Annotated in this window: 228 protein-coding genes, 4 tRNA genes and 16 pseudogenes (1 of these 248 cut by a window edge); 100 read left to right on the plus strand and 148 right to left on the minus strand. The window is 60.1% G+C overall.

Annotated features, from left to right (window positions below):
- Positions 1-118 carry the end of a glucose-1-phosphate thymidylyltransferase RfbA gene (gene rfbA / locus ACZ9DP_RS25755; protein WP_194729598.1) on the plus strand. The gene continues 752 nt to the left of window position 1, outside the view, so 118 of the gene's 870 nt are visible here — the last part of the coding sequence; the start codon falls outside the window, past its left edge; the stop codon is at positions 116-118.
- Between the two features lie 12 nt (positions 119-130).
- Here rfbA and recJ read toward each other — a convergent pair.
- From recJ to ACZ9DP_RS25775, 4 genes and pseudogenes are all read right to left on the minus strand, one after another.
- A pseudogene (recJ, locus tag ACZ9DP_RS25760) lies at positions 131-1,956 on the minus strand (single-stranded-DNA-specific exonuclease RecJ).
- Positions 1,957-2,109: 153 nt separating this feature from the next.
- Entirely contained in the window at positions 2,110-3,432 is a 1,323-nt protein-coding gene (locus tag ACZ9DP_RS25765; protein WP_476203968.1) for a homoserine dehydrogenase, read from the minus strand.
- A 67-nt stretch (positions 3,433-3,499) separates the two neighbouring features.
- Entirely contained in the window at positions 3,500-4,717 is a 1,218-nt protein-coding gene (locus tag ACZ9DP_RS25770) for an LL-diaminopimelate aminotransferase (protein WP_074067844.1), read from the minus strand.
- A gap of 221 nt (positions 4,718-4,938) precedes the next feature.
- Positions 4,939-5,355: a hypothetical protein gene (locus ACZ9DP_RS25775; RefSeq protein WP_074067843.1), complete on the minus strand. Its 417-nt coding sequence runs from the start codon at positions 5,353-5,355 to the stop codon at positions 4,939-4,941.
- 154 nt (positions 5,356-5,509) lie between these two features.
- Between ACZ9DP_RS25775 and phaC the strand changes: the two genes are divergently transcribed.
- The 3 genes from phaC to ACZ9DP_RS25790 all read left to right on the plus strand — a co-directional run bounded on the left by phaC (position 5,510) and on the right by ACZ9DP_RS25790 (position 9,960).
- Positions 5,510-7,345, plus strand: coding sequence for a class I poly(R)-hydroxyalkanoic acid synthase (gene phaC / locus ACZ9DP_RS25780; RefSeq protein ID WP_074067842.1), 1,836 nt, complete (start codon positions 5,510-5,512; stop codon positions 7,343-7,345).
- Positions 7,346-7,628: 283 nt separating this feature from the next.
- A complete protein-coding gene (locus ACZ9DP_RS25785) occupies positions 7,629-8,873 on the plus strand; it encodes a DUF2778 domain-containing protein (protein ID WP_476203969.1) in 1,245 nt (414 codons plus the stop codon).
- 295 nt (positions 8,874-9,168) lie between these two features.
- Positions 9,169-9,960 (plus strand): alpha/beta hydrolase family protein, encoded by a 792-nt coding sequence (locus tag ACZ9DP_RS25790; RefSeq protein WP_476203970.1) that lies wholly within the window; start codon positions 9,169-9,171, stop codon positions 9,958-9,960.
- Between the two features lie 27 nt (positions 9,961-9,987).
- On the opposite strand, the gene ACZ9DP_RS25795 is transcribed toward ACZ9DP_RS25790, so the two are convergent.
- Together ACZ9DP_RS25795 and ACZ9DP_RS25800 are read right to left on the minus strand one after the other, a co-directional pair.
- Positions 9,988-10,884: a phosphotransferase family protein gene (locus ACZ9DP_RS25795; RefSeq protein ID WP_476203971.1), complete on the minus strand. Its 897-nt coding sequence runs from the start codon at positions 10,882-10,884 to the stop codon at positions 9,988-9,990.
- Positions 10,885-10,979: 95 nt separating this feature from the next.
- A complete protein-coding gene (locus tag ACZ9DP_RS25800; protein WP_476203972.1) occupies positions 10,980-11,882 on the minus strand; it encodes an adenylate/guanylate cyclase domain-containing protein in 903 nt (300 codons plus the stop codon).
- A 779-nt stretch (positions 11,883-12,661) separates the two neighbouring features.
- Here ACZ9DP_RS25800 and map point away from each other — a divergent pair.
- Positions 12,662-13,495, plus strand: coding sequence for a type I methionyl aminopeptidase (map, locus tag ACZ9DP_RS25805; RefSeq protein ID WP_194729590.1), 834 nt, complete (start codon positions 12,662-12,664; stop codon positions 13,493-13,495).
- Positions 13,496-13,791: 296 nt separating this feature from the next.
- Positions 13,792-15,246: a PAS domain S-box protein gene (locus ACZ9DP_RS25810; RefSeq protein WP_476203973.1), complete on the plus strand. Its 1,455-nt coding sequence runs from the start codon at positions 13,792-13,794 to the stop codon at positions 15,244-15,246.
- A 153-nt stretch (positions 15,247-15,399) separates the two neighbouring features.
- On the opposite strand, the gene ACZ9DP_RS25815 is transcribed toward ACZ9DP_RS25810, so the two are convergent.
- Positions 15,400-16,290, minus strand: coding sequence for a LysR family transcriptional regulator (locus ACZ9DP_RS25815; protein ID WP_283071672.1), 891 nt, complete (start codon positions 16,288-16,290; stop codon positions 15,400-15,402).
- Between the two features lie 100 nt (positions 16,291-16,390).
- Between ACZ9DP_RS25815 and ACZ9DP_RS25820 the strand changes: the two genes are divergently transcribed.
- The 5 genes from ACZ9DP_RS25820 to sthA all read left to right on the plus strand — a co-directional run bounded on the left by ACZ9DP_RS25820 (position 16,391) and on the right by sthA (position 20,806).
- A complete protein-coding gene (locus tag ACZ9DP_RS25820) occupies positions 16,391-17,449 on the plus strand; it encodes an aldo/keto reductase (RefSeq protein ID WP_476203974.1) in 1,059 nt (352 codons plus the stop codon).
- Positions 17,450-17,527: 78 nt separating this feature from the next.
- Positions 17,528-18,079 (plus strand): nuclear transport factor 2 family protein, encoded by a 552-nt coding sequence (locus ACZ9DP_RS25825; RefSeq protein ID WP_476203975.1) that lies wholly within the window; start codon positions 17,528-17,530, stop codon positions 18,077-18,079.
- Between the two features lie 134 nt (positions 18,080-18,213).
- Entirely contained in the window at positions 18,214-18,564 is a 351-nt protein-coding gene (locus ACZ9DP_RS25830) for an Atu4866 domain-containing protein (RefSeq protein ID WP_283071666.1), read from the plus strand.
- Positions 18,565-18,721: 157 nt separating this feature from the next.
- The gene (locus tag ACZ9DP_RS25835; RefSeq protein ID WP_476203976.1) at positions 18,722-19,297 is read left to right on the plus strand and encodes a dual specificity protein phosphatase family protein; all 576 of its coding nucleotides are present in this window, start codon (positions 18,722-18,724) and stop codon (positions 19,295-19,297) included.
- 102 nt (positions 19,298-19,399) lie between these two features.
- A complete protein-coding gene (gene sthA / locus ACZ9DP_RS25840) occupies positions 19,400-20,806 on the plus strand; it encodes a Si-specific NAD(P)(+) transhydrogenase (RefSeq protein WP_074067827.1) in 1,407 nt (468 codons plus the stop codon).
- Between the two features lie 112 nt (positions 20,807-20,918).
- Here sthA and tig read toward each other — a convergent pair whose 3' ends face one another.
- The 4 genes from tig to ACZ9DP_RS25860 form a co-directional block, all read right to left on the minus strand.
- Positions 20,919-22,400 carry a trigger factor gene (gene tig / locus ACZ9DP_RS25845; RefSeq protein ID WP_476203977.1) on the minus strand — a complete coding sequence of 494 codons (1,482 nt, stop codon included), beginning with the start codon at positions 22,398-22,400 and terminating at the stop codon, positions 20,919-20,921.
- Between the two features lie 185 nt (positions 22,401-22,585).
- Positions 22,586-22,670 (minus strand) — tRNA-Leu (locus ACZ9DP_RS25850).
- A gap of 154 nt (positions 22,671-22,824) precedes the next feature.
- Positions 22,825-23,415, minus strand: coding sequence for a GDYXXLXY domain-containing protein (locus ACZ9DP_RS25855; RefSeq protein WP_194729585.1), 591 nt, complete (start codon positions 23,413-23,415; stop codon positions 22,825-22,827).
- On the minus strand, positions 23,412-24,515 hold the full coding sequence (locus tag ACZ9DP_RS25860; RefSeq protein ID WP_476203978.1) for a DUF2157 domain-containing protein: 1,104 nt from the start codon (positions 24,513-24,515) through the stop codon (positions 23,412-23,414). Before ACZ9DP_RS25860 ends, ACZ9DP_RS25855 begins: the two co-directional genes overlap by 4 nt.
- A gap of 859 nt (positions 24,516-25,374) precedes the next feature.
- Between ACZ9DP_RS25860 and ACZ9DP_RS25865 the strand changes: the two genes are divergently transcribed.
- Positions 25,375-25,521: a DUF1127 domain-containing protein gene (locus ACZ9DP_RS25865; protein ID WP_022715389.1), complete on the plus strand. Its 147-nt coding sequence runs from the start codon at positions 25,375-25,377 to the stop codon at positions 25,519-25,521.
- Here the strand turns inward: ACZ9DP_RS25865 and ACZ9DP_RS25870 are convergent.
- A complete protein-coding gene (locus ACZ9DP_RS25870; protein WP_476203979.1) occupies positions 25,518-25,658 on the minus strand; it encodes a hypothetical protein in 141 nt (46 codons plus the stop codon). The two genes, ACZ9DP_RS25865 and ACZ9DP_RS25870, sit on opposite strands and share 4 nt — an antisense overlap.
- A 160-nt stretch (positions 25,659-25,818) precedes the next feature.
- On the opposite strand from ACZ9DP_RS25870, the gene ACZ9DP_RS25875 reads away from it, so the two are divergent.
- Positions 25,819-25,962 (plus strand): DUF1127 domain-containing protein, encoded by a 144-nt coding sequence (locus ACZ9DP_RS25875; RefSeq protein WP_074061123.1) that lies wholly within the window; start codon positions 25,819-25,821, stop codon positions 25,960-25,962.
- Positions 25,963-26,116: 154 nt separating this feature from the next.
- Here ACZ9DP_RS25875 and ACZ9DP_RS25880 read toward each other — a convergent pair whose 3' ends face one another.
- The 6 genes from ACZ9DP_RS25880 to ACZ9DP_RS25905 form a co-directional block, all read right to left on the minus strand.
- Entirely contained in the window at positions 26,117-27,082 is a 966-nt protein-coding gene (locus ACZ9DP_RS25880) for a squalene cyclase (RefSeq protein WP_476203980.1), read from the minus strand.
- A gap of 120 nt (positions 27,083-27,202) precedes the next feature.
- The gene (locus ACZ9DP_RS25885; protein WP_476203981.1) at positions 27,203-28,168 is read right to left on the minus strand and encodes a glycoside hydrolase family 26 protein; all 966 of its coding nucleotides are present in this window, start codon (positions 28,166-28,168) and stop codon (positions 27,203-27,205) included.
- A 12-nt stretch (positions 28,169-28,180) separates the two neighbouring features.
- Entirely contained in the window at positions 28,181-28,690 is a 510-nt protein-coding gene (locus tag ACZ9DP_RS25890) for a DUF995 domain-containing protein (RefSeq protein ID WP_476203982.1), read from the minus strand.
- A gap of 46 nt (positions 28,691-28,736) precedes the next feature.
- Entirely contained in the window at positions 28,737-30,623 is a 1,887-nt protein-coding gene (locus tag ACZ9DP_RS25895; protein ID WP_476203983.1) for a glycosyltransferase family 2 protein, read from the minus strand.
- Entirely contained in the window at positions 30,620-31,603 is a 984-nt protein-coding gene (gene galE / locus ACZ9DP_RS25900; protein ID WP_476203984.1) for a UDP-glucose 4-epimerase GalE, read from the minus strand. The genes ACZ9DP_RS25895 and galE overlap by 4 nt, the downstream gene beginning before the upstream one ends.
- A 1-nt stretch (position 31,604) precedes the next feature.
- Positions 31,605-32,624 carry a UDP-glucuronic acid decarboxylase family protein gene (locus tag ACZ9DP_RS25905; RefSeq protein WP_476203985.1) on the minus strand — a complete coding sequence of 340 codons (1,020 nt, stop codon included), beginning with the start codon at positions 32,622-32,624 and terminating at the stop codon, positions 31,605-31,607.
- A gap of 370 nt (positions 32,625-32,994) precedes the next feature.
- Here ACZ9DP_RS25905 and ACZ9DP_RS25910 point away from each other — a divergent pair, with 370 nt between their 5' ends.
- A complete protein-coding gene (locus ACZ9DP_RS25910) occupies positions 32,995-33,321 on the plus strand; it encodes a hypothetical protein (protein ID WP_239598988.1) in 327 nt (108 codons plus the stop codon).
- Between the two features lie 13 nt (positions 33,322-33,334).
- Here ACZ9DP_RS25910 and ACZ9DP_RS25915 read toward each other — a convergent pair whose 3' ends face one another.
- Positions 33,335-34,102 (minus strand): helix-turn-helix transcriptional regulator, encoded by a 768-nt coding sequence (locus ACZ9DP_RS25915; RefSeq protein WP_476203986.1) that lies wholly within the window; start codon positions 34,100-34,102, stop codon positions 33,335-33,337.
- 867 nt (positions 34,103-34,969) lie between these two features.
- On the opposite strand from ACZ9DP_RS25915, the gene ACZ9DP_RS25920 reads away from it, so the two are divergent.
- The 7 genes from ACZ9DP_RS25920 (at position 34,970) to trmFO (ending at position 45,825) form a co-directional block, all read left to right on the plus strand.
- On the plus strand, positions 34,970-35,953 hold the full coding sequence (locus ACZ9DP_RS25920) for a fibrinogen-binding protein (RefSeq protein ID WP_074067809.1): 984 nt from the start codon (positions 34,970-34,972) through the stop codon (positions 35,951-35,953).
- A 143-nt stretch (positions 35,954-36,096) separates the two neighbouring features.
- Complete coding sequence (locus tag ACZ9DP_RS25925; RefSeq protein WP_476203987.1) at positions 36,097-38,115, plus strand: hypothetical protein; 2,019 nt, start codon at positions 36,097-36,099, stop codon at positions 38,113-38,115.
- Positions 38,116-38,231: 116 nt separating this feature from the next.
- Positions 38,232-40,403, plus strand: coding sequence for a type I secretion system permease/ATPase (locus ACZ9DP_RS25930; protein ID WP_476205479.1), 2,172 nt, complete (start codon positions 38,232-38,234; stop codon positions 40,401-40,403).
- Positions 40,393-41,739 carry an HlyD family type I secretion periplasmic adaptor subunit gene (locus ACZ9DP_RS25935; RefSeq protein WP_476203988.1) on the plus strand — a complete coding sequence of 449 codons (1,347 nt, stop codon included), beginning with the start codon at positions 40,393-40,395 and terminating at the stop codon, positions 41,737-41,739. The genes ACZ9DP_RS25930 and ACZ9DP_RS25935 overlap by 11 nt, the downstream gene beginning before the upstream one ends.
- A gap of 86 nt (positions 41,740-41,825) precedes the next feature.
- Complete coding sequence (locus ACZ9DP_RS25940) at positions 41,826-42,317, plus strand: hypothetical protein (RefSeq protein ID WP_039844726.1); 492 nt, start codon at positions 41,826-41,828, stop codon at positions 42,315-42,317.
- 130 nt (positions 42,318-42,447) lie between these two features.
- A complete protein-coding gene (locus tag ACZ9DP_RS25945) occupies positions 42,448-44,121 on the plus strand; it encodes a GNAT family N-acetyltransferase (RefSeq protein WP_476203989.1) in 1,674 nt (557 codons plus the stop codon).
- A 270-nt stretch (positions 44,122-44,391) separates the two neighbouring features.
- The gene (trmFO, locus tag ACZ9DP_RS25950; protein ID WP_476203990.1) at positions 44,392-45,825 is read left to right on the plus strand and encodes a methylenetetrahydrofolate--tRNA-(uracil(54)-C(5))-methyltransferase (FADH(2)-oxidizing) TrmFO; all 1,434 of its coding nucleotides are present in this window, start codon (positions 44,392-44,394) and stop codon (positions 45,823-45,825) included.
- A 3-nt stretch (positions 45,826-45,828) separates the two neighbouring features.
- On the opposite strand, the gene ACZ9DP_RS25955 is transcribed toward trmFO, so the two are convergent.
- The 5 genes from ACZ9DP_RS25955 to yajC form a co-directional block, all read right to left on the minus strand.
- Positions 45,829-46,299 (minus strand): hypothetical protein, encoded by a 471-nt coding sequence (locus tag ACZ9DP_RS25955; RefSeq protein WP_476203991.1) that lies wholly within the window; start codon positions 46,297-46,299, stop codon positions 45,829-45,831.
- Positions 46,300-46,372: 73 nt separating this feature from the next.
- On the minus strand, positions 46,373-47,209 hold the full coding sequence (locus ACZ9DP_RS25960) for a phytoene/squalene synthase family protein (RefSeq protein WP_372417350.1): 837 nt from the start codon (positions 47,207-47,209) through the stop codon (positions 46,373-46,375).
- Positions 47,210-47,226: 17 nt separating this feature from the next.
- Positions 47,227-47,613: an Mth938-like domain-containing protein gene (locus tag ACZ9DP_RS25965; RefSeq protein WP_074067794.1), complete on the minus strand. Its 387-nt coding sequence runs from the start codon at positions 47,611-47,613 to the stop codon at positions 47,227-47,229.
- Positions 47,614-47,616: 3 nt separating this feature from the next.
- Positions 47,617-50,148, minus strand: coding sequence for a protein translocase subunit SecDF (gene secDF, locus ACZ9DP_RS25970; protein ID WP_476203992.1), 2,532 nt, complete (start codon positions 50,146-50,148; stop codon positions 47,617-47,619).
- Positions 50,149-50,191: 43 nt separating this feature from the next.
- Positions 50,192-50,539, minus strand: a complete 348-nt coding sequence (gene yajC / locus ACZ9DP_RS25975; protein ID WP_022715367.1) for a preprotein translocase subunit YajC — start codon at positions 50,537-50,539, stop codon at positions 50,192-50,194.
- Positions 50,540-50,750: 211 nt separating this feature from the next.
- On the opposite strand from yajC, the gene ACZ9DP_RS25980 reads away from it, so the two are divergent.
- The gene (locus ACZ9DP_RS25980; protein WP_194729569.1) at positions 50,751-51,623 is read left to right on the plus strand and encodes an ATP-binding protein; all 873 of its coding nucleotides are present in this window, start codon (positions 50,751-50,753) and stop codon (positions 51,621-51,623) included.
- A 257-nt stretch (positions 51,624-51,880) separates the two neighbouring features.
- Here ACZ9DP_RS25980 and ACZ9DP_RS25985 read toward each other — a convergent pair.
- The 14 genes and pseudogenes from ACZ9DP_RS25985 to ACZ9DP_RS26050 form a co-directional block, all read right to left on the minus strand.
- Positions 51,881-52,057: pseudogene (locus ACZ9DP_RS25985) on the minus strand (transposase); the annotation flags it as partial.
- Positions 52,058-52,403: 346 nt separating this feature from the next.
- Entirely contained in the window at positions 52,404-53,987 is a 1,584-nt protein-coding gene (locus tag ACZ9DP_RS25990; protein WP_476203993.1) for a peptidoglycan DD-metalloendopeptidase family protein, read from the minus strand.
- Between the two features lie 172 nt (positions 53,988-54,159).
- A complete protein-coding gene (locus ACZ9DP_RS25995; protein WP_074067785.1) occupies positions 54,160-54,813 on the minus strand; it encodes a protein-L-isoaspartate(D-aspartate) O-methyltransferase in 654 nt (217 codons plus the stop codon).
- Positions 54,814-54,819: 6 nt separating this feature from the next.
- Complete coding sequence (gene surE / locus ACZ9DP_RS26000; protein ID WP_476203994.1) at positions 54,820-55,587, minus strand: 5'/3'-nucleotidase SurE; 768 nt, start codon at positions 55,585-55,587, stop codon at positions 54,820-54,822.
- 4 nt (positions 55,588-55,591) lie between these two features.
- A complete protein-coding gene (gene serS / locus ACZ9DP_RS26005; RefSeq protein WP_476203995.1) occupies positions 55,592-56,875 on the minus strand; it encodes a serine--tRNA ligase in 1,284 nt (427 codons plus the stop codon).
- A 101-nt stretch (positions 56,876-56,976) separates the two neighbouring features.
- Positions 56,977-57,804: a twin-arginine translocase subunit TatC gene (gene tatC / locus ACZ9DP_RS26010; RefSeq protein WP_194729565.1), complete on the minus strand. Its 828-nt coding sequence runs from the start codon at positions 57,802-57,804 to the stop codon at positions 56,977-56,979.
- Positions 57,801-58,454 (minus strand): Sec-independent protein translocase protein TatB, encoded by a 654-nt coding sequence (gene tatB / locus ACZ9DP_RS26015; RefSeq protein WP_476203996.1) that lies wholly within the window; start codon positions 58,452-58,454, stop codon positions 57,801-57,803. The genes tatC and tatB overlap by 4 nt, the downstream gene beginning before the upstream one ends.
- A 51-nt stretch (positions 58,455-58,505) precedes the next feature.
- Entirely contained in the window at positions 58,506-58,697 is a 192-nt protein-coding gene (locus ACZ9DP_RS26020; RefSeq protein ID WP_074067775.1) for a twin-arginine translocase TatA/TatE family subunit, read from the minus strand.
- 187 nt (positions 58,698-58,884) lie between these two features.
- Positions 58,885-59,598 (minus strand): SMC-Scp complex subunit ScpB, encoded by a 714-nt coding sequence (scpB, locus tag ACZ9DP_RS26025; RefSeq protein WP_476203997.1) that lies wholly within the window; start codon positions 59,596-59,598, stop codon positions 58,885-58,887.
- Positions 59,598-60,458, minus strand: a complete 861-nt coding sequence (locus tag ACZ9DP_RS26030; protein WP_476203998.1) for a segregation and condensation protein A — start codon at positions 60,456-60,458, stop codon at positions 59,598-59,600. Before ACZ9DP_RS26030 ends, scpB begins: the two co-directional genes overlap by 1 nt.
- Before the next feature lie 20 nt (positions 60,459-60,478).
- Positions 60,479-61,492, minus strand: a complete 1,014-nt coding sequence (gene nagZ, locus ACZ9DP_RS26035; protein WP_476203999.1) for a beta-N-acetylhexosaminidase — start codon at positions 61,490-61,492, stop codon at positions 60,479-60,481.
- A 120-nt stretch (positions 61,493-61,612) separates the two neighbouring features.
- On the minus strand, positions 61,613-64,627 hold the full coding sequence (locus ACZ9DP_RS26040; protein ID WP_476204000.1) for an SPOR domain-containing protein: 3,015 nt from the start codon (positions 64,625-64,627) through the stop codon (positions 61,613-61,615).
- Between the two features lie 61 nt (positions 64,628-64,688).
- Complete coding sequence (argS, locus tag ACZ9DP_RS26045) at positions 64,689-66,446, minus strand: arginine--tRNA ligase (RefSeq protein WP_476204001.1); 1,758 nt, start codon at positions 66,444-66,446, stop codon at positions 64,689-64,691.
- A gap of 53 nt (positions 66,447-66,499) precedes the next feature.
- A complete protein-coding gene (locus tag ACZ9DP_RS26050) occupies positions 66,500-67,717 on the minus strand; it encodes a deoxyguanosinetriphosphate triphosphohydrolase (protein WP_074067765.1) in 1,218 nt (405 codons plus the stop codon).
- Positions 67,718-67,939: 222 nt separating this feature from the next.
- Between ACZ9DP_RS26050 and erpA the strand changes: the two genes are divergently transcribed.
- Together erpA and xth are read left to right on the plus strand one after the other, a co-directional pair.
- Positions 67,940-68,272 (plus strand): iron-sulfur cluster insertion protein ErpA, encoded by a 333-nt coding sequence (erpA, locus tag ACZ9DP_RS26055; protein ID WP_022715352.1) that lies wholly within the window; start codon positions 67,940-67,942, stop codon positions 68,270-68,272.
- A 121-nt stretch (positions 68,273-68,393) separates the two neighbouring features.
- Positions 68,394-69,185 (plus strand): exodeoxyribonuclease III, encoded by a 792-nt coding sequence (gene xth / locus ACZ9DP_RS26060; RefSeq protein WP_194729560.1) that lies wholly within the window; start codon positions 68,394-68,396, stop codon positions 69,183-69,185.
- A gap of 9 nt (positions 69,186-69,194) precedes the next feature.
- Here the strand turns inward: xth and exoR are convergent, their stop codons facing one another.
- The 7 genes from exoR to ACZ9DP_RS26095 form a co-directional block, all read right to left on the minus strand.
- The gene (gene exoR, locus ACZ9DP_RS26065; protein ID WP_022715350.1) at positions 69,195-69,995 is read right to left on the minus strand and encodes an exopolysaccharide production regulator ExoR; all 801 of its coding nucleotides are present in this window, start codon (positions 69,993-69,995) and stop codon (positions 69,195-69,197) included.
- Position 69,996: 1 nt separating this feature from the next.
- Complete coding sequence (locus ACZ9DP_RS26070) at positions 69,997-70,452, minus strand: hypothetical protein (RefSeq protein ID WP_074067760.1); 456 nt, start codon at positions 70,450-70,452, stop codon at positions 69,997-69,999.
- Between the two features lie 268 nt (positions 70,453-70,720).
- The gene (locus tag ACZ9DP_RS26075; RefSeq protein ID WP_476204002.1) at positions 70,721-71,980 is read right to left on the minus strand and encodes an OmpP1/FadL family transporter; all 1,260 of its coding nucleotides are present in this window, start codon (positions 71,978-71,980) and stop codon (positions 70,721-70,723) included.
- Positions 71,981-72,377: 397 nt separating this feature from the next.
- Positions 72,378-75,218, minus strand: a complete 2,841-nt coding sequence (locus ACZ9DP_RS26080; RefSeq protein ID WP_074067756.1) for a valine--tRNA ligase — start codon at positions 75,216-75,218, stop codon at positions 72,378-72,380.
- Positions 75,219-75,335: 117 nt separating this feature from the next.
- Positions 75,336-76,160 carry a PopZ family protein gene (locus tag ACZ9DP_RS26085; RefSeq protein ID WP_476204003.1) on the minus strand — a complete coding sequence of 275 codons (825 nt, stop codon included), beginning with the start codon at positions 76,158-76,160 and terminating at the stop codon, positions 75,336-75,338.
- Positions 76,161-76,390: 230 nt separating this feature from the next.
- Positions 76,391-77,056, minus strand: a complete 666-nt coding sequence (locus ACZ9DP_RS26090) for a protein-L-isoaspartate O-methyltransferase family protein (protein WP_476204004.1) — start codon at positions 77,054-77,056, stop codon at positions 76,391-76,393.
- 359 nt (positions 77,057-77,415) lie between these two features.
- A complete protein-coding gene (locus ACZ9DP_RS26095) occupies positions 77,416-78,321 on the minus strand; it encodes a hypothetical protein (protein WP_476204005.1) in 906 nt (301 codons plus the stop codon).
- 255 nt (positions 78,322-78,576) lie between these two features.
- Here ACZ9DP_RS26095 and ACZ9DP_RS26100 point away from each other — a divergent pair, with 255 nt between their 5' ends.
- Positions 78,577-78,807 carry a DUF6719 family protein gene (locus tag ACZ9DP_RS26100; RefSeq protein WP_476204007.1) on the plus strand — a complete coding sequence of 77 codons (231 nt, stop codon included), beginning with the start codon at positions 78,577-78,579 and terminating at the stop codon, positions 78,805-78,807.
- Positions 78,808-78,848: 41 nt separating this feature from the next.
- Here ACZ9DP_RS26100 and ACZ9DP_RS26105 read toward each other — a convergent pair whose 3' ends face one another.
- The 5 genes and pseudogenes from ACZ9DP_RS26105 to ACZ9DP_RS26125 form a co-directional block, all read right to left on the minus strand.
- Positions 78,849-79,055, minus strand: a complete 207-nt coding sequence (locus ACZ9DP_RS26105) for a hypothetical protein (protein WP_074067750.1) — start codon at positions 79,053-79,055, stop codon at positions 78,849-78,851.
- Between the two features lie 95 nt (positions 79,056-79,150).
- The gene (locus ACZ9DP_RS26110; protein WP_476204008.1) at positions 79,151-79,333 is read right to left on the minus strand and encodes a hypothetical protein; all 183 of its coding nucleotides are present in this window, start codon (positions 79,331-79,333) and stop codon (positions 79,151-79,153) included.
- Positions 79,334-79,814: 481 nt separating this feature from the next.
- Entirely contained in the window at positions 79,815-80,270 is a 456-nt protein-coding gene (locus ACZ9DP_RS26115; RefSeq protein WP_476204009.1) for a hypothetical protein, read from the minus strand.
- Positions 80,271-80,390: 120 nt separating this feature from the next.
- Positions 80,391-80,647, minus strand: a pseudogene (locus ACZ9DP_RS26120) (DnaT-like ssDNA-binding protein); the annotation flags it as partial.
- Complete coding sequence (locus ACZ9DP_RS26125) at positions 80,648-80,752, minus strand: DUF2213 domain-containing protein (RefSeq protein WP_476205480.1); 105 nt, start codon at positions 80,750-80,752, stop codon at positions 80,648-80,650. It abuts the pseudogene before it with no gap.
- Positions 80,753-81,028: 276 nt separating this feature from the next.
- On the opposite strand from ACZ9DP_RS26125, the gene ACZ9DP_RS26130 reads away from it, so the two are divergent.
- Positions 81,029-81,214, plus strand: a complete 186-nt coding sequence (locus ACZ9DP_RS26130) for a hypothetical protein (protein ID WP_476204010.1) — start codon at positions 81,029-81,031, stop codon at positions 81,212-81,214.
- Between the two features lie 59 nt (positions 81,215-81,273).
- On the opposite strand, the gene ACZ9DP_RS26135 is transcribed toward ACZ9DP_RS26130, so the two are convergent.
- Complete coding sequence (locus tag ACZ9DP_RS26135) at positions 81,274-81,531, minus strand: hypothetical protein (RefSeq protein WP_476205481.1); 258 nt, start codon at positions 81,529-81,531, stop codon at positions 81,274-81,276.
- 65 nt (positions 81,532-81,596) lie between these two features.
- Positions 81,597-81,923 (minus strand): hypothetical protein, encoded by a 327-nt coding sequence (locus ACZ9DP_RS26140; RefSeq protein ID WP_476204011.1) that lies wholly within the window; start codon positions 81,921-81,923, stop codon positions 81,597-81,599.
- A 129-nt stretch (positions 81,924-82,052) separates the two neighbouring features.
- Here ACZ9DP_RS26140 and ACZ9DP_RS26145 point away from each other — a divergent pair, with 129 nt between their 5' ends.
- Complete coding sequence (locus tag ACZ9DP_RS26145) at positions 82,053-82,310, plus strand: hypothetical protein (RefSeq protein ID WP_476204012.1); 258 nt, start codon at positions 82,053-82,055, stop codon at positions 82,308-82,310.
- 147 nt (positions 82,311-82,457) lie between these two features.
- On the plus strand, positions 82,458-82,856 hold the full coding sequence (locus tag ACZ9DP_RS26150; RefSeq protein ID WP_476204013.1) for a DUF982 domain-containing protein: 399 nt from the start codon (positions 82,458-82,460) through the stop codon (positions 82,854-82,856).
- Between the two features lie 672 nt (positions 82,857-83,528).
- On the opposite strand, the gene ACZ9DP_RS26155 is transcribed toward ACZ9DP_RS26150, so the two are convergent.
- Together ACZ9DP_RS26155 and ACZ9DP_RS26160 are read right to left on the minus strand one after the other, a co-directional pair.
- Positions 83,529-83,672: a hypothetical protein gene (locus tag ACZ9DP_RS26155; RefSeq protein ID WP_476204014.1), complete on the minus strand. Its 144-nt coding sequence runs from the start codon at positions 83,670-83,672 to the stop codon at positions 83,529-83,531.
- Positions 83,659-83,892, minus strand: coding sequence for a hypothetical protein (locus ACZ9DP_RS26160; protein WP_476204016.1), 234 nt, complete (start codon positions 83,890-83,892; stop codon positions 83,659-83,661). Before ACZ9DP_RS26160 ends, ACZ9DP_RS26155 begins: the two co-directional genes overlap by 14 nt.
- Positions 83,893-84,403: 511 nt before the next feature.
- On the opposite strand from ACZ9DP_RS26160, the gene ACZ9DP_RS26165 reads away from it, so the two are divergent.
- Positions 84,404-84,568, plus strand: coding sequence for a hypothetical protein (locus ACZ9DP_RS26165; protein WP_476204017.1), 165 nt, complete (start codon positions 84,404-84,406; stop codon positions 84,566-84,568).
- A 412-nt stretch (positions 84,569-84,980) separates the two neighbouring features.
- Here ACZ9DP_RS26165 and ACZ9DP_RS26170 read toward each other — a convergent pair whose 3' ends face one another.
- The 4 genes from ACZ9DP_RS26170 to ACZ9DP_RS26185 all read right to left on the minus strand — a co-directional run bounded on the left by ACZ9DP_RS26170 (position 84,981) and on the right by ACZ9DP_RS26185 (position 88,095).
- On the minus strand, positions 84,981-85,340 hold the full coding sequence (locus ACZ9DP_RS26170) for a DUF3307 domain-containing protein (RefSeq protein WP_476204018.1): 360 nt from the start codon (positions 85,338-85,340) through the stop codon (positions 84,981-84,983).
- A 1,668-nt stretch (positions 85,341-87,008) separates the two neighbouring features.
- The gene (locus ACZ9DP_RS26175; protein ID WP_476204019.1) at positions 87,009-87,329 is read right to left on the minus strand and encodes a hypothetical protein; all 321 of its coding nucleotides are present in this window, start codon (positions 87,327-87,329) and stop codon (positions 87,009-87,011) included.
- Complete coding sequence (locus ACZ9DP_RS26180; RefSeq protein ID WP_476204020.1) at positions 87,326-87,625, minus strand: hypothetical protein; 300 nt, start codon at positions 87,623-87,625, stop codon at positions 87,326-87,328. Before ACZ9DP_RS26180 ends, ACZ9DP_RS26175 begins: the two co-directional genes overlap by 4 nt.
- Complete coding sequence (locus ACZ9DP_RS26185) at positions 87,622-88,095, minus strand: GcrA family cell cycle regulator (RefSeq protein WP_476204021.1); 474 nt, start codon at positions 88,093-88,095, stop codon at positions 87,622-87,624. The genes ACZ9DP_RS26180 and ACZ9DP_RS26185 overlap by 4 nt, the downstream gene beginning before the upstream one ends.
- A gap of 171 nt (positions 88,096-88,266) precedes the next feature.
- Between ACZ9DP_RS26185 and ACZ9DP_RS26190 the strand changes: the two genes are divergently transcribed.
- Entirely contained in the window at positions 88,267-88,524 is a 258-nt protein-coding gene (locus ACZ9DP_RS26190) for a DUF982 domain-containing protein (RefSeq protein ID WP_239598278.1), read from the plus strand.
- Positions 88,525-88,571: 47 nt separating this feature from the next.
- Here the strand turns inward: ACZ9DP_RS26190 and ACZ9DP_RS26195 are convergent, their stop codons facing one another.
- Positions 88,572-89,129 carry an HNH endonuclease signature motif containing protein gene (locus ACZ9DP_RS26195; RefSeq protein WP_476204022.1) on the minus strand — a complete coding sequence of 186 codons (558 nt, stop codon included), beginning with the start codon at positions 89,127-89,129 and terminating at the stop codon, positions 88,572-88,574.
- A gap of 84 nt (positions 89,130-89,213) precedes the next feature.
- Between ACZ9DP_RS26195 and ACZ9DP_RS26200 the strand changes: the two genes are divergently transcribed.
- From ACZ9DP_RS26200 to ACZ9DP_RS26245, 10 genes and pseudogenes are all read left to right on the plus strand, one after another.
- Positions 89,214-89,501 carry a hypothetical protein gene (locus tag ACZ9DP_RS26200; protein WP_476204023.1) on the plus strand — a complete coding sequence of 96 codons (288 nt, stop codon included), beginning with the start codon at positions 89,214-89,216 and terminating at the stop codon, positions 89,499-89,501.
- A gap of 1,840 nt (positions 89,502-91,341) precedes the next feature.
- Positions 91,342-91,647 carry an ATPase inhibitor subunit zeta gene (locus ACZ9DP_RS26205; RefSeq protein WP_194729536.1) on the plus strand — a complete coding sequence of 102 codons (306 nt, stop codon included), beginning with the start codon at positions 91,342-91,344 and terminating at the stop codon, positions 91,645-91,647.
- Between the two features lie 117 nt (positions 91,648-91,764).
- Positions 91,765-92,809 (plus strand): annotated as a pseudogene (gene ligD / locus ACZ9DP_RS26210) (non-homologous end-joining DNA ligase).
- A 51-nt stretch (positions 92,810-92,860) separates the two neighbouring features.
- The gene (locus ACZ9DP_RS26215) at positions 92,861-93,100 is read left to right on the plus strand and encodes a hypothetical protein (protein WP_476204024.1); all 240 of its coding nucleotides are present in this window, start codon (positions 92,861-92,863) and stop codon (positions 93,098-93,100) included.
- A gap of 25 nt (positions 93,101-93,125) precedes the next feature.
- Positions 93,126-93,380: a hypothetical protein gene (locus ACZ9DP_RS26220; protein ID WP_194729533.1), complete on the plus strand. Its 255-nt coding sequence runs from the start codon at positions 93,126-93,128 to the stop codon at positions 93,378-93,380.
- Positions 93,381-93,552: 172 nt separating this feature from the next.
- Positions 93,553-93,626, plus strand: a tRNA-Cys gene (locus ACZ9DP_RS26225).
- A 230-nt stretch (positions 93,627-93,856) separates the two neighbouring features.
- Entirely contained in the window at positions 93,857-94,156 is a 300-nt protein-coding gene (locus ACZ9DP_RS26230) for a hypothetical protein (protein WP_476204025.1), read from the plus strand.
- Positions 94,157-94,161: 5 nt separating this feature from the next.
- Positions 94,162-94,392, plus strand: coding sequence for a hypothetical protein (locus ACZ9DP_RS26235; RefSeq protein WP_476204026.1), 231 nt, complete (start codon positions 94,162-94,164; stop codon positions 94,390-94,392).
- A complete protein-coding gene (locus ACZ9DP_RS26240; RefSeq protein ID WP_476204027.1) occupies positions 94,338-94,673 on the plus strand; it encodes a hypothetical protein in 336 nt (111 codons plus the stop codon). Before ACZ9DP_RS26235 ends, ACZ9DP_RS26240 begins: the two co-directional genes overlap by 55 nt.
- Positions 94,674-94,728: 55 nt before the next feature.
- Entirely contained in the window at positions 94,729-95,454 is a 726-nt protein-coding gene (locus tag ACZ9DP_RS26245; RefSeq protein WP_476204028.1) for a hypothetical protein, read from the plus strand.
- 234 nt (positions 95,455-95,688) lie between these two features.
- On the opposite strand, the gene ACZ9DP_RS26250 is transcribed toward ACZ9DP_RS26245, so the two are convergent.
- A complete protein-coding gene (locus ACZ9DP_RS26250) occupies positions 95,689-95,985 on the minus strand; it encodes a hypothetical protein (RefSeq protein ID WP_074067707.1) in 297 nt (98 codons plus the stop codon).
- 117 nt (positions 95,986-96,102) lie between these two features.
- Here ACZ9DP_RS26250 and ACZ9DP_RS26255 point away from each other — a divergent pair.
- The 3 genes from ACZ9DP_RS26255 to ACZ9DP_RS26265 all read left to right on the plus strand — a co-directional run bounded on the left by ACZ9DP_RS26255 (position 96,103) and on the right by ACZ9DP_RS26265 (position 97,399).
- Positions 96,103-96,177: transfer RNA gene (locus tag ACZ9DP_RS26255), tRNA-Asn, on the plus strand.
- A gap of 473 nt (positions 96,178-96,650) precedes the next feature.
- Positions 96,651-97,031, plus strand: a complete 381-nt coding sequence (locus tag ACZ9DP_RS26260) for a hypothetical protein (RefSeq protein ID WP_239599040.1) — start codon at positions 96,651-96,653, stop codon at positions 97,029-97,031.
- A 134-nt stretch (positions 97,032-97,165) separates the two neighbouring features.
- Positions 97,166-97,399, plus strand: coding sequence for a DUF6429 family protein (locus tag ACZ9DP_RS26265; protein WP_194729530.1), 234 nt, complete (start codon positions 97,166-97,168; stop codon positions 97,397-97,399).
- Here ACZ9DP_RS26265 and ACZ9DP_RS26270 read toward each other — a convergent pair.
- From ACZ9DP_RS26270 to ACZ9DP_RS26310, 9 genes and pseudogenes are all read right to left on the minus strand, one after another.
- Positions 97,380-97,517 (minus strand): annotated as a pseudogene (locus ACZ9DP_RS26270) (transposase domain-containing protein); the annotation flags it as partial. The gene ACZ9DP_RS26265 and the pseudogene ACZ9DP_RS26270 sit on opposite strands and share 20 nt — an antisense overlap.
- A 114-nt stretch (positions 97,518-97,631) precedes the next feature.
- The gene (locus tag ACZ9DP_RS26275; protein WP_476203219.1) at positions 97,632-98,633 is read right to left on the minus strand and encodes a tyrosine-type recombinase/integrase; all 1,002 of its coding nucleotides are present in this window, start codon (positions 98,631-98,633) and stop codon (positions 97,632-97,634) included.
- On the minus strand, positions 98,630-99,553 hold the full coding sequence (locus ACZ9DP_RS26280; RefSeq protein ID WP_476203220.1) for a tyrosine-type recombinase/integrase: 924 nt from the start codon (positions 99,551-99,553) through the stop codon (positions 98,630-98,632). The genes ACZ9DP_RS26275 and ACZ9DP_RS26280 overlap by 4 nt, the downstream gene beginning before the upstream one ends.
- Positions 99,550-100,791, minus strand: coding sequence for a site-specific integrase (locus tag ACZ9DP_RS26285; protein WP_476203221.1), 1,242 nt, complete (start codon positions 100,789-100,791; stop codon positions 99,550-99,552). Before ACZ9DP_RS26285 ends, ACZ9DP_RS26280 begins: the two co-directional genes overlap by 4 nt.
- A 161-nt stretch (positions 100,792-100,952) precedes the next feature.
- Positions 100,953-101,183, minus strand: coding sequence for a hypothetical protein (locus ACZ9DP_RS26290; protein ID WP_476204029.1), 231 nt, complete (start codon positions 101,181-101,183; stop codon positions 100,953-100,955).
- Positions 101,184-101,232: 49 nt separating this feature from the next.
- The gene (locus ACZ9DP_RS26295) at positions 101,233-101,538 is read right to left on the minus strand and encodes a hypothetical protein (protein ID WP_476204030.1); all 306 of its coding nucleotides are present in this window, start codon (positions 101,536-101,538) and stop codon (positions 101,233-101,235) included.
- Entirely contained in the window at positions 101,513-102,097 is a 585-nt protein-coding gene (locus ACZ9DP_RS26300; RefSeq protein WP_476205482.1) for a Fic family protein, read from the minus strand. Before ACZ9DP_RS26300 ends, ACZ9DP_RS26295 begins: the two co-directional genes overlap by 26 nt.
- A 57-nt stretch (positions 102,098-102,154) precedes the next feature.
- Positions 102,155-102,348: pseudogene (locus ACZ9DP_RS26305) on the minus strand (DUF4172 domain-containing protein); the annotation flags it as partial.
- A gap of 428 nt (positions 102,349-102,776) precedes the next feature.
- Positions 102,777-103,613: an SDR family NAD(P)-dependent oxidoreductase gene (locus tag ACZ9DP_RS26310; RefSeq protein WP_476204031.1), complete on the minus strand. Its 837-nt coding sequence runs from the start codon at positions 103,611-103,613 to the stop codon at positions 102,777-102,779.
- Between ACZ9DP_RS26310 and ACZ9DP_RS26315 the strand changes: the two genes are divergently transcribed.
- The 6 genes from ACZ9DP_RS26315 (at position 103,612) to ACZ9DP_RS26340 (ending at position 107,749) form a co-directional block, all read left to right on the plus strand.
- Positions 103,612-103,821, plus strand: coding sequence for a hypothetical protein (locus ACZ9DP_RS26315; RefSeq protein ID WP_194729527.1), 210 nt, complete (start codon positions 103,612-103,614; stop codon positions 103,819-103,821). The two genes, ACZ9DP_RS26310 and ACZ9DP_RS26315, sit on opposite strands and share 2 nt — an antisense overlap.
- Before the next feature lie 104 nt (positions 103,822-103,925).
- Positions 103,926-104,966, plus strand: coding sequence for a cysteine synthase A (locus tag ACZ9DP_RS26320; RefSeq protein ID WP_194729526.1), 1,041 nt, complete (start codon positions 103,926-103,928; stop codon positions 104,964-104,966).
- Positions 104,967-104,971: 5 nt separating this feature from the next.
- A complete protein-coding gene (locus tag ACZ9DP_RS26325) occupies positions 104,972-105,709 on the plus strand; it encodes an alanyl-tRNA editing protein (protein WP_194729525.1) in 738 nt (245 codons plus the stop codon).
- Positions 105,710-105,730: 21 nt separating this feature from the next.
- A complete protein-coding gene (sseA, locus tag ACZ9DP_RS26330) occupies positions 105,731-106,600 on the plus strand; it encodes a 3-mercaptopyruvate sulfurtransferase (protein ID WP_476204033.1) in 870 nt (289 codons plus the stop codon).
- 8 nt (positions 106,601-106,608) lie between these two features.
- Positions 106,609-107,169, plus strand: a complete 561-nt coding sequence (locus ACZ9DP_RS26335) for a GNAT family N-acetyltransferase (RefSeq protein WP_074067688.1) — start codon at positions 106,609-106,611, stop codon at positions 107,167-107,169.
- Between the two features lie 70 nt (positions 107,170-107,239).
- A complete protein-coding gene (locus ACZ9DP_RS26340) occupies positions 107,240-107,749 on the plus strand; it encodes a DUF1203 domain-containing protein (RefSeq protein WP_476204034.1) in 510 nt (169 codons plus the stop codon).
- 16 nt (positions 107,750-107,765) lie between these two features.
- Here ACZ9DP_RS26340 and ald read toward each other — a convergent pair whose 3' ends face one another.
- Positions 107,766-108,884: an alanine dehydrogenase gene (gene ald, locus ACZ9DP_RS26345; protein WP_476204035.1), complete on the minus strand. Its 1,119-nt coding sequence runs from the start codon at positions 108,882-108,884 to the stop codon at positions 107,766-107,768.
- A 159-nt stretch (positions 108,885-109,043) separates the two neighbouring features.
- Here ald and ACZ9DP_RS26350 point away from each other — a divergent pair, with 159 nt between their 5' ends.
- The 4 genes from ACZ9DP_RS26350 (at position 109,044) to ACZ9DP_RS26365 (ending at position 112,970) form a co-directional block, all read left to right on the plus strand.
- A complete protein-coding gene (locus tag ACZ9DP_RS26350) occupies positions 109,044-109,505 on the plus strand; it encodes an Lrp/AsnC family transcriptional regulator (protein WP_022718321.1) in 462 nt (153 codons plus the stop codon).
- Between the two features lie 72 nt (positions 109,506-109,577).
- Positions 109,578-110,459: a DMT family transporter gene (locus ACZ9DP_RS26355; RefSeq protein WP_476204036.1), complete on the plus strand. Its 882-nt coding sequence runs from the start codon at positions 109,578-109,580 to the stop codon at positions 110,457-110,459.
- Positions 110,460-110,549: 90 nt separating this feature from the next.
- Complete coding sequence (locus ACZ9DP_RS26360) at positions 110,550-110,882, plus strand: PilZ domain-containing protein (protein ID WP_239599056.1); 333 nt, start codon at positions 110,550-110,552, stop codon at positions 110,880-110,882.
- Positions 110,883-110,981: 99 nt separating this feature from the next.
- Positions 110,982-112,970, plus strand: coding sequence for a bifunctional 2',3'-cyclic-nucleotide 2'-phosphodiesterase/3'-nucleotidase (locus ACZ9DP_RS26365; RefSeq protein ID WP_476204037.1), 1,989 nt, complete (start codon positions 110,982-110,984; stop codon positions 112,968-112,970).
- Positions 112,971-113,006: 36 nt separating this feature from the next.
- Here the strand turns inward: ACZ9DP_RS26365 and ACZ9DP_RS26370 are convergent, their stop codons facing one another.
- Positions 113,007-113,975, minus strand: a complete 969-nt coding sequence (locus ACZ9DP_RS26370) for a LysR family transcriptional regulator (RefSeq protein ID WP_476204038.1) — start codon at positions 113,973-113,975, stop codon at positions 113,007-113,009.
- Positions 113,976-114,114: 139 nt separating this feature from the next.
- Here ACZ9DP_RS26370 and ACZ9DP_RS26375 point away from each other — a divergent pair, with 139 nt between their 5' ends.
- A complete protein-coding gene (locus ACZ9DP_RS26375) occupies positions 114,115-114,729 on the plus strand; it encodes an FMN-dependent NADH-azoreductase (protein WP_194729517.1) in 615 nt (204 codons plus the stop codon).
- 597 nt (positions 114,730-115,326) lie between these two features.
- Here ACZ9DP_RS26375 and ACZ9DP_RS26380 read toward each other — a convergent pair.
- The 3 genes from ACZ9DP_RS26380 to ilvA all read right to left on the minus strand — a co-directional run bounded on the left by ACZ9DP_RS26380 (position 115,327) and on the right by ilvA (position 118,359).
- A complete protein-coding gene (locus ACZ9DP_RS26380; RefSeq protein ID WP_476204039.1) occupies positions 115,327-116,595 on the minus strand; it encodes a GGDEF domain-containing protein in 1,269 nt (422 codons plus the stop codon).
- 143 nt (positions 116,596-116,738) lie between these two features.
- The gene (locus ACZ9DP_RS26385; protein ID WP_476204040.1) at positions 116,739-117,065 is read right to left on the minus strand and encodes an HlyU family transcriptional regulator; all 327 of its coding nucleotides are present in this window, start codon (positions 117,063-117,065) and stop codon (positions 116,739-116,741) included.
- Between the two features lie 37 nt (positions 117,066-117,102).
- Positions 117,103-118,359, minus strand: a complete 1,257-nt coding sequence (gene ilvA / locus ACZ9DP_RS26390) for a threonine ammonia-lyase (RefSeq protein WP_476204041.1) — start codon at positions 118,357-118,359, stop codon at positions 117,103-117,105.
- A gap of 165 nt (positions 118,360-118,524) precedes the next feature.
- On the opposite strand from ilvA, the gene ACZ9DP_RS26395 reads away from it, so the two are divergent.
- Complete coding sequence (locus ACZ9DP_RS26395; RefSeq protein WP_194729514.1) at positions 118,525-118,932, plus strand: VanZ family protein; 408 nt, start codon at positions 118,525-118,527, stop codon at positions 118,930-118,932.
- A gap of 30 nt (positions 118,933-118,962) precedes the next feature.
- Positions 118,963-119,047 (plus strand) — tRNA-Leu (locus ACZ9DP_RS26400).
- A 45-nt stretch (positions 119,048-119,092) separates the two neighbouring features.
- Here ACZ9DP_RS26400 and ACZ9DP_RS26405 read toward each other — a convergent pair.
- Entirely contained in the window at positions 119,093-119,287 is a 195-nt protein-coding gene (locus ACZ9DP_RS26405) for a hypothetical protein (RefSeq protein WP_476205483.1), read from the minus strand.
- Positions 119,288-119,841: 554 nt separating this feature from the next.
- Positions 119,842-119,994, minus strand: a pseudogene (locus ACZ9DP_RS26410) (NAD(P)H:quinone oxidoreductase); the annotation flags it as partial.
- A 269-nt stretch (positions 119,995-120,263) separates the two neighbouring features.
- Between ACZ9DP_RS26410 and ACZ9DP_RS26415 the strand changes: the two are divergent.
- The 13 genes from ACZ9DP_RS26415 (at position 120,264) to ACZ9DP_RS26475 (ending at position 133,818) form a co-directional block, all read left to right on the plus strand.
- Complete coding sequence (locus ACZ9DP_RS26415) at positions 120,264-121,040, plus strand: competence/damage-inducible protein A (RefSeq protein WP_476204042.1); 777 nt, start codon at positions 120,264-120,266, stop codon at positions 121,038-121,040.
- Between the two features lie 96 nt (positions 121,041-121,136).
- The gene (locus ACZ9DP_RS26420; protein WP_476204043.1) at positions 121,137-121,979 is read left to right on the plus strand and encodes a universal stress protein; all 843 of its coding nucleotides are present in this window, start codon (positions 121,137-121,139) and stop codon (positions 121,977-121,979) included.
- A 166-nt stretch (positions 121,980-122,145) separates the two neighbouring features.
- The gene (gene gpt, locus ACZ9DP_RS26425) at positions 122,146-122,640 is read left to right on the plus strand and encodes a xanthine phosphoribosyltransferase (protein ID WP_074061031.1); all 495 of its coding nucleotides are present in this window, start codon (positions 122,146-122,148) and stop codon (positions 122,638-122,640) included.
- 158 nt (positions 122,641-122,798) lie between these two features.
- Complete coding sequence (locus ACZ9DP_RS26430; RefSeq protein ID WP_476204044.1) at positions 122,799-123,389, plus strand: hypothetical protein; 591 nt, start codon at positions 122,799-122,801, stop codon at positions 123,387-123,389.
- 582 nt (positions 123,390-123,971) lie between these two features.
- Positions 123,972-127,769, plus strand: a complete 3,798-nt coding sequence (locus ACZ9DP_RS26435) for a vitamin B12-dependent ribonucleotide reductase (protein WP_476204045.1) — start codon at positions 123,972-123,974, stop codon at positions 127,767-127,769.
- Between the two features lie 263 nt (positions 127,770-128,032).
- The gene (locus ACZ9DP_RS26440) at positions 128,033-128,890 is read left to right on the plus strand and encodes a ubiquitin-activating E1 family protein (protein WP_476204046.1); all 858 of its coding nucleotides are present in this window, start codon (positions 128,033-128,035) and stop codon (positions 128,888-128,890) included.
- Complete coding sequence (locus tag ACZ9DP_RS26445) at positions 128,883-129,437, plus strand: Mov34/MPN/PAD-1 family protein (protein ID WP_476204047.1); 555 nt, start codon at positions 128,883-128,885, stop codon at positions 129,435-129,437. The genes ACZ9DP_RS26440 and ACZ9DP_RS26445 overlap by 8 nt, the downstream gene beginning before the upstream one ends.
- Before the next feature lie 319 nt (positions 129,438-129,756).
- Positions 129,757-129,936: a hypothetical protein gene (locus ACZ9DP_RS26450; protein ID WP_476204048.1), complete on the plus strand. Its 180-nt coding sequence runs from the start codon at positions 129,757-129,759 to the stop codon at positions 129,934-129,936.
- Between the two features lie 257 nt (positions 129,937-130,193).
- The gene (locus ACZ9DP_RS26455; RefSeq protein ID WP_476204049.1) at positions 130,194-130,583 is read left to right on the plus strand and encodes a hypothetical protein; all 390 of its coding nucleotides are present in this window, start codon (positions 130,194-130,196) and stop codon (positions 130,581-130,583) included.
- A 284-nt stretch (positions 130,584-130,867) separates the two neighbouring features.
- Complete coding sequence (locus tag ACZ9DP_RS26460) at positions 130,868-131,155, plus strand: LysR substrate-binding domain-containing protein (RefSeq protein WP_476204050.1); 288 nt, start codon at positions 130,868-130,870, stop codon at positions 131,153-131,155.
- Between the two features lie 237 nt (positions 131,156-131,392).
- Positions 131,393-132,364, plus strand: a complete 972-nt coding sequence (gene lhpI / locus ACZ9DP_RS26465; protein WP_476204051.1) for a bifunctional Delta(1)-pyrroline-2-carboxylate/Delta(1)-piperideine-2-carboxylate reductase — start codon at positions 131,393-131,395, stop codon at positions 132,362-132,364.
- An 11-nt stretch (positions 132,365-132,375) separates the two neighbouring features.
- On the plus strand, positions 132,376-132,768 hold the full coding sequence (locus ACZ9DP_RS26470) for a RidA family protein (protein WP_476204052.1): 393 nt from the start codon (positions 132,376-132,378) through the stop codon (positions 132,766-132,768).
- A gap of 99 nt (positions 132,769-132,867) precedes the next feature.
- A complete protein-coding gene (locus ACZ9DP_RS26475; protein ID WP_476204053.1) occupies positions 132,868-133,818 on the plus strand; it encodes a LysR family transcriptional regulator in 951 nt (316 codons plus the stop codon).
- A 6-nt stretch (positions 133,819-133,824) separates the two neighbouring features.
- Here the strand turns inward: ACZ9DP_RS26475 and ACZ9DP_RS26480 are convergent, their stop codons facing one another.
- A complete protein-coding gene (locus ACZ9DP_RS26480; RefSeq protein WP_476204054.1) occupies positions 133,825-135,066 on the minus strand; it encodes a Zn-dependent hydrolase in 1,242 nt (413 codons plus the stop codon).
- A gap of 536 nt (positions 135,067-135,602) precedes the next feature.
- Here ACZ9DP_RS26480 and ACZ9DP_RS26485 point away from each other — a divergent pair.
- Together ACZ9DP_RS26485 and ACZ9DP_RS26490 are read left to right on the plus strand one after the other, a co-directional pair.
- The gene (locus ACZ9DP_RS26485) at positions 135,603-136,925 is read left to right on the plus strand and encodes an MFS transporter (protein ID WP_476204055.1); all 1,323 of its coding nucleotides are present in this window, start codon (positions 135,603-135,605) and stop codon (positions 136,923-136,925) included.
- Positions 136,926-136,991: 66 nt separating this feature from the next.
- Positions 136,992-137,597 (plus strand): RraA family protein, encoded by a 606-nt coding sequence (locus ACZ9DP_RS26490; protein ID WP_476204056.1) that lies wholly within the window; start codon positions 136,992-136,994, stop codon positions 137,595-137,597.
- Between the two features lie 42 nt (positions 137,598-137,639).
- Here ACZ9DP_RS26490 and ACZ9DP_RS26495 read toward each other — a convergent pair whose 3' ends face one another.
- The gene (locus ACZ9DP_RS26495) at positions 137,640-138,848 is read right to left on the minus strand and encodes a trypsin-like peptidase domain-containing protein (protein ID WP_476204057.1); all 1,209 of its coding nucleotides are present in this window, start codon (positions 138,846-138,848) and stop codon (positions 137,640-137,642) included.
- 270 nt (positions 138,849-139,118) lie between these two features.
- Here ACZ9DP_RS26495 and ACZ9DP_RS26500 point away from each other — a divergent pair, with 270 nt between their 5' ends.
- Entirely contained in the window at positions 139,119-139,310 is a 192-nt protein-coding gene (locus tag ACZ9DP_RS26500) for a hypothetical protein (RefSeq protein WP_476204058.1), read from the plus strand.
- 127 nt (positions 139,311-139,437) lie between these two features.
- Here the strand turns inward: ACZ9DP_RS26500 and ACZ9DP_RS26505 are convergent, their stop codons facing one another.
- Positions 139,438-140,481, minus strand: coding sequence for a hypothetical protein (locus tag ACZ9DP_RS26505; RefSeq protein ID WP_476204059.1), 1,044 nt, complete (start codon positions 140,479-140,481; stop codon positions 139,438-139,440).
- 297 nt (positions 140,482-140,778) lie between these two features.
- Here ACZ9DP_RS26505 and ku (ACZ9DP_RS26510) point away from each other — a divergent pair, with 297 nt between their 5' ends.
- The 3 genes from ku (ACZ9DP_RS26510) (at position 140,779) to ACZ9DP_RS26520 (ending at position 143,268) form a co-directional block, all read left to right on the plus strand.
- A complete protein-coding gene (gene ku, locus ACZ9DP_RS26510; protein ID WP_476204061.1) occupies positions 140,779-141,672 on the plus strand; it encodes a non-homologous end joining protein Ku in 894 nt (297 codons plus the stop codon).
- 12 nt (positions 141,673-141,684) lie between these two features.
- Positions 141,685-142,503 carry a non-homologous end joining protein Ku gene (gene ku / locus ACZ9DP_RS26515; protein ID WP_476204062.1) on the plus strand — a complete coding sequence of 273 codons (819 nt, stop codon included), beginning with the start codon at positions 141,685-141,687 and terminating at the stop codon, positions 142,501-142,503.
- Between the two features lie 144 nt (positions 142,504-142,647).
- Entirely contained in the window at positions 142,648-143,268 is a 621-nt protein-coding gene (locus ACZ9DP_RS26520; protein ID WP_476204063.1) for a L,D-transpeptidase, read from the plus strand.
- Positions 143,269-143,295: 27 nt separating this feature from the next.
- Here the strand turns inward: ACZ9DP_RS26520 and ACZ9DP_RS26525 are convergent, their stop codons facing one another.
- Complete coding sequence (locus tag ACZ9DP_RS26525; protein ID WP_476204064.1) at positions 143,296-144,213, minus strand: hypothetical protein; 918 nt, start codon at positions 144,211-144,213, stop codon at positions 143,296-143,298.
- 159 nt (positions 144,214-144,372) lie between these two features.
- Between ACZ9DP_RS26525 and ku (ACZ9DP_RS26530) the strand changes: the two are divergent.
- The 3 genes and pseudogenes from ku (ACZ9DP_RS26530) to ACZ9DP_RS26540 form a co-directional block, all read left to right on the plus strand.
- Positions 144,373-145,119, plus strand: a pseudogene (ku, locus tag ACZ9DP_RS26530) (non-homologous end joining protein Ku); the annotation flags it as partial.
- Between the two features lie 11 nt (positions 145,120-145,130).
- On the plus strand, positions 145,131-145,943 hold the full coding sequence (ku, locus tag ACZ9DP_RS26535) for a non-homologous end joining protein Ku (protein WP_476204065.1): 813 nt from the start codon (positions 145,131-145,133) through the stop codon (positions 145,941-145,943).
- Positions 145,944-145,947: 4 nt separating this feature from the next.
- Complete coding sequence (locus ACZ9DP_RS26540) at positions 145,948-146,211, plus strand: hypothetical protein (RefSeq protein ID WP_476204066.1); 264 nt, start codon at positions 145,948-145,950, stop codon at positions 146,209-146,211.
- A gap of 315 nt (positions 146,212-146,526) precedes the next feature.
- On the opposite strand, the gene ACZ9DP_RS26545 is transcribed toward ACZ9DP_RS26540, so the two are convergent.
- The 14 genes and pseudogenes from ACZ9DP_RS26545 to ACZ9DP_RS26610 form a co-directional block, all read right to left on the minus strand.
- Positions 146,527-146,895 carry a tautomerase family protein gene (locus ACZ9DP_RS26545; RefSeq protein ID WP_476204067.1) on the minus strand — a complete coding sequence of 123 codons (369 nt, stop codon included), beginning with the start codon at positions 146,893-146,895 and terminating at the stop codon, positions 146,527-146,529.
- 22 nt (positions 146,896-146,917) lie between these two features.
- Positions 146,918-147,319: a hypothetical protein gene (locus ACZ9DP_RS26550; protein WP_476204068.1), complete on the minus strand. Its 402-nt coding sequence runs from the start codon at positions 147,317-147,319 to the stop codon at positions 146,918-146,920.
- A gap of 409 nt (positions 147,320-147,728) precedes the next feature.
- A complete protein-coding gene (gene iolB / locus ACZ9DP_RS26555; RefSeq protein ID WP_476204069.1) occupies positions 147,729-148,538 on the minus strand; it encodes a 5-deoxy-glucuronate isomerase in 810 nt (269 codons plus the stop codon).
- Positions 148,539-148,549: 11 nt separating this feature from the next.
- Entirely contained in the window at positions 148,550-150,382 is a 1,833-nt protein-coding gene (iolD, locus tag ACZ9DP_RS26560; protein WP_476204070.1) for a 3D-(3,5/4)-trihydroxycyclohexane-1,2-dione acylhydrolase (decyclizing), read from the minus strand.
- Positions 150,379-152,293: pseudogene (locus ACZ9DP_RS26565) on the minus strand (bifunctional 5-dehydro-2-deoxygluconokinase/5-dehydro-2-deoxyphosphogluconate aldolase). The gene iolD and the pseudogene ACZ9DP_RS26565 overlap by 4 nt, the downstream one beginning before the upstream one ends.
- A gap of 128 nt (positions 152,294-152,421) precedes the next feature.
- Positions 152,422-153,351: a DMT family transporter gene (locus ACZ9DP_RS26570; RefSeq protein ID WP_476204072.1), complete on the minus strand. Its 930-nt coding sequence runs from the start codon at positions 153,349-153,351 to the stop codon at positions 152,422-152,424.
- Positions 153,344-154,369, minus strand: coding sequence for a Gfo/Idh/MocA family protein (locus ACZ9DP_RS26575; protein ID WP_476204074.1), 1,026 nt, complete (start codon positions 154,367-154,369; stop codon positions 153,344-153,346). The genes ACZ9DP_RS26570 and ACZ9DP_RS26575 overlap by 8 nt, the downstream gene beginning before the upstream one ends.
- A 119-nt stretch (positions 154,370-154,488) precedes the next feature.
- Positions 154,489-155,430 (minus strand): sugar phosphate isomerase/epimerase family protein, encoded by a 942-nt coding sequence (locus ACZ9DP_RS26580; protein WP_476204075.1) that lies wholly within the window; start codon positions 155,428-155,430, stop codon positions 154,489-154,491.
- 104 nt (positions 155,431-155,534) lie between these two features.
- Positions 155,535-156,584 (minus strand): Gfo/Idh/MocA family oxidoreductase, encoded by a 1,050-nt coding sequence (locus tag ACZ9DP_RS26585; RefSeq protein WP_476204076.1) that lies wholly within the window; start codon positions 156,582-156,584, stop codon positions 155,535-155,537.
- Complete coding sequence (locus tag ACZ9DP_RS26590) at positions 156,581-157,486, minus strand: sugar phosphate isomerase/epimerase family protein (protein WP_476204077.1); 906 nt, start codon at positions 157,484-157,486, stop codon at positions 156,581-156,583. The genes ACZ9DP_RS26585 and ACZ9DP_RS26590 overlap by 4 nt, the downstream gene beginning before the upstream one ends.
- 91 nt (positions 157,487-157,577) lie before the next feature.
- A complete protein-coding gene (locus ACZ9DP_RS26595; protein ID WP_476204079.1) occupies positions 157,578-158,384 on the minus strand; it encodes an ATP-binding cassette domain-containing protein in 807 nt (268 codons plus the stop codon).
- 10 nt (positions 158,385-158,394) lie between these two features.
- Entirely contained in the window at positions 158,395-159,390 is a 996-nt protein-coding gene (locus tag ACZ9DP_RS26600) for an ABC transporter permease (protein WP_476204080.1), read from the minus strand.
- 10 nt (positions 159,391-159,400) lie between these two features.
- Positions 159,401-160,339 carry an ABC transporter permease gene (locus tag ACZ9DP_RS26605; protein ID WP_476205484.1) on the minus strand — a complete coding sequence of 313 codons (939 nt, stop codon included), beginning with the start codon at positions 160,337-160,339 and terminating at the stop codon, positions 159,401-159,403.
- A gap of 196 nt (positions 160,340-160,535) precedes the next feature.
- Positions 160,536-161,510, minus strand: a complete 975-nt coding sequence (locus tag ACZ9DP_RS26610) for a sugar ABC transporter substrate-binding protein (RefSeq protein ID WP_476204081.1) — start codon at positions 161,508-161,510, stop codon at positions 160,536-160,538.
- Between the two features lie 147 nt (positions 161,511-161,657).
- On the opposite strand from ACZ9DP_RS26610, the gene ACZ9DP_RS26615 reads away from it, so the two are divergent.
- Entirely contained in the window at positions 161,658-162,692 is a 1,035-nt protein-coding gene (locus tag ACZ9DP_RS26615; protein ID WP_476204082.1) for a LacI family DNA-binding transcriptional regulator, read from the plus strand.
- A 364-nt stretch (positions 162,693-163,056) separates the two neighbouring features.
- Here the strand turns inward: ACZ9DP_RS26615 and folD are convergent, their stop codons facing one another.
- The 4 genes from folD to ACZ9DP_RS26635 all read right to left on the minus strand — a co-directional run bounded on the left by folD (position 163,057) and on the right by ACZ9DP_RS26635 (position 166,529).
- Positions 163,057-163,965 (minus strand): bifunctional methylenetetrahydrofolate dehydrogenase/methenyltetrahydrofolate cyclohydrolase FolD, encoded by a 909-nt coding sequence (gene folD, locus ACZ9DP_RS26620; protein ID WP_476204083.1) that lies wholly within the window; start codon positions 163,963-163,965, stop codon positions 163,057-163,059.
- 33 nt (positions 163,966-163,998) lie between these two features.
- Positions 163,999-164,883, minus strand: a complete 885-nt coding sequence (purU, locus tag ACZ9DP_RS26625) for a formyltetrahydrofolate deformylase (protein WP_476204085.1) — start codon at positions 164,881-164,883, stop codon at positions 163,999-164,001.
- A gap of 94 nt (positions 164,884-164,977) precedes the next feature.
- Positions 164,978-166,213: an NAD(P)/FAD-dependent oxidoreductase gene (locus ACZ9DP_RS26630; protein WP_476204086.1), complete on the minus strand. Its 1,236-nt coding sequence runs from the start codon at positions 166,211-166,213 to the stop codon at positions 164,978-164,980.
- A gap of 1 nt (position 166,214) precedes the next feature.
- Entirely contained in the window at positions 166,215-166,529 is a 315-nt protein-coding gene (locus tag ACZ9DP_RS26635) for a MocE family 2Fe-2S type ferredoxin (protein ID WP_476204087.1), read from the minus strand.
- A gap of 260 nt (positions 166,530-166,789) precedes the next feature.
- Here ACZ9DP_RS26635 and ACZ9DP_RS26640 point away from each other — a divergent pair, with 260 nt between their 5' ends.
- The 4 genes from ACZ9DP_RS26640 to ACZ9DP_RS26655 all read left to right on the plus strand — a co-directional run bounded on the left by ACZ9DP_RS26640 (position 166,790) and on the right by ACZ9DP_RS26655 (position 170,311).
- Positions 166,790-167,806, plus strand: coding sequence for a sterol desaturase family protein (locus ACZ9DP_RS26640; RefSeq protein WP_476204088.1), 1,017 nt, complete (start codon positions 166,790-166,792; stop codon positions 167,804-167,806).
- A 91-nt stretch (positions 167,807-167,897) separates the two neighbouring features.
- Positions 167,898-168,971, plus strand: coding sequence for a LacI family DNA-binding transcriptional regulator (locus tag ACZ9DP_RS26645; protein ID WP_476204090.1), 1,074 nt, complete (start codon positions 167,898-167,900; stop codon positions 168,969-168,971).
- Between the two features lie 279 nt (positions 168,972-169,250).
- Positions 169,251-170,039: a 3-methyl-2-oxobutanoate hydroxymethyltransferase gene (locus tag ACZ9DP_RS26650; RefSeq protein WP_476204091.1), complete on the plus strand. Its 789-nt coding sequence runs from the start codon at positions 169,251-169,253 to the stop codon at positions 170,037-170,039.
- A gap of 17 nt (positions 170,040-170,056) precedes the next feature.
- Positions 170,057-170,311, plus strand: coding sequence for a helix-turn-helix domain-containing protein (locus ACZ9DP_RS26655; RefSeq protein WP_476204092.1), 255 nt, complete (start codon positions 170,057-170,059; stop codon positions 170,309-170,311).
- Positions 170,312-170,587: 276 nt separating this feature from the next.
- On the opposite strand, the pseudogene ACZ9DP_RS26660 reads toward ACZ9DP_RS26655, so the two are convergent.
- From ACZ9DP_RS26660 to ACZ9DP_RS26705, 10 genes and pseudogenes are all read right to left on the minus strand, one after another.
- A pseudogene (locus ACZ9DP_RS26660) lies at positions 170,588-170,835 on the minus strand (Na+/H+ antiporter); the annotation flags it as partial.
- Between the two features lie 1,325 nt (positions 170,836-172,160).
- Positions 172,161-172,412, minus strand: coding sequence for a Shedu immune nuclease family protein (locus ACZ9DP_RS26665; protein WP_476204093.1), 252 nt, complete (start codon positions 172,410-172,412; stop codon positions 172,161-172,163).
- Positions 172,413-172,452: 40 nt separating this feature from the next.
- A complete protein-coding gene (locus ACZ9DP_RS26670) occupies positions 172,453-172,875 on the minus strand; it encodes a hypothetical protein (protein WP_476204094.1) in 423 nt (140 codons plus the stop codon).
- 82 nt (positions 172,876-172,957) lie between these two features.
- Positions 172,958-173,806, minus strand: a complete 849-nt coding sequence (locus ACZ9DP_RS26675; RefSeq protein WP_476204095.1) for a thermonuclease family protein — start codon at positions 173,804-173,806, stop codon at positions 172,958-172,960.
- Positions 173,807-174,055 carry a hypothetical protein gene (locus ACZ9DP_RS26680; RefSeq protein ID WP_476204096.1) on the minus strand — a complete coding sequence of 83 codons (249 nt, stop codon included), beginning with the start codon at positions 174,053-174,055 and terminating at the stop codon, positions 173,807-173,809.
- Positions 174,056-174,277: 222 nt separating this feature from the next.
- Positions 174,278-174,658, minus strand: a complete 381-nt coding sequence (locus ACZ9DP_RS26685) for a hypothetical protein (RefSeq protein WP_476204098.1) — start codon at positions 174,656-174,658, stop codon at positions 174,278-174,280.
- Positions 174,659-174,695: 37 nt separating this feature from the next.
- Positions 174,696-174,988 (minus strand): annotated as a pseudogene (locus ACZ9DP_RS26690) (P-loop NTPase family protein); the annotation flags it as partial.
- A gap of 33 nt (positions 174,989-175,021) precedes the next feature.
- Positions 175,022-175,966 carry a nucleotidyltransferase and HEPN domain-containing protein gene (locus ACZ9DP_RS26695; RefSeq protein WP_476204099.1) on the minus strand — a complete coding sequence of 315 codons (945 nt, stop codon included), beginning with the start codon at positions 175,964-175,966 and terminating at the stop codon, positions 175,022-175,024.
- Between the two features lie 690 nt (positions 175,967-176,656).
- The gene (locus ACZ9DP_RS26700; RefSeq protein WP_476205485.1) at positions 176,657-177,403 is read right to left on the minus strand and encodes an NAD(P)-binding domain-containing protein; all 747 of its coding nucleotides are present in this window, start codon (positions 177,401-177,403) and stop codon (positions 176,657-176,659) included.
- A 51-nt stretch (positions 177,404-177,454) separates the two neighbouring features.
- Positions 177,455-177,703, minus strand: a complete 249-nt coding sequence (locus ACZ9DP_RS26705) for a hypothetical protein (RefSeq protein WP_476204100.1) — start codon at positions 177,701-177,703, stop codon at positions 177,455-177,457.
- A 432-nt stretch (positions 177,704-178,135) separates the two neighbouring features.
- On the opposite strand from ACZ9DP_RS26705, the gene ACZ9DP_RS26710 reads away from it, so the two are divergent.
- Together ACZ9DP_RS26710 and ACZ9DP_RS26715 are read left to right on the plus strand one after the other, a co-directional pair.
- Positions 178,136-179,290, plus strand: a complete 1,155-nt coding sequence (locus tag ACZ9DP_RS26710; RefSeq protein WP_476205486.1) for an MFS transporter — start codon at positions 178,136-178,138, stop codon at positions 179,288-179,290.
- A 912-nt stretch (positions 179,291-180,202) separates the two neighbouring features.
- Positions 180,203-180,685, plus strand: a complete 483-nt coding sequence (locus ACZ9DP_RS26715) for an SRPBCC family protein (RefSeq protein ID WP_074067636.1) — start codon at positions 180,203-180,205, stop codon at positions 180,683-180,685.
- A 169-nt stretch (positions 180,686-180,854) separates the two neighbouring features.
- On the opposite strand, the pseudogene ACZ9DP_RS26720 reads toward ACZ9DP_RS26715, so the two are convergent.
- The 4 genes and pseudogenes from ACZ9DP_RS26720 to ACZ9DP_RS26735 all read right to left on the minus strand — a co-directional run bounded on the left by ACZ9DP_RS26720 (position 180,855) and on the right by ACZ9DP_RS26735 (position 183,719).
- A pseudogene (locus ACZ9DP_RS26720) lies at positions 180,855-181,667 on the minus strand (serine aminopeptidase domain-containing protein).
- A gap of 50 nt (positions 181,668-181,717) precedes the next feature.
- Positions 181,718-182,407, minus strand: a complete 690-nt coding sequence (locus ACZ9DP_RS26725; RefSeq protein ID WP_476204101.1) for a gamma-glutamylcyclotransferase — start codon at positions 182,405-182,407, stop codon at positions 181,718-181,720.
- A gap of 329 nt (positions 182,408-182,736) precedes the next feature.
- Positions 182,737-182,985: a hypothetical protein gene (locus tag ACZ9DP_RS26730; RefSeq protein ID WP_476204102.1), complete on the minus strand. Its 249-nt coding sequence runs from the start codon at positions 182,983-182,985 to the stop codon at positions 182,737-182,739.
- Positions 182,986-183,059: 74 nt separating this feature from the next.
- A complete protein-coding gene (locus ACZ9DP_RS26735) occupies positions 183,060-183,719 on the minus strand; it encodes a phytochelatin synthase family protein (protein ID WP_476204103.1) in 660 nt (219 codons plus the stop codon).
- Positions 183,720-184,063: 344 nt separating this feature from the next.
- On the opposite strand from ACZ9DP_RS26735, the gene ACZ9DP_RS26740 reads away from it, so the two are divergent.
- The 3 genes from ACZ9DP_RS26740 to ACZ9DP_RS26750 all read left to right on the plus strand — a co-directional run bounded on the left by ACZ9DP_RS26740 (position 184,064) and on the right by ACZ9DP_RS26750 (position 188,436).
- Entirely contained in the window at positions 184,064-185,248 is a 1,185-nt protein-coding gene (locus ACZ9DP_RS26740) for an acetate/propionate family kinase (RefSeq protein ID WP_476204104.1), read from the plus strand.
- Positions 185,249-185,318: 70 nt separating this feature from the next.
- Positions 185,319-187,706, plus strand: a complete 2,388-nt coding sequence (locus tag ACZ9DP_RS26745) for a phosphoketolase family protein (RefSeq protein WP_476204105.1) — start codon at positions 185,319-185,321, stop codon at positions 187,704-187,706.
- 136 nt (positions 187,707-187,842) lie between these two features.
- The gene (locus ACZ9DP_RS26750; RefSeq protein WP_074067625.1) at positions 187,843-188,436 is read left to right on the plus strand and encodes a carboxymuconolactone decarboxylase family protein; all 594 of its coding nucleotides are present in this window, start codon (positions 187,843-187,845) and stop codon (positions 188,434-188,436) included.
- Between the two features lie 281 nt (positions 188,437-188,717).
- Here ACZ9DP_RS26750 and ACZ9DP_RS26755 read toward each other — a convergent pair whose 3' ends face one another.
- Positions 188,718-189,605 carry a LysR family transcriptional regulator gene (locus ACZ9DP_RS26755; RefSeq protein ID WP_194729468.1) on the minus strand — a complete coding sequence of 296 codons (888 nt, stop codon included), beginning with the start codon at positions 189,603-189,605 and terminating at the stop codon, positions 188,718-188,720.
- Between the two features lie 162 nt (positions 189,606-189,767).
- Between ACZ9DP_RS26755 and ACZ9DP_RS26760 the strand changes: the two are divergent.
- Positions 189,768-190,208: pseudogene (locus tag ACZ9DP_RS26760) on the plus strand (SDR family NAD(P)-dependent oxidoreductase); the annotation flags it as partial.
- A 58-nt stretch (positions 190,209-190,266) separates the two neighbouring features.
- On the opposite strand, the gene ftsZ reads toward ACZ9DP_RS26760, so the two are convergent.
- A complete protein-coding gene (gene ftsZ / locus ACZ9DP_RS26765) occupies positions 190,267-191,286 on the minus strand; it encodes a cell division protein FtsZ (protein WP_476204106.1) in 1,020 nt (339 codons plus the stop codon).
- A gap of 198 nt (positions 191,287-191,484) precedes the next feature.
- On the opposite strand from ftsZ, the gene ACZ9DP_RS26770 reads away from it, so the two are divergent.
- The 4 genes from ACZ9DP_RS26770 (at position 191,485) to ACZ9DP_RS26785 (ending at position 193,535) form a co-directional block, all read left to right on the plus strand.
- The gene (locus tag ACZ9DP_RS26770; protein ID WP_039844655.1) at positions 191,485-191,703 is read left to right on the plus strand and encodes a hypothetical protein; all 219 of its coding nucleotides are present in this window, start codon (positions 191,485-191,487) and stop codon (positions 191,701-191,703) included.
- Between the two features lie 101 nt (positions 191,704-191,804).
- Positions 191,805-192,803: a ketopantoate reductase family protein gene (locus ACZ9DP_RS26775; protein ID WP_476204107.1), complete on the plus strand. Its 999-nt coding sequence runs from the start codon at positions 191,805-191,807 to the stop codon at positions 192,801-192,803.
- Between the two features lie 119 nt (positions 192,804-192,922).
- Positions 192,923-193,087 (plus strand): hypothetical protein, encoded by a 165-nt coding sequence (locus tag ACZ9DP_RS26780; RefSeq protein WP_194729466.1) that lies wholly within the window; start codon positions 192,923-192,925, stop codon positions 193,085-193,087.
- A gap of 142 nt (positions 193,088-193,229) precedes the next feature.
- On the plus strand, positions 193,230-193,535 hold the full coding sequence (locus ACZ9DP_RS26785; RefSeq protein ID WP_194729465.1) for a DUF1883 domain-containing protein: 306 nt from the start codon (positions 193,230-193,232) through the stop codon (positions 193,533-193,535).
- Between the two features lie 17 nt (positions 193,536-193,552).
- Here ACZ9DP_RS26785 and ACZ9DP_RS26790 read toward each other — a convergent pair.
- Positions 193,553-194,870 (minus strand): annotated as a pseudogene (locus ACZ9DP_RS26790) (replication-associated recombination protein A).
- The gene (locus ACZ9DP_RS26795; protein WP_476204108.1) at positions 194,867-196,270 is read right to left on the minus strand and encodes a DegQ family serine endoprotease; all 1,404 of its coding nucleotides are present in this window, start codon (positions 196,268-196,270) and stop codon (positions 194,867-194,869) included. The pseudogene ACZ9DP_RS26790 and the gene ACZ9DP_RS26795 overlap by 4 nt, the downstream one beginning before the upstream one ends.
- Before the next feature lie 117 nt (positions 196,271-196,387).
- On the opposite strand from ACZ9DP_RS26795, the gene ACZ9DP_RS26800 reads away from it, so the two are divergent.
- Both ACZ9DP_RS26800 and ACZ9DP_RS26805 read left to right on the plus strand, forming a co-directional pair.
- Positions 196,388-196,762, plus strand: coding sequence for a YkvA family protein (locus ACZ9DP_RS26800; RefSeq protein ID WP_476204109.1), 375 nt, complete (start codon positions 196,388-196,390; stop codon positions 196,760-196,762).
- Between the two features lie 30 nt (positions 196,763-196,792).
- Positions 196,793-197,143, plus strand: coding sequence for a lysozyme inhibitor LprI family protein (locus ACZ9DP_RS26805; RefSeq protein WP_194729463.1), 351 nt, complete (start codon positions 196,793-196,795; stop codon positions 197,141-197,143).
- A 225-nt stretch (positions 197,144-197,368) separates the two neighbouring features.
- Here ACZ9DP_RS26805 and ACZ9DP_RS26810 read toward each other — a convergent pair.
- The 4 genes and pseudogenes from ACZ9DP_RS26810 to ACZ9DP_RS26825 all read right to left on the minus strand — a co-directional run.
- Positions 197,369-197,458, minus strand: a pseudogene (locus tag ACZ9DP_RS26810) (alpha/beta hydrolase); the annotation flags it as partial.
- Positions 197,459-197,487: 29 nt separating this feature from the next.
- Positions 197,488-197,793: pseudogene (locus ACZ9DP_RS26815) on the minus strand (alpha/beta fold hydrolase); the annotation flags it as partial.
- A 227-nt stretch (positions 197,794-198,020) separates the two neighbouring features.
- Entirely contained in the window at positions 198,021-198,494 is a 474-nt protein-coding gene (locus ACZ9DP_RS26820; RefSeq protein WP_476204110.1) for a methyltransferase family protein, read from the minus strand.
- Between the two features lie 21 nt (positions 198,495-198,515).
- Positions 198,516-199,409 (minus strand): NAD(P)/FAD-dependent oxidoreductase, encoded by an 894-nt coding sequence (locus ACZ9DP_RS26825; RefSeq protein ID WP_476204111.1) that lies wholly within the window; start codon positions 199,407-199,409, stop codon positions 198,516-198,518.
- Between ACZ9DP_RS26825 and ACZ9DP_RS26830 the strand changes: the two genes are divergently transcribed.
- The 3 genes from ACZ9DP_RS26830 to ACZ9DP_RS26840 all read left to right on the plus strand — a co-directional run bounded on the left by ACZ9DP_RS26830 (position 199,408) and on the right by ACZ9DP_RS26840 (position 201,336).
- The gene (locus ACZ9DP_RS26830; protein ID WP_476204112.1) at positions 199,408-199,593 is read left to right on the plus strand and encodes a hypothetical protein; all 186 of its coding nucleotides are present in this window, start codon (positions 199,408-199,410) and stop codon (positions 199,591-199,593) included. The genes ACZ9DP_RS26825 and ACZ9DP_RS26830 overlap by 2 nt on opposite strands.
- A gap of 102 nt (positions 199,594-199,695) precedes the next feature.
- Positions 199,696-200,343 carry a TetR/AcrR family transcriptional regulator gene (locus ACZ9DP_RS26835; protein ID WP_476204113.1) on the plus strand — a complete coding sequence of 216 codons (648 nt, stop codon included), beginning with the start codon at positions 199,696-199,698 and terminating at the stop codon, positions 200,341-200,343.
- 366 nt (positions 200,344-200,709) lie between these two features.
- The gene (locus tag ACZ9DP_RS26840) at positions 200,710-201,336 is read left to right on the plus strand and encodes a class I SAM-dependent methyltransferase (RefSeq protein WP_476204114.1); all 627 of its coding nucleotides are present in this window, start codon (positions 200,710-200,712) and stop codon (positions 201,334-201,336) included.
- 593 nt (positions 201,337-201,929) lie between these two features.
- On the opposite strand, the gene ilvD is transcribed toward ACZ9DP_RS26840, so the two are convergent.
- On the minus strand, positions 201,930-203,768 hold the full coding sequence (gene ilvD, locus ACZ9DP_RS26845) for a dihydroxy-acid dehydratase (RefSeq protein ID WP_476204115.1): 1,839 nt from the start codon (positions 203,766-203,768) through the stop codon (positions 201,930-201,932).
- A gap of 329 nt (positions 203,769-204,097) precedes the next feature.
- Between ilvD and msrP the strand changes: the two genes are divergently transcribed.
- Together msrP and msrQ are read left to right on the plus strand one after the other, a co-directional pair.
- Positions 204,098-205,045 carry a protein-methionine-sulfoxide reductase catalytic subunit MsrP gene (msrP, locus tag ACZ9DP_RS26850; RefSeq protein ID WP_476205487.1) on the plus strand — a complete coding sequence of 316 codons (948 nt, stop codon included), beginning with the start codon at positions 204,098-204,100 and terminating at the stop codon, positions 205,043-205,045.
- Positions 205,045-205,701, plus strand: coding sequence for a protein-methionine-sulfoxide reductase heme-binding subunit MsrQ (msrQ, locus tag ACZ9DP_RS26855; protein WP_194729453.1), 657 nt, complete (start codon positions 205,045-205,047; stop codon positions 205,699-205,701). Before msrP ends, msrQ begins: the two co-directional genes overlap by 1 nt.
- Before the next feature lie 149 nt (positions 205,702-205,850).
- Here the strand turns inward: msrQ and rplQ are convergent, their stop codons facing one another.
- From rplQ to rpsJ, 27 genes are all read right to left on the minus strand, one after another.
- Positions 205,851-206,273 (minus strand): 50S ribosomal protein L17, encoded by a 423-nt coding sequence (gene rplQ / locus ACZ9DP_RS26860; protein WP_039844646.1) that lies wholly within the window; start codon positions 206,271-206,273, stop codon positions 205,851-205,853.
- A 45-nt stretch (positions 206,274-206,318) separates the two neighbouring features.
- Positions 206,319-207,329 carry a DNA-directed RNA polymerase subunit alpha gene (locus ACZ9DP_RS26865; protein WP_022718371.1) on the minus strand — a complete coding sequence of 337 codons (1,011 nt, stop codon included), beginning with the start codon at positions 207,327-207,329 and terminating at the stop codon, positions 206,319-206,321.
- Between the two features lie 103 nt (positions 207,330-207,432).
- On the minus strand, positions 207,433-207,822 hold the full coding sequence (rpsK, locus tag ACZ9DP_RS26870; RefSeq protein ID WP_022718372.1) for a 30S ribosomal protein S11: 390 nt from the start codon (positions 207,820-207,822) through the stop codon (positions 207,433-207,435).
- 132 nt (positions 207,823-207,954) lie between these two features.
- Positions 207,955-208,323: a 30S ribosomal protein S13 gene (gene rpsM, locus ACZ9DP_RS26875; protein ID WP_022718373.1), complete on the minus strand. Its 369-nt coding sequence runs from the start codon at positions 208,321-208,323 to the stop codon at positions 207,955-207,957.
- A 227-nt stretch (positions 208,324-208,550) separates the two neighbouring features.
- Positions 208,551-209,201, minus strand: a complete 651-nt coding sequence (locus ACZ9DP_RS26880; RefSeq protein WP_074067604.1) for an adenylate kinase — start codon at positions 209,199-209,201, stop codon at positions 208,551-208,553.
- Positions 209,198-210,538, minus strand: a complete 1,341-nt coding sequence (gene secY / locus ACZ9DP_RS26885; protein WP_074067602.1) for a preprotein translocase subunit SecY — start codon at positions 210,536-210,538, stop codon at positions 209,198-209,200. The genes ACZ9DP_RS26880 and secY overlap by 4 nt, the downstream gene beginning before the upstream one ends.
- 235 nt (positions 210,539-210,773) lie before the next feature.
- Positions 210,774-211,247 carry a 50S ribosomal protein L15 gene (gene rplO / locus ACZ9DP_RS26890; protein ID WP_022718376.1) on the minus strand — a complete coding sequence of 158 codons (474 nt, stop codon included), beginning with the start codon at positions 211,245-211,247 and terminating at the stop codon, positions 210,774-210,776.
- A gap of 16 nt (positions 211,248-211,263) precedes the next feature.
- Positions 211,264-211,473, minus strand: a complete 210-nt coding sequence (gene rpmD, locus ACZ9DP_RS26895; RefSeq protein WP_022718377.1) for a 50S ribosomal protein L30 — start codon at positions 211,471-211,473, stop codon at positions 211,264-211,266.
- 14 nt (positions 211,474-211,487) lie between these two features.
- Positions 211,488-212,057: a 30S ribosomal protein S5 gene (rpsE, locus tag ACZ9DP_RS26900; RefSeq protein ID WP_022718378.1), complete on the minus strand. Its 570-nt coding sequence runs from the start codon at positions 212,055-212,057 to the stop codon at positions 211,488-211,490.
- A gap of 132 nt (positions 212,058-212,189) precedes the next feature.
- Positions 212,190-212,552: a 50S ribosomal protein L18 gene (gene rplR, locus ACZ9DP_RS26905; RefSeq protein WP_022718379.1), complete on the minus strand. Its 363-nt coding sequence runs from the start codon at positions 212,550-212,552 to the stop codon at positions 212,190-212,192.
- A gap of 12 nt (positions 212,553-212,564) precedes the next feature.
- A complete protein-coding gene (rplF, locus tag ACZ9DP_RS26910) occupies positions 212,565-213,098 on the minus strand; it encodes a 50S ribosomal protein L6 (RefSeq protein WP_022718380.1) in 534 nt (177 codons plus the stop codon).
- A 42-nt stretch (positions 213,099-213,140) separates the two neighbouring features.
- Positions 213,141-213,539, minus strand: a complete 399-nt coding sequence (gene rpsH / locus ACZ9DP_RS26915; protein WP_022718381.1) for a 30S ribosomal protein S8 — start codon at positions 213,537-213,539, stop codon at positions 213,141-213,143.
- Positions 213,540-213,551: 12 nt separating this feature from the next.
- The gene (gene rpsN, locus ACZ9DP_RS26920) at positions 213,552-213,857 is read right to left on the minus strand and encodes a 30S ribosomal protein S14 (protein ID WP_074067600.1); all 306 of its coding nucleotides are present in this window, start codon (positions 213,855-213,857) and stop codon (positions 213,552-213,554) included.
- 32 nt (positions 213,858-213,889) lie between these two features.
- On the minus strand, positions 213,890-214,447 hold the full coding sequence (gene rplE, locus ACZ9DP_RS26925; RefSeq protein WP_022718383.1) for a 50S ribosomal protein L5: 558 nt from the start codon (positions 214,445-214,447) through the stop codon (positions 213,890-213,892).
- Positions 214,440-214,748: a 50S ribosomal protein L24 gene (gene rplX, locus ACZ9DP_RS26930; protein WP_022718384.1), complete on the minus strand. Its 309-nt coding sequence runs from the start codon at positions 214,746-214,748 to the stop codon at positions 214,440-214,442. Before rplX ends, rplE begins: the two co-directional genes overlap by 8 nt.
- Before the next feature lie 12 nt (positions 214,749-214,760).
- Positions 214,761-215,129: a 50S ribosomal protein L14 gene (gene rplN, locus ACZ9DP_RS26935; RefSeq protein WP_018900268.1), complete on the minus strand. Its 369-nt coding sequence runs from the start codon at positions 215,127-215,129 to the stop codon at positions 214,761-214,763.
- Positions 215,130-215,393: 264 nt separating this feature from the next.
- Positions 215,394-215,633 (minus strand): 30S ribosomal protein S17, encoded by a 240-nt coding sequence (rpsQ, locus tag ACZ9DP_RS26940; RefSeq protein WP_003547557.1) that lies wholly within the window; start codon positions 215,631-215,633, stop codon positions 215,394-215,396.
- Positions 215,634-215,645: 12 nt separating this feature from the next.
- Positions 215,646-215,846 (minus strand): 50S ribosomal protein L29, encoded by a 201-nt coding sequence (gene rpmC / locus ACZ9DP_RS26945; RefSeq protein WP_022718385.1) that lies wholly within the window; start codon positions 215,844-215,846, stop codon positions 215,646-215,648.
- A 10-nt stretch (positions 215,847-215,856) separates the two neighbouring features.
- Positions 215,857-216,270, minus strand: a complete 414-nt coding sequence (gene rplP, locus ACZ9DP_RS26950; RefSeq protein WP_022718386.1) for a 50S ribosomal protein L16 — start codon at positions 216,268-216,270, stop codon at positions 215,857-215,859.
- 36 nt (positions 216,271-216,306) lie between these two features.
- Entirely contained in the window at positions 216,307-217,026 is a 720-nt protein-coding gene (gene rpsC / locus ACZ9DP_RS26955; RefSeq protein WP_022718387.1) for a 30S ribosomal protein S3, read from the minus strand.
- The gene (gene rplV, locus ACZ9DP_RS26960) at positions 217,026-217,415 is read right to left on the minus strand and encodes a 50S ribosomal protein L22 (RefSeq protein WP_022718388.1); all 390 of its coding nucleotides are present in this window, start codon (positions 217,413-217,415) and stop codon (positions 217,026-217,028) included. The genes rpsC and rplV overlap by 1 nt, the downstream gene beginning before the upstream one ends.
- A gap of 2 nt (positions 217,416-217,417) precedes the next feature.
- Positions 217,418-217,696 carry a 30S ribosomal protein S19 gene (gene rpsS, locus ACZ9DP_RS26965; protein WP_007531666.1) on the minus strand — a complete coding sequence of 93 codons (279 nt, stop codon included), beginning with the start codon at positions 217,694-217,696 and terminating at the stop codon, positions 217,418-217,420.
- A 15-nt stretch (positions 217,697-217,711) separates the two neighbouring features.
- Positions 217,712-218,548, minus strand: coding sequence for a 50S ribosomal protein L2 (gene rplB, locus ACZ9DP_RS26970; RefSeq protein WP_074067598.1), 837 nt, complete (start codon positions 218,546-218,548; stop codon positions 217,712-217,714).
- An 11-nt stretch (positions 218,549-218,559) separates the two neighbouring features.
- Positions 218,560-218,853, minus strand: coding sequence for a 50S ribosomal protein L23 (locus ACZ9DP_RS26975; protein WP_022718390.1), 294 nt, complete (start codon positions 218,851-218,853; stop codon positions 218,560-218,562).
- Positions 218,850-219,470 carry a 50S ribosomal protein L4 gene (gene rplD, locus ACZ9DP_RS26980; RefSeq protein ID WP_022718391.1) on the minus strand — a complete coding sequence of 207 codons (621 nt, stop codon included), beginning with the start codon at positions 219,468-219,470 and terminating at the stop codon, positions 218,850-218,852. Before rplD ends, ACZ9DP_RS26975 begins: the two co-directional genes overlap by 4 nt.
- A 12-nt stretch (positions 219,471-219,482) precedes the next feature.
- Complete coding sequence (gene rplC, locus ACZ9DP_RS26985; RefSeq protein WP_022718392.1) at positions 219,483-220,124, minus strand: 50S ribosomal protein L3; 642 nt, start codon at positions 220,122-220,124, stop codon at positions 219,483-219,485.
- 35 nt (positions 220,125-220,159) lie between these two features.
- Positions 220,160-220,468, minus strand: a complete 309-nt coding sequence (rpsJ, locus tag ACZ9DP_RS26990) for a 30S ribosomal protein S10 (protein ID WP_003547547.1) — start codon at positions 220,466-220,468, stop codon at positions 220,160-220,162.
- Positions 220,469-220,577: the final 109 nt, after the last annotated feature.

The following is a 220,577-nucleotide window of genomic DNA, read 5'->3' on the forward strand; positions in this document are numbered from 1 at the left end:
CGAGGAAGTCGCCTGGCGCATGGGATACATCTCGCAGGATGACCTCGCCAAGCTCGCCGAAAGGCTCGGCAAGAGCGCCTACGGTCAATATCTGACGAAGCTCTCCTCCGACTGGTGAGCCGCTCGGTGACTACCGCGCTGGCGCCGCGTCGCAGACACGCAGCTGGATGCGTCGCGCGCCCTGATAATGCTCGGCGCCCAGCATTCCCGCGACATGCAGGTTCGCCCCGCGGGAATTGAGCAGGAGGTTGCCAAGCGAGGTGTCCGCGGCCCGGAAAGCGATGCCGTCGAGGCGGGAGCCGTCCATCGCCTCCAGCGTTACCTTCACATGTTTCTCGCCGACCATCCGCGCGTCGCGCAGGCGATGCGCGGGCACTGCGAAGATCGGCTGCGAATGCCCCGAGCCGTAGGGCCCGGCCGTTTCCAGCCGGTCGATCAATTCGATCGTGGCACCGCTGGCGCCGATCGCGCCGTCGATCTTCAGCGTTTCGTTGGCGACCAACGCCGCCACGGTTTTTTCGGCACGTTCTGTAAAGAAGTTGCGCAAGGCTCCGAGCTTATCGCGATCGACGGTCAAGCCCGCAGCCATCGCATGTCCGCCGCCCTTGAGGAGCAGGCCTTCGTCGACCGCCGCGCGCACCATCCTGCCCATGTCGAAACCGTTGATCGAGCGGCCGGAGCCCGTTCCGCGGCCCGACGGGTCGAAGGCGATGGCGAAGGACGGACGCTTGAATTTCTCCTTCAGCCGCGCAGCCAGCAGGCCGACGATGCCCGGATGCCACTTGTCCCGTGCGGTGACGATCACCGAAGCGCCCTCGCCGTCTCCATACTCGGCAAGCGCCTCCGCCTCGGCCTCCTGCAGCATCGCCGCTTCCATCGCCTGGCGCTCGCGGTTGAGTTCGTCCAGCCGCTGGGCGATGACCTCCGCCTCGCCGGTATCGTCCAGCGTCAGAAGCCTGCTGCCGAGTGCCGCGTCGCCGATGCGGCCGCCGGCATTGATGCGCGGACCGATGAGGAAGCCGAAATGATAGGGCGTCACCGCGGCCCGGAAAGGCCCGCCTTGCGAAAAAGTGCCGTGAGCCCGGCATTGCTCTGGTGGCGCGCGGCGACCAGGCCCTTGACGACATAGGCCCGGTTCAGCCCCTTGAGCGGCACGACATCGCAGACCGTCGCCAGCGCCACGATGTCCAGCCATTGCAGCAAGTCGATCGCCGGAATTCGCTTGTCGCCCGCCTCGCGCAGCAGCCTCAGCGCCGCGACTAGTACCAGGAAGACGACACCCGCAGCGCAGAGATGCCCCTGCCCCGAAAGATCGTCCTCGCGGTTCGGGTTCACCAGAGCATGGCAGTGCGGCAGATCATGTGTCACCTGGTGGTGATCGATGACGACGACGTCGATATTCCGCTTTTCGGCAGCCCCCAGAGCTTCGTGGCTGGTCGAGCCACAATCGACCGTCACGATCAGCTGCGCGCCGTTGTCGATCAGCTGATCGATCGCCGCCGGATTGGGTCCGTAGCCTTCGAAGATGCGATCGGGAATATAGATATTGGCCTTCACGCCGAAATGCGTGAGAAAACGGTACATCAGCGCCGAGGAAGCCGCGCCATCGACGTCATAGTCGCCGAAGATCGCAACGTTCTCGCCGCGCCGGATTGCCTCGACCAGGCGTCTGGCCGCCTTCTCGCAATCCGTCAGCGTATAGGGATCAGGCATTAGGCTGCGGATCGTCGGATCGAGAAATTCCAGGGCCTCGTCGACCCCGACGCCCCGCCCGGCAAGCACGCGCGCAATCAAATCCGGCAGGCCGTGCACCTGGGATATCGCAAGCGCGCGGTTCTGTCCCGCCTGATCCAGGCGCGACACCCAGCGGTTATCGAGGACGGATTTCTCCACCCCCAGGAATGCCCGCTGTACCGGATCGGCGGCTATATCCACAACGCCCCTCTGATCGCCCATCGCTTGTCACCGCCCCGGGACCGGGGCGCTGTCGGAAGATTTATGTGGCTTTGGTGGAGCACACAACGATTTTGGACGCCAAGGCGCATGTTAGCTGTGGACGAGAATGCCCCGGCCGCCTCGCTCATCAGTTCTTTTAAGGAAGATGGGTTCTCAATCTTCTTTGGGACGCTCGATGCGGATCACCTGCGGTTCGCCGACGAGGTAGCCTTCGCCCTTGATAGCAGCAACAGCCTTGCGCACGGAATCCTCCATCGTCGCGTGGGTGACGAGGATGATCGTCTGGTGGTGCGACGGCGCCAGGTGCTGCTGCGACCGCTGCACAATGGATTCCAGTGAAATGTGGTTTTCCGCCATGCGCGTCGCGACGCTTGCAAAAACGCCGGTGCGGTCAAGCACCGTCAGGCGGATGAAGTAGCCGCCTTCATGGCTCTTCATCCGGGCCTTGCGGTAGGACTCCAACGCCTTTGCCGGATGGCCGAGAACCGGTACACGCTGCGCGCCAGGCTGGCTCTTGGCGATGTCGGCAATATCGCCAAGCACCGAGGATGCAGTCGCATTGCCGCCGGCACCCGGGCCAACCATCAGCAGTTCGCCGAGAATATCGGACTCGATCGCCACAGCGTTGGTGACGCCGTCCACCTGGGCGATGACCGAATCGACAGGCACCATGGTCGGGTGCACGCGCTGTTCGATGCCGGTATCGGTGCGCTGTGCGACGCCGAGCAGCTTGATGCGATAGCCGAGCTCGGCCGCCGCATGGATATCCTCGATCGAAATATTCGTTATGCCTTCGAGGTAGATGTCGTCAGCCGCGATCTGGTTGCCGAAGGCAAGCGTCGTCAGGATCGAGAGCTTGTGCGCCGTATCATTGCCCTCGATGTCGAAGGCCGGATCGGCTTCAGCGTAGCCGAGACGCTGTGCTTCCTTCAGGCAATCTGCAAAGGAGAGGCCTTCCTTCTCCATCTTGGTCAGGATGTAGTTGCAGGTTCCGTTCATGATGCCGTAGATGCGCGAAATCGTGTTGCCTGTCAGCGATTCACGCAGCGCCTTGATGACGGGAATACCGCCGGCCACGGCCGCTTCGAAATTCAGCAGCGTGCCCTTTTCTTCCGCGATCATCGCCAGTTCGACGCCGTGATAGGCAAGCAGCGCCTTGTTGGCCGTCACCACATGGAGACCACGTTCGAGAGCGGCGCGCACCGAACTGTTGGCCGGGCCGTTGGCGCCGCCGATGAGCTCGACGAAAAGGTCGATGTCTCCTTTTTCAGCCAGGTCTTCCGGCCGGTCGAACCACTCGACGCCGGCAAGATGAAGGCCGCGGTCCTTGGTCTTGTCGCGAGCCGAAACGCCCGTAATCAGGATCGGCCGCCCGCACGTGGCAGCAAGCTCGTTGCTGCGGCTCTGAATGATGCGGACGAGCGAAGCACCAACGGTGCCAAGGCCCGCAATGCCGATTTTGAGGGCGTCTGTCATGGAACGATCCTGCGTGTTTTATGAGAGGCAGCCGCCGAAATGCGGCTGCCGTTGAAGTGTGAAGATATCAGCGGTGCGCGTTGAGCGAGATGACGTTGTGCATCGTCTCGTCGGCCGTCGACAGGAACTTCTTGATGTTGCGGGCGGCCTGGCGGATGCGATGCTCGTTCTCCACGAGCGCCAGACGCACGTAATCATCGCCCTGCTCGCCGAAGCCGACGCCCGGTGCGACCGCGACATCGGCCTTTTCGACGAGCAGCTTGGAGAATTCCAGCGAACCGAGATGACGGAACTTTTCCGGGATCTTGGCCCAGGCAAACATCGTGGCTGCCGGCGGCGGCACGTCGAAACCGGCCTTGCCGAAGCTCTCGACCATCACGTCGCGGCGGCGCTTGTAGACGTTGCGGACTTCCGCGATGTCGGAACCGTCGCCATTCAGCGCATGCGTCGCCGCTACCTGGATCGGCGTGAAGGCGCCATAGTCGAGGTAGGACTTGACGCGCGTCAGGGCCGCGATCAGCCGCTCGTTGCCAACCGCAAAACCCATGCGCCAGCCGGGCATCGAGAAGGTCTTCGACATCGAGGTGAACTCGACGGTGACATCCATGGCGCCAGGAACCTGCAGGACGGACGGCGGCGGCTCGCCATCGAAGTAGATTTCCGAATAGGCGAGGTCCGACAGCACGATGAGGTCGTGCTTCTTCGCGAAGGCAACGACATCCTTGTAGAAATCGAGCGTCGCGACAAGGGCCGTCGGGTTGGACGGATAGTTGAGGACCAGCGCTAAGGGCTTCGGGATCGAGTGGCGCACGGCCCGCTCCAACGGCTGGAAGAAGTTCTCGTCCGGCTCGACCGGGATCGAACGGATCACACCGCCCGCCATCAAGAAGCCGAAGGCATGGATCGGATAGGTCGGGTTCGGGCAGAGAATGACGTCGCCCGGCGCGGTGATCGCCTGCGCCATGTTGGCGAAGCCTTCCTTCGAGCCGAGGGTCGCGACGACCTGCGTATCCGGATTGAGCTTCACGCCGAAACGGCGGGCGTAATAGGCGGCCTGTGCCCGGCGAAGGCCGGGAATGCCCTTGGAGGAGGAATAGCGGTGCGTGCGCGGATCCTGGACGACCTCGCACAGTTTGTCGACGATCGCCTTTGGAGTGGGGAGATCCGGATTTCCCATGCCGAGATCGATGATATCGGCGCCGCCCGCTCGCGCGCTCGCTTTCAAACGGTTGACCTGTTCGAAAACGTAAGGCGGCAAACGCCGGACTTTGTGAAATTCTTCCATCTCTTTCCCCATGGAAATGCGGCCACCATGACCGCGCTCGAAGCTCGTTTGTTCCCGACTGCCTGCGACACGAACTTCACAATCGCAAACGCCGTATTCATCAGACTTTCGTCCCGCGGCGAATCTTTGACGAAAGGCCGCACAGACGCGTATTATCGGGAAAATTGCGTCTCCCGCCAGCTGCGGAAGGCTTTGCGTCCAAATCGCCTGAAAGGCAAGGCTTAATTGCCGATTGCAGAGAGCGCGTCTGTGCCGTGCTCGGCGGCAAGCTTGCGATATTCGGCCACCCGCCGCTGATATTCGGCTTCCGAAATCGTGCCTGCCTTGCGCTGGACGCGGAGTCCCGAAAGCTTCTGCCCCAAGCTTGCGGCTTCCTCGTTGCTCATCTGGGCGTTTGCTGCCGTCAGCGGCGCGCCGAAGCTCGGATAGCCGTCCGGATAATGGGCAAGGCCGCTTTGTGCCGGCTCCTCGCCCTTGGTCGGCGTCATGACGACGGCCGTCGGAGGCGCGCGGCGCGCCGCGGCGGCCGCCTTCTGCTCCGGCGTGTATGCGCATCCAGCAAGCGTCATCGCTGCGGCCGCGGCAGCGAGTGCCATGCGGGTTGCGAGTGCGATGCCTAAGATGCCGTTCGTCGTCATGCCAGATCTTCCAAATCCTGAAGCCTCAGCGACTGTTAAATTTGTCGCAGCAACAAAGCAATAGCACGAGCGCGCTTGCGTTGAACTTGTTTTCTCGATCCGGGACGATGTACAACTCGATTTGCAAGAGGATTGCTGCCTCCGGAGGAGACGCGTGACCGACAGCAAGCAGGAAAATGGCGGGAAGACGAAAACCCCGGGTTTCGAACCGAATCTCGATCCTTACGTGTTGAAGGATCCGGAGGCGATGGCGGTGAACATTGCCCGCGCCCTGGAAAACCTCGGCAAGGCGGCGTCCGTCTGGCTTGCGCCGCGCAAGAGCGGGGAAATCAACGACCGGCTCGCCGCGCCGATGACCGACATGGTCAAGACGCTCTCCAAGGTCACCGAATACTGGATGTCCGATCCGCGCCGGACTTTCGAGGCGCAAACACAGCTGATGAGCAGCTATTTCGGCGTCTGGATGCGCTCGATGCAACGGTTGCAGGGCGAGGCTGGCGAACCCGAGCCGGAGCGCAAGGACAAGCGCTTTTCCGACGCCGACTGGCAGAAGAACCCCTTCTTCGATTTCCTGCGTCAGGTCTATTTCATCACCGCCGACTGGGCAGAGAAAATCGTCGCCCAGACCGAGGGGCTCGACGAGCATACGAGGCATAAGGCGAGCTTCTACGTGAAGCAGATCACCGCTGCCCTTTCGCCGAGCAATTTTGTCGCCACCAACCCGCAGCTCTACCGCGAAACGATCGCGACCAGCGGCGAAAACCTGGTGCGCGGCATGAAGATGCTGGCAGAGGACATCGCGGCCGGCCGCGGCGACCTGAAACTGCGCCAAACCGACATGACCAAATTCGCCGTCGGCCGGGACATGGCGCTGACCCCCGGCAAGGTGATCGCGCAGAACGACATCTGTCAGATCATCCAGTACGAGTCGTCCACGGATACGGTGCTGAAACGCCCTCTCCTCATCTGCCCGCCGTGGATCAACAAATTCTATATTCTCGACCTCAACCCGCAGAAATCCTTCATCAAATGGTGCGTCGACCAGGGCCATACCGTCTTCGTCATCTCATGGGTGAACCCTGATGCCCGCCATGCCGGGAAGGATTGGACGGCCTATGCCCGCGAGGGCATCGATTTCGCGCTGGAAACGATCGAGAAGGCCACCGATGAAAAGGATGTGAATAGCGTCGGCTATTGCGTCGGCGGCACGCTGCTTGCGGCAACACTGGCGCTGCACGCCAAGGAGAAAAACAAGCGCATCAAGACGGCGACGCTGTTCACCACCCAGGTCGACTTCACCCATGCGGGCGACCTCAAGGTCTTCGTCGACGAGGAGCAGCTGGAAGCACTCGAGGCGCATATGCAGGCGACCGGCTATCTCGACGGCTCGAAGATGGCAACCGCCTTCAACATGCTGCGTGCCTCCGAGCTGATCTGGCCCTATTTCGTCAACAACTACCTGAAGGGCGAAATGCCGATGCCCTTCGACCTACTCTTCTGGAATGCCGATTCCACCCGCATGGCGGCCGCCAACCACGCCTTCTACCTGCGCAACTGCTATCTCAGGAACGCGCTCACCGCCGGCGAAATGATGCTTGGCGGCAAGACCGTATCGCTGAAGGACGTGAAGATCCCGGTCTACAATCTGGCGACACGCGAAGACCATATCGCTCCTGCGAATTCCGTCTTCCTCGGCAGCCGGTTCTTCGGCGGAAAAGTCGATTTCGTGCTGGCCGGCTCCGGCCATATCGCCGGCGTCGTCAACCCGCCCGACAAGAAGAAATACCAGTTCTGGACCGGCGGCCCGACCAGGGGCGATTACGATACCTGGCTTGCCAAAGCCGAGGAAAACCCCGGCTCCTGGTGGCCGCACTGGCACGCCTGGATCGAAGCCAAGGACGCTAAACGCGTGCCCGCGCGCAAACCCGGCGGCACGGCGCTCAACGCCATCGAGGAAGCACCGGGCAGCTACGTCATGGAGCGGGCATGACGGCACGCCTCGCAAGGCAAACGCGTTCATTAAGAAGGGCGATGAGGCTCGCCGGCGACGGCGCCAGCTCCTTTGTTCCCGCATCGCGAAAACCGGCAAACCGGGCCATTTCGGCCAGCCAGATAATCTCGTAAAGGAATTAGTTACCATAGTGCGTCATGCTTCTCGGTAGTCGGCAAGTCGCATCGGGGCCTCATTTTGGCCCTCTTGCTTCATTACCGGCTCCGGCGGGGGCGTTCCGCGTAAGCCGCCGGTAATGTGACGCGTTGGGAAACCGAGTAGTATGGCGTTTGCTGTTGAGGCGCATGAAAGCGTCAACCCTTTCGGCTGGGCTTTTTTTCGCTCAGCCAGACCCCTCCGGCTCATATCCGGAACTGCTGCAATTGGCATCGCGGTCACTCTGTCCGCCTGGACGATTGCCTCTATCGCGGCCATGCACACCTCCGCCATGCCGCAACCCGCAGCTGCGACGATCGCCGATGTCGCGATCGCCCGAAAGCCGGCTCCGCACGTTGCCACGCCTGCGCATCCGCTGATCCGCGTCAGCAAGTTCTCGCGCCTTCCGGGCAAGACGACGGTTTCGGACCGCATGGTTGCCGAACCCTCGCCGAAATCCTCCAAGGATATGGTCGCCCTCTTGCAGCGCCGCGGCCTGTCGCTGCTTGCCATGCGCAACAACAGCGCGGCGATGGCCGCAGCGCTGAAGCAGCAGGCGCAGGTGCTTGCAAGCGCCGCACCTGTTCCGGCGGTCACCGCGCCTGCGGCACTTCCGGCACCTGATTATTCGATCCGGACCGCCTCCGCCAAGCCGGTTGAACCGGCGTCAAGCCTCGCGCTTGCGGCGACGCTTCCTTCCGCCCAGCCGATACCCGCCGTCGCTCCTGTCGAAACCGCCTCCGCCGAAACGGCAACGTCCGACGAGCCTTTCGGCCTCGTTCTGGCGCCTGGCACCGATATTCCGCTGCCGATGGCACGCCCCGGCAAGCCGAAGATCGACGCGCCCGAAGCCGGACCGGCTCTTGCCTATGCGCGAACGGAAGATGACGACGAGGAGATGCCGGCATTCGCCAAGCCGGCCTTGATGCCGAGCGCCCGCAATGGGGTGGCGATCTACGATATCGAGGCCAGCATCGTCTATCTGCCGAACGGCGACAAGCTCGAAGCCCATTCCGGCCTCGGCGCCATGCGCGACAAGCCGCGCTACGCCGACAAGAAAATGCGCGGCCCCACCCCGCCGCACACCTATGACCTCGCCATGCGCGAAGCGCTGTTCCATGGCGTCGAGGCGATCCGCCTCCATCCCGTCGGCGGCCCGCAGAAGATCCACGGTCGCGTCGGCCTGCTCGCCCACACCTACATGCTCGGCAAGCGTGGCGATTCCAACGGATGCGTCTCGTTCAAGGACTACCGCCGCTTCCTTGCCGCCTTCAAGCGCGGCGAAGTCAAACGCCTCGTGGTCGTGCCGCGCCTGAAAAACCCGCCCTCTCCACGTCCAAGTCTCGCATCGCTGTTTTCGAAACGAAGCTAAGCAGCGCCTCGCCTGGCTGGATGGCCTTTGATCCATCTTCTTGCGAAAGTAGGACGCGACGGGATAGCTGGCGAATTGGAGCAATGAGATGCCGGTGGGCTTTGCAAAAGGCCTCTGCCTTGATGCGAACAGGACGAATTGGGAGGGTAGCGGCCCCCGGCCTCTTTCCTGGGCGGCCTGGTATCCTGCGGATGACGGCGCAGTCGAGACGCCCGTATCTGACGCATCTTGGTTTTGTTTGAAGCCTGTTGCGCGTGACGCGGCTCTTAAACCGGCAGCGAGGCCCCATCCCCTCGTGCTGCTCTCTCATGGCACCGGTGGAGTTGCCGCCGGTCTCGAATGGCTGGCCCATCGCCTGGCGCAGCGGGGCTTCGTCGCCCTTGCCGTCAATCATCACGGCCACACCGGTGCCGAACCCCATAGACCGGAAGGCTTCCTTTGCCTCTGGGAACGGGCAAGCGACATAAGTGCAATGCTCGACGATCGCAGCTGGCGAAGGCAACTGGGCGGAATGATCAGCGCTCACGCCTGCGTCGCTGGTTTTTCCGCCGGTGCCTACACGGCTATGTTGCTCATGGGCGCACGCGTGGCCTATTCCCAGTTTGAATCTGCAAACCCGATCAAGAGTCCGCACCGTGGACCGCGGGAGTTTCCCGATCTGGCGGACCACATATCTCCCCTGCTGGAGCGCAGCGCCGTTTTTCGCGCGTCGTGGAGCCGCAGATCAAAGGACTATAGCGACCCTCGATTTGATGCTGCCCTCGTCCTTGCGCCTGGCCGCTCGGTGTTGGGTTTTTCGGCCGAGAGCTTGAAGCGGATCGCAAAGCCGGTTCGAATTGTCGGCGGTGATGCGGATACCATCGCGCCTGCGCAGGAGTGCTGCAGCTGGCTGCACAGCCATCTGCCGGGCGCTGGGCTGGATATTCTCAAAGGCGGAGTTGACCATTACGTTTTTGTGCCGGAACCGACGCCTCAAGGCAGGAAACTGGCACCGGACATTTTCACGGATGCCGACGGCATCGATCGGCGGTCTATTCACGACGAAGTCGCCAGCATCGCGGCTCGGTTCTTTGGTTCCGTTGTCTGAAAATCGTCTCCGCCGCCTCTTTCGCCATTAGCTCGCAGCGAAACCGCGGTCCGACATCGTCTCGAGCCATATCACGGTATGGCGGGTCATTGCCGGAGTATGGCGGGAATCGTCCGGTAGCTCTGCCAGTTCCGACAGCCTATGAATACCGGTGAGGATCGCGATACGGCGCCGGTCGAGCGTCCGGCCCGACGCCTTTTCATAAGCCGCAGCGATCCGCTCGGTGAGATCCGGCGATATGAAGTTCGAATAGATGAACTCCTGGTGGACCGGACCAAAGCCGGAATCAGCAAAATCGTAGATGCCGTTGAGGCGGCCCCGCACACGGTCGAAAGCCATGTTCCATCCATGGCCGTCGAAAAAGCCATAGGTCTGTCCGTGGGGATCGGGCGGAAGCCGCTCGAATCCTGCGATGATATCCTCTGCCACGCCACGAAGTTCGACCGGAAGGGCCGGTACGGCTTTGACGCGAAGCGTTGCAGGGCTTTGCCATGCGCCGATTGGCGCGGCGCCGGCATCCGCCATTTGCTCCTTGTCGAGCCGGTGAAGCTCGGTGTAAAACTGCCCCAATGCCTCGCCAAGGCACTGGCGCGCATCCTCCGGAAGCCTGTCATATTCGGCCGTAAGCAGATGTTCGCCCCTCAGCTTCTCATGAAGAGAAAACAGGTGCCGGCCTCTCTCGAAAATGCGCAGCTCCGGGATGGCCATTGTGACCCTGGGCCGGACGACTGCAAGCAGTGCGGCCTCCCTCACAAGCGCCTTTTGTGCGACCTCATTGCGGGGAAACTTGAAGATCAGCCGGTCATCCACGTCAACGGCGATCGAATCCCAGCCTACCGGGGCGAGCTCGAACGTCGATGCCGCCAAGTCCGGATACTCGCTGAGAATGATGTCCCGGAACTGATCTAACTTTTCCGTTGTCATGGTGGCTTTCGTCGATCATCGAGCCGCGCGGCAAGGCATGCAATTCGAAAGCACTGGCAACGCCGCCTCGTACTCACGGCCAATGCACTCTTGGGTCAGTTTCGCATCACCCACCGAACGCCGGCAGCGGCGGCCAGCCCTAGAACTGGCCATATCGCCCAGAATATCCCGTGCCACGACAGAAGGTTGATCGCGATCATGCCAAGCCCGGCGACGCCGAGGGCGGCAATGCCCCGATCGACGCGGTTCTGGTTCCGCACCCATATCATTGCCGTCAGGACAGCAAAGGCCAGAAGCGGCCATGCCGCCCAGAAGATGCCCCGCCAGGAGAGAAGATTAATGACAACCAGCACAGCGCTCAACAAGGCGAGCAGACCAAACATCTTGCGAGCCTTTGCGCCAAGCGGCCAATTGGTCACTGCCGGAGCCTTCGGTCGGTTTGCTGCAGCCTCCGGCTGCGGGGCGCTCTTTATGCCTTCGCCGATGCGCACGGCGTAGCTCGGCACGGGCTCCGTGACATTCTTCACCACCAAAGGCCCGAGAAAATCGAAACCGACGGCCACCTTGTTGCGGACCTGGTCGTAGACGGTATTCGATATCACGATCCCGCCGGCGGTGGCAGACGCCTGCAGCCGCGCGGCAATATTGACTCCGTCGCCATAGAGATCGGCGCCTTCGACGATCACATCCCCGAGATTGATGCCGATCCGGAACAGCATGCGACCGTCAGCCGGCCGCGTAGCGTTCATGCCCGCGAGCTCGTTCTGAACGTCGACTGCCGCACGCACCGCCTCGACGACGCTCGGAAAATCGGCGATCAATCCGTCGCCCCAGGTATTGATCACCCGCCCTCCGTGCAACGCGATGAGCCGCGACATCGCATCGCGATACCGCTTCAGCATCGCCAGCGTGCCCTCCTCATCCGCACCCATCAGGCGCGTATAATCCTGCACGTCGGCGCAGAAGATGGTGGTCAGCTTGCGTCGCGTTTCGCTCATGATGTCCCGCCGCGTCTCCTAGTGTCCAATCAGCAAAGCTAGGGCAAGTCGTCAATAAATCCGGTTCTGTAAGCGCGATTTGCGCAATGTCCGTTTCGCTGCGAAAAGTATTTTGGCTGCCGTTAGAAGCATTCGAGCGGTCTCGGCTTAATCCGGCAGCGCCGCGACTGCAACGATCTCAACAACGATCGCCAGTTCCTCCAAGTCCGATTAGATGTTCGTGAGACTTGCGCGCCACTGCCACCATTTCATCGGCACACTTGGCACCCATGCGATACTGCCGCTGTCCCGTCACGAATGCACCGCGAGGCGTCGCGCCGAGACGGGACCGGCGCCGGGTGCGAAGGGAAATCCGCAAGACCTGGCATTCGGGAGGCGGTCGGGCAGCAGTGCTTGGCCGGTGTTTCCGCACGTGCTCGGCTGGTGCGGCTTTACACCCTTCCTCCCGCAAAGACCGGGACTGGGTAGCCGCTCATCCCAAAGCCCCGCGCCCCAATAAGGCGCGGCATCCGAGCAGAGAGGCCGAGTTGCGGAAAAAAACCGCCGAACGGGGCGCCGGCAATCGTCATATATTTCACTTCAACGCGGCAATTTCCAGCGCGCCGTTTGAGTGGAACGCAAGACGCAAGATACGGGTGAAGCCCACCGCGTGACTGGAAAGGCATACCGATGCACCGTATCGAAGTGGTACAAATCTCGTGGTTGCGGTTGATCGCGATGGACGAACGCGGCATAGCTGCATTATGTACGATGAGGACAATCTCCGCTAAGGCCCTGCAATGGTGAATTATATCGAAGCCTCCTCCGCGCCGCCGAAGAATACCGGCGCCATCCGGCTCTATGGTCCCGAGGCCTTCGAGAGCATGCGCAAGGCGTGCCAGTTGACCGCCCGCTGCCTCGACGAACTCGCGGCGATCGTCAGGCCGGGGCTTCCGACCGACGCGATCGATCGGTTTGTCTTCGAATTTGGTATGGACAACGGCGCCCATCCGGCGACGCTCAATTATCGCGGCTATACCAAATCCACCTGCACCTCGATCAACCATGTCGTCTGCCACGGCATTCCGGACGCAAAACCGCTTCGCGAAGGCGATATCGTCAATATCGACGTCACCTTCGTGCTCGACGGCTGGCACGGAGATTCCAGCCGCATGTATCCGGTCGGGCAGATCAAGCGTGCCGCCGAACGTCTCCTCGAAGTCACGCATGAAGCGCTGATGCGCGGCATTGCCGCCGTCCGCCCCGGCGCGCGCACCGGCGCGATCGGCGAGGCGATCCAGACCTACGCAGAAAGCGAACGCTGCTCGGTCGTCCGCGATTTCTGCGGCCATGGCGTCGGCCGCCTCTTCCACGATTCGCCGAACATCCTGCATTACGGCCGGGCCAACGAGGGTCCGGAGCTGCGCGAAGGCATGATCTTCACGATCGAGCCAATGATCAATCTCGGGCGTCCGCATGTGAAGGTGCTTGCCGACGGCTGGACGGCGGTCACCCGCGACCGGTCGCTTTCTGCGCAATACGAACACACCGTCGGTGTCACGGCCGGCGGCTGCGAGATCTTCACGCTTTCGCCCGGCGGCCTCGACCGGCCAGGCCTGCCGCTCAACGGGTGAACGCAGATCGCGAAAGGTCCTGTGTTCCACCCGAACGGTGAACTGAACCGGTTTGCCGCCCAAAGGACTGCGCACGCGCGACATCTACATTCCCGACCTTTATCTGGACACGATAAGGTGAAGACGCGGGATTTCCGCTAGTGTCGTCAAATCCAGACTGCTGTCGTGACGACAGGCCCTATCAAACCTCCGCTGCATCCGGTAGGTTTAGGCCTTCGCCTTACGGGCCTTTACCTTCAGCCGCACCAGCGGCCAGATCGTGCGGACATCCGGGGAAGAGCCACTAGGAGTATCGCATGAACAAGCCCCTGAGCCAGAGCGAGACGCCCTTCACTAAGTCCCGTCACGAGGCGGAACCGCACTCAGCAATCGTCGCGATCCCCACGAACATGGCGATCGAGCACATCCTTCAGGCTCTACCGGAAGCCGTCTATACGACCGATGCCTCAGGGCTGTTAACCTTCTACAACGACGCGGCCGCCGAGCTGTGGGGAGTGAGGCCGGAGCTCGGGAGGAGCGAATTCTGCGGCTCCTGGAAGCTATATTGGCCGGACGGCACGCCTCTGCCACATGACGAATGCCCCATGGCCATGGCGCTGCGCGAAAAACGCCCGGTGCGAGGGCTCGAAGCATTTGCCGAGCGACCGGATGGCCGCCGGGTCCTGTTCCGGGCCTTTCCTACACCGATCTTCGACGCCGAGGGCACGCTGGTCGGTGCGGTCAACATGCTCGTCGATCAATCGGACGCTGCTGTCGCCGACGAAGCCACACAGCGGGTCGCAGCTATAGTCGAATCATCCGACGACGCCATCCTGGCAAAGGATCTCAACGGCACAATCACCGACTGGAACCGCGGCGCCGAGCGGCTTTTCGGCTATACCGCCGAAGAAGCCATCGGCCGTTCGGTCACCATGCTCATCCCGCTGGATCGAGCCGATGAGGAGCCCAACATCCTCGCCCGGCTTCGACGGGGCGAAAAGATCGACCATTACGAGACCATCCGCCGGCGCAAGGACGGGAGCCTTGTCGAGATATCCTTGTCGGTATCGCCGATCCGAAATCGCGCAGGCCAAGTGATCGGCGCATCCAAGATCGCGCGTGACATCACCGAACGCAGGCGCGCGGAAGAGCAGCAGCACCTTCTCCTCCGAGAGATGGATCACCGCGTCAAGAACCTTTTCGCGCTGGCGAGCAGCGTCGTGTCGCTGAGCGCGAAAAGGGCGACGACACCGCGCGAGCTCGCCACAGCAGTGTCTCAGAGGCTGGGAGCGCTCGCCCAGGCTCACGCCTTGACGGTGACGCGGACGTCCCAGGCGTCGGACCGCATCGTGCAGGCGACCACGCTCCATACCCTGTTGCGGACGATCCTTGCGCCATATGATCGCGGCGCGGACGCAACCACACCCCATGCGGTCGTAAGTGGCCCCGACGCGACGATCTCCGGGGGGTCTCTCACGAGCTTCGCGCTCCTGCTGCACGAGTTTGCGACCAATGCCGCGAAATATGGGGCGCTGTCGACCGACAAGGGCTGCGTCGAAATCGCGTGCGAAGAGGAAGGCGACACCTTCATCCTCACCTGGACCGAGCGAGACGGCCCGCCCGTAATGCAGGCCGCTGACGGGGACGGCTTCGGCACGACTCTCGGCCGCGCCACGGTCCGTAGCCAGCTCGGCGGCGAAATCCAGCGAGACTGGAAGCCGGAAGGCCTCGTCATTCGGTTGTCAGTCCCGCGCGATCGCCTGCAAGCCTGACGGCAGGCCGCGCAACGGTTTCGGCCGGCTTGCGCGAGCCCGAGCCGGGGTCCTTCAGCCTTGTCCGAGTCACCACATCGCGGCTTCCGGTCGGTCCTGGCATCGACGCGACATCCGCTTGCTAAGGTTCACTCGAACCGCAGATCGTCGGCGCTATCGCCACCGCCTTACATGCTCAACCAGGGCGCGTAGCTTCGGGGCGAGATTCCGCCGGTTGGGAAAATAGAGGAAAAAGCCCGCGAACGGCGGGCAATACTCTTGGAGGAGAGGCACCAGTTTGCCGGATGAGACGAAGGGTCTGAAGGTCTCCTCCATGCCAAACGTTATGCCTCCCCCCGCGCAGGCCGTGCGGATCATCAGCCACATATCATTGGTGGTGATCTGAGGATTGACCGCCACGTCGAACTCACGTCCATTTTCGCCAAACTCCCAGCGGTAAGGCGCGGTGTGCGGTGCGGGACGCCAGCCAATACAGCGATGCTGGGCCAGTTCCGAGGGATGCGACGGCTTCCCGAAGCGCTCGATATAGGAAGGCGCGGCAACCGCGCTTTGACGTTGCTCGCCGGACACCGGGATAGCGATCATATCCTGGTCTATCACCTCGCCAAGCCGCACCCCCGCGTCATATCCCTCCGCCACAATGTCGAATTCTTCGTCCGTGACGGACAGATCGATCTGAACGGCGGGATAGGCGTCCGCAAAGCTCGACAGCAGCGGTCCTGAGATGAACCGTTCTGCGATCGAGGACACTGCCAGCCGCAAAAGGCCGCTCGGAGCGATGTCTCGATCCGCGGTGGCGTTCAGGGCCAGGCCGACCTCTGCGATGGCTGGCGCCACGCGCTGGTAAAGCTGCTCGCCAGCCTCTGTCAGGCTGACGCTTCGGGTTGTTCGCTGAACGAGCGCGACGCCAAGCCGATCCTCGAGGCGACGGATCGTCTGGCTCACCGCTGGCCGCGTGACACCTAAGTGCTCGGCGGCCGCGCGGAAGCTTCGTGCCTCCGCGACGGCCAGAAAAACAGAGATGCCATTCAGATCCACAGCCATTGGTTAGTCTAACTTACCAGCCTGGTCACGATTGGGCAAGTTGTCTGCTCCTCTAGCAGCCGCTACTTTTGGCTCGGTGAATTGGAGATGGCTAACCAAGATGATGCTCGAGAACTACAAGCTGCTAGGACGCTCAGGATTGCGTGTTTCGCCCATAAGCCTGGGCACCATGACCTTCGGGTCGGATTGGGGTTGGGGCGCCGACAGTGTCGAAGCCCGCCGCATCTTCGATCTCTATGTCGATCGAGGCGGCAATTTCATCGATACCTCGGTGAACTACACCGACGGCGCCGCCGAACGCTTCCTCGGGGAATTCGTCGGCGACAAGCGTGAGCGGCTCGTCCTCGCGACGAAGTTCACGATGGCCCGCGAGCCTGGCAACCCCAATTCGGGCGGCAATCATCGCCTCAACATGATGCGCTCTGTCGAGCAAAGCCTCAGGCAGCTTGGCACTGATCGCATCGATCTCTTCTATCTGCACGGATGGGACATGACGACCCAGCCAGACGAGGTGATGCGCGCCCTCGACGATCTCGTTCGGTCGGGAAAGATTCTCTATATCGGCATCTGCAATACGCCGGCATGGCGGATTGCCGAAATGCAGACGCTCGCCGACATGCGCGGCTGGTCCCCCTTCGTCGCGCTTCAAATCGAATACAGTCTCGTGGAACGCACCGTCGAGCATGAGCTCATGCCGATGGCCGCATCCTTAGGACTCGGCGTGCTCCCGTGGTCGCCGCTAGGCGGCGGCGTGCTGGCCGGCAAATACTCCCGAGCGGACGTTCAGGATTCCCGAGAAGCGGCCGTGTCTCCCAGCCGCAAGGGCGTCATCGCCTCGTCGGGGCATCTCAACGAGCGCTCGATCGAGATCGCGCACGAGGTTCGCACCGTTGCCCAGGAAATGGGCTCGACACCGTCTCGGGTAGCGCTTGCATGGACCCTGGCCAATCCCACGGTCGTGTCGCCCATCATGGGCGCCCGCACCGTCGCCCAGGCGGAGGAAAATCTGGGCGCTCTGGAAGTGGCGCTGTCGCCGGAGCAGCTCGATCGCCTGAACCGGGTAAGCGACCCAGGTCCGATATTCCCTGCCCGTTTCGTAAATCGCCCATTGGTTCAGCAACTCATCTTCGGCGGAGCTTCCGTGGCTCGCCGCATCTGAACTCAGACGAAGAAGACTAACATGCGTGAAGGCGGTTGCCCAGACAGCGGCCTTTCAGCAAACCAAAGGAATGATTCCATGACCCTTTCCTCACTGACCGATCGCCTCACCGCCGCGGGCCGCAAACTGCTGGTCGCCTCAGCATTCTTGGCCATCATCGGACCGGCGCATGCCGAGACCAGCGCGCCGGACGCCCGTGTCGAGATCCAGGAGACCAATATCGAGAGGCAGAACAAGGCCATCGTGCGCAAGGCGTTTGAGAAATGGCGTGCAGGCGGTTCCGTCTTTGCAGAGCTTCTCGCGCCCGACGTCGTCTGGACAATCCATGGCTCCGGCCCCGTAGCCGGCACCTACCGTAGTCTCCAGGATTTCGTCGAGCGAGCCTCTGCCCCCCTGCTCAGCCGTCTCACGACCCCTGTGTTGCCGGAGGTGCATGACATCATGGCCGATGGAGACATGGTCATCATCCGCTTCGACGGCACGGCCACGACAACCTCGGGAGCACCTTATCGCAACCAGTTCGTTTGGATATTCCGGATGAAGGACGGCTCTGTCGTCGAGGCCGAGGCCTTCCTGGATCTCGTCGCCTACCAGCAGGTTGTCGAGAACAATGAGCCGCGTGCGCAATAGCCGGTGGTCATGAGTTCGCCTGTGGGCCGGCCTCTCGCATCGTCAGCCGCCAAGACAGCCGGACCCCAGGCCCATGCAGAACCTAATTCGGCTCCGGCAGCCAAGATATAGAATAAATGTTTAGGAGCCCGATCATGCGGCATGCATTTGCGATCGTGTTGACCGCCACACTCTTGAGTGAATCCGTACAAGCCGAGGAATCCAAATTGCAGGCTAGCCATCCGTATACCGGCATGTGGGTGACCGACGACGGCCATGTCCGCCACGAACTCCTGCCGAGCGGGCGTTATGTCGAGGCACGCGGCAAACGCGAACGCGCCTATGAAGGGCGTTACGAAGTGACCGGCACACATATCGAATATTGGGACGACACCGGCTTCACCGCCGATGGCGACTTCGTCGACGCAAATACTTTGCACCACGGCGGTATGGTTTTGCGCCGCCTTACGGATCGTATCGCAGACCCCTCCGTCTCGAAACGATAGTGGCGCAGCACCGATCTGGTTTTGGTACGATCTTCCGCGCCGCGGTCGAAGGGCGTCTTCCTTCACATCGGCGATGCACCATTCAGGTGTCTGTCAGCTTCGGGTCGCAATGAGCGCATGCTGCCTCGCAGGTAGCGTTCCGAGGCAGAGGCATTCGATGACGATAAAATTCTTGCCACGCTACGGGAAGGCAGCGCTAAGGCTCTTCGGCCTATTCCTGCTTACCGCAGGCGGTTATTTCCTTTATCTGCAGGCAACGGACAATTTCGCAACGGTCGTTGCCGGCGAAGTCTACCGTTCGTCGCAGCCGTCCGCCCAATCAATCACAGAGCTTGAAAAACAGTATGGCATCAGGACGATCCTCAACCTCAGGGGTGAAGCCGACAGCTCCAAATGGTACGCCGACGAGGTTCAGCAGGCGAAAGCATTGAACATCGTCCATATCAACTTCAAAATGTCCGCCGGAAGGGAACTGAGGCCGGAACAGGCCAAGGACCTCATCGCCATCATGCGGGACGCGCCGAAACCGCTGCTGATCCATTGCCGCGCCGGTGCCGATCGCACCGGGCTTGCCTCCGCTCTCTATCTGGCCGCCGTCGCCGGCAAGGACGAAGAGGCTGCCGAGGGCCAGTTGTCGCTTCTCTACGGGCACCTGCCCTTCCCGTTCAGCCGCGCTTTCGCGATGGATCGCACGTTCGAGAAATTGGAGACCTTCGTTTTCGGCAATTCCTGACAGTAGCCGAAAGACAATCTGTAACATTGACCAGCTACCCGTGGATGAGCGACATTTTGCATCGCAATATATGATTCCAAATTCCAATTCCGGGGCCGAGCCATGTTTCAGTACGATCTTGTTGTTGTGGGCAGCGGTCCGGCGGGACGCCGAGGCGCCATCCAGGCTGCGAAGCTCGGCAAGAAGGTCCTGGTCATCGAACAGGGCAAGCGTGTCGGCGGTGTTTCGGTTCATACGGGCACCATCCCTTCCAAGACGCTGCGGGAGACGGCTCTCAATCTCTCCGGCTGGCGCGAGCGCGGCTTCTACGGCCGTGCCTATCGCGTCAAGGAAGAGATCAGCGCCGAGGATCTGCGCCGCCGCCTCTTGATCACGCTCGACCACGAGGTCGAAGTGCTCGAGCACCAGTTCGCCCGCAACCGCGTCCAGCATATCCGCGGCAGGGCAAGCTTCGTTGATCCCTCGACGCTGCAGGTGATCAAGGATGACGGGGAGACCATGCAGGTCAGCTGCGCCAGCATCCTGCTTGCCGTCGGCACCAAGCCATTCCGCCCGGACTACATCCCCTTCGACGGCAAGAGCGTGATCGACAGCGACGAACTGCTCGATATCAAGGAACTGCCGCGTTCGATGGTCGTCATCGGCGCAGGCGTTATCGGCATCGAATATGCGACAATCTTCAGCGCCCTCGATACGGCCGTGACCCTGCTCGATCCCAAGTCGACCATGCTCGATTTCATTGACAAGGAGATCGTTGAGGATTTCACCTACCAGCTCCGCGACCGCAACATGAAATTGCTGCTCGGCCAGAAGGCGGACAAGGTGGAGACGCTCGACAACGGCAAAGTCGCGCTGACGCTCGACAACGGTCGCCACCTGACGACAGACATGGTGCTTTTTGCCGCCGGACGCATGGGGGCGACGGACGCGCTCAACCTTGCCGCCGCAGGCCTCGAGGCAGACAGCCGCGGCCGACTGAAGGTCAATCCGGAAACCTTCCAGACCTCGGTGCCGAACATCTATGCCGCCGGCGACGTCATCGGCTTTCCGAGCCTCGCCTCGACCTCGATGGAGCAGGGCCGCATCGCCGCCCGCGTCGCCATCGGCGCGATCGCCAAGGAGCCTCCGAAATACTTTCCTTACGGCATCTATGCCGTGCCGGAGATTTCCACCTGCGGCCTTTCGGAAGAAGAGGTCAAGGAGCGCGGCATTCCCTACGAATGCGGCATCGCCCGGTTCCGCGAGACCTCGCGCGGTCACATCATGGGCCTCGAAACCGGTCTCCTGAAGATGATCTTTTCACTGAAGACCCGCCGTCTGCTCGGCGTTCACATTGTCGGCGAAGGGGCGACCGAACTCGTGCATATCGGCCAGGCGGTGCTCAACCTCAAGGGCACCGTCGAGTATTTCGTCGAGAATACCTTCAACTATCCGACGCTTGCGGAAGCCTACAAAATCGCCGGCCTCGACGCCTGGAACCGCATGGGCGACATCAAGTCGGAACTCTGAGCCGCCCGCCTCATTCGGCCAGCGCTGCCCAGCACAGCACTCGCATTGCCGCCCAAAGAAAAGGCCCCGCCGAACCCGGCAGGGCCTTAAATTTCAGTCCTTAAAGAACCGATTACTCGGCGTCGCCTTCGGAGGCCTTCTTCTTCGGAGCGGCCTTCTTTTTGGGAGCAGCGGCCTCTTCGCCTTCTGAAGCTTCAGCCTTTGCGGCTGCTTTTTTCTTCGGCGCGGCCTTCTTGGTTTCCTTGGCTGAACCTTCGCCTTCTTCGTCGGCGAGCAGCTCTTCCTTGGTGACCTTCTTGTCCGTGACGTCGATCTCGGTCAGCAGATGATCGATGACCTTTTCCTCAAAGATCGGCGCGCGGATCGAAGCGGCGGCGCCCGGCTGGCTGCGGAAGAACTCGAGGATCTGCTTCTCCTGGCCCGGATACTGGCGCAGCTGCTCGTAGATTGCGCGCTGCATTTCGTCTTCACTCACTTCGACACCGGCCTTTTCGCCGATTTCGGAGAGGACGAGGCCGAGGCGGACGCGGCGTTCGGCGAGTGTCTTGTATTCTTCCTTGGCCTTCTCTTCCGTCGTGTCTTCGTCTTCGAACGTCTTGCCGGACTGAGCGAGATCGTTGTTCACCTGGCTCCAGATGCCGTTATATTCGGCTTCGACGAGCGACTTCGGGGTCTCGAATTTGTACATCTCGTCGAGCTGGTCGAGGATCTGGCGCTTGACCTTCTGGCGGGTCAGCGAGCCATACTGCGACTCGATCTGGCCGCGGACGATTTCCTTCAAGCGATCGGCGGATTCGAGGCCGAGCTTCTTTGCCAGCTCGTCATTGATTTCCACGTCGGCCGGAGCAGCAACTTCCTTGACGGTGACGTCGAAGGTGGCTTCCTTGCCGGCGAGGTTCTTTGCCGGATAGTCGGCCGGGAAGGTCACAGTGATGGTCTTCTCGTCGCCAGCCTTGACGCCGACGAGCTGGTCTTCGAAACCCGGGATGAAGCGGCCTGAGCCGAGGACGAGTTCAGCACCCTGATCGGTGCCGCCTTCGAAGGCTTCACCGTCGACCTTGCCGACGTAATCCATCGTGACGCGGTCGTCATTGGCGGCCTTTCCCTTCTTGGTTTCGTAAGAACGGGCGCTTTCGGCAACCTTGAGAACCTGCTCGTTGACTTCTTCTTCAGAAATATCAACGACTTCGCGAGTGATCTTGATGCCCTCGACGGACTTCAGTTCGATCGGCGGCAGAACTTCGTAGGAGAGCGTAAATTCGAAGTCCTGCTCAGCGGCGAGGATCTTGTCCGCTTCGTCCTTGTCTTCCGTCATTGCGATTTCCGGCTGCGTGGCGGATTTCTCGCCACGGCTGGAAAGGATCTGGGTCGGCTGCTCGCGAACGATCTCATTGACGAGATCGGCCATGATCGACTTGCCGTAGACCTTCTTGAGGTGGGCGACCGGGACCTTGCCCGGACGGAAACCATTGATGCGCACCTTGTCCTTTACGTCGGCAAGGCGCTCGTTCATCTTGTTTTCCATGTCCTTGGCCGGGATAACGACCTTGATTTCGCGCTTCAGCCCTTCAGCGAGCGTTTCGATAACCTGCATGTCTTCCTACCTTCATTTCGTGGCGGCCGTGCCCAGACGCCGTTCGTTTCGATGAGCACGACGCCGGAAAATTGCCGCGCGTGGCTTTTGTCAGATTCCAATGCATCCCACCCAAGGGGGGACGGCGCCATCCTGCCGGGTAATTGGGGCGACCTATCCCGGTCCTCCCACCTGCAAGCCAGCTTTGGTGCGGGTAGAGAGACTTGAACTCCCACGCCTTGCGGCACCAGAACCTAAATCTGGCGTGTCTACCAATTTCACCATACCCGCGTTCGCAAAACCGCAATGCATTTGCCTGCACATGAGGCCTTCCGGAGCGCGGCGTCTCTATATCACCCGATTTGGTGGAGGCAAAGGAAAAATGAAGGCCAAATGACAGGGATTTTTTGGGCTGCAAGGCCCCTCTCCTGGCATTTCGCCAAAGTCAGTAAAGCGGCTCCTCATAGGCGGGCTTGCCGTCTACGAGCAAGCTGCGGATCTGAGCCGTGCCATCGCTTGAAATACGCGCAGCAATCGAAACGCTGCCGTCCTGCCGGGCCTCCTCCAGTGGCTTGCCTTGGCCTTCCGGCACATAATAGCGTTCGATCCCGTATTCGGCGCGGATCGTGTCGGCCGTGCGCACACCGTAGCTGTAAAATGGACGGCTTTTGAGCACGGCGCTTTCCGCTGCCTCGGGGAGCGGCTGGAACGACGATTCGGCGATTGCCCAAAAGCCGTCCGGCTGCTTTTTCAAGCGGACCCAGAGCGTCTGCTCGCCCGGTACGGTGGGCAGTTCGCCAACTACCGTCTGTGCCGGAACCGACGAAATCTCGTAATTCAGCACGACGTAGTCGCCACGCAGGAAATCACGTGGATCGACAGGTGTCGTCTTCAGCAGGACTTCGGTGCCGCTACGCAGGATCGCCGCGCGGCTTTCGATTATGTATCCCAGAATGATGGTCTGGAGGGCGGCAGCAATGACCGCCGCAATCAGGTAAGCCCTGCCCGATTGACGTTTTGAAGACAACGCATTCATTCCGTCACCTCCGTCGACCTTGCACCGAAACGTCTCTCGAGGCGGATCACCACCCAGGCGACGATCGCCACCAGCAGACCGGACAGAAGAAAGAGGCTCGACGTTCCGAGGATCGAACCGACTGTGACGGAAGCAAGATAGAAAACCTCGGCGGCAAAGGTGGCGTAGGCAAGATAGCGCACGGCGCCGTTGTCTCGGCCCTGCAGCGCGATCGCAAGCACGGCCATTGCGAGCGTTGCCATGCCGACCACAACAAGCGGCCAGCTTTCATCGTGCTCTATGTTGAGCAACAGCAATCCGACTGCCGCCACCAAGAATGCGTAAAAGGCCGGCGCAGCACCCGCAGTCCTTATGAATGCAAGGCCACGCAGCGGCGGCAGGCTGACGGCCACGAACGCGGCCATGCCGCAAAGCACGAAGGCGAACGCCATCCGGATATCTTCATGCAAGGTGTAGAGCCATGCAAGCCAGCCCACAGCAAGCAGATAGGCAAGATGCCGTGCACGATCGGCGCCGGTAACGCGCCCCAGTGCGACAATGACCACGGCCATGACGGGCGGCGCCCAGGGATCGAAGCCCACCCAACGCGCGCCGTAGTCCGTCAGATAGACAGCGAATGAGGCCCAGGACAGAAAGCCGGCTATGGCAGTCACGGCACCTGAGCGGAAGAGCGCGGCAGACACGGTCGCGACCGCGAACCAGAGATACATGACAGTCTGCTCGTCACCCGACAGATGATACATCTGGCCGATGAGGGAGATCGCGCCGCCGAAGCTCAGGGCACCGACGACGAGGAGGCCGCGCGCAACCGCCGAAGCCCCTCGGGCAAACAATAGTGCGGCGCCGAGATAAACAGCCCAGATCAGGGCGAGGATCGCGCCGACGCGGACCAGCCGCGGGATCGCCTCCCAGTTGGAGGCGATGAGCAGCAGGACTGCCGCCGCAAGCAAGACCGCGGCAAGCACCATCAGCACATTGCCGAGACTGAAACTTGCAGGCCGGCTGTCATATTCGACAAGCAGCAATTCCGCCATCGCCTCGGGCAGCAGACCCTTTTCCACCCAGAGCGACAGATCCCGCTCCAACCGTCCCCGATACATGCCTGCCTCCGTGCCGATTCCAGCGGCTTTCCCATCAAATCTTATAGACGGAGCAGCGTCTTTCGCAATCTCCCGAACCTATGCCGTTCAAGATACTTCACTGTGCGAACTTGGTACGGAATTAACCGGGCATTAACAGCAGCGAGCTAGTATAGTTGCAGATAAGGCATGCATGAAACGCATGGCCACCATGAAAATATTGCACTGCAAAATAATCATTAGTCATACTATATTGACGATCAAGAAGCGCGGGTATGGCAGCCCGGCCCGGTTTACCGGATGCCTGCGGATATGATGTCCGCAACGAAATTCGGAGCAGCGCACTCCTCCTCCCAGCGCCCTCCGATAGACTGACAACACTCCTCCTCCCAGTTGTCAGTCACCAACATGACGCCCACCGGATCCTCCCCCGGTGGGCGTTTTGGTTTGCGCGGCATAAAACGATTAGCCTGCCAGTTTGCAAGGATTTCGCCGAGATGCTCGCCAAGTCGTGGAACGCCCGGCTCCGACGGTTTGGGAAACGCGCCGGTCTCTTGCCAATACCAAAACTGTGTCGAAGGGCGAGATGGTGCTGATTCGAATTTGAGAGCGACCATAGCGGCAGCGATGCCGGCTGACGGCGATTTGAGCAATCGAGCTTAATGCCATGCCCGCCAAAAAAACATTCTGCCTATTCGTTGACCAGAAGGCGCCGGATTCACGTAATTTCCCGCCAGAGACTTGCGTCGAATGCATAGGTGGAATGAAATCTTGTCTCTGTTAGTTCTTCGCGGCGCAACATATATTCTGGTCATCAAACGCAAGCCAGCGCTGATGGGCAGCAGCTGGCAGATGGCAAGCCCTCGGAAAGGGGATTAAAATGAACTTCACACGCTCGTTCAACAACTGGCGCAAGTACCGTCAGACGGTTACCGAACTCGGCCGCATGACCAACCGCGAATTGCACGACCTCGGCATCGACCGTTCGGACATCCATCGCGTTGCTCGCGAGGCTTCTGGCCGCTAATTCAAGGCGATCGGCGCCCTCCCAAGCTGATCTCCTCCTTCAAAACGCCCGGTGCCTTCGGCAGCGGGCGTTTTCTTTTGTTCAAATTTAACTTTCGCAACAGTTGCAGCGAAAAACGCCTTCTCTTTACAGCTCAAAAAATGGCTCCTGCGTATTTATCGTGCACCACATTGCACAAATGCATAGCAGATGCCTTTTCTTTGCACTGCACAATATGACCGGGAACCACTATATGAATGTCAACCGCAGAGACGGCGATGGCGCCGCCCGCGAGGCAACGTTCTAAGGAAGATGACAATGAACCCGATCCGCATTGCTAAGAGCTGGATTAGCTACCGCCGCACGCTCAATGAGCTGGGCAACCTTTCGAACCAGACGCTCTCCGACATCGGCATCAGCCGCTACGAGATCCGCAACATCGCATCCCGCTCGTTCCGCTAATCGCGGCAGGCGTGATACACCAAAAACGGCGCCGCTTTGGCGCCGTTTTCGTTTTAGGCCCTGTCAGCCCCAGGCGCTGTGCGCCAGCGAAACGAGCAGCCTCGATCTCTCAGTTGGCGAAAACGTGGGCCTGGTGGGAATATTTCCCGATCGGTTAACTCTCCCACCACCTAAGCACCCGCATCGCCCGGAGGGTCACCCATCGCGAGGGCTCGCCCTGCCCGTCGTCGACCTCGAACCACACCCGCCCCGTCAGGCTCCAGTCGAGCGGCCAGGTGCCGTTCTCCAGGCGTCTGGAACGGACGTGGCCGATAGCCTCGCCATGTCGCGGGTCGGGATCGGCGCCGGTCAACATCGCAGAGAAGCGGAAATAGTCGAGCGCACGCAAGACGTCGTAGCGCCAACGGTTCGGATGCAGGAAGCGCAGATACCGCTCGTCTGCCGGCTCACCCGTGCCGAGGCGGCGGAAGAGGTTGCGCTCCAGGAGATACTCCTCGCCAGACCTGCGAGCCTCTTGAGATTGACGCGTACCCCCCGTGGCTCTCTCGTACTCCAGGAGCCCTTCCAGCACGTTGATCGTGCTGGCGAATGACGAGCGGACCGAGCCGTTGAGCCTCTCACAGTTCCAGCCGCCGTCAGCGAGACGCTCGCCTACCAGCCTGTCGACAATGGACGAGACGTCAACCCCAAAATAGGCGCCATCGGCAACGGTCCGGCCATTGATGCACTCCTCGACTTCGCCCTCCCAGTAGGGCTGGCCGCCCTCATCCCAACGTGCGTTAGCGCCGATCAATTCGACAGTTCGTTTGGCCCGATCCGACGATGGATTGAGACCAAACTCCCGCAGCTGCGACAACGAAAAGGTCGTGGCCGTCCACGGCTGACCGTGCTCCTTCCACTCGCGAGGATCAAAATCGGCTGGGACGAAGGAGCCGCCCGCCCATTGCCCGTCCTCGTCCTGGTAGGAAAGAAGCCTGGCGCCCCAGCCCTCGGTCTCCACCTTCGTCCGCTCCGCCGCCCACTCCGGCTCCGGGGCGTCAATGAGGTCGCGCATCACCTGCCATCGGATCGATGGGTCGGAGTGGAGAAGCCAGTCGATCACCGAGCCAGAGTGTGTCATGTCGGGCGTGCCTATCAGCAGATCGATAGCTCGCTTATAATCCACTTCTGCTGGCCTGCGCCAGCCCGGTGCATTCGTGAGAAACCGGGCTAGCCATCCACAGCTCTTGGTCGATGACGCCTAGTTCGTCTCGTCGCCCTTGATGACCCTCCAGTTGGGACGGCCGAGATTGAAGGGCCAGGCATGGACGTCGCGGTCGTTGAAATAGACGACTTCTTCCAGTTTCGGAAAATCGCTGTGCTTCAACGTCACGGTATCGATCCACGGCCGCATGTAGGCGTCTCTCCCTTCATAGCCCAGTTCGGCTACCCAGATGGGCTTGCCGTATCCCGAGACTCGGCGGTAGCCGTCCGTCAGCGCCTGGCGGAAGTCACGCGGACCGCCATAAGCGAGTGTGTCGTAGGGCTCCAGGCCGAAGACGGAGAGGCCAACGAGATCGACATAATCGTCACCCGGATAGTAGGCATCGAGTCCGTCCAGTCCCTTCGGCGACCACATCACTTCCACCCCAGGTGCCTCGGCACGCACGATATCCATCATCCGCCGGTATGCGGTGACATAGTCGCGCGGGTTCCAGCCAGCCCAGGAGAACCGGCTGTTCTGATCTTCCATTTCCTGCCCCCAGCGGACGATGACCGGGCTCTTGAGCTTTGTGATCATCTGGGCGATCGCACGCATGTTGCCATCGTAATCGCCGCGCAGGACCTTCTGGCGCAGCTCATCGGAGGTCAGCCGCCAGTCGACATCCCATGACCAGGGTTCGACGGAAATCAGCAGGTTGCGTCCCCTCGCCTGCGCATAGGCGTCTGCCGCCTTCAGCGTTTCGAGATCGACGTCTTCCCACGGCAGGAACAGGTGTTCGGTCGCGACACCTTGCTGCGACGTGAAATCGCCGTGCGGGTCATAGGCGCCGAACTTGATGCCGTCGGCATGCAGAACGGGACGCTTGTCGACGATTGTCTGGTTCAAGGATGCTGGAACTCCAGCTGCTTCCTGCGCCAGGCTCGGCGTTACGGCGTCAGCTGCGACCGACAGCAGCAGCGCGATCGCGGTGGCCGAGACTATTCTTTCCCTTAGCTTCTTCATGGCTTTCTCTCCTTACCTCCGAGCCATCAGCTTCTGCCTGTAGGCAGCCGCATTGGCGCTAACGGTGTCGGCCGGCACGAGCTTCAGATATTCATCGCCGGCGCGCGCTGAGGCGTGGCGGAAGATGTACCAATTGCCGTCGGGCTGGCGCTTCTGATAAATCACCCTGCCGATCTTGCGGTGACCGAAGCAGGTACTGACGCGGGCCGGGCCTTCTTCGTTCGTCCAGGTGGCGCGCATGCACATCTGTCCGAGATCGTCTACGGCCCATCGGCCATCGGCTACCCATTGGTTTCCGCCGTCGTTCGTCCAGGCGACGAAGCGGCGGCCTTCGTCCATGAAGCGGCCGCCGCCGGTGCCCCAGGTCCAGGTCTTGTCGCGATAGAGCTGGTAGAGTTCGTAGGCGCTGAGCGGCATCGGCGCTTTCTTCGATTCGGCTTGCGCTGCCGCGCCTGGCAAGCAAAGTGCCAGGCTGAGGACGGCGGCAGCCACCGCGCCATATGTTCTTGTTCCTATTCTCATTGCGCTCTCCTTCAACCGAAGCGCTCCCGCCGACATGGCTTTGACTCTACGCGCTCGGCTCCACTCTCTCTGATCCTGCGGCAGCCTGCTGCCGGAACCCATTCCACTTGAAGCGGAATTTGACGATCCGCGTCTTGCCGCCGCCGAGACCGGCACCTGCGACTGCGTATTTTGCTTCCGTGAAACTGACGATGACCTGGCCATGCGACAGCGCTTCGAGGCTGCTCAGGCCGTGCAGGCGGATTTCGCCGCTGCCGGCGACAAGAAGCGTCAGCGCGCTGGCCGCCACGAGCCTTAGACCGCGTGAGCGGGGCATAAGCGGCAAGCCGTTCTCGCGTGCGTGGTGCGCAACGATCAGCATGGTCAGCGCGGCATAGATCACGGCGTTGATGCCGGCGAAGATATAAAAGCCGCGGGCAGCGCCTTCGGCAGGTGCCAGCACCATCGCGGCAAGGGAAATACCCGCCAGCAGCACATAAGGAAGCAGAACGACCGGCGGCAGCGTCCTCTGCGCTTGCGTGCCCTTCGGCGTGATGCGGAAATCGACAAAGGAGCCGGTGACGTGATCGCGTAGCGCAGCCAGGCTTCCGGCAAGCGACCACGGCCAGCGTAGGAGAACGAAGGCAATGCCTTCCCAGCCGAAAAGCTTGGCGTCATATGGCCTAAAAGTTGCGCTGCGCCTCCAGAAGAGAGCAAGCGCAATCAGCACCAGAGACAGCGGCGAGAAATGCAGCAGGAAGTCCGGATAGGTGACGCCGACGAAGACGTGACCTGTCAGCAAGGCCAAGACCGGTAGGGCGAACATGAGCGCCATGAACGCCGAAAACAGCGGATACCAGACCTGCGAAAACAGGAACTGGAACTTCAGCTTCAGCGGCAGCTTCGGCACGTAAGTGCGCGAATATTGCAGCAGGATCGTCACCAGGCTCCGCGACCACTGGAATTCCTGGACGACGAGATCGGCAAACGTCGCCGGGCCGTCGCCATGGGCGATCGCATCGAGCGCATGCACGCCGCGCCATCCGCCGGCATTCATCATCAGCGTCGTCGAGTGATCTTCGGCAAGCTCCGGCCCGAGGCCGCCGATCTGACGCAACGCTGCGGTGCGCACGGCATAATGCGAGCCGATGCAGAGCGGCGCCCAGCCGCCATTGTAACCCGCCTGAAGCGAACCATGCAGGCTTGCCTCGGCATAGAGCCTGCCTCTTGCGGCCCAACTGTCGGCGGCATTCGCATCGCAGATGCTGGGAGCCGAGACATAGCCGACGCGCGGGTCGGCGAAGGGCTTCATGACTTCCTGCAGATAGGTAGGCTCCGGTACGTGGTCGGCATCGAACTGCGCCACGAAATCATAGCGGTCATAACCGTAGCGATCATAAAAATAAGCAAGGTTGCCTTCCTTGCAGCGCGTCCGGCGCGGCCACTCAGTGCGGTGATAGGCGGCAACGCCCTTGCGCGTCGAAATGAAGATGCCATGCCGGGCGCACCAGCGCTTCGTCTCTTCCGCCGGATCCTCGTCGGCGAGCCAGATGTCGAACTCGACGCCTTTCTGATCAAGCATGGCGAGCAATGTCTTTTGCACCACCTCGAAGGGCTCGGACGGCACCTTGGTGACCACCATGGCGATGCGGCCCGCGGGGACGGCTGCCCAAGGCTTCATCCGCTTCGCATTGACGAAGATGAAGATGAAATAGGCCGGGATCAGCGTGACCCAGGCAACGGTCGCCGTCGTCATGATGAATGCCGGCGTTGAGATCACATGGACGGGCTGCAGCCACCATGTCCAGAAATAGGCAAGCGCGGCGAGCCAGCAGGCGACGCCGAACCAGTAGGCGGCGCGGCTCCAGCCTGCAAAGATGGGCTCGAGCGCGTCCTGCCTAGCAGCACGAGCCGCCGACCTTCTCTGTCTGGTCACGAATGGCGCCACGTTCATGCGCGTACCTCCAAACCGAAGGTCGGGCTCGCCGTGCGGATGATCGTGTCGATGTCGGAGAACTGCGGCGTGAAGCCGAGAACCGCCCGCGCCCGTGCGGTGTCGGCAAAAAGCACCGGCGGGTCGCCGGCACGGCGGATATCGTAGTGAACGGGAACCTCGTGTCCGGTGATGCGATGAATGGCGCTCAGTATCTCGCCGACGGAGGTGCCATGGCCGGAGCCGAGATTGACTCGCAGCGTTTCGCCGCCGCTTGCAAGGTAGTCGACGGCGGCAAGGTGGGCCTGCGCGAGATCGCTGACATGGATGTAATCGCGAACACAGGTGCCATCCTCGGTCTCGTAGTCATTGCCGAAAACCTCCAGGCACGGCAGACGGTGTGCAGCCGCCAGCAACGCCCGCGGGATGAGATGCGTTTCAGGTTCATGACGCTCGGCAAGATCGCCCTGCGGATCGGCGCCGGCGGCATTGAAATAACGCAGCGACACGAAACGAAGGCCATAGGCGGCGGCATAATCCTCCAGCGCCATTTCGAAGATCAGTTTCGTTCGTCCGTATGGATTGACCGGCAGCTGAACCATCTCCTCGCGGATCGGCAATGCCGCCGGAATGCCATAGGTCGCGCAGCTGCTCGAAAAGACGATGCGATCGACTTGCTGGTCCAGGCATGCTTCCAAAAGCGCAAGGCTGCCGGAAACATTGTTGCGATAGTATTTGCGCGGATCTGCGACGGACTCGCCGACATAGGCATTCGCCGCGCAATGGATGACGCATACCGGCTCGAACCTGCCGAGCGCCTTTTTCAGGGAGCCGACATCGGCGATGTCGGCATCGATCAACGGACCCCAGCGAACGGCATCCTGATGGCCGGTCGAGAGATTGTCATATGCGACCGGCGTGAACCCCGCGCCGGCCAGCGCCTTGCAGATGTGGCTGCCGATGAAGCCGGCACCACCCGTGACGATGATGGTGGGAGACATCTCATACGGCCTCCGCTACCTTTGCCGCGGAAAGACGTGCCTCGAAATATTCGATCGTCTTTCCAAGGCCGGTTTCCAGCGCGACACGCGGCTGCCAGCCGAGTTTTGCCTGGGCCCGCGAGATATCCGGCCGCCGCTGTTTCGGGTCATCTGCGACCCGAGGCAGATGAACGATACGCGAGCGCGAGTTCGTCATCTCGCGGATCATCTCGGCGAGCTGGCGCACCGGGATTTCGGCCGGATTGCCGAGATTGATCGGCCCTGTGCATTTCTTCCCGGCGTTCGAGAAACGAAGGAACCCTTCGATCAGATCGTCGACATAGCAGAAGGAACGGGTCTGCGAGCCATCACCGTAAATGGTGATGTTCTTGTTCTGCAGCGCCTGGACGATGAAATTCGAGACCACGCGGCCGTCATCCGGACGCATGCGCGGCCCGTAGGTGTTGAATATCCGCCCGACCCGGATATCGACGCCGTAGGTTCGATGGTAGTCGAAGAACAGCGTCTCGGCACTGCGCTTGCCTTCGTCATAGCAGGCACGCGGACCGACCGGGTTGACGTTGCCGCAATAGCTCTCCCGCTGCGGGCTGTGCTCCGGATCGCCGTAGACCTCGGAGGTCGAGGACTGCACGATCGTCGCCCCGTTGCGCCGTGCGAGATCGAGGGCATTGACGGCCCCGAGCACATTGGTGAGCAAGGTTCCAACCGGATCGCGCTGATAATCCGGCGGAGATGCCGGAGACGCGAAATTGAAAATCAGCGCCGCATCGACGTCAAACGGACTGCGAACATCGTGCTCGATGATCCGAAAACGTGAAAATGGCCGGAGATGGTGGACGTTCGATCGGCGGCCGGTCGAGAAATTATCCAGGCAGATAACTTCGTGGCCGCCCTTGAGAAGCCGCTCGCACAGGTGGGAGCCGAGGAATCCCGCGCCTCCGTTGACGAGTACTTTTTTCGGTGTCCGGCCCGATAGATTATCATAACCGGAACATATTTCGTTGGGAACGAAACTACGCATTACAAACCCCTTCCCAATAGGATCAAGAACACTGATCCCTGTATTTCTAACAGATCTCCTTCAGCCTCCAGAATTACTCCGAAGTAGAATAGATAAATACTTGAGCTGCTCGAGTAGAACTACGCACTTCCTGTCAATTCAAGTCTATCTATGGTTGATGATATTACGCTTTTATATTCCGTCAATGTGAAAAGCGCGGGTTATATCGAATTGATTACTCTAGTAATACAGTTGAGACAGGCGTGTTTAATCCTGCTTAACCATGTTGGATTTGGAATAGAATCGACAATGCAAGCTTCGCTCAACCAATACGTTCTAGACATGGGAGCGGAAGGCAGGCAAAAGGCTGCCTTGTTGAGGGGAACGAGCGATGCGGAACTTCGATTTCACCGGAATGCGGACGTCGGATGCCGTTCGCAGGACTGCGCTAGTTTTTGGGCTGATGCTCATCGCTGCCGGACCGATTTCCTGTGCGGCCGTCGATGACGACCTGGCAGTTGCGTCCAATGTAAAGCCGGCAAAAACCGTGGTTGCCAAGGTGCCGCGCACCAGCAAGGTCTACAGCTATGCGGTGGCGAGCAACAAAGCAGCACCGGTGAGCGCGGGGTCCAAGGTTTATTATGGGTCCGCGCCCTGGATCTGCACGCCGAGCGGGTTCGGCCAGAAGTCGCGCTGCTTCGCGCGACCGGCCACCTGACGACCCTGAGGGTCTAGTTTCGCCACCTGCCCGCTGCGTTGGCGGCTTCATTGTTGAAGAAGCGTGAAGCGGCCTCAGTGCGGTTGCGGACATTCATCTTCTTATAGATGTTGCGCACGTGAACCTTCACTGTGTTTTCGGAAAGGTGCAGCTCATCGGCGATGATCTTGTTCTGCGTACCCTTGCAGATCAGGTCCAGGATCTGGACTTCGCGGGTGGTGAGCGCGGAAAGATCGCCTTGTCGTAGCCTCAGCGCGCCGGCACTGGCTCCAGCAACCGACTTCGTCTCGTAAAGCGATTTTTCCGGCTGCGCGGCTGTGAGCCGGTTAAGCAGCGCCGACGGGAAATGCTCGCCGCCCTTCATCAGAAGGTCGACCGCAGCCATAAACACGTCGAGGCGGAGATTGAGCGGCAGCACGCCATCGATGACCCGCGCTTCGACCAGCCGGTTTATATAGGGCTCCAGCATGTCGATCGCCTCGACGACGAGACCGATCGACGTCGACGGATGGTTTTCCCGCACGACCTGAAGTGCCTCGTTCAGTTCGGTGCCCGCTATATGATAGAAGAGTACGAGCTTGGCGTCATTTGCGTCGTTTTCCAGCATGGCCTTTGAATAGCCTTTGCTCACCACTTCGCAGCCTGCGAATTTCTTCGCCAAAGCCTCTGCCAGGCATTCGGAGAACAAATCCGCATTTGCAATGACCAGTATTGTATCTCCGGCCGGGCCGAACTTTCGGCTTTGGTCGGCATCCCCCGTCTTTGACGCCGTCATGAACATTTACGCCTCCCCATAGCGTTACACGTTACAGATGCTTTGGGCGATTATGTGAAAACACCCAAAGAGGTGTGCCCTAAAAATTTCCGTCTTAGTTAGTTAGCCATTTCTTAATTATGGTAATATGAACAGATACGAAAATAAATGGCCCAAATGGGTTAGTTTTTGCAGATTTAAAGTGATATTTCCTATTGTTCCGGTTGTATCGGCGTAAGTACAGCTAACTTGTGGGCTATATGTTCCAATATTTTTGCCTCGAAATGGTATTTTGTGTGCCAATATAAAAGACAGACTATTTTTGGTATTTTACCATCGCGGCAGCGAACTAAGAAGTTACTTATGAAAACGTACTGGCCGCAAAACCAGCAAGCTGAACCTTCGGAACGCCAGGCCAGCGGCCTTGCGGCATCAGTATGCCAGGGCGCGACTGGATGCCCGAGTGCTTCGCTGGTCTATTTTCCATGATTACTTCCGGCTGCTTGCAGTAATTCCTGATTCGCTAGCCCGAATTGGTATCTATCAACATAATATTTTCTCGGCCACAGTCGCATCGTTGCCAAATGGCGACATGGGAGACGTCGAATACCACCTAGTGTCTGCGGTATCGCGGCGCCTTAGCTGGGGTAACTCAAAGAAATAAGTGCATCAAGTCTGCAATCTTACATTGCGGATCAGGATACCTGCGCCTTTGTACTTAGTAACGCGCAGTTCAATGAGGGTTTGATCTACAAACCGGAACATCAAACGCAGGTGACAAGGTAGTGCTTACATCTGCCGATCTGTAACAGTATCGGAGCAAGCGCGAGCAAAATCCCGTTGAGATGAAAGGGATTTCGAAAGCTGCTCCGAATTTTTTTGGAGAAATGCGAAATGAGCTACAATTATCCGAATGGCGGCGATGAAACGAATGTCGGCGCACTTGCCGACGGCTTCGCCAATACTGCAATCAACGATACTGACGTAGAAGACGGCTCCACCGGCTATGTTGGCGGTGTGGCAAACGGCGACAACCGCAACAACAGCGACAGCAGCGTCGATGTGGACGTGGACTCCAAGATCGATGTCGATGCCAACAACGGCGACAACCGCGACAACTCATACGACTGGAGCTACGACAGCAAGTCGTACAGCGACAACGACAACATCACCAACACCAAGACGACCACTATCACCGATACGGACGTCAAGACAGACTATGACTGGAGCTACGACAGCAAGTCGTACAGCGACAACGACACGTTCACCAGCACCAAGACGGACACCGACATCAAGACCATTACCGATACCGATATCAAGACGATCACGGATACTGACACCGATATCAAGACGATCACCGATACCAACAGCCACAATACGACGACGACCGACAGCTTCAACAAGACGGACACAGACTTCGCCGTTCTTGAAGACGTCAAGGATTTCGACAATCTCGGGATCGCCGGCGGCAACCTCAATATCGGTGACAACTTCTCGTTCACGCTTGATGTCGACAACATCCTCAACGGCTCGCTCGGTGCTGGCGGCAACGGCTTCAGCGCTGTCCAGGCAAATCATCTTGCCGACCAGGACAGTGCCTGGAACATCAAGATGGATAACGAAGGGGCCCGCAACCATCTCGAAGCGGACGGCGGCAAGGCCTTCGGCTCGGAAGGCATCGACATCAGCGACGGCGGTTGGGATGGCGGCGCAGGCGACGACGTCACCGGCACGAGCACGGCAGACGCTTCGGCGATCATTGCCAATTCCGGCTTCCATCTGGAAGTCGTTCAGGGCGCCAACCTACTCTCCAACACCTTCGACAGCAGCGTCGTAGGCGGCAACCTGGCGGGAGACGACGCCGACTCTGGAGCCTGACCTCCAACCAGTGCGGAAACAAACTGCACCGGCATTCCGCCGGTGCAGTTTGGTGGCTTGAGAAGCGGCAGAGAAGAATAGCTCGTCATCGATGAGTTTGCTGCCTTTCGGGCCGGACACCGTGTTGAACGGGAGGGGCCGTCATGCATGCAGAGAAGATTTCGGAAATCGTTGCCCATTTTATCGGCTTATTCGGCGCGGCAACCGACGAAGCGCGGATGCGAAGCAATTACCTGGACGGCGCCCGTCCGCGCGAAGCAGATCCTTCGCTGTCAGAGGACGAGGCTTTCAGCCCGGCCTTTACTTCGAACCTTCAGCTGAAAGATTACGATCCAGGCGTCGATTACCGATCCGTCAGCTATGATATCAACTACGGAGATCCGCGCCACTTCGGCGGCGTATTCGAAGAGACCCTGAAGAAGCTGGCCGAGATTGCATCGCGCGATCTCAGCGCTCCACACTTCGGCGCCAATGTCTACCTTCCCGGCGAGGAGGAGGAAGAAGAACTCGAAGCCTTCCAGGGACCAGGCTCGGTCATCAGCCATGTCGCCCAGGCGAATATGCTGATCGACGACGACCACCTGAATATGACCGGCGATCAGCCGGAGCTGCGCGACACGAGCTTCGTCACACACCGCCTCATGGAATTCAGCGAGAAGGCGGACGCCTTTACGCCCTTCTCTTCCTATGATCGCGTCGATACGCAGGATGGCCTGCGGGCGATCGCGGACGATATCCACGAGTACATCCAGGCGGCGCGCGAGAGCAGCGCCACGACGATGGAAAGCGGCGAACCGCAGATCATCGTACTCCCAGACAACCAGATCGACGGCATTAGTACTTATGTGAACGGTCAGCTCGTCGAAGAAGCGCCTTCGATCGACGACTTCATGCCCGACCGCGGGATCGCAACGCCGCCCACGGAGCCTGAGAAAAGCGACGTACCCGTGGAACAGGACGGCGGCAGCGAAAACAGCCTCGATGTGGCCGCAGGCGCGAATGTGCTTGCAAACGTGGTGGAGATCACCGAGACGGCGATCATATCGCCAGTTATCGCCGTGATGGGCAACTACCATCAGATCGATGCGATTTCGCAGTTTTACGTCTACAGCGATCGCGACGAGATCGCTTCCGTCTTCAATCATGACGATAGCGCGACGACCGTTGCGAACAACATCGCGATTTTCGAGCGCAGCACTTACGACGACGGAAAGCCGGACACGGCAGAGCCGGCGGCTGAGACGATCTTTCCGACCGCATGGCGCGTCAGCGTGATCGAAGGCGATGTTTCCTTCGTGAACTGGATCGAGCAGTATCACTTCATCAGCGACAACGACACGATGACCGTAACGACGACCGGTTCGGAGGCAACCGTGCTGACAGGTGGCAATGCCGCCGTCAACCTTGCCTCCTTCCTCGGCATCGGCATGCAGTACGACCTGATCATCGTCGGCGGCGACATTCTGGACATGAATGTCATTTCGCAGATCGCCCTGCTCTACGACAACGACTGGGTGCGCGCCGAGGACGGGGCTCCAGGAGCCACCGTGCAATCCGGCAACAATCTGATCTGGAACCTCGCATCTATCCATAACGTCGGCGCAAACGACCGTTTCGAAGCGATGCCCGACTATGTGGTGCAGACGCAAAAGGCAATCGAGGACCGCGATGCGGCGATGCCGTCGGGGCTATCGCATGACGGCAATTTCGAAGGTTATATCGGCCTCAACGTCCTCTACATCACCGGCAATCTCTACGATGTGAACATCATCAAGCAGGTGAGCATCCTTGGCGATTCCGACGACGTGACACAGGCCGTATCGAACATTCTCGAGCACAACCAGGGCGTCGATATAAAGATCGACACGGGCAGCAATGCGGTCGTCAACATCGCGCAGATTACCGATTACGACAGCTTCGGCCAGACGACCTACCTTGCCGGTCAGCTCTATTCGGATGCCATCCTGATCCAGGGCGGCCTGGTGGAGCACGACACATCGCAGCCACAGCCGAACAGCGATCATCTCGCCAATGAAGTTATCGCATTCCTCGGGGAGGACGAGCCGCTTGGTGGATCCGAGGACGCGGTCATCAACGCAGGTCATGACCTTTCATGGACGCTGGCTCAACCGGCCGACGTAATGCAAACCGTCGTCGCCTAACCGGAGCCAGAGGGAGACGTTACGTGAATCATATTTCAAAACAGACGCTTTCCGCCGACCGCTCGCTCAGATTTGGCAGTACCGGCCGCGTCGACGAAACGCTGACGGTTGCCTGCATGTCGGCGATCGACGAAGCCGTTGCGAGCCTGCGGAAGCTCACGGAGAACCGCACGGCGCCGGCGCAGTCCGTTTCGCCCGCCGAGCCGAAGGCCGAAAAAGCCCCTGAGCCGATCGAAAATCCAGCCGAGGAGACGGTCCCGCTGATCCCGCTACGCTCGCGCGCCATCCCAGGTCCTGAGCGGTCGACAAAACAGGCGAAGGCCGGGGAAACCGTTGCCAAGGCAACGCCTGACACGCCCATCGTGCCGCTCAAGACGCCGGGTGATCAGAGCGAGGCAAAGGCCAATCCCGCAATTCCCTTCGGCAAGACGATCGACGGCAATCGCGGGCCAATCAGGGAGAACGAGCGCCGCCAGCGTAACGACGGCGGCAACAACGGCAAGACCCCCGATTTTGGCGGTGGTGGCGGTGGCGGCGGTGGCGGCGCCAGCTTCCACAAGCGCAGCGAACCGGTGAACTTTGCCGTTAGCCTTGCAAGGGGTATCGCAGCGGTCCGGCGCAACATGGTCATCGTCATGGCCTTCACGATCGCCATCAACGTGTTGCTGCTTGCGATCCCTCTCTATCTCTTCCAGATTTCCGACCGCGTGCTCACGAGCCGTTCGATCGATACGCTGGTCATGCTCACGGTTGCCGTTCTGGGCGCCGTCATCCTGCAGGCCTTCATGGATTCGATCCGGCGCTTCATTCTGATGCGCACGGCGGTCGAGCTCGAAGTGCAACTCGGGGCGCCGATCCTGAGTGCCGCCGCTCGCGCATCGCTGCACGGCAACGGCAGGGACTACCAGACGCTGCAGGATCTGCAGCAATTGCGGTCCTTCCTGACCTCTGGCACGCTCATCGCCTTTCTCGATGCACCGCTGATGCCGCTCTTCGTCGTCGTGGTCTATCTGGTGCATCCACATCTCGGTCTCATCATTATGACCTGCTGCGCAGTGCTCTTCGTCATCGCCTATTTGAACCAGAAGTTCACGGCGCGGCAGTTCGCGGAGGCGAACGGCTATCTCAGCCGCGCGAACTTCCACCTCGATTCCATGTCGCGCAACTCGCAGATCATCAATGCGCTCTCCATGATCCCCGAGGCGGTGAAGATGTGGGGTCGAGAGACGGCCGGCTCGCTGAAATCGCATGTCTCGGCGCAGGACCGGAATATCGTCTTTTCCGGCGTCTCGAAGGCCTGCCGCATGATCACGCAGGTCGCGCTGCTCGGCTGGGGCGCGCATCTGTCGCTTTCGGGCGAGATGACGGGCGGCATGGTGATTGCGGCCTCGATCGTTTCGGGCCGCGCGCTGGCGCCGATCGAAGGTGCAATCGAAGGCTGGCAGCAGTTCAACAAGTCGGCGTCTGCCTTCGGCAGGATCAAGCAGCTGCTGATCACCTCGCCGCTGAACTTTCCGCGGCTGCGGCTGCCCAATCCGGAAGGCCGGCTGGATGTCGAGCGTATTCTCTTCGTACCGCCGCCGCAGAAGAAGGTGATCCTGAACGGCATCTCCTTCTCCCTGAAGAAGGGCGAATCGCTGGCGATCATCGGCAATTCCGGCTCCGGCAAGACGACGCTCGGCAAGATGCTCGTCGGCTCGATCCTGCCGACTTCCGGCAACGTGCGCCTGGACCTCATGGACCTGCGCAACTGGGACCAACGGCAGTTCGGCGAAAGCATCGGCTATCTGCCGCAGGACGTTCAGCTCTTTCCCGGTACGATCAAGGCCAACATATCGCGCATGCGCGACGACGTCGAAGACCAGCAGATCTACGAGGCGGCCGTGCTTGCCGACGTGCATGAGCTGATCGCGAGCTTCCCACAGGGCTACGAGACGATCGTTGCTGCCGATGGTGCTCCGCTTTCCGGCGGCCAGAAACAGCGTATCGCGCTTGCCCGTGCGTTCTTCGGCGATCCGAAGTTCGTCGTTCTCGACGAGCCGAACTCCAACCTCGATTCGCAGGGCGAGGCAGCGCTTGCACGTGCCCTCATCCATGCGAAGAAAAAGGGCATCACGACGGTAACGATCACGCAGCGCCCCGCCCTGCTTCAGTGCGTCGACAAGATCCTGCTTCTGAAGGAGGGCTCCGTCGCCATGTTCGGCGAGCGTACCGAGGTCATGGAAGCGCTTTCCAAGAGTAACGGCCGGCAGCCGCCGCGTATCGAAGGTAACGACAATGGTGAGTAAAAAGCCGCAACCGGCCGGCAACCCGATCGAATGGTACAGCGAAGTGCCGCGCTCCATCCGCTATCACAGCATCATCGGGCTTAGCGTCCTTTTCGCCTCCTTCGGCGGCTTCGGCTTCTGGGCGGCAACCGCACCGCTTGCCTCCGCAATCATCGCGCAGGGCAGCTTCGTCGCAACCGGCAACAACAAGATCGTGCAGCATCTCGAAGGCGGTATCATCAAGGAAATGAGCGTCAGCGAAGGCGATGTCGTCAAGGAAGGCGATGTTCTGGTGACACTCGACCCGACGGCCGCGCTCTCCAACGAGCGGATGCTGAAGCTGCGGCGCCTGCGCCTTGAAGCGGTGGTGGCTCGGCTGCGCGCCGAGGCCCAAGGCGCCCGCCAGTTCAAAATACCCGACATCGTCATGGCCGAGGCGAGCGACCCAGACGTCAACGCGATCATCCAGAGCCAGAACGTTGTTTTCCACAGCAAGCAGATCAAGCTGGAAGAACAGCTCAACCTCATCGATAAGAACATCAAATCGCTGGAGTACCGCTTCAAGGGATACAACGGCCAGAAGGAGGCCTTCGAGCGCCAGCTGTCTCTTCTGACCGAAGAGCGCGATTCCAAGGCGCGTCTCGTCAAGGTCGGCTATATGCGCAAGACCGACCTTCTGGCGATCGAACGCGCCATGGCCGATGCACTGGGCGATATATCGCGGCTGACGGGCGAGCTCAATGAAAGCGAGGCGGAAGTCGCCAAGTTCCGTCAGGAAGCGGTCATCGCCGTCAACTCCAATAAGCAGGCCGCACTCGACGCGCTGGAAACTGCCGAATCCGAACTCGACAGCGTGCGCGAGCAGGTTCGCGAAGCAGCAGGCGTCCTCGAGCGCACGGTCATCCGCTCGCCGGTCAACGGCACCGTCGTGCGCAGCTATTATCACACCGCAGGCGGCGTCATCACCACCGGCAAGCCGATCATGGAAATCCTGCCCGCGCATGTGCCGCTCATCATCGAAGCGCAGGTACTGCGCACGTCGATCGACCAGTTGCATGAGGGCCAGACGGCGGCCATACGCCTTTCCGCCCTCAACCGGCGCACGACGCCGGTGCTCAACGGCAACGTCTTCTACGTTTCCGCAGACTCGATCGAGGAAAATGCCGGCCAGCAGGTGAAGGATGTCTATATCGTGCGTGTCCAAATACCCGACGACGAGATCAGCCGGGTTCACGGCTTCCATCCGGTGCCCGGCATGCCGGCCGACGTGCTGATCCAGACATCCGAACGCACTTTCTTCGAGTATCTGACGAAACCGATCACCGACAGCATGTCGCGCGCATTCAAGGAACGCTGATGGCAGCAGTCAGCAAAAGAAAACAAAAGCCTCTCACGGCGATCTGAAGTATCGTTTCACCAGAGGATCGACGGAGGGAGGCTTTCATGGCGGCTATGTCTGACGTGCTGCTGCGGGTCGGCCGCCTGAACTATGTCTGGACCAATACGGAAAGCCTGCTGATCTACATCATTGCCCACCTTCTCAAAATCCAGAAGGACGCGGCGATCGTCGTGTTCCTGACGCTCAACACGACACGGGCGAGGATTGACCTGGTCGAGCGCCTCGCAAAGCTGCATTCCACGCCAGCAGCAGACCGCAAGGCCGTTCTTCACGCCATGTCGCGCATGAAGAAGGAATCCAAGATGCGCAACAAGTATAACCACTGCATCTATTCCTTCGACGACAAGGGCCAGATCTCCGGCACGCAACTGATGCGCTTCGTCGAGGACGACAAGGAAATCAGCTACGGCAAGGTCGAGCAACTCGACGAAAAGGAGATTGCGGCGCTGGAGAAATCGATCGCCGAGATCGTCTCGATCAGCCAATCGCTCTGGAGCTTCATCAACGCAAGCTCGCATGTATCCGGCGAGCTTTAGCCCCTGCTCCTAACCCCCGGCGGCTAATCACATTTAATACAAACGTTTCATCCGAACGGCATATTTGAAGCCCTGCATTTGCCCTTAGAATGAAGCCTCCCGAATGTGTTATGGGTATTGGGAGGGGACCATGCGCATTGACGTGATCGACACCGAGGCCGGCTTCGAGGCTGTCCGCGAAGACTGGGATCGGGTCTATATGGACGATCCTCATGCGCAACACTTCCTGTCCTGGATATGGCTCAAGTCCTATCTTTTTCATCGCAAACGCTGGTTCATCCTAGCGCTGCGCGAACGGGAGGATCGCTCTCCCTACGTCGCCTTCTTTCCTCTGCGTGTCACCACCCAGCATGACAAGAAGACCGGCGTCTTTTTCGACGAGATCATCATGGCCGGCAATTTTTCGGCCGACTATACCGGCTTCATCGCGCAGCCGGACTATGAGCAGCACGCGATCGCCGGATTTGCCGCCTATCTGAAACGGCAGAATTGGACGCATCTGAAGCTGGAATATTTCAGCGGCCCTCCGCAACGGCGCGAAGCACTGGTTCGCGCGCTGCAGGGGCCGGAGGTGATGTTCCGCGACAGCTCCCCGCAAAATCCCGAGAACATAGACAACTGCATCTGCCCGGTCGTCACGCTGCCACCGAGCTTTGACGACTATCTGGAACAGAAGATGAGCAGCCAGACGCGCCAGAAACTGCGGCGCTTCCTGCGCAAGGTCGAGAGCGACGACGACTATCGCATCACGATGGCGACGCCGGAAACCATCGACCGCGACCTCGATATTCTCTTCGAGCTGTGGCGCACGAAGTGGATTGGGCGGAAGGGCAAGGAACGCACCGAACGGCTGATCGGCGCGACGCGCCAATTGCTGATGGACAGCTTCAAGGACGGCAATCTCGATGTGCCGGTGATGTGGTACGGCGACCGGCCGCTCGGCGCACTGGCCAACATCGTCGACCGGCAGAAGAAGTCGATCCTCTTTTACATCACCGGCCGCGACGAGACCTGGAAGACGCCCTCGCCCGGCCTCATCCTGCATGGCTACTGCATTCGCAGGGCGATAGCGGACGGATTCAAGACATACGACTTCCTGCGCGGTAACGAGCCCTATAAATACATGTTCGGCCCCGACGAGCGCCGGATCAGCTGCACATTGTTCCGCACGCGCAGCGGCCGCAATCTCGGTGACGTGATCCATCCCCGCAGCATCCCCTTCGTCTACGACCAGGCGCTGCAGATGTACCGCGACGGCGCCAAAGCTTTTGCCGAAGCGGCGTTCCGGCAGCTTCTCGAAACCGTCCCCAGCCATATGGGTGCGGAGTTCGGGCTGGCGAGCCTGATGTTCGAGAAGGGCAAGCTGCACGAAGCCGAGGCCGGCTTCACGGCGCTTATCGGCCGCATTGACGACCCGAATCCGGTCTATCTGCGTCTTGGAGACACGCAACTCGCGCTCGGCAGCTACGAGGAGGCTGCGAGGACTTTCGGCCGCATCATCGAACGCTCGCCCTACGACGCGCAGGCGCACTACAAGCAAGGCGTGGCACTGGCGGCGGCGGGCCGCCAGCCGGAGGCTGCACGCGTCTTCGCCATGGTCGAGCAATATAACTACGACAATCCAGTGCAGCGGAAATTCGCTGAAAAGTCGCGCGAGGCTTTGCGGCGGATCGTCAGCGAAACCGAACAAGCCGCAGCGGCGCCGGTTGCTGCAAGCAAACGGCAGAAGACGTCGCGACGGAACCAGACCGGCAGGGTTTCGGCAAAATTCGAGTGCGGAGCGACGGAACTGGTGCCGGCATGAGGCCATGCTTTTTCACAGAGACTGCCGCACCGATATAGACTGGCACGCGCGTCACGAGATCCGCGTGGCGCTCGCCAGAGAGCCTATGGATTCGACGGAATCCACACCAAGGAGGAAGTGCTGGGCAATTCCTCGACGACTGCGACACACGATCCCCTGGTGCAATCGCCAGCCACAATTTCGGGATCGGTATCTTGTGGCATTGCCGCCTGGTTCGGCTTTTTCACGCCGGGAGTTCCCTGTTCGCGCCGGGCGTGATATCAGCCGCGCATGAACAAGACCTCTTCCTATTCCCCTATCCACGTCGTCGGCGGCGGGCTCGCCGGCTCGGAGGCCGCATGGCAGATTGCCAATGCCGGCGTGCCGGTCATCCTGCACGAAATGCGTGGCGTGCGCGGCACGGATGCGCATAAGACCGACGGCCTTGCGGAGCTCGTCTGCTCCAATTCCTTCCGCTCCGACGACGCGACGAGCAATGCCGTCGGCGTGATCCACGCCGAAATGCGCATGGCAGGCTCGCTCATCATGGCCTGCGCCGACAAGCATCAGGTTCCAGCGGGCGGGGCGCTCGCCGTCGATCGCGAGGCCTTTTCCGACGCAGTGACGAAGGTGATCGACGACCATCCGCTCGTCAGCGTCGTTCGCGAGGAAGTGACCGGGCTGCCTCCGAAGGAGTGGGATCTGGCCATCGTCGCCACCGGACCGCTGACGGCGCCGTCACTGGCTGCGGCAATCCAGGAAGAAACGAGTGCGGACGCGCTTGCCTTCTTCGATGCGATTGCACCGATCGTCTATCGCGACAGCATCGACATGGACATCTGCTGGTATCAGTCGCGCTACGACAAGGTCGGTCCCGGCGGCACCGGCAAGGACTATATCAACTGCCCGATGGACGAGGAGCAGTATAATGCTTTCGTCGATGCGCTGATCGCTGGCGACACCGTCGGCTTCAAGGAGTGGGAAGGCACGCCCTATTTCGACGGCTGCTTGCCGATCGAAGTGATGGCGGAGCGCGGTCGCGAGACGCTTCGCCACGGGCCCATGAAGCCGATGGGGCTGACCAACGCGCACAATCCATCCGTCAAAGCCTATGCCGTCGTGCAGCTTCGTCAGGACAATGCGCTCGGTACGCTCTACAACATGGTCGGGTTCCAGACGAAACTGAAATACGGCGCGCAGGCGGAAATCTTCCGGATGATCCCGGGCCTGCAGAACGCCGAATTCGCCCGCCTCGGCGGCCTGCACCGCAACACCTATATCAATTCGCCGACGCTGCTCGATCCGTCGCTGACCTTGAAGTCGCGGCCGGGGCTGCGGTTTGCCGGCCAGATCACCGGCTGCGAGGGCTATGTCGAAAGCGCCAGCGTCGGGCTGATGGCGGGGCGTTTCGCCGCCGCCGAACGCAAGGGCGAAGCGGTATTGCTGCCGCCGGCGACCACGGCTCTGGGTTCGCTGCTTGGACATATCACCGGCGGGCATCTCGTCACCGACGAGGAACCGGGCAAGCGCTCCTTCCAGCCGATGAACATCAATTTCGGCCTGTTTCCGGACCTGCAGCCCGGCTCGATCGTCAAGCCGGAGGGCGTCAAACGCTTCCGCGGCAAGGACAAGACCATCCTGAAGCGGCAGCTGATCGCCAAGCGCGCGCTTGCCGATTGCGCCGCATGGCTCGGCCAGAGCGCGCCCTTTGCAGAGAGCGCCTGAGTTTTACTGATTGTTGGCTGCCGGCCTTTCGGTCGGCGGCAGCGCAAGGTCTGCGTCGGCGACGTAATTGCCGAGCAGCCAGAGCGAAACTTCGGCCGCCTCCTTGGCGGAAGCGAATTCGAAAACGCCGTTGTGATGCGGGTGATCGAGGAAATCGATGACCAGGCCCCTTCCCGTTTCCGAACTGACGACGCGCACCCTGCCCGGGTCCAGCACATGGCAGGAGAAGTGGCGGTGCATATTGCGCATGAAGCCCGCCTTGTTGTCGTGCAGTCGCACGAAAACCACCTGACCGTCGGCCGTCGCCTGAAGCTGGCGGATCGCCTCGTGCGGGAAGGCACGATTGAATTCCAGGATCGCGAGACCGGTATCGTGAAAGCCCTCCTCATCCTTGTTCTGCGCCGCCAAACGGGTCGCGACGAAGGCCAGGAAGACCACAAGGGCAAAAATGACGGACCAGACGATCATGCTCAACGCCGTTTTCTCCGATTCAGGCTTAGCGGTTGTCCGCTTATAGTGCCCGAGCCTTGCGCGAATTTGAACAGATTCAGATTTTCTTGCGCATCAGCGCCAGCGTCATGCCGAGCTGACGGCGCCATTGCGGCTGTTGCAGCGATTGATCAAACAGTGCAGCACCAGCCTTCTGCGCCTTCATCAGCATTGGCTCGGCAAGCGTCACAGGCAGGAAGGCTGGGAAAATGGCGGGCGGGAGCACGACCGCACGGGCCTTTGCGAGATGATCGCGGCCAAGACCGACGAAGGCTTCGATAGCAGCGGAAATGCGCGCCTTGTCCTTGCCCGCCAAAAAGCTATCGCGATCGAGTCCGGTGGCGCTCAGAATTTCGAGCGGAATATAGAGCTGGCCGCGATGGCGGTGCAGCGGCATCAGCAGCAGCATGCCGGCAATAGCCTGTGCGACACCGGCATGGCCCGCGGCCTCCGCGGATTTCGCCGCCTCGTCCGCCGACAAGACGAGGCTTGCCAGCTGGATCAGCGCGGAGGCCGTCTCTCCGGCATAGCCTTCGAGTGAGGTGCGCGTTTCCATCGGATCGTCGTAGAGATCGAAGATGCGCGCATCGATCATGTCGATGAGCGTCTGGCGCGGCAGGCGGTGGGCCTCGATCGCGCTCAGCAAGGATGCGGCAACAGGATTGGCCTCGGTCGAGCCGTGGGCGCTGCCTTCCAGCAGATCGCGCCAGTATTGCATGCGCACCTCACCGGGCAGCGGCTCGTGCACGAGATCGCGGATGCGGGCGAGTTCGGCATTGAAGGCGTAAAGGGCTGCGAGTGCGCCGCGCTTGTCCTGCGGAGACAAAAGGCAGGCGAGATAGCGATCGCGGTCGCTGTCGCGCAGCATCGCCAGGCAGATCTCCTGGTTGCTCATCGGTTTGTCCGTCATTGTCAGACCGCGATCAGGGCCGCCGCGACGGCGCGCGATTCTGCGAGCATGATGTTGAAGGTGCGGACGGCAGCACCCGTGCTCATCGGGTCGGAGGAAATACCGCGGGCCTTCAGGGCATCCTTCAGCTCCGGCGGCAAGCGGCGAAGCTCGGTGCCTGTCCCGACGAGCAGAACCTCGATGTCATCTGCCTCATCCAGCACTCTCCGGAAACTCTCGACGGAGAGCGCCTTCGACATGTCCATGTCCCAGCCGTAGATGCCGGATGGAAGGCAGAGGATGGAGCCGCGATGCGACATATCGGCAAAGCGGAAGCCGCCATTTCCGTACGTGTCGACGGGAGCGCGGCCGGGGAAATGGGCCTCGCGGATTTCGATGCCTTTAGCCATGGCTTACACTGTGGCCTTTCCGGATTTTTCATCGGTGGCCCCATCCTCTTTCTCGTCGAGGGTCTTCGGGCGAAGCCTGAAGAGGATCAGTACCGGTGCTGCAATATAAATGGAGGAGAAGGTTCCGACGGCAACGCCGAAAAGCATGACGAGGGCGAAGGAGCGGATGACCTCGCCGCCGAAGAGGTAGAGCGCAAGCAGCGCAAGCAGCGTCGTGGCAGACGTCAGGATCGTGCGCGACAGCGTCTGGTTGATCGAGGCGTCGATCAGGATCGGTAGCGGCATCCTCCTGAAGTGCTTCAGGTTTTCGCGCATGCGGTCGTAAACGACGACGGTGTCGTTCAGCGAATAGCCGACGATCACAAGCAATGCGGCGATGCTCGTCAGATTGAATTCGATCCCGGTGACGACGAAGGAACCGAGCGTCAGGATGACGTCGTGCAGCGTCGCGATGATGGCGCCGACGGCGAACTGCCACTCGAAGCGGAACCAGATGTAGACGAGGATCGCCGCAAGCGAAGCAAGAACGCCGAGCGTCGCCGTCTTCGTCAGCTCGCCGGAAACGGCGGGGCCGACGACTTCGACGCGGCGGAAATCATACTGGTCCGCAAGCTCGCTGCGCACGAGGGTGATTGCCGACTGCTCGGCATTTTCGCCGCCGCCCTGCGCTTCAATGCGGATGATGGCATTTGAGGCATCACGCAGGCGCCTGGCCTGGATATCGCCTATATTCAGTTGGCTCAGCCGCGAACGGATATCCTCAAGATCGGCCGGTCCCTGCTTGGATCTCACTTCGATGACGGAGCCGCCCGTGAAATCGATGCCGAGATTCATGCCAATCGTCGTTACGGCCAGCATGGAAACGAGCGAAAGGGCCGCAAGCGCGGTGAAGCTGTAGCGGCGGATGCCCATGAAGCGGATGTTCGTGCCGTCGAAGAGATCGGTGTGGACGCTCTTCGGCAGATGCTTGAGGCGGCGGTGGCGCACCCAGGCAACGACCAGCGGGCGTGTGAAGAGGAAGGCAGTGAACGCCGTCGTTAGAATGCCGATCGCAAGCGTGACCGCAAAGCCGCGTATCGCATCGCTTCCGAGGTAGAAGAGGATCGCGGCGGCAATCAAGGTCGTGATATTGGCATCGACGACGGTCATAAAGGCTCTGGAATAACCTACGCCGATCGCCTGATCGAGATGCGCGCCGCCTTTGACCTCTTCGCGGATGCGTTCGTAGATCAGAACGGTGGCATCGACTGCAATGCCGATCGTCAGCACGATGCCTGCAACACCCGGCAAGGTCAGCGGCGCTCCCGACAGACTGAGAATCGCAAGGATCATCATGATGTTGACCACAAGCGCAGCGCCGGCAATCACACCGAGGATACCGTAGAACGCTACCATCAGGCCGATCACGAAAACGGCGCCGACAAACCCTGCGACGAGGCCGGAGAGGATGGATCCGGCGCCGAGACCGGGATCGATCGTCCGCTCCTCGACAATCGTCAGCGTTACGGGAAGCGCCCCGGAGCGCAAGATTGCGGCGAGGTCTTCCGTTTCTTCCTGCGAATAGTTGAGCGGTATCTCGCCTCTATTGCCGATGACCGGTTCGCGGATATCGGGCGCGGCAATGACCTGATCGTCCAGGAGGATCGCGAGGGACCGCCCCACATTGTTCTGCGTCAGCTCGGCAAATCGCCTGGCACTCTCGGGATTAAAGCGAAAGGTCAGGATGGAACTGTCTTCGTCGTTGCCAGGCTCGACCTGGAAATCGCTCAGATCGGCCGACGACAGCACTTCCGTGCGCTCTACAAGAAAGGCGTTCGGCGGGTCGTCCTGCGAATAGACGATCCGCGAGCGCGCCGGCACGGTGCCGCTCATCGCATCCTGCGGCGACATGCTGCTATCGATCAGGTGGAAGGAAAGCCGGCCATCCTGGCTCAAAAGATCCTTGAACCGCTGCGGGTCGGCGAGACCCGGCACCTGCACGGACAATCGATCCGGGCCGCGGGTTTGGATGACAGGATCGATCCCGCCTGCCTCGACGGCACGGCGGCCAACGATATCGACCGATTGTGTGAGCGCCGCCGACAGGCTTCGGCCTATCGCCTTGCCGGTGATTTGCAGCGTCAGCTGGCCGTCATTGCCTTTCGAGAGCGTGACGTCGGGATCCCGGGCTCCGGTTGCCGCAGCTATCAGCGGCGTCAGAACGCTGACGGCCCGATCGATCTGGTTCGGATCGGTGATGCGGACCTGAATGGTCTGCCCATTGCCGGCAAGGCCCGTATAGCGAATTCCCGCTTCGCGCAGCCTGCCGCGCACGCTCGCAACGGTGTTTTCGAGCCGCTTCCTGACGATGTCGGATCGCTCCGCCTTCAGCACGATATGCGAACCGCCCTGAAGATCGAGGCCGAGAGCCACCCGCTTGTGCGGTATCCAGCCCGGCAGCGAGACGTCCGTGAAAAGATTTGGGGCGGCGCCGAGCGCCGCCACAAAGACAATGAGCCAGATCAGAACTGTTTTCCAACGGGAAAGATGGAGCATTTCAGTCTCGACACCTCTGATCCGGCTGATCTGCCTGCCGGAATTACGCGGCGTCTGCCTTTACGGGCTCGCCCTTCACGCGAACGTCGGCGATGCCGCTGCGGACCACGCGAACGCGCACGCCTTCAGCGATTTCGACTTCCAGTTCCTTGTCGTCGACGACCTTCGTTACCTTGCCGACGAGGCCACCGGCCGTGACGACCTGGTCGCCGCGGCGGATCGCGCTTAAGGTTTCTGCACGCTTCTTGGCCTGGGCGCGCTGCGGACGGATCAGCAGGAAGTACCAGACGACCATCAGCGGCACGAACAGGATGATCATTTCGAAGCCGGAGCCGAAGGGCGACGCAGCGGCATCCGGTGCGGCCTGGGCAAATGCCGGGGTGATGAACATGGATAAGCTCCTCAACTACGGGCGGCGTATATCCGCCTCTCTTTTTCGGGTGGCCGGACTATAGTTGCGGCAAGAACGAATGCAACAAAAACAGCCTGCGGGCGTACCGATTCCCCTGTCTCATAACCTTTCCGCTGTGGAAAGGCCATGCTACTGCGCGTCGAAACCCTCGGGCGCGCATGCCGCGGCAGGAAATTCAGGAGGACATGCAATGGCCGAAGAATTGAACAGCGTCATTTTGCAGGAGCTGAGGCGGCTTGCCAATGCGGTCGAGCGGCTGGCAGGCCCGGCGCCCGGCGTCAACGACTGGAATGGCGCCGACTGTTTCGTCTGGTCGCCTGCCCGCACGCATCTGCAGCCCGTCGCGCGGCCGAACCGTGTTGCCTTGAAGCTCATCCGCGGCGTCGACCACGTGCGTGACATCCTGCACGAAAACACGGTGCGCTTTGCCGAGGGATTTGCCGCCAACAACGTGCTGCTCTGGGGCGCGCGCGGCATGGGCAAGTCGTCGCTGGTCAAAGCCGTGCATGAGGACGTGCGGCGCGAAAGCGGCGTTTCGCTGAAGCTTGTGGAAGTGCATCGCGAGGACATTGCGAGCCTTCCGACCCTGCTTGATATCCTGAAGGAGGTGCCGCATCGCGTCATCGTTTTCTGCGACGACCTCTCCTTCGACCATGACGATACCGCCTACAAGTCGCTCAAGGCAGCGCTGGACGGCGGCATCGAAGGCCGGCCGGACAACGTGCTTTTCTACGCTACCTCCAACCGTCGCCACCTGCTGCCGCGGCATATGATGGAGAACGAGCAGTCGACCGCGATCAATCCATCCGAGGCCGTCGAAGAGAAGGTATCGCTTTCCGACCGTTTCGGCCTTTGGCTCGGCTTCCACAAATGCAGCCAGGAAGACTATCTCACGATGATCGACGGCTATGCCGAGCATTTCAAGCTGACGCTCGATCGAAAGAAGATGCATGCGGAAGCGCTGGAATGGGCGACCACGCGCGGTGCGCGCTCCGGGCGTGTCGCATGGCAGTACATCCAGGATCTCGCAGGGCGCATGCGCGTCGTGCTCGCCCGCGACTGAGCCGAGCTACGGCTGCTGCAATCGGGTAGGAGGGAGCCTTGCGGCGTCCCTCCTCCCACACCACCGTGCGTACGGTTCCGTACACGGCGGTTCATGTCGCGCTCGGTTTCATGGTCCCCAATGCCCGCCGCCCTACAAGCGCCCAGCCTTATCTCGCGGGTTCCGCCCGCTACCTCCGGCTTAGGCCCTCTTGCGAGGCATCTGCTCAAGGCGGTCGGAAAAGCGGTCCGGCCTCCGTCGACATGTTCGGCCCTTCACCGGTAGCCCAGCCGCTCCGAGGTGCGTTCGCTCTTCGAAGCGCCCAAAGCCTGCTCCATCTCGGCTTCCAGCACTTCCTGCATCATTACGCGGATGATTTCCCGCAGGCCATCGGGATTGGAAACAAGAATGTCTTTGACTGCGGCGCTGACTGTCTTACTTTCCGTCTTGGTCATGGCGACGTTCCTGATCAGGGAATCAGGTGGCTTGAACATCACCAGCTTGCCATGACCGCCCCCATTTCGGAATTTGCAGAACCTTCAGCACACTACCTATGCGCTTCCTGTTCGTCAGGCCGGCACTTTGCCTACAGCTTCCTTCAGACCCCGCCTCGCGGCAACGCCCTTGCTGTTCAGCTAACGGTTCCCATCACCAGGGCCCGCAGAGGACTCTCACCTCCAAGTCATCGGCCGGATACCACCCCGGCCAAACGGTGTTCGCACACCACGCGCCATGCCTGGCGCACAAACGACAAAAGCCCGGCGGTCAGCCGGGCTTTTGCACTTCCCCGAGACGCTTTACCTACTCGAGGAAGGTGATCGGATTGACCGGCGAGGCGTCCTTGCGGACTTCAAAGTGGACCTGCGGTTGCTTGACGCTGCCGCTCATGCCGGAGACGGCGACGGTCTGGCCGCGCTGGATCTTCTGGCCACGGGCGACGCTCAGCGTGTCGGCATTGCCGTAGACGGTCACCGTGCCGTCGTCGTGGCGGATGAGGACGGTGTTGCCGAGCTCCTTCAAACCGTTACCGGCATAGATGACCACGCCGTTTTCGGCGGCCTTGATCGGCGTGCCCTGCGGCACCGAGATGTCGATACCGTCGTTGCGGCTGCCATTGACGTTCGCGCCGTAAGCGGCGATGACGGCGCCGCGCACCGGCCAGCGATATTTGCCGATGCCGGTCGATTCGGGGGCTGCGGAGGCGACATCGGACTTCTTCTCGACTTCGTCGACGGTCTGCGTTGCGACCGGCGCCTGGTAGGCGGCCGGCTGAGCGGACGCCGTTTCAACTGCGGCCGGAGCAGCAGGCTTCGGTTCGGCTTTGGCCGGAATGGACGCAGTCTTCGTCTGATCGGCGGAACTAGAACCGTTCGGGATCGTCAGTGTCTGGCCGATGCGGATCGAACTTGCGGAAAGGTTGTTCGCAGCCTTGAGATCATCGATCTTCGTGCCGGTCGCCTTGGCAATCTTGGCCAGGGAATCGCCCGGCTTGACCGTGTAAGTGCCGCCGCCCGCATTCGGGTCCTTTCCGGCACCGGCCGCAATCTTGCCCGCGGCAGCATCCGCGCTTGCCTGCGACTTGTCGCGAGCAGCGTTTGCGCCCGGCAACACCGCGAGATTCTGGTCCGGCGTCTTCGAAGGCTGCGGAAGCTTACCGGTCTTGGAAAGGTCGGCGGCCTGCGCGGAAGCCTTGGCAGCATTCCTGCCGCCGTTGAAGGTCGGGATGAGGATCGTTTCGCCCGGCTTGATGGCAGCGGCCGACTTCATGTTGTTGACGCGGAGGATTTCCTTTTCGGGAACGCCGTAGCGGTTGGCGAGCGTTGCCAGATTTTCGCCCGGACGCACCAGGACAGCAGGCGCGTTGGCCGCCGACCATCCGGACACCTTCGGCGTCGTGCCTGTCGTCATCGGATCGGGCGCAGCCAGCTTCGGAGCAGCCTGCCTCTGGCGGGGAGCCTGCGAGCCGGAAGGGAACGGCTGCGCCATGGCGATCTGCTTTTCGCGCGACGGCGCGGGGGATGCGCCCGTCGGCGCGGCAAGTTCGGTGCGCTGGACAGAAACTGGAGCAGACGCAAGGCGCGCGCTGGAGCTTGTCGTTCCGGTCGTCGCCGGATAAGGCTGATTCAGTGCGTCATTGCTGGCATTGTATGAGGGCTGAGCCATTCCGGACTGAAGATCGGCGCTCGGGACCGGATCGCCCTGCGAGCCACTCATGTTCCGCCTCGGTACAGAACCCGTCGTCATCTGATCCTGGCCCGACCCGGCAAAGAGGCCGCCGAAGCGGGTCACATCCGAACTGCAGCCCGTTGCGGTGCTTGCCAGCAAGGCAATAAACAAGAGATTGCCGGCCGGCTTTCCGAACTTTGGCGAAACGCTAAAACGCATGACTCGACCCACTCATAACTCAACCATTCGTGGGTATATTAAAGCGCGTTAGTGTTACCACCCGGTTAAAGCGCTGGAATCAGTGCGATTTTTTTGAGGAATTGATAACCATAGTTTTGCGGGTGAGAAATCATAGCCGCCGGACACACTGGAAATGCTCGCCAAAATGGCCTCAGAGCTGGGAAGCCAATCTCGGCACGATGGGCAAATAAGGTACGTCGAAAAGCTCTTCGCGCTCGAAGCGGCTGCCGGTCTTCGTCAGCCGGACCATGCGGCACTGGCCCTCGGAGATCATCAGCGGCGCGATCATCGAACCGCCGGAGACGAGCTGGTCCGCATAAAAGCGCGGCATGGAATTGAAAGCAGCCGTCACCAGAATGCGGTCGAAAGTCCCCTCGCCCTGCAGGCCGTTGCTGCCATCGGCTTGCCGGACGACGATGCTGCGAAGGCCGAGCTGATCCATGCGGCGCTGCGCATTGGCCGTCAGCGTCTTGTAGCGGTCGATCGTCAGCACGCGCTCGGCGATGCGGCCGATGACAGCTGCGGTGAAGCCACTGCCGGTACCCACTTCGAGCACACGCTGACCGGGCTTGACCTTCAGAAGATGCAGGATGCGGACGGCAAGATCGACGCCTTCCAGGAACGAGCCGCACTCGATCGGGATCGTCCGGGTGGAATAGGCGTCGTCGGAAAATTGCGGCGGCACGAAAAGCGAGCGCGGCGTCTGCTCGACGGCAGTCAGGAGATCGATGTCTGAGATACCCTCCGCCCGCAGCCTCAAGACGAGTGCCGCAAAACCTTCCTTCTCGACCAGCCGTGCCGTCAAAACGTCCTACTCCGTACCTGAAAGCGCCCGCGCCACGCGGTCCTTCACGGAATAATCGGTCAGATCCAGTTTCAAAGGTGTTACCGAAATCTTATTATGCTTCAGCGCGTGAATATCCGTGCCCTCTGTAAAGGCGCCGCCACGCTCGCCGAACTTCAGCCAATAATAGGGCAAGCCGCGGCCGTCGGAGCGCGCATCGATCTGCAGGTTGAAGGCGAGCTTGCCCTGGGCTGTGACTTCGGCACCCTGCACATCCTGCGGACGGCAGTTCGGGAAGTTGAGGTTGAGGAAAGTGCCTTCCGGCAGGTCGACCGTCATCAGCCTGTCGAGTAGCGCCGGCGCATGGGCCTCGGCGACCTCCCACGGCACGATGCGCGCGCCGTCGGAATAGCTATAGGCCTGGCTCAGCGCAAAGGAGCGCACGCCTTGCATCGTGCCTTCGATCGCGCCGGCGATGGTGCCCGAATAGGTGACATCGTCGGCGACGTTCGAGCCTGAATTGACGCCCGAAAGCACGAGGTCAGGCTTGATGTCCATCACCTGCTTGATGCCCATGATGACGCAGTCGGTCGGCGTGCCGCGGAGCGCGAAATGCTTGTCGGCCACCTGACGCAGACGAAGCGGCTCCGAAAGGCTCAGCGAATGAGCCAGGCCGCTCTGATCCGTTTCCGGCGCGACGATCCAGACATCGTCGGAAAGGGTGCGCGCAATCCGCTCAAGTGCCGCGAGACCTTCGGCATGGATGCCGTCGTCATTGGTGAGCAGAATGCGCATCGCTTCAGGCCGCCCGTTGGATCTTCGTCAAACCGCCCATATAGGGCAGCAGCGCGTCGGGGATAGTCACCGAGCCGTCCTCGTTCAGGTAGTTTTCGAGCACTGCGATCAGGCAGCGGCCGACGGCGGTGCCGGAGCCGTTCAGCGTGTGAACGAACTTCGTGCTCTTGTCATCCTTGCCGCGATAGCGCGCATTCATGCGCCGCGCCTGGAAATCGCCGCAGACCGAGCAGGACGAGATTTCGCGATAGGCGTTCTGCCCCGGCAGCCAGACCTCGATATCGTAGGTCTTGCGCGAGCCGAAGCCCATGTCGCCGGTGCAGAGCGTCATCGTGCGGAAATGCAGGCCGAGGCGCTTCAGCACTTCTTCGGCGCAGGCCGTCATGCGTTCATGCTCGGCGATCGAGCTCTCGGCATCGGTGATCGACACGAGTTCGCACTTCCAGAACTGGTGCTGGCGCAGCATGCCGCGCGTATCGCGCCCTGCCGAACCTGCCTCAGAACGGAAGGACGGGGTCAGCGCGGTGAAGCGGAGCGGCAGCTTTTCCTGCTCGAGAATCTCACCCGAGACCAGATTTGTCAGCGTTACTTCAGCCGTCGGGATCAGCCAGCGGCCGTCCGTCGTCCTGAAGAGGTCTTCCGCGAACTTTGGAAGCTGTGCGGTGCCGAACACCGCCTCGTCGCGCACCATCAGCGGCGAGCTGACTTCGCTATAGCCATGTTCCGTCGTGTGGAGGTCGATCATGAACTGACCGAGCGCCCGCTCGAGCCTCGCAAGCGGTCCTGTCAGCACCGTGAATCGCGAACCGGAAAGCTTGGCGGCACGTTCGAAATCCATGTAGCCGAGGGTTTCGCCGATTTCGAAATGCTCCTTCGGCATGTGGTTCCAGCGCGGCTTTTCGCCGACCGTGCGAGCGATGACGTTGTCGTGCTCGTCCTTGCCGACCGGTACGTCGTCGAGGGGCACGTTCGGAATGCGCGCCAGCGCGTCGTTGAGCTCGGCCGTCAGCTGGCGGTCTTCCTCTTCGGCCGCCGGCAGCGAAACCTTCATCTCGGCGACTTCGGCCTTCAGCTTTTCGGCAAGCTCGCTGTTCTTCTGCGCCATCGCCGCGCCGATCTCCCTGGAGGCGGCGTTGCGGCGGGACTGCAGGTCCTGCACCTTCTGTACGGCGGAGCGGCGCTTCTCATCGAGAGCTATGAGGCTTTGGGCCAAGGGCTCCGCACCGCGCTTGGCCAGTGCTTCATCGAGCGCCTCGGGATTCTCACGGATCCATTTGATATCGAGCATTGTCGTTCCGGGTCGTTACGAAGGACATGACCCGGCCAAAGCCTGACCGGGCCTCGACCGGATATTTTGCATGCGTTCAGGAGGGAATTTCGGAGAACCGCTCAGACGCTGTCCGTCTTGGCAACGTCCGCAGACCCGTCCGCCTCTTCGACCGCCTGTCGGGACCGCTGGCGCTCCACGATTCGCGCAGCGTAGATGGCAATCTCGTAGAGAAGGATCGTCGGCAGTGCAAGGCCGATCTGGGACATCGGATCGGGCGGCGTCAGCACGGCGGCGACGACGAAGGCGAGCACGATCGCAAACTTGCGCTTCTCGGCAAGCCACTGCGAGGTGAGCAGGCCGACGCGCGCAAGCAGCGTCGTGACGACCGGAAGCTGGAACACGAGACCGAAGGAGAAGACGAGCGTCATGATGAGGCTCAGATATTCCGAAACCTTTGGCAGCAGCGAGATCGCGACATCGCCCTCTCCCGGCGCCTGCTGCATGGTCAGGAAGAACCACATGACCATCGGCGTGAAGAAGAAATAGACGAGTGCGCCTCCAAGCAGAAACAGGACCGGCGATGCGATCAGGAACGGCAGGAAGGCCGCACGCTCGTTCTTGTAGAGGCCGGGGGCGACGAACTTGTAGATTTGCGCGGCAATGATTGGGAAGGCGATCACAAGGCCGCCGAACATCGCGACCTTCACCTGCGTGAAGAAGAACTCCTGCGGAGCCGTATAGATGAGCTGCGCCTTCGTTACATCGAGGCCGGCCCAGCTGACTGCCCATTTGTAAGGGTAAACCAGGGCGTTGAAGAGATGCTTGGCGAAGATGAAGCAGACGACAAAGGCGACGAAAAACGCGCCGATCGCCCAGATCAGCCGCGTGCGCAGCTCCATCAGGTGCTCGATCAACGGCTGCGGCTTGTCTTCGATATCACCGCTCATGCCTCGTCCTTCTTCTTCATCGCCGTCTTCTTCGGAGCGGCTGCAGTCTTCTTTGCCAAAGCAGGCTTTGCTGGCGCAGCCTTTGTTGCTGCGGCCGGTTCTGTCGCGGCGGCGGCGGTCTTTGCAGCAGCCGCACGCTTCGGCTTTGCAGCAGGAGCAGCCCCGGTTGCAGCCCCAGGCAGCGCCTTTTCGGCGGCAGCGCGCGGCTTGCGCACGGCCTTCGGCTTTTCGGCGACGGCTGGTGCGGACGCCGCTTCCGGAGCCGGCGCGACGACAGGCGGCGTTTCGGGCAGGCTCATCGACGGCGCCGGCACGGTAACCGGCGGCGCTTCGGTCTTGTTTTCGACCGCCGTTGCCTTCTGCAGGTCGGCCTTGATGTCGTTGCCCATCTGGCGAAGCGGGTTCATCGCCTCGCGCAGGCTGTTTGCCGGATTAAGCCGCTGCGCATCGCTGATCGTCTGTCGCACGTCATCGAGATCCGCCTCCCGCAACGCCTCGTCGAACTGGGCGCGGAATTCGCCGGCGACCTTGCGGGCACGCTGCGTCATCTTGCCGAAAGCGCGCAGCATCGGCGGCAGATCCTTCGGACCGACGACGACGATCAACACGACCGCGATGACAAGCAACTCGGTCCAGCCAATATCGAACATTCAAGGCTCCTGGAGGGGAAGCGGGGCAAAAGCCACCCGTTCCCGGACTTGTTACTTCGGTTCGTCGGCCTTGTGATCGACGGTCTTCGCCGTGTCCGGCGCTTCTTCGTCGTTGATGCCCTTCTTGAAGCTCTTGATGCCCCTGGCAACGTCGCCCATGAGCTCCGGAATCTTACCGCGGCCGAACAGCAACAGCACGATGACCAGAACGATCAACCAGTGCCACATGCTAAAAGAACCCATTACGCATACTCCCTGTTGCGATCTTTCTTCGATGTAAGAGTTTCCGACATCGTTTCCAATATCGAAACTCCCCTTGAATTGACGCTTAATGTCACGGCTTCGCCCATAATGACAAGTCGTCCGGGTATCGAATTATAGTGATCTCTATTGTTTTCGTCGTCGGTGTCAAAACAAAGACCGGATGACACTAATCTTCGGAGGCGCCGCCGGGCGCGAGAAGGCCCAATTCCTCAAGGTCCACCTGCGTGATCGGATCCTCGTCCTCGGTCAGTTCGTCGCTCATCAAGGGCGATGGGATGTTGAAATTCGCGGGAATGCGGCCGGAAAGAAGGCCGGCACCCTTCAGCTCCTCCAACCCGGGCAGGTCGCGAAGTTCCTCGAGGCCGAAATGATCAAGGAAATCGCGGGTCGTGCCGAGCGTCACCGGCCGGCCGGGCGTGCGGCGGCGGCCGCGGAAGCGCACCCAGCCTGCTTCCATCAGCACGTCCAGCGTGCCGCGTGAGGTTTGCACGCCGCGGATGTCTTCGATCTCGGCGCGGGTGACCGGCTGGTGATAGGCAATGATCGCCAGAACCTCAAGGGCGGCACGCGACAGCTTCTTGACCTCGTTGTCGTCGCGGCGGATGACGAAGGAGAGATCGGCGGCGGTGCGAAAGGCCCAGGCATCATCCACCTGGATAAGGTTGACGCCGCGCGGCGCATACTGCTCCTTGAGCCGGAGCATGACGGCGCGAACGTTGAAATTTCTCGGCAAGCGATCGGCGATGAAGGCTTCGGAAACCGGCTGCGAGGAAGCAAAGACCAGGGCCTCGGCGATGCGCTCGGCCTCCATCTCCGCCTGGAAATTCTCGTGGAAAGCGCCCTCGCCTTCACCACGGCCGATATCGTCTCTGGAATCCATCAAGCGGGCCTCTCCTGCTCGACGACCTGCAGGGTCGCATGCTTCGGTCCCCGGCGCATATAAAGCGGCTCGAAGGCGGCGTCCTGTCGGATCTCCAGCTTGCCCTCGCGTACGAGTTCAAGCGAGGCGGCAAAGGCGCTGGCGATTGCCGTGACGCGCTCTTCCGGCGATGCCAGATAACGCAGCAGGTAATGCTCCAGCACCGTCCAGCCGCCGATGTCGCCAATCATGCGCGTCAGCAGTTCGCGGGCATCGGTCAGGGACCAGACGGTGCGGCGCGCGATCGTGACCTGGGTCACCGCCTGGCGCTGGCGGAGCGACGCATAGGCGGTCAGGAGATCGTAAAGGCTTGCCTCGTACGCGGATTTTTGCCGGTCCGGAATATGCTCAGGCGCGCCGCGGGCAAAGATATCACGGCCGAGACGGTTGCGGTTGACGAGCCCGCTTGCAGCCTCGCGCATGGCTTCGAGGCGTTTCAGGCGGAAGGCAAGCGTTGCGGCCATCTCCTCGCCGGAGGGACCGTCGTCCTTGACCTGCTGTGGGATCAGCAGGCGGGACTTGAGATAGGCGAGCCACGCCGCCATCACGAGATAATCGGCGGCAAGCTCGATGCGGATGCGGCGAGCGGTTTCGATGAACTGCAGATACTGCTCGGCAAGCGCCAGCACCGAAATGCGCGAAAGATCGACCTTCTGGTTGCGGGCGAGGTAGAGGAGGAGATCGAGCGGGCCTTCGAAGCCGGCGACGTCGATCACCAGCGCCGGCTCATGGCTCGCGCGGTCGGCACCATTGTCCTGCCAAAGCGTGTCCATCGGCGTTGCCGCCGCCTGTGTCCACTCTGTGCCTTTGACCGTGTTCACCTCTGCCTCTCTTCCATCGCTCAGACGGTTGCGAACATTCCGTCGAATTCGGCGCGGATCGCCGCCTCGTCCGCCTGGTCGACTCTTGGGAAGCCCGCCAGCACGGCATTTGCCCGCTCCAGCGCGGCATGCGCCAATACCGGCGTGTTTGCCACGACCTGCTGCATCTCGTCCATATGGCCGTTGCAATGCAGCACGATATCGCATCCGCCTGCAATGATATTTGCAGCCCGCTCACCGATTGTCCCGGCCAAGGCGTTCATCGACGTATCATCGGAAAGCAACAGGCCCTTGAAACCGATGCGCTTTCGGATCACGCCGTCGATCAGCTTGCTGGAGGTCGTCGCCGGATTGTCCGGATCGATCGCCGTAAAGACGACGTGGCAGGTCATTGCCGCAAGCTCGTCCTTCATGGCGATGAAGGGGGGGAAGTCGTGCGCTTCCAGTTCATCGCGCGAGACCGTGACAACCGGCAGTTCGTGGTGGGAATCGGCAAAGCCGCGGCCGTGGCCCGGCATATGCTTCATCACCGGCAGCACCCCGCCGGCCTTCAGCCCCTCGGCCGCGGCACGCCCCATATCGGCGACGGTTTTCGGATCGCCGCCATAGGCGCGGTTGCCGATGACGCTGCTGCTGCCTTCGACCGGCACGTCGAGAACAGGCAGGCAATCGACATTGATGCCGAATTTGAGAAGATCGAAGGCGTGCAACCGCGACATCAGCCATGCCGCGCGCAACCCCTGCTCGCGATTGCGCCGGTAGATATCCCCGAGCGCCTGGCCGGAGGGATAGTGCTGCAGGATCGGTGGGCGGATGCGCTGCACGCGACCACCTTCCTGATCAATCAGCACAGGCGCGTGCCAGCCGACGCTTTCGCGCATTTCGGCGACGAGATCGGCGATTTGCTGCGGTTCGGAGATATTGCGGCCGAAGAGGATGAAGCCCCAGGGCCGCTCAGCCTTGTAGAAGGCCTTTTCTTCAGGGGTGAGTGACAGGCCGCTACAGCCCAGGATCATCGCTTTTGATTCGGTCATGTCCGAATCATAGAGGCCTGTCGGGGAATTGCGAGTAAGGTCAAGCGCCATTCACAGGAAAGCAGCACACAAAAAAAGCGGCGGGACATGCCCGCCGCTCCGGATCAAACGATCAATCGTTTACTTCGAAATCAGGCAGCTGCCTCCGGCTGAGCGATATTGCTGGCAAAGGGCTGCGGCCTCGTCCTTCGAGCCGGCCGGGATCCGGACGCGGTAGAACGTGCCTTTACCGGCGATTTCGGCCTTTCGGATTTCAAAGCTGCGGCCGCCGAGAACGCTTGCAAACTTCTTCGACAGGCTCGCATAGGATTTGTTCGCCTCTGCTTCGGACGGCAACGACGCGATCTGCATGCCGTATCCGCCAGCCGGTGCAGCCTGCTGCGGCTTGGCAGCGGCAGGCTCGACGGATGCCACTTCAGCCGGCTTCGGCTGCTGTTCGGCCGGGCGGACATTGCCTCTTTCGGTCACGGTGCCGACGACATCGACCGGCTGCTCGGCCGGACGGGCCATCGGTACCGGCGCCGTATCGGCAGGCTTTTCAGCGGCGGGCGGTGCCTGAACCGGAGGGACAGGCTGATCGAACTTTGCATTTGCCGGATCTGCAGCGGCAACCTTTTCCAGGGTAGACGTGGATGGCTGCTGAGCGGCGGGCAGCGGCGCGACGGTGGTCGTTTCAACAGGCGTCGCGCGGATATCGGCGGAGGCGACTTCGTTGCTCGCCGGGAAGCTTGCCGCCGAACCTTTAGAGGCCGTCACAGCGGCAGGCGGCTGAACGGCGGGCTCTTCAACCGGTGCGGCAGGCTCTTCGCGGGCAACCAGCGTTCCGTCCGGCTTGACGATCATTGTGCGAACCTTGCGCGGTGCAACGGCCGGCGGACGATCGCCATCGGGGCCCTCCTCGGTCGCAGCACCGTTCTGCGCCGTGTCCTCGTTCGGAAGCAGACGCGGGTCCTGCGTATCGCCGACCGGCGTACTTGCCGGATTATCGGCGATGGGTCCGTCGTTGTCTTCCGGCAGAACTTCGGGCGTCAGGGTGCGCTGAACGACATCGACGGGCTCTTCGTCGGATGAAACGAGCGCCTTCTGCTTCGGCGCTTCGGTGGCACCGGCAACGCGGTCATAGACCGCCTTGTCCTGGTTTGGCACAGTCTTGCCGCCCGGATTTTCCGGGACGATCTTGACCGGTTCCTTGTCGGCCACGATCACGCGCGGTTCGCCGCCAGCAATGCCGAGGCCGCCGTCGGTAACAACCGAATAGACGCCGTAGGCACCGCCGGCGAAGACGACGATCAGAGCGGCAGCCGCAAGCAACCGCTTCATGGAACGGGCGCGGCCCATGTCCTCGGCCTCGGCCGCGGATTGGATACGGACCTCGGCCGGCGCTTCGGCGCGGCGAACGGGTTCACGAACGCTGCGGCGGAAATCCTCCTCGAGCGCACGCTCGAATTCGTCAAGTCCGCCGGCCGACTGCGGCCGAGCCGCCACCGGCGCTGCTGCAACAACGGCAGCGGCTGCTGCAGGAGCCCAAGCGGGTGCCGCTTCTGGAGCCCAAGCAGGTGCCGCCGCAGCCGGTTCCTTTTGGACCGACGTTTCGAAGAGGCTTGCAATTTCCGCGTCGACGTCGAAATCGAAGTCGTTTGCCGGCGCAGCCGGCGCCGGCTGCTCGACGGGCGGCAGCGACGGCACATGCATGTCCTCGACAGTCTCGGGATGATGGTCGGCCTCAGCAATCATCGAGGCATCGAAGGGCAGATCTTCATCGGCATCGGCTGCAGCGGTCACGCTCTCCACGGCTGCGGGATGCGGCCCATCGTAAAGCGAAGCGGCAGCAACCTGCCCGACTGGCCGCGCGACAACCACGGCAGGCGGCGCTGCCGTAACGACAGGAGCAGGTTCCGGCGCCTTTGCAGGCTCGGCAAAATCTAGATCGGCGAGTTCGAGTTCGATGCCTTCGAGATCGAGTTCGAAATCGTGGCCGGCAAACGGATCTTCGCTGTCAGCATCCTGCTTGGCAGGTGCGGCCACAGCGGGAACTTCGGCGGCGGCAGCAGCAGCAACAACCACTGGAGCGGCGACAGGTGCAGCAGCAACGGGCGTGACGACCAGCGGCTCCCACTCCTCGAAAGGTGCCGCCTTCGGCTCCTCGGGCGCAGAGGCCGCGCGCTGAGGAACCGGATAACGGGAGACGTCCGCCAGCAGATCATCGAAATCGAAGGCGATCGGCTGATCTTCGGGAGGTGCTTCAGTCAGCGCGGCGTCCGCCTGTACGACGCCTTCCGTTGCGGCAGCAACCAGATCGAAGGGTTCAGCTTCAACCCGCGGCTCCATCGCAACCGGCGCCTCCACCGGCGCAAGCATTGCCTGGGTTGGCGCTTCATCCATGACCACTTCGTCATGGCGATCGAGTTCGGCCGGAAAGCCCTGCGGAGCAGCCGTTTCGAATTCCTCGGCCGGATCAAAGGCGACCGGCTCCATTACCGGCTCGGGCTGGATCTGGATACCGGGCTGAACATGCGCAACAGGCTCGGGCTGCTGTTCGGGAGCGGCGACCGCCTCGACAGGCGCAACGGCTTTTACGGGCGCTTCAACCGGCTCGTCGCGGCGGGCGGCATGGAAGTTCGCAAGCGGAAGCTTGATGCTGGCAGCCGACCACTGCGGCGCCTTGGCAGGGGCTGAAGCCTGCGGAATTTGAACCGTGGGACCGCCGATCGAGAGCTCGAGCTCCTCAATCAGATCGCGGGCGCCACCGAAAACCGGTTCGGACGCCTGGGGCGCGACCCAATCGGCGGCGGAAAGGACCTCGGCCTCCTCCCCGGCGGGCGATGCGGCAGCCGGCGGATCGACAGGCTCCGGCTCGACGATGGCCTCGGCTGCGGGATAGTCATATTCCTCGGCGGCAGGTTCGGCCGGACGATCGAGGCCGGCGAGCGGACGCGGAGCGTCGAAACGCTCGAATTCGCGAAGAAGCTCGTCCTCGAGATTGAATGCCGGCTCCTGCCGGGGCACGTCAGCAACCGTATTGGCGGCTATGCGCGGCTCGAAGCCTACGATACGCGCAAGCTCAGCCAGCGGATCGCCTTCATCGAAAAGCTCCGTCTTCTTTCGCGTATCATACGCCAGTTGTTTGTCAGCCATACTCATCCCACCCGTAAACCCACGCGGTCAAATGCCAGCGCAATGTGGGGAAATGGTGACGTTATCGCATTTCATCCGGTGCGGCAGTGCCTGTAATGGCGAGTCCCGACTTCAAAACCGAAGCGACAGCATACACCAGCCCAAGTCTGGCAATACTCGATTCTCGGTTCTTATCGTTAACAAATCGTAAGTCCGTTTGATCTTTACCTTTATTCCAGTGCGCATGGAAGAAACTTGCGAGATCATACAGGTAAAACGCGATGCGATGGGGCTCTTGCGACTGTGCCGCAGATTCGACGATGCGCGGGAATTCTGCAACCTTCGCAACCAGCTGCAATTCCGTGGGATCGTAGATGCCGGAGACCGCTTCCGCAAGGTCTGCGGGCGATAGGTCAAGATCCGGAAACGCCTCCTTCGCCTGGCGGAAAACCGACATGCAGCGGGCATGCGCATACTGCACGTAAAAGACCGGATTGTCTTTCGAATGTTCCGTTACCTTGGCGAAATCGAAGTCGAGCGGCTCGGAGTTCTTGCGGTAGAGCATCATGAAGCGAACCGAATCGCGGCCCACTTCCTCGACCACGTCGCGCAGCGTCACGAAGTCGCCGGAGCGTTTCGACATCTTCACCGGCTCGCCGTTGCGATAGAGCTTCACGAGCTGGCAAAGCAGAACGGTGAGCTTCGATTTTCCTTGGGAAACGGCGCGGGCAACGGCCTCCAGGCGCTTCACGTATCCGCCGTGGTCGGCGCCGAGCACATAGATCATTTCGTCGAAGCCGCGATCGAACTTGTTCTTGAAATAGGCGACATCCGCGGCGAAATAGGTGTAGGAGCCATCCGACTTGATAAGTGGGCGATCCATGTCGTCGCCGACTTCCGTCGAGCGGAAGAGCGTCTGCTCGCGGTCTTCCCAGTCTTCGGGCACCTGGCCCTTCGGCGGCGGCAGCGCGCCCTTGTAGACGAAGCCCTTGAAGGTCAGATCATTGATCGCGGTGCGGATCGCGGCAGCGCCGGCATCATGCAGCATCCGCTCGGAAAAGAAGATGTCGTGATGCACGTTGAGAGCTGCGAGATCCTCGCGGATCATCGTCATCATCGCGGCGATCGCGCGATCCTTGACGATCGGCATCCACTGCTCTTCCGGCATGTTGTGCAGCCGCACGCCATAGTCGCCAGCAAGGGACTTTCCGACCGGGATCAGATAATCGCCCGGATAAAAGCCGGGCGGGATATCGCCAATGCTTTCGCCGAGCGCTTCGCGGTAGCGCAGGAAGACCGAGCGCGCCAGCACGTCGATCTGCGAGCCTGCATCGTTGATGTAGTATTCCTTCTCGACGGCATAGCCGGCGAAGGCAAGCAGATTAGCCAGCGCGTCTCCGACGACGGCGCCGCGGCAATGGCCGACATGCATCGGGCCGGTCGGGTTTGCCGAGACATATTCGACATTGACCTTCTTGCCGGCGCCAAGCTTCGAGCGGCCGTAGTCGGTTCCAGCCGCGATGATCGAAGCAAGCAAGCGCTGCCAGTAGCCGATGGAAAGCCTGATGTTGATGAAGCCGGGACCGGCGACGGAGACGTCGGCTACGTCGGCATCTTCTTTCAACTTGGCGATGATGATTTCGGCGAGCGCGCGCGGATTGGTCCCCAGCGGCTTTGCCAGCACCATCGCGGCATTGGTCGCGACATCGCCGTGGCTTGCATCACGCGGCGGCTCGACCGCGATGCGGCCGAAATCGAGCTCGGATCGCTTTTCCTTGACGATATCAATCTGTTCAAGGGCGTTCTTAATCCTGGCTTCGAAGTCGGTAAAAAGGTTCATCGCACTCTTCCATGCATAGGCTCTGCCGCAGCTCTTGCCGCGGCGCCCGCTGCCTATCGCAAATCCGGAGTGCGGTCAAACAATCGCCTGTGGGCGCTGATTGCATAGGTGTCGGTCATGCCCGCCAGATAATCGCCGACATGGCGGGCTTTCGGCGCATCGGCAAGGCCGGCAATATGATCGACCCAGTAATGGCTCTGCATCTCTTTCGGATTGGCCATGTAGGCGGCGAAAAGATCGGTGACGATCGTTGCGGCGCCTGCGCGGATGCGCATGATGTCGGGATGGCGGTAGATGCGCTTGAAGAGCATCTGCTTGATCTGCCTGTCGGTCTGCGACATCGCCTGCGAGAAGGTTGCGATCACCTTGCCGGCCTCGCGTACATCCTTGACGCTTTTCGGCTTCACCTCAGTCAGGCGCTCCTGGGCGACGGCAATGACATCTTCGACCATGCGCGTGATCTGCCGGCGCATGATCTCATGCGTGAACCGGCTCTTCTCAAGATGGGGGTAGCGCGCGCGGACCTCGGCCATCAGTCCGGCGAGGAAGGGAATTTCCTCCAGCATCTCGAACGTCAGGTAGCCCGAACGCAGACCATCGTCGATGTCATGGGTGTTATAGGCAATGTCGTCGGCGATCGCTGCCACCTGCGCTTCGAGGCTGGCGAAGGTCGCAAGTTCGAGGTCGTGGATTTCGCAGTAATCGAGGATCGGCTGCGGCACCGGCCCGCGCGTGCCCTGCCCGTCCTTCGTCAGCAGCGGCCCATTGTGCTTCACGAGGCCTTCGAGGCTCTCCCAGGTCAGGTTGATGCCGTCGAATTCGGCATAGCGCCGCTCCAGCTTGGTGACGATGCGGAGCGACTGGGCGTTATGGTCGAAGCCGCCATAGGGCAGGAGCACCTCGTGCAGCGCGTCCTCGCCGGTGTGGCCGAAAGGCGTGTGGCCAAAGTCGTGGACGAGCGCCACGCCCTCCGCCAGGTCCTCGTCAAGCTTCAGGGCGCGCGCCAGGGCACGGGCGATCTGGGCGACCTCGATCGTGTGCGTCAGGCGCGTACGATAATGATCGCCATCCTGCGCGATGAAGACCTGCGTCTTGTGCTTCAGACGGCGAAAAGCCGTCGTATGGACGATGCGGTCGCGATCGCGCTGAAATTCGGAACGCGTCGGGCTGCAGCTTTCGGCATAAAGCCTTCCGCGCGTCGTCCAGGGGTCTGCCGCATAGGTTGCCCGCTCGCCATTTCCAAAACCCAACGCCTGCCTGTCGATCTTCATTTTTCACCGTCATTCAACATCGCGCAGCACCTCGCCCATTGACGCCGCATCGCGCTCTTCATACCTATAGCCAACATAAACGGCAAAGAGGCGCTTTCTTAACTGCTTTGCCGAATAATGCGTTCCGACAACGCATGTGGTAAATTCTTTTGATATCAGCCGTTTGACGTTTCATCGGCCAGTATCAATTCTCTCCGGATCTTGACCCCGGCAGGAGGAAACATGACGGATACAAGTGTAACCCTTTCCGACGCGGCGGCAAAACGAATCGCGGCGATCGTCGGTGCCGAAACCGGCAAGAACGCGCTGCGCGTTTCCGTCGAAGGCGGCGGCTGCTCGGGTTTTTCATACAAGTTCGATCTTACCGGCGATGCCCGGGACGATGACATCGTCATCGAGAAGAACAACGCCAAGGTACTGATCGACAGCCTGTCGCTGGTCTATATGGCAGGCTCGGAAATCGACTTCGTCGACAACCTTCTCGGTCAATCCTTCCAGATCAAGAACCCGAACGCGGTTGCAAGCTGCGGCTGCGGCACCAGCTTCTCGATTTAAAGCTTGCCTGTCTATCCACATCGAACCGGCCGAAGTATCCCTTCCGGCCGGTTTATCGTCTTGTCCGCACGTGGGACGGCACGATAAAAGATCAGGCACGAAGCCGCAAAAGGAACAACCTATGAAGATCGCGACCTGGAACATCAACGGCGTCAAGGCGCGCATCGACAACCTCACGCAATGGCTCAAGGATTCCGATCCGGACATCGTCTGCCTGCAGGAGATCAAGACGATCGACGAGGCTTTCCCGCGGCTCGAGATCGAGGCGATGGGCTATCACGTCGAAACGCATGGCCAGAAGGGTTTCAATGGCGTTGCGATCCTTTCCAAGACCACGCCGGACGAGGTGAGCCGCGGGCTGCCGGGCGATGCTCTCGACGAGCAGGCGCGTTTTCTCGAAGCCGTGTTCTCGATCCCCGGCAATCGCGCCCTTCGCGTCTGCTGCCTCTATCTGCCGAACGGCAATCCCGTCGACACCGAAAAATATCCTTACAAGCTCGCCTGGATGGAGCGGCTGCGCCAATTTGCGGTCTCGCGCCTCGCCTATGAGGACGTCTTCATCCTCGCCGGCGACTACAACGTGATCCCCGAACCGCACGACTGCTTCGATCCGAAGGTCTGGGAAAGCGATGCGCTCTTCCTGCCGCAAACGCGCGAGGCCTTCCGCAGGCTCGAAAATCTCGGGCTTACCGATGCCGTCCGCACCTCGAGCGACGCCGTTCAGCTCTATTCCTTCTGGGATTACCAGGCCGGCGCCTGGCAGAAGAACAACGGCATCCGGATCGATCACCTGATGCTTTCGCCGGAGGCCGCCGATCACATGACGTCGGTGGCGATCGAAAAGCATGTACGGGCCTGGGAAAAGCCGTCCGACCACGTTCCGGTCGTCGCCTATTTCGACTTCGCAGCTTAAGGTCGCAGATTAATCGCTGCCGGTCGCGATCTTGTGGGAGAGCGAAACAGCCGTGCGGCGATCACCTTCGGTCGCGACCGAGAAGGCCTGCTCCTGCAGCGATTCCATCCAGCCGCAATCCTTCGGCTTGCAGCGGTCGAGCGCCGCCGTCATCAGCGCCAGGCCGCGTGCCGACTGGCCTTCCTGGAAAAGAATATTGCCGAAGACCGACATGGCCCCGGGGTGGCCGCTCTTGCGGGCCTGGTTCAGCCACTTCTTCGCCTGCTGCGGACTGCGCGTGCCGCCGTCGCCCGACAGCATCATCTGCGCGAGCTGGAACTGCGCTTCAGCGACGCCGAAGGTCGATGCGACCTGGAAATAGAGCTGGCGGGCCTGGCTGAGATCGGTCCGCACCGGGCTGCCGGGAATGCCGTGCTTGTAATAGTTGGCGAGCGACAAAAGCGCGTTGATGAAGAAGCCGGTATCTTCGGAGCCGGGCTCCACGCCCTGCTGGGCGATTTCACTGTATATCTTGAAGGCTTCGAAATCGTCCTGGGCGACGCCATCGCCGTCGGCATACATATTGGCGAGCGCCCAGCGCGAACCGGTATGGCCCTTTTCGGCGGCGTATTTATAGGCTTCGATGGCCTCTTCCTTCTGGCCGCTCTTATAGGCCTTGAAGCCGAACTTGAAGAGATCGAAGGGACCGGATTCCTTGGTGACGCCTGCATTGATATCGAATGCCTTGGCCGGGGAGGATATCGCCGCCGAAAGCGCGATAGACAGCCCCATAAGCGTAAATCTGAAAAGTCTGAACTCGGATGTCAGCATTTCACTCGGTTTCTTTCGCTTCCATCGCAGACCGCCATGGCAGCATATACTCCGCTGCCCGGCTTCCCGGCGTATTCCTCCAGGCGAGCGATCCCGCGGCGGGCTCAATGGCCCCTTTGCCCGCGTCGCATCCAGCCTTCGGCCCTTCTTCGAGAGCCTGAATTTTTTGCGCATCGCGATAGACCACCCGCGTTCCGGCCTGGTCCGCCTGCAATGCCTGCGGCGTCATTCCTGCGGAGCGAACAAGCGTCCTTCCGCCTTTCGAATATTCGTAAACACCAAATGTGACCAAACCGGTGCTGGCGTGATCGCGGTGCCTGCGTGCGGCGACAATGGACGCCGTATCATCGGGGGAAAGACAGCTTGGGTGCGTGACTTCTGAGTGAATTTTTTGGGCGGAATCGCCTTGCGGGAAAAGCTGAATCGCACAAGAAGCGGCATCAAAGCCGGCGCTCATACGCACTTTGCCCGTCGCGGAAAAAACTCGACCCATCTTGCTTCTTAAACGTACCCTACGCCTGCCATTCCCTCGCCCGCAAATATCGCTGCGCCCTGTTTGTGGCGGGAAATGGACAAATTCGCCCCGCCGGCATGATATGCGAACTGTCGTAAAAATGTGTTGCTGAATCGTCACAAAATGAGATGACTTGGAGCAAGGTTAATACGGCGGGCGCAAAGAAAAGCCCGGCGTTTTTGCCGGGCTCTTCTACTTCGTTGATGCAAGATCAGAATTTGATTTTGAGGGTGGTGGAAATTGCTGCCACCAAATCGTTTCCAAAAGTATAGGAGACGTCGTCGCCGATGGTCTGCCCTTGATAGGTAACCGCTCCGGATTCCCCGCTGGTCAGGATACCCAGTGCGCCGGAAAGGCGAAACTCGACGTTTTCGTTCGGCGTATATGAAGCGCCGGTACCCAGCAACCAGGTATCAGTTTGCGTCCCATAGCCGTGGCTTGTTCCGCGGTCCCAGGTCAGGCTGACAGCGCCGCTCCAATGCTCGTTGAATTTATGTCCAATCCCGCCGCTGATCGTCCAGCCATCGCGATAAAGAAGATCGAGACTGGTGCACGGCTGCGCTGCCGTGCCACCCCCTGCGGGGCAGAAATCCAACACCTGAAGCTGGCTCCAGTCCGTCCATTTCACGGAGCCGAACGCTAGCCAATCCGGCGCGATACCGCTCTGAATTTTTAGTTCCAGCGAATCCGGCATCTTCGCTGTACCGAAGACGTCATAAAAATTTACTGGTGCAGGTCCACGCACATTCCGCAGGTCGATCGTGCCGGCTATGTCACCTAGATCAACTTCACTATTGTAGACGAGGCTGGCGCGTAATGCGTATTCGGGGATCTCATACGCTATGCCCGTTCGCCAACCCCAACCATCTCCCTCAAGCTCGAGGCGACCGATACCCGAAAACGGAATGCCCGTGCCTGTGAAATCCTGAACAAGCCGTTCTTTAAAACCATCTACCTCTTGATAAAATGCGCCCCCGATTAAGCGGAGCTGGCCGGGACCCAAGTCGAATTTGTACGAGCAGGTACCGGCATAATTGTGGCTATTAACCTTCGTTTCTATGTTGTAATTAGCGCCTGCCCAGTTGGTGCCTGGTTTCGTATGAGCGCCCCAAGGTTCGGAATAGTCGGCCAAGCAATCAAAAACCTCATACGGCGAAGCTTTGATGCCGATGCGAGGAACCCAGTAACCTTCGCTGTCGTCCGCACTGTCAGGGCGATAATTGAGATCACCGCCGCCGAGGCCGGTCGGCACAGGAGGAAGCGCGGTTGTAGTGTCCGTATCCCTCACATTCTTCAGTTCGCGTTGAGGAGCGACATAAGTCGCCGCTGCTTCAGAAGCAAAGCGCGAAGGATCAAACAGAAGATCGATATTATACCCGCCGCGCTCCAGCCCGCCCGCAAACGATGGCGAGGCGATGGACGAAAGGACGGCGAGCGATGCTACGCCTTTGAAAAACATACGAGATGCCAACTGTGTCTCCCCCACTAAAGCACTCCAATGGCGGCAGAGTGCAGGCGATCGTGATAAATGGCAACTTGCGCCTTCTTGCAGCCACAATGCGGGAGAGGTGTTAAATTGACGTAAGGAATTGACGGGCACGTCAATGTTTTTTGTTCATAAAATTTTATCCTAATACCCTAATCATTTATGGGTATTTTTGGACTGTCATTCCACACATCGGGTGATCTGTATCAATCTGACAACAGTCGTGATTTTCGCCCCGAGAGGGCAGTTCATTTCATAAATTCGCAAAACTGTATGTTTGCAGCGGGGAATATTCAGCCAGGACGATCGAATCATTCCAACGGCGTAAAAAAGGCGTCCGACCAAACCGGACGCCTTCAGGTATCATACACCAAGGGGAAGCCTAGGCTTCAATGACGCGCGACAGCGCTACCTTGAGGCTTGCGATCTGGCTCTGGAATTCGGCCAGCCTCTCGCGCTCCGCTTCCACCACGTCCGGATTGGCATTGGCGACGAACTTCTCGTTTGAAAGCTTGCCGTTGATGCGCGCGATCTCTCCTTCGGTCTTGGTGATTGCCTTTTCCAAGCGAGTTTTTTCAACCGAAAGATCGATCAGGCTGCCGAGCGGCAGGCAGGCGGTCGCTTCGGCGACGACGATCTGCGCTGCCCCCTTCGGGGCGCTATCGGCAAGTGTAATCGCTTCGACACGGGCAAGGCGCTTGATCGCGGCCTCGTGACGGGCAAGCCGTTCGCGCGTCAGATTGTTGGCCTTGACGACCACCAGCGGCGCAGTCGCCGACGGCGGAACGTTCATTTCGGCGCGAACCGAGCGGATGCCGGAGACGAGGTCGATCAGCCAGTTGATCTCGTCGGCTGCAGCATTGTCGGCATAGGACGGCGCCGGCCATTCGGCATGGCAGATCAGCGTATCGCGCTCGACGCCTTCGCCTGCTGTATGCGCCCAAAGCTCCTCGGTCATGAACGGCATGAACGGATGCAGCAACTTGTAGATCTCTTCGAGAACATAGGCGCTGCAGGCCTGAGCCTCCTTCTTCGCGCCCTCGTCTTCACCGCTGAAGACCGGCTTCAGCAGTTCCAGGTACCAGTCGCAGACCTGATTCCAGACGAACCGGTAAAGCGCACCGGCCGCATCGTTGAAGCGGTAGGATTCGATTGCTTCCGTTACGTCACGTTCAGTACGGGCAAGCTCCGTCAGGATCCAGCGGTTGATCGTCAGCCCCGTCGCCTCCGGTACGAAGTTCGGATCGCTTTTGACACCGTTCATTTCGGCAAAGCGCGTGGCGTTCCAAAGCTTGGTGCCGAAGTTCCGGTAGCCGGCGATGCGGGCCGGATCGAGCTTAACATCGCGGCCCTGTGCAGCCATGATCGCCAGCGTGAAGCGCAATGCGTCGGCGCCGTATTCGTCCATCAGTTCGAGCGGATCGATGACGTTGCCCTTCGACTTCGACATCTTCTGGCCGTTCTTGTCGCGGACGAGCGCGTGGATATAGACGGTATGGAAGGGCTCGATCGGATTGCCGTCCTCGTCCTTCATGAAGTGCAGGCCCATCTGCATCATACGAACCACCCAAAACGGTATGATGTCGAAGCCTGTGACGAGAACGTTCGTCGGGTAGTACCGCGCCAGTTCCGGCGTCTGCTCCGGCCAGCCGAGAGTGGAGAAAGGCCAGAGCGCTGAGGAGAACCAGGTGTCGAGAACGTCCTCGTCGCGCGTCAGGATTTCGCCCGGCTTGAAATTTTCCAAGAGGTCCTCGACATAGGCCTTCATCGGGCCTTCGTGCGAGAGGTAATGCTGGATCGCAGCCTGCAGCGCCTCCTCCTCGGTTTTCTCGACGAAGACCTGGCCGTCCGGACCGTACCAGGCCGGGATCTGATGGCCCCACCAGAGCTGGCGGGAAATGCACCAGGGCTGGATGTTCTCCATCCACTGGAAGTAAGTGTTCTCCCAGTTCTTCGGAACAAACTGGGTGCGGCCTTCACGGACCGATGCGATGGCAGGCTTCGCAAGCGTCTTGTTGTCCACCCACCATTGTTCGGTCAAACGCGGCTCGATCGGCACCCCGCCACGGTCGCCGTGCGGGACCGTATGTATGTGCGGCTCGATCTTGTCGAGCAGGCCCGCTTCCTCGAAAATCTCGACGATGATCTTCCGTGCCGTGAAGCGATCCTGGCCTTCCAGCCGGTCCCAGGCGCCATGCAAGGCGGCCGGATGGCCGAGACCTTCCAGGAAGTCCTCGTTGTCCTTGATGGTAACCGAAGCATCGGTATTGAGCACGTTGATCGCACGCAGGCCCGTGCGCTTGGCAACGTCGAAGTCGTTGAAGTCGTGTGCAGGGGTGACCTTGACGGCGCCGGTGCCGGCCGTCGGATCGGCGTAGGTGTCGGCAACGATCGGAATCTTGCGGCCGACGATCGGCAAAATGACGTGTTTGCCGATGATCGCTTTGTAGCGCTCGTCTTCGGGATTCACCGCGACGCCAGTATCGCCGAGCATGGTCTCGGGCCGCGTCGTCGCAACAACCAGGTAGTCGCGCGTTTCGAAGTCGGTGGGTTTACCCTCCTCGTCAAAGGCTACGGGATGCTGATAGGTGACGCCCTCTTCAAGCGGATAGCGCAAATGCCAGAGATTGCCTTTGACCTCAACCTGCTCGACTTCCATGTCGGAGATCGCCGTCAGAAGCTTCGGGTCCCAGTTGACGAGGCGTTTGTCCTTGTAGATCAGACCCTCTTTGTAGAGGGTGACGAAAACCTCGAGAACCGCCTCCGAGAGCCCGTCGTCCATCGTGAACCGTTCGCGCGACCAGTCGCAGGAAGCACCTAGGCGCTTCAGCTGGTTGAAGATCAAGCCGCCCGATTCCGCCTTCCACTCCCAGACCTTCTCGATGAAGGCGTCGCGGCCCATCTCGCGCCGGCCCGGCAGCTGCTGTTCCATCAGCTTGCGCTCGACGACCATCTGTGTGGCGATGCCCGCATGGTCCATGCCCGGCTGCCAGAGCACGTCCTTGCCGCGCATGCGCTCAAAGCGGATCATGATGTCCTGCAGCGTATTATTCAGCGCATGTCCCATGTGCAGCGAACCGGTCACGTTCGGCGGCGGGATGACGATCGTGAAGGTCTCGGCGCCGGGCTTCTTGTTGGCGCCCGCGCGGAACGCATCGGCCTCATCCCATTTCGCGGCGATTTTCGGTTCGACTGCGGCGGAATCATAGGTCTTGTCGAGCATTTTATGACCAAACTTCGGGGTTTTAGGATGGGGGTTGTAAATAGGATGGCTGACGGCAAGTCAATAAAAAAGCCGCCCCGGAGACCGGAGCGGCTTGTTCGACAAAAGCGGTCCCGGTCAGCGGCGCGGGCCGCGCGCCACGCGTTCGATTTCTTCGCGCACCAGCCGTTCGACAAGCGTCGGCAGGTTGTCGTCCAGCCACTCGCGCAGCATCGGGCGCAGCATGTCCTCGGCAATCTCGTCCAGCGAGCGGCGCTCGGCGCCATCAATCGCAAGCGCAAGCTCCTCGAACGAGCGTGCAACCTGCAGGCCGGCGCTCTGCGAAATCAGGCTCTGGGTTTCTTCGGCGACATTCGGCAAACGCTCTTCTTCAGCGTCGGCGGCCGGCGGGACGGCCGCCCGCTGCGCCGGTTCTGCGGCGGCTGGCTGCGGCATGTCAACGCGTTCTGCCTGCGCAACGGCGGGCGCCGGCATTGCGGCCGGCGGCGGAGCACCAAAAGGTGCTGAAACGGCCTCCGCCGGATGGCGGGCTTCCTGGTCGGGGGATCCGGCCGGTTCTAGTTGATGAAAGACCGGCGGCGCTTCGCGCTGCGGTTGCGGTGCGGTACGCTCCGAGGCGGCACGAACGCGGGCAGCAACATCGGCAAGCGACATCGCCCGCGCCGGCGCCGGCGCTTCCGCTTCGCGGCTGCCTGCCGAATTCGCCGCGACGAAACGCGGATCGGACATCATCATAGGCTCGGGGAACTCGACGTCAGCATAAGTCTCGTCGACCGTCAGATGGATGTTGGAGTCGCTCTCCTCGTCATCGGCGCCGTAGACAGGCGGCAGGGACGGCGAAATCGCCCTGCCCGCGCCCGGCTCATTGCTCTCGATGATCTGGCGGATCGACGCCAGAATCTCTTCCATGGACGGTTCACGCACTACGCTTGGCTGAGCCATATCTATCCCCGTTATCCCTGCAACAAGATCGGATTGCGTGGAGTGGGCATCCGAATCACCCAGACCTTAGAATACCCCAGACATGAAAAAAATCAGCGCGAATCAAATGAATGCGCCCGTGCACAGTTTTGTTGCGGCAGTCTAGGCCAGCGCCGCTGACGCTTTTGCGGCAGGCCGAAAACAAAACGGGCGCCCCGAGGCGCCCGCTTCATAAATCCTGAAAATTGCGCTCAGAAGACGAACTCTCGAACCTTGGCAAAGCCCGGCAACGGCTTGACCGAAGCATTGAAGAACACGTTTTCCGAAACAGCGCCGTTTTCGCTGAAGAACACCTTGGCGCGGGCGGCGTTGCCGTAGCCCTGAACGGTGACAAGACGGCCGCCCTCGGCGAGCTGGTCAAGAAGGGCAGCGGGGACCTCCTCGACGGAGCCATTGACGAAGATCAGATCGTAGGGCGCGCCGGCACTGTTGCCCTGCTCCAGCGCGCCGGTGACGACGGAAACGTTGGTGTAGCCGGAAAGGTTCTTCTTTGCTTCGGCTGCAAGCGCTTCGTCGCATTCAAGCGCAGCCACCGAACCGGCAAGCATGGCCAGCAGAGCCGAGGTGTAGCCCGTGCCACAGCCGACTTCGAGAACCGCATCGTCGGTGGTGATGGCAGCAAGTTGCAGCAGCTTTGCCAGCGGCGAAGCTTCCATCAGGAAGCGCGCCGACTTGCCGCCCGCTGCCGGGGAGATTTCGACATCGTTGTCGATATAGGCCAGAGCCTTGGATTTCTCCGGCACGAAGGCCTCGCGGGGCACCGTCAGGAAGGCCGTCAGCACGGAATGCGACGTGACGTCCGTCGTACGGATCTGGTTGTCGACCATCTTTGCTCGTGCTGCTTCGAAATCCATCATATCCTCTCGCCCGTTGAACGCGGCATTGTCACCCGTCCTCTTAATCTCCGCGGCGTACGCTTTCAAGGCACAGTAAACAACTGCGGCAAGAATCCTCCCACTTGAACCGGCTGCCGTCCGGCGCGGCCGGGATTGCAACTCTTGTTTGGAACAAAGAGGTGGTTTGTGGTATTCTTACAACCGGAGGAAATGGAGGAGGTGCAGGCCATGTCTGCCTTTTTCGAGTATCTCACGCTGTTCGACTTCTTCATCATCGCAGCGCTGATCGCCATATTCTGCTGCGGGCTGCTGGACAGCGAGACGACACGATAGCGTCAGTGCGCCCAGAGTTGCGAAGTGCATCGCGCCTGAACGCCGCACTATGTGTATATCTGCGCGCAAGCGTCGCTCATCGACCTCGACAGCGCTTCGAATTTGACGGCCTGCCATCCCCGATAATCTTCGATCAGGCGGGCGGAAATCCAGAATTTCTCGCCATATTGCGATCCGTCCCAGCCGATGTCGCCGAGGGTTCTCGCACGGTTCAGCACGCGCACGATCTGCGTGCGCGAGACATGGTAGCGGCTTGCAAGATCTCCCGGCCTCAGTTCGCCAACATAGCAGCGCTCGGAAAGCGTATTGCCCGAGGGAAAACGGGCCACCAGGTCATGAATCACATTGCTGCCGAGATTGGTGAACGTGAAGGTCTTCACGCTTTCCGGCGGATCGTTCCAGCGCGGATCGGCGATGAGTGCCCGGGCAGCGGGCGGATGGGAATAGTAAAGCAGCCGTGGGTCGGCCTGGGAAAGAGCAAGCCGCTCTCCCCCGTCCAGCCTGTCCAGCGATGCCATATGGCTGTCGAACCAGTTGCGGATAAGATGCTCCGCCGCTTCGGAAACCGCCAACGGCCGCAGTCTCTTGTCCTGGCTCTCCCGTTCGGTGAAAAGCTTGTACTGGCGCATCTGCGCTATATAGGAAGCGATCGTATTCCTGCTGGCGAATTGGTGCAGCGGCGCGAACTCGGTAAGACGCGTCACCGTCAGATCCTCGCGGCTCGCATCCGTCCGACGCTCGAAATAGAAGGCGAGCGCGGCCTGGGCGACGAGCCAACGGCGCAGATCAGACGTATAGCGCACCGCGCGCGGCGCCTCATGATAGATGGCTATGAGGCGGCTCGCAGCCTCCGTCAGCGACATTGCAAACAGCGGCGACGCCAGAAGCTCCCGAACGCTATAGCCGGGCGGAATGCGCGCGTCCTGTCGAATTTCCTGTTCAATGGCCGGCATATCGGATCACAGCGGACTGATTTCGGCAATTCAGCCAGACCGCAGCGCCCGGCTTTTGCCTTGGAGGTTTACTCCTGGAGAGGCGCTCATTTTCCAAAAATATGATTGTTTGTCAAATAATTGCTTGGCGGACGCTGGATGCACCCGCTTTAAAAATCTCCGACCTGTTACGGTTTCGAGCTAATCCGATTGCGAAGTTTCCTTCGAGTCCAATCCGCTATATCTATTAGCACTCACGAATGGACGGAGGGGACAATGAAACGCACGATAAACATTCTTTGCGCATCGGCAGTTCTGTTCTCGGCTGGCTTCGCGCCGGTAGAGGCTGCAATGAAGGTCGTAAAGCAAAAACCGACAGTTTCATCATTAGCCCCAGGCGAGGCCGTTCTATACGACGACAAGAGGTGCCCGGCCGGCATGATCGCGAGGTACTCCCGAGCTAAAAATCGGGATGAAATTAGACGCGGCCAATGCGTCCACCAGTGAACCGTACCAGTCACTCGCGACAAAAGCTTGCCTAACTGTATCTAACGCCGAAATGTCAAAGCATTGAGAAATTTGGGGGCCTCGCCCGAAATAACCAAGTCTAGCGCTTTCAAACGTTTGCCAGGGATGCCGCCACACTTGGCCTGAAATAAAATCCTTTGAAAAATCAACGTCTCTGCCACACCTTGCCACACCTTTTCGCCTATTCTATCTCGTAAAATCCCGGCATTCTCCTCCGGCTTCATCATTGGACATGCCTTTGGCTGACCCCGACGACAAGGATGAAAACAAAGAGTGCGCCTACCTAGATTGCGCCATAAACCGTATGGCAACCTCTAGCGTGTCACAGCGTTGTCGATAGATGGCTTTCAAAGAAGCTGGGTGGGTGATCGCGCCGCTCCAGACGCTCGACAATCTCTCTCAGCGCGATCTCGGACTTGATATCGTCGATCGCCTCGCGGAAGGTCTTCTCCATGTTCGGAGAAAGCGCGTCGAGGGCAGAGAGTTGCTGGCGAAATGTGGCCATTATTCAGCGTCGACGCCCTTGCCTACCTTCTTCGGAGCGGGAGCCTCATCCTTGATGATCTGCCGGAGGCCGATGGCTTCGAGTGAACCCGCCTCACGCGCGGAATGTCGAGGATCGTTCGGGGCGTGCAGGCCCTATAGGTCTTATGCAGTAGCAACTTAGTCATAGGTGTTCCTTTCCATCGTTTCGGCTTTCGATGATACTCAGCCAAGCAGAGACACGGAGTGACGGATGGGAAATTTCGGGCCCGTGATTATCGCAAACATTCCCTATTCGGATTTGGAAAAGCTCTCAAATTCCGTGAAGAAGTGCGCTGGCGTTTACATACTCAAGGCACCAAGCGGCGGACCAGGAACACCTGGGGTCGACGCTCACTGCTGGTTCCCATCACTCGATGACAGCATCCGATTCGAGCGCGAATGGGCGGCGCCCCACGACGACTGAGGCGCAATCCTTCCTTGGACGACAAGGACGACGTTGGTCACGCCATCGTAATTGTTGGGATCGCCGTTGACGACGCGATACTGCTTGCCATTGGCCGTGACGGCGAGATCGCGATCCCCACGGACGAGATGGAAAGCTGCACGTCTCCGGCCTGAATGACAGTCCCGTCGATCTCGGCCGCCGTGTATTCCATCGGCACGAGCTTGGCCGTGTACGATCTTTTCGACCGGATCGCCGCCCAAGACAGGATCTCTGTTACGGTGCCGCTCTGGCCGACTTTCGCGATGAGGCGTTCAGCGGCGCCCTGCAAGCGCCTGTAGTTAAATTGTTCCATATTGCACTGCATATTAAAATTAGCAGTTGCTTGTGCACCTGCGAAACTGTGGCATCCTGCAAGCGGATCAAAAGGGGGTGCCATGACCGCCAAGCTATACTTTATAGGTAGACCGCAACCAACACCCATGAACTGCCGGCAGATCGTCGATGCTGCCATGCTTGAATTGATCGAAAGGCTGCACTCGCAAGGCCATGGACGAGCTGAGGTGGCCCTCGCCCTCGCCGACGCATCCGAAGACTACGTCATCAGGCTAGCGAGTGAGGCGGCTCACAGGGCCTAGACTAAGAGCGCTCCCCGCCAGGATCGGGCACAGGAACGGCCAGAGCAGCCCCTCGATCGTGGTTACGACCGGGTGGCGAGCGCTACGATGTCGGCGATGTCCGTTGAAGCAGAGGTTGAATACTCGACCTCAAGCTGCTCGTCCTTCTCACGCTTGACCGTGCAGAGCCGGTTATGATCGGTGAAAGGCTGCCAGGATTGGAAAGCTCGAGGAAAGCGGCCTCGTAACTCGCGTTCACGATGGCGTCGGGGATTCAGTTATCCGAGGTGACCATTTCCGGCGGGTGGTTATTCGTCACCGGCCGGCGAGCAGCACTCTTGAGCCTGTCCTCAGCGAAGACCTCGGCGCCCCGCGCGATAGACGCGCACCGTGCTCATGTCCGGTTTTCCCACGTCGGATCCCAGATAGATCTGGATGCCTGTACGAGCGATACGAGCGTTCGGCAACAAGGTAGCCGTCATCGCGCCGGCGCGTTCCCGCGACCGTTACAGCGTCGGTAAAATTCATTGTGGACCCGAGGTTAGGGGCGTAGCCGGGCACTATCCCAATGGATAGGCTCGATATACACACGCACGATTCATCTTTTGGTGGCGAAGTGCTTTTCTATCGATGCTTCAAGAAGGAGGAATTCCCCATGGAAGCCCACAGGTATAACGTTCATAAGAATCTCAACATCTATTGGTCGGTGTTCGATGAAGTCACCGGGCAGAAAGCCGTGATCAACGGATTTGTTATGGACATGCTCACAGCCGAGGAGGCCAAGGAGTTGGTCAGAGCATTGAACCGCGAGGTAGATCAAGAATTTCTTCTGGCTGCGTGACACCAATGACACCGAGCATCAGACTTCCACTTCCCTCACGTTCGCAAGCCAGACGTCGATCACTTGCTTAAACACCTCCGATCCGAGCAGGATCTCGCCCTGATAGCGTTCGACGGTCGCGAGTTCCGGAGCATCATCGTCGTAAGAGATGGTGATATGCAGCTGTACTCGGCGTAATCCCAGCTCATGTTCGACGCGAACAGCTCTCCAAACCGCTCCATCAGCCGCGGGCCACCCCGCGGGATTTTCATTTCGTCATCCCATGCAAAGCCCATCGCCATCCAGTCGACAGGCGTCCGGCTGTAGGTAATCGTCACATGCAGGTCGTCGGCCGGCAACGTCGTTTCGAAACCCTGCCCCTTTGTCTACCGCATTAATGGCCTTACTGCCGAGGGTTTGTCGCACTCTGTGAGGATGCTGCGGCGGCAAGCTCTTGCTCAGACGCTCCTGTTCCTCGACCGCGGCATTCGAGCCCGGGCAGGACGCCATCCTCTACAAGCCGGTTCGTCAGACCTTCTACAGCCCCTTGGCACCCGACATAGAGGTTCGGCTTGCCGTACCATTCGGATCGGGGATCGCGGTCGATCTCTCCCGCCGTCATCCTCGGATTGGATATCCTCGGAATAGACGGCGGAAGGAAAACAGTGTTCCCTTCCTTGCCGCTGCAGAAGAATTTCGCCCTGGTTACGGGCCGTTTCTGTTCGCTCATGCGACTTCTCCTTATTTGCCCGAACCCGCCGGCGCGGATGGTGCTGGCCCCAGGACCGAAACAAATGGGCCTACTTCGCGTTTATCCTATAGGCGCCACTCCTTACGGGGCGCCAGAAAGGAGGACATCATGTCTTCCGAAATCTCTCACATGCCATACGACCGCCGCGCAGAAGCAGACGGCACGTGGACCGTTGTTGATGCCATCACTGGCCATCCTGCTACGATCGGGTACAAGCAGTTGGACGACCTGACGGGCAAGGATGCGTCCGAATTCATGGACATCCTCAACCGGAATACGGTTGGATCCTCATGGCGTCGTCTCCCCAGATACGCAATCCAGGGACTTCCAGCACAGATAAGCGGCATTGATCTCGATCAGACATAGCCGCGGTCGCAGCATTGCTGATGGAATGAAAAACGCCCACCGGGTAATGAACTGACCCCCGAAAGTTGGACAACAACCTTCGGGGGTTTTTCATGTCCAAGCACAGCGAAGCTTTTAAACGATCTGTTGTGGAAGGATGGTCTCTCCATGGTGGTTTCTGGTGCGGTCCAGCGTGGCAATGGCTCTTGTTTGCCCTACGGACGGCATGACATGGGCTTCCGGCGAACTCGTTCAACTCGCGGCTCCTGTTTCTTTTCTCCGGGATGGAACGATGTGGCGTGGCGGTGGATTAATTATTATCGATACCCCTACGATTGGAGCGCGGTTATGTTGGTGCACCGATGGAAGAAACCCCTCGTGCTGGGAGATCGCCGCATCCGCATTGTTGTCGGCTCCCCCGAGGAAGCCATGAACTGGCTTATTCACGAACCCAATCAAACGAGCGATAAATGGCGCCGTGCATGGCAAGCCTGCCGAGCCGCCATTGATGGTCGGATGGCAGCTGAGGACGCCAAGTCTGCGGTTCAGCTTGCGGTGGAGCGCTAAGTGACCTGCGAATTCATTCAGCTTCACCTGCCTTGGATCTTGCCTTTCTCGCAGCCTGCCGGAGCTTCGTTACCGCGATGACCGCAGGCCGGACCTGCTGGGAAAACATCACGCAAGTGCTGGCCCGCGTCCAACTCTTGGGTGATTTTCACAAGGTGATTGTTTTGAAAGCGGACACAAAGCCAATAGTTGGCTGAAACCTCATGCCGCAGCCTTTCATTCCGCTGCATCCGCAAGGCTCCTGACACCAGATCGCAAGAGCACATGCCCTCCGCAGCATTGTGGGCGAGCGTCTTCTGCGGAGGGAGCTGGATGCCGATGCGCTCGCATTCGGAGACGGCGGCGCTCTTCCAGTCCTTCTTGCCCTTGTTGTCCAGCGGCGGCTTGAAGGTCTGGCCGTAGAAGCTCTTGCGCCAAGTGCCTTGCGGGAGCGTGCCCTACGGAATGCCGAAATTGGCGATCGTCGAGACAATGGCCGTGGTCGCCACCCATGGATAAATGAGTGCGTCGGCGCTGGTGTTGCCGATCTTGGCGAGGGATTGCTCCTCCAGCACCACAAAATCAGGCTTGCCTGCTCACGTATGAGGGCAGCGACCTTCAAGCCGATCTGGATGGAGATATGCGGCTGATACTCCGGCCAATCCCAGGATGCCCCGAGCTCGACCATGGCCGCTATTTCAGTTCATTGGCCGTGATCAGCAGGGCCCTGTACTTGCCATCCGGTCCCATGCCTTGCATCTGGCGCGGGCCTCCCACGTAGATCTCAAGCCGTGGCGACCAGCTTTCGCCCATCTCGAACCAATCAACCCTCATCATCTCCGCTGCCGGTGGCACGCGGGCCAAAGATGGGTTCGTTTGCATTGAGCTGTTCTTCCGATACGTTCGTTAGATCGATGGTTTGGATACGTCCGCCGTCCTTGCCGGTGTGCTGAACGCTGGCGAGCTTGGCATGCATATACGGCGCCGCATCCTTCGCGATCGACGCTGCAGCATCCCAATCCTTCTTATTGAAATGGACGCGCATCGCCTTCAGCATGACCTCCAGGGGCGTTAGACCTTCGGACGATGCCTTGTCCGCAATTGCCCGAGTTCGCTTGGCAGCGGCTCCTTTCGTCGCAATTTGCAGCGGCAGTGTGCTGGCTGTGTCAGTGGCGAGAGCAGTTGTGCAATTGGCATCTGCGCCGCTCGTCCGTAGACGTCGCCTTCAACGCCAAGCGACGCACATAGATGGCCTTCAGGATATTTCTGAGCCAGAGCAATGGCTTTTGGCTTGGGCCGTCGCTAATCGAACCCAAGTTTTCTCAGGGGACTATTTCAACGAGCACGTAAAGGCGCTCATCGCCCGTCGTTATCTTGCGGTCCAAGCCGGAAGCCACCTCACGAACAAAACCCCGCTACGCATTCCTGATCATATATGGGTGGCGCTTAAGGAAGAGCTTCGCGATCAAGATTTGAATAAGCTTATTGGGGTCCGCCCCTTCGATCGCTGGTAGATTGTATCCTGCCGTGCTTTTCAGGACTTGCACAGCTAAACTTTGAGGATGTTCATGAGTGACGAAGACCGTGTCGGCCGCTTGGAAGCCGCATCAATCGAAGCCGCACAAGAGGGTCTTAAGGCGCTTCTAATCCTCAACGGCGGCGCTTGCATCGCTCTGCTTGGCTTCGTCGCGACCACAGCCAACCAGAAGCCTCTGCAACCTACGGGCCGCTGATCAGAGGAATGATGAAATCGCTTGTTTCGTTCTCGGTCGGTGCTGGCCTGTCTGTTCTAATTTCAATGTTCGCCTACCTACCTGACCAATCAAGCCGACGTAGCCGCCCTCGAGGAACCTGATAAGTATTCATGGGCAGCTGGGCAGCGGTGGAACAACGTTGCTGTGATGACTGCGCTGCTGTCTCTGGTCGCATTCTTCGTTGGCGTCAGCCTGATTTGGCAATCTGCACCCGCCTGACGCAAAATCGTTCCTACCTATCAGTAAAGCCTTCGCGTTTCGCGATATGATTTTCTACCAGAACATCCATATCAGCGCGGCGATTGCACAGAGGCACATCACCAGCAGCGCGCCGCGTTCGACCATCCCGCTCATCTCGGCCACCATGCCGAGATGGATGACAGTGCGAACATCATCGCCACCAGAGCGATATAGACGACCCATGCTGATACGTTGCGGACAGGACGAGGTAAGCGAGCCAGACGATCTTGCAGGCGATATGCAGGGCTTGGTCCTGGACGAACGTCGTCTTGCCCCTCACCTTCGCCTCGTCGATCATCGCGTGTGCCATCCATTCGAGCAGACCTAGCCAGACGCTCCCTGTGACCACTGCCACGCCGGCGCCTTGGATGCCGGAATGTGCGATCAGGTGATAAACGCGCAGCGGGCCTGATTGTTTGGCGCCAGAGAGGAACTGACCCTGCAGCGGGTAATCGCAGAGCCAATGGGCGCCGAGCAGCGTCAGCGCCAGCATCATGAAATTCTCGATCATCGTCTCTCAACCTGTGGAGAAGTCGAATAACTGGAAAACTCCGTGCAAAGAGGTTCAGGTTGCTCAACTGCACTTGCGACTCGTACGCGTTCATCATCAACTGCTGATGCAACCCAAAAGGAAACGCACATGGCTAGAAACGCTGTCTATTTGAGGCGCCCGGTTGAACAGGTCGGACATCTGACAATCGAAGACAATCGCTCGATGGCCGATTTGGCAAACACACTTCAGAGCGTCGGCTATATCCTCACAGAGGAGGTCACGACATTGGGTGGAAGACCGGCCAGAGCGAAGCAGTCAACTATATTCCTCCGCGACGTAAGCCGGATTCACCTAGAATAATGAAGAGCCTCTCATGCCGTGCGTTTTTCAGGACTGGCATGGTTTAACCTTGGGGGAATTGAATGAACTGGACCAATGACACCTGCCCCATATCAAATGAGCCAGCCCAAGAGGACCTATCGGGGATAGAAGACGTTGTCGAATTCATCTGTCCCACCTGCGGCCGATTTCGGATCACGGGAACCGCCTTGGCGATGATCCTCCATAGAGAGCCAGACGCCAGAGCATTCGCCCTTGCCCAAGCGAAGATGAAGGCAGGGGAAGGCGAAATCCCGACGGTCGACAGCTCTATGCTTTAGTCCGGCTGACCCACTTCACGCCGTTAATGAAGCCCGACAGGCCCGGTGCGGCGGCGCGGGCTCTTCGCCCACGAGTGTAGCCATGGTCTTGTCGCCGGGCACAAGTCGGAGTCTCCGCTCCGTTCAGAATGGCTTGTTCAACCGGAGACTGCATCGATGACAATCGCCTATGGACAAACAGAACCTAACAACTACCTGTCCAAATAGCCCTCGAACGCAAGTCTATTGGAGGAACAAGTCATGAATCGAAACATGATCATTGGAATTGTAGTTGTGATAATCGTCATAATAGGTGTGATGGTGCTTATGCCAGGACGCGATCAACAAAGCGGGACTGAGACCACACCGCCTGCTAACCCCGCACCAACCACACCAGCTCCTTCAAACTGAAGCGGCTCGCGCTCCAAATGAAGAGCCCGCCGACCAGTTAAGGTGGCGGGCTGTGAGTAACCAGCCGGGGTGCGCCGAAGCGTGGCCGGTCTTGTTCTATGCCGCCTGCTTACGGCGGGCTTCTCTGTGTCGGCGGCGCTCGTTCTGTTTGTCCGCCCAGCTGAACCCTGAAAGGTCCGTGTCGAAATAGCAGGCCATCGGCTTCGCCTCAGTATCCCGCCAGTGTGCCGCGACTTCTGCGACGATGGCATACTTATCGCTGATTTCCGGGGTGCGAGGCAACACCCCGTAGAGGTCGATTTCGTTATGCTGCAATCGCTTGCGGCAGACCATCGAAGAAGGCGAACCAGGCAGAGACGTTATTCTCGACCAGATCGGGATAGTTCTTCGTCGCTGCCCTGACCATATCGCTAACGACCCACAGAGACGTCTCATCAATGAACGCTTTGTTGTTGGCAGCCTTCCGACAGCGTCATGACCACGAAACGCGCGTGTGCCTCTCCATGGCGGTTTCTGATGCGGTCTAGCGTGGCAATGGCTCTTGTCTGCCCCACGGACGGCATGACATGGGCCGGAACGACCTGAATTCCATATTCAGCGAAGATGCCAAGTGCTTCAGGATGTTCGGACGGATCTGTCATATGCCAGCCGCTTTCCAAAGAATTTCCTTCTCATCAGCTGGGATGCGGTGCTTACCGCGCGCCATCGGATGCTTAGGCGCTCCGCTTGATGTCATGCCCCAGCACCACAGGTCAGGGTATGGTCCTTCGCCTGACTGTATCTCCTCGACGACATGGTCGATCCAAAGATCATCCCACGCGATGGCGCCCCAGCAGACGAACACCTGATGCGCAGCACAGGCCTGCGGACCTCCGCCCCAGCGCCTGGTAAGCGTCAGCCGGTTCCGGCCGTGAAACTCAGCATCAGGGTGCATCTCGAAGCCGAAGAGGTCCGTCATTCGCTCCCCTTCGGCCGATGGGTTCGGTTCATATGATGCCAGCAGTAAAGCTCGCCGCCGGTCGCATCAGCGCAAAACAGAAAGGGCGAGCCGTTATTCAACGGCCAACGGCATTGATGAACGCCGAGATCATGAAGCTCCTTGCCGTTGGCGATTCGCTCTTCATCGCTGACGTGGATCTGCAGCAGCGGGGATGTTCCGGCCTCGAATTCCTGTGCCTCACGTCTTGCGGCCTCCATGCGGGCTTTGTGCAGGTTCTTCATGTGGATTCGGCGACCGTCGTTGCTGGCCGTCACCGGCGCGCTGTGTGGCTTTGCCTGCCGTTTCCTGCCGCCGCCTCGCTTGCCGCCGGCTGATTGTCACGTCCTCGCGGCTCGAACAAATCCCTGTGGCGATGGATATGACCGGAGACAGCGCACCGGGATATTCCGATGCGATCCGCAATCTGCCCGGCGGATAGCCCGCTGTTCCAGAGTTTCGCCATGGCTTCGACATCGATCTTCCGGCCTCTGGTGGTTTGGTGGAGATGTTCATGCCGTAACCTCTTGCGCTCGACCTCGACAGTCTTCCCGCCGCCCCGGAATAATTTCTCCGCAGCCTTCTTCGCCACGCTCTTCTTGCTGCCGCTCATGGAGGAGATGCCGGTGATCGGGCTGTTGAGGTATTTCAGGAACTCGGCATTCGCGGCCTTGAGCGCCTCGGCTTCCGTCTCGAAGATGATGTCGTGCCGGCCGTCGCGAAGGACTCGGTTCTCGGCGTCATGCACACGGCGATAATAGGCGATCCAGCCGTGGCCGCGCTACATTGCTCCTGCTGCGAAACAGTTGGTCATACGTCTAATCCTTCATTCAAACCAAAAGCGACATTGGCGCCGATCTTCCATGGAACATTTGCCCCTCCAGGAAGGTTCGACGCCGTAAAAAACCGGGGAATTCAGATGGCTGTCATCAGGGTTGATTTCGGGGTCACTTGGAGTGCGCCAGTCCATGTGCGCGTCGGAAATGGCATCCGACAGGAGATCTCTGGGCCGGATGCTGCATTGGAATGCTTGAACCACCGTTGGCCCGAAAAGCGGTGCGAGCTTTACGCACAGGCGAGGCAACTGTGTTTGGCTGCCGTGTGCAAGCATGGGAGTCTTGAACTCGCGAGACAGGCTTTTGTAAACGCTGCCGCGGATGCAAAAATGCTGGCTTAGTACGATGAAGCCGCCGCCGACGGGTATGGCTCCGAGTGCGAACTCGTTCATGCTGACCTCGCCTTGGATCTAGCCTGCTTGACGGAGTGTTTGAGCTTCGCGACCGCCATCATTGCCGGCTTCACCTCCGGTTCCGCTTGGTCGTATGCAAAGCCAAAGCGGCCACTGAGATGCGGCAGAACTTCGCGCGAGATCAGTTCCCAGTTCGATGGGTCGCAGTTCGTCTTGTCTCCGTCGAGGCACTTCAAGACATGCCCTTCAGGGATGGGACCGTTAGCCTTCTCCCAAAGCCATCGGTGCTTATGAACGGGCCTCGTCTTCGCACCGGTCCAAGGGTTTTCTTCATCGACGATGGTGTCCGCGGCATGCGTGAACATCGTACCTTCGCGGTATAGTCCAAGAGTGTCAAAGACCACCGTATTGGGTATGGTGCGCGCAAAAGATCCAGGCATCTGGCTGACGATGGGCGCTTCCGGATAAATGGCGCGCAAATATGGAACGGGAGTTTCCCACAGAAGAACGCAATCGACAGCCGTAGGCAGCTTATCCCTCAGCGTTTCTGCTAACTTATCGAAGTAGAGAAGCCGAAGATCAACCCGGTTCATTTCATCGCCATCATCGGCGGCGTTGCGATTAATGCGTTTGCGCTCGGCGGCGTTTGGTTCAACCTCGGCAACACCATCGACGATATGCAGAAAACACAGGCGGAGTTGGGAGAGCGCTTTGACCGGGAAGCTGCCGACCGCAAGGACCGTCAGAAGACCTATCAGACGACACTCGACGGCATGAACAACCAGATCGGCCAGATCGCGCCGCTGCAGTTCCAGCAGTCCCGCATGATCGAGCAGATCACCGAGAACAAGACGGCTGTCGCCGAAACGAACAAGCGGATCGATCGCGTCGTGGAATCGTTCGGCGGCAGCTGGATACGGCGATCGAGAGCATCAACAAGGTCGCTACCCGCGTCGAGGTGTTGAGCAGCAAGCTCGACGATGCCCAGGATCGAACGAACAAGACCATGTGGAAGACGCCGATCGTCCGGCCTTAATGTATAGCCCGGGACAGCTCCTCGAGGCCTTAACAAGGCGGACTCACCCTTGCTCCTTACGAACTGGGAAGTCGGGCATGCCGAAGTGAAATCTCAAGAAAACTGCTGCCGAGAAGGACGATCTGGAAATGCCGGAAACGGGCCGCCGCGTGTCTCCGTATCCGAGTTCCACCAAAGAAAAGCCTTGCAGCACGGGCCGTTTCACATATGCCTCAGAGCCCATATTCGGCGCTGATAGACAATCTGGCGGCATCTGGAGTGGATGGCCTGGTTTCCTGGTCCAGCCTTCCGATATGCGCCTGGAGAACAGCTTCAACGGGACGAGATCGATTTCGATTTTCTGTGTCATGGTCACAATCCTCGGCGGTCTACCTCTCGAAGTGCCGCACGTCATGCTGATCCATTTGTGAGGCCGATCGGGGGAAACGGCCTCGCGGGACGATGTACCCTGACCATAACAGTACGGCTCCCGACCTGACTATTGGCCGGGAGGACGGATCGGATATCAATCAGGAGGGGATGACCTATACGCGGGTCTATGTGCTTTGAACACGCTCCACGACCTCGTCCGGCGCGACTTCGGCGTGCAAACCGAGGCTACGAAGACGCGCTTTGAAAAGTGTCGATGTGCAGAGGATGTACGACGAGGGCTCGCCCAAAGGTTAGAATAGCGAGCCCGGGTCGCACCTCGTGCCACAGGGAACCTTCAAAACCCTGCCACACTCGAACCCAGGTCTTTGAGTCCCGCTAGCAGAATGCCAGACAGCTAGCAGAATGCCAGACAGCGCAGCCCGGCAAACTAGCCCAAAAGGCGTAGTACGGTTTCGGACGGTTTACGAAGAAAAAGGCCCTGCTGTTAAGGAGGGTGCGTGCAGGCCGCCAGCGTGGACTGGCTTGGATGCGCGGCGTCTGGAATGGCCGTCAGATGCGGCCGGGATGATGACATACCACGCAATCCACTGCTTTAACGAACGAAACAGCAACAGCGTTCCTGTCCGGTAGCATACGGTCGGACGACGCTGAAGAATCAACCGGCAATCTGATGCGCGGGCGAGGCTAGCCCAAAAAGCCTAAGAGCAACGCACTAAGAAGCGCTAATGCCATTGCCATCCCTATCAGTATCCACACGCCGCATCCCCGTTTCGGGGGCTTTCCGGAATATCGATCGGGATCACCCATTATGCGTCCCTCCCAAAATCTTCGCTGGATAGGACACCGCCGCAGAGTGGGAGACCGGTCATATGGTAGGGCGGCCTATTCGCCGATCAAGGATCGCTCACCGTCATGCGGCGCCAGGCCGCGATAGTTCAGCGGCTGATGTCCCCGGCAATACCAGAGCGCGTGATCGTCTTGCTCTCCTCGAAGCCGTAATCGCCCCATTCCGTACAGCGGATGCCGTTGGCGTCCTCATGGTCGCAGTAGTGATTCTCGTGGATGTTCGCGGCCGGCGCCGATCTGTGCCCGTCGTTCAGGATGTCCGTCCCCTCGGCGTTTCAACAACTACCACCGGGTTCTCCCGCTTCATTGTCATGCGCGTGGCGTTTTGCGGCCGGCATGAACATCGCCAATCATCAAGTTAATTTCGGTGCTGAGCGTTTAACTGTGTTAGATTACTTCCGAGGCGAAATATTGCCGTTCTTTAAAGATCGACCTTCGAAATAGTTGGATATGTCGCCTATGGTCCAAAGCCCCTCCGTCGGTGGAGGCCATTAATTTCCGCAAACACGGCATTGAGCGGTTTCGCGATAACACAAATGAGGAGGAAAATAATGGCCGATTTTAGAGACCGCAAAAAGGGAATGGAAGACCAATACTTCCAGGACTCCGAGAGGACCATCAAGCTCAAATCTCGTCACGACAGGCTTTTGGCGAAGTGGATCGCGGGCCTCATTGGTCGGGATGATGTTGCAGGTTACGCCGATGAAATCACTGATGCCCGCTTCAAAGGTGGTGGGGACGCTGGAGTTCTCTTGAAAGCTCTCTCTGATCTTCAAGCGGCAGGTCACAGTATCAGCGAGCAGGACGTCGCAGCAAAGATGCGCGAATTTATGGTCGAGGCCGCTGAACAGCTTTAAGCACGGCCATGCGTCATCCTCTCCTCGTCTAGAGGTTTCGACGCCTGCATGTTACGGAAAGCTCCCGCCCGAGCTACATATAAATGGCGCTAGTTCAGCGTAGGGTCAAGCCGTTCCATGTCTAGGCCGCCAAAATCAAAGCCTCTCCTCAGCGATGCCAACGCGCCGGTTCGATCCCGGCCACGCAAGCCACGCGATCCCGCGCAGCCTAATCTTCCCCTCGATCCCATGCCAGAACGCATAGAGCCGTGTCTGGCGCTGCTGAAACCCAGACCACCCAAAGGGGCGGAGTGAGCTTTCGAAATCAAGTGGGACGGCTATCGCCTTGCGGTGCACATCGAGCCGAAGGGCGTTCGCATTATCACCAGAGGCGGCCACGATTGGACGGATCGCTTCCCGGCCATCGCAAAAGCGGCGAAGAAGCTCGATGTGGCGACTGCGATCCTTGATGGCGAGGCGGTCGTCTTCGACGAGCAAGGCCGATCGGACTTCGGGCTGCTTCAGCAATCGCTCGGCGACCGGGGCGGCAAGCGCATCTCAAACGAAGCGATCTTCATGGCCCTTCGACCTTCCCTATTTCGACGGCCATGATCTGAGGCCATTGGAATTCACCGCGCGACGGCATCTCTTGGAGGGGCTGATCAAGAGCCGGGACGATGTCATCCGGCTTTCGGAAGAGATCGAGGCAGACGGAGACCGGCTGTATTTTGCTGCCTGCGAGCACGGCCTTGAGGGCATCATCGCGAAAGACCGGGAGAGCACCTATCGCTCCGGCCGGCGTGGCGACTGGCAGAAGATCAAATGCATCCAGAGCGAAGGCTTTGCGATCGTCGGCTACGAGCATTCCTTTGTTGCGCGTGCCGGAATCGGTTCACTGCTGCTCGCGGCACGCCAGGGCAAGAAGCTGGTCTATGTCGGATCGGTCGGGACTGGCTTTAATGAAGGCACGGCGCATGAGCTGCGGGAAGCTCTCGACAAGCTGAAAGTGAAGAAGCCGCCGGTCGAATATTCCGGTCGACGCAAGTATCTCGTTTGGGTGAAGCCGACGCTGGTTGCCGAGGTCGAATATCGCGCCTGGACGCATGACGGCAAGCTGCGGCAATCATCCTATAAAGGGCTGCGCGATCCGGAGGAGAATGCGGATATTTATGAGATTGAATGAAAGCGAAGGAACCCGGTCGTCGCCGCGGAAGTTCGGCGATGGGAGGTTCCCATGGTTCGCCGCAGATTGACAAAGGGACCGAAGGCCGCGTCCGTGCAACTGATAGATCGCTCATGGTCAGTGCTGGACAAGGAAACGGGCCTGCCTGTCGAGGCATCCGGATGCAAGCTCACTGGATTGTCCCGTGAGGAGGCAGACGACATAGCCGCGCGGCTAAACGCTGCCTACATCGATCACATCTCCGACACTAACCCGGAACATCATGAGAGCCAGGTTGAGGATGGATCATAACTGAAGCTAATGGGAGGATCATCCAATGCTTCTGAAACTCCTCACCGTCTCTGTACTTTCGATCGGCCTTGCAACTTCGGCCATGGCTCAGGCCAGTGGTGGTTCTGGCGGAACTAGTGGTTCTGGCCAGTCCGGCGACAATTCAGGTTCCGGTACCGGATCTGGTACTTCAACCTCTGGGACGAGCTCTTCCGATAAAGACAAGGATTCCCAAGGCAAGCAAGAGTCTTCCGACTGCGCACCGGGTCAGGTTAAAAATGCCGCCGGCAACTGCCAGTAAAAATCTCGCAGTCCGTTAAAGACAAACCCCGCAGTCAACTCTGCAGGGTCCGAGAACATTCGGAAAACGGTTATTCAGAATGAAAAAAGGACCGTATTCAGACTGAACCCCCTTGCGCTTCTCCTAGGATCATTCTAAATCCGCGCCACCACAGCATAAAACGCTTACGGATGGCCTCGTGGCGGAGTGGTGACGCAGAGGACTGCAAATCCTTGTACCCCGGTTCAATTCCGGGCGAGGCCTCCAATCAACTTTTCACCCACCTTTAAGTGCTTGATTTTGCCGCAGCTGTTCTCAGGTGGCAATCTGGACTTGAACCGTTCCGCCACACCAAAACGAGGTGTGGTAATGCGTCCCCGTTTCAGCCCCTCGGTTCCGTCTTCAGCGGCAGGAGCTTTGAACGATTTTTTTCCACAGTCTGCTGGCAAGACGTGCGCACTCGGCATGCTGCAGCGTCGATCGCGAAGGCGCCTTACATGCATTCCACGCTCGCCAGTATTCAACACACCGGCCGCGGTGGCGGACGTATCCAAACCATCGATCTAACGAACGTATCGGAAGAACAGCTCAATGCACACGAACCCATCTTTGGCCCGCGTGCCACCGGCAGCGGAGATGATGAGGGCTATAGCCGCACGCCGGTTGATTGGTTCGAGATGGGCGAAAGCTGGTCGCCACGGCTTGAGATCTACGTGGGAGGCCCGCGCCAGATGCAAGGCATGGGACCGGATGGCAAGTACAGGGCCCTGCTGATCACGGCCAATGAACTGAAATAGCGGCCATGGTCGAGCTCGGGGCATCCTGGGATTGGCCGGAGAACCAGCCGCATATCTCCATCCGGATCGGCTTGAAGGTCGCTGCCCTCATACGTGAGCACGGCAAGCCTGATTTTGTGGTGCTGGAGGAGCAATCCCTCGCCAAGATCGGCAACACCAGCGCCGACGCACTCATTTATCCATGGGTGGCGACCACGGCCATTGTCTCGACGATCGCCAATTTCGGCGTTCCCTAGGGCACGCTCCCCCTGGCACTTGGCGCAAGGCGCTCTACGGCCAGACCTTCAAGCCGCCGCTGGACAACAAGGGCAAGAAGGACTGGAAGAGCGCCGCCGTCTCCGAATGCGAGCGCATCGGCATCCAGCTCCCTCCGCAGAAGACGCTCGCTCACAATGCGGCCGAAGCCTGCGCGCTGGCGATTTGCTGGGGCGTTCGTGAGATGAAGGTCCACGCTGGCCGGTATCAAGAGCCTCTGATGGCGCTGCGCATGCAGAGGAATGAAAGGGCGGCGGCATGACGGTCACTGCTTCCAAATACGCCAGAGCGGAAAACGATCTCTACCAGACAGAGCCGTGGGTACGCCGAACCCATGGGACGGCGTCACGCTTAAGCGACGAAAGAAAAACACCAAGGGCCATGTGGATCGCGAAGCTGTCTATGCCTTCGCCAATGGTGCGATCGAGAAAGGGCGCGGGGAATTGGCGGCAGCCGCGGTGCTGGCATTCGAGTGGCTTATGCGGCCATCCTCGATCGGCGCTGGCTATGCGCCCTGGACCGGCTATCGGGCATCCGACCATCCAGACAAGATTCGCCTGAAGCACCGAAAGACGGATGAGCTGGCGCTTCACCCGCTCGAATATATCGAAATCGATGAAGACACGGGGGATGAATCCGTTATCCCGCTGTACGAGGAAGCCGAGAAGGTTCTCGCCAAAACGCCACGCTACGGGACGTCGATCGTCTGCAAGAAGAACGGGCAGCTATTCGGGGATGGCACATTCCTCGCACGCGAGGTTCGCGAGATGGCGGACAAGCTCCGGGACGAAGGAAAGCTAGATGCACCGTCCTTCAGCCTGGACAAGTGCAGGCATGGCGGCATGACGGAATTGGAGGAGAGCGGCCTCACCGAAGGACAGGGCCGAGTGCTGTCAAAGCACAAGACCTCGGCGGCCTATCGTGGCTATGCGAAGGAGACGGAAAAGCGCGTCTTGGAAGCCACAAAAAAGCGTTTCGGCCATTCTGAACAGCCGAAAAATCTGAATGAAAACAATGGTCGGAAAACGAAGAAAAACGCCTGAAATGATGGCGCTTATTCAGAACGGTCATTGATTTTATTGGATGTGCTAGGGATTTGCAGTCCTCTGCGTCACCACTCCGCCACGAGGCCTCACAGGTTCAAGTAATCGAACCGTGGCGAGCGTTTAGAACCATCCTAGAAAAATCGCAAGAGGCCATTTCTAAAAAATGTCCCCGGCAACTTCTGAACGGTGTTCCGAACCGTTCTTCACACGCTCTTTTCCTTGGCTGCTCCATCAGCCTGCGGACGTGTTCCGTCTGTGCCACCAGATGGAGAATCGGCGGCGCCATCTGCGGGCGAACGGGAGGTCGTGCGAGAGAACGATGAAGCCGAGCGGTATCATCCAGAAGCCGAGAACAGGCAGAAAGCCCAGGAGACCGCAGAAGATCAGCAGGACGCCTATGAACACACGGGCAATCCGCGAGCGCGGCAGAGGGATGTGCAGGGAACCGAGAACGAGCTTTCCCGTTGTATGATCGATGCCGAAGCGCTTTTCGCGCGTGTTTGTGCTATTGTCTGTCCCGTCAGTCATGCACAGGAGATGGGAACAAACGCTGCAAATGCAAGCGGATGTCATTTTTTTGAAAAAACTGCTTGGCAAATCGAACAAGCATTTGTATTAGCCCACTCACGCCGCGCCAAGCGGTGATCCCTGGTAGCTCAGCGGTAGAGCATTCGACTGTTAATCGACAGGTCGCCGGTTCGAATCCGGCCCGGGGAGCCAGATTTCCAACCTAAGTGGTTGATGCTATTGCAGGAGTCGGTTCTTGATTGAATCGGCTCCTCATTTTATTCCTACTACTTATTTCCTGTTGGTGATTAAACTCCTGCTGTTGGCTCCGATTTTGTGCAGGAATATATCTCGCACGGCCTTCACAAACGTGGCGAGCACCTTGCAGCAGGACTTTATATCGGCCTTCCTGTCGCTTCCTACGCCGGCTCAGAAGGCTCGAAGGACTATCCGCGGTATCTGAGGGTTTGAAGCGCCTCAAGACCTATATGTCGAACACCAAAAGACGCGTTTATAGGCCTACGTTGCCCGAGAACTGCATCGCATAATCTTAAAAGTCGCCGGCATTCGCGCCGACGGCCTGCCAATACATCGTCATCAGCGTTCGTCATTTAGCCCTTAAAAGTATCGTTGCAACCAACCTCGGTGCGACGCGTTCCTTCACGTGCGAAATCCGAGGATCAGTCATGAAACCCATCCTTTCCATTGCAGCCGTTGCCTTGGCATTGACTGCCGGCGCGAGCTTTGCCCAGCAGCCCACCGACACGCCACGGCCGCCAGACAACGCAACAGCGGCGCCTGAATCCACTCCGCCCGGTCAGCAAGCAGCTCCCTCAGATGAGGATCGTCCTCGTCTTGGTTGGCGCAGGGGACGAATGCGTGATCGTCCGCCGCCTCCTCCCCCATCAAAGGCCGCGCATTTTCACATCCAGGATGGAGACGTTGAAATCGACATCAAGTGTGCCGATGACGAACCGACAAAGGTTTGCGCCGACCTTCTCTTGCAGATGCTGGACAGATTGGAAGGGGCATCATCGTCCAGAGGCGATCGTGATGATTACCGGTAGGAGCCGATCTCAGGGTCTGCCCGATATCATTGGCCATCGATATTTCCTTTGCGACAGCGGAAAAAGCCGGCTCCTTAGTACGCATACGCTGAAGGCCGTATGATATTGGGTCGCGGGCATGTTATCATCGAGGCATGGACATCGATGAGGACAAGATCGACGACGCTGTCCTTGCACTACTATGGCTGACGCTGCATGACGGGCGTCGGGCGTGGAAGAGTTTTGATTGGAATGCAACAGATCGCTTATTCAAGAAGGGCCTGATCGGCGATCCGGCGAACAAAACGAAGTCATTGATCTTGACGGACGAAGGGCTCCAGCGCTCGGAGGAGCTCTTTCGGGCGTTGTTTACGCGGCCGCCGCGATAGCAGCGTTTTTCGCTTTCCAGTTCCGAAGCTCGTCAATCTTGCTGACCGGATGATCGGCGATGCGGGCGAGCACGTCGGCGAGCCAAGCTTACGGATCGATGTCGTTGAGCTTTGCTGTTTATGCCGACCGTCGAACTATGCCGAGCACCTCTTCCAACATACCAGTTGAAACGCGCTTCTCTCGCCGTTTCGGTTGGAGACTTGTCATTGATACTCGGCATAGTTCTCATGCTCAGAGGGCATTCAGGAATTCCAGAAGCCAGTCGTTTGGTCGAAATCGCTCGGCCTTGGCGCGTTCGTACGGCTTCAGCTTTGCGAGCGCGGATTCCTTTAGTTCAAGATGTGCATGAAGATAGGTCAGCGTCGTTTCCATCGCCTCATGGCCCAGCCACAGGGCAATGACCGAGCAATCGACGCCCGCCTGTAGCAACTCCATGGCAGCGCTGTGCCGCAAGACATGGGGCGATACCCGCTTTGAGCGAAGGGAGACGCAGTGCTCGCGCGCTTTGGCGACATATTTGTTCAGAAGTGCCTGCACGCCGTCGGCGCTGAGCCTGCCACCGTGCATATTCGGAAAGAGAGCCGTTGCGCCTCGCTTCCTTGGTTCCTTGAGCCAACGCCGGAGGGCTTGCTGTGCAACCTTTGTGAGCGGCGTACTTCGCTCTTTACGGCCCTTGCCGACGCATTGCACATGCGCACCCTGGGCGAGCATTACGGAGTCTCGGTCAAGATCGATGATCTCCGAGACCCGCAGCCCCGTTTGCGCAGCCAGCAATAGCAGAGTGTAATCGCGGCGTCCCAGCCACGTGCTTCGATCCGTGCAGTCCAGGATCGCTTCAATCTCGAGCCTGGTTAGAAACTGAAGCTGCCGCTTGTCACATCGCTTGCTGGGGATCGCGAGCACCCGCTGAATGTGGGCGCTATGTGCCGGCTCCTCGAACGCCGCATATCGGAAGAAAGATCGGATGGCTGTGAGGCGGAGATTCCGGGTCCTCACCGAGGCGGATCTCTTCGTCTCAAGATCCTCCAGGAATGCGCCGATGAAAGGAGCGTCCAAATCGCGCAGTGTCAACTGAGATGGGGATCTCCCAAGGCGCGTCTGTGCGAACGCAAACAGGAGCCTGAAGGTGTCGCGATAGGAGGCAATGGTGTTGGAACTTACACCTCGATGCTTCATGAGCCGATCTGTGAACCACCGCTCGATCAGCACGGCCAGGTCGTTTGTGCGTCTCATGACCGAACCTCCCAGCGCTTATCCAATCGCCGTACGGCATGGTTCATCAGTTCCGGCGCGGCGGACAGGTACCAGTAGGTGTCGCGAACATTGGCATGGCCGAGGAAGGTCGAGAGAACCGGCAGCTCGCGTTCCACATCTTCGCCAGCGCGATGCCAGTTGATCAGGGTCTGGACGGCGAAACGGTGACGAAGATCATGAATCCGTGGGCCATCGCGATTCCCCTCCTGCCGTAATCCGATTTGCCGGGATAGTCGCCAGAACACGCGATGCACGTATTGATGCAGCAATCTGCCGCCCTGTTCGGCGACGAAGAAATAGGGACTGCGCGGCGTACCAAGGTGTGCATCGCGTCGGGCGGCATAGTCTGAAAGGACACCGATTGTTGTGGCATGCAGCGGGACCAGCCGTGACTTGCCGAACTTTGTCTCTCGGATAGTGAGGACGCCCTGGTCGAGATCGACGTCGGCCCGGAGCAGGCCGAGCGCTTCGGAATGGCGCAGTCCGGCCACCGCTATCAGTCCGAACAGGCAGTGATATGTCCAGCGTCGAAGGGCACCGGCCGGCGGCAGCGAAAGTGCTGCCGCCAGAAGCGCCTGAATCTCGATCTCGCTATAGATGTAGGGCTTTGTCCGCCGTGCCGGCGGCACAGCGTCGCTTGGTGGCACTTCCGTCAGAGGATCGAAATGAGTGAGGTGCTGGGCAAAGCAGCGCACATCAGCCAGGCGGATGGACCAACTCGGCTGTCGGCCCATCAACGTCACCCATTCCATTGCCAGGTCAGTCGTGATGGTATCGGCGCCGCGGGCTTCCATGAAGGTGACGAATGCCGCCAACCGTCGTGCCGGACCGTCGTATTTGTATCCCAACCCTTGGCGCATGCCGACATAGCGCTTGAGCGCAGTGCGAAGCCGGCTCATTGGAGACCTCCCGGCCAGGGTAGGCTCAGTTCACGCAGCTTCTCAATATCGAGCTTGGCATAGATCCTTGTACTGTCGATGCTTCGATGGCGGAGCAGTTGGCCGATCTCGGCAAAGCTGGCGCCCGACCGCAAAAGGTCGGTCGCGAGGCTGTGGCGGAAAAGGTGGGCACCGTGATGCGCATAGCCGTCAATGCCTGCCCGTTCGAGTGCTTGCTTCGCGATCATCGTGATGGCGCAGCCGGAGGCAAAACCCACGTGCGGCGCAAGTGTTCGCAAGAAAACGCGCCGACACGCTGAAGCGGGCCGCCCATGCCGGATATAAGCCACGATAGCTGTTCCGACGTCGTGACGTAGCGGCATAATCGCTTGCCGCCGCCCCTTACCGTGCACGAGAATCGTGCCCGACTGCCAGTCGATATCGTCAAGATTGAGGGTGGCAACTTCGCTGGCGCGCAAACCGAGCTTGGCCAGGAGCATCAGAACCGCATAGTCCCGATAACCCATTGCCGTCGTTCGATCACAGGCATCGAGAACCTTCTGGACCTTCTCTGGCGGCAGGAATGTTGGAAGGCCGGCAAGTCGCCAGCGGCGGATGGACGGCACGCAATCGGCCAACGCCGTCGAAATGAAGCCCTTCAAATGCAAGTAGCGCAGGAAGGCACGTACCACCACGCACAGGGCTTTGCCACTGTCGGCGGAGCCATCGAGCGCATGTCGCTCGACATAACCGATGACGATCTCCGGGGTGAGCGCTGCAAACCCATCTACGCCGGCAGGACAGACCTCCCGCAGAAATCGATGTGACAGCAGCTTGTGGCTTCTCACCGTCGAGACGGCGAGCCCTCTCTCATTCGACAGATATGCCGCGAATACATCGACAATCTGCTCGTGCTCTGTGCGCTCAACCGGGAGGGCGGCTGGTATTAAGCCCTCTTGCCGTAGAGCAGAAAGCAAGCGTCGGAGCGCCGATCGGTCGCCTGTGTCGGGACTCCAGTGTTTGAAACGATGCTCAAGAAAACGATCGACATGAACTTCGCTTAAATCCTGCGGATCATGTCCATTGCCAACATGCCAGTCCATCAGGTCTCGAAACAGGCTCAGCGAGCGCCAGGTGCATTGCCGACCCAAGCCTTCGTTCGACATTTTGGCGGCGTAAACGCGCGCAAACTCCCGATATGGACCGTAGACTAGCTTCCGATACAGTGCGCTGCGCTTCAAATAGTCACTTGCGTTCATGTGTCCTCTCCTTCGCGTCAATTGCGACGGAGAGACCCTACGCTATGCCTATTCGGCTACCGCTATGTTACAGAAAACGTTGGCAAAAACTTGATTAATCGGCATAGTTCGACGGTCGGCATAAACGGCCTTATGCCGCGCGCGGCATAAGGCCGTGATGCTCAGCGTCGCGATGAAGGCGGCGCGGTCCGCACCCGTGCCGCAAGCAGCAGCGAGCCGATGCCGGCGCGCGCGAGAGTGGAAAGTTTTGGCAGGTTGCGTTCGGCATCAGAACCGGTACCGGGTTTCAGGTCATGTGGTGCCGCTAGCGGCTGGCGTCCGGTTCCGTCGGAGATCCAATACCATCCTTGCGCGACCTTCATTGCCATGCGAACAAGACGGAATAACCACATTGCCTGTGTGCTTCGAGATAGCCTACAATCCTCGGAGCCTTCCGGGACTTCAAGCCCCACCGATCTCTGCCAGCGAATAGCTCGTGCTGCGGCCTCCGCCCTCATCTTTCACCAGGATGCTGCGCGTCACAAGGTCATTGATGTCGCGGAGCGCGGTATCCGGCGACGTCTTCGTCAACACCGCCCATTTCGAGGAGGTCAGCTTGCCGTCGAAACCATCCAGCAAGCGATTGATGACTTTACGCTGGCGTTCGCTGATCGTCTCTCCTGCAATCGCCTCCCAAAAACGCGCCTTGCGAAGCACATTCGCAAGAATCTGCTCGGCACCGTCAAAAGCACGATCGAGACATGTCAAAAACCCACTGCAGCCATTCGGTGATATCGACGTCACCCTTCTGGGTTCTCTCCAGAATGGCATAATAGTCCGTTCGCTCCAGATGGATTTGAGCGGACATGCTGTAGAAACGCTGCTGATTGCTCTCGGATCGAGCAAGCGCCATATCGGCGATGGCACGCGCGATGCGACCATTGCCATCATCAAAGGGATGGATCGTCACGAACCACAGATGGGCGATCGCAGCCTTCAGAACTGGGTCGAGCCGCAGGTCGCTGTTAAACCAGTCGAGGAAGGCCGCCATCTCGTTCAACAGTCGCTCGGCTGCCGGTGCCTCGTAGTGGACCTTCTCCCTGCCAACCGGCCCGGACACCACCTGCATCGGTCCTGAAGCTTCGCAGCGCCATGCACCGACGACAATCTTCGTCATGCCGCTGCGGCCTGTAGGAAAAAGGGCGGCGTGCCATGCGAAGAGACGTTCGTCGGAAAGACGGCCCTGATAATTCTGAGTGGCGTCAAGCATCATTTCGACGACACCCTCGACGTTACGATCAACGGGAGCAAGTGCGCCGATATCCATGCCGAGACGCCGTGCGATCGAGGAGCGAACCTGCTCCTTGTCGAGGGTCTCGCCTTCGATCTCGCTGGATTTCAGGACGTCTTCGGTCAGGGTCTGGAGAACCGCTTCGGCGCGCAGGTCAAAGCCAAGTGCCTCCATCCGACCAAACAGACGCCTTGCCGATGGCGAACAGCCGCAAGCTGGCCTGCAAGCGCATCGGTGTTCCAATAAAACTTGGGCCAATCTTCTCGCTGGTGGATATACGTCGCCATTCTCCGCACCTCTGGCGGTGAAAATGGCAACTATTCTCCGCAAAGGCAAGTTCAATCACCGCAAAAACTGCGGATATTAATGCCGCCAATCACCGCATTCAGTCGAGAGCATCCGCAAAGATCGCCGATTCTACGCTACGGTCAGGTCTTTGTCCGAATCTTACCCTTCTTCCGGGCAAGGGCGACAGCGCGCGCTTTAAGAAAAGGTTTCGGACAACGGTAAGCGCGAATCCAATCGGCCCGGTCACGGTCTCGCTCTGCACCAGAGGCATCAATCTAGGGTAGTAGGAGAATAACGAATCGACGACACAAAGTCGCAGTTTCGTTCGGCACGGGGAGCCAGATTTCATCAGTATCAACTGATCAATTGAATGAGCCGGTTCTTCGTGAACCGGCTCGCAGGCTTGCGCTGAGACACGTTACCCCAATCACTCCGCAGGATGCGGTGTCGCCGGATGGTGGCCGGACGAAGGGGGCGGATGCTTCCACCAGCGCGCCGAACGATTCACCAGCCGGAAGTAGAGGCCGTAGGGCATCAGCCGGAGGAGTTTCAGCATATAGGTGAAGCGCTTCGGAAAACTGACTTCGAAGCGACTGGATTTGAGGCCTGCCGCAATCTGCTCGGCGGCTTCAGCAGGCGACACGAGCGGCGGCATCGGGAAGCTGTTCTCGAGGCCTGCCGGCATATCGGCAAAGCCGGGGCAGATGATCTGGATGCGGATGCCCATCTTGTCGAGATCGAATTTCAGGCTTTCGGCCATGTTGATCAGCGCCGCCTCGGTGGCGCCATAGGCCGCGCTCGTGGGCAGGCCGCGATAGCCGGCGGCGGAAGAAACGATGGCGATCTGCCCCTGCCCCTTGGCCTTCATGTGCCGGATGGCAGGCAGGAGGCAATTGACGACACCGCAGAGGTTGACGGCGAAGCTTTTCTCGAAATCCGCCCGGTTCAATTCCTCGGCATGCACAGGCTGGTAAATGCCGGTATTGAAGATCGCCAGGGCGAGCGCGCCGTGCTCGTATTCGATCGAGGCGAGCACATGCTCCATATCCTCGGGATCGGTCACGTCGCCATCGAGAACGACGATGCTGCCGGAAAGGCCGCTTGCTTCGGTCTGAAGTTCGGCCAGCTCTTCATGATTGCCCGCGGTGACGGCGACTTTGTATCCCTCGCCTGCCAGTTTCAGCGCCAATGCCCGTCCGATGCCTGAATTCGCGCCGGAAATCCAGGCGATGCCATGTTCGGGACGGGCGATGAAATCACGCATGATTGACTTCCTCCAGACTGCCGATTCAGCACAAAACCAGGACCGGAAGTTTCTCGCTGCCTCCCGGATTCATGCCTCTATCACGCTATTGTGGCTCATTTCAGCCGATCGGGCCGCCGATGATCCCGTCGAGGGTTTTGGTGTGCTTGAGGCGGGCAGCCCGACGCAAATTGCAAGTCACGCGGGATTTTTGAAAGCGGAAGTCTAATTTTATCGTCGCAGGCGGGGCCATGGAATAGCATTTCTTGCCAACCCAGCCTTGTGAAGGGAAAAGACCGTTCCTAAACTACCAGTTCCACAGAGGCAGATTCCATGACCTTCCACCCATCCGTCATCGAGGCGATCGGCAACACTCCGCTCATCAAGCTCAAGGGCGCATCCGAAGCGACCGGCTGCACCATCCTCGGCAAGGCGGAGTTCCTGAACCCCGGCCAGTCGGTGAAGGACCGCGCCGCGCTCTACATCATCCGCGATGCCGAGAAGAAGGGGCTGCTGAGGCCGGGCGGCGTGATTGTCGAGGGCACTGCCGGCAATACCGGCATCGGGCTGGCGGTCGTCGCCAACGCGCTCGGCTACCGCACGGTGATCGTCATCCCGGAAACGCAGAGCCAGGAGAAGAAAGACGCGCTGAAGTTGCTCGGCGCCGAACTCGTCGAAGTGCCTGCCGTGCCTTACAAGAACCCCAACAACTATGTGAAGGTTTCCGGTCGCCTGGCAGAACAGCTGGCGAAGTCCGATCCGAACGGCGCCATCTGGGCGAACCAGTTCGACAATGTCGCGAACCGCCAGGCGCACATCGAGACCACGGCCGCGGAAATCTGGAAGGATACCGACGGCAAGGTCGACGGTTTCGTCAGCGCCGTCGGCTCGGGAGGCACGCTTGCGGGCGTCGCGGCCGGCCTCAAGGCGTTCCGCAACGACGTCAAGATCGGCATCGCCGATCCTGAGGGGGCAGCACTTTACGAGTTCTACAAGAACGGTGAATTGAAATCCTCCGGCTCCTCGATCACCGAGGGCATCGGCCAGGGCCGCATCACGGCCAATCTCGAAGGCTTCACGCCGGATTTCGCCTATCAGATTTCCGACGCCGAAGCGCTGCCCTATGTCTTCGATCTCGTCGAACACGAAGGGCTCTGCCTCGGCGGTTCGACGGGAATCAATATTGCCGGTGCGGTACGTCTTGCGAAGGATCTTGGCCCGGGTCACACCGTGGTGACGATCCTTTGCGACTACGGCAACCGCTACCAGTCAAAGCTTTTCAACCCCGATTTCCTGACCTCAAAGGGCCTGCCCGTTCCCACGTGGCTGACCACGTCGCAGGACATAAAGATACCTTACGAACCAGCAGCGTGAGACCCATGCCAGTCAATGCCCTCTATCGTGACGATTTCTATCTATCGACATGCGAGGCGGTGGTCACCGCCATCCACGAAGGCGGGGGCATCGAGCTGGATCAGACCTGCTTTTATGCAGCGTCCGGCGGCCAACCGGGCGATACCGGTTTTCTCGAGCGCGCCGACGGTTCGAAGATCGAACTTGGCCCGACGAAGCACGGGGCGACCAAGGATATCGTCGTCCACGTCCCGTCTGCGGGCCAGCCGCAGCCGGTAATCGGCGAAAGGCTCGTCCTGCATGTCGACTGGCCGCGCCGCTACCGGCTGATGCGCATGCACACAGCCTGCCACCTGCTTTCGGTCGTCTGTTCCTATCCGATCACGGGTGCCGCTGTTGGCGAGGACGAGAGCCGCATCGATTTCGACATGAGCGAGACGATCGACAAGGACGAGGTGACGGCGAAGATGATGGAACTCGTCGCCCAGAACTACCCGGTCTATGTGCAGTGGATCACCGACGAGGAGCTGGCTGCGAACCCCGGCATCGTGAAATCGAAGAACGTGCGCCCGCCGATGGGACTTGGCCGCGTCAGCCTCGTCTGCATCGGCGAAAACTCGGCGATTGACAGCCAGCCCTGCGGCGGCACACATGTCTCCGAAACGCAGGAAGTCGGTCAGGTCCACATTGCCAAGATCGAGAAGAAGGGTAAGGAGAACCGCCGCTTCCGCATCCGCTTCGGCGTACCCGGCAACGAAGCCTAAGACAATCAGGGAGAGATCAGAATGAGCGAAGAGAAGAGCCGTTTCGTCGTCTCGGCCGATTGGCTGCAGGGCGAGCTCGGAAAGCCGGACCTGCGCGTGCTGGATGCCTCCTTCTATCTCCCGGCGCAGAATCGCGACGCGGACGCCGAATATGCAAGTGGCCATATTCCGGGCGCGATCCGCTTCGACCAAGACAAGATCGCGGATCATTCCACCGGGCTGCCGCATACCATCCCCTCGCCGGATTATTTCGCCGAAGAAGCCGGCAAGCTCGGCATCAGCGAGACGGACCGTATCGTCGTCTATGATGGTATCGGCATGTTCGCCTCGCCGCGCGTCTGGTGGCTCTTCCGCGTCATGGGCGCGAAAAACGTCTTCGTTCTCGACGGCGGACTCGACGGCTGGAAGGCGGAGGGCCGACCGCTGAGAACGGATGTCCCGAACTATAAGCCGACGACCTTCAAGACGAATTATGATGCAGGCCGTGTCGTTTCCCTCGAAACCATGCGAGACATCGTTTCCAGCGGCGCGCTGCAGATCGCCGATGCGCGCAGTGCAGGACGTTTCGCCGCCACCGAGCCGGAGCCGCGGGCCGGCATGCGCTCCGGCCATATGCCCGGCGCCCGCAGCCTGCCCTCCGGCGTTTTTGCCAATCAGGGCCGTTTCAAATCGCTGCCGGAGCTGAAGCAGACCATCGAGGGTGCCGGGATCGACCTTTCGAAACCGGTCGTCACCTCCTGCGGCTCGGGGATTACGGCCGCGATCATCACGCTGGCGCTCGAATCGATCGGCCATACCGACAACAAGCTCTATGACGGCTCGTGGAGCGAGTGGGGCAGCCGCGACGATACCCCGGTGGTGACCGGCCCGCCCGACCCGATCAAGGTCTGAGACGCACCATGGCGAAGTCCCCCTCCTCGCTCACGGCGCATATCACCCGGCTGGAAATGACGGCGCCGCCCAAGGCAAGCCTACCGGTGCCGGTCAACATCCAGACGGCGATCATGCGTGCGCCGGGCATTCCGCTGCCGTTCTACCGCTATCTCTACCGCCAGGTCGGCGCCCGCTGGCAATGGGTGGACCGGCTGCGGATGAGCGACGAGGTGCTTACGGAAACTCTGCACGACAAGCGCAACAATATCAGCGTGCTCTATGTCAACGGCGCGCCTGCCGGCTTCTACGAGTATTTCTGCGAGGACGAGGATACGATCGAACTTTGCCATTTCGGCCTGATCGAGCACGCGCTCGGCCTCGGCATCGGCAAGTGGTTCCTGCTGCAGGCGCTCTACGCGATCTGGACGCTGAACCCAACGCGCGTCACGACAACGACCAACAACCTCGACCATCCGCGCGCCCTACAGCTCTATCAGATGTTCGGCTTCTCTCCCGTCTCAACCGGCACCGGCATCGTCCGGCCGCTCAGCGACAAGGAACTGCTGGAGATTGCCAGGAAGAGCTGAGCCGGCAGGAATCGGGTGGTTTGACCGGCTCTAAAAGCGCATTTCATGGCAATCACTAAGGAGATTTGCCATGTCAGCCATCCGTTTTTCCGCCATGCCGACCGCCGATGCCGAGCACCTTTGGACCGGCGGCCGCGATGGCTATGACAATCTGCCGGAAACGATGGTTTCCGATGGACCGGGGCATCCCTGCCGTCATTGCCTGAAGAATATCGATGCCGGCGACTTGCTTCTTGTTTTCGCCTACCGCCCGTTTCCGGAATTGCAGCCCTATGCCGAGACCGGCCCGATCTTCCTGCACAAGAAGCGGTGCGAGCGTTATAAAGCGGAGGAAGAGCTGCCGCCGGTGCTGAAGACGAGCCGGGACTTTATCGTGCGCGGCTATGGCGAGAACAATCGAATTGTCTATGGCACCGGGGCCGTCACCGCGACCACCGATATTCCGGGCTATGCCGAAGAGCTGCTGAAGCGCCCGGAGATCGCATACGTGCATGTGCGCTCGGCGCGCAACAATTGCTTCCAGTGCCGGATCGACAAGCAAAAAGCGCCGGCCTTCAGCGAGACCAGCGCCTTCATCTAACGCAGCGTGATGGGAATTACGCTACGTTCAATACGCTTTCCGCTGCGTGGGCTTCATAACCCAGCGCGTCGGCGACCGGCTTGTTGGTGATGCGGCCTCTGTGGACGTTAAGACCGTTGCGCAGATGCTTGTCCTCAGCGATGGCGCGCAGGCCGCGGTCGGCAAGCGCCAGGCCATGGACGAGCGTTGCGTTGTTCAGCGCATGCGCGGAGGTGACAGGAACCGCACCCGGCATGTTGGCGACGCAGTAGTGCACCACGCCTTCGACCTCGTAGGTCGGCTCGGAATGCGTCGTCGCATGCGAGGTTTCGAAGCAGCCGCCCTGGTCGATCGCGACATCGACGATGACTGAGCCATTCTTCATGCCGGACAGCATTTCGCGGGTGACGAGCTTTGGTGCGGCCGCACCAGGAATGAGCACGGCGCCGATGACGAGATCGGCGGTGAAGACCTCTTCCTCCAGTGCCTGGATACTGGAATAACGCGTGTGGATGCGCCCGCCGAAAATGTCGTCGAGCTGGCGCAGGCGCGGCAGCGACTTGTCGAGGATACTGACATCGGCGCCCAGGCCGGCTGCCATCTTGGCCGCATGCAGGCCAACGACGCCGCCGCCGATGATTGCGACCTTGGCCGGCAGCACGCCGGGAACGCCGCCGAGCAAGATGCCGAGGCCGCCATTGGCCTTTTGAAGCGCCGTGGCCCCCGCCTGGATCGACAGGCGTCCCGCGACTTCAGACATCGGGGCAAGCAGCGGCAGACCGCCGCGCTCGTCGGTAACGGTTTCATAGGCGATCGCGGTGACGCCGGACGCGAGCAGGCCCCTGGTCTGCTCTGGATCGGGCGCGAGGTGGAGATAGGTATAGAGAAGTTGGCCGTCGCGAAGCTGCACCCATTCCGAGGGCTGCGGCTCCTTGACCTTCACGACCATGTCGCACTTCTCGAAGATATCCTTGGCCGAGGCGGCGATCCTCGCGCCAGCGGCGATATAGGAGGCGTCATCGGCACCGATGCCGGCGCCTGCCTTTGTCTCGACCCAGACGTCATGGCCATGGGCGACATATTCACGAACCGAAGCAGGTGTCAGGCCGACACGATATTCATGATTCTTGATTTCCTTCGGGCAACCGACACGCATCTAAGCGTTCCTCTCATTTTATGTCCGCTTGGGCGGAGCGTTTTGGATGACCCAGATCCAAACACCGGAGGCGCGAAATGTCCTTGCAAAGAGCATTTGCCTAAGAACTATTTTTCGAGGATTATTGCGAAAACGACCCTCTTTTCGAAGGTTCTTCGAATGTCTGAACTCGATACTATCGATCGTGCGATTCTGAAGGCGCTTCAGGCGAACGCCCGCATCACCAATGCCGATCTTGCGAACAAGGTGGGCCTTTCGGCTTCCGCCTGTTCCAGACGGCTCGACATTCTTGAGAAGAGCGGCGTCATCGGCGGCTATCACGCGCGCCTTTCACACAAGGCACTGGACTACAAGATGATCGCCATCGTGCACATCTCGCTCTCCGGCCAGTTTGCGAAGACCCTTGCGGAATTCGAGGCGGCGGTAAAGCGCTGCCCGAACGTGCTCGTCTGCTACCTAATGTCGGGCGAGTACGACTACATTCTGCGTGTCGCCGCACGCGACCTGGAAGACTACGAGCGCATACACCGCGACTGGCTCTCCGCCCTGCCCCACGTCGTCAAGATCAATTCCAGCTTCGCGCTCCGGGAAATCATCGACAGGCCGAATGTCGGGCTTTGAGGCCTTGCAAAGCGGCATGAATCCTGGCCTAGCTTCAGTCGTATGCGGGCCTCTCCCGCCTTACGGCAAGGCATGAAATCCAAGACGCAAGGCTATACTTTCGTCCTTCTGGCGATCACCATCTTTTCCGTGCAGGACGGCATCTCGAAGCATCTGGCGAGCACCTATCCGCCGGTTTTCGTGACGATGATCCGCTACTGGGCCTTTGCAATTTTCACGATCCTGCTCGCGTCGAGAATGCGCGGCGGCCTGAAGGCGACCGTGCGCACGAACCGGCCGTTGCTTCAGGTCACGCGTGGCGTGCTGCTTGCCGCGCAGGTCGTGCTGGCGATCACCTGTTTCGCGATCATCGGACTTGCGCGCACCCAGGCGATCTTTGCCGGCACTCCGATCCTGATCGCCCTCCTTTCCGTGCCGCTGCTCGGCGAGCGCGTCGGGTGGCGCCGCTGGACGGCAATCTGCGCGGGGCTCGCCGGTGTTCTTTTGATCTTGAAGCCAGAAAGCGGCTTTTTTGATCCGAAGCTGCTGCTTGCGGTCTTGGGCTGCTTCCTCTTCGCCTTCTACGTCATCGCCACTCGCCTCGTCAGCCGTGACGATTCTTCGATGACGAGCTTCTTCTATACCGGCGTCGCGGGCGGCATAACGATAACACTCATCGGTCCTTTCTATTGGACCCCGATGTCGGCCAGTGACTGGGGCTGGATGGCGCTTCTCTGCCTAACCGGCATCTCAAGCCACTATTTCCTGATCCGCGCCTATGACATGCTCGATGCCGCGGCCGTTCAGCCGCTTACGTATCTGCAGCTCGTCTACGCCTCGATCATCGGCGTCGTCATCTTTGACGAAGCCCTGAGCCTCAACACGATCGCCGGCTCGGTGATCGTCGTGGCTGCCGGCATTTTCACCATCTGGCGTGAGCATGTGGTGGCGCGCAGCGGCGCTGTGCGGAGATAGAACCCATCTCGTAATTTAGCGGTTTCTATAAAAGGATTTTTCAATATTTTCGCGATACAGTGCGCCAAGTATTCTATTGAGGGCTGCATAATGCGTAATCTGAATATCATTACTCGCAGGGCCGAACGCAAGTATTGCCGCATTTTCGGTAAGGTTCGCTATCTCAATAACGAAGTAGACGCCCGCATCCTCAATCTCTCGATAACGGGCGCTGCGGTGGAAATTCGAACGCCGCTTTATGCCGCATCGGGCAGCCGCGTACAAATCCTAGCGGAAGATCTTGGAACGCTGCACGGCATAATCCGGTGGAGCCACAATGGGCGCCTCGGTATCCAGTTCGACCCGAACTCCAACGCCCAGGCTCAGGTCGCATCCTACTTCCGCTTCTTCCACAAGGATGTGAAGCCGGTGTTAACGCGATAACATCCAAAGCCGGTTTGTCATTTTCCAGATGCACTGCCGTGCAAATCATCCTAGGCTCGCCGCCGGTTGAGCCATGGGTCATTTGCGAAGGAGTGTTCAATGTCTTCCATTCTTGATTTGCACCCGATTACCCGCCGGTCATTACTTGGCGGCATTGCCGCGACGTCGGCGCTTGTTCTGCTCCACCCCTTCACAGCGCGCGCGGCCGCCAATCAAGCGCATCTGCGGCTCATGGAAACCACAGACATCCATGTCAACGTTTTCCCATACGACTACTATGCCGACAAGCCGAACGACACGATGGGTCTGGCGCGCACCGCGACGATCATCGATAACATTCGCGCCGAAGCGGCCAACTCGCTGCTGATCGACAATGGTGACCTGCTGCAGGGCAATCCGATGGGCGATTACATGGCCTATCAACACGGCATGAAAGATGGCGACGTCCACCCGGTCATCAAGGCGATGAACACGCTTGGCTATACTGTCGGCACGCTCGGAAACCACGAGTTCAACTACGGCCTCGATTTCATGTTCAAGGTGCTTGGCGGCGCGAATTTCCCGTTCGTCTGCGCCAACCTGACGAAGGGCCAGCTCGCCTCCGATCCGAAGAAGGACGATCTCTTCTTCAAGCCCTACGTGATCGTCGAAAAGCAGATCAAGGACGGCGCAGGCAACGAGAGCCCGGTCAAGATCGGCTTCATCGGCTTCGTGCCGCCGCAGATCATGCTCTGGGACATCAAGAACCTCGAAGGCAAGGCGCAGACACGCGACATCGTCGAGGCCGCCAAGGCCTGGGTTCCGGCGATGAAGGAGGAAGGCGCCGATATCGTCATCGCGCTTTCCCACTCCGGCATCGACGGCTCCGCCCCCTCCGAGAAGATGGAGAATGCCTCGCTGCATCTTGCCGCCGTGGACGGCATCGATGCGATCTTCACCGGCCATCAGCACCTTGTCTTCCCCGGCCCGAAGAGTTGGGACGGGATTGCCAACGCCGATCCAGTGAAAGGCACGCTGCATGGCAAGCCGACGGTCATGGCCGGATTTTGGGGCTCGCATCTTGGCCTCATCGACCTGCTTCTGGAAAAGAACGGCAAGAGCTGGACGATCGTCGATTTCACCGCCGAGGCTCGGCCGATCTATCACCGCGACGACAAGAAGAAGGTCGTTGCCGACGTCGGCGACAAGAAGGACGTGATCGAAGCCGCAAAGGCTGAGCATGAGGCGACGCTCGCCTATGTCCGCACCCCGGTCGGCAAGACGTCGGCGCCGCTCTATTCCTACTTCGCCCTCGTTGCCGACGATCCCTCCGTGCAGATCGTCAGTCAGGCGCAGACCTGGTACATCAAGCAGATGCTGGCTGATACCGAATTTAAGGATCTGCCCGTCCTTTCGGCCGCTGCTCCTTTCAAGGCAGGCGGCCGCGGCGGCGCGGATTACTATACCGACGTTCCGGCGGGCGATGTCGCGATCAAGAATGTCGCCGACCTCTACCTCTATCCGAACACCGTGCAGGCAGTGGTCGTTACCGGCGAGCAGGTGAAGAACTGGCTGGAAATGTCGGCCGGCATGTTCAACGAGGTGAAGCCCGGTGCAACGGATGCGGAATTGCTCAACGGTGATTTCCCGTCCTACAACTTCGATGTCATCGACGGTGTAACCTACCAGATCGACCTTTCGCAGCCGCGCAAATACGACAATGACGGCAAGGCGATCAATGAAAGCTCGAACCGCATCCAGAATCTGCAGTTCGACGGCAAGCCGATCGACCTCAAGCAGAAGTTCGTCGTGGTCACCAACAACTACCGTGCGGGCGGCGGCGGCAAGTTCCCGGAGATCGCAGCCGACAAGGTCGTCTTCCAGGCTCCGGACACCAACCGCGACGTGATCGTCCGCTTCGTTCATGATCAGGGCACGATCAATCCGTCCGCCGACGGCAACTGGACCTTCAAGCCGCTGCCGGGCACGAGCGCCGTCTTCCAGAGCGGGCCGAAGGCCAAGCAATTCCTGGCCGACGTCAAGAGTGTCAAGCTGGAGGATGCCGGCGAGGGCGTGGACGGATTTGCAAAGTTCAGGCTGGTTCTCTAGCCGATGTGAAAGCCAGGCGAGGCGGCAGCGCCTCGCCTATTCCGCTGCAAGCGGCATTTCCGGTCCGCGAATCTCGCTCAGCGCCGCCGTGAAATCGGCGTGGTTAGGGCATTGGGACAGCCTGGTGCGAAATGCATCGATCATCCATGCCGCAGCTGGGCCTGGCGGATTGGCGAGGCGGCGCATGGCATAGATCGGATACTCGCCTTGCTCATATGCCTCAAGGTCGAGATGAACGAGTGCGCCGCTCATCAGGTCGTCACGGATGATAGATGCAGGCAGGCCGCCCCAGCCGAGGCCGCCGCGGATCAACGCGTGCTTGGTCGCGATGTCGCTGACACGCCAGGTCTTGTAAGAAAGCACGTTGAAATCGCGGCCTTTCGTCAGCCCGGACGCATCGGTGACGACGAGCTGTACTTCCTCTCGAACATCGCCAAGCGTCAACGGCCGACCTATCTGCGCTAACGGATGATTGCGCGAGGCCACCGGCATCATGAAGGAATGGCCGATCTTTTCCATCAGCATCGAGTCGTCCGGCTTCAGGACGGCTCCGCCGATGCCGATCGTCGCCTTGCCGCTCAGGACGGTCTCCATGACCATGCCAAGCTCGCCGACCGTGAGATTGAGCGCAACGGACGGAAATTGCTCACGGAACTCCCGCAGCACGTCCACCGTTGCCGGAGACGGCACCATGACGCTGATCGCCACAGAGACCTCCGCTTCCAATCCTTCCTTCAGCCCTTTGACGCGGGCGCGCATCACCTGCAGATCGGTCAGCAGGCGGCGCGCATCTTCGAGCATGGCCTTGCCCGCATCCGTGAGCTTCGGCTGGCGGGCGCCGGAACGCTCAAAAAGCGGCATCTCGAGCTGTGCCTCGAGGTTCGCGATCGTGTAGCTGATCACCGACTGCGCGCGGTTGAGCGCGCGCGAGGCGGCGGAGAAGCTGCCGGTTTCTGCCACGGTAAGGAACACCTGCAGCTGATCCAATGTCGGGTTGGGAAGCATCTTCCATCCAATCTATCGATAATTTCGATCGACATTATCCCAGTTTTTTCGATAGCCGGCCAGTCCTATTTTTCCTCTGAAGGCGGCTCGAACCTCCCAAGCGAGCTCGCAGCACCCCAATTCGAGAGGAAATTCAACTATGTCGTCCATCCTGCTCCTGACATCCAGCCCGCGCGCTGAATCGCTTTCGACCACCATTGCCACCGATCTCGCCGGCAAGCTTCAGGCCCAGAAGCCGGGCAGCGTCATCGTCCGCCGCGACCTCGCCGCCAATCCGCTACCGCACATCGATGACCTGTTTACCGCCGCAATCCGCAAGCCTGCCGAAGACCGCACGGCGCAGGAAGCCGAAGCCGTGAAGACCTCCGACGCGCTCATCGACGAGCTGCTCGCCGCCGACACCATCGTCATCGGCACAGGCCTCATCAACTTCAATATCTATTCATCGCTGAAGACCTGGATCGACAACGTCGCCCGCGCCGGCCGCACCTTCAAGTACACCGAAAGCGGCCCGGTCGGGCTTGCAACCGGCAAGAAGGTCTATGTCGTGCTGGCCTCCGGCGGCGTCTACTCGCAGGGTCCTGCCGCCGGCATGAACCATGCCGTTCCGTATCTGAAGTCGGTTCTGGGCTTCCTCGGCGTCACCGACATCGAAACCGTCTATGTCGAAGGCCTCGCTTTCGGTCCGGAAGCTGCGGAAAAGGCGATCAGCGCCGCCAAGGCCCGCGCCGAAGAGATCGCTCTCGCCGCCTAACCGCTTAACATCGCCCCCAGAAGCGGCCGGCTCTGTCCGGCCGCTTTTTGTTTCCGCTGCGCCATACCCGACGAGTCTGACGCTTGACATCCTGTCCGGAACACCTCTTCCGGCCCGTTGCGGACGTTGCAGTTGCTCGGTTTGAATGGCGCGAGGATAGTGCGTTGGCGGCCCTCGTCACTACTGATCAGTTGGGTGCGCCTGATGTCGAGCATGAGCGACGCGGCCGCGTGCGTCTCGAGCAGGAGGTGGCCTGCGTCGAAAACGTGAGCTTCCATCCTGGGCATCGTCCGCACCCACGACAGAATCTCAGCGAGGTCGAAGAATGCGTCGTGCGTTCCCCAGGGCATGAGGGAGGGCGGCTGCCAGCGCACGAGATATTCGGCGATAACGTCGAACCGGGCGACATAGTTCGCATAGTCTGCAATGGGCGGCGCAACGGGCCGATAGCCACTGCGCCCAGGGCAGCACTTGTCCCGCAGACACAGAACTGCCGCTCGGGCGCGATCCAGAAGTAAACGTTCTTCCGCTCATTGCCCATTGCATTTGTCGCAGCTTAGTTGGTCGGGCGAGCAGGCTCCGGAACCAAGCGTCAGATTAGCTGACTTTGACTAAGCCCGTACGGCCGAAGACGCAATTCCGGCCATTCTTCTTTGCCCGGTAGAGCCGGTCATCTGCAGTCGAGAGAACGGTCATGAAGCTCACGCCATCTTCGTCGGCGGTCGCAACGCCGATGCTGACGGTGACGGGTCTTGCATCTGGTGTCCTGACGCTTGTCGCGATCGTCCATCGGAGCCGTTCTGCGACCAACAAGCCCTCCTCGTGGTCCGTGCCCGGGCAAATTGCAACGAATTCTTCGCCACCAAAGCGGAACACCCTGTCTGCAGAACGCAGGATCATCACCAGCCGGGCGGCGATCGACTTCAGAACCTCATCACCCTGCAGATGGCCGAAGTTGTCGTTGACGTCCTTGAAGTGGTCGGCATCGATGATGATGACGGTTGTAAACTGCCCTTGCCGCATGGCTTCCCGCATCATGACCGGTGCTTCGAGCTCCATACGCGAGCGGTCGTAGACGCCCGTCAGAATGTCCCTGCCGGTCCGCTCCAGAAGATCGTTGTACCGCTCGCGGAATGTCAGGTCGCCGAACAGACCGCTGAGCGAGCGTGCTGCCGCCGGAACGCCGTTTCGATGAATATAAAGCCGGTAGAAGGCAAAGAGCGCGGTATAGATGCAGACCGCGAACATCTTTGCCCTCCAGCCGTCCCAGAAGGCTGCAAGCGGTACGTCGAGAAAATAGTGCAAGGCGCCGAAGAAGCCGATCTGGTCGAAGGTCAGAAGTGCGAAGCCGCACAGCATGAAACGAAGGATCACCTTACGCTTCATCCAATGACCAAGGCGTTCGTACAGCAGAATGATACCGAGCGCGTCGAGGTAGAGCAGCGCCGTACCCCAGACCATCAGCCAGCCCATCTCCTTCAGGAAGCTGAAATCGGCGGCATTGCCGGGTGAAATCTCGACGGTTTCATGCAGTTGCAGAACCCACGCGATCGCGACGGTCAGGAGATTGCCGAGGAACAGGCCGTAGATCGGCTGCCGGACCGTCGAAGCATCCTCCTCCAGGTAGAGCATCAGGATCATCATCAGCTTGCCGGCGAAGAAGACCGACGATCCGGGCGAGGCGACACCGAAAGGCAGCGACACGTAGAATACGGCGGCGAGATAGGTTTCCATGAAATGCATGACGCCGAGCGCCGTCATGAAAACGCCAAGGCCCAGCCCGTGGCGGAAATGCAGCAGGCTCACCATCAGCGCGAAGTAGCCGACGGCTTCCACCACAATGAGGCCGAGATTGACAATTGCCATCGCGCTTTCCGCTCTCCAACCGCTTCTTCATAGCGCGATACGGTTAAGAAACGGTCGCGTGACGTCAGTCAGGGTAACCCGCGGCCTCCCTGTATGGATGCCGCCGCAAAGCCGCCCCGGCGAAGGCTATGGGAAGTGAGCGGCTAGACCTGCCGCTCCTTTGCACCGTCGCCGAAAAGCGAGGGGCCGTGCTGATCGATGATCTGGTGCGCTTTGCGCACCGTGCATTCGATCGCATCGTCCGACGAGGAGAACATGTCGGCGCGGATGAAATTGCGTACCAAAACCTCGCCGCCGACCGTCTTTTCGATGCGGCCTGCCAGGCGGAACTGTCCGCCTTCCTTGCGCGGCTCAGCGTAGATGGCGCAATCGGCGTAAAGCTGCGGCTCGCCTTTCGGGCCTGCGCTCGCCTCGGCCAATTTGCCGCCACCGGAAAACATCGAGAAAATGCTGGATAAGATCGAAGCCATGTTCCGCCTTTAACACGGGCCGCTCGCGCCCGCAAAGTCAAATGATGAGGTTGGCGAGGATGTCGTTCTCGGTGATGTCCTCGAAGCCCATGCCGGCCTTTTCGAAATTCGAAATCAGGGTGGCGAAGTTCTCCGGCGCCTTGGTCTCGATGCCGATCAGAACCGAGCCGAAGTTGCGCGCCGTCTTCTTCAGGTATTCGAAGCGGGCGATGTCGTCGTCCGGCCCCAGAAGATTGAGGAAATCGCGGAGCGCGCCGGGGCGCTGCGGCAGCCGCAGGATGAAGTATTTCTTCAGCCCGGCGTAACGCATCGCGCGCTCCTTGACGTCGGGCAGCCGCTCGAAGTCGAAATTGCCGCCGGAGACAACCGCGACGATCGTCTTGTCGCGAATGGTCTGCGGATCCATCGCCGCGATCGCCGTCAAAGACAAAGCCCCTGCCGGCTCCAGCACGACGCCCTCGACATTGAGCATTTCCGAGATCGTCACGCAGATGGCGTTCTCTGGCATCAGCATGACCTGCGCGGTTGCAAAGCCTTTGAGCGCTGCGAAATTCAGGTCGCCGATGCGGGCAACGGCCGCGCCGTCGACAAAATTGTCGACCTTGGAAAGCGTCACCACTTCGCCGGCCTCGATGCTGCGTTTCAGACTCGGCGCGCCTGCCGGCTCGGTGAAGACAAAGGCGGAATTTGGGACCGAGCCCTTGAGATAGCCCGTGATGCCCGCAGCAAGCCCGCCGCCGCCGACCGGCAAGACCAGCATGTCCGGCACCCTACCCTCCGGCAGCTGCTGCATGATTTCTGCTGCGACCGTTGCCTGCCCCTCGATGATGTCCGCATGGTCGAAGGGCGGCACCATGACGCCTCCTTCCGCCTCGGCATGGTCGCGGGCGGCCTGATAGCATTGATCGAAGAAATCGCCGTAGAGCTTGATGGTGATGAATTCGGCGCCGAACATGCGCGTCTTGTCGATCTTCTGCTGCGGCGTCGTCACCGGCATGAAGACCACGCCCTGAACGCCGAAATGGCGGCAGACATAGGCAAAGCCCTGCGCATGGTTGCCCGCCGAAGCGCAGATGAAGAGGCGCTCGCCGCTCCCTTCGGCAATCGCCTTGCGGAAGAAATTAAAGGCGCCGCGGATCTTGTAAGAACGGACGGGCGACAGATCCTCCCGCTTCAGCCAGATTTCAGCACCGTAGCGCGCCGAAAGATGGTCGTTGAGCTGCAGCGGCGTTGCCGGAAAGAGGCTGCGCAGCGCCTCTTCCGCGCGATCTACATCCTGTCTTGTGACGGTCATCGGTCCATTCCTGTCTCAAGACTTCGCTATGGCACAGGTCGGCTGGCAAAAGAAGTCCGTTTAACGGCCGTGCGGTTCGCTCTGCAGAAAGCTTTCCTCATCGCGCTTGGTGGATTGCTGCAGCTCCCTCGTGCGTTCGCTTTGCAATGCTGCTAACGTGAAGGGATGATGACATCCCGTTTTATGCGACCGCTCGCCTGGCTGCTGCTTGCCGCCATCATTTTCGTCACCATTTCGCCGATCGGCCTCAGGCCGCATACGATGACCAGCGTCAACGCCGACCGCGCGCTTGCCTATGCCGTCACCGGCTTCGTTTTCGCGCTCGGCTATCCGAAACAGTGGAAGCTCGTCGCACTGCTGCTGATCTTCGGCGCACTCGCCATCGAGTTCCTGCAATACCTGTCGCCGACACGTCATGCACGCCTGCACGACTCGGTCATCAAGGCAGCCGGCGCCATGGTCGGCATTCTTACCGGCCGCGCTACCTACCGGCGCGGGCAGATGAAGCAAAGGATCGAGGCCGTTCCCGCTCCAAAGCCGCAAACCGGTGCCGCCGCCGGCGCTCTTGACTGAATCACTCCAGTCGTTAATTGAGGATCGCGCGCGGGCGTGGCGAAACTGGTAGACGCAAGGGACTTAAAATCCCTCGGAGAAATCCTTACGGGTTCGATCCCCGTCGCCCGCACCAGCACGCAGCCGTGACGCGAGGTTTTTGCGACGCCGGGCAGTCCACTCACCATTTCATCCGGGGAAAGTGCCAGTAGTCGGAGCCGGTTCGGCGGGAGATGAGCTTCAGCGTTCCATCCGGCTGAACCACGTATCTTTCGTAGACCCGGTATCCGAACTTGTCCGGAAACTCGTGCTTGACGGTGTATCCCGCTCGCGCGGGAACGCGGACGACTCTGCCATAGGTGAGGCTGCCGCGGATGGGCTACGGCGGAGCCGTGTTGCATCCGGCAAGGGCAAGGGCGACCAGCAGGGAAGCGATAACAGCGCGCATCAAAATCTCCGGTCCTATTGGCACACAGGACGAAATCGCAGGTCGTACAGCCGCGGCGGAGAGACCTATGCGCCTACTGGTCTCGCCCCACCATCTTTATCAATCCCAATAAATATGATTTTATGCCGGCGTCTGAAAGGCGGCAGGGCTCGAAGGCGCCTTTGCGGATGCACGAATTACAGTGCCACGATGCGTGTAAGCTTGTCTTGTGGGAGTAAGACGATGGTTTACGATTGGAGTGGAGAAAGGGCGCGGCGTCTCAGGTTTTACAAAACAGCCGCTGCGTGTTTGTTCGGGAGCGTGCTTGCCGGGACCATGTTGCTGGTCATAGCCCTGCAGTTTCACGGGTAGCGGCCGACTTTGGCGCCGCGTGAATGCTGCTTCGGTTAAAATCAACAGGAATTGCACGAAAGCACCTCTTGCGGCCAAGCAACGGCGCAGCGATGAGCCGCGCCGCCTCTACCATTTGATCGGAAAGCGTCTTACCCGAGCTTCGCCGCGATCTTTGCGACGTGCGCGGCCTGGTATTTCGCGGCTTCCAGCTCGATTGCTGAAAGCTGGCGCGAACCATCGCAGTCGGTGATCGTGGACGCGCCGTGGGGCGAGCCGCCCTTGATCTCATCGACACCCATCTCCTCGGGAACCAGGTCCGGAACGCCCTTTACGGTGACTTCGGCGCCCGCAGACTTGGCGCGCCTTCCGCACGGATTGAATGGTTGACCGGCCGAAGTTCTATCAGCGCGCTTCCTTGAGCATGACCTGCCTGCGCAGAACTCAGCGTCCAATGTATGTAGTCTAAATGCACTTACCGTTTCCTTCGCCTTCTGCCGCGACCGGGTGCCGCCATTTGCAAGCCGGGAAAACGGCGCTACCTATAGCAAAGCCCCATCATCGGATATCTCTCATGAGCACTGAAACTGTCATCACCGCCGCCATGCTCGCCATCGGCGATGAGCTTCTGTCCGGCCGAACCAAGGACAAAAACATTGGCCATCTGGCGGATATGCTTCAGCTTTCCGGCATCGATCTCAAGGAGGTGAGGATCGTCGCCGATGACGAGGATGCGATCGTCGAAGCTCTGAACGCCCTTCGCGGCAAATACGACTACGTCTTCACCTCGGGCGGCATCGGCCCCACGCATGACGATATCACCGCGGACGCAGTCTCGAAGGCTTTTGGCGTTCCCTGCGACCATGATGCTGCTGCCATGACACTGCTCGGTGACATGTACAAGCGCCGCGAGATGGAATTCACCGAAGCGCGCAAGCGCATGGCGCGCATGCCGCGCGGGGCGGCACACATCGCCAATCCGGTGTCGACTGCGCCCGGCTTCGTCATCGGCAATGTCTACGTCATGGCGGGCGTGCCGCAGGTGTTCCAGGCCATGGTCGACAATGTGCTGCCGACGCTTCGCACCGGGCAGCGCGTGCTGTCGCTGGCGATCGCCTGCCCCTATGCCGAAGGCGATATCGGCATGCTGCTGGCCGCCATCCAGAAGGCGCACCCGGACACCAGCATCGGCTCCTATCCGCGCTATGTCGGCCAGAAATTCTCGACGGAGATCGTCGTGCGCGGCCGGTCGCAGGCGGCTGTCGATGCAGCGGGCTCTGAGGTTCACGCCATGATCGAGAACATTCGTAGGACCAGGGAGATTGACGAAAACCGGTCCGCCGAAGCTTAGAGCAGCAACACACCGCCCTCGACAACCAAGGAACCGTTCCACCGACAACGCATTTCCTGCTTACGAAACCATTTTGAGCCGCCGAGGAGAATTGATATGCCTTACAAGACCATACTCGCCATTCTCGATACGGCCGACAACAGCCGTGCGGTCTCCGATTTTGCCTTTGAGCTTGCCGCCGAAAACGATGCCCATGTCATCGGTCTCCACGCCGAAAACATCTCGGCCGTGCCGCTGGTCGCTCCGATGGAAATTCCCGATCCAGTCGCCGTTCAGGCGCTGCAGGACATGGCGCATTCCGAGACCGTGGAAGTGGAGCGCATCTTCCGCCAGAAAGCCGAAGCGTCCGGCGCATCATTCGAATGGCGCAGCTTCGCCACCTCGGCGGGCTACGGCTCGGCGCCACTGATCGAGAGTGCCCGCAGCGCGGACCTCTTGATCGCCTCGCAAGCGGACCCTTCCAAGCCATCTGACAGCCAGGTCGATATCGACAGCTTTCTTTTCGAAAGCGGCCGTCCGGTCCTGATGATCCCCTATATCTTGCGGCAACCGAAAGCGATCAAACGCGTGATGATTGCCTGGAACGGCTCGAAGGAAGCCGCACGCGCGACATTCGATGCCATGCCGATCCTGAAGGCTGCCGACGAAGTCGAGGTCTTTTCCGTCGATCCGGTGGATTCTGCGATGCAGACGGCGGGCCTGGCGGGAGCGGAAATCGCAGCCGCGCTTTCCCGCCACGGCGTGAAGGCGACGCTTGCCGTTGCGGAAGGCACCCATAAGAGCGCCTCGAACGTCATCGAAAACCGCCTCTCCGACAGCAGCATCGATCTCCTGGTGATGGGCGCCTACACCCATTCGCGCCTCTGGCAGATGATCTTCGGCGGCACGACGAAGTCGCTCTTGCAGTCGATGACGGCGCTCACCCTCCTCTCCCGTTGACGAAGCACCGGCCGGACTTGCGTTTTACCCGCAAATCCCGCTAATTGCGGCAACCGGTGACGGGCTCCGGAACTTCCTTTCGCGCGGGTTGGCCCTGCGCGATTTGCGTTTGACGGATTGCGCTTGGTCGCCGGCGGGTTTTCCTTTCATGCCGCGGAGCAGTTCGATGTCTTTTCCCGATAAAGCCTTTCCCGTTTCCTGGGATCAGTTCCATCGCGACGCCCGCGCGCTTGCCTGGCGCATCGCCGGCCTCAACAAGGAATTCAAGGGCATTGTCTGCATCACCCGCGGCGGCCTGGTTCCTGCGGCAATCATCTGCCGCGAACTCGACATCCGCCTGATCGAAACGGTCTGCGTCGCTTCTTATCATGATTACGTGAACCAGGGGGATATGGTGGTGCTGAAGGGCATTGCGCCGGAGCTCAAGGAAAATGGCGGCGAAGGCATCCTCGTCATCGACGACCTCACCGATACCGGCAAGACGGCGGTGCAAGTGCGCGCCATGCTGCCCAAGGCGCATTTTGCCTGCGTCTACGCAAAGCCGCTCGGCGTGCCGACGGTCGACACCTTCGTCACGGAGGTCAGCCAGGACACCTGGATCTACTTCCCCTGGGACATGGGCTTCACCTATCAGGAGCCGATCGCCAAGGGTCCGCGCTGACAGCGTCGGGCCATTAAACTCCACGCGGAATTGTCATCTTAGTAATACTGCAGATGTATGATGCGAGCCTGGCCTGCACGCGCGCATCCGAGCGACGTGCCAAGGGCCGGGTCACGGATCGCGCGAGGGCGAAAACGCGCGGAGCAAGGAAGCGGGGAATGGGATACCGGGGTTGGGTTAGAGCGGTCGTCGCTTCAGGGCTGGCGATCCCCTCTTTGTTGCCCGTGCCGGCCTTTGCCGAACCCGCTTATGTCGCCGTCGTCCGCGAATATGTGGATACCGTCGTCCGGCCGATGGTCAGCACGCCGATGGTCCTCGCCGCGATCAGAGAGCAGAACGCCAAATTCAGTGACGTCAGCAGCACGGATATCCAGGTCCTTGATTCGACCTACCGATCCGAAGTGGAAACCGGCGCCCTGCAGATGGTGTCCGCCATTCTATCCACGCCCGTTTCGCGCTACTTGAAGGAAAAACAGGATGCGTCGCAGGGCGTTATCGTCGAGTTCTTCATTACCGACAGGAATGGGCTCAATGTCGGCGAGAGCAGAGTGACGACGGATTTCTGGCAGGCCGACGAAAACAAATATCTGCAGACCTTCGCGCGCGATTCGGACGAGATTTTCGTCGATCGCGCCGAGCGCGATGAGACCACGCAGATTCTCGAGGCGCAGGCCAGTTTCACCATCCGCGACGAGGCTGGAGCGGCGATCGGCATTGCCACGGTGACCGTCGCGCTCGATGCGATGTGAGGCCTCCCGAATCGCGATGCCGATCCGGGCCGAAAATGCCATCCTTAGATTTGGATTCGGCTAACTTTTTCTTTTCATCCTCGCTTTTCAGGTGCCTGAAGCCCGCAAAGCCCTGAAATTCAAGGCCTCCAGGCTTTTCCCCAGTCTTCACAGGGCCGTCCACAATATGTTGTGGTGAACGCTTCGTTAAAAACCACCCCTTGACGGAATCGCCCATTTCTCACTTAATGGTTTCCGATGTTGCGGCGGCAGCTGGACCGGGTTTAACGAGGCCGGTTCTCTTCAAAATTCGAGCGTGGAATCAGGGTGTTGCATCCATGATGGATGGCAGCCGTGAGGGGATATTTGCGCGATTTTTGACCTCCAAAAAAGTGACATCCGGGGCTGGCGATAATAAGCTGTTAATACTATATTTAGTGTTTGCAGCCACCATCACCACAAGATACAGGAAAGACATCTCCGGATGACACTCCTGTGACGGTACGGAAACGAGAACTGGCTGCGCATCTTCCGGCGCTGCCGGATGAGGAAACTTGCGTCCTGGTCAACGGGGATGGGGCGCGCAATCAGAGGTGCAAGGACATGCGCATAGAACGCCGTTTCACAAAGGCAGGCCAGAGCGCTTACGCGGACATCGAATTCCGCAAGGCGACGAGCGAGATCAAGAACCCCGACGGTTCGATCGTCTTCCGCCTTGAGAACATCGACGTTCCCGCGCAGTTCTCCCAAGTCGCGGCCGACATCCTTGCCCAGAAATATTTCCGCAAGGCCGGCGTTCCGGCAAGGCTGAAGAAGGTCGAGGAAAACGACGTTCCCTCCTTCCTGTGGCGTTCGGTTGCCGATGAGGCAGCCCTCAAGGAGCTGCCGAAGGAGCAGCAGTACGGCTCCGAAATCGATGCGCGCCAGGTCTTCGACCGTCTGGCCGGCACCTGGACCTACTGGGGCTGGAAGGGCGGCTATTTCTCGTCCGAGGAAGATGCCTCTGCCTTTCGCGACGAACTCGCCTACATGCTCGCTACCCAACGCGTCGCCCCGAACTCCCCGCAGTGGTTCAACACCGGCATGCACTGGGCCTACGGCATTGACGGCCCCGGCCAGGGCCACTTCTATGTCGACCCCTTCACCGGCAAGCTGACGAAGTCCAAGTCGGCCTACGAGCATCCCCAGCCGCATGCCTGCTTCATCCAGTCGGTCGAGGACGACCTCGTCAACGAAGGCGGCATCATGGACCTCTGGGTTCGCGAGGCCCGCCTATTCAAGTACGGCTCCGGCACCGGCTCCAACTTCTCGTATCTCCGCGGCGAAGGCGAAAAGCTTTCCGGCGGCGGCCGCTCCTCCGGCCTGATGAGCTTCCTGAAGATCGGCGACCGTGCGGCGGGCGCCATCAAGTCGGGCGGCACCACGCGCCGCGCGGCCAAGATGGTCGTCGTCGACATCGATCATCCGGACATCGAGGAATACATCAACTGGAAGGTCAAGGAAGAGCAGAAGGTTGCAGCCCTCGTCACCGGTTCGAAGATCGTCGCCAAGCACCTGAAGGCGATCATGAAGGCCTGCTTCAATTGCGAAGGCGGCGCCGATGCGGATTGCTTCGACCCGACCAAGAACCCTGCCCTCAAGCGCGAAATCCGCGCCGCCAAGAAGGACCAGGTCCCGGAAAACTATGTGAGCCGCGTCATCCAGTTCGCCCGCCAGGGCTACAAGGACATGGAGTTCAAGACCTACGACACGGATTGGGATAGTGAGGCCTACCTCACCGTTTCCGGCCAGAACTCCAACAACTCGGTCTCGATCCGCGACGACTTCCTGCGCGCCGTCGAAGCCGATGGCGACTGGAACCTGACGGCCCGCAAGGACGGTAAGGTCATGAAGACGCTGAAGGCCCGCGACCTCTGGGAGACGATCTCCTATGCCGCCTGGGCATCGGCCGATCCGGGCCTGCACTTCAACACGACGATGAACGACTGGCACACCAGCCCGGCCGCCGGCCCGATCCGCGCCTCCAACCCGTGCTCGGAATACATGTTCCTCGACGACACGGCCTGCAACCTTGCCTCCTTGAACCTCATGCAGTTCAAGGATGCGGCGACAAAGCGCATCAACATCGCCGACTACGAGCATGCCGTGCGTCTGTGGAGCGTCGTGCTCGAAATATCCGTGATGATGGCGCAGTTCCCGTCGCGCCGCATTGCCGAGCTCTCCTACGAATACCGCACGATCGGTCTCGGCTATGCCAATATCGGCGGCCTGCTGATGTCGTCCGGCATTCCTTATGACAGCGACGAAGCCCGCGCCATCGCAGGCTCCCTGACGGCGATCATGACCGGCATTTCCTATGCCACCTCGGCGGAAATGGCTGCTGAACTCGGCCCGTTCCCGATGTTTGCGCCGAACCGCGAGAACATGCTGCGCGTCATCCGCAACCATCGCCGCGCCGCCTATGGCGAGACGTCCGGCTATGAAGGCCTGTCGATCAACCCGGTCGCCCTCATCCACGGCGAAAACCCGGACCAGGATCTCGCCGCGCACGCCAAGAGCGCTTGGGACAAGGCACTGGAACTCGGCGAAAAGCACGGCTACCGCAACGCCCAGGCAACCGTGATTGCGCCGACCGGAACGATCGGCCTCGTCATGGATTGCGACACGACCGGCATTGAGCCCGACTTCGCGCTCGTCAAGTTCAAGAAGCTTGCCGGCGGCGGTTACTTCAAGATCATCAACCGTGCCGTACCGGAAGCGCTGCGCACACTCGGCTACTCCGAAAGCCAGATTGCCGAGATCGAAGCCTACGCCGTCGGCCACGGCAATCTGAACCAGGCGCCCGCCATCAACCCCTCGACGCTGAAGGCCAAGGGCTTCACCGACGAGAAGGTCGAGGCCGTCAACGCTGCGCTGAAGTCCGCTTTCGACATCAAGTTCGTCTTCAACCAGTGGACGCTTGGGCTCGACTTCCTGAAGGGCACGCTGAAGGTCTCCGACGAGCAGCTTGCCGACATGAGCTTCAACCTGCTCGACCACATGGGCTTCTCGAAGAAGGACATCGAGGCTGCAAACATCCATGTTTGCGGTGCGATGACGCTGGAAGGCGCTCCGTTCCTCAAGAACGAGCACCTCGCCGTCTTCGATTGCGCCAATCCTTGCGGCAAGATCGGCAAGCGTTATCTCTCGGTCGAAAGCCACATCCGCATGATGGCGGCTGCCCAGCCCTTCATCTCGGGTGCGATCTCCAAGACGATCAACATGCCGAACGATGCAACCGTCGACGATTGCAAGAGCGCCTACATGCTCTCCTGGAAGCTCGGCCTCAAGGCCAACGCGCTTTACCGCGACGGCTCGAAGCTGTCGCAGCCGCTAAACGCTTCGCTGATCGAGGACGAAGGTGACGAGGACGCGCTGGAGGAACTGCTGGCCCAGCCAGCAGCCGCCCAGGCCGTCACCGTCACCGAGAAGATCATCGAGCGGGTGATCGAGAAGGTCGTGCGCAGCCAGGAAAAGCTGCCGGGCCGCCGCAAGGGCTACACCCAGAAGGCAAAGATCGGCGGCCACACGATTTTCCTGCGCACCGGCGAATATGACGACGGCCGCCTCGGCGAGATCTTCCTCGACATGAACAAGGAAGGTTCGGCCCTTCGTGCGTTCATCAACAACTTCGCGATCTCGGTTTCGCTCGGCCTGCAATACGGCGTGCCGCTCGAGGAATATGTCGATGCCTTCACCTTCACGAAGTTCGAGCCGGCGGGCATCGTCACCGGCAACGACGCGATCAAGAATGCGACGTCGATCCTCGACTACGTGTTCCGCGAACTCGCCATCTCCTATCTCGGCCGCCACGATCTGGCGCATGTCGATACGTCCGACTTCAACAACACGGCGCTCGGCCGCGGCGTGTCGGAAGGCAAGGCGGACGTCGTCTCCAAGGGCCTGACACGCGGCTATAAGCCGACGCTGGTTTCCGGAAACTCGACCGAGCGCGCGGCATCGGAGATCAAGGGTGCTGCAACCGCCGCCCCTGTCCGCGCCTCCTCGGGCGCGACGATCACGGCGATTGCCGGCAACACCGTGCGCAAGCTCGAAACCGTCGCCGCCTCCTCCGAAGTCGTCGCCTTCAAGCGCGATTACGAGGAACGCGCCAAGGAACTGGCGGAGGAAATCGCCGAAGAGATCGCTGAGGAATCCAGCAGGCTCTTCACCGACGCCGCCGCTGCCGACGCAGCCTCTGCCAAGACCGAAGCCAAGAAGGTCGAAGCCGAACGCCGCGCCCGCTCCATCATGCAGGGCTACACGGGCAATATGTGCACCGAGTGCCAGAACTTCACGATGGTGCGGAATGGGACTTGCGAGAAGTGCGATACGTGTGGAAGCACAAGTGGGTGCTCTTGAGTACTCTTCTTACTTGTGTCCCGTGACCGCAGATTTGCGTCATGGCCCCTGATGCGCGTCTGCGGGACCTTTAGAAATGCGTCTAAGGGCAAACGGAATAAATCGCGTTCGCTGTAGCTCCAGCGAACGCAGGCAAGAAAGGGACTTCTGCTAGCAGTGCAGATGTCCCGACCAACGCAAAAAACCTCCGCCGGCACGAGTTGTGGCGGCGGAAAATGGCCTAAGGAACAAAACAGGAATCAAACAGTAGGTGTGGTAACGCCATGGCTGACGCGGTAATTGCAAATTGGGACGGACACGACTACCAGGCCCGGTTCTTCTGGATACATGCCTCAGGTCTGCGAGACCCGGAGAAGCCGCATGTCGTCGAGGTCTCATACGAAGCGAACGGACCGAAGGGGTTCGACGATGTCGTCGTGCGTTACAGCCCAGGTCTCTCCGGTCGGCGTTCCTTTCGGGTAGAGGCCGCCCATCATCAGGTGAAGTTCCATGTCAATCAGGCTGGACGCTTCGGCTATAGAGACTTGGTTGAACCGGAATTCATCGGCGCAACGAGGTTCTCGGTTCTTGCGCGGTTGACGCGTCATGCGCTCGGGCTGGATGCTGTAGGTCACAATAAGGCGAAAGCTCTGGCAAGCGCTCTCAATCTGATCATGCCCGACGCCAATGCTACCGCGTTTGGGTCAAGCTTTCCCCCGACAGATAGCGATCTCGCCAAGCAACTGCGAACGTTTGACGTCATTGTCGATTGCACAGGTTCTGACGCGATCCTCGACGCGATGTCGGAATTCGATTGGGGACGTGAGAAAATATTCGTCAGCCTTGCGATGACGTGGAAGGCGGAAGGGCTACTCGTGTTCACCGCTTCGGAAGCTTCGTTTCCGACGATTGACGCGAAAGAGCGGTTTTCGGATATCGACGTCCCGCCGACGGACTTACACGACGCCAGGACCGAAGGCGTCGGGTGTTGGCATCCGGTGTTTCCAGCCAGTGCGGCGGATGTGCGGCTGTGGAGCGCCGTTGGATCAAAGGCGATTGTTCGCGCGATGCGCTCTCCGGAACGGCGTTGCGAATACTTCCGGCAAACCGAGGACGGTGCGTTGGAGAGGCTCGATGTCTGAGGCCGACGTGATCCTCTTCGAAGGCCGAAAAAACAAGATTGCGGTTCGTCTACGCGCTGAGGCATGTCGCACGATTAGGGACCATGCATTGGCCGCTGGAGGGCGGGAGACCGGCGGAATCCTCATCGGCCGTTATGCCCTTGATGGAAATAGCGCGATCGTCACGGAGGCGACGATCCGTCCGAAGGATTCACGTTCCGGGGGGACCTGGTTTCAGCGGGGCATCCACGGTTTGAAGGACATGTTGAGAAACCGATGGAGCCGAGGCGAGTATTACGTTGGAGAATGGCACTCTCACCCGGAAGGACCGCCCTACCCGAGCAGCAATGACCTCAGGGAGATGCGAGCGATATCGAGGGAGATCAGCTACAGGTGTCCCAAGCCGATCATGATCATTGCGGGTACATCGGGTGGGTCTTGCTTGAAGCTTTCGGTCAGTGTTCTGGAGAACGATCGTCTCATCATCCTTCGACGGACGCTGCCAAACACTTCCATTCTCGGCGGATCGCCCGTTGCAAATTCTGCCCAGAACTCATGCTTAGAGTAAATACAACCTCGTGAAACACCAAACGCCCCAGCTAATGATTTAGCTGCTCCGACCTGTGAAACCAGTCTGCGATCGGGCCTGCAAGCCGCAAAACCCCGTCATGGTCGACCGAGGTCAGGTGATTCTTTATTTACAGTTCATTGAATAGGGAATGATACGGACCAGATTGCCTCCGATTGATGTTTTCGATTTTCATTGCGAGCCGACAAGATAACCGATGCCCAAGCCGCCACCCCCAGGCAAAAAAGTGGACCGAGTCTATCTGTCTAAGTTGTGGGCCGCTATCCAGAGCGGCAGGACTAGGGGCTGGAAGCGTGGAATGGCGCTCGAGTACCTAATCGTGAAACTGTTCGAACTTGACGGGGCCAAGGTCGATTACTCGTTCCATGTAAATTCTCCAGAAGGCGGCATCTTGGAGCAGTTCGACGGCTTCATTCAGTACCAGGGCATTAACGCCTTAGTTGGAAATGAAAGACTATTCGGACAAAATCAACGTTGAACCGCTTGCAAAGCTACGCAATCAGTTGGCCAGGAGGCCGGCCGGTTTGGTGGGTTGTCTGTTTAGCCGCGGAGGCTTTACAAGTCAGGCAATCAATTTGGCTGGCTTTATGGCTCCTCAGGCCATTCTACTTTGGACTGCTGAGGAGATCGATGCAGTCGTCAAGAAACATCGCATAACTGCGGCTCTGGAAATAAAATACGCCCGTCTCTTGCGCGACGGCATGCCATATTTCGATTTCAGGGGGGAACTCAATTATGAGACATTACATAGTAGTTGAGGGGCACAGCGACGAGCTACTTCTCCGCAGCCTTCTTCCTGAAGACCTTGAGGACAAAGTAATCATTGTCGTTGCAGGTGGTAAGAGTTCGGCGATGCAATTAGCCAACTCTCTTTCGGTGGCCAAGCGGGCACCCGTAGCGCTAGTCATTGACGCCGATACCGAAAACGCGGACCGAATCCGAGAAGATGAGCTGGATTTTCAAGATTTCGCCAGCGCATTGCCTGTGGAGACGCCACCAGTACTCTTCTTGGGCGTTCCCGATATTGCAACGTCGACACAGGACCCGGATTGGGTCGACGAACTGATCTCCTTTGTAGAAAAAGACGACTACGCAAACTCAAACCCGTTTCAGTTGCGTCGATAGACGAGATACTGAGTTCCTTCAATCGAGTTCATGGCGTGCGTGGGACCCAAAGAAAAGCCGCAAAGGAAAACCTCGCTCGGCTTCGTCCTCGACGAGATGCGGTTCAAACCGCTCGGCCGTCGGATAGAAATCAAGCCAGGTGTCGATCAGGCAAAGCTTCGGCGACCTTTATCTGTAAACGCCGCGGGCGATCACCCCATAGCGTAGAAAGTCGAACCTTATCATGAGACCGCCCCGCAGCGTTCACGAGCCAGCCGTCTGCTCCGGACGCCTATAAGACCGTAATGCGTGATCGAGGCGTAGAGCCCGACAATCGATGCGTAGTTCAGAAAGAATACCGCACAAACAGTGTCGCGATGATCCGCAAGCTCGCCTCGCTGAATATGGGCATAGCCTTTTTGCCGGAGAGGATCGTTGTCGACGAACTGGCCGCTGGAAAGCTACGGCAGGTACTGCCAGGGTGGATTGGTGACCCGAGCCCGGTCTACGCAGTCACCGAGACGCGGTTGGTGCCCGCGAAAACTCAGCGTTTCATCGAGTTCCTGCGCGAAAAGCTTCGTGACGTGGAATGAACGCGGTTGTTATCTGCCGCTATGGGCATAGAGTTCGCCGCGGTTGAGGCGGAGGTCCGCCCACATCGTTCCTCCGACAACCGGGCGTCCCGAATATCTTCGCTTTTCAGCCTAAATCACTACCGGGTTTCACCCACACCGCCGCTGCCTATACTTCACATAGAAAAAGCCGTTCTTATAAGCGGACGCACGTTCTGTTTTATTTCACACGCTCTTTCAACGTGGCGGAACGAATACATGCACATCCTGGATGCGACGGAAACGGGAGCGCTGCTCCCGTTTGGATTTCTCATAGACGCTCTACGGCGGGGCTTTGCGACGGGCTGCGAAGTGCCGGTCAGACATCATCATACGATCACGGATGAAGGACAGCCGGACGCAACGCTGCTGTTGATGCCGGCGTGGCATGACAGTCAGCGCTCGCGACGCTTTCTCGGCGTCAAGATCGTTACCGTCTTTCCGGGCAATACGGCTCGCGGGATACCCGGGCTAACGTCGACCTACATGCTCTACGATGCCGAGACGGGCACGCAACTCGCGATGCTCGACGGCAACACGATTACGGTGCGCAGAACCGTCGCTGCTTCGGCGCTTGCGGCCGACTACCTTGCCCGCAAAAATGCTGCGTCCTTGCTCGTTGTCGGTGCCGGCAAAGTCGCGAGCCTCATCGCGGACGCCTATCGGGAAGTCAGGCCCATAGAGGATGTACATGTATGGGATATCGACCCGTCCAATGCCGAGAGGTTGGTCGAGCGCCTTCGCCGGGATGGCATATCGGCGACGGTCGCCACCGATCTGGAGCATGCGGTTGGCCGCGCGGACATCGTTAGTGCGGCGACCTTAGCGACGACGCCGCTCATCGAAGGAACATGGCTAAAACCCGGGACTCATGTCGATCTCATCGGTGGTTTCACACCGAAAATGCGCGAGGCCGACGATGTTGCCGTAGGACGCGCGACGATCATCATCGACACGGACGAGGCTATTCACGAGGCAGGCGATATCGTGCAGCCGATAAAATCGGGGGTAATCTCCGAAAGCGATATCAAGGCGACCTTGGAATTGCTCTGCCGGCAAAACGTCGTGGCTCGCTCGAGGGACGTTGAAATTACCCTCTATAAGGCTGTGGGCACCGCCCTAGCCGATCTCACCGCGGCCACGATGGTCTATGAAACACTTGAGCAACGCTCGCCGCCAGCAGCCGAATAGAGGAGCGCGAAATGGAGAGAACCATTATCGAGGTCCCGGTCATATCCGAAGCCATACGCAATCTTGGTGCGCCAACCTCCGCCGTGGTCCGATCCGGCGAATTCGTGGCGACCTGCGGCATGCCGCCGATCGATGTCGAGACTGGAGAGATCGTCCGAGGGGACATCAAATCCCAGACCCGCGCTGCACTCGAGGCGTTGCGCGTGACGCTCGAGTATGCCGGGTCCGGCCTCGAGAAGGTCATAAAGGCGACCGTCTACGTCACCGATGCCACTCTGATGGCCGACGTAAACGTGGTCTACCGGCAATACTTCCGTGCAGGGTTTCCGGCCCGCACGTCCGCCGCCATTAATCCATGGACGCAACCCTTCGACATCGAGATCGAATGCCTTGCCGTCGTCTAAGGGCAGCGTGGCGTCGGCGTGAAAGAATCCAGCGCAATCGATTGAGTTTGGCCGCCGATTTCGTCACCATGTTCGTCAGGCATCGTTGGAGCATATTTGTTGGCAAACCGCTTCCCACGGATACACCACCTGAACTGGAACCTTCTGCGGACCTTTCTGGTGATCGTCGAAGAACGCAGCATCACCAAGGCCGCGAATCGGCTCCACGTGCGCCAACCATCCGTGACCGCTGCCCTGCAGAAGCTGGAGGAAACGCTCGCCTGTCAGTTGATCCAGCGCGACAGCCGCCGTTTCATCCTAACGAGCCATGGCGAGATGCTGCGTCAGGAATGCGCCGAAATCCTGAGGAGAGTGGAACGCATCGGCGAAAAGCTTTCCGTCGACGAAGACGACCTGACGGGCCAGATCAGGGTTCTGACCGTCACGCATCTCAGCGTCCCGGAACTGGACCAGGCGCTGCGTCAGATGCGGCGACGCCACCCTTCCGTCAGTGTCCGGATCGACGTGGCGCACAGCCAGGACATCGTTCGCGCCGTCGCGCAGAAGCAGACGCCTTTCGGCCTCTGCCTGCTTCCCAAACCCTTGGCGACACTCGATTGCCGCTTCCTGGTGCGGGAGGAGTTCGCAATCTACTGCGGGCAATCGCATCCGATGTACGGACGCACGGATGTCAGTCTGGACGAGCTGCGCCGTGAGGCATTCGTCGCATTCACCTGCAGCCAGGAAGGCGGCGCTCTCGAACCAATGGTTGCCCTGCGCGATGGCGCGGGCCTCGGAAGCTGGACTGTCGGCAGCAGTCCAAACCTTGAGGAGGTGCGACGTCTGATCGTCGCGGGCGTCGGGGTCGGCATCTTGCCGCTCGATGCGGCTCAGTACGTCGCGCCCGACCAATTGTGGCTGATCCCCACGCTCAACGGTAGCCTGGGAGCCGACGCCTATTTCGTGACGAATCCTGACATGGACCTGAACGCGGCGGAAACAGCCTTTCTTCGTCTGTTTCACGCCGAGTTGTTCGACAGTCAACAGCCCGCCAACGCGGACATCGTTTGATCTAAATCAGGCCGCCCTGGCCAACACCGCCTGCAGCAGAACGTTCATGCCAGGTTCGATATCGGCGAGCGTAACGTTCTCGGCCTCATTGTGCGAAAGCCCACCTTCGCAGGGCGTGAAGATCATGGCCGTCGGCAGGTATTCGGCAACATGCATCGCGTCGTGACCGGCCTCCGTCAGCATCTCCATTGAGGTATAGCCGAGATTGCCCGCCGCGGCGCGCACCAGGCCGACGCACTCGTCGTCGAAGCGCATGCCCCCGTATGACCAGGCTTCCTTGATCGCGATGCGGCACCGCGAGCGCTCTTCGAGCTCGGGGATACGCCCTTTGAAGGCTTCGAGCATCTCGACCACGACGTCCTCCCTGGGATGGCGCATGTCGCAGGTCATCTGAACATAGTCGGGGAGCGCGCCCAAAAGGTTCGGCTCAGCCTTGATTCGCATCGTAGTCGACTTGCCGCCGGTTCGATGGTGCGCCCAACCGATTTCGTCAATCGCCAGGGTAACCTGCGCTGCGCCCACCAGCGCGTTGCGTCTGGCTGGCATCGGCGTCGGTCCGACATGCCCCGTCTCACCGAAGACCTCGACGATCAGACCACGGACGCCGAAGGCTCCTGTGACGATGCCGACTTGCTTCGCCGCCTCTTCCAGCCGTGGCCCCTGCTCGATATGAAGCTCGAACAGGCTGTCGAACTGGTCGACGGAGACCCGGTCTTCCCCCTGGAAGCCGATACGCTGAAGTTCAGCACCCAACGACAGTCCGTCGCGATCGAGCCGCGAATAGGCAAATTCCGGCGCACGCGCCTGCGTGAAAACCGCAGAGCCGATCATTGGCGGCTCGAAGCGCGCGCCCTCCTCATTGGTCCAGTTCACCACCGTGAGCGGATGCCGGGTCGACACCCCATGGTCGTTCAGCGTACGTACCAGTTCCAGTCCGGCGAGCACGCCGAGAATTCCGTCGAAACGACCGCCCCTCACCTGCGTGTCCAAATGGCTTCCCACGAGAATTGCTTTTGCCTGCGGGTCCGTGCCGGGGCGTGTGGCAAAGATGTTCCCAACCGCATCGACCGAGATAACGCAACCCGCCTCCACGCACCATTCGATGAAGAGCCGGCGCATGGCCTCGTCCTCGTTCGACAACGCCAGCCGCTTGAGGCCGCCATTTTCGGTCGCTCCGATTTCGGCTGAGCGCATCAGTGTGGACCAGAGCCTGGAAAGATCGGGGCGGAGATTGTCGTAGAGTTTCATGGCTGGTTACTCCCTGGCGCGTATCAAAAAGCTCGTGAGCGCCTCACAAGGAATAGGAGATGGACGGCCTCCAAGAAAAATAGATAAATACGATGCGTAGTATTCGCTCGTTTCTATAGTGGACGATCGTCGACCGACTTATTAGGAATAACTCGCGAACGACTCGCCAAAAATGATCGAATATGCATCACATTGCCGCTTTTTCCGGCAATTATACGTACATCATCTCTTCCTATGATTGACATCCGTATTATCTATTTGTCGTGCCCGACCGCGGTAGGCATCCTTTCGAAAAAAAGGGGAACGGCAAAGGCGGATCGAACAATCACACCGCCTTCCGTCAGCAGAGGTAAACAGGCCGCAAAGGTGGCGACGGGTTTTCGTACTCGTAAGTCGCCTCGCCTGCGAATGCAGCGCGTTTCGAACGGTACGCAGCCGGCTCCGACGCAACGTGTTGTGCATGCCGCGGCGAACGTCGCCATTCCCCTTCATAGCTGAAGTCAAACAGATCGATGCGTCTCTGAAAGGAAGCTATTGTGGGACAGCAACTGCACATGACTGCCGACATCGCCATTCACAAGCCCCCCGCCGACATCAAGAAGATCGCCGTCGCGAGCGTGATCGGCACGACGGTGGAATGGTACGACCTCTTCGTTTTCGCCACCGCCTCGGCGCTGGTCTTCAATAAGGTGTTCTTCCCGAGCTTCGATGCGATCGTCGGAACCTTGCTCGCATTTGGTACCTTCGCGTCCGCCTATCTTGCCCGCATCGTCGGCGCTGCCCTTTTCGGTCATTTCGGCGATCGTCTCGGCCGCAAGTCGATGCTGCTCTTTTCGTTGGTCATGATGGGCCTTGCGACGTTCGCCATCGGGCTCTTGCCGAACTACGAGAGCATCGGAATCTGGGCACCGATCCTCCTCCTTTCTCTCCGCGTCGTTCAGGGACTTGCGCTTGGTGGCGAATGGGGTGGAGCCGTCCTGATGGCTGTCGAGCACGCGCCGGCCAATCGACGAGGCCTCTACGGTTCTTGGGTTCAGATCGGCGTTCCCGCGGGCACGCTCATCGCCAACCTCGTGTTCCTGGCGATCGCCGCATCCATGCCCAGCGACGACCTGCTCAGCTGGGGCTGGAGGATTCCGTTCCTGGCCAGCATCCTGCTCGTCGCCGTCGGGGCGTATGTGCGCCTCAACACGGCGGAGACACCGTCCTTCTCGAAGGTGAAGGAAGAAGCAGCCACAGTGAAGATGCCCTTTTTCGAGCTGCTCGGAAAATCCTGGAAGACCGTGCTTCTTGGCGGTATCGCCACGATGTCCACGGGTTCGTCCTTCAACCTGATCGTCGCCTTCGGCCTCACCTACGGCACCCAGGCCCTGAACATTTCCCGCAACGAGATGCTCGGCATCGTCCTTATCGCCTGTGCCGTATGCATTTTCCTGTTGCCTCTGTTCGGTCTACTCTCCGACAAGATTGGCCGGCGTCCCGTCATTCTCGGTGGCATTCTGGCCGAGGCACTGGTCGCTTTTCCCATGTTCTGGCTCATGGACACGGCAACCTTCGCCGGAGCTCTGGCCGGCTATCTGCTGATGATGACGGCGTTTGCCGCAAACTACGGACCGATCGCCACCTTCCTCGCCGAGCTCTTCGGCACGAAGGTCCGCTACTCGGGACTGTCGATCGCCTACATGCTGTCTGGCGTGCTCGGTAGCGCGCTTACGCCGATCATCACGACGTGGCTGCTTTCGGTCACCGGAACCGGGTCCTCTGTCGCCTGGTACATGATCGGTTCCGCCTTGCTGTCAGCCGTCGCCCTTCTAGCACTGGCGGAAACGGTCAAACGCGATCTGGCCAAGGCACACTAACGACCGACTCGACGATGGCGCTGCCGTTGAACGGTGAGCGCCATCTCTGATGAAGGATAGAAGACAATGAATGAACTCGACCTCCTCCGACGCCTCGGCCAGATCGAAACAGCAACGATTGGTCACATTCGCAGCGATGGTTTCATGACGCCCGACATCCAATGTCTGACGGAAGGAGGTGGGGTTGTCGGACGGGCCCTCACGGTTAGCCTTCCAGGTGACGATGGGGCGTCGCTGCCAGCCGCCCTTTCACAATCGCAACCAGGCGACATTCTGGTGATCGAGCGTGTAGATGATAATCGGCATGCGTGTTGGGGAGCTGTGATGACGGCAGCGGCAAAGGCTGTTGGCATCGTCGGTGTCATCATCGATGGTTATGTGACTGATGTCAGCGCGATCAGAGCGTCGGGGCTTCCCGTCTGGTGCAAAGGACGGTCCCCACTTACGACAAAAAGTCGGGGCGGAGGCACCGTAGGCGAGGCGATTACGTGTGGCGGAATCATCGTCCGACGAGGAGACATTGTTCTCGGCGATGAGAATGGTGTTTACGTCACCACCGAACTCCTGGCGCACGCGGTTCTGGAAGAAGCGAGCGCGATTCAAAATCGCGAGCCTACTATTATCGCCCGCCTTCGAAGCGGGGAATCGCTTGCTGCCATCTACGGAGCTTAGCCAGAGAATCGAGTGCTGGCCCCGAAGCGGTGTACCTGCAGGTCACTTCACACCCAGCTCTATGCCCTTCGCTGCTTTCGGCCGTCCCAATGTGTCCTTCAGCCAACATTCCTTCTTCTTCGCGACGTAGGCGAAGGCCTTGCAGGCGGTATCACCGATGCCGGCTACAAAGCACTCCAAGTAGTTCGTCTGCCTGATCCGTTTGTAGTCGCCGCCGGGAATGTCCATGCCCGAGTAGCTGGTGAAGTCGGACATGATGATATCGGCGGCCTTCGACGATGAATACGCGGCCATGGCGTCCCCGTTCCTGATAAGGGCGACAACGTTATTCTTTAGGAAGCAGAAGCGGTGTTTGGCGTTGTAGGTGATCGCCTTGCACTGGCCGTCACTGTCGCAAGCATTCCGACAGTCCCGATAGCTGACCACCTTGAGGGTCGCGTAGTCAAAGCCGATGGCGTCATAGCCGGCGGCATCCAGCGGGGTCTCGGGAACCACCGGGCGCGGCAGGCTCGTTACCGTCTCCTCGCGCTGCACCGATGCTTGTGGCTCCACCTTGCCATAGCACAGGACCTGGTGAACCGACGGCGAGACCTTGTCCGCCAGGTCGGCGGTGGCCAGGGTCGGTTGCCCTACTTCCTTGTCGCCGGATAGGCTCGTGATGCTCTGCGATTGCATGAACAGGTCGGCGACGGACGCCCTGATGGCGAAGTTCACGTTCTGGGCAGTGATACCGATCTCGTCTGCGGCCTTCTTCGAAAACGTGGCGCTGGTGATGCCGAGAAGGAAGCCGTCACGATCGACCACTGGACCACCCGAATTGCCGGGCTGGATTGGCGTCGATACCTGGATGTATCTCGTGTCGTTCTTCAAGCCCGCCAGCGCGTTTACATTGCCGGTGGTGATCTTGACGGAATCCGATAGGAGATCGGCGAGCGGATAACCGATGGCGACGATGTCCTCGCCGAGCCGCGTCGGCGCACGGCGGAACGTCAGCGGCGTCCACGGCTTATCCGACGACACCTTGATCAGCGCGAGGTCATTGGTGGAATCGATGCGCGGATCGGAGGCGGTCCCCCTGCCCTTGACCTCGATTCGGTCGCACCCCTCGACGACGTGGGCGTTGGTCATCAGCCAGCCGTCGCCTGTAACCGTGAAACCCGTGCCCGATGATCTGGGCTCTTCCGCAAGCGCGTTCGTTGCCGCCGCCGACATAAGAAGAGCCGCCGAAAACGCGCGCCCCGCAACTCTCATTCTCGCCCCCTCTAACGTGAAAACCGTAGAGCACATACGGCCCTGATTTCAACTGCATATTGTAGGAAGAATTAATGGAACCCAGAGAGCCCGGCTGCTGGTCGTGCATCGCGGCGGCACCGATGGCCGATTTCCTCGAAAAAGCGCGGAATTATGTAGCAAATGCCACAAGCCGGTGATCGTGCGCGGTGGCCGCTTTGCGCGCCAGTAGCGGCCATGGACGAGGAGCGTTATGTTGCTTGTGTTCGGTCGAAGGAAGTGGAGACACGCGTGGGACAAAACGAAACGAAGCGGCATTTCGAGACGAGGGACCTCAAGGGCGACGCGGAAAAGGTACAGAAAAAGGCGTACCGTGTCATTTCTAAGGATGCTGCCAAGCGGAAAGCGCGGGACAATCTGCTCCTCTCGGTGACGCTGATAGCCCTCCTATTGCTTTTGACCTGGATGCTCGGAGGTATTTAGAAACCGCATCATAGGTCGGATGACCGCAGTGGGCCGACTGCGGCACGAGTGCGAACCTAGCGGTCATTGCGGCTGACCCGTATATATACATTCTCTGGCCGACTTGGGCTTCCCGTGCCCTGGCGGTTTATTCTCGGACAAGATTTGCGGACGGCGGTTTCGCACTCACCGGGTCATAATTGAAGTCCTCCAATAGTCCGGGATACGAATACTCCCATGGTTCGTCATAGACCCGTCGGCTTCTGACGAACCTTCCGTGCGTTTCGGAAACCCACACTTCAAAATCGGCCGTGAAGGGATATCGATGCCATCTCGCGATGTAATGCTTGCTCGGCTCCGAACCGAGCACAGCATTACCGGCAAATGTGCAATCGGTGAATTTCGGGCCGTAGCGATCGAGGGTGGACCAGCCATTTGGATCGAAGGTAGCCCAGGTATCAGAGGATACGTATCTCTCAAATGCCCTGGGCTTGGCCACTATCGACTCGATATGCGGCTTCGCGGTGCCGTCTACCTCGACCCTTTGCACGATTTCACTGTAATTCTGAGTTTGTCGCGTCTTCACATACGCTGCATCCACGGGTTCGCAGGATGGGTCCTTTTCGGGATACCGTGCTGCGACAACGGAAGCATCATCGGGCCGCTTGGCTTTCTGCGCGTCGTAGTCGAACAGCGATATAACGGTCGAGAACGGATAACGCTTCCTGTCGGGCGGGTAATAGACGATGGTCTTGTGCAGGCGCTGACGGTCCGGTGTCAGCCAGATTTCGGCCGATCCACGGTATCCGGGCTCGTGCCAGTTTGCGTAGTAGTGAAACCCGTCGATGAAGGTGCACGAAGAATATCCCATACCGTATGGAAAAAGCTCGGGAATATCAGACTTCACCCAAGTCGAACGCCCGGTATAGCGCTGGAACACGTTCCCGGCCGTATAAATTATCTCAATGTATTTCTTCCACCGACCTGCCGAAAACGGCTGATGAACAAGCTCTCGATAGTAGTAGCTTTTCTTGGTGTTCACATAGACTTCGTTCGCAGTAGCGCACGTCGAATCCAGTCGCGGGCGATACCCGTCAAGTCGATCCGTATGCGTGCCATCGGCCAGCGCCGGGTGTGCGAGAACAAGGGCGGTCACGAGCGTTGCGACTAAACGATACGGTTGAAATTTCATAATTTGCTCGACTTTACGAGGAACTATTTTTCGCACGGACGGCTGGTTTGTCAATGACTCATAGCTTTGGAGCGATAGCCGACTGAGGAATCTTTGGCCCACAACGCGGACGCAGAATCGCAAGGCGGTGGGCTGACAGCGGTCATGTCCAGAGACTGGCAAATACCGGAGCCCGCTTCTGCACGTCGGTTCGCAACGAAGCGGCCCAGAGAAAATCTTAAAACGAATTGCTTCAGTTCGGAACGAATCGCCTACGAAACGATTGATTCGCGACTCAGTGATTCGGAGTACAGCGTCATGGTCGGCCACCGCGCACAGTGGAAGGGATTCATCAAATTCGGCGAAGTGAGTTGCGGGGTCGGTCTCTATACGGCCACGAGCACCTCAGAGCGCATTGCCTTTAATACTGTCAACAAGGCGACCGGCAATCGGGTAAACCGCATCTTCATTGACGGCGAAACCGAAGAACCGGTTCCGCGCGACGCCCAGGTCAAGGGGTTCGAGATCGAGAACCACCAGTACATTATGATCGATCCCGAGGAAGTTGCCGCCGTCATTCCGGAGAGCAACAAGACACTGGAGATCGAGGCCTTCATCCCCTGCTCCGACGTCGATGACGTCTATTTCGACAAGCCATATTACCTCACGCCGACCGATAAAGTTTCGGAAGATGCCTTCGTCGCCCTGCGAGACGGCATGCGGAAGTCAAATGTTGCTGCTATCGCGCAAACGGTTCTGTTTCGCCGGATGCGGACCGTGCTCATCCGCCCCCATGGGAAAGGGTTGATCGCAACCACCATGCATTACGACTACGAAGTCCGATCCTCCGAGAAGGCGTTCGAGGAGATGCCGAAGATGAAGATCGCGGGTGAAATGCTCGACCTCGCCAAGCATATTATCTCGACCAAGAAAGGGACGTTCAATCCCGCTGAGTTCGACGACCGCTACGAGAACGCGGTTGCCGAACTGGTGAAGGCGAAGATGGAGGGCCGTGCGCTCCCGAAGAAGAAGTCGGTCAAGGTTTCCCAGCCGAACGACCTCCTTGCGGCCCTACGCGAGAGTGCCGGGATGATGAAGGCGGCCGACACGCCAAAGCGGGCGGCCGCCAACGCGAATGCGAGCGCTGGCCGCCGCCGGGCGTCGCACGCGAAATCCGGTTCCGGCGCTGCCGCTCACCGCAAGGCCAGCTGAGGAGGATCGGTCATGGCACCACGTCCATACTGGAAGGGTTACCTGAAGCTTTCGCTGGTCACCTGCCCCGTTGCAATGTCACCCGCTACGTCGGAATCCGAGAAAGTCAGGTTCCACACCCTGAATAAGGCGACCGGCAACCGCGTCGTGTCGCAATACGTCGATTCCGTTACCGGAAAGCCGGTGAAAGACGAGAACGAGGCCAAGGGATACGCCCGAGGAGAAAATGACTACATCATCCTGACTGACGATGATCTCGATTCCGTGGCTCTTGAGACCGTACGCACAATCGACATCGAGAAATTCGTGCCACAAGATAGCATCGAGTGGGTCTATCTGGAGAAGCCGCACTACCTGATGCCCGATGACCCGGTCGGGCACGAAGCGTTCGCGGTCATCCGCGATGCCATGGTGGCGGACAAGGTCGTCGGCGTCTCACGCCTGGTGATCGGCCGTCGCGAGCGAGCCGTCGTCCTTGAACCGCGCGGCGAAGGCATTGTCCTCTGGACGTTACGGTTCGGCGACGAGGTAAGGCCGGAGGAAAGCTATTTCGAAGCCATTGACGAAGAAGCGGACCCAGACCTGATTCCGCTCGTGCAGCAGCTGATCAAGCAGAGGACGAAGAAGTGGTCGCCGACCATGGTGACGGATCCGATCCAGGAAAGCCTGCTGAAGATCATTGCCGAGAAGAAGAAAGCTTTGAAGCCTGCGAAAAAATCAGCGAAGGGCAAGTCGGAAACGGCTCCGGCCTCAAACGTCGTCAATATCATGGAGGCCCTTCGGAAAAGCGTCGAAGCCGATCTTAAAGGTCGGAAACAGGCCAAGGGATAAGTTGCAACATTCTTCGTCTCGTGAGAGCCCAGCGGGTCTCCGACCGGGAGGACGAAAAATCACCGTGAAATCCAGGACCGAGCCCGCAGTGCCGCCATAGAATTCAGCCCAATCAATGCTTGTATAACAGGCGGATGACGAAAAATGAGATTGCTGGCTCTCCTTGCAGCGGCCCTTTTACTGACAGTCATTCAGGCCCGAGCCCAGGTTTACGGGCCGTATGATGGATACGACGAATACGGCGGCTATGGCGGCTATGGCTATGACGACCCGTACAGCCCTTATCCGCCACCGCTCGATTACGAGCCAGTGCCTCGCTATTGGGAACCTTGGCAAGAACGTCGGGAGCCATCGGCGCGAAGCGCAAGGGGAATCATCGTCATCGCCACGCGTGAGCACACCCTTGTTTACACGACATCACAGGGCGAGCAGTTCGCCTACCCCATCGCCGTAGGCCGCGAAGGCAAGCAATGGTACGGAACAACGCGGGTGGTGTCGAAGCGAAAGCATCCGGAATGGCGGCCAACGGCGAGCATGCGGCAGAAGAACCCAAGGCTTCCGGCGATCGTGAAGGCAGGCCCTGCCAATCCGCTTGGAACCCGCGCGATTTACCTGGCCAACGGGCTATTGCGCATCCACGGTACCAACGATCCCTCTTCTATAGGCACCAACGCGTCGAGCGGCTGCTTTCGGATGTATCCCGAGGACGTCGAGGAGCTTTACGAGATGGTGCAGCCGGGAACCCAGGTCATTGTCCAACGGTGACCGATATCGCTCGACCGAACTGTCGAGTTATTTCCATTTCGCAGCCCACTGGCGAAGTTCCGCTTTCGCTTTTTCCGGCCAGGTTTTCACGGTGGGGTTCACCTTGATCTTCTGACCGGAAGGCTTCCAGGCAAGGTAGACAGTCCTCGAAGCAAGATCGGCTACAACCACAGCTTCCTGATCCGTGCACATATGGCGAGAACAAGATGTGCCGACAAAAAGGTCGCCCTTAAATTCGCCAGACCCCACACCAAGCAGGATGTCATTCACCAGCGCTTTGTCGGTCCCTGCTAAACGGTTGATCTCTGCGGCCACATCCGCGTAGTCCAGCAACCCTCCAGGGTGCGTCACCGAGCGCTCCCTGAGCTGGTCCCAGCCCTTGGAAGTGTCGGCGACAAAGGTTTCGCCCTGGACCTCTTTGAAACCAGCACCGGCGGTCCACTCCCATTTCTGCCCCGGCTGGTTCGGTGTTGCCGGAGTGGAAAGGATGAGCTTGCCGTCCGAAGTTTTGACCGTCACTGGAAGGCAACTATCGAGCGGACCATCAATCCGTGGATTTTGCCCCTTCGGGAAGGAGACGACGAAAGGCGATCCCTCACAAGCATTCCCGCCCGCCGATGAGCTTCCGACAGCTACCGCCATCCCGTCGATAACATGCATCTCGTCGATATCGACATAATAGTTCTTGAGGACCTCTCGGTCGTCGATTTTCAGGCTATCCTGACCGTCGTCACCTTTGGTGATCACGACATGATGATCGAAGAGCCGCATGTCCAGATTGCCTGCGTTAGGCCCTACTACGATCTTTTCACTCTGCACAACACGCAGCCCGCAAGCGCCAGCATCGAGACCGTATACAACGGTTTTCATGAATCCAATATCAGGAAGATCGAAGCGATGCAGAGGCGACAGGCGGCGCGTGGAAATCGACGGGATGGCGATCAACCACCTGTTTGAAGTGGCGCGGTGGCAGGCAGACCCGCAAGGTCTCCACCAAGTCCCGGTATTCTTTAAAGTGCGCGGAAGCACGGAGAATCAGTCATACGAGCGTTGTTGATCATCGTCCTGATCGCGGTCGTTGCCGCTGCTCTGGCAGTCGCCCTTCCTGTGCCGCGAGAGAAGCAGACCAAGGGCTTCGAGATCGACAATGGCCAGTACATCATCATCGATCCCGAAGAAGTAGCGGCGACGATCCCCGAGAGTAACAAGACGCTCGAGATCGATGCATTCATCCCCTGCTCCGAAGTCGACCACGTCTATTTTGACAAGCCGTACTACCTGACACCGGACAAGATGGGAGGCGATGCATTCGCTGCCCTTCGGGATGGCATGAAGAAGTCGAACGTCGCGGCCATCGCGCGCGCCGTCCTCTTCCGCCGCGTTCGAACAGTTCTGATACGCCCCCATGGCAAGGGTCTGATCGCCACGACCATGAACTACGACTACGAAGTCCGCTCATCGAAGAAGGCCTTCGAGGACATGCCGAAGCTGAAGATCGAGGGAGAAATGCTCGATCTGGCGAAGCACATCATCGGCACGAAGAAAGGCGAGTTCGATCCGGCAACCTTCGACGATCGCTACGAGGCCGCCCTTACCGAGCTGGTGAAGGCGAAGATGGAAGGCAAGTCCCTGCCGAAGCCGAAGAAGGTGGAAGTCTCCAAGCCGAACGATCTGCTCGCAGCCCTTCGAGAAAGTGCGGGCCTCCTCAAGGCCGGCGCTGCCACGGCCAACAAGCCGAAGCGCACCGCGGCGAACGCTAATCAGGGGGTCTCGCGCCAGCGTGCCACGAGAGGGGCAACTTCGAAGGCGGCTTCTTCGTCCAAGTCCGCGCCGCGCCGGAAGGCCAGGTAGGGAGATAGACCATGGCACCGCGCTACTACTGGAAGGGCTATCTGAAGCTCTCGTTGGTCACATGCCCTGTCGCGATGACTCCGGCAACGTCGGAATCGGAGAAAGTCCGCTTTCACACGCTGAACAAGGACACAGGAAACAGGGTCGTCTCGCAGTATGTCGACTCCGTCACCGGAAAGCCGGTGAAAGACGAGAACGAAGCCAAGGGTTACGCCCGTGGCGAGAATGACTACGTGATCCTCACCGACGACGATCTGGATCGGGTCGCGCTGGACACCGTGAAGACGATCGACATCGAGAAGTTCGTTCCCGCCGACAGCATCGAGTGGGTCTACCTGGAGAAGCCTCACTACCTGATGCCGGACGACGCCGTGGGAAACGAGGCGTTCGCCGTCATCAGGGACGCGATGAAGTCCGACAAGGTCGTGGGCGTGTCGAAGCTCGTGACGGGCCGCCGAGAGCGCGCCGTCATTCTCGAACCGCGCGACGAAGGCATCGTACTCTGGTCCCTCCGGTTTGGCGACGAGGTGCGGCCGGATGAAAACTACTTCGAGGATATCGAGGATGAGGCCGATCCCGATCTCGTCCCCCTAGTTCAGAGGCTCATCAAGCAGAAGTCAGCACACTGGTCGCCGGACATGGTCAGCGATCCTATCCAAACCAGCCTGTTGAAGCTTATCGAGGAGAAAAAGAAGGCGCTCAAGCCGAAGAAGACGGCGAAGGAGAAAGCTGCAGAAGCGGCTCCGAAATCTAATGTGGTCAACATCATGGATGCACTCCGGAAAAGCGTCGAAGCCGATCTCAAAGGCAGGAAGGCGGGGTAATCTGATGCACTTGCTGGAAACCAGGGTTATTCACGAGAAAAATGTCTGGCGCATAGATTTTGTCGGTGACGATGGGGAAGCGGTGTCTATCAAGGTTGCGGACGGTCACGCTACAAGCGAGGAACAGGCCATTGAACATGCGAAGGAAGTCATGGTTCAGTTGACGGCATATGGCACTCGTGGCGGCGGCCGGAGCATCAACGCTTACGATGCTGCCAGCAATGGCAACTTCGACTACGACGAGCCGCTGCTGGATACACGGCACTGATCCGCTGTCGGAAAGCCCAGCCTTTCAGGCAACAAAAAAGGCCGGGGCGAAACCGCACCGACCTTCCTCACCATCGCCTTCTTACCAGTGCCTGTACATCCGTGGTCAAAAGCATTTCAGCGATGAGGCGTTGCGAGCAGCGAGTTTCTGCGCTCATCAGCAATGCCGATGAAAGTGATCTACCTGTGTTGGCAATAAGCCGCAACACTGGGCCAATCGTTTTCGGGATTCCTCGAACACGCTGGGACCGTCTGCCTTCAAAATCCATTAGCTACTCTCCCTTGCTCCCAGGAGAGCGCGCTCAGAGTTCGCCTGTCAGGAATTGAGCGTTTCCAAGGACCAATCTTCGTCGCCGTTCTCGACGAACGAGATCATGACGTCGCTTGGCGCTGTGCCGCAATCGTGCTCAATCGCGGCTGTCAGCTCCCTGTAGAACGCGACCTTGGCTTCGCGACCACGGGGCCGCGAGACCACCTCGAGCAGGATGAACTTCGGGCTCCGATGCAGGCCCAGACCAGTGTCCTCGGCACGAATATGCGACGGTTCGTACTCCGTCACGAGCTGATATCGATCGGCCTCCGGCACACGAAAGGTGGCGACCATCACGCGATGTGCCGTATCCAGAAGGTTTCTGATATCTTCCGAACTACGGCCCTTGGGTAGATGAAACTTCAGCAGTGGCATGCCGCCTCCTTTTTCGCCGCCCCTAGCTGGAGCGCGCGACTGCCTTTTCGATGAATTCGAACGAGCGACGAATGTCGTCCGTTAGGGTACCGCTTTTCTGGACAAGCGGACTGGTGCACTCCATCGAGAACGGCCCGTCGTAGCCCGCCGAGAGAAACGCAGCGATCTGCTCGACCGTCCCGCAGCGATCGTTCTGATCGACAAGCACCCGCATTCCGTCCAACTTTTCGTCCAGTGCCGGATGGGGATCCGATATGCCGGAGACATGGACGGTCGCTGTGTATTCCGGGAATATCTCGCCCCCGCCGGCGATCGCATGCTGGAATGTGTCGTGGACCAGCTTGAACCGGGCCTTTCCACCGACCGCCTCGATGGCGTCGACAAGCTCTGCCTTGCTCCGAAGCGATGAGGCTGCAAATCCCACAGGCTCGACCAGTGCGATGATTTCTTCCCCTCGATCATCGGCAGGACCTCCCGAAGGACACGCCGAAGAGCTGGCTGCCTGACCCCGTCCTCGACCTCGAGACCGTCGGTCCGCGGAATGAGGCTAATTGTCTCTGCGCCACTCCTGACGGCGGCGTCGATCAAAGTTTCGACGGCCTGCGCTCTAGCGTCGGACCAGTCGTTGAACGGATAGACCTCGCACATCCCGACCAGTCGGAGGTCCATCGCCCGCGCGATCGCACCCGCTTCCTCCGGCGGTAGCCCGTCGAAGAGGCCGCGGGCGAGGTCATTGCGCGGCTCGACGCCAACGCACCCCGTTTTCTGCGCCAGATCCATGAAGTCCTCATAGGACAGATGCGGCGCGGTCTTCTGGTTCAGCGCGCGATTGATCATCGGGCGTCACGCTCCATGATCCATTCGACCTCCGGCGCGGGCTTGAACCGCCACTTTCGCAGCGGCCCGGCCATCACATTGAGGTAGTACAGCTCGAAGCCGTAGGGCGCGCCGCAGGGATGATGGCCGCGGGGTACGAGGACGACGTCGTGGTCCCTGACGGCCATGGTTTCGTCGAGAAGGCCATCGTCGGTGTAGACCCGCTGGACCGCGAAGCCGGACGCCGGATTGAGGCGGTGGTAGTAGGTCTCCTCGAGATAGGTGATGTTGGGGAAGTCGTCTTCATCGTGCCGATGGCTCGGGTACGACGACCAGTGCCCAGCGGGCGTGAAGACTTCAGTCACCAGGAGGCTGCTGCAGTGGTCCTCCGCTTCCATGGCGATGTTGTTGATGTACCGCATATTGGTTCCCTTCCCGCGCTCGGTCAGGGAGATTCCTTCCGGACCGATGCGCCGTGCTTCGTAGCTTCCCTTGCCCGGCGCAGAGCAGACTGCGATGACGCAGTCTGTCACGGCGGTCGCCTTCCAGCTCGAGAAGCTTGGAGTGTAAAGGCAGTGCGGCGGGGTTTTCTCGAACACATCCATCCTGTCTCCGAGCACACCCCATTCTTGGCTGCCAGCACGAAAGCTCGCCTTGCCCTCGACGACGACAAGGATCACTTCGTTCTTGTCCGTCGCCTCGGATATCGTCTCCCCCGGGCGCAGGCGGTAGACCGAGAAGCCGACAAAGCGCCACCCAGCGCTCTCAGGCGTGATTTCGTGCACCTTCCCGTAGGCCCCGAAAGGCTTGCGGAGCAGACTCTTCATTCTACCTCTCCTCAGTCGAACGTGCGCTGATGTGCCGAGTTGGCGTTGTAGTGCTCCCTTGCCTTCTCAAGGCGCTCCGGTCCGCCCGTCTGCGGGACCGCCACGTCCCACCATGCGCCGCCTACACCGGTTCCCGGCACGGCGTCGGTGTCGATCACGATGACTGTCGGGATCTGGCGCCGCCGGGCCGCGACGATGCGCTCCTCCAGATCGGCGATCGATGACGCCTTCTCTGCATGTGCTCCCATCGAGGCAGCATGCGCGACGAAGTCGATCTCGGGTTGAACTTCGACGTTGCAGTCCTTGTACATGTTGTTGAACTCGGCGCCGCCGCACTCGATCTGCAGACGGTTGATGCAGCCGTAGCCCCGGTTGTCGGTGAGCACGATGGTGAACGGGATTCGTCGCATCACCGCCGTAGCGAGTTCGGAATTGGCCATCATGTAGGAGCCGTCGCCGACGAAGCAGACGACATCCTTGTCGCGGCGTGCGAGCTTGATGCCCATCGCCCCGGCAACTTCATAGCCCATGCATGAGAAGCCATACTCCATGTGGTAGCCGCTCTTGGCCGACTGCCAGAGGACTTGCAGCGCGCCGGGCATCGTTCCAGCAGCGCACATCGCCACAGTGCTTTGGGTCGAGGTCCGCTGGACGGCTCCGATTACCTGGGCGTCCGTGGGGAGCGCGGATGTCCCGGAAGTGGGAGCTGCGGTCACCTTCCTCACGGCAGCATGCCAGTCCGTACGGCTCGAGACCGAAAATTCCGGAGCGCGGTGGCTGCCGAGTTCTGTGCTCAGATAGCCCAGGGTGACTCCCGCGTCGCCAACGCAGGGCAGCGCAGAATGCTTAAGTGCATCGTAGCCGGCGACGTTGATCGACGCGAGCTTCCGGTCGGGATTCCTGAAAAGAGCCCAGCTTCCGGTGGTGAAGTCCTGGAACCGGGTGCCCACACCGATGATCAGATCGGCCGATGCGCAAAGCTCGTTCGCGCAGGCGGAGCCCGTCACGCCCGGAGAACCGAAATTCAAGGGATGCTCCCACGAGTTCGCACCCTTGCCAGCCTGGCTCTCGACGAACGGGATGTTGTGGGTCTCGCAGAAAGCGGCAAGCTTTTCTTCAGCCCGGGAGTAGATCACGCCGCCTCCCGAAATCACGACCGGGCGCTTCGCGGCCTTGATGGCGGCAGCGAGGTCTGCAACGTCGCGTGGATCCGGCTCGGGCCTGCGGATGCGCCAGACCTTCGGCTCGAAGAAGGATACAGGATAGTCGTATTCCTCAGCCTGCACATCCTGGCAGAAGGCAAGCGTGGCCGGACCGCAGAGAGCCGGATCAGTCATCACGGCAAGTGCCCGCGGCAGGCAGGTCAGAAGGTGCTCTGGCCGGGTGATCCTGTCGAAGTATGCCGAGATCGGCCGGAAGCAGTCGTTGGCGCTGACTGCTCCATCGCCTACCTTCTCGATCTGCTGGAGGACAGGATCCGGGCGACGATTGGCGAACACGTCGCCGGGTATGAACAGCACAGGAAGTCGGTTCACGTGGGCGAGCGCGCAGGCGGTCACCATGTTCAACGCCCCTGGTCCGATCGACGACGTGACGGCATGCGCCCGAGTACGCTTTAGAGTTTTCGCATAGGCGATCGCCGCATGCGCCATGGTCTGCTCGTTCTGCCCCCGCCATGTAGGAAGCGCGTCTCCGATTCCGTGGAGCGCCTCCCCGACGCCCGCGACGTTGCCGTGGCCGAATATCGCCCACACGCCTTCGATGAAGCGTTCGCCCTCCTCCGTCTTCTGGACGGAGAGCCAGCGCATCATCGCCTGCGCCGCGGTCAACCGGATCGTATTCATTCTGCTGCCTCCTGAACGTGGGCGCGGGCCTCGTCCCAGACCGCGCAAAGTCTCGTAAATCTCTTGCTCATTTCCTCGACCGCGGCCGGGTCGTCGATTTCACCGGTGAGCCACGAACGGGCGACGGAACCGAAGATTGTTCGCCCTACGGCAAATCCTCTGACGAGCTCGTTCGAGGCCGCGACCTTGAATGACGCTGCGAGTTCTTCCTCCGGAGCATCCAGCCCAAGGACGACGATCCCGCGCGTGTGAGCATCATGTGCTTCGATCGCGTTGATCGCGTTGATCCAGGCCTCTTGTGATGTCATTGGCTCGAGCTTCCACCAATCCGGATAAACCCCGATCGCGTAGAACTGCTCGATGAGACGAGCCGTGGTCATGTCATCGACAGCACCGACCTTCGACGGGATTATCTCAAGGAGGAACTCGAGGCTGTTCCGGCGGGATGCCTCGAAGAGACGCTTTACCGTCTCCTCTTGGCGCGCGCGCATGTCGGCGTCGTCATCCGGATGGCAGAAGCAGAGCACCTTGACCACATTGTCGCGCGCCCATTCATCGAGGCCGCCGTAGTCGAGACCCAGTTCAGGCTCAAGAGTAAGCGGCCGGGACCCCGGCCATTCGCACGGGCGGCCCACCCAGAGTCCCGTTCCCGGCGGCGGCGTGAAGTGCCCGGCGACCAATGCGGTTGTCGCACAGGATGCCGTATCCCGGCCGGCCGTCCTGGACCCGAAGCGCGGCTTCCAGGCAGAGCTTCTTGAAGGCCCCGGCCTTTTCGAGGGTGTAGCCATCCATCTGCTCGAGCTGCATTCGATGGTCGAACGCGAAGACGCGCATTGTGGACCAGTCTCCCTTGCGGTTGGTCGACCAATGGATCTGCTCAAGCTCGAGATCGTTGCGAAGGTCCGGTCTCTTCACGCCTCGCTTCAGGAAGAACCGCAGTTCTTCGAGGCTGGGGTACGCGGGCGTGCATCCATGACGGCTGACTGCGAAGGCGCCGCAGGCGTTCGCATACTCCAGAGACTTCGGCCACGCCTCGCCATCAAGCCAGCCCTTCAGCAGTCCTGAGAAAAACCCGTCCCCGGCGCCCAGGACGTTGAACACCTCGATCGGAAACCCCGGACCGGACTGACCATCGTCGAGACTGTCGGGTATGTCGCCTTCGAATGCCACCGCGCCCTTGGCACCCCGCTTGCAGACAAGCGTCGCACCCGACACCTTCCTGACGGACCGGAGGGCTTCGATTGTGTCCGTCGAGCCTCCGGCGATATGGAATTCCTCCTCGGTGCCGACGATGAGATCGAAGAGATGAAGCGTCGACTGGAGCTTGGCCGTCACGGCCTGGCTTTCGACGAAGCGGCTCTCGCCTTCGCCATGGCCAGCCACGCCCCAGAGGTTCGGCCTGTAGTCGATGTCGAGGGCGGTCTTCGCCCCATGCTTCCGCGCCAGTTGGAGCGCCTTCAGAACGGCTGCTTCGGTCCGCGGATTCGACAGATGTGTTCCGGTGGCGAGCACCGATCGAGCCTCGGCGATGAAGGACTCGTCGATGTCGTCCTCGCTGAGTGCCATGTCGGCGCAGTTCTCGCGGTAGAAAATCAGCGGGAACTGATCCTCGTCACGAATGCCGAGAAGCACCAGTGCTGTGAGCCGATCCGGGTCGGTCGCGACACCGCGCGTATCGACCCCTTCCCGGGCAAGCTGCTCCCGGATGAATCGTCCCATGTGCTCGTCGCCGACTCGGGTTATGACCGCGCTCTTCAAGCCGAGCCGTGCGGACCCGCACGCTATGTTGGTGGGGCTGCCGCCAATGTACTTGTTGAACGAGCCCATGTCCTCGAGGCGGCCGCCGATCTGGGCGCCGTATAGATCGACCGAACTGCGGCCGATCGTGATCACATCAAGTTTCTTGCTCATGCTTTATTCCTTTTCCTCTTGCGCCTCGGGGCTGTCCCAGCGCCTCGCCCAGTGCGGCGGATGCCATTCCGGACGTGATCTGAATTCATGGACCCGCCGGACGCTCGGATCCTGTTCCTGCAAAGGACTCATGTTCCCCGCCCTCCCTTGGACAGAGCTTCGCCAGCGACCGCCATGAAGATGATCGCGCAGCCCAGCGCCTGGTTGCCTGTGACCGGAGTGCCGACAAACAGAAAGGCGAAAGCCATTGCCCATACGGGCTCGAAAACCATCATCAGGCCAGCCCGGGCGGGCGACACGAGGCTTTGTCCCCGGAACTGCAGCACGAAGCGAAGGCACGTCGAGAGCGCCAGGCTCGCGGCGAACCAAGCGATTGTGGTCACGGAGGGTGCTGCGCCCGGCATTTCCTCCAGCAGCAGGGACGCTGCCATCACGAGCATCCCGGTGCAGAAGAGCTGGATGGCGCTCGCGTTGGCGGCGCTGAGCCTGTCCGTTCCTTGTCTGACAAGAACCAGGCTGACGGCCCAGAGAATGGCCGATGCGACGAACAGGAGTTCCGAGCTCTCGACTACCGCCGTGGTGTCCAGGAAGAGCAGCGCGAGGCCGCAGATTGCCACCGCCAACGAGACCAGCGATCTGATTGCGATCGGCCACCGGAAGATGACGAAGCCTGCGACTGGCACCAGGAGATTGCCCATCGCCGTGATGAAGGCGGAAACGCCCATGTGGCTGGTGTGCTTGAGGCCCACGATCCACATGCCCATCGCCACTGCCATCGCCAGCGACGAAAGGAATAGGCTTTTCCACGCGCGCCGCATTTCGACGAGCGGAGGCATTCCGAACAGGACAAAGAGAGCGACGCCCGCCAGGATGAAGCGTGTCCCGATGAAGAGCAGCGGCGGGAGTTCCTTCAGGGTCTCGACCGAAAAGAGCCACCCGCTTCCGGCAAGCAACGCAGCTAGGAAAAGTTGTCCTTCTCCGAACGCCGCGAACCGCCCGCGCGACACCACGTCTCGCAGGGTTCGCAAGTTCCGCACGGGCTGTACGTGCTCAGACATCCACCGTCCGTCCCTGTTCGGCGGAAAGACGCGCGGCGTCCAGCACGGACATCGTCTCAATCTCATCTTCCACCGTCACGGGAGGGCGGCCCTCACCCTTCACTGCTCTGAGGAATCCCTCGTAGTACGAATGGTACCTTCCCTGTTCCGAGGGAGTGCGCTCGTCGCGGCTCCGCGTGCGAAGCGTGCCCCGCCGATCCGGCGCCTCGAAGCCCCACCCGGCAAGATCGTCCGCCGGGCGAACGCCCGCCAGGATGGCCTGGGTCTGGACATCGGTTCCGGACGACACGTAGCTTCCGTGTTCGCCATATGCGCGGAATTCGCGGGTCACGAGCCTGTTGAGCTTGCTGGCCGAGAGATGGGAATGCACGCCCGAGACGTGCCGGAGGTTCAAGACGAAGCCCGCGTCCGTGCGGCCTTCCGCGGTTTCCGCCATGTCGAGATAGGCGGATACGCTCTTCACCGGACCCAGAAGCCAGAGCATCTGATCGACGAGGTGGCTTCCGAGATCGCGAAGAAGGCCCCCGGTAGGGCCACCTTCCAAGGTGGCGGGATCATCAAACTCCATGCGCGAATGGATCCGCCACAACTGGCCCAATTCTCCCGACTGGATGACTTTGCGGAGCGTCAGGACGTCGGCGTCGAAACGCCGGTTGTGATAGACGGCGAGAACGACACCTGCAGGCTCTGCGGCTTTTCCAAGCTCCCGGGCAACGGCTGCGCTGGGTGCAAAGGGTTTGTCGGCGATCACGTGAAATCCGCCCTGAACCGCATCGAGGACAAGTTCCCGGCGGGTCTGGGGCGGTGTCGTGATGGTCACGGCGTCGATGCCGCCAGACTGGATCATTTCAGCAAGGCTTGCGTGGATCGGGATGTTCGGTAAGTCCTCGCGAACCCGGGCGACGGTCTGCGGCGCACGCGCCACAACTCCCGCAAGTTCGATGCCATGCGCGGCAGCAATGTACGGGGCATGGAAATACCTTCCCACCACTCCGTATCCAACGAGCCCAATACGCACTCTCGTCACCTCGCTATTCTATTGCTGGTCCACACCGATATTCCCGGCACCGCGGCGGGGGCCGCCCTGTCGGGAACGGGTCCGTGAAGAGCGGGCGGCTGACCGCCCGCGACTTGCCATCAGCGGCTGATCGTCGCCTGTAGTGCGTCGATGGAAGACCGGATGCCTGCGTCGGTCGACATGGTGAAATCCTCCATCTCGAGGCTGACCCAGCCGTTGTAGCCAACCATGCGCACGACAGAGAAAAATTCCTTCCACCACTGCAGATCGTGGCCCGCCCCGACCGCGACGTAGTTCCATGAGCGGTTCGCGACGTCGGTCACTTCCTTCAGTTCCAGAAGGCCGTTTACGTCGGCCAGCCCGCGCTCGATGCGCGTGTCCTTGCCGTGGCAATGATGGATCGCCGAACCGAGTGCGCGAGCCGAGGCGATCGGGTCGGCACCCTTCCAGAAGAGATGGCTGGGATCGAGGTTCATCCCGACCGTGGGACCAACCTCGTTGCGCAGGCGGAAGAGGGTTTCGGGGTTCCAGACAAGCATCGCCGAGAAGTTCTCGAGCGCGTACCGCTCGACCCCGACCTCCTTCGCCAGATTCACGAGATCGTGCCACAGCGGGAACGCGCGGTCCTCCCACTGGTAGCGGTCGCGCTCGGGCATCGCGTCCGGCCAGCTCTTCGTGTACACCAGCCAATTCGGAACCGTGTCGCCCGGAGCGGCCTCGGGAAGGCCCGACATCGCGACGATTGTCTTAACGCCGATTTCACCGGCGAGGCGGATGGTCTGCTCCATCTCCTTGCGATGCCGCTTCCCCATGTCGCCCGGATCGAGAGGGTTGGCGGAGCAATTCAGGGCCGCGATCGAAAGCCCGCGGGCTTCGATTTCCTTCAGTCTGGATCTGAGGAGCCCTTTATCTTCCAACAGTTCGTCGGCGCGGAAGTGGGGAGCCCGGGACCAGCCGCCACCCGTCATTTCAATGCCTTCGACGCCGAGCTTCACGCACTTGTCGAGCATGTCCGTGAACGACAGGTCGCCCATCACGTCGGTGCAGATTGAGAGTTTCATAGGTTCGATTTCCTACTGTTGAGGTTTGGGGCGCGCGCTTGGGAGGATCGGCGCGCCCGGGTTTTCTCGCTTGAGGAACCCGTGACTTGTCTCCCCAGGCCCGCTTAGGAAGCAGCCTTGGCGAGTGCTGCAGGCTTCGCCTGACTGGCTTGGGTGGAATAGAGGGCGGGCTGGACACCCATCTCGATCTTGGCAAGATCGCCGGACGCGACCGCCTGAAGCGCCGCATCCGCAACCAGAGTCGCCGCATAGCCGTCCCACGTCGACGGACCCGTGGCGGTGCCCTGCCCGGCCGCCACGGTCCATTCGCGGAATTCCTGGTCATAGGCATCGATGAAACGCTCGCGCCAATCCGCTGGAACCATCTGCCGGACGCCATGCGCATCACGGATCAGGGTCGCGGGCCGCAGCGGAAGGCTCGCGGTGCCGTTCTCGCAGCAGACCTCGCCACGGATGTCGTAGCCGTAGCCGATGTTGACCGAGATCTCGACGTCGACCAGCGCACCGCTGGTCATGTGAAGGAGGACGACGACGGGATCGCGAAGATCCTTGCCGCGGCTGGAGCGCTTCGGAACCCGGACCTCGACGCCCTCGACCTCGTCGTCGAGTAGCCAGCGGGTAATGTCCGCATCGTGCACGAGCGTGTCGTTCAACGGCATGTCGGATGTGTACAGACCCTCCGGCACGGACGCATTCCGGTGCGTCGAATGATACATCAGGGCCGCACCAAGAGAGCCTTCGGTGATGACTGCCTTGAGTCGGCGATAGTCGGCATCGAAGCGGCGCATGAAGCCGACCTGGACGAGGCGTCGGCCGAAGGCCACTTCGGCTTCCATCACCCTGCGAGCTGCTGCAGCGGTCGTGACGAGCGGCTTCTCGCAGAACACGGGCTTGCCCGCAGCGATGCATTCGAGGAGCTGCTCCTCGTGAGCCGGACCCCATGAGCAGATGACGATGGCATCGACATCATCCGAGCGCACCAGGCCTGATACACTATCGATCACCTTCGCACCCTCCGGCGCGACAGCCTTCGCACGTCCGAGGTCGATGTCGTTGACAGCCACGACGTTTACGCCGGAAAGGACCTTTGTCAGGCGACGGATGTGATCCTGACCGATCATCCCCGTGCCGATCACTCCAACATTCAGGCTCATTTCTTGCTCCAGTACTGATCGATGTAGCGCTGCATTTCAGAGCGCATGAACTTTCCAGAATGGTCGGCCTTGTCTTCCCAGGCGAAGACGCAGGCGGTCATGATGCCGTCGAAGCCAATCTCCGCGAGCGTGCCGAAGAACTCGTCCCACGGCACTTCGCCCTGGCCGATGTTCAGGTGCTGGTGGACGCGCGCCTGCGTGCCGGGTGGGTTCAGGATGTACCGGAGACCTGATGAGGCCTTGTGGTTGAAGGTGTCCCCGACATGGACGTGGGCGAGGATGTCCTTGGATTCGCGCAGCATCGCCTTGGTGTCGTCGCCGAAGTAGAAGGTGTGCGGGGCGCAGTAGAGGAACTTGACGTTCTTGGAGTTGACCGTGCGGATGATGTCCAGCGACGGCTGCAGCGTCTCGCACCAGTCTTCCGGATGCGGCTCGATGTTGAGCTGGATGCCTTCGCGCTCGAAGACCGGCACCAGTTCTTCCATCGAACGCCACCAGGCGTCCTCGCAGGCTTCGATCATCGATCCGGTATGGCAGCAGTAGCAGGACCCCTTGTCCGGATGCGGGCCGCGGCCGAACTCCGAGTTCATAGTGTCGACTTCGAGCTCGACGGCAATCTCGATTGCTCGCTTCCAGTGCTTGACCGCTGCCTTGCGCTCGTTCTCATCGTTCGAAGCCCAGCGGTACATCGGCAGCAGCGACGCAATGCCGACCTCGGCCTCTTTCAGGGCATTCTTCAGCGCCTTCACCCTTGTCGGATAAACGCGTGGCGCCTTGAACCACTCGAGGAAATCTCCGCGAGGCGAAAGCTCGATCCAGTCGTAGCCGAGTTCCTTGACCTTCTTGGGCAGTTCCTCAAGGGGCAGGAAGCGATGCATGTGGGGGTCAATTGCGATTTTCATATCTGACTTCCCTAGAAATTTTGGTTGCACTTGGAGACCCCACCCGAAGACCCTCGGGTGGGCTGCTTGTGGTTCTTTTGTTTGAGGCCGGTTAGGCTACCGAGGCCTGGGCTCCGCTCACATGAGATTCGATTTCGGCTTCGAGCTCGGCCATTGCTTCGCCCCCTGCCATGAGGTCCGTGATCTCTTCCCGGCTCTTCTCGCCCTTGCGGAAGTCCGCAGCCTTCTCGCCCTTGATCAGCACCGCGAAGTGGTCGCCGACGGTCATCGCATGGATGACGTTGTGGGTGATGAAGATGACCGCGAGGCCGCGCTTGCGGGCCTCGAGCACGATCCGGAGGACGTGGGCGGCTTCCTTGACACCGAGCGCGGCCGTCGGCTCGTCCAGAATGAGAACGCGCGCCCCGAAGTGAACCGCGCGGGCGATTGCCAGCGACTGCCGCTCGCCACCGGACAGGCCGCCGATGAGACGGTCCCCGTCGTCGATCCGGGTGATGCCAAATTCGCGCACGGCCTTCACAGAGATCTCGTTCGCCGTCTTGCGGTCGTAGATCTTGAAGGGGCCGAAGCCTTTTGTCGGCTCGCGCCCGACGAAGAACGAGCGACCGATGCTCATCAGAGGAAAGGTCCCGCCGAACTGATGGACGGTTGCGATCCCCATATCGGCCGCCTCGCGCGGGCTGGAGAACGTCAGCGGCTTGCCTTCGAACTTCACGGTGCCGCTCGTCGGCTTGTAGACGCCGGCGAATGTCTTGATGAGCGTCGACTTGCCTGCGCCGTTGTCTCCCAGAAGGCAGAGCACTTCTCCGGCGTGGACCTGAAGGTTGATGTCGTGGAGAACGTCGATCGGCCCGAAGGACTTGTTCACGTTCTCAAGTTCCATGATCGGCTGTTTCATCGACCTAGCCTCACTTCTTCTTCGGCGCGTAGGTGAGCGCCATGTTACGGAAAGAGTTGTTCATCAGCACTGCGACAAGGAGCATGATCCCGATGATCAGGCTCGACCAGTTCCGGTCGATGCTCGTGAAGTAGATGCCCTGGCTGACGATCGCGAAGGTGATCGTGCCGAAGAAGATCCCGAGTGCGGACCCGAAGCCGCCCGTGAGAAGGACGCCGCCGACCACCACCGAGACTACCGTATTGAAGATGTAGTTCATCCCGCCCGAGACCTGTGCGGAGTTGAACAGGATGGCTCCGCACATCCCGACAAAAGCGGCGCTCGTCGAGGAGAGGATGAAGAGCCAGACGGTCAGGCGGCGGGTCGGGATGCCGGCATTACGTGCGCTCTCCTTGTCACCACCCATCGCGAAGATCCAGTTGCCGAAGCGGGTATGATGGAGCGCGACGTAGTAGAGGGCCGTGAATCCCACCCACCAGAGAATGATGATCTGGTAGTCGCCCAGGAGAAGCTGTCCGAAGACGGACTTTGCCCAGTCCGGAGCATTTAGAGGAACGCTGGCGTTTCCGGTAATCAGGACGGATGCGGTCAGCACGATCCCCTGCATGGCGACGAGAGTCCCGAGGGTGATGATCAGGGACGGCACCGACGTGCGCACGGCCAGCAGGCCATTCACAAGTCCCACGAGCACACCAAGACCGAGCGCGGCTGCGATGCCCACCGAGATCGGCAGACCGTAGTAGCCGGACACGATCGCCACGGTCATCGAACCTGCCGGGATCATTGCTCCTATGGAAATGTCAAGTTCTCCTGCGATCATCAGAAGACCTACAGGGAGAGCGATGATGCCGAGGTTTGCCGCGAAGTTGACCCAGCTTGCAGCGCCAAAGAGGTTGCTGAGCTGGACCCCGCCGAATACGACGTAGAACGCGATGACAACCGCAAGGCTCAGGACGGATCCCGTCTCCGGGCGTCTAAAGAGACCACTGAATGAGGAACTATTCATCTTTGTCACCTCAGCTCTTTTTCTTTGGCGAATAGGACAGCGCCATCTTCCGGAAGGTGTCATTCATCAACACAGCGAGCAGCAGGAGGGCACCGATGATGACGCTGCCCAGGTTGGGATCGAACGTCGTGAAAAAGATGCCTTGGTTGACCATGGCGAAGGTGACCGTCCCGAGCACGATGCCGAGGATCGAACCGGAGCCACCTGTGAGAAGAACGCCTCCGATGACCACGCACATGATAGAGTTGAAGATGAAGGACTGCCCTGCCGCCACCTGTGCGCTCTGGTAGACCATGGCCTGGCTCACGCCGACGAAGGCGGAACAGAAGCCACTGATCATGAACAGCGAGATGGTCAGACGGTTGGTTGGGATGCCGGCATTTCGAGCGCTGACCCGATCGCCGCCCATTGCGAAGATCCAGTTGCCGTAGGGCGAGATGTGCAGGATGTACCAAAGTACAAGGGCGAAGCCGATCCACCAGAAAATGGTGACCTGATACATTCCTCCGATGTAGTCCCCGAAAATCGACTTTGAAAGCGGATCAGGGACTATCATGGTGCTGGTCGAGCCTGTGATGTAGACGGCGAACCCGAGAGTGAGACCCATGACCGCGAACATCATCGCAATCGTGATGATCAGCGAGGGAACGCCCGTACGGAGCACAAGGTATCCATTGAGGAAGCCGACGAGAAGGCCAACCGCGAGCGCAGCAGCGATGCCCGCGGCATCAGGTGCGCCATAATATCCGCAGATGATTGCTAGGGTCACGGAAGAAGCCGGAACGACCGCGCCGACAGAAAGATCGAGATCGCCCGCGATCATCAACAGCCCAATCGGGAGAGCGATGATGCCAACCTCGGCAGCAACGTTGAGCCAGCTTGCGAAGCCTGCCGATGAAACGAACACCTCACCAGCGGTTATCGCGAAGAACGCGAAAACTGCGATCATCCCGAGAAAAGAGCCGACTTCTGGTCGACGGGCAAGACGACCTAGCGACGCCGAGCCATTTCGGCCAACCGGCGGAGCGGCGACCTTGGTAGAGTGAGTGGCGACAGCCATGATTTTCCCCTTTTTCCGAGAAGGGTGACTTCGATTGTCCCGCCGCCCAACGCAGGGATGGGCGGCGGATCGAATGGGCAGGAAGTTAGCGCGTGCCCGCCTTTACGCCAGACAGGGTGGCGTCGACGTTGTCCTTGTCGACGATGCCGGGGCCAGTGAGGATTTCGCGTGTCGGCACGCCGAGGCCATAGTTGATGTGGGCGTTCAGGATCGACACCGAGAGGTAGCCCTGCAGGTAGCCCTGCTGGTCGATCGCAAACATCTGAGAGCCAGACTTGATGTTGGTCAGGATGTTCTCGTCGATGTTGATGCTGCCGACGTGAACCTTCCCGACCTTGCCGGATTGCATGATGCCGTTGACCGCGGAGTTCGCGTCGACGTTGCTGACCGTGAACACGCCGGCGACGTCGGGGTGTTGAAGCAGGTACGCCTTGACCGCCTGGGCGACAGCGGTCGCGTTGCCGAACGAGGTTGCGGGAAGCGGAAGCGCCTCAGACTTTCCGCCCTTCGCCTTGGCGCCGTCGGACAGGCCGCGGCAGTAGGCTTCGATGTTGGCGGCACCCGGAAGAGTGTTTACGCAGACCATCGACTTGATGTCATGGGCGGCGAAGTATTCTGCCGCTGCAACGCCACCCTTGTAGTCATCGCTGCCGATGTAGTTCATCGCGCCGAGCTTGTCGGCCGCGGCAAGGCCGCCAGCGTTGAAGATGATGAAGGGAATTTTCTTGTCGGCCACCGCCTTGAATGCAGGATCCATGGCTTCAGGAACCCAGTCCGGAGCGACGATGGCGTCCGCGCCTTGGGAAATTGCCTGACGGATGAGCTCGGCCGCATCAACCCCGAGGTTGTCGTAGTTCTGCGGCCCGAGCCAGGTGACCGACCCGCCCTGCTGCTTGGCGACGATACCCGCATCCTCTGCACCGCGCTTGACAACGCCCCAGAACGGATCGTCCGGCTTGCCGCCGACCACGAAGATCTTCGCCGCGGACGCAGCATTTGCACCGATGGCCAGCGCAACAGACGTGATGATGGCGCCCGTGATGAGCTTAAAACGCTTCATATTCTCCTCCCAAAGACCCACCGCGGGTCTGAACAATGCAATAAAATGTTTACCTCTTGAGATGCCAGGGCGAAACTGTAATACTGCGCCTCAACACATTTTATTCCAAAAGATGTCATTCATGAATGACACATCTTCGGTGCCAAAATGAACAAACCGACCATAGCCGACCTTGCAAAGGCCTCGAACGTAAGCCTCTCCACGGTCAACCGCCTCCTCCATGGAACGGGCGCCGTGCGACAGGATACCGTTGACAGGATCCTCGATGCCGCAGACCAGATCGGCTTCTACGGACTCGGAGCTCTCCGGGAGCGCAAGAAGGACAATCTCCCTCACCGCACGCTCGGCTTCCTGATGCAACAGTCGCATCGTCCGCTCTATCAGATGTGGGCGGAGGCTCTGTCGGCCGCCTGCCTGCAGCGCCGGGACTTCGTGATCGAGCCGAAGGTTATCTTCGAGGACGATCTGTCCCCGGAGGCGGTTTCGGCAAATCTCCGGATGATGGGCGAGGATTCCGATGCGGTAGCGGTCATCACCGCCGACCACCCCTTGGTGAGCCAGGCAATCGACGAGCTTCGGACAAAGGGCGTGCCTACGGTCGCGTTCGTGACCGATCTTTCAGCGGCCAGCCGCGCGGGCTTCGTGGGGACGGACAATTGGAAGGTCGGCAGAACCGCGGCGTGGTTCATCAATCGGTCGCCCAACGACACTGGCAAGGTTTTTCCGCTGATCGGCAGCAACCGCTACCAGTGCCAGGACATGGCAGACGCGAGTTTCCGATCCTACATGCGGGAGCACGCCTCCCAGATCGTGGTCGGCGATCCCTTCCTCACGCATGAGGAACCAGATGTCGCCTACGAGGTCGTGCGCGGGCTGCTGGAGACCGAAAAGAACATATCGGGCCTGTGGGTGAACGGCGGCGGGATCTCGGGTGTCCTCAGGGCGTTCCGCGAGCTTCCGCCGGAAAATCATTGCACCGTGGTGTGCCGCGACATCGGCCCGGAGACAAAGAAGGGGTTGAGCGAGGGACTGATCACGGCTTCGCTCTGCCATCCACCCGAGAGGATGTGCCAGGAGCTCGTCGAGGTCATGCTCCGGAGGCTGGAATCACGGGATGGTTCCTCGATCCAGCAACGGATCGTACCATTCGACATCCTTACTCCGGAGAGCATCTGGACCTAGCGGCTCCCGGCTTGGGACCCGTCTTTGCTCACCCTTGCCGTATCGTGCAGCGCGCATCCGGCGAGAGAATGCCTCCGACTGGCGTGCCATCTCGATGAGACGGCTCTGGAATAGCTTCCGCAGTTCCTGGAAGGAGGCGAATCCGAACAGTTCGCCGAGCCTGCACACAGTCGTAGGTGTGGTCCCGCTGCGAGCAGCGATGTCTGCAATGCTGTCGAGTGCAATGACTTCAGGATGGGCGAGCGCAAACTCCAGGATGCGTCTGGATGCCGGCCGAACGACGACCCGGCCGGACGCGATCATCTGCCGGAGCTCTTGAAGGTCGCACGGAGGAGTGACGTGTGACGTTGCGCTCGCCATTCCCCTAGGCCTCAGCGCGGACCTGGACGCTCGGACGGGACTTCGAGGAGCGCTCCGCCGCCTTCACAGTGTTGGCCATAAGCATCGCGATCGTCATCGGTCCCACGCCGCCCGGTACCGGCGTGATCACCCCGGCCCGCTCCGAGCATTCGTCGAAGGCGACATCTCCCACGAGTCTGGACCGCCCGTCCGGCGCCGAGACGCGATTGATCCCCACGTCGATGACCGTCGCGCCCTGCTTCACCCAGTCTGCCTTGACCATCTGTGGACGCCCCACGGCGGCCACGAGGATGTCTGCCGTCCGGCACACCTCCGGGAGGTCCTTCGTGCGGGAGTGGGCCACTGTCACGGTCGCGTTGGCGGCAAGAAGGAGCGCTGCCATTGGCTTCCCAAAGAGATTGGATCTGCCGATGACCGTGGCGTTCAGTCCCGAAAGATCATCCCCATGGACCTGCCTGACGAAAACCATCGCTCCGGCAGGCGTGCACGAAACGAGAGCCGAGCTCAGATCCCCGGTGGCGACCTTTCCGGCGTTGACCAAATGGAGCCCGTCGACGTCCTTTTCCGGGAAGATGGACTGGATGATCGGCTCCGAGTTCAAATGGGCTGGCAGGGGCAACTGGACGAGGATGCCGTGGATTGCCGCATCCCCGTTCAACTTTGTGACAAGTTCCGCCAGATCTTCCTGGGAAGTGTCCGCCGGAAGCGTGAACTGCACCGAGTGAAAGCCACACTCCTTGGCCATTCTGCCCTTCGAATTCACGTAGGCGTGGCTCGCCGGATCGTCACCCACGATCACCACCGCCAAGCCGGGCTGGAGTCCGAACTCAGCCTTCAGCCGGACCACATCCCTCTTCAGGTCCTCGATCACCGAGGCTGCGACGCGCTTCCCATCGATCACTTCTGCTGACATTGCTTCCTCCTTCAAATCTGGCGCCGCCGCCGATCAGCCCATCCGCTCCGACGCGAACGAACCGGGGCTGGGCGGGAAGACGATCGTCTTGTTGCCGTTCAGGAAGACGCGGCGATGGATGTGGGCGTGGATCGCCCGGGCGAGAACCTGGCTCTCGACATCGCGTCCGATCGAAACATAGTCGGCGGCGGACTGCGCGTGCGTGATCCGGGCGACGTCCTGCTCGATGATCGGACCTTCGTCGAGATCCTCCGTGACGTAGTGGGCGGTTGCGCCGATGAGCTTCACCCCGCGCTCGTAGGCCTGCTTGTAAGGATTCGCTCCCTTGAACGACGGGAGGAAGGAGTGGTGGATGTTGATGATCCTTCCGGACATCTTCTTGCAGACGGCGTCGGAGAGGACCTGCATGTAGCGTGCTAGGACGATCAGTTCTGCGCCGGATGCGGTGACGACATCCATAAGTCTGGCTTCTGCCTCCGGCTTGTTCGCCTTGGTCACCGAGATGTGGTGAAAGGGGATGTCGTGGTTCACGATCAGCTTCTGGTAGTCGAAGTGGTTGGAGACGACGCCGACGATGTCGATCGGCAGGGCGCCGATCTTCCACCTGTAGAGCAGGTCGTTGAGGCAGTGGCCGAATCTCGAGACCATCAGCATAACCTTCATGCGCTCGGTCGAAGCGAGGAAGGAGGACGTCATCCCGAACTTTGCCTTGGTGGCGTCGAATGCCCGGGTCAGTTCCTCAAGCGATGCGCCCTCGTCGCTCGTGAACGTGACGCGCATGAAGAACTTTCCGGTTTCCAGATCGTCGAACTGGCTCGAGTCGATGATGTTGCATCCCTTCACCGCCAGGAAACCGGATATCGCCGCGACGAGGCCGCGGGTAGACTTGCATGCGACTGTAAGGACATAACTGTTCATCAGGGTCTCCTGGGAATGATTACACTTGGGCGTCGCCGGAGCCGATGTTCCGACGAACACTTGAACGATCTGAGTTGGGGTCAGCCCGGGGCTGTTATGCAGCGAGAAGCGACTTCAGCCGGACATCCGCCGAGGCGAGGTCAGCGGCGCTCGGCTTCTTCCGCGCCGCGATCATCATTTCAGCCACCTTGATGTCGCGGGCGATTGTGTTGCCCTGCCCGATACCGCTTGCGGCAATAAGCACGCCCTCTGGATCGAGATGAAAGATGATGAACGAGTCGTCACCTATCGGCCGCCGGACATGGGTTGCCGCGCCATCAGCCAAGCCGACGACCTGCAGGGTCAGATCATACTGATCCGACCAGAAGTACGGCACAGAGCCAAGCCCCTCTCCAGCGCCAAGCATGTTTCTGGCTGCCACAGCCCCCTGGTCCTGGGCGTTTCGCCAGGCCTCGAGCCTCACCCGGCGATTGCCATAGAGAGGCAGCGGGAACGAGCAGCAGTCGCCGGCGGCATAGACGTGGGGACTGCTGGTCTGGAGCATTTCGTCGACGGCGATCCCGTTGTCCACGGCTATGCCTGCCGCCTGCGCGAGCGCCACATTCGGGACTGCGCCGATCCCGACGATCACCATGTCGGCCTCGATCGTCTCCCCGCTGTCGAGCCGGATCGTCACACCGTCCTCCCGGGGAACCACGGAAGCGATCGGTGCTGCGCAGCGCACATCGACGCCTTCCGCCCGATGCCGCGCGGCAAGCACTTCCGCCACGGCCTCTGGCACGCCTCTCATGAGGACACGCGGCTGCGCCTCGATGACGGTTACGCTTGTTCCGAGCTTGCGCGCGGTCGCGGCGAGTTCAAGGCCAATGAATCCTGCGCCGATGATCGCCAACGACTTTCCGGGGCCGAGCCGGTCCCTGATCTCGACTGCGTCGTCGTATGTCCTTAGATATTTGACATGGGAATTTGGATATTCGATTCCGGGCATCCGGCGCGGCGACGATCCGGTGGCAAGGAGCAGCTTCTCGAAGGAGAGCCGTTCGTTCCCGTCCAGTGTGATCTCTCGCGCGCTGGTGTCGATGCTCTCGGCCGTGCGCCCCAGTAGAAGCTCGATCCGAGCCATTTCGTAGCGGTCGATCGGAGCAACGAACCGATGGCCCGGCTCGTCGACGAGCGTCGACTTCGAAAGCGGTGGGCGCTCGTAAGGCAGGTGACGCTCGGAGCCGATCAATGTCACCGGCCCCTCGTAGCCCTGCTCGCGAAGCGCAAATGCGGCTCTCGCACCGCACTCCCCGGCTCCCAGAATGACAATGCCGCCCTCGCTCAGCATGTCAGGCCACCTCGATGAATACGGATCCGTCTTCGACCCGCACGGGATAGGTCTTCAGATTGATGCAGACAGGCGCACCCTTCGCCGCTCCAGTCTTGTAGTTGAAGCGTCCCGAATGCTTCGGACATTCGATCGTGTCGTCCATGACGAAGCCGTCGGCCAGATGGATCTTCTCGTGAGTGCAGAGGCCATCGGTCGCGTGGTAGGTGTCCTCGGGGCTGCGGTAGATCGCGAAGGTTCTACCCGCATGATCGAAGCGGATCACATCCTCTTCTTCGATTTCACCTGCGTTGCAGACGCGAATCCATTCGCTCATAACTTCCTCCCTTGCAGTGTCTTCCGGGGAGGATGCGGCGGCGAGCTCTCGTGCGACGGCCGCTCCTCCGGATGGCCAGAAGATTCCTCGAAGACCCGGGCACATGATAGGTGCGATAATGATGGTTTCCCATCAGTCACCTTCGAGAGCCTGGCTGATGGGAATCCATCAGTTTCGTCCATTGAGTGGACAGTGAAGAAATCGGAAAATTCTCCCACCAACAGTAGCGCACGAGCACTTGGAATTTCGGGAGGAGCGTCATGGACGACACCAAATTTGGAAAGCGAAACAAGCGGGGCGACTGGGCCCCGAACGATGCGCTGACGGACAGCCCCCTCTGGCACTTCCCCTGGAATCCGGTCGCCATCCTGAAGTGGCTCCCGGGATACCTCGTGCCCTGGAACGCCTTCTTCTTCCTCACCGCCCTCGTCTTCTGGACTTGGCTGACGCCAAGCATCGAAACAATGAAGACCCTCGCGCCGGGATGGATCCTCTTCCTCCTTACGAGAAACTCGCTCTGGGTGCTTGTGTGGTATGGCGCGTGGGAACTCATGTTATACGTCAAGCGCCGCCAGTCGAACCAGTTCAAGTACAATGGCCGCTGGCCGTCCGAACATCCCAGCGACGTGTTCATGTTCAAGAGCCAGAACATCGACAACGCAATTCGGACCTTCACGTCGGGCGTGCCGATCTGGACAGCATATGAGGTTCTGATCCTCTGGGTGTTCTCGAACGGCTGGGTGCCGTGGCTCACCTGGGCAGACAACAAGTGGTGGCTGGTCGCCTCGGGTGTTCTCGTCCTCCTCATCCACGAGTTCCACTTCTACCTGGTTCACAGGCTCATCCACGTCCCGATCTTCTACAAGTGGGTTCACTCGGTCCACCACAACTCGGTCAACCCGACTCCGTGGTCCAGCCTGTCAATGCACCCGGTCGAGCATCTGCTGTACTGGTCGGGCGCCCTCCTCTGGCTGATCGTGCCGTCCCATCCGCTGATCGCGCTCTATCATCTGCAGGTCGCTGGAACGGGCGCTATCGTGGGCCACATCGGCTTCGACAAGGTCGTCCTCGGAGAGGAAAAGGCGATGGACACGCATGCCTACGCCCACTACCTGCACCATAAGTACTTCGAGGTGAACTATGCGGATGGCGGCGTCCCATTCGACAAGTGGTTCGGGACATGGCACGACGGAACCAAGGAAGGTGACGCGGCGATGGAAAAGCGGTGGGAGAAGAAGCGGGCCCGCATGAACCCCACAAACCAGCCCGGAGAGTAACCCTCCGGCCGAACGCGATACCGACTTTGTCTTGAATACTGCATCCGCATCACTAACGTGTGTGGCGCAGTTTTCTTCGCATGGATGTCATATGGCCGGTAATCCGGAAAAGGAAGTTCGCAGACAGAAGCTCCCGAAGAACAGGCTCGGGGATGTCGCCGCCCTGGCGGGTGTCGGCATCGCGACGGTGGATCGCGTGATGAACGAGCGCGGCAATGTTTCCGAGAAGACAGCGCAGAAGGTTCTCGAGGCTGCCCGCCAGCTAAATCTGCAGCGGACCCTTCCCTCGACCAGGCATCGCAATGTCAGGATCGAGGTCATCCTGAGATCGCCCGACGACGAGTACTTCAGCAGGCTCAACCGCGCCTTCACTGCGATCGCGGGTGGCCTCGACCGCTCGATCATCCTTCACCGGAACTCCGTCGACGAGAGACGACCCCGCAGCCTCGTGCAGCATTTGCAGTCGTCGACGGCGGATGCGCTGATAATCTACAGCGGCACCGGAAATCCCGCTCTGTTCGCTGCGATCGAAGAGAAGACTAAACGTGGCATTCCGGTCCTCACCATCAACAACGACCTTCCGGACTCCTCCCGGACAGCTCATATCGGGGCGGACCACCGTCGGATGGGCCGAACGGCGGCTTTCTTCATGTCAAAGATGGCCGCCCGTGACGGCTCCCTTCTCGTCGTGCGCCACACTGAAAGCTACAAGGCCCACCACGATCGCGTCGAGGGATTCCTGGAGGGGATCGCGGAGCGCCGGCCCGACCTGAGGATCGCCGAGATCCTCTCAGGACAGGACCAGACTTCCATGACCTACCAGCTCGTGCAGAAGGCCCTGGCAAAGCACGACGACGTTGTCGGCATCTACAATGCCGGGGGCGGACGCGCGGGCGTGTCTACCGCGATCCAGGGGCACGGCCTGGCTGGGAAGCTGATCTACATCGCTCACGAACTGACCGAGAAATCCTCGGCAATGCTCAGAGAGGGCGTGCTCACCCTGGCAATCGACCAGAACCCGGAGGAACAGGCTCGACAGGCGATGGGCTACCTCCTCGCGCACTTCCGCTACACCGATGGCTTCGCGCTGTCCCCAGTCCCTTTCTCCGTGATCTCGGAAGAGACGATCGAAAACTATAGGTCGGGAACCCAGGTCCCGACCTGAGAGGTCGCACCTCCCCAAGACGGCGCCGTTCCGAGTCAAGACCCCCGATGATGGTTTCCCATCAGAATAGTCGAGAGACATCGACCATCTTCTAGTGCTCTTATCGTTCATCCGACGGGGAGGCTAAATCGCAGGAGGAGAGCCTATGCGGAAGTGCCTATGCTCTTTCCAAGCGGGCTGATCAGCCGGGGCACTTCGATTCCGAGTCCGAGCGATCCCCGCGTTCACTCTCCCTCATGCCGCCGACTGACAAGACAGCAAGATTTTCGAGGAAGAGAAATGCCCGGAAGACCTACCGTTGCCAGCCTCCGCAAGCTCAAGGGAAAGCGCCAGATCTTGACGATGCACGTCGACACATCGCAGGAAGCCGCGGCCGCCGCACATGCCGGAATTGAGATGTTCACATGCGAGGTCGATGAGAAGCTGCCGGGGTTCCGGGCTGCCGCACCCGATGTCTTCATCCAGGCAGGCCACGGCCAGGGCGTTCTGAACTGTCCCGATGTGGCGATCAGCGAAGGCTTCAGAGCCATGGAGATCGGCGTGGACGGGGTCTACTTCGCGGGAAGCCTTCGCATCGTCGAAGCAATGGCGATGGAAGGCATTCCGGTCACCGGACACGTTGGGTACGTTCCGCGGTGGAGAACTTGGACCGGCGTTCGATCAGTCGGAAAAACCGCCGGGGAAGCCGTCGCGCTTTATCAGAAGGTGAAGGATCTCGAGAATGCGGGCGCCTGGGCAGTGGAGATGGAACTCGTTCCTGTGGAGGTCGCCGACTTCATCACCCGCAACACGACCCTCGTGACCGAGGGAATGGGCTGCGGCGCGGTTTGCGACACCCAGTACCTTTTCTCCTGTGACGTCCTTGGCACCAACCGCGGCCACTATCCTCGTCATGCGAAGAAATACGCTGACCTCGCTGCGGAGGAAGATCGGTTGCAGGAGATGCGTCTTGCTGCGTTCCGGGCTTTCGCCCGGGATGTCGAGAGCGGAGGCTATCCAGAGCGGTCGCATGAGATCCACGTCGGCGACGAGGTTCGCGAGGCGCTGGAGAGAACCCTGATAAGATAGTCCTGAGAAGAAGGCGGATGACTGCTGACGGACAGCTCGACCAGATACGCGCGTTTGTCGCCGTTGCCGAGGAACAGAGCATCGACGGCGCCTCGAGGAAGCTGCATGCGACGCCGGACCCGGTCAACGACAGTCTGCCGATGTTTGAGAGTCGAGCGCTTCGATCGATCCCGGTCGCGGCATCTGCTTACCGAAGTGGGTCGCGAGCTGCTCACTGGATGCCGCGCGGTCCTGTCTGCGCTGGCCAGATTGAACGACGAGGCACGTTGTGAAGAAACGCGCCGACGCGGCTGGGATCCCGAATCGACAACGGGCATGTCTCCCTCTCGATCTCCCTCGACCCTTCTTCAGGTTCGCGATCCGATCGTCGAAGTGAAGTGTCGGGCCTGCGGACGGGGCTGGAAGCTATGCGCGCGCCGAACTTTGAAGAAGCACGGGGCAAGCATTACGTTCGCCCGGCTTCGGCGCATGTCAGCGCTCGGATGTGGATGTCGATGGGGATCGGTGCGGCACGACGTTTCCGTGCCTGCAGAAATCGTAACTTCGGATTATGCCTTCGCGGAGATCGCACTCAATTCTTCAAGATCCAGATCACGCTCCAGTTCGCGGAGGGTTTCGTCATCGATTTGTCCCGAACGATGCAGCCGGATGAGTTCGGTACGGCCGACGCCAACCGCCTCTAGACAACGTCGAAATGGGCGTAAAGCATCGGCATGTAATCCTCGGTCCGCTCCGCGTAACCTACAATGGCCGTCGCCCGATGCTCGTACCTCTTTAGCAGTTGGGGATGGATCAGGTTCGCCCCCGAACAACATCACCGTTCCGCTGAAACGATTCCCAGGTCGCTCCGCCCGCTCGAGGACGCTGACCTTGTCTACCAGGGTGGCAGCGAAGAGTGCCGCGATCAGCGCCCCGGCGGCGAGAGCGTACAGCCCTGCCGCCACCCCAAAAGTCGGGATCAAAAGAACGGGGAAAAGATATGCAAGTCCGATCTGTGGCACCACAGATGCCCCACAGAGGATTCCAGTAAGTCTGTCGGGATTGTTCGAACGTACGATGATCGTGTTCGCCGCTCCAAAGAGAAGTCCCGCAAGCAGGCCCGCGGCGGCCCGGTCGAGAAACACGGCGGCTGTTGTTTCAGCGTGTGCGTTTGCAACGTTGACCGCCACCAATCCGAGCGCGGTCGCCGCGGTCTTCAGGCGCATGGCGCCGCGCGCCATCCAGTAGCCTCCAACAGTGGCCCCCAATGCCAGACCGAGCAATTCAAGCGTCGCCGCTTGGCCGATGCCTGGCTTGCTCAATTGGCCCGCATCGTTCAGCCCGCCGAGTATGATCGGCAGCACCCCAAGAGACAGCAGAGATACAGTCCCAATAATGATGGACCCGAAGATCGTAATCGGCCTCATAGACAATGCCCCTAACACAGTCACTTTAGAAATCGATCAGATTAATATTGCTGCTATGCGCGTAGCATCGCTTCAAAACAGGTAAGCGGCACTTATCGCCACAGAATGTAGGCGCTCAATTATCTGCCGCACTAAGATACGTTGTGCCGTATTTCTGCGGGTTGCTTCAATTGCAGCGTGGAAGCTACCAAACCCCGCGTGTGAACGTTCCAGCACACCGAACATCGTCTCCGTCGCGGAACGTGGATCGCCGCCTTCGGTGGACAACATGGGGACTTCAGTCTCGAGCCAATTCGAGGCTCCTTCGCATGCGCGTTCTTGGACCGCTCATTAGAAGTGCGAAGACCGATTCTCCTTCATGCTCGGCTCCAACGCGACGAGCAGCGCATCGGAATTCAGACAGTCGCAGCAGATGCCGAAGCAATCCTCATCGAAGTCGTCCGTGCTTCTCGCTCGTCGACAGCAGTCGCAAATGATGGTGCCGTGGGACGAACGAGTGGGTGCCAGTATTTCGAGCAGTAAGTTTTCTACAGCATGCACGGCAGGTTCGGGCATTGCAACCTCCCTGAGTTCGTGATCACAAGATGGGAGCGGCATCAAGGGTTTTCCAGATGTCGATCTGGTCGGTCAAGGCGACGAAAAACCCGACGCCTCAAAGCGCGCGCTGGTGCAAGATCAGGTACTTCTCGTGATGAAACGTGCTCGGTCAAGCAATTCATCGAAATGTGACGATGTCGATACTTCTCGTCTCACGGCGGAAGAGCTCGAATGTGTCTCGCATGATATTCCCATCTCTAGGCGTTGCCGCAGTGTCGAACTCCAGCGTCGATCCGATCACGAGCGTTCCTGGACTAGGTTCCGAAACAAACGTAACCCAGAGCAGCTTTCCTCCGTAAAAGAGGTAGCCCGTCAGTTGATAGGCGAGATAGGCCACGACGGCATAGGCGACATAATTTGCGAGTCTCAATGCGCCGCCATTGCTCGCCCGCGTCCAGTCTTGTAGCCGATCACCTGCTGATTTTCCGGCGAGTAGCCAATAGAAATAGCTGACTCCAGCGGCCGCGATCACCACCGCGGCAAGCCTTAACGGGTATGAAACGGGGAAACCAGTTGCCAAGCAGTCCTGCGATGAGCCAGATGGCAAGATATTCGCGCCAACTTTTCATCGATTTCCATTCTGTCGCGGCCATGACGATCAGCAGTGGAACCGTCCCGTAGAAGAGGTAACCCGGCGCACGGAATACCGCTCCCCACCAGAGCGCACCAAGAAACATCATCCTGCTGCTGCCGTACGCATCGCCGCCCTCAAGGTGATCCGGGAGAAAAAGGTATGTCGGAACGGCGTTCAGGAATTCGAATAATGCCGCGAAAACGACGATACATAGGATAGTGACGAGCGCGACCCTTAACAGCCGAACTAAGATTACCATTATTGATGTCCACGGAGATTGCTGCGTTTCGAGGATGAGTGAAAAAGAAGGCTTTGACCTATCAGCGGCCACTTCGGAAAAATCATAATGATCGCTGCCCGCACCACGGCCGTGGGGTTCTCGGACAGCGGTCTCCCCGACAAATGAACGGGACGGCGAGGCGTTCGGCAATCAGGATTTGCCCTACATCTCGTCCTCCGACCTTCAAGACGCCGCAACTGCGTCCGTAATTGCACGCGTCCGTTCCTTCGGTACCGGTTGGACAAGCACACGACACCTTTGTGAGTTGCACGTTTGGCGAACTGACCAGCTCCTTCAGACGCTCTTTTGCGCGGTTGCCCAGTTCCCGTTCATACCTGCATTGAGGGCTGAAGGTCTCAGGTGTGTTGAAGCCAACTAGGCGCGTCCCTGCCCGCTCTCCCGCGACGTGGACGGTATCGCCGTCCGTCACTGTGAACGATGACCAGACCTGCTCCGCCACATTCGGCGACTTGCCAGCTGTACCAAGAAAAAATTGCTTCGGGCCGGTCTCGAACAGTGAGTAAAGAAGGCCGACCATTGCGATGAGTGCCACAATCACTGCATCTCGGGCAAACTTTCTATTCCACCACCTGACCTGTCGCGGCAGGAAGGAAGATTTTCGATGTTGTGAGCGACGCGGGTATGGGGCCGAACGGAATGCCACTATCGCTTCGTGGCGCTGCGTTCCGTCGCGCCCGAGAATTTGATTGAGTTTCAGCATTTGCTTGTCGGTCAGGCGCGTCCTGCCACCGTATCTCTCCAGCCTGTGAAGCACGTCCGAGAGAAAGCTCCGTTGCCACGGACTGAGCGTCGCTTCGGCCAGTGCTGCGCGAATATTGGCTTTGAGATGCTCCGTCTCAAAGAGCACGAGCGCCGCACCGCCTGGCTTCGAAGCTGAATGGCGCTGCATCTAGCAAGACGGCTCGACGCGCCGGGTCGATTTTTTATAGTGAAGCCAGATCGCGGCAATGGAGCCAAGCATGGCGAAACAGTACCAGCCGAACATCAGGCCGAGCACCCACGGTTCCTCGCTATTGCGAAGACCAAACCCAGTGGCGATCAAAACAACATGAGCAATAAGAAGTCCAACGGCAACGAAGATCACGAACACAACCCCTGTTAGTGGAATCGTTGTACGAAAAACAACCGTCGCTTCCAAGATGACGCTGCGCTCAGATAGGAAGCTGGTAAATGCGCGGTTACGAAATGAGCGGAGCCGACAGTTCAAGATGTTCGAGGAGTGACGCCGAAGGCCTGCGTTCGTCAGTTTACAATCCCGTGGCAGCCGTGCCGACCGCCACGCAGATAACCTCCGCGACATCGAAGCCGGATGAGTGTCGGAAGCATCGCGGAAGACGATTGCCATCATTCACCACGGGGATCATCGCGATTTCGGCTTTTCGCCAGTATGCCGCTTGAAAGTCCATTTCACGACGTAATCACCGTTGCGCTTCATCTTGGTCTTCGTCTGCACGCGAAACGCTCCGCCTAATGCCAGCTCGGCGGCTTCGAAAGCCTGGCGAGCCTCGGCAAGTGCCTTGTGATAGGCGCTGTTGTCGCGCTTTGGGCTTTCGGCCACCGCCTTAAAAAGGGCAGTCAGTTCGGGCTTATCTTCGTCCATCAATTGATTTGCTTCCTTTCGGCCCACACTCAGTCTCCGCTTATCTGTTATTTGCAGCCAGTGAGTTGAGGGTGTCACGCCGTCTGATATCAGGTCGATGGTATATGGTAGACGACCGAGCGGTATTTCGGATTGATACACCGTCCCATTATTTTTCCGCCATAAGCTTCGGCTACCATAGACGAATGTCCCAGATATCCGGCACGCGTTTGCTCTCTGGATCAAACGACCAATCAATCTGTGAGATGAACCCGCGGACAACACCAGTTTTCTGGCGAAATCTCCAAGAGCGAGGACCTGGTCCGAAAGTGCGGGCTTGCTTCGCTGTTGGTCGAGTATCTGCAGATAGTCGATAACGGCGACCGTTTCCTGGCCTCGACCCCGTCAAATAGCGAATGATGTATTCCGCGCTGATTTCATCCGACGTCACGATTTCCAGACTGTCGCCAAGCCGTGAGAGCCTTCATCCAACGGGGGTCAGTTTCGAATGGGATGCCGACCTTCTTATTGCAGGTTTGGTCGCCAGTTGGCAGCGCTTGCCTGCTCCAGTTCTGAAAGACGCTCCTTACAAATCTCCTCGACAATCTCGTGAAGGTGTTCGGTCCGCTCAAGCAGCCAGCCGAGGGCCTCCTCTGTGACCTCGAAGTGCTTCGAGTAGCGCGCTTTCACATAGGCTTCGTTGAGGATGTTGTACCAGGCGGTATAGCGGTGCTGGTCACGGGGCCAAGCGTCGATCAAGCGGCGGTCCTGATCTTCAGCCAGTCCCCTCAGGAACTTCAAATTGTGCGATGGCGGGCTGTAATTCGTCAGCGTCAGGAGCGCCGTCGCAAATGCATGCTCATTTGCTTGGTGCAGGCTAAACGCTGCCAGACGTGCCCATTCAGTCGCTTCACCAATTTGGCTGACCTGCCATTGCGCGGTCCGAAGGGTTAACTGAGCCTCGGGGTAGCGCCTTTCGAAGTGCTCCTTCGCCACCCTATACGCATCGACGGCGGAAAGCCTTCTTGGTTCGGCCAGCGGCCGGTCGTCGAGCTCGTAGAGCACGATGCCCTCGCGCAGAATGTCGACGAAGAAATACTGGCCGTCGGCCAGGAAGTTGTTCACCTCCCTGGCGCCATGGACGATGAGCCCGACCGGCGTCTTCACATCCTTGTCCCACATCAGCCGGTCGGTCGTTTTGTCCCAGTATTGCGGTTCTGCCAGTGCCTTGGAATTGACGAGCACCAGGATGTCGTAGTCGGAGCGGTAGCCCTTCATCGTGTGCGGCTCGTCGACCCAGCTGCCGCGCGCATGCGAGCCAAAGAGGATGATCTTTAAGATCCGGCCGCGCTTCTTGAAGGCGGCTGAGGTGCCTGACAGCGCGTCGGCGAACTCCTCATGGATGATCGTAACGACGCGGGCAAGCTCGCGCTGCTTTTCTTCCGGCAGATGTTCCAAGGACGATCGCATGGGTCCATCGATAGGCCAAAGTCGATTCGCCGTCTACTACTGGAAACTGTAGGAACCGCAGCGACTTGCAAGGTGACGCAATCTCCTGCGGCTACGGTGGAGCGGGATGATCCCCCTTGTCTTTTCCAGGGGGCAAGCTGAAGCTAGAGCACGTCCGCTGGTCTCGGAATCGGAATTGTGGTGACGGCTGTCGCTCTCCGGCCCACGAGAGTTTTCTCGGCCCGTCCGTCGGCTCCAATGATTTTTCTGCCCCGCATTTTTACCCGCCGGAGCGCTGGAGCTGAGTCGGGGGAGTTTCGTCCGCGCCGTCCGCGCATTTGACGATAAGGCGAAGCTGGAATGTGCGGCGATCCAGCCTCGTTCAACGGCGCGCCGCCAAGAAGGGAACAGAAATGAAGAGGCTACTAGCGTCAACGCTCGGCCTGTTCGCCGGCGTGTCGATGGGACATGCTTGCTGGTCATCGATCCTCTTCAACCGGAAATCCGCGAACGGTTCGACAGCGCAAACGAGCCTGTTCAGTCCTTGCATCAATCTCAGCAGTGTGTCGCGACCCACGGACCTCGCTTGCTGCAGCGCGCCGGAGAAGACCCCCAATCCGGCTTCGGCTTGGATTGCAATCACGCGGCGTCATAGGCGGTTGAGCACAGCACCGCTGCTCTGTCATGCCAGACCACCGCTGAGAACCTCTTTCAATCCTTCAGGCGGTGGTGGCTCCGCCTTTGACGAGTCGCTCCACGAGACGAGCCGCCTCCTCTGCGAGAGCCGGTATAGTGCCTGATTTCCGCGTCGATCCGAAATCGAGGCCGGCGAAATAGAGGCCCGGAACAATCAAGGCCGGCGCGCTCAATGTACTCGTCAACGAGGCGCTTGGTGTTCGCGGAGACTTCGTCGGCAAATCGCATATTGGCGTGGAGCTCATCGCCGAAAACGAGACTGTCGTTTTCCACGCCTCGGAAGCGGCCGAGCAACACGACGCCTTGTGCGCTCAGCGACTGCAGGCTGATCGTGTGCGTCGCACCGACAAGCGCGCGGGCCGGCACCTTGCCGGAAGGGAGGACGAGTTCCTTGCGCGGGACGTCGAGAAAGCCGGACAGCGTCAGCCAATTAAGTATGTTGCCTCCGCGATAGCGCCGCACCCAACGGCCGTTGCGGCTGGTCGCCAGAAACACGACGCGTCCAGCCAGCGCCAGGTCCTCAGCAATCTGGCCGCCCGACTGACCGCTGCCGACGACCAGCACCGCGCCATGCTCAAGCTGGGCCGCGTTGCGATAGGCCGAAGAGTCCACTTGGCGAAGTTCGACCGGCAAATTTACCGCCTCCGGCGGCCGGACCTGTCGATTCTGGTCGCCAGTGGCGATCACTATGTTGCGCGCCAGAAGGACGCCGGGAGCAGTCGTTAACCGAAAAAGCCCATTTTCTCGCGTCAGCTCCTTCACCGAGGTTTGAGTGCTTACCGGCAAGCAGTGTCGCTCCGCATAGTCTTCGAGCTAACAGACGAACTCGTGGTGGGTTATCGCGCCCCAAGGGTCCGGTCCCCGATAGGAATCGCCGGGCAATACGGAGCGGATAGTCGGCGAGTTCAGTCGAAACGAGTCCCATCGCTGCGTTCGCCACGTCTCACCGATCCGACCTCCATCAAGCACCTTATGTTCGCAACCTTGCTGCTTCAGGAAATAGCTGACGCCGAGCCCAGCCGAGCCAGCGCCAATCACGACTACGTCGAGAACTTCGCCCATGCGTCCCCCGCCTAAAGGTCTGGCGCATCCTACGCCTCGGGTTCAGGCGAGACTAGAGGAGGTTCGGCTAAAGGTTCCTTCAGAGTCTGCTTGGGGTCGTGACGGGACCTTCGTGGCATCAATATCAAGTACTGGATGTGGCTCGAAGCGGCCAACCTCAAAATAGCTCGTGGCATTTGCTACCGAATTCTGGAAGTCTAATGCGATAGCGTCGCGTTCATTCGGCAGACATGGGGCTGAGTCGTGGACACAAACGCATACGCTTCAAGCTTGGCTCCTGGACACGTCGGCCGTCGGGTGAAGCGGCGTCGACGCTACGGCGCTTGGAAGGATCAGATCGTGACAGCGTTTTTGCCGAAACGAGCGTACTTTCTTGTCTCGCTACCGGCGAGTGCGGACCCGACCGCCGGTCGTCTTCTTGCATCGCGCGGAATGCGCGCGTTTGCGGACGGGCTCGTCAGCCTTTCGTTACCGATCTACCTCGCGTCCATCGGCTTCGATCTTTTCGAGGTCGGTGTGCTGACCACCGCGACGCTCGCCGGGTCGGCCATCCTAACCCTGTCCGTGGGCATGCTCTCGCATCATTTCTCCCAGCGCCGGATGCTATTGTCAGCCGCGATGCTGATGATGCTGACGGGTCTCGCATTTTTCTTTGTGAAGGACTTCTGGCCACTGTTGATCGTGGCCTTCGTCGGAACGCTGAATCCGTCTTCTGGCGACGTGAGCGTCTTCCTGCCTCTGGAGCATGCCAAGCTCGCCCATAGTGTCTCCGACAGGGATCGCACCGCAATGTTTGCGCGCTACAGCCTGATCGGCTCGCTTTTTGGCGCTTTCGGTGCACTCGCTGCGGGAGTTCCAGAGCTTCTCCAGACCGTGATGGGACTTAGCGTCGGGCAGGCCTTGCAGCCGGTGTTCCTGCTCTACACCGCCGTGGGACTTGCGTCGTTTCTGGTGTATCGGCGCGTGCCGCGTGATCGGGCCGACGTCAGCACATCCCCGGCTCAACCGCTTCAAAAGTCGAGGACGCTCGTCCTGACACTCGCCGCCCTCTTCAGTCTTGACGCCTTTGCCGGCGGTCTGATCGTGCAGTCGCTTCTGGCCCTATGGCTTTATCATCGCTTCGGATTATCTCTTGCGGCGACAGGAGCGATCTTCTTCTGGTCCGGAGTTTTTTCGGCCGCCTCCTATCTGGTCGCGGTCCGCCTCTCCAACCGAATTGGGCTCGTGAACACGATGGTCTTCACGCACCTGCCTTCAAGCGTTTGTCTTCTGCTAATCCCCTTTGTTCCGGACCTTGCGACGACGATCGTCCTGCTTCTGATACGAAGCGCCCTGTCGCAGATGGACGTTCCGACCCGCACCTCCTACGTCATGGCGATCGTCACCCCCGGCGAACGGGCGGCGGCGGCAAGCGTCACGGCCGTTCCACGGAGCCTGGCGGCAGCGTCGAGTCCCCTTCTTGCAGGCTGGCTGATGTCCGTTTCCAGTTTCGGCTGGCCCCTCGTCGCCGCAGCGGCATTGAAGATCGTCTATGACCTCCTGCTGCTCTTCATGTTCCGGAAGCATCGTCCGCCAGAGGAGCGCTGACGACATCGACCGCCTCAACCGATCCATTAGCTTCATGCCAGGGACGCGCGCCGTCGGTCGGATAATTGGCCGTCGGGGATGTCGGGGGGACCGGTCTTCAATACTGCAGGCGAGGTCATCGGTCTTGTTAGCAGAAGCATCGCACCATCGGAGGATGACGAGCTTTGTCTGGCTTGGGCAGAGTGGTTGGCAGCGTCGGTCGCCCCTAGTATGTGGCCCGACAGCTTGGGGTGCTGTGCGGATTGATCCTTGGGCAATTGAAGGATTCTTCTCAACAAGAGGTCATTGCGCTAGCTGCTTCGCTAGGTGACGGCTTCGTCGCACGCAGCGTCAGCCAGCGGCTTGGTACGGACACTTTCATGGTCCATTTATAAGACCAGCGACGGTCCTGGTCTGCGAAGCGATGTTGCCGTCTGCACGACGGAGCATTTCGATCGGTACCGGTGCGTTCGTTCAGTCGTCTAGGTAGAAGAATGAACTGTCGTTCGGATTGACGACAGCTTCGTCCCAAACTCCGATCAACCAGCCAGGTCGCTTTCGTTTGGAACGGGCAACAATCTTAGCTGCTTGTCCGGCTGTCAGTCGCCTCTGACGTCGTCTGCGGGGCCGCCGGGCAAGAATTTCAGTGCGGGGCTGTATCTTAAGCATCTGAGCCTCTGCTGTGAGATGCAGAAAGTGGGGCTCTCAGAAATCGACCGGATTGAAATACCAACCAAAGATCGCGCAGGGAAGGTCTGAGAAGGGTGGGTAAGCAGTCACTCGCCAAAGTAGCTCGTCATTGCTCTCTTGCGCCAATAGGGGCGTTGCTATTTCGCACTGCGGACTGGTCTTCGGGCATGCGTCGCTATCGGGAAGCCGACATTCATGAGAAAATAAAATGGTGAGGGGGCTATCGTAGGGAGGAACACGCAGATGACAAAAAGAACTCTAAGAACCCTGGCGTGCGCTATTGCAGCAATGGGCCTTCTGGTCGAATCGGCCGCCGCGCTGGAGGTCGCCAGTTCCGCCACTGTGGCGGGCAAACCGGATGCGGTCTGGCAAAAGATCGGCGACTTCTGCGCCATTCAGACTTGGCATCCCGCCATATCGAAGTGCGCGCAGAGCGAGGAAGGTGGTGCGACCTATCGCACGCTCACGACCTCCGACGGCGGCACAGTCAAGGAGAAACTCGTCGAGCACACGGATACCAGCTACACCTATGACATCATCGATTCGCCGCTTCCCGTCGAGAACTATCGCGCCACGATCAGCGTCTCGGCAGAAGGAGATCGGACCAGGGTGGACTGGAAAAGCAGCTTTGACGCAAAGGGCAAATCGGATAGCGAGGCCAAGGACGTCATCAGCGGCATTTACAAAGCCGGTCTCGACAAGATCGCCGAAATGAGCGGAAACTGATCCGTAGGTTAGCAACGCGGGGAAGGATTGGTCCCGTGGAAAAGAGCCCGCGGTCGTGCCGGGCTCTTGGGACCGATTGTCGGCCCGCGGGCTTGTGGTGGGACGTCGAGTTTCCCGTCACTACTTGGCTTTCAAATGGTCATTGCCGTAATTTCAAATGGCCACCGGTCTAGGGGACGTCTCTTCTCAGCGTCTCGATGAAGCGGATCACGTCGCCCACCATGCTGTCGTTAAAAATGTCGTTGTGACCCGAGCCGTCGTAGATCAGCATTTGTTGGGTTCGGGAGCGATGCGGTATAACGCCTCGCCCGAAGATAAGGGAATGCTCTCGTCACGTCGACCGTGGATGAACAGCTTCGGTTGTCTCACCTTCGCGATTTTGAGGTCTGAACGGAAGGGATCCTTGATAAGAAGCGCAACCGGAAAGAACGGATAATGCGTCTGCGCCACTGACAGAACCGACAGGTATGGGGACACCAGGATGACTCCGAAGGCCGGCCCCTGCCCGGCCGTGTTCACTGCTACGCCGGTGCCAAGCGACCGGCCGAGCACAATGATCTTGCTTTTGGAGCGTACCGAAAGCCAGTCAAACGCGGCGATGCCGTCGGTCAGCAGCCCCTCCTCGCTCGGCCAGCCCGTCGATTCCGGATAGCCGCGGTAGGAAATGGCCAGCATTCCAACGCCGCGTGCGGCCAGCGCCCGCGCGAGAAAGCTGTAATTGTCGACGAGGTCACCGTTTCCGAAAAAGAGCAGCACGCAGGGCTTGTCGAATTCGCCCTGGCTGTAGAGTCCATGAAGCACTTCTCCGTCGGGCGTTTGGATATATACGTTCTCGCCCCCGCGCGCACGCCCTGGAGTAGGTGTGGCGCTCGCACCGGGCAAGAGGAGAGCACGCTGAGAAAAAAAACACCAGGCCTACAAGGGCCAAGTAGACGAAAGCCGCCATCAGCGGCAGGATCAGTAGCAGTCTTGTGGCGCTCACGGCAGCATGTCCCCGCGTGGCCTTCATTTCATCCGGCCCAAGGCGCCACACTATGCATCGGATCTGATCCGCTCCGCAACCAGAGCCTGCAAGCGCCAAAGGTTGCGATCGCGGATGCCTTGCTCCTCGAGATGCGCTACTGTGTTGTGGAGATACTCGGCGCCGGAACCCCAGTGGCCGCAAGCTTCCGCCAGCACGTCGGCAACCTCCTCAGGTGGCAGTCTGCCCGTGTAGAAGCGCGACTGCCGGTTCATCACGAAGGCGATGGCGCGCAGCGATCCCTTATCCGTTTCGACGGTGACCCAGCGGGGGATGTTGTTGGGCGGCTTCACCGTGATCTCACGCCGCACCAGCTTGTCCAACTGGCTTTCCAGATCGTCCGGTGGCAGTCTGAAGACGACGCCCCGACATTGGCCGCCCCGGTCAAGCGACATCATCAGTCCCGGCTTTTGCTTGGTGCCCCGGAACCGCTCGATCCGGAAGCAGAAGGAGCGGTGCCACCCTCGGGCCGTAGCGCGGCGTGCCTCAACATGGACGAGCTCAGGTTTCCAGATCAGGGAGCCGTAGGCAAAGAGCCACGCGTCCGGCCCGCCAGGATGCGAGGCCAGCAGGCCCTGCACGATGGCCTTATAGTCTTGGTCGGCGTGATAGGTCCAAGTTGGGTCCGGACCAGTATCCTCCAAGATGCGATGAACCTGAGCCAGATGCTCTGGCGTGAGCGCTATTTGACGGGTTCGCATGAGATCATACCAATGAAGGAACTATTGCTGACGAATGATACTTCCAAGCAAAGCCCGTGTCGCCAGTTAACGCTTCGTCAGTAAGCATAAGCATCTTTCACCTCCAGGTTCACGATGGGGGTTACACGCGAACTCAAGTTGGATTGAGGTCAATAGTGCTTGCCTCCTTAAGACGCCAAGGAGCTGGTAGGCGTCAGCTCTCGACTTCATTTTCGGGGAAGCTGGCGGAGTAGTCCCTCCAACGAGATTTTCGAGCCTGTTTTCCGTAGCCGAACCATAGCTGGCGCATTCAGCAGGACCGACTCGTGTAACGCGAAATGCGATAGCTGTCAGTGGCTCTTGTAGAGCGGCGGCGACACGTCTTCGGCGGCCAGATCGGGATAGAGCCTAAGCCTGATGCGTTCCAGCTCCTCCACGTTCCGCCGCTCCCGCTCCATCACCTCGATCGTCACATTGCGCCATGGAGATCCGGCCGGCTGGTCCCATACCGTTCCGCCGGATGCAATGAACTCGCAGAACCTCCTGCCCGATTTGATACGGCTGGTGATCTCTATGTAATGGTTGACGCGGTGATCCATGGAAGCCTCTCAAGCTCGTCCATGCCAAACGGTCGCTCTTAAAGATGACGAGATGATGACGCCTCCGGACAACACTATTCGTCGATCAGTAACAGGCCTCGTTTTTTGTCGCCGTCCATGGTGTCCATCGCAGAAAAAAGGCGCTCGCGATCGATCAGCCAGGGCTTGAAGTCTTCGTTCACATCGAGAACGAACACCATGTCTTCGGTTTCCAGATAGCCGCCGATTGGCGAGTGGTGGCCGACGCCGGCGCCAAAAATCATCTCACGGCTGAAATTGATGATGTAGCGGCGGCCGGGATCGTTGGCTCGCCTCATATGCTCGTGAAACGCCTCGCTCGTAAGATCGCGAAGGACCGAAACGTCCCTTGTGGTCTGTGCCTTTGCGACTTCGGCAAGCTCATCAAGCGTCAGCCCCATGATGCAGACGCCTGTCCAGCATTTTCCAGTGCCGTCGAGGACCTCGGCTTCCGTCGTCTCCTCCTCGCCGATCGATCGGAACACATTTGCCACGCTCGCCGGGCCGCAACGCGAACCGTTCGATTGCCATGTGACGTTCGACCTGAAAGTGGCGGCTGCCGGGAGCACCCAGGCGCGGTTGATCAGATCCGGCGCTTGGGTGACCGAGGCCTGGATCTGATCAGGCGAAACTTTGGACGGGCTGATGACATATAGCGCGGCTGCGGCCGACAGGCCGACGCCAGCAATCAAACCGGAAATCCACTCGCGCTTCATCGCCGAACCTCGAGGTCGATGAGCACCAGACGATACTTCAGAGCAGCCGCAACAGCAACGAGACACTAGAGGCAGGCAAGCCGTGGCTGCCCAAATGCGCGGAAATTTGCCGAACGTACTTCAATTTTTGCCCGCAGTAGCCTAACATCAGGCGGTGACTCCAGTTCCCCTGGGAAGACCTCCCAACCTTGGCCCGCTCCGGCGGGCTTCTTCTTGTCTCGGCTGTCCGGCTCGCAACGGCAGTTCCGGCTGTCTCACACGCCGGCCACCGCCGTGGTTTACGCGAGGGTGAAGGGCCCTAGATAACGAAAACGGCGGCGGTTCCTCAGTGCGGAGAGGCGAGCATGGATGCCGATACAGTCTGCCTGACCTTCAATGCCGGATCATCGACGCTCAAGATCGGCATCTTCGATGCCGGCACAGGCGCCGCCCGGCCGATCGGCAAGGGAAAGATCGACTTCGACGACAGCGCACTCGTCCTGCGCTATTCGCTGGGGGACGACAGCTTCGAGCGCCCGCTTTCGGGCGACAATGGCGAGCGGTTTGCCGAGGTCATCGAAGGCACACTGGATCACCTGCTGGCTCAACTGCCACCCGGCTCCCTGAAGCTCGCCTCCCATCGCGTCGTCCATGGCGGCCTTCGGTTTCGTGAGGCCGCAGCGCTTGACGCGCAGACGATCTGCGAGATCGAGGCGATGGTTCCGCTTGCCCCACTGCACCAGCCACAGGCGCTGCGGGTGATCCGCGCGCTGCAGGATCTGCGACCCGACATGCTGCAGACGGCATCGTTCGACACCGCCTTCCACGCGACGCAGGACGATCTCGTCCGGCGCATGGCGATCCCGCGATCGCTGCATGACGAAGGCGTGCGCCGCTACGGCTTCCACGGCCTGTCTTACAAATTCATCGCCGGCGCGCTCAACCGGCAGGCGCCGGAGGTGACCGGCGGAAAGGTCGTGGCCGCCCATCTCGGCAGCGGAGCCAGCCTTTGCGCCCTGAAGGGCGGCATCAGCCGCGATTGCAGCATGGGGTTCTCGGCCCTTGACGGCATCCCGATGGCAACGCGGCCGGGGTCGCTCGATCCAGGCGCCCTCCTCTATCTCATGCGGAAGGGAACGCGCGATCCCAGCGAGCTGGAACACTTCCTCTATCATGCCTGCGGCATGCTGGGCGTCTCCGGCATCAGCGGGGATACCCGGGATCTTCTGAAGGACGAGCGGCCGGAAGCTGCCCAGGCAATCGATCTCTTCTGCTTCCGCATCGCCAGCGAGATCGGCCGCATGTCGGTGACGCTCGGCGGCCTGGACGCGATCGTTTTCACCGCCGGCATCGGCGAAAACCAGCCGGAAATCAGGCGCCGCGTCGCCGCCCATCTCCGCTGGATGGGCCTTCGTCTCGACGATGGCGGGAACGAGGCCAACATGACGGTCATCAGCACGCCGGACAGCAGGATTGCCGCGCTCGTCATCCCCACGGACGAGGAGCAGGTTATCGCCGACGAGGCGCTCGCTATTCTCCGTGCGGGTTGATCCAGATCAAGAACCGGCCCGGCGCAAGCCGCTAGAGTTGAACCTGAACACGTTTCGAACAGGTGAATCCATGGAACAGCACGCCTCGAACACCGTCCCTTCCGCGCTTTCCGACGCCGACCTCGCTTTGCTCGACCGCTACTGGCGGGCCGCCAATTATCTCTCCATCGGCCAGATCTACCTCTTGGATAACCCGCTTTTGCGCGAACCGCTGAAGCCCGAGCATATCAAGCCTCGTCTCCTCGGCCACTGGGGCACGACGCCGGGACTGAACTTCATCTATGTGCACCTCAACCGGATGATCCGTGCCCGCGACCTCGACATCATCTATATGTGCGGACCCGGCCATGGCGGGCCGGGCATGGTCGCCAACACCTATCTCGAAGGCACCTATAGCGAGATCTATCCGGATATTTCCGAGGATGCGGACGGCATGCGCAAGCTCTTCCGCCAGTTTTCCTTTCCCGGCGGTATTCCAAGCCATGCAGCACCCGAAACGCCCGGCTCGATCCATGAAGGCGGCGAGCTCGGCTATGCCCTCGTCCACGCCTATGGCGCCGCCTTCGACAATCCGGAGCTGACCGTCGCCTGTGTCGTCGGCGACGGCGAGGCCGAAACCGGCCCGCTTGCAGCCAGCTGGCATTCGAACAAGTTCCTGAACCCTGCCCGCGACGGCGCGGTGCTGCCGATCCTGCATCTCAACGGCTACAAGATCGCCAACCCCACGATTCTTGCCCGCGCCAGCAACGATGATCTGCGCGATCTCTTCCAGGGATATGGCCACCAGCCCTTCTTCGTCGAGGGACACGAGCCGGCCGACATGCACAGCAAGATGGCGGCCGCCTTCGACGCAGTGTTCGACCGGATCAGGGACATCCAGGCGCAAGCGCGCTCAGGCGGCGCGGGCATGCCGCGCTGGCCGATGATCGTGCTTCGCAGCCCGAAAGGCTGGACGGGGCCAAAGGAAGTCGACGGCAAGAAGGTCGAGGGCTTCTGGCGCGCCCATCAGGTGCCGGTCTCAAACTGCCGCGGCGACGACGGCCACCGGAAGATTCTCGAAGACTGGATGCGCAGCTACGAGCCGGAAAACTTGTTCGATACGGACGGACGCCTGAAGGACGACCTGCAGGCGCTGGCGCCCGAGGGCAACCGCCGGATGGGGGCCAACCCGCACGCCAATGGCGGCCTGTTGCGCAAGGAGCTCTCCGTCCCCGATATCCGCGATTACGAGATCAAGATCGGGGACCGTGGCAGCACCGCCGTGCAATCGACCGAGATTTTCGGTCAGTACCTGCGCGATGTGCTGAAGCTCAATGCCAAGAACGCGAATTTCCGCATCTTCGGCCCCGACGAAACGGAATCGAACCGCCTCGGCAGCGTCTTCGAGGCGACGGACCGCGTCTGGATGGAGAACATCGAGCCCTATGACGTGCATCTTTCCCTCGACGGCCGCGTCATGGAGGTCCTGAGCGAACATCTCTGCCAGGGCTGGTTGGAGGGCTACCTTCTGACCGGACGGCACGGCCTCTTCTCGTGCTACGAAGCCTTCATCCACATCGTCGACTCGATGTTCAACCAGCACGCCAAATGGCTGAAGGTCACCCGCGAACTGGCGTGGCGAAAGCCTATATCCTCCCTCAACTACCTGCTCACCTCGCATGTCTGGCGGCAGGATCACAACGGCTTTTCCCATCAGGATCCGGGCTTCGTCGATCTCGTCGCCAACAAGAAGGCCGATATTGTGCGCATCTACCTGCCGCCGGATGCCAACACACTGCTCTGGGTCGGCGACCATTGCCTGAAGACCTACGACCGCGTCAACGTCATCGTCGCAGGCAAGCAGCCGGAGCCGCAATATCTGCCGATGGATGAGGCGATCGAGCACTGCAAGGCCGGGATCGGCATCTGGGAATGGGCCAGCAACGAGGATAACACGATCGCGCCCGACGTGATCATGGCCTGCGCCGGCGACGTGCCGACGATGGAAACGCTTGCCGCCGTCAGCCTCCTTCGCGAGATGATCCCCGATCTGAAAATGCGCGTCGTCAACGTCGTCGACCTTTTGGCGCTGCAGGCCAAGGAGCAGCATCCGCACGGCCTGGAGCACGGTGAATTCGACCGCATCTTCACAAAGGACAAGCCGGTGATCTTCGCCTATCACGGCTATCCCTATCTCATCCACCGGCTGACCTACAAACGCACAAACCACGAAAACATTCACGTGCGCGGTTTCATCGAGGAAGGAACGACGACGACGCCTTTCGACATGACGGTGCTGAACGAGCTCGACCGCTTCCATCTCGCCATCGAAGCCATCGAGCGCGTGCCGGGATTGAAGGAGAAGGTGCCGGACGTTCTCGACCGGCTGCATGTGAAACTCGCCGAACACCACGCCTACGTCCGGGAATATGGCGAGGACATGCCCGAGGTCAGAAATTGGAAATGGCCGGCGTCATGAGCCGGGCGGCGGCCGACCCTGCCATTTCGAGGCTCCGCCGAACTCCAAGCACGCCGGCGCGCACAAAGACCGTCCCGCAGATTGCCGTCCGCGTTTTTCCGCCTATCCTTCATGCATCATAGAGGAGGATCAAGCCATGCCCTTCATCCACACCCCCGACGCGTCCGCCAGCGAGAAGACCGCGTCCATGTACGCGTCCGCCGAGTCGAACTACGGCTATCTGCCAAACATGTACCGCACCTTCGGGCACCGGCCCGAGGTGATGGAGAACTGGGGTGCCCTGCTTTCGAGCATCCGCAGTCATATGAGCCCCAGGCGCTACGAGCTGGTGACGCTGGCGGCGGCAAAGGAGCTCAAGTCCTCGTATTGCATGCTGGCGCACGGTTCCGTGCTGTTGCGCGAGGGCTTCACCAATGACGGGCTGGCGGCCGTGGCGAACGAGACGGAAAAGGCGCCGATCGATGCCGTCGAGCGCGCCGTCATGGCCTTTGCCGCCAAAGTGGTGCGCGACGCGACCTCGGTGACGCAGCAAGATGTCGACGGGTTGAAAAAGCACCAGCTCACCGATGCCGAGATCTTCGACATCACCGCGGCGGCGGCAGCCCGCTGCTTCTTCTCGAAGATGCTGGATGCACTGGGTGCGGCACCGGACCATGTCTATGCCGAACGGCTCGACCCCAATCTCCGCAAGGCACTCACCGTCGGCCGCCCGGTCACGGGGCTCACCTGAGGCAACCTGAAATCGCCCTGCGGCTTTACCTCCTTGCGCCAATCTACGGGAGGGCGGACATGGCATATCGGAAAAGCAAGGGCAAAGACACTTGGCATTGGTGCCGCAATTGCAGCACCTGGCCAACATCGGATTACGAGGAAAAACCCTCGAAATCGGCGGGGCAGACGCGCCGGCACCATTGAGGGCTGCGCGCATGAGCCGCCGCTCGCTCCTCTCGCCAGCTGCCTTGATGAGGTCACCGCGGCAAGAGGTGCCCCCAGAACCCAGAACGCCTAGCGCTATTCCGCCTTCATCGCTTCGATCACTGCCCTGAACCCAGCCGGCATGTGGCGCCGGCTGGGGTAGTAGAGGTAGAGCGGCTCTTCCGGCTGGCACCAGTCGTCGAGCACCTGGATGAGTTCGCCGGCCGCGATCATCTTCTCCACGCGATCTTCCCAGACATAGGCGAGCGCCACGCCGCCAAGGGCTGCTTGGGTCATCAGTTCGTGGTCGTCGAGCGAAAGCGGGCCGGCCGGGTGGAAGGTAATCGCCTGCCCGTCCTTCTCGAAATCCCATGGGTAACGCGCGCCGGAGGGGAACATGTTCTGGATACAGAGATGGCGCTTCAGGTCGTGCGGTGTCACCGGCTTCGGCCGCCGTTTGAAATAGGCGGGCGAACCGACGACCACCAGGCGCAGCCGCGGCTTGATGCGCAAGGCGATCATGCCTTCCGTCACCCGCTCCCCAAACCTTATCCCGCCATCGAAACCTTCTTCGACAATATCGATCAGGCGGTCCGTGGCGCTGATTTCGAGCTGCAGGTTCGGATTCTTTTCGAGCAGCGGGCCGATCACCCGGCCGATCACGAAAGGCGCGATCGAATTCGGAACGTTGATCCTGACCTTGCCGAAGGGCGTGTCACGAAACCGGTTCAGCGCATCGAGCGCTGCAGTGATCTCACCGAAGGCCGGATCGAGATGCGACTTCAGGAGTTCGCCCGCCTCCGTCAGCGAGACGCTCCGCGTCGTGCGATTCAAAAGCCGGACGCCGATCCTGTCCTCGAGATTGAGAACCGCATGGCTGACGGCGGAGGCCGTGACGCCCCTCTCCTCGCCCGCCTTTCTGAAGCTCCGGTGCCGGGCAACGGCGGCAAAAGCTGCCAGTTCGGAAAGCTCGGTGGCGCGCATTGCTGAATTTCACTCATCATAGTTTCGATAATAACAAATCTTATACAGCAGCGCGTTTTCGGTCAAATTCCTCCCGTCGGCACAGAGATGCAGACACCCAAAAATCCTAGAGCTTGAAAGGAACGTGTCATGAAAGTCTGGTTCATCACTGGTGCATCCCGCGGCTATTTCGGTTATCCGGGCTGGGGCGTCTATGGTTCGACCAAGTTCGCCGTCGAAGGCCTGTCGGAATCCCTGGCCGCCGAACTCGAGCCCTTCGGCATCAAGGTGACGATCGTCGAGCCCGGCTTCTTCCGCACAGATTTCCTCGCCGACAACTCGCTGGCGGTCAGTCCGGCCTCGATCCCGGACTATATCGGCACGCCGGCCGGCAACATGCGCGATTTCGCAGCCGATGCAAACCATGCCCAGCCGGGCGACCCGGCAAGGCTCGCAGCCGGCATCATCACCCTTGCGAACGCGGCAAGCCCGCCGCTCCGCATGCCCTTCGGCAGCGATACAGTCGCGAAGATCGAGGAGCAGAATGCGAGCGTTGCCAAAGAGCTTGCCGAATGGCGCGAACTCGCCGTCTCGACGGATTTTCAAGCAGACGCCGCCGCTTGACACTGCCAGTCATTTCGCTCCGCCTGCGGAAAAGCCGAGGGCGGAGCGAAATTGCGTCTTATTGAAGCGTGCGCGTATGGATCTGCTGAGCGACGGCATCCGGTGCCGATGCGGAGAGCTCAGCGTCGAGGCCCGTTGCGACGACAGACACGCGGAACTTGCCGTCGAGATTGCGGTCGAAGATCGCGCCGACGACGATGTCGGCGTCGTCCTGCACCTCGTCGCGGATGCGGCTTGCGGCCTCGTCCACTTCGAAGAGCGTCATGTCCGAACCGCCGGAAATCGAGATCAGAACGCCCTTGGCGCCCTTCATCGAGATGTCGTCGAGCAAGGGATTGGCGATCGCCGCTTCGGCCGCCTTCAGCGCGCGCTCGTCGCCGGATGACTCACCGGTCCCCATCATCGCCCGGCCCATGCCGCGCATCACCGATTTGACGTCGGCGAAGTCGAGATTGATCAGGCCTTCCTTGACGATCAGGTCGGTGATGCAGCCGACACCGGAAAAGAGTACGCGGTCGGCGGTCATGAAGGCGTCGGCGAAGGTGGTCTTCGCATCGGCGATGCGGAAAAGGTTCTGGTTCGGAATGACGATTACGGTGTCGGCCGCCTGGCGCAGCGCCTCGATGCCGATATCCGCCGTCCTCAGGCGCCGGTTGCCCTCGAAGGTGAAGGGCTTAGTGACGACGCCGACCGTCAGGATGCCGGCGGAGCGTGCCGCATGCGCAATCACCGGCGCAGCACCCGTGCCCGTGCCACCGCCCATGCCGGCGGTGACGAAGCACATATGCGAGCCTGCCAGGTGATCCATGATCTCGTCGATCGATTCTTCGGCCGCTGCACGGCCGACTTCCGGCAGCGATCCGGCACCGAGCCCCTCGGTCACGTGCGCGCCGAGCTGGATGCGGCGCGACGCCTTGGACGTTGCCAGCACCTGAGCATCCGTATTGGCGGCGATGAAATCGACACCTTCCAGATTTTCGGAGATCATGTTGTTGATCGCATTGCCGCCGCCGCCGCCAACGCCGATCACCGTGATCCGCGGCCGCAATCCCGAAATCCCGCTTTTGGCGTCCGTCATCATATTCTCCTTTGATGCCATCTCTCGTCCCCGCCCTCGTTGCGGCAAACCGAATCGAGTGTCAGGCTAAGCGAGCAACAAGGCAGAGGCAGGGCGAAAGAACAAGCCGTATGCTTTCTGAAATACCCCATGGAACTTTTTTCCTGGTGGCATAGTTGAATTGATTCATGAATAATTCGCCGGAGGAGAACTGCTGAGATGCCTTTGTCAGCCGCAAGCCAGACTATCGCCTCGCCGCGCGAGCATATTCTGACAGTCCAGGAAGCGCTGGAACCGCTCTTTCTGGCTCTGGAGCAGGAGGTGGAGGTGAAGATGATCGCCGCTGCCGTCCGCGCCGGATGGTCGGCAGAGGACGCGGTTGCCGCGATCGATGAGCTCCGCCGCAATGAGCTTGTTGCGGACGTCACGTCCCATTGATGCGGGCGTCAAAAATCGGTTCATGAAGCGATAATTTCGCTCGCCATCCCGCAAGTGCGTCCTAAGTCTAGCGCGACAGCAATGATCGCGGAGCCTCCCTAATGCCTTTCAGGACTATCTGTATCTATGGCGCCGGCGCGCTTGGCGGTGCCATGGCGGTGAAGCTTGCAGCCGGACTCGGCACCGGAGCGACGATCTCCGTGGTGGCGCGAGGCGCCCATCTCGATGCGATGAGGAAGAATGGCCTTGACCTCTTCGAAGCCGGCTCCGAGACGCCGATCAACGCCCGTATCACCGCAACGGATGATCCATCGGCGCTTCCGCCGCAGGATCTGATCGTTACGGGCCTTAAGGGCCATCAGCTTGGCCCGGCAGCCGAAGGCATCGCCAACCTGCTGAAGGACGGCACGCGTGTCGTCATGATCCTGAACGGCATTCCGTGGTGGTATTTTCACCGCGACAGGCAAAGCCCGCATGCCGAACTGCAGTTGGAGGAACTCGATCCGGGCGGCCGGCTCTGGCGCCTGATCGGTCCGCAACGTGTCATCGGCTGCGTTGCCTATCAGGGCGCGGAAGTGATCAATCCCGGCCAGGTGAAGCTCTCGAACGATGGCCGCTTCATCCTGGGCGAGCCGTCCGGTGAACCATCCGCCGATCTCGAAGCGATTGCCGCGCTCTTCTCCCGCGCCGGCCTCAGTATTACGGCCACGCAGCGCATCCGCGACGAAATCTGGAACAAGCTTACTGGCAACGCCGCCTTCAATCCGATCAGCGCCCTGACGCGAGCCCTGATGACCGACATCATGGCCAATCCGGCGCTTGCCGAAACCGTCGGCAAGGTGATGACCGAAGTGCGCACCGTCGGCCGCGCGCTTGGCGCCCGCTTTGACAGCACCATCGAAGAGCGGCTCGAGCAATCCCGGCACGTAGGCGCAGTGCGCACCTCGATGCTGCAGGATCTTTTGGCCGGAAAGCCGCTCGAAATCGTGCCCCTCACCGGCATGATCGTCACGCTGGGACGGCTTGTGTCGGTGCCGACGCCGGTCTCCGAAACGGTATTCGCGCTGGTCTCGCAGCTCGATCGGGAGAACCAGCGGTAGACTGTTCCGGCACCTGCCAGGCGTCTTTATGACATTCTTATATCTTCACCCGTGAGCGCGAATGGATTTCCTATCCGCATCGGCGGTAGCCTTTGGCATCATGAAAAAGGTGAAACGCCATGCGTCTGATGTTTCCGCCCTTTTCGTTTCCTCCTTCGCGCCACAAGACCGGAGCGCGCCATATGCGCGAACGCCACACGGCGCAAATCCTGATGATCTTCGGCATCGTGCTTGCCTTTGTCGAACTCTACGTCGTCATCGCCAATCTCTGGCAGTTGTCGTGAGGTAAGATACCCGAAGCACTGACTGCTCCCGCTGTCCCAGAGCGGGAAGCGTCCGGCGCTTCACACCCTCGCGCAGCCCAACTCTTCCTTAACCGGCGTCCCCTAACATTAGCGGCAACAGACATTTAATCCGCAAAGACCGATGCCGAAACCGAACTTCCGCTTTACCCATTATGATCTTCACGAGCAGCGCGCCGGAACCGTTGTCGAGGTGACACTGAATGCGGTGAACAATGTGCGGCTGATGACGGCGCCGAACTATCAGCGCTTCACCGAGGTTCTCGATTTCAAGTATATTGGCGGAGTTGCCAAAAAATCGCCCATCAGGCTCGCCGTTCCCGAAAGCGGCCACTGGCATCTGATCGTGGACATGGAAGGCCATCACGGGCTTGCCGGTTCCGCAGTGAAGGTGATTGCCGCGCCGGCGGGGCAGAAGCACGCGTCATAAAAGTCACCGGATCGCAACTAGCGCGGATTGCGCTCTTTTCTGAGCTTCGCCCAATATTCGAGCCGCTTGCGGATATCGCGCTCGAAGCCGCGCTCCGGCGGATCGTAGAAGGTCTGGCGGCCCATCTTCTCCGGAAAATAATCCTGGCCCGAAAAGGCGTCGGGCTCGTCGTGGTCGTAGCGATAGCCCTCGCCGTAACCTTCGCCCTTCATCAGCTTGGTCGGCGCGTTCAGGATATGCTTCGGCGGCAGCAGCGAGCCGTTCTCTTTTGCCGCCTGCGTGGCGGCCTTGAAAGCGGTGTAGACGGCATTGGATTTCGGGGCGGTCGCCAGATAGACGCAGGCCTGCGCGAACGCCAATTCACCTTCCGGTGACCCAAGGTAATCATAGGCGTCCTTGGCGGCATTGCAGATGACCAGCGCCTGCGGATCGGCAAGGCCGATATCCTCCACCGCCATGCGCACCAGCCGCCGCCCGAGATAGAGCGGGTCCTCGCCGGCATCGAACATGCGGGCGAGATAGTAGAGCGCTGCATCCGGATCGGAGCCGCGCACGGACTTATGCAGCGCGGAGATGAGATTGTAGTGGCCGTCCTGTGCCTTGTCATAGACCGGGGCACGGCGCTGCACGATGCGCGTAAGCGCTTCGGTATCGAACGTCTCACCGTCGCGGACGGCGCGCCAGACCTCCTCGGCAAGTGTCAGTACGGCACGGCCGTCGCCGTCTGCCATGCGCAAGAGGCTGGCGCGTGCATCCGCCGTCAGCGGCAGCGCCTTGCCTTCGGCCGTCTCGGCGCGCTTCAGCAGTTCTTCCAGGCTTTCTTCATCATGCGATTTGAAGGTCAGCACGCGGGCGCGAGACAAGAGAGCGGCATTGAGTTCGAAGGACGGGTTCTCTGTGGTGGCACCGACGAGGATGATGGTGCCGTCTTCCATGACCGGCAGGAAGCTATCCTGCTGGGCACGGTTGAAGCGGTGGATTTCGTCGACGAAAAGCACGCGTCTGGCGACCGTCCATGCGGCGCAGGCGCGCGGCGTCGAAAGCCTTCTTGAGGTCGGCGACGCCGGAGAAGATCGCCGAGATCTGTTCGAAGGCTAGGCCCGCTTCACCGGAAAGCAGGCGGGCAACGGTCGTCTTGCCGGTGCCGGGCGGCCCCCAGAAGATCATGGAGCCGAGCGAACCGCTTGCGATCATCCGGCGCAACACGCCGTCTTCGCCCGTCAGGTGTTCCTGGCCGGTGACTTCGGCAATCGTCTGTGGCCGGAGCCGATCGGCGAGAGGCCGCCTGTTGGCGACCTCCTCTGGAACACGCGGTGCGAAGAGATCGTCGCTCATCGGAAGAACTGCCTTATCCGCTGGCCCTCGCGCTCGATCTCGACGCGCCAGAAACCCGGGTCCGCGTCGGCCATCTGTTCCAGCTCCTCCGTTGTCTGTACCGGTGCGCCATTGATCGAAACGATGATGTCCTTCGGCTCGAAGCCGAGACGCGCTGCAGGCGAGCCATCCTTCACATCGGCAACGACGACACCCGTCGATTCCGTCGGCATGCGCAGCTCGTCAGCGACGCGCGGCGACAGGTTCTCGACGACAGTACCGGTGAAGGGCGTGCGCCCGCCAATCGTGCGCTGGTCGCGCGGCGAGGTTTCCGGCGCCCGGTCGAGCTTCAGCGCCACCTGCTGTTCGCCGCCATTCTCGGCCACGGTCAGGTTGACGGAGCTGCCGAGGCCCGCCGTCGTCAGGCGATAGAGAAGCGCGTCGGGATGTTCGACCGGAACGCCGTTCACCGCCGTGACGATCTCGCCGGCTCTCAGACCCGCCTTGGATGCAGGACCGCCTTCCGTCACTTTCACGATCAGCGCGCCGCGTGCCTTGTCGAGACCGAGCGCTTCTGCAACCTCGGAGGTCACCGCGTCGAAGGTGGCACCGACATAGGGGCGTTCGAACGACTTCACGCCAGCGTCGGCCGATGCCAGGAACACCTTCACCAGGTTGGCGGGGATTGCGAAGCCGATACCGTTCGAGCCGCCGCCGCGCGAGAAGATCGCCGTATTGATGCCGATCAGTTCACCCTTCATGTTCATCAGCGCACCCCCCGAATTGCCGGGATTGATCGACGCGTCGGTCTGGATGAAGAAGCCGAACTCGTTCTTGACAACCTGGTTGCGCGCAAGCGCCGAAACGATGCCGCTCGTCACCGTCTGGCCGACGCCGAAGGGATTGCCGATCGCAAGCACGAGATCGCCAACCTCGACGGCATCCGAATTGCCGATCGCCAGCGTCGGGAAGCTCGCCTTGGTTTCGATCTGCAGCACCGCGAGATCGAGCCGGTCGTCACGCAGCACGACCTTGCACGGGAACTCGCGGCCGTCCGACAGCGCCACCTTGATGTCGTCCGCACCCTCGATGACGTGATTATTCGTCACCACTGTGCCGTTTGCTTCAACGATGACGCCAGAGCCGAGCGAGGATTGCTTTTCTGTGCGATTCGGCATCTGCTGGCCGAAGAACTGCTCGAAGAAAGGGTCGCCTGCAAAGGGAGATTGGCGCTGGATGATCTTCTCTGCGTAGACATTCACCACGGCGCCCGACGTCTGCTTGACGAGCGGCGCGAAGGAAAGCTGCAGTTGCGCCCGGCTTTGCGGCACCGCCTTCGCGTCCTGCGCATCTGCGCCGAACGGCAAAGCGACGACCAGCGCAAAGAGCGAAATGGAAGCGCGTTTCAACAGGCCTTGCATTGGAATCCCTTCTGAATTCGTATTGAGAAAGTGTTGTAGCGCTGGACGCTAGAAAGGAAAGAGGGCGGAAGCATGAAGGAATAAGGCAGGTTTGAAAGCACGTGAGGAACTTGCGGCATGGAACTGATATCAAAAGCGAAAACATGGGCGAAGTCACTGAGGTGTGACATTGCCGCATTATGGCTTGCCGCCCGCGACCCACGCGTTCCGTGGCTTGCAAAAGCAACGGCTGCAGCAGTGGCGGCCTATGCGCTTTCACCTATCGATCTGATCCCGGATTTCGTGCCCGTCCTCGGCTATCTCGACGACCTCGTCATCGTGCCGCTCGGCATTTTGCTGGCCGTCAAGCTCGTCCCGCCGGAGATCATGGCCGAACTCCGGAGGGAGGCCGCATTGCGCGCCAGCCGTCCGGCCAGTAGCAGAGCGGGGCTCCTTTTCGTCCTTGCCGTCTGGACTTGCTGCTTCATCTTTCTGGTACTGGCGTTCCTTTGAAACGCTACTTTCTGAAGCAGGAAGATTTGCATGAAACGTTCCCTCACCCTTGCCATACTTGCCTTGTCCGCAGCATGTTTGAGCTCTGGCGCCGCCCAGGCCGCGAGCTTCGACTGCGATGCAAAGGAGCTGAAGCCGGACGAAAAGGTGATCTGCGACAACCGCGCGCTCAATGATGCCGACGTGAAGATGACGACGACGTTCGATCTTCTTTCAGGCCTGCTCGCCATGGGCTCGCGCGGCACGCTGCAGGACGAGCAAACGGCCTGGCTGAAGAAGCGGCAGGAATGCAGGGCTGATGCCGCCTGCATCAAGGCCGCCTATGACGAGCGAATGAAACAGCTCGGCGAGACCTACAAGAACATCAACCGGCCGCTATAGCCGTGCCTGTCAACTCTCGATCAGAGCCCGCACCTGGGTCAAGACCGCACGCGCCGCGCCGCACTATCTAAAGGCCAGCATAAGCTTTGCGGTCCGCCTAGCTGTGCGCCATTTAGAGAAGGTGACGAATGGGTCTTCCAGCGGCGCTTCATGCAAAGCACGTAACGGGCTGAGGCCCGGATTTTCTTTGCGGGCCTCCCACCGTCTCGCGGAAGAGACGCTGGATCACGCCGCGAGATGCTGATCGAAGAACGTGGACAGCTTGTCGAACGGAATGAGGTCCACGCGGTCGTAGAGGTCGACGTGCCAGGCACCCTTTCGCAAGCATCGTATGTGATCGCGCCGCCCCATTCGTGGCCAACCAACTCCACGGCTCGCCCGGGAGACCAGCGGTCGATCAGCGCGAGCACGTCGCTGGTAAGGGCTGCCATGTCGAACGGCCCTGCGGTCGGGGACGGCGCGTAACCGCGAAGCCAGGGTGCGACGACGTGACGTCCGCGGCGGCCGAGCTCGGCAAGGAAGGGCCTCGCGGTCGGCGGATGGTCCGGGAAGCCGTGCAGGACGAGCGTCGGTTGACCATCGTGATCACCACCCTGCAGCGCGTGGAAGGTGCCGTGTGGCAGGTCGAAGGTGACGTGTTCGAACTCCATGTGTGTCAGGCTTCTCCAAGAGCGGTCGGACGAGAGATGCTGATGCTGGCTTCGGTGTCTCTGGTTTTGGACATGTGCGTCTCCTCAGGCGCTGGGTGTACTGCGGGGTCAGCCGGCCAGTCGGTTTTCCGTGACACCGGCCCGCAACCTTCAGAATATGATAGCTCGCGGCAAGGAAGCCGGTGCTGGTTTATCAGAAGGCCCCGCAGGCGGCAGCGGCGGAATAGTCAGAGCCAGCGGCGAACCTCGGCCTTGTAGCGGCGGTAGTCGTCGCCGAACTTCGCTTCGAGATAGCGCTCCTCGCGGGCGATCACCTGCGTCTGGATCGCGATCAGCACCAACGGGAGCAAGGCGAAGGCGATCGGCCCGTCGAAGCCGATCGCAAGGCCGGCATAGATAAGCGCCATGCCGAGATACATGGGATTGCGGGTCCACCGATACGGACCGGTCGTTGCGATGAGGGTCGTTGGCTGCGACGGCGGAACGTTGGTGCCCAGCCGCCGGAACAGCCCCGCCGCCGCAAGCATCATCGCCGCGCCGGCAACGAACAGCGGCGCGCCCGTCGCGACCAGCAACCGCCAGTCGATGCCGAAAGAGCGCAGGGTGACGAACCGCTCCGCCGCCAGCCCCAACAGCAGCGCTCCCAGATAGACGAAGGGCGGAGGGAAGCGCACACCCGCGCTGTCCGGTTCGACGGCCATGCTCATCTCCAATCTGTGCTCTCAAACCAGCATCGACTGCTGGGCGAAGATACCCGCCATCGCGCCTTGCCATGATGCCGTGGTGACCGAGGGCATGAGGGGGTTGGCGAGGTCGCCGGCGGCGTAGATGCCGGGCATGCTGGTTTCGCGGCGCTCGTCGACCTTGAGGGCGATGCCGAGGGGCGTATCGACCGTGGCGAGACCCAGTGATTCATGCAGGCTTGCGGACGGCTTGTTGCGCGGATGCGCGAACAGGATGTCGACCGCGACATCGGGGCCGGTATCGAGCTTGACGGTGGCGCTATGGCCCCCGTGACGGGCGATCTCGGTGATCCGGCCCTCGACGACAGGTATGTTGCGACGCGCCAGATCGGCCCGGATATCGGGCGGAATGTCGTGACCATCGGCGAAGAGCGTCAACCTGTCGGTCCAATCGTGGAACAGCCTGACCTGATTGTGCGACTGCGGGCCGGACCAGACGAGGCCCCAATGCTGGCCGGCGACTTCAAAGCCGTCGCAATAGGGGCAGGGCACGATGGATGTGCCCCAGCTTTCGGCAAAGCCCGGCACATCAGGCATCTGGTCGGCGACGCCATAGCTCAGGATCAGGCGACGCGCCCCAAGGCTTGCGCCATCGCCAGTGAGGACGGAGAAATCGTCGACGGCGCCGGAGACGCTGTCGGCCCGGGCATTGACCAGCCTGATCGTGGGATAACGCGCCAGCTGCTGCCGCGCCTCGGCCAGGATGTCCAGCGGCGGCTTGTGATCGTGGCCGAGCAGGCCATGCGAGTGGCCGGCGAAGCGGTTGCGCGGCAGGCCGGTATCGAGAACGGTGACCTTGCGGCGGGCACGGCCGAGCTGCAGGGCGCCGGCGAGACCGGCAAAGCTGCCGCCGATGATGATGACGTCATCCATGGTGATGGGCTCCGTGTTGTGGTTGGAGGGGGTACTGAGCCTGGCGCGCAATATCATCCAGCGATACGCGCTCGAGACGGGCAGCGAGCAGGGCCTCGGCATCGGCGAGAAAGTCGCCCATCACTGTGTTGACCGACCGGACGATGCCCGCATTCGATATCGCCGGGCGGCCCGGGAAATTTGATTTAGAGGACATGGTTGAAACCCACCCATTGGCTTGCACATTTTGGATACTACATGGTATCGTAATTAAAGAATTAGGATACTGTCAAGTACTGGAATTGTCGTGACCGAAAATAGCCAGGCCCAGCGCGGCCGGCCCGCCAACGAGGCGCTTGGCCAAACGATAGTCGACGCCGCGTGCGAACTCTTTGTGGAATTGGGTTTTCAAGCGACGACATTGGACAAGGTCGCCCAGCGAGCGAAGATATCCAAGCTCAGCATCTATCGGCACTTCGAGAACAAGGAGGCGCTGTTCAGCGCGGCCATCGCGGCCCGCTGCCATCAGTTTGCACCACAGGCCCTTTTTGAAGGCGTCGACGGTTCGGCCGAAGATCAGCTCATGGCGGTGGGATCATCCCTGCTTCGCACGCTGTTGAGCCCGGACGTCCGCAGTGTCGAAGCCATGATCATGGCCGACAAGACGAATCAAAAGTCGTTAAGCAAGCTCCATTACGAAGACGGCCCCGCCCATATCATCGCCCAAATCGAGGCCCTGTTGCGTCAGTTGCACGCGAAGGCGGTTCTGAACGTGCCCGATCCTCTCCGGTCCGCCCGCTTGTTTGCCGCGCTTTTCAAAGGATCCGATCTCCTGATTATCGCACGCTTCGATGAGGCGAGAGCAGAGGACGACAACGAAATCGAATCCTATTGCCGGTCGGCCGTCGCCATGTTCATCGCCGCGCACGGTGGCAACGACCACGCGGGCGGATAGCCTAGACGAGGCCGCGAAGGAGTACTTGCTTGATATTTTGGATGCTCGCATTAACATCAACGCCTTGGGCGGTGTTCCAGGACCTGTGACCGGCGGCGTAACCGCTACCACCCCATTCGAGGCCTTAGTGCCGGCTTAGCAGACCGTCAGCTTTCGGGAAGCTGCAACGGTGGTCTGAATGGCGGAAATGAAAGCGCATTGCCGCCCGGCAGCATTGGCTCGGTCGGTGGTGTCTCTGACCGCATTTCTGCTAAAGCTGGGAAGCAAATCGCCCGCGATGTCACCAACTGCCGAAGCGTGAAGGGCGCAACGGGCTGATGGGCCTCTCGCTCATCAGGCCTCTTGTCTTGAAGGAGGAGCGCTAACATGAGCACCGACCTGGATACCGTGCGGTCCTATGATACGGTCGCGGCGGAGTATGCTGCCGAGGCCGCGGCGATGCCCGAATGGGTCGCAACAGAGATCGATGCATTCGTGACCGAGCTGGGCGGCTCGGGCAGGGTGCTGGAGATCGGAAGCGGTGGCGGGCGAGATGCACTTGAGCTTGAGAAGCGGGGAATTAGCGTCCGGCGCACCGACATTTCAAAGGGCTTCGTCGAACTGCTTCGCGTAAGAGGCTTCGGGGCCGACCTGTTGGACCCGCTGACCGAAGACTTGGCCGACCCGCAGCGTCCCGGCACGCCGTACGACGGGATCTGGGCCTGTGCCTGCCTGATTCATGTCGCGCGCGAGGATTTCGGCACGGTGCTTGGACGGCTTGCCGAGGCGACCCGGACCGGTGGCCGGTTGCACGCCTCGGTTAGAGAGGGCGAAGGCGAGGATGTGTCCACACACGGCAGTGCTGCAGCGCCCCGGCGCTACGTCGAGACGTACTGGCGCGAGTCTGCCCTGCGGTCCGCACTCACAGACGCCGGCTGGATCGTCAGCGAGGTACGTCGGTGCGTCGGAAAGCCCCATGATCGGTGGCTGAGCGTTCGGGCGAGTCGGGCGTGACGCACACAGAACTTGCGGGAATGGCCGGTTGGGGGGCGCGAAGCTGCCGGATCGAAATACGAAGCGATGAGCAACCCGCGCCGCCGTCCTGGTCAGACAGGCTGTCGTCCCCCCATTCTTTGCACAGCGCCTCAATGAACGGATTATCCTTTAGCTGCCAGATTGCGGTCTTAGGGCGGTACGGACTTATGGGTTGACGGCGTTTGGAGTCGTATCGGGCTGCACGCGGTGGATCCTAGAGGCGGAAGAACATGCGTTTGATGGAGTTTCGGTCGATCTCGCTCACGCCATGTCCTCGGCAACACGAAAAAGGAGGCGGATATACCGCTCCAGATGGGCGAGGCTTTCGCGCGCCAGCTCCGCATCATTCAAACCGGGTGTCTTAACGACCGTCTTGGGGGCGCATAGTTGCCGTGCCCTTCAAGGCTGCACTACTTCGCCATCGAATCTAAGATTTACTGACAAGGTGCGAGCGGCAGACCGCTCTGACACCTTATCTGCAAAGGAAGATATTCCGCACTACTCTGAACAGACAAACAAAACGGCGCCCGCATTCCGCAACGCGCCGTCTCCTGATTGAGTCTTGCAGTTCCTCAGCGGCCGCCGAGATCGCGCACCGCGCCGCGGTCCGCGCTCGTCGCGAAAGCCGCATAGGCCTTCAGCGCCGTCGTGACATTGCGCTTGCGGTGTTCGGCCGGATGCCAGCCCTTCTCTTCCTGCTCGGAACGGCGGGTCGCAAGTTCGCCGTCGCTGATGCGCAGGCTGATCGTGCGGTTCGGGATGTCGATATCGATCACGTCACCCGGGCGCACCAAGCCGATCGTGCCGCCGTTCGCCGCTTCCGGCGAAACGTGGCCGATCGAGAGGCCGGAGGTGCCACCGGAGAAGCGGCCGTCGGTGATCAGCGCGCACGCCTTGCCGAGGCCCTTCGACTTCAAATAGCTCGTCGGATAGAGCATTTCCTGCATGCCGGGGCCGCCCTTCGGGCCCTCGTAGCGGATGACGACGACGTCGCCCGCGACCACCTCATTGCCGAGGATGGCTTTCACCGCAGCATCCTGGCTTTCGTAGACCTTGGCCGGACCGGAGAATTTCAGGATCGATTCATCGACGCCCGCCGTCTTCACGATGCAGCCGTCGAGCGCGAGGTTACCCTTGAGGACAGCCAGGCCGCCATCCTTCGAGAACGGATGCTCGACCGAGCGGATGACGCCCTTTTCCCGGTCGGTATCCAGCTCTTCCCAGCGGGCGTTCTGGCTGAAGGCGACCTGGGTCGGGATGCCGCCGGGGGCCGCGAGGTAGAAGTCGCGAACCGTCTCGCTGCTGGTGCGGGTGATATCCCAGCGATCGATGGCGTCACCCAGCGTCTCGGCATGAACGGTCGGGCAGTCGCGGTTGAGCAGACCGCCTTTGTCCAGCTCGCCGAGGATCGACATGATGCCGCCGGCGCGGTGGACGTCTTCCATGTGCACGTCGGCCTTGGCCGGCGCGACCTTGGAAAGGCACGGCACGCGGCGCGACAGCGCGTCGATGTCGGCCAGCGTGAAATCGACCTCGCCTTCATGGGCGGCAGCCAGGATGTGCAGAACGGTATTGGTCGAGCCGCCCATGGCGATATCGAGCGCCATGGCGTTTTCAAAGGCCCGCTTCGAAGCGATCGTGCGCGGCAGCGCCTTGACGTCGTCCTGCTCGTAGTATCGGCGGGCGAGATCGACGATCAGGTGCCCGGCCTCGACGAAGAGGCGCTTGCGGTCGGCATGGGTTGCAAGTGTCGAGCCGTTGCCGGGCAGCGACAGGCCGAGCGCTTCTGTCAGGCAGTTCATGGAATTGGCCGTGAACATGCCGGAGCACGAGCCGCAGGTCGGACAGGCTGAGCGCTCGATCGTCTGAACATCCTCGTCGCTGATCTTGTCGTCAGCGGCGGCAACCATGGCATCGACCAGATCGAGCGCATGCTTCTTGCCCTGCAGCACGACCTTGCCAGCTTCCATCGGGCCGCCGGAAACGAAGACCGACGGGATGTTGAGGCGCAGCGACGCCATCAGCATGCCGGGGGTGATCTTGTCGCAGTTCGAGATGCAGACCATGGCGTCGGCGCAATGGGCGTTGACCATGTATTCGACGCTGTCGGCGATCAGTTCGCGCGACGGCAGCGAATAGAGCATGCCGTCATGGCCCATGGCGATGCCGTCGTCGACGGCGATCGTGTTGAATTCCTTGGCAACGCCACCGGCCGCTTCGATCTCGCGGGCGACAAGCTGGCCGAGGTCCTTCAGATGCACGTGGCCAGGCACGAACTGGGTGAAGGAATTCACCACTGCGATGATCGGCTTGCCGAAATCCGCGTCCTTCATGCCCGTCGCGCGCCAAAGGCCGCGCGCGCCCGCCATGTTGCGGCCGTGAGTCGTGGTTCTGGAACGGTAAGCTGGCATCGGTTTCTTCCTTGATCTGCGGAAATTGCGCGGACGATGCGGGACGGCAAGAAAGCTTGCAGGCCGGGCAGCCGCTGCATTTTGGAATTGTCCTAATCCAATCAGCCGGGACTGTCACTACCGGCAAGGGCAAATCCGGTACGCCGCCCATTTGCGCCCATCTGGCATATACGGTGGATCGCAGCCTTTTGTTACAGTCTATTCCATCACACCCGAACACAAAAAATTGGCTTCCCGAAAGCAATCTTCAAGGCCTACACAGTCATCCAAAGACGCTGCTGATGCGTTTATTGAGATATCGGGCCGTTCCCGCCCAGGAGGATTTCGAAATGCCGGCTTATCATCCGCCAAAGATCCCGTCTTCGGAGGTCACGCCGCGCCAGGTCTATCTCCGCCGCCGCGAGTTCCTTGGGGCTGCAACGCTCGGCGCCATGGCGCTCTATGGGGCCGGCAAGGCGAGCGCTGCGGCACTTTCCGTCATCGAGAGCAAGTACAAGGTCGATGAAAAAACGACGCCGCTGAAGGATGTGACGACCTATAACAACTTTTACGAATTCGGCCTCGACAAGGGAGATCCCGCGGCCCTTTCCGGCGACTTCAAGCCCCTGCCCTGGACCGTTAAGGTCGACGGCATGGTCGGCAAACCGGGCACCTTCGATATCGAGGCCCTGATCAAGGAATTTCCGATCGAGGAGCGCGTCTACCGCATGCGCTGTGTCGAGGCCTGGTCGATGGTGATCCCCTGGGACGGCTTCCCGCTTGCAGCCCTGCTCGACAAGGTGGAGCCGCTGGGCAGCGCCAAGTACGTCGCCTTTGAAACCGTCGTCCGGCCGGACGAAATGCCGGGCCAGAAAGGCATCTTCCAGTCACTCGAATGGCCTTATGTCGAGGGCCTGCGCCTCGACGAGGCCCGCCACCCGCTGACGCTGCTTGCCGTCGGTCTCTATGGCGAAACGCTGCCGAACCAGAATGGTGCGCCCATCCGCCTCGTCGTGCCGTGGAAATACGGCTTCAAGGGCATCAAGTCGATCGTGAAGATCACGCTCACCGACCAGCAGCCGGAGAACACCTGGCAGGTCACCAACCCGCAGGAATACGGCTTCTATGCCAACGTCAATCCGGCGGTCGATCATCCCCGCTGGAGCCAGGCGAGCGAACGGCGCATCGGCGAAAGCGGCTTCTTCGGCGCCAGCCGCCATCCGACGCTGCCTTTCAACGGTTACGCCGATGAGGTCGCAAGCCTCTATTCCGGTATGGACCTGAAGGCGAATTTCTGATGACGGATTTCTCGCTGACGCTTGCGAAACGCTGGCAGCCGGCATCCGTCTGGCTGCTCTACGTGGCGGGGCTCCTGCCCGCCGCCTGGTATTTCTACCTCGGCGCCACGGACGGTCTCGGCGCCGATCCGGTCAAGACCTTCGAACTGTTTCTCGGCATCTGGGCGATCCGCTTCCTGATCCTGACGCTCGCCGTCAGCCCTGCCCGCGATCTCTTCGGCTGGAATTACCTGCGCTACCGCCGTTGCCTCGGCCTGCTCTGCTTCTACTATGTCGCAATGCATTTCACCGTCTACATGGTGCTCGACCAGGAATTGATCATTCAAGCTGTCATCGACGATGTCGTGAAACGGCCCTTCATCATGTTCGGCATGGCGGGCCTGACGCTGCTCATTCCGCTTGCGCTGACATCCAACAATTTCTCGATCCGCCGCCTCGGCCCGGCTTGGGTCCGCCTCCACCGCCTCGTCTACATCGTCGCAGCCTGCGGCGCGCTGCACTTCGCCCTCTCGACCAAGGTCTTAGGCCCCGAGCAATACATCTATGTCGGCCTTCTGATCCTGCTGATCCTCTACCGCTCCTGGAGGCCGATCGCCCGCAGCAGGAAGCGCGGGCAAGGACGGCAAGACAGCCGGGCGGCGGCGACCGCCGCGTGAGCCTGCAGTGTCAGGCTATAACGGCGTTGAAATCGCCAGCCGCGTCAGTTTCGCATAGCGCAATCGGCGTTCAACACGTCCAAAAGCGACAAACAAAAAAAGCCGGGCTTCTCGAGCCCGGCTGCTTGCTTCCGGTGAACCGGACAATATTAGGCGGCGACGGCCTGCTCTTCGGCGGCGGAGCGGGCCTTGTCGGCTGCGCCCTTGGCGAAGGTGTCGCGGTCAACGAATTCGATGACGGCGAGAGCGGCGTTATCGCCCTGGCGGAAGCCGGCCTTCATGATACGCAGGTAGCCGCCATTGCGGGTTGCGTAGCGCGAAGCGATCGTGTCGAAAAGCTTCGAAACGACTGCGGCGTCCTTGATCTGCGAAATCGCCTGACGGCGAGCGTGCAGGTCGCCGCGCTTGCCGAGGGTAACGAGCTTTTCAACGATCGGACGGATTTCCTTTGCTTTCGGCAGGGTCGTCACGATCTGCTCATGCGTGATGAGCGAAGCCGCCATGTTGGCGAACATCGCCTTGCGGTGGCTTGCGGTTCTATTCAGCTTGCGGCCGGCTTTACCGTGGCGCATTGCTATTCTCCTTCACATGCAGGCATCTCGCCCGCCGTTTGATGGTTAGTACTGGTCTTCGTACCGCTTGGCGAGATCTTCGATGTTCTCAGGCGGCCATGCCGGCACTTCCATGCCGAGATGCAGGCCCATGGAAGCGAGAACTTCCTTGATTTCGTTCAGCGACTTGCGACCAAAATTCGGCGTGCGGAGCATTTCTGCTTCGGTCTTCTGAATGAGGTCGCCGATGTAGACGATGTTGTCGTTCTTCAGGCAGTTTGCCGAGCGGACCGACAGTTCGAGTTCGTCTACCTTCTTGAGGAGCGCCGGGTTGAAAGCGAGTTCGGTGACTGCTTCCTCTTCGGCTTCCTTCTGCGGCTCGTCGAAGTTGACGAAGACGCCAAGCTGGTCCTGGAGGATGCGCGCCGCAAAAGCGACGGCGTCTTCGCCGGAAACGGAGCCATCGGTTTCGATGGTCATCGTCAGCTTGTCGTAGTCGAGAACCTGTCCTTCGCGGGTGTTTTCAACCTTGTAGGACACCTTCTTGACCGGCGAATAGAGGCTGTCGACCGGGATCAGGCCGATCGGAGCATCTTCCGCACGATTGCGTTCGGCCGGAACGTAGCCCTTGCCGTTGTTGACGGTGAATTCCATGCGGATCTCGGCGCCCTCGTCGAGCGTGCAGATGACATGCTCAGGGTTGAGGATTTCGATATCGCCGACCGTCTGGATGTCGCCAGCCGTCACAACGCCCGGGCCCTGCTTGCGGACGACCATGCGCTTTGCGTCGTCGCCATCCATCTTGATGGCGATTTCCTTGATGTTGAGCACGATATCCGTCACGTCTTCGCGGACGCCCGGAATCGAGGAGAATTCGTGCAGCACGCCGTCGATCTGCACGGCCGTCACAGCGGCACCGCGCAGCGACGAGAGCAGAACGCGACGAAGCGCGTTGCCGAGGGTCAGGCCGAAACCGCGCTCCAGCGGCTCTGCAACGAGCGTCGCCTTGATGCGCGAGTTCGAAGAGAACTCGACCTTGTTCGGCTTGATCAATTCCTGCCAGTTCTTCTGGATCATTTTTTTGCCTTCCGTTCGTTGCCACCATCCAATCGTGGCAACCGAGCTTGAGAAGCACCGGGAGCGTCAACAAAACGCTCACCGGTGTTGTGAGTGGCGATGATCAGACGCGGCGCTTCTTGCGCGGGCGGCAGCCATTGTGCGGGATCGGCGTCACGTCGCGGATGGACGTGATCATGAAACCGGCAGCCTGGAGCGCGCGCAGAGCGGATTCACGACCAGAACCCGGACCGCAAACTTCGACTTCCAGCGACTTCATGCCATGTTCCTGCGCCTTCTTGGCAGCATCTTCAGCAGCGATCTGGGCCGCGAACGGGGTCGACTTGCGCGAACCCTTAAAGCCCTTGGCACCGGCGGACGACCAGGCGATTGCATTGCCCTGCGCGTCAGTGATGGTGATCATCGTGTTGTTGAAGGTCGAGTTGACGTGAGCCACACCCGACGAAATGTTTTTACGTTCGCGACGGCGAACGCGGACGGCTTCCTTGGCCATTGTATCCCTTTCTTGGATATCTTCACCGCCGTAATGCCAGCGGCTACACCGGAACGGCGCCTTGCAGCCCCGCCCCAAACTCAAAAGAGGCCGGCGCAGACCGCCAGCCTCCCACTCCCGGTTTCCCGGAAATTACTTCTTCTTACCAGCGATCGCCTTTGCCGGGCCCTTGCGGGTGCGGGCATTGGTGTGCGTGCGCTGACCGCGAACCGGCAGGCCGCGGCGATGACGCAGGCCGCGGTAGCAGCCGAGGTCCATCAGACGCTTGATGTTCATCGAGGTTTCGCGACGAAGATCACCTTCGACCTGATAGTCGCGGTCGATCGTTTCGCGGATCTGAAGAACTTCAGCGTCCGTGAGCTGGTGCACGCGGCGATCAGCCGGGATGCCGACCTTCTCGACGATTTCCTGTGCGAATTTCGAACCGATCCCGTGAATGTAGGTCAGCGCGATAACGACGCGCTTCGCAGTCGGGATGTTGACGCCAGCGATACGTGCCACGCCTATTCTCCTTGAGTTCCAGTTGCCATCCGGCAAGAGGGCTTCGATTATGCCGCCCTCCGAAGGGCCGCTCGTTCAAATTTGGGTTCGTAACATGTCAAAACGACCGAACCCGGACTTCCTTTGGGAAATCCGCGCCGATCGCATCGAATATCGCGAGTTGGCGCGGTGTTTAGCGGAATCAGCGCTGAAAGGCAACCGGTCCCGCCAAGTTTATTTTCAAAGCCTTAAAGCTTCGAAAGGATGGTATCGACCTCGCCAGTGACGTGGTCTATGTCGGCCATGCCGTCCACGCTCTTGAGCTTCCCCTTGGCGTAGTAATAGCCGATCAACGGCGAGGTTTCCTTGTAATAGACCTGAAGCCGCGCCGTCATCGTCTCCGGGTTATCGTCCGGCCGGCGCTTGAAATGCGTCGAACCGCACTTGTCGCAGACGCCTTCGCTTTCCGGGGCCTTGTCGGTGTCATGGTAGACGCTGCCGCATTGTGCGCATGAATAGCGCCCTGCAACACGGCGAATGAGCTCGTCGTCGTTGACCTTCAACTCGATGACGACGGAAAGGTCGAGACCCTTTGCGCGAAGCATCGCTTCCGTGGCATCCGCCTGGATCAGCGTCCGGGGGAAACCGTCGAGGATGAAGCCATTCGCACAGTCCGGCTGGTCGATGCGCTCGGAGACGATGGCGTTGACGACTTCATCGGGCACAAGCTTGCCCGCCTTCATCAAGGCATCGGCCCGCTTGCCGACCTCGGTTCCAGCGTGAACGGCAGCGCGAAGCATGTCACCCGTGGAAAGCTGCGGTATGCCGTACTTCTCCACGATCCGCTGGGCCTGGGTTCCCTTGCCCGCGCCCGGCGGCCCCAAAAGTATGAGTCTCATCGCCCCCTCTTTCCTCCACGCAACTTCGATTTCTTGATCAGGCCTTCGTACTGCTGTGCAATCAGATGACCCTGGATCTGAGCCACCGTATCAAGAGTTACGCTAACCACGATCAAAAGCGAAGTACCACCAAGGGCCAATGGGATGCCGGTTTGCGACACCAGGATCTCAGGCAGGATGCAGACGAAGACGAGATAGATCGCGCCGATGACCGTGATGCGGGTCAGGACGAAATCGATATATTCGGCGGTGCGCTCGCCTGGACGGATGCCGGGAATGAAGCCGCCATGCTTCTTCAGATTGTCGGCCGTGTCCTTCGGATTGAAGACGATGGCCGTGTAGAAGAAGGCAAAGAACGCGATCAACGCCGCGTAGAGCAGCATATAGAGCGGTTGGCCGTGGCCGAGCGCCGCAACGATCACCGTCGCCCAGGACGGCAGAGACGTCGTGTTGGCAAAGCCCGCGACGGTCGCTGGCAGAAGCAGCAGCGACGAGGCGAAGATTGCCGGGATGACGCCCGAGGTATTCAACTTCAGCGGCAGGTGCGAGGTATCGCCCTGGAACATCCGGTTGCCGACCTGACGCTTCGGATACTGGATCAGCAGCCGGCGCTGGGCGCGCTCGACGAAGACGATGACGGCGATAACGGCCATTGCGATCAGGATGACAGCGAGAATCAGCGACGTCGAAAGCGCACCGGTGCGGCCGAGTTCGAGCGTGCCGGCAAGCGCGCTCGGAAGACCGGCAGCGATGCCTGCGAAAATGATCAGCGAAATGCCGTTGCCGATGCCGCGCGAGGTGATCTGTTCGCCGAGCCACATCAGGAACATCGTGCCGCCGAGCAGTGTGATGACGGTGGAAATACGGAAGAACCAGCCCGGATCGACCACGAGGCCGCTGCCGCTTTCAAGGCCGACCGCGATGCCATAGGCCTGCAGTGCGCCGAGCAGCACGGTGCCGTAGCGGGTGTACTGGTTGATGATCTTGCGGCCCTGCTCGCCTTCCTTCTTCAGGTTTTCGAGCGCCGGCACGACCGAGGTCATCAACTGCACGATGATCGAAGCGGAGATATAGGGCATGATGCCGAGCGCGAAGATCGCCATGCGCTCGACGGCGCCGCCCGAAAACATGTTGAAGAGGCCGAGAATGCCGCCCGCCTGGCCGCGGAAGGCCTGGGCATAGGCTTCGGGATTGAGGCCCGGAAGCGGAATGTGCGTACCAAGACGATAGACGAGGAGAGCTGCCAGCGTGAACCACAGGCGCTTCTTGAGATCCTCGGCTTTGGCGAAGGTCGAAAAACTAAGATTGGAAGCCAATTGTTCCGCTGCAGACGCCATGCGATTCTCCGCGCTACCAATTCGGGCGCTTCGAGCGAGTGCCGGACCCGGAATCAGTAATCAAATTATTCACAATCGGGCTACGGACGGATTGCTGGCGCAACCTATGCCTCACCCTTGATTTCGTCGAAACCGGCATGCTGCGGGGTGCAACGATGCAGATTCTTGTGAGGCCCACATATGGGAGCAAAATCGCCCGGTGTGAAGCCACCCCGGGCGACATATCATAAGATTATTATTCTGCCGCTGCGGCAGAAAGAAGCGTGATCGACGCGCCGGCCTTTTCGATCTTCTCGACGGCGGGCTTGGAAGCGCCTGCGACTTCGAGCTTGATCTTTGCCTTCAGCTCGCCGTCGGCGAGAACGCGAACGCCGTCCTTGGCGCGGCGGATCACACCGGCGGCCTTGAGGGCTGCGGCATCGACAGTCGCCTTGGCGTCGAGCTTGCCGGCGTCGATCGCAGCCTGGATGCGTGCGAGAGAGACGACGACGAAGTCGGCCTTGAAGATGTTCGTGAAGCCGCGCTTCGGCAGACGGCGGTAGATTGGCATCTGACCACCTTCAAAACCGTTGATGGCGACGCCGGAACGGGACTTCTGACCCTTCACACCGCGACCACCGGTCTTGCCCGAGCCCGAACCGATACCGCGGCCGAGGCGCTTGCGGCTGTGGGTCGAACCTTCGTTATCTCTGATTTCATTGAGTTTCATGATGATAACCTCCGTCTCACTTCTCGTCGACGACGCGAACGAGATGCTGGACAGCACGGATCATGCCGCGAACGGAAGGCGTATCTTCCAGGGTGCGGGTCCGGTGCATCTTGTTGAGGCCGAGGCCGATCAGCGTCTGGCGCTGTACAGCCGGCCGGCGAATCGGGCTGCCGATCTGCTCGACGGTAACCGTCTTCGCTTCGGTCTTCTTAGTAGCCTTAGCCATGGGTCAGACTCCTCTTATTCTTCAGAGGCGTTGCCGGAGGCGGCACGGCGAGCCTGGAGCGTAGCATACTTGATGCCGCGCTGAGCTGCGATGTCCTTCGGGTGAACCTGGTGCTTCAGAGCGTCGAAGGTTGCGCGAACCATGTTGTACGGGTTCGAGGAACCGGTCGACTTGGCGACAACGTCGTGAACGCCGAGCGTTTCGAAAACGGCGCGCATCGGACCGCCGGCGATGATACCGGTACCGACCTTGGCCGAGCGCAGCAGAACCTTGCCGGCGCCATGGCGGCCATGGACGTCGTGATGCAGGGTGCGGCCTTCACGCAGGGGAACGAAGATCAGCTCGCGCTTGGCGGCTTCCGTTGCCTTGCGGATCGCTTCCGGCACTTCGCGTGCCTTACCGTGACCGAAGCCTACGCGGCCTTTCTGGTCACCGACGACGACGAGAGCGGCGAAACCGAAACGGCGGCCACCCTTAACAACCTTGGCGACGCGGTTGATCGCGACAAGCTTGTCGACGAATTCGCTGTCGCGCTCTTCGCGGCTCTGGCGATCTTCGCGAGAACCCCTTCTTTCCTGTGCCATTGTCCTCTTCCTTTTTCTTTTCCGGGTGCAATCGGCAAACAAACGAGGACCGCATCGGTCTCCCTTGCGGGAGCGTTTGCGGTCCGGTGAAAATCCGGCCGCTGTCCAAAAGACGCGCGGCCGGAAATCTCCTTAGAAGGTCAGACCGCCTTCGCGGGCTGCTTCTGCAAGAGCCTTGATGCGGCCGTGATAGATGAAGGCGCCACGGTCGAATACGACTTCCTTGACGCCGGCCTTGGAGGCGCGCTCTGCAACGAGCTTGCCGACGAGGGCAGCTGCTGCGGTGTCGGCACCGGTCTTCAGAGAACCGCGCAGATCCTTGTCGAGCGTGGAGGCAGCCGCAAGCGTCTTGCCGGCCACATCATCGATGATCTGTGCGTAGATGTTCTTCGAGGAGCGATGAACCGACAGGCGCGGACGGCCATTGGCCACCGACTTGAGTTGACGGCGCACGCGGTTGGCACGACGTGCAAGTGCTTCTTTCCTGCTAGCCATTTCGCGTGATCCTTACTTCTTCTTGCCTTCTTTGCGGACGATGCGCTCGTCAGCATACTTCACGCCCTTGCCCTTGTAGGGCTCGGGACCGCGGTATTCGCGGATTTCGGCGGCGACCTGACCGACCTGCTGCTTGTTGATGCCGGTGACGACGATTTCCGTCGGCTTCGGAACAGCGATCGAGATACCGACCGGCGGCTCATAGACCACGTCGTGGCTGAAACCGAGAGCCAGCTGCAGGTTCTTGCCCTGCATGGATGCACGATAACCAACGCCGTTGATTTCGAGCTTGCGCTCGTAACCGTCCTTGACGCCCTTGAAGATGTTCTCGATCATTGTGCGGGACATACCCCACTTTGCGCGAGCATCCTTGGTCTGGTTGAGCGGCGTGACCACGACCGCGTTATCTTCGAGCTTTACGCCGACTTCGTCGTTTGCGACGAAGAACAGCTCGCCCTTCGGGCCCTTTGCAGTAACCTTCTGGCCATCGACCGTAGCCGTGATTCCAGCAGGTACCTGAACGGGCTTCTTACCGATACGAGACATGTTTAAATCCTGTCTGTTCGCAATGGAGATCCCTGCCCTGTCTTAGAAGACAGAGCAAAGAACCTCGCCACCAACGTTCTGTTCGCGAGCCTGGTGATCGGCCATCACGCCCTTCGGAGTCGAAAGGATGGTGATGCCGAGACCGTTCGCGACCTGCGGAATGGACTTGACCGAGACATAAACCCGGCGGCCCGGCTTGGACACACGGCCGATCTCACGGATCACCGATGTGCCTTCGTAGTACTTCAGCTCGATGCTGAGTTCCGACTTGCCATTGCCGAAATCGACAACGGAATAGCCACGGATGTAGCCTTCGGACTGCAGGACATCGAGAACGCGTGCACGGAGCTTGGACGCAGGCGTCGAAACCGACGACTTGCGGCGGGAAGCGCCGTTGCGGATGCGAGTGAGCATATCGCCCAACGGATCAGTCATTGTCATCTAACCTGCTCCTTACCAGCTCGACTTGACGATGCCCGGCACCTTGCCGAGATTGCCCAGTTCACGCAGCGCGATACGCGACATGCGCAGTTTGCGGTAGTACGCGCGCGGGCGGCCCGATACTTCGCAACGGTTGCGAATGCGGGTCTTCGATCCATCGCGCGGCAGGGATGCCAGCTTGATCGAGGCCTTGAACCGCTCTTCGATCGGAAGAGACTGGTTCATGATGATCGCCTTCAGGGCTGCGCGCTTGGCAGCCTGATTTGCGACCGTAGTACGGCGGCGCTTGTTCTTTTCAACTGCGCTTGTCTTCGCCATGTCAGGTTCCTTTTCTACGCTCGTCGTTACGGTTACTGACGGAACGGGAAGTTGAACTCTGTCAGCAGAGCTCGTGCTTCGTCGTCCTTCGTTGCCGTCGTGCAAACGATGATGTCCATGCCCCACATCTGATCAACCTTGTCGTAGTTGATCTCAGGGAACACAATGTGCTCCTTGATGCCCATGGCGAAGTTGCCACGGCCGTCAAAGCTCTTCGGGTTCAGGCCGCGGAAGTCGCGAACGCGCGGAAGCGCGATGTTCACGAGACGGTCCAGGAACTCGTACATGCGGGCGCCGCGCAGGGTGACCTTGGCGCCGATCGGCATCTGCTCGCGGACCTTGAAGCCAGCGATGGAGTTGCGTGCACGGGTGATGACCGGCTTCTGGCCGGCGATCGCTGCCAGGTCGGCTGCGGCAATCGTCGGCTTCTTCGAATCAGCCGTTGCTTCGCCAACACCCATGTTGATTACGATCTTGTCGAGCCTCGGGATCTGCATCTCGTTGGCATAGGAGAACTTCTCCTGCATCGCCTTGCGGATGCGCTCGACATATTCCTTCTTGAGCCGCGGCTCGTACTTTGCCTCAGCCATCGATCACATCTCCAGAACGCTTGGCCACACGGACCTTCTTGCCGTCAACGACCTTGAAACCGACGCGGGTCGGCTTGCCGTCCTTGTCGACGATTGCAATGTTGGACAGGTGAACCGAGGCTTCCTTGCTGATGATGCCGGCTTCCTGCGTCTGCGTCTGGCGCTGGTGGCGCTTGACGACGTTGACGCCACGGACGACCGCGCGATCTTCCTTCGGCAGAACCTGGAGGACTTCGCCGGTACGGCCTTTGTCCTTGCCTGCGAGCATGACGACCTTGTCGCCTTTACGAATCTTCTGCATCGTTCCCGCTCCTTACAGTACTTCGGGAGCCAGCGAGATGATCTTCATGTGGTTCTTGGCGCGAAGTTCGCGCGGAACCGGTCCGAAGATACGGGTGCCGATCGGCTCTTTCTTGTTGTCGATGAGGACTGCTGCATTCGTGTCGAAGCGGATGATGCTGCCATCCACGCGACGGATTTCCTTGGCGGTGCGAACAACCACCGCCTTCATCACGTCACCCTTCTTCACGCGGCCGCGCGGGATCGCTTCCTTGATCGAAACGACGATGACGTCGCCGATCGAGGCATACTTGCGCTTCGAGCCGCCCAGCACCTTGATGCACATGACACGACGTGCGCCGGAATTATCCGCGACGTCGAGGTTTGTTTGCATCTGAATCATATCAGGTCGCCTTCTTGTTTTACCGGAATGGTTGGGCTTGCGCCCCCTACCCCGGCTCATGAAAATTGTCAGCCCGCCGAACCCGCCTCAAGGGCGGGTACAGACACGGCAATAGCTTGAATAGCGCGGGAAAAATCGTGCCAAGGTGGTTTCCCGACGGGACCTTCCATGCGCTCAAAGCAAAAGAACGCCCGGCATTCGAGCGTTCTGACGCTGCTTCATACAGAAATTTCGGCGAGACGCAAGGCCTCGCGCAAAATTCTGTTACTTGCCCTGGGCGGAAATGACCGTCCAGCGCTTGTCCTTGGAGATCGGTGCGCATTCCTCGATGGATACGGTATCGCCGATCTTGTACTGGTTGTTTTCGTCGTGGGCCTTGTACTTCTTGGAACGACGAACGGTCTTCTGAAGCAGCGGGTGAGCAAAACGGCGCTCAACGCGAACTACGACAGTCTTCTCGTTCTTGTCGCCAACGACAACGCCCTGCAGAATGCGCTTCGGCATGTTATTCTTCCTTTACGCCTTTGCTTCTGCCGCCTTCTGGCGGGCAATGGTTTTCACGCGGGCGATGTCCTTGCGGACTTCGTTGATGCGCGAGGACTTTTCGAGCTGGCCGGTTGCCTTCTGGAAGCGCAGGTTGAACTGCTCCTTCTTGAGGTTGGCGAGCTTGTCCTTGAGCTGATCGGCCGTGAGGCCGCGGACTTCTTCGGCTTTCATCTGCCTCTCCTTACTCTGCAATGCGCTGAACGAAGCGCGTCTTGACCGAGAGCTTGGCCGAGCCGAGACGAAGCGCCTCGCGGGCGATTTCTTCGGTGACGCCGTCGATCTCGAACATCATGCGGCCAGGCTTGACCTTGCATGCCCAATATTCGACGGAGCCCTTACCCTTACCCATGCGGACTTCGGTCGGCTTTGCGGTTACCGGAACGTCCGGGAACACGCGGATCCATACACGGCCGGCGCGCTTCATGTAGCGCGTGATCGCGCGGCGGGCCGCTTCGATTTCACGTGCGTTGACGCGGTTGGGCTCCTGAGCCTTCAGGCCGAATTCACCGAAGGCGAGGTCGGAACCACCCTTGGCGACGCCCTTGATGCGGCCCTTGAATTGCTTGCGGTACTTGGTACGCTTTGGCTGCAACATTTTCTTATTCTCCGAACTTATCTGCCACCAACGCTATCAAGCGTTGTCGCGGCGACGATCGCGATCACGGCTTGCCGGACCCTGAGCGTCACCCTCGAGTGCGCGGCGCTCGGAGGCCAGCGGATCGTGTTCAAGGATTTCGCCCTTGAAGATCCAGACCTTGATGCCGCAGATGCCGAATGCGGTTTCGGCTTCAGCCGTACCGTAGTCGATGTCCGCACGCAGGGTGTGCAGCGGAACGCGGCCTTCGCGGTACCATTCGGTACGAGCGATTTCCGCGCCGCCGAGACGGCCTGCGCAGGTGATCCTGATGCCTTCGGCGCCAAGACGCATTGCAGACTGAACAGCGCGCTTCATGGCGCGGCGGAAAGCCACGCGGCGTTCCAGCTGCTGGGCAATCGACTGTGCGACGAGCGTCGCGTCGACTTCCGGCTTGCGCACTTCGACGATGTTGAGGTGCGTTTCGGAGTTCGTCATGTCCGACAGCTTCTTGCGGAGCTTGTCGATGTCTGCACCCTTCTTGCCGATGATCAGACCCGGGCGAGCCGAGTGGATCGTGACGCGGCATTTCTTGTGCGGACGCTCGATGACGACCTTTGCAATACCAGCCTGCTTCAGTTCGCTCATGACGAACTTGCGCATCTTCAGGTCTTCGTGCAGGAGCTGACCGTACTCGGCATTGTCCGCGAACCAGCGGCTATCCCAGGTGCGGTTGATGCCAAGACGGAAACCGATTGGATTGATTTTCTGACCCATTATGCGGCCTCCTCTTGTGCCTGCACTTCGCGGACGACGATCGTCAGGTGGGCGAACGGCTTCTCGATGCGAGATGCACGGCCGCGGCCACGAGCGTGGAAGCGCTTCATGACGATCGACTTGCCGACATAGGCTTCTGCTACGACCAGCGAGTCGACGTCGAGATCGTGGTTGTTCTCGGCATTGGCGATCGCAGATTCGAGCGTCTTCTTGACGGCGCCTGCGATACGCTTGCGGGAGAACTCCAGCTCAGCGAGTGCGCGGTCAACCTTCTTGCCGCGGATGGCCGCAGCAACCAGGTTGAGCTTCTGTGGGCTGACGCGGAGCGTGCGGGCGACTGCTTGCGCCTCGTTGTCCTTCAGCCGGCGTTCGGCTTTTGCCTTGCCCATTGTTACTTCCTCTTTGCCTTCTTGTCCGCACCGTGACCGTAATAGGTCCGGGTCGGAGAGAATTCACCGAATTTGTGACCGACCATGTCTTCATTGACGCTGACCGGAACATGCTTGCTGCCGTTGTAGACGCCGAAGGTGAGACCGACGAACTGCGGCAGGATCGTGGAGCGACGGCTCCAGATCTTGATTACTTCTGCACGTCCGCCTTCACGAACCTTCTCAGCCTTCTTGAGAAGATAGCCGTCAACGAACGGACCTTTCCATACTGAACGAGCCATTGGAGACTTCCTCTCTTACTTCTTACGCTGATGACGCGAGCGCATGATCATCTTGTCGGTCGACTTGTTCGACCGGGTGCGCTTGCCCTTGGTCGGCTTGCCCCACGGGGTAACCGGATGACGGCCACCCGAGGTGCGGCCTTCACCACCGCCGTGCGGATGGTCGACTGGGTTCATGACGACGCCGCGGTTGTGCGGCTTCTTGCCACGCCAGCGCGAACGGCCGGCCTTGCCATCATTGATGTTGCCGTGGTCCGGGTTGGAAACGGCACCGATCGTCGCCAGGCAGGTGCCGTGGACGAGGCGCTGTTCGCCCGAGTTCAGGCGAAGGATCGCCATGCCCTGGTCGCGGCCGACGAGCTGTGCGTAACCGCCAGCCGAACGTGCGATCTGACCGCCCTTGCCCGGCTTCATTTCCACGTTGTGGATGATGGAGCCGACCGGGATGAACTGAAGCGGCATGGTGTTGCCCGGCTTCACGTCGACGGCCCTGTCGGAAGCGATGACCTTGTCGCCGGCAGCGAGGCGCTGCGGAGCGAGGATGTAGGCCTGTTCGCCGTCCGTGTAGGTTACGAGCGCGATGTATGCCGTGCGGTTCGGGTCATATTCGATACGCTGGACCGTGCCCTCGACGTCAAACTTGCGGCGCTTGAAGTCGACGAGACGATAGGTGCGCTTATGACCGCCGCCCTGGAAGCGGACCGTGATGCGGCCGGCGTTGTTGCGGCCACCCTTGGAAGTCAGGCCTTCCGTCAGCACCTTGACCGGCTTGCCCTTCCACAGGCCAGAACGGTCAACGATGACGAGCTGGCGCTGGCTCGGGGTCGTAGGATTGAATGTTTTCAATGCCATTTTCTAATTCCTCAGAGACCGGTGGAGACGTCGATCGTCTGGCCTTCAGCCAGCGTCACGACAGCCTTCTTCACGTCCTTCTGCTTGCCTACAAAACCGCGGAAACGCTTGGTCTTGCCCTTGCGGAGCAGAGTGTTGACGGCCGTGACCTTGACGCCGAAGAGCGCCTCGACTGCAGCCTTGATTTCCGGCTTCGTGGCCGCCTTGGCGACGTTGAAAACAACCTGGTTGTTTTCCGATACCAGCGTGGACTTTTCGGTGATCGCCGGCGAGACGATCACATCGTAGTGGCGAAGATCGGTCACTTGAAACGCTCCTCTAGAGCTTCAACGGCAGCCTTGGAAAGCACGAGCTTGCCGCGGCGCACGATGTCGTAAACGTTGATGCCCTGGATCGGCAGAACATCGATGTTCGGGATGTTCTTTGCTGCAAGCTTGAAGTTGCCGTCAAGCTCAGCGCCGCCGATGAAGAGCGCATTGGTCAGCCCCAGCGTCTCAAAAACGGATGCGAGAGCCTTGGTCTTTGCTTCAGCAGCGACCAGATTGTCGATGACGATGACGTCCTCGGACTTGAACTTGGCCGACAGAGCGTGGCGCAGGCCGAGAGCGCGAACCTTCTTCGGAAGGTCGTGCTCGTGGCTGCGGGCGACCGGGCCGTGAGCCTTACCACCGCCGCGGAACTGCGGAGCGCGAGCCGAATGGTGACGAGCGCGGCCCGTACCCTTCTGCTTGTACATCTTGGCGCCGGTACGCGAAACGTCCGCGCGGCCCTTTGCCTGGTGCGTGCCCTGCTGCTTCTTGGCAAGCTGCCAGCGGATGACGCGGGCAAGAATGTCTTCGCGGGGCTCGAGGCCGAAAATCGCGTCAGAGAGAGAAACCTTCCCTGCGTCTTTTCCCTCGAGGGTCTTGACGTTGAATTCCATTGGTCCGGCTCCTTACTTCGCTGCCGACTTGACGGCATCGCGCACGATGATCCAGGCACCCTTGGAACCGGGTACTGCACCCTTGATCAGGATCAGACCGCGATCTTCATCGGTCGAAACCACTTCCAGGTTCTGAGTCGTTACGCGCGTCTGGCCCATGTGACCAGCCATCTTCTTGTTCTTGAAAACCTTGCCTGGATCCTGGCGCGAACCCGTCGAACCATGCGAACGGTGCGAAACGGACACACCGTGCGTGGCGCGCAGACCGCCGAAGCCGTGGCGCTTCATGGCGCCGGCAAAACCCTTACCGATGGTCGTACCCGTCACATCGACGAGCTGACCTGCAGCGAAGTGACCAGCCTTGAGCTCGGTGCCGACCTCGAGCAGGTTGTCTTCCGAAACGCGGAATTCTGCGAGCTTGGCCTTCGGCTCGACGTTGGCGACAGCAAAGTTGCCGCGCATCGCCTTGGACGTGTTCTTAACCTTCGCCTGGCCAGCACCGAGCTGAACTGCGGTATAGCCATTCTTTTCTACAGTGCGCGTAGAAACGACCTGGCAGCCTTCCATACGCAATACCGTTACCGGGACATGCTCGCCGGCGTCGTTGTAGACGCGGGTCATTCCCACCTTCTGTGCAATCACACCTGAACGCATCGGTTCAATCCTTCCAAATCCGCTCGAGCCCAGGCTCAGAGCTTGATCTCAACATCGACACCGGCGGCGAGATCGAGCTTCATCAGCGCGTCCACCGTCTGCGGGGTCGGGTCTACGATGTCGAGGAGGCGCTTATGCGTGCGCATCTCGAACTGCTCGCGGCTCTTCTTGTCGATGTGCGGGGACCGGTTGACCGTAAACTTCTCGATGCGGGTCGGAAGCGGAACGGGGCCCCGGACACTAGCCCCGGTGCGCTTCGCCGTCGACACAATCTCGCGCGTGGAAGCATCGAGAATTCGGTGATCGAACGCCTTCAGGCGAATGCGGATATTTTGGCCGTTCATTCGACGTTATCCTTGTGTTTGTTCTTCGCGTGCCAGCAAAACGGCACGGGCTGTTCTTCTTTTCCTAAGGCGGACCACCGGTTTCAAAGATCGAAGGGGACACCGAAAA

The sequence above is a fragment of the Rhizobium sp. USDA 4016 genome (genome assembly GCF_056279705.1).

What these genes read in the sequence shown, in the direction of transcription:
- ACZ9DP_RS25765 (WP_476203968.1), bottom strand. Translation starts at nt 3,432, where the DNA reads ATGACAGACGCCCTCAAAATCGGCATTGCGGGCCTTGGCACCGTTGGT.
- ACZ9DP_RS25770 (WP_074067844.1), bottom strand. Translation starts at nt 4,717, where the DNA reads ATGGAAGAATTTCACAAAGTCCGGCGTTTGCCGCCTTACGTTTTCGAA.
- ACZ9DP_RS25775 (WP_074067843.1), bottom strand. Translation starts at nt 5,355, where the DNA reads ATGACGACGAACGGCATCTTAGGCATCGCACTCGCAACCCGCATGGCA.
- ACZ9DP_RS25785 (WP_476203969.1), top strand. Translation starts at nt 7,629, where the DNA reads ATGGCGTTTGCTGTTGAGGCGCATGAAAGCGTCAACCCTTTCGGCTGG.
- ACZ9DP_RS25795 (WP_476203971.1), bottom strand. Translation starts at nt 10,884, where the DNA reads ATGACAACGGAAAAGTTAGATCAGTTCCGGGACATCATTCTCAGCGAG.
- ACZ9DP_RS25800 (WP_476203972.1), bottom strand. Translation starts at nt 11,882, where the DNA reads ATGAGCGAAACGCGACGCAAGCTGACCACCATCTTCTGCGCCGACGTG.
- map (WP_194729590.1), top strand. Translation starts at nt 12,662, where the DNA reads ATGGTGAATTATATCGAAGCCTCCTCCGCGCCGCCGAAGAATACCGGC.
- ACZ9DP_RS25810 (WP_476203973.1), top strand. Translation starts at nt 13,792, where the DNA reads ATGAACAAGCCCCTGAGCCAGAGCGAGACGCCCTTCACTAAGTCCCGT.
- ACZ9DP_RS25815 (WP_283071672.1), bottom strand. Translation starts at nt 16,290, where the DNA reads ATGGCTGTGGATCTGAATGGCATCTCTGTTTTTCTGGCCGTCGCGGAG.
- ACZ9DP_RS25820 (WP_476203974.1), top strand. Translation starts at nt 16,391, where the DNA reads ATGATGCTCGAGAACTACAAGCTGCTAGGACGCTCAGGATTGCGTGTT.
- ACZ9DP_RS25825 (WP_476203975.1), top strand. Translation starts at nt 17,528, where the DNA reads ATGACCCTTTCCTCACTGACCGATCGCCTCACCGCCGCGGGCCGCAAA.
- ACZ9DP_RS25830 (WP_283071666.1), top strand. Translation starts at nt 18,214, where the DNA reads ATGCGGCATGCATTTGCGATCGTGTTGACCGCCACACTCTTGAGTGAA.
- ACZ9DP_RS25835 (WP_476203976.1), top strand. Translation starts at nt 18,722, where the DNA reads ATGACGATAAAATTCTTGCCACGCTACGGGAAGGCAGCGCTAAGGCTC.
- sthA (WP_074067827.1), top strand. Translation starts at nt 19,400, where the DNA reads ATGTTTCAGTACGATCTTGTTGTTGTGGGCAGCGGTCCGGCGGGACGC.
- tig (WP_476203977.1), bottom strand. Translation starts at nt 22,400, where the DNA reads ATGCAGGTTATCGAAACGCTCGCTGAAGGGCTGAAGCGCGAAATCAAG.
- ACZ9DP_RS25855 (WP_194729585.1), bottom strand. Translation starts at nt 23,415, where the DNA reads ATGAATGCGTTGTCTTCAAAACGTCAATCGGGCAGGGCTTACCTGATT.
- ACZ9DP_RS25860 (WP_476203978.1), bottom strand. Translation starts at nt 24,515, where the DNA reads ATGTATCGGGGACGGTTGGAGCGGGATCTGTCGCTCTGGGTGGAAAAG.
- ACZ9DP_RS25865 (WP_022715389.1), top strand. Translation starts at nt 25,375, where the DNA reads ATGAACTTCACACGCTCGTTCAACAACTGGCGCAAGTACCGTCAGACG.
- ACZ9DP_RS25875 (WP_074061123.1), top strand. Translation starts at nt 25,819, where the DNA reads ATGAACCCGATCCGCATTGCTAAGAGCTGGATTAGCTACCGCCGCACG.
- ACZ9DP_RS25880 (WP_476203980.1), bottom strand. Translation starts at nt 27,082, where the DNA reads ATGACACACTCTGGCTCGGTGATCGACTGGCTTCTCCACTCCGACCCA.
- ACZ9DP_RS25885 (WP_476203981.1), bottom strand. Translation starts at nt 28,168, where the DNA reads ATGAAGAAGCTAAGGGAAAGAATAGTCTCGGCCACCGCGATCGCGCTG.
- ACZ9DP_RS25890 (WP_476203982.1), bottom strand. Translation starts at nt 28,690, where the DNA reads ATGAGAATAGGAACAAGAACATATGGCGCGGTGGCTGCCGCCGTCCTC.
- ACZ9DP_RS25895 (WP_476203983.1), bottom strand. Translation starts at nt 30,623, where the DNA reads ATGAACGTGGCGCCATTCGTGACCAGACAGAGAAGGTCGGCGGCTCGT.
- galE (WP_476203984.1), bottom strand. Translation starts at nt 31,603, where the DNA reads ATGTCTCCCACCATCATCGTCACGGGTGGTGCCGGCTTCATCGGCAGC.
- ACZ9DP_RS25905 (WP_476203985.1), bottom strand. Translation starts at nt 32,624, where the DNA reads ATGCGTAGTTTCGTTCCCAACGAAATATGTTCCGGTTATGATAATCTA.
- ACZ9DP_RS25910 (WP_239598988.1), top strand. Translation starts at nt 32,995, where the DNA reads ATGCGGAACTTCGATTTCACCGGAATGCGGACGTCGGATGCCGTTCGC.
- ACZ9DP_RS25915 (WP_476203986.1), bottom strand. Translation starts at nt 34,102, where the DNA reads ATGTTCATGACGGCGTCAAAGACGGGGGATGCCGACCAAAGCCGAAAG.
- ACZ9DP_RS25920 (WP_074067809.1), top strand. Translation starts at nt 34,970, where the DNA reads ATGAGCTACAATTATCCGAATGGCGGCGATGAAACGAATGTCGGCGCA.
- ACZ9DP_RS25925 (WP_476203987.1), top strand. Translation starts at nt 36,097, where the DNA reads ATGCATGCAGAGAAGATTTCGGAAATCGTTGCCCATTTTATCGGCTTA.
- ACZ9DP_RS25930 (WP_476205479.1), top strand. Translation starts at nt 38,232, where the DNA reads ATGTCGGCGATCGACGAAGCCGTTGCGAGCCTGCGGAAGCTCACGGAG.
- ACZ9DP_RS25935 (WP_476203988.1), top strand. Translation starts at nt 40,393, where the DNA reads ATGGTGAGTAAAAAGCCGCAACCGGCCGGCAACCCGATCGAATGGTAC.
- ACZ9DP_RS25940 (WP_039844726.1), top strand. Translation starts at nt 41,826, where the DNA reads ATGGCGGCTATGTCTGACGTGCTGCTGCGGGTCGGCCGCCTGAACTAT.
- ACZ9DP_RS25945 (WP_476203989.1), top strand. Translation starts at nt 42,448, where the DNA reads ATGCGCATTGACGTGATCGACACCGAGGCCGGCTTCGAGGCTGTCCGC.
- trmFO (WP_476203990.1), top strand. Translation starts at nt 44,392, where the DNA reads ATGAACAAGACCTCTTCCTATTCCCCTATCCACGTCGTCGGCGGCGGG.
- ACZ9DP_RS25960 (WP_372417350.1), bottom strand. Translation starts at nt 47,209, where the DNA reads ATGAGCAACCAGGAGATCTGCCTGGCGATGCTGCGCGACAGCGACCGC.
- ACZ9DP_RS25965 (WP_074067794.1), bottom strand. Translation starts at nt 47,613, where the DNA reads ATGGCTAAAGGCATCGAAATCCGCGAGGCCCATTTCCCCGGCCGCGCT.
- secDF (WP_476203992.1), bottom strand. Translation starts at nt 50,148, where the DNA reads ATGCTCCATCTTTCCCGTTGGAAAACAGTTCTGATCTGGCTCATTGTC.
- yajC (WP_022715367.1), bottom strand. Translation starts at nt 50,539, where the DNA reads ATGTTCATCACCCCGGCATTTGCCCAGGCCGCACCGGATGCCGCTGCG.
- ACZ9DP_RS25980 (WP_194729569.1), top strand. Translation starts at nt 50,751, where the DNA reads ATGGCCGAAGAATTGAACAGCGTCATTTTGCAGGAGCTGAGGCGGCTT.
- ACZ9DP_RS25990 (WP_476203993.1), bottom strand. Translation starts at nt 53,987, where the DNA reads ATGCGTTTTAGCGTTTCGCCAAAGTTCGGAAAGCCGGCCGGCAATCTC.
- surE (WP_476203994.1), bottom strand. Translation starts at nt 55,587, where the DNA reads ATGCGCATTCTGCTCACCAATGACGACGGCATCCATGCCGAAGGTCTC.
- serS (WP_476203995.1), bottom strand. Translation starts at nt 56,875, where the DNA reads ATGCTCGATATCAAATGGATCCGTGAGAATCCCGAGGCGCTCGATGAA.
- tatC (WP_194729565.1), bottom strand. Translation starts at nt 57,804, where the DNA reads ATGAGCGGTGATATCGAAGACAAGCCGCAGCCGTTGATCGAGCACCTG.
- tatB (WP_476203996.1), bottom strand. Translation starts at nt 58,454, where the DNA reads ATGTTCGATATTGGCTGGACCGAGTTGCTTGTCATCGCGGTCGTGTTG.
- ACZ9DP_RS26020 (WP_074067775.1), bottom strand. Translation starts at nt 58,697, where the DNA reads ATGGGTTCTTTTAGCATGTGGCACTGGTTGATCGTTCTGGTCATCGTG.
- scpB (WP_476203997.1), bottom strand. Translation starts at nt 59,598, where the DNA reads ATGGATTCCAGAGACGATATCGGCCGTGGTGAAGGCGAGGGCGCTTTC.
- nagZ (WP_476203999.1), bottom strand. Translation starts at nt 61,492, where the DNA reads ATGACCGAATCAAAAGCGATGATCCTGGGCTGTAGCGGCCTGTCACTC.
- ACZ9DP_RS26040 (WP_476204000.1), bottom strand. Translation starts at nt 64,627, where the DNA reads ATGGCTGACAAACAACTGGCGTATGATACGCGAAAGAAGACGGAGCTT.
- argS (WP_476204001.1), bottom strand. Translation starts at nt 66,446, where the DNA reads ATGAACCTTTTTACCGACTTCGAAGCCAGGATTAAGAACGCCCTTGAA.
- ACZ9DP_RS26050 (WP_074067765.1), bottom strand. Translation starts at nt 67,717, where the DNA reads ATGAAGATCGACAGGCAGGCGTTGGGTTTTGGAAATGGCGAGCGGGCA.
- erpA (WP_022715352.1), top strand. Translation starts at nt 67,940, where the DNA reads ATGACGGATACAAGTGTAACCCTTTCCGACGCGGCGGCAAAACGAATC.
- xth (WP_194729560.1), top strand. Translation starts at nt 68,394, where the DNA reads ATGAAGATCGCGACCTGGAACATCAACGGCGTCAAGGCGCGCATCGAC.
- exoR (WP_022715350.1), bottom strand. Translation starts at nt 69,995, where the DNA reads ATGCTGACATCCGAGTTCAGACTTTTCAGATTTACGCTTATGGGGCTG.
- ACZ9DP_RS26070 (WP_074067760.1), bottom strand. Translation starts at nt 70,452, where the DNA reads ATGAGCGCCGGCTTTGATGCCGCTTCTTGTGCGATTCAGCTTTTCCCG.
- ACZ9DP_RS26080 (WP_074067756.1), bottom strand. Translation starts at nt 75,218, where the DNA reads ATGCTCGACAAGACCTATGATTCCGCCGCAGTCGAACCGAAAATCGCC.
- ACZ9DP_RS26085 (WP_476204003.1), bottom strand. Translation starts at nt 76,160, where the DNA reads ATGGCTCAGCCAAGCGTAGTGCGTGAACCGTCCATGGAAGAGATTCTG.
- ACZ9DP_RS26090 (WP_476204004.1), bottom strand. Translation starts at nt 77,056, where the DNA reads ATGATGGATTTCGAAGCAGCACGAGCAAAGATGGTCGACAACCAGATC.
- ACZ9DP_RS26095 (WP_476204005.1), bottom strand. Translation starts at nt 78,321, where the DNA reads ATGCCGGCCATTGAACAGGAAATTCGACAGGACGCGCGCATTCCGCCC.
- ACZ9DP_RS26100 (WP_476204007.1), top strand. Translation starts at nt 78,577, where the DNA reads ATGAAACGCACGATAAACATTCTTTGCGCATCGGCAGTTCTGTTCTCG.
- ACZ9DP_RS26105 (WP_074067750.1), bottom strand. Translation starts at nt 79,055, where the DNA reads ATGATGAAGCCGGAGGAGAATGCCGGGATTTTACGAGATAGAATAGGC.
- ACZ9DP_RS26110 (WP_476204008.1), bottom strand. Translation starts at nt 79,333, where the DNA reads ATGGCCACATTTCGCCAGCAACTCTCTGCCCTCGACGCGCTTTCTCCG.
- ACZ9DP_RS26115 (WP_476204009.1), bottom strand. Translation starts at nt 80,270, where the DNA reads ATGGCAGCATCGACGATCTGCCGGCAGTTCATGGGTGTTGGTTGCGGT.
- ACZ9DP_RS26130 (WP_476204010.1), top strand. Translation starts at nt 81,029, where the DNA reads ATGGAAGCCCACAGGTATAACGTTCATAAGAATCTCAACATCTATTGG.
- ACZ9DP_RS26140 (WP_476204011.1), bottom strand. Translation starts at nt 81,923, where the DNA reads ATGAGCGAACAGAAACGGCCCGTAACCAGGGCGAAATTCTTCTGCAGC.
- ACZ9DP_RS26145 (WP_476204012.1), top strand. Translation starts at nt 82,053, where the DNA reads ATGTCTTCCGAAATCTCTCACATGCCATACGACCGCCGCGCAGAAGCA.
- ACZ9DP_RS26150 (WP_476204013.1), top strand. Translation starts at nt 82,458, where the DNA reads ATGGTGGTTTCTGGTGCGGTCCAGCGTGGCAATGGCTCTTGTTTGCCC.
- ACZ9DP_RS26155 (WP_476204014.1), bottom strand. Translation starts at nt 83,672, where the DNA reads ATGATGAGGGTTGATTGGTTCGAGATGGGCGAAAGCTGGTCGCCACGG.
- ACZ9DP_RS26160 (WP_476204016.1), bottom strand. Translation starts at nt 83,892, where the DNA reads ATGCTGAAGGCGATGCGCGTCCATTTCAATAAGAAGGATTGGGATGCT.
- ACZ9DP_RS26165 (WP_476204017.1), top strand. Translation starts at nt 84,404, where the DNA reads ATGAGTGACGAAGACCGTGTCGGCCGCTTGGAAGCCGCATCAATCGAA.
- ACZ9DP_RS26170 (WP_476204018.1), bottom strand. Translation starts at nt 85,340, where the DNA reads ATGATCGAGAATTTCATGATGCTGGCGCTGACGCTGCTCGGCGCCCAT.
- ACZ9DP_RS26175 (WP_476204019.1), bottom strand. Translation starts at nt 87,329, where the DNA reads ATGACGGACCTCTTCGGCTTCGAGATGCACCCTGATGCTGAGTTTCAC.
- ACZ9DP_RS26190 (WP_239598278.1), top strand. Translation starts at nt 88,267, where the DNA reads ATGGCTGTCATCAGGGTTGATTTCGGGGTCACTTGGAGTGCGCCAGTC.
- ACZ9DP_RS26195 (WP_476204022.1), bottom strand. Translation starts at nt 89,129, where the DNA reads ATGAACCGGGTTGATCTTCGGCTTCTCTACTTCGATAAGTTAGCAGAA.
- ACZ9DP_RS26200 (WP_476204023.1), top strand. Translation starts at nt 89,214, where the DNA reads ATGCAGAAAACACAGGCGGAGTTGGGAGAGCGCTTTGACCGGGAAGCT.
- ACZ9DP_RS26205 (WP_194729536.1), top strand. Translation starts at nt 91,342, where the DNA reads ATGGCCGATTTTAGAGACCGCAAAAAGGGAATGGAAGACCAATACTTC.
- ACZ9DP_RS26215 (WP_476204024.1), top strand. Translation starts at nt 92,861, where the DNA reads ATGGTTCGCCGCAGATTGACAAAGGGACCGAAGGCCGCGTCCGTGCAA.
- ACZ9DP_RS26220 (WP_194729533.1), top strand. Translation starts at nt 93,126, where the DNA reads ATGCTTCTGAAACTCCTCACCGTCTCTGTACTTTCGATCGGCCTTGCA.
- ACZ9DP_RS26230 (WP_476204025.1), top strand. Translation starts at nt 93,857, where the DNA reads ATGCATTCCACGCTCGCCAGTATTCAACACACCGGCCGCGGTGGCGGA.
- ACZ9DP_RS26235 (WP_476204026.1), top strand. Translation starts at nt 94,162, where the DNA reads ATGGTCGAGCTCGGGGCATCCTGGGATTGGCCGGAGAACCAGCCGCAT.
- ACZ9DP_RS26240 (WP_476204027.1), top strand. Translation starts at nt 94,338, where the DNA reads ATGGGTGGCGACCACGGCCATTGTCTCGACGATCGCCAATTTCGGCGT.
- ACZ9DP_RS26250 (WP_074067707.1), bottom strand. Translation starts at nt 95,985, where the DNA reads ATGACTGACGGGACAGACAATAGCACAAACACGCGCGAAAAGCGCTTC.
- ACZ9DP_RS26260 (WP_239599040.1), top strand. Translation starts at nt 96,651, where the DNA reads ATGAAACCCATCCTTTCCATTGCAGCCGTTGCCTTGGCATTGACTGCC.
- ACZ9DP_RS26265 (WP_194729530.1), top strand. Translation starts at nt 97,166, where the DNA reads ATGGACATCGATGAGGACAAGATCGACGACGCTGTCCTTGCACTACTA.
- ACZ9DP_RS26275 (WP_476203219.1), bottom strand. Translation starts at nt 98,633, where the DNA reads ATGAGACGCACAAACGACCTGGCCGTGCTGATCGAGCGGTGGTTCACA.
- ACZ9DP_RS26280 (WP_476203220.1), bottom strand. Translation starts at nt 99,553, where the DNA reads ATGAGCCGGCTTCGCACTGCGCTCAAGCGCTATGTCGGCATGCGCCAA.
- ACZ9DP_RS26285 (WP_476203221.1), bottom strand. Translation starts at nt 100,791, where the DNA reads ATGAACGCAAGTGACTATTTGAAGCGCAGCGCACTGTATCGGAAGCTA.
- ACZ9DP_RS26290 (WP_476204029.1), bottom strand. Translation starts at nt 101,183, where the DNA reads ATGTGGTTATTCCGTCTTGTTCGCATGGCAATGAAGGTCGCGCAAGGA.
- ACZ9DP_RS26300 (WP_476205482.1), bottom strand. Translation starts at nt 102,097, where the DNA reads ATGGATATCGGCGCACTTGCTCCCGTTGATCGTAACGTCGAGGGTGTC.
- ACZ9DP_RS26315 (WP_194729527.1), top strand. Translation starts at nt 103,612, where the DNA reads ATGATTGACTTCCTCCAGACTGCCGATTCAGCACAAAACCAGGACCGG.
- ACZ9DP_RS26310 (WP_476204031.1), bottom strand. Translation starts at nt 103,613, where the DNA reads ATGCGTGATTTCATCGCCCGTCCCGAACATGGCATCGCCTGGATTTCC.
- ACZ9DP_RS26320 (WP_194729526.1), top strand. Translation starts at nt 103,926, where the DNA reads ATGACCTTCCACCCATCCGTCATCGAGGCGATCGGCAACACTCCGCTC.
- ACZ9DP_RS26325 (WP_194729525.1), top strand. Translation starts at nt 104,972, where the DNA reads ATGCCAGTCAATGCCCTCTATCGTGACGATTTCTATCTATCGACATGC.
- sseA (WP_476204033.1), top strand. Translation starts at nt 105,731, where the DNA reads ATGAGCGAAGAGAAGAGCCGTTTCGTCGTCTCGGCCGATTGGCTGCAG.
- ACZ9DP_RS26335 (WP_074067688.1), top strand. Translation starts at nt 106,609, where the DNA reads ATGGCGAAGTCCCCCTCCTCGCTCACGGCGCATATCACCCGGCTGGAA.
- ACZ9DP_RS26340 (WP_476204034.1), top strand. Translation starts at nt 107,240, where the DNA reads ATGTCAGCCATCCGTTTTTCCGCCATGCCGACCGCCGATGCCGAGCAC.
- ald (WP_476204035.1), bottom strand. Translation starts at nt 108,884, where the DNA reads ATGCGTGTCGGTTGCCCGAAGGAAATCAAGAATCATGAATATCGTGTC.
- ACZ9DP_RS26350 (WP_022718321.1), top strand. Translation starts at nt 109,044, where the DNA reads ATGTCTGAACTCGATACTATCGATCGTGCGATTCTGAAGGCGCTTCAG.
- ACZ9DP_RS26355 (WP_476204036.1), top strand. Translation starts at nt 109,578, where the DNA reads ATGAAATCCAAGACGCAAGGCTATACTTTCGTCCTTCTGGCGATCACC.
- ACZ9DP_RS26360 (WP_239599056.1), top strand. Translation starts at nt 110,550, where the DNA reads ATGCGTAATCTGAATATCATTACTCGCAGGGCCGAACGCAAGTATTGC.
- ACZ9DP_RS26365 (WP_476204037.1), top strand. Translation starts at nt 110,982, where the DNA reads ATGTCTTCCATTCTTGATTTGCACCCGATTACCCGCCGGTCATTACTT.
- ACZ9DP_RS26370 (WP_476204038.1), bottom strand. Translation starts at nt 113,975, where the DNA reads ATGCTTCCCAACCCGACATTGGATCAGCTGCAGGTGTTCCTTACCGTG.
- ACZ9DP_RS26375 (WP_194729517.1), top strand. Translation starts at nt 114,115, where the DNA reads ATGTCGTCCATCCTGCTCCTGACATCCAGCCCGCGCGCTGAATCGCTT.
- ACZ9DP_RS26380 (WP_476204039.1), bottom strand. Translation starts at nt 116,595, where the DNA reads ATGGCAATTGTCAATCTCGGCCTCATTGTGGTGGAAGCCGTCGGCTAC.
- ACZ9DP_RS26385 (WP_476204040.1), bottom strand. Translation starts at nt 117,065, where the DNA reads ATGGCTTCGATCTTATCCAGCATTTTCTCGATGTTTTCCGGTGGCGGC.
- ilvA (WP_476204041.1), bottom strand. Translation starts at nt 118,359, where the DNA reads ATGACCGTCACAAGACAGGATGTAGATCGCGCGGAAGAGGCGCTGCGC.
- ACZ9DP_RS26395 (WP_194729514.1), top strand. Translation starts at nt 118,525, where the DNA reads ATGATGACATCCCGTTTTATGCGACCGCTCGCCTGGCTGCTGCTTGCC.
- ACZ9DP_RS26415 (WP_476204042.1), top strand. Translation starts at nt 120,264, where the DNA reads ATGAGCACTGAAACTGTCATCACCGCCGCCATGCTCGCCATCGGCGAT.
- ACZ9DP_RS26420 (WP_476204043.1), top strand. Translation starts at nt 121,137, where the DNA reads ATGCCTTACAAGACCATACTCGCCATTCTCGATACGGCCGACAACAGC.
- gpt (WP_074061031.1), top strand. Translation starts at nt 122,146, where the DNA reads ATGTCTTTTCCCGATAAAGCCTTTCCCGTTTCCTGGGATCAGTTCCAT.
- ACZ9DP_RS26430 (WP_476204044.1), top strand. Translation starts at nt 122,799, where the DNA reads ATGGGATACCGGGGTTGGGTTAGAGCGGTCGTCGCTTCAGGGCTGGCG.
- ACZ9DP_RS26435 (WP_476204045.1), top strand. Translation starts at nt 123,972, where the DNA reads ATGCGCATAGAACGCCGTTTCACAAAGGCAGGCCAGAGCGCTTACGCG.
- ACZ9DP_RS26440 (WP_476204046.1), top strand. Translation starts at nt 128,033, where the DNA reads ATGGCTGACGCGGTAATTGCAAATTGGGACGGACACGACTACCAGGCC.
- ACZ9DP_RS26445 (WP_476204047.1), top strand. Translation starts at nt 128,883, where the DNA reads ATGTCTGAGGCCGACGTGATCCTCTTCGAAGGCCGAAAAAACAAGATT.
- ACZ9DP_RS26450 (WP_476204048.1), top strand. Translation starts at nt 129,757, where the DNA reads ATGGCGCTCGAGTACCTAATCGTGAAACTGTTCGAACTTGACGGGGCC.
- ACZ9DP_RS26455 (WP_476204049.1), top strand. Translation starts at nt 130,194, where the DNA reads ATGAGACATTACATAGTAGTTGAGGGGCACAGCGACGAGCTACTTCTC.
- ACZ9DP_RS26460 (WP_476204050.1), top strand. Translation starts at nt 130,868, where the DNA reads ATGCGTGATCGAGGCGTAGAGCCCGACAATCGATGCGTAGTTCAGAAA.
- lhpI (WP_476204051.1), top strand. Translation starts at nt 131,393, where the DNA reads ATGCACATCCTGGATGCGACGGAAACGGGAGCGCTGCTCCCGTTTGGA.
- ACZ9DP_RS26470 (WP_476204052.1), top strand. Translation starts at nt 132,376, where the DNA reads ATGGAGAGAACCATTATCGAGGTCCCGGTCATATCCGAAGCCATACGC.
- ACZ9DP_RS26480 (WP_476204054.1), bottom strand. Translation starts at nt 135,066, where the DNA reads ATGAAACTCTACGACAATCTCCGCCCCGATCTTTCCAGGCTCTGGTCC.
- ACZ9DP_RS26490 (WP_476204056.1), top strand. Translation starts at nt 136,992, where the DNA reads ATGAATGAACTCGACCTCCTCCGACGCCTCGGCCAGATCGAAACAGCA.
- ACZ9DP_RS26495 (WP_476204057.1), bottom strand. Translation starts at nt 138,848, where the DNA reads ATGAGAGTTGCGGGGCGCGCGTTTTCGGCGGCTCTTCTTATGTCGGCG.
- ACZ9DP_RS26505 (WP_476204059.1), bottom strand. Translation starts at nt 140,481, where the DNA reads ATGAAATTTCAACCGTATCGTTTAGTCGCAACGCTCGTGACCGCCCTT.
- ku (WP_476204061.1), top strand. Translation starts at nt 140,779, where the DNA reads ATGGTCGGCCACCGCGCACAGTGGAAGGGATTCATCAAATTCGGCGAA.
- ku (WP_476204062.1), top strand. Translation starts at nt 141,685, where the DNA reads ATGGCACCACGTCCATACTGGAAGGGTTACCTGAAGCTTTCGCTGGTC.
- ACZ9DP_RS26520 (WP_476204063.1), top strand. Translation starts at nt 142,648, where the DNA reads ATGAGATTGCTGGCTCTCCTTGCAGCGGCCCTTTTACTGACAGTCATT.
- ku (WP_476204065.1), top strand. Translation starts at nt 145,131, where the DNA reads ATGGCACCGCGCTACTACTGGAAGGGCTATCTGAAGCTCTCGTTGGTC.
- ACZ9DP_RS26540 (WP_476204066.1), top strand. Translation starts at nt 145,948, where the DNA reads ATGCACTTGCTGGAAACCAGGGTTATTCACGAGAAAAATGTCTGGCGC.
- ACZ9DP_RS26545 (WP_476204067.1), bottom strand. Translation starts at nt 146,895, where the DNA reads ATGCCACTGCTGAAGTTTCATCTACCCAAGGGCCGTAGTTCGGAAGAT.
- iolB (WP_476204069.1), bottom strand. Translation starts at nt 148,538, where the DNA reads ATGAAGAGTCTGCTCCGCAAGCCTTTCGGGGCCTACGGGAAGGTGCAC.
- iolD (WP_476204070.1), bottom strand. Translation starts at nt 150,382, where the DNA reads ATGAATACGATCCGGTTGACCGCGGCGCAGGCGATGATGCGCTGGCTC.
- ACZ9DP_RS26570 (WP_476204072.1), bottom strand. Translation starts at nt 153,351, where the DNA reads ATGTCTGAGCACGTACAGCCCGTGCGGAACTTGCGAACCCTGCGAGAC.
- ACZ9DP_RS26580 (WP_476204075.1), bottom strand. Translation starts at nt 155,430, where the DNA reads ATGAAACTCTCAATCTGCACCGACGTGATGGGCGACCTGTCGTTCACG.
- ACZ9DP_RS26585 (WP_476204076.1), bottom strand. Translation starts at nt 156,584, where the DNA reads ATGAGCCTGAATGTTGGAGTGATCGGCACGGGGATGATCGGTCAGGAT.
- ACZ9DP_RS26590 (WP_476204077.1), bottom strand. Translation starts at nt 157,486, where the DNA reads ATGAAAATCGCAATTGACCCCCACATGCATCGCTTCCTGCCCCTTGAG.
- ACZ9DP_RS26595 (WP_476204079.1), bottom strand. Translation starts at nt 158,384, where the DNA reads ATGAAACAGCCGATCATGGAACTTGAGAACGTGAACAAGTCCTTCGGG.
- ACZ9DP_RS26600 (WP_476204080.1), bottom strand. Translation starts at nt 159,390, where the DNA reads ATGAATAGTTCCTCATTCAGTGGTCTCTTTAGACGCCCGGAGACGGGA.
- ACZ9DP_RS26605 (WP_476205484.1), bottom strand. Translation starts at nt 160,339, where the DNA reads ATGATCGCAGTTTTCGCGTTCTTCGCGATAACCGCTGGTGAGGTGTTC.
- ACZ9DP_RS26610 (WP_476204081.1), bottom strand. Translation starts at nt 161,510, where the DNA reads ATGAAGCGTTTTAAGCTCATCACGGGCGCCATCATCACGTCTGTTGCG.
- ACZ9DP_RS26615 (WP_476204082.1), top strand. Translation starts at nt 161,658, where the DNA reads ATGAACAAACCGACCATAGCCGACCTTGCAAAGGCCTCGAACGTAAGC.
- folD (WP_476204083.1), bottom strand. Translation starts at nt 163,965, where the DNA reads ATGTCAGCAGAAGTGATCGATGGGAAGCGCGTCGCAGCCTCGGTGATC.
- purU (WP_476204085.1), bottom strand. Translation starts at nt 164,883, where the DNA reads ATGAACAGTTATGTCCTTACAGTCGCATGCAAGTCTACCCGCGGCCTC.
- ACZ9DP_RS26630 (WP_476204086.1), bottom strand. Translation starts at nt 166,213, where the DNA reads ATGCTGAGCGAGGGCGGCATTGTCATTCTGGGAGCCGGGGAGTGCGGT.
- ACZ9DP_RS26635 (WP_476204087.1), bottom strand. Translation starts at nt 166,529, where the DNA reads ATGAGCGAATGGATTCGCGTCTGCAACGCAGGTGAAATCGAAGAAGAG.
- ACZ9DP_RS26640 (WP_476204088.1), top strand. Translation starts at nt 166,790, where the DNA reads ATGGACGACACCAAATTTGGAAAGCGAAACAAGCGGGGCGACTGGGCC.
- ACZ9DP_RS26645 (WP_476204090.1), top strand. Translation starts at nt 167,898, where the DNA reads ATGGCCGGTAATCCGGAAAAGGAAGTTCGCAGACAGAAGCTCCCGAAG.
- ACZ9DP_RS26650 (WP_476204091.1), top strand. Translation starts at nt 169,251, where the DNA reads ATGCCCGGAAGACCTACCGTTGCCAGCCTCCGCAAGCTCAAGGGAAAG.
- ACZ9DP_RS26655 (WP_476204092.1), top strand. Translation starts at nt 170,057, where the DNA reads ATGACTGCTGACGGACAGCTCGACCAGATACGCGCGTTTGTCGCCGTT.
- ACZ9DP_RS26670 (WP_476204094.1), bottom strand. Translation starts at nt 172,875, where the DNA reads ATGGTAATCTTAGTTCGGCTGTTAAGGGTCGCGCTCGTCACTATCCTA.
- ACZ9DP_RS26675 (WP_476204095.1), bottom strand. Translation starts at nt 173,806, where the DNA reads ATGCAGCGCCATTCAGCTTCGAAGCCAGGCGGTGCGGCGCTCGTGCTC.
- ACZ9DP_RS26695 (WP_476204099.1), bottom strand. Translation starts at nt 175,966, where the DNA reads ATGCGATCGTCCTTGGAACATCTGCCGGAAGAAAAGCAGCGCGAGCTT.
- ACZ9DP_RS26705 (WP_476204100.1), bottom strand. Translation starts at nt 177,703, where the DNA reads ATGGGCGAAGTTCTCGACGTAGTCGTGATTGGCGCTGGCTCGGCTGGG.
- ACZ9DP_RS26710 (WP_476205486.1), top strand. Translation starts at nt 178,136, where the DNA reads ATGCGCGCGTTTGCGGACGGGCTCGTCAGCCTTTCGTTACCGATCTAC.
- ACZ9DP_RS26715 (WP_074067636.1), top strand. Translation starts at nt 180,203, where the DNA reads ATGACAAAAAGAACTCTAAGAACCCTGGCGTGCGCTATTGCAGCAATG.
- ACZ9DP_RS26725 (WP_476204101.1), bottom strand. Translation starts at nt 182,407, where the DNA reads ATGCGAACCCGTCAAATAGCGCTCACGCCAGAGCATCTGGCTCAGGTT.
- ACZ9DP_RS26730 (WP_476204102.1), bottom strand. Translation starts at nt 182,985, where the DNA reads ATGGATCACCGCGTCAACCATTACATAGAGATCACCAGCCGTATCAAA.
- ACZ9DP_RS26735 (WP_476204103.1), bottom strand. Translation starts at nt 183,719, where the DNA reads ATGAAGCGCGAGTGGATTTCCGGTTTGATTGCTGGCGTCGGCCTGTCG.
- ACZ9DP_RS26740 (WP_476204104.1), top strand. Translation starts at nt 184,064, where the DNA reads ATGGATGCCGATACAGTCTGCCTGACCTTCAATGCCGGATCATCGACG.
- ACZ9DP_RS26745 (WP_476204105.1), top strand. Translation starts at nt 185,319, where the DNA reads ATGGAACAGCACGCCTCGAACACCGTCCCTTCCGCGCTTTCCGACGCC.
- ACZ9DP_RS26750 (WP_074067625.1), top strand. Translation starts at nt 187,843, where the DNA reads ATGCCCTTCATCCACACCCCCGACGCGTCCGCCAGCGAGAAGACCGCG.
- ACZ9DP_RS26755 (WP_194729468.1), bottom strand. Translation starts at nt 189,605, where the DNA reads ATGCGCGCCACCGAGCTTTCCGAACTGGCAGCTTTTGCCGCCGTTGCC.
- ftsZ (WP_476204106.1), bottom strand. Translation starts at nt 191,286, where the DNA reads ATGACGGACGCCAAAAGCGGGATTTCGGGATTGCGGCCGCGGATCACG.
- ACZ9DP_RS26770 (WP_039844655.1), top strand. Translation starts at nt 191,485, where the DNA reads ATGCCTTTGTCAGCCGCAAGCCAGACTATCGCCTCGCCGCGCGAGCAT.
- ACZ9DP_RS26775 (WP_476204107.1), top strand. Translation starts at nt 191,805, where the DNA reads ATGCCTTTCAGGACTATCTGTATCTATGGCGCCGGCGCGCTTGGCGGT.
- ACZ9DP_RS26780 (WP_194729466.1), top strand. Translation starts at nt 192,923, where the DNA reads ATGCGTCTGATGTTTCCGCCCTTTTCGTTTCCTCCTTCGCGCCACAAG.
- ACZ9DP_RS26785 (WP_194729465.1), top strand. Translation starts at nt 193,230, where the DNA reads ATGCCGAAACCGAACTTCCGCTTTACCCATTATGATCTTCACGAGCAG.
- ACZ9DP_RS26795 (WP_476204108.1), bottom strand. Translation starts at nt 196,270, where the DNA reads ATGCAAGGCCTGTTGAAACGCGCTTCCATTTCGCTCTTTGCGCTGGTC.
- ACZ9DP_RS26800 (WP_476204109.1), top strand. Translation starts at nt 196,388, where the DNA reads ATGGAACTGATATCAAAAGCGAAAACATGGGCGAAGTCACTGAGGTGT.
- ACZ9DP_RS26805 (WP_194729463.1), top strand. Translation starts at nt 196,793, where the DNA reads ATGAAACGTTCCCTCACCCTTGCCATACTTGCCTTGTCCGCAGCATGT.
- ACZ9DP_RS26820 (WP_476204110.1), bottom strand. Translation starts at nt 198,494, where the DNA reads ATGGCCGTCGAACCGGACAGCGCGGGTGTGCGCTTCCCTCCGCCCTTC.
- ACZ9DP_RS26830 (WP_476204112.1), top strand. Translation starts at nt 199,408, where the DNA reads ATGGTGATGGGCTCCGTGTTGTGGTTGGAGGGGGTACTGAGCCTGGCG.
- ACZ9DP_RS26825 (WP_476204111.1), bottom strand. Translation starts at nt 199,409, where the DNA reads ATGGATGACGTCATCATCATCGGCGGCAGCTTTGCCGGTCTCGCCGGC.
- ACZ9DP_RS26840 (WP_476204114.1), top strand. Translation starts at nt 200,710, where the DNA reads ATGAGCACCGACCTGGATACCGTGCGGTCCTATGATACGGTCGCGGCG.
- ilvD (WP_476204115.1), bottom strand. Translation starts at nt 203,768, where the DNA reads ATGCCAGCTTACCGTTCCAGAACCACGACTCACGGCCGCAACATGGCG.
- msrP (WP_476205487.1), top strand. Translation starts at nt 204,098, where the DNA reads ATGCCGGCTTATCATCCGCCAAAGATCCCGTCTTCGGAGGTCACGCCG.
- msrQ (WP_194729453.1), top strand. Translation starts at nt 205,045, where the DNA reads ATGACGGATTTCTCGCTGACGCTTGCGAAACGCTGGCAGCCGGCATCC.
- rplQ (WP_039844646.1), bottom strand. Translation starts at nt 206,273, where the DNA reads ATGCGCCACGGTAAAGCCGGCCGCAAGCTGAATAGAACCGCAAGCCAC.
- ACZ9DP_RS26865 (WP_022718371.1), bottom strand. Translation starts at nt 207,329, where the DNA reads ATGATCCAGAAGAACTGGCAGGAATTGATCAAGCCGAACAAGGTCGAG.
- rpsK (WP_022718372.1), bottom strand. Translation starts at nt 207,822, where the DNA reads ATGGCCAAGGAAGCCGTCCGCGTTCGCCGTCGCGAACGTAAAAACATT.
- ACZ9DP_RS26880 (WP_074067604.1), bottom strand. Translation starts at nt 209,201, where the DNA reads ATGAGACTCATACTTTTGGGGCCGCCGGGCGCGGGCAAGGGAACCCAG.
- secY (WP_074067602.1), bottom strand. Translation starts at nt 210,538, where the DNA reads ATGGCGTCTGCAGCGGAACAATTGGCTTCCAATCTTAGTTTTTCGACC.
- rplO (WP_022718376.1), bottom strand. Translation starts at nt 211,247, where the DNA reads ATGAAACTCAATGAAATCAGAGATAACGAAGGTTCGACCCACAGCCGC.
- rpmD (WP_022718377.1), bottom strand. Translation starts at nt 211,473, where the DNA reads ATGGCTAAGGCTACTAAGAAGACCGAAGCGAAGACGGTTACCGTCGAG.
- rpsE (WP_022718378.1), bottom strand. Translation starts at nt 212,057, where the DNA reads ATGGCACAGGAAAGAAGGGGTTCTCGCGAAGATCGCCAGAGCCGCGAA.
- rplR (WP_022718379.1), bottom strand. Translation starts at nt 212,552, where the DNA reads ATGGCTAGCAGGAAAGAAGCACTTGCACGTCGTGCCAACCGCGTGCGC.
- rplF (WP_022718380.1), bottom strand. Translation starts at nt 213,098, where the DNA reads ATGTCTCGTATCGGTAAGAAGCCCGTTCAGGTACCTGCTGGAATCACG.
- rpsH (WP_022718381.1), bottom strand. Translation starts at nt 213,539, where the DNA reads ATGACAATGACTGATCCGTTGGGCGATATGCTCACTCGCATCCGCAAC.
- rpsN (WP_074067600.1), bottom strand. Translation starts at nt 213,857, where the DNA reads ATGGCGAAGACAAGCGCAGTTGAAAAGAACAAGCGCCGCCGTACTACG.
- rplE (WP_022718383.1), bottom strand. Translation starts at nt 214,447, where the DNA reads ATGGCTGAGGCAAAGTACGAGCCGCGGCTCAAGAAGGAATATGTCGAG.
- rplX (WP_022718384.1), bottom strand. Translation starts at nt 214,748, where the DNA reads ATGCAGAAGATTCGTAAAGGCGACAAGGTCGTCATGCTCGCAGGCAAG.
- rplN (WP_018900268.1), bottom strand. Translation starts at nt 215,129, where the DNA reads ATGATTCAGATGCAAACAAACCTCGACGTCGCGGATAATTCCGGCGCA.
- rpsQ (WP_003547557.1), bottom strand. Translation starts at nt 215,633, where the DNA reads ATGCCGAAGCGCATTCTGCAGGGCGTTGTCGTTGGCGACAAGAACGAG.
- rpmC (WP_022718385.1), bottom strand. Translation starts at nt 215,846, where the DNA reads ATGAAAGCCGAAGAAGTCCGCGGCCTCACGGCCGATCAGCTCAAGGAC.
- rplP (WP_022718386.1), bottom strand. Translation starts at nt 216,270, where the DNA reads ATGTTGCAGCCAAAGCGTACCAAGTACCGCAAGCAATTCAAGGGCCGC.
- rpsC (WP_022718387.1), bottom strand. Translation starts at nt 217,026, where the DNA reads ATGGGTCAGAAAATCAATCCAATCGGTTTCCGTCTTGGCATCAACCGC.
- rplV (WP_022718388.1), bottom strand. Translation starts at nt 217,415, where the DNA reads ATGGGCAAGGCAAAAGCCGAACGCCGGCTGAAGGACAACGAGGCGCAA.
- rpsS (WP_007531666.1), bottom strand. Translation starts at nt 217,696, where the DNA reads ATGGCTCGTTCAGTATGGAAAGGTCCGTTCGTTGACGGCTATCTTCTC.
- rplB (WP_074067598.1), bottom strand. Translation starts at nt 218,548, where the DNA reads ATGGCATTGAAAACATTCAATCCTACGACCCCGAGCCAGCGCCAGCTC.
- rplD (WP_022718391.1), bottom strand. Translation starts at nt 219,470, where the DNA reads ATGGAATTCAACGTCAAGACCCTCGAGGGAAAAGACGCAGGGAAGGTT.
- rplC (WP_022718392.1), bottom strand. Translation starts at nt 220,124, where the DNA reads ATGCGTTCAGGTGTGATTGCACAGAAGGTGGGAATGACCCGCGTCTAC.
- rpsJ (WP_003547547.1), bottom strand. Translation starts at nt 220,468, where the DNA reads ATGAACGGCCAAAATATCCGCATTCGCCTGAAGGCGTTCGATCACCGA.